The 230686-nt window shown below is 62.2% G+C and carries 185 protein-coding genes and 26 tRNA genes (1 of these 211 cut by a window edge); 98 read left to right on the top strand and 113 right to left on the bottom strand.

All coding sequences use genetic code 11. The annotated features are described in order from the left end of the window. Positions 1-642, bottom strand: partial view of a hypothetical protein gene (locus NDI85_RS02890; RefSeq protein WP_310914856.1) — the 5' portion only. Its footprint begins 60 nt before the window's first position; only the first 642 of its 702 coding nucleotides appear in the window; the start codon lies at positions 640-642; the stop codon falls past the left edge of the window. A 329-nt stretch (positions 643-971) separates the two neighbouring features. Here NDI85_RS02890 and NDI85_RS02885 point away from each other — a divergent pair, with 329 nt between their 5' ends. The 4 genes from NDI85_RS02885 to NDI85_RS02870 all read left to right on the top strand — a co-directional run bounded on the left by NDI85_RS02885 (position 972) and on the right by NDI85_RS02870 (position 5031). After that, positions 972-1094: a hypothetical protein gene (locus NDI85_RS02885; protein ID WP_255491937.1), complete on the top strand. Its 123-nt coding sequence runs from the start codon at positions 972-974 to the stop codon at positions 1092-1094. Positions 1095-1367: 273 nt separating this feature from the next. Next, positions 1368-2213, top strand: coding sequence for a fumarylacetoacetate hydrolase family protein (locus NDI85_RS02880; protein WP_310914855.1), 846 nt, complete (start codon positions 1368-1370; stop codon positions 2211-2213). Positions 2214-2292: 79 nt separating this feature from the next. Continuing rightward, the gene (locus NDI85_RS02875) at positions 2293-2817 is read left to right on the top strand and encodes an LUD domain-containing protein (protein WP_310914854.1); all 525 of its coding nucleotides are present in this window, start codon (positions 2293-2295) and stop codon (positions 2815-2817) included. Then, on the top strand, positions 2818-5031 hold the full coding sequence (locus tag NDI85_RS02870) for an LUD domain-containing protein (RefSeq protein WP_310914853.1): 2214 nt from the start codon (positions 2818-2820) through the stop codon (positions 5029-5031). Here the strand turns inward: NDI85_RS02870 and NDI85_RS02865 are convergent. Then, a complete protein-coding gene (locus tag NDI85_RS02865) occupies positions 5025-6467 on the bottom strand; it encodes an aldehyde dehydrogenase family protein (protein WP_188994809.1) in 1443 nt (480 codons plus the stop codon). The genes NDI85_RS02870 and NDI85_RS02865 overlap by 7 nt on opposite strands. Positions 6468-6553: 86 nt before the next feature. Here NDI85_RS02865 and NDI85_RS02860 point away from each other — a divergent pair, with 86 nt between their 5' ends. Continuing rightward, positions 6554-7417, top strand: coding sequence for a fumarylacetoacetate hydrolase family protein (locus NDI85_RS02860; protein WP_310914852.1), 864 nt, complete (start codon positions 6554-6556; stop codon positions 7415-7417). Between the two features lie 245 nt (positions 7418-7662). On the opposite strand, the gene NDI85_RS02855 is transcribed toward NDI85_RS02860, so the two are convergent. From NDI85_RS02855 to NDI85_RS02845, 3 genes are all read right to left on the bottom strand, one after another. Then, positions 7663-7929 carry a hypothetical protein gene (locus tag NDI85_RS02855; protein ID WP_188994814.1) on the bottom strand — a complete coding sequence of 89 codons (267 nt, stop codon included), beginning with the start codon at positions 7927-7929 and terminating at the stop codon, positions 7663-7665. Between the two features lie 93 nt (positions 7930-8022). Beyond that, positions 8023-9120, bottom strand: coding sequence for a Gfo/Idh/MocA family oxidoreductase (locus NDI85_RS02850; protein WP_310914851.1), 1098 nt, complete (start codon positions 9118-9120; stop codon positions 8023-8025). Position 9121: 1 nt separating this feature from the next. After that, complete coding sequence (locus NDI85_RS02845; protein ID WP_188994818.1) at positions 9122-10297, bottom strand: mandelate racemase family protein; 1176 nt, start codon at positions 10295-10297, stop codon at positions 9122-9124. Between the two features lie 148 nt (positions 10298-10445). Here NDI85_RS02845 and NDI85_RS02840 point away from each other — a divergent pair, with 148 nt between their 5' ends. From NDI85_RS02840 to NDI85_RS02830, 3 genes are read left to right on the top strand one after another with little or no spacing between them, the layout of a single operon-like run. After that, a complete protein-coding gene (locus NDI85_RS02840; protein WP_310914850.1) occupies positions 10446-11252 on the top strand; it encodes a glucose 1-dehydrogenase in 807 nt (268 codons plus the stop codon). Positions 11253-11256: 4 nt separating this feature from the next. Then, positions 11257-12126, top strand: a complete 870-nt coding sequence (locus tag NDI85_RS02835; protein ID WP_310914849.1) for an amidohydrolase family protein — start codon at positions 11257-11259, stop codon at positions 12124-12126. 50 nt (positions 12127-12176) lie between these two features. Next, positions 12177-13343, top strand: a complete 1167-nt coding sequence (locus NDI85_RS02830; protein WP_310914848.1) for an enolase C-terminal domain-like protein — start codon at positions 12177-12179, stop codon at positions 13341-13343. Positions 13344-13358: 15 nt separating this feature from the next. Here NDI85_RS02830 and NDI85_RS02825 read toward each other — a convergent pair whose 3' ends face one another. Further along, on the bottom strand, positions 13359-14156 hold the full coding sequence (locus NDI85_RS02825; protein WP_188994826.1) for an ATP-binding cassette domain-containing protein: 798 nt from the start codon (positions 14154-14156) through the stop codon (positions 13359-13361). Positions 14157-14287: 131 nt separating this feature from the next. Between NDI85_RS02825 and NDI85_RS02820 the strand changes: the two genes are divergently transcribed. The 3 genes from NDI85_RS02820 to NDI85_RS02810 all read left to right on the top strand — a co-directional run bounded on the left by NDI85_RS02820 (position 14288) and on the right by NDI85_RS02810 (position 17354). Further along, a complete protein-coding gene (locus NDI85_RS02820) occupies positions 14288-15274 on the top strand; it encodes an ABC transporter permease (RefSeq protein WP_188994828.1) in 987 nt (328 codons plus the stop codon). 72 nt (positions 15275-15346) lie between these two features. After that, complete coding sequence (locus tag NDI85_RS02815) at positions 15347-16402, top strand: substrate-binding domain-containing protein (RefSeq protein ID WP_310914847.1); 1056 nt, start codon at positions 15347-15349, stop codon at positions 16400-16402. A gap of 91 nt (positions 16403-16493) precedes the next feature. Beyond that, positions 16494-17354 (top strand): MBL fold metallo-hydrolase, encoded by an 861-nt coding sequence (locus NDI85_RS02810; protein WP_310914846.1) that lies wholly within the window; start codon positions 16494-16496, stop codon positions 17352-17354. Between the two features lie 5 nt (positions 17355-17359). Here NDI85_RS02810 and gfo6 read toward each other — a convergent pair whose 3' ends face one another. The 5 genes from gfo6 to NDI85_RS02785 all read right to left on the bottom strand — a co-directional run bounded on the left by gfo6 (position 17360) and on the right by NDI85_RS02785 (position 22073). Next, entirely contained in the window at positions 17360-18442 is a 1083-nt protein-coding gene (gfo6, locus tag NDI85_RS02805) for a D-xylose 1-dehydrogenase Gfo6 (protein ID WP_188994834.1), read from the bottom strand. 53 nt (positions 18443-18495) lie between these two features. Further along, positions 18496-19254 (bottom strand): aldolase/citrate lyase family protein, encoded by a 759-nt coding sequence (locus tag NDI85_RS02800; protein WP_310914845.1) that lies wholly within the window; start codon positions 19252-19254, stop codon positions 18496-18498. 241 nt (positions 19255-19495) lie between these two features. Then, entirely contained in the window at positions 19496-20257 is a 762-nt protein-coding gene (locus NDI85_RS02795) for an IclR family transcriptional regulator (RefSeq protein WP_188994838.1), read from the bottom strand. Positions 20258-20329: 72 nt separating this feature from the next. After that, complete coding sequence (locus NDI85_RS02790) at positions 20330-21301, bottom strand: carbohydrate kinase (protein ID WP_310914844.1); 972 nt, start codon at positions 21299-21301, stop codon at positions 20330-20332. Between the two features lie 115 nt (positions 21302-21416). Further along, complete coding sequence (locus tag NDI85_RS02785) at positions 21417-22073, bottom strand: transaldolase family protein (RefSeq protein ID WP_188994842.1); 657 nt, start codon at positions 22071-22073, stop codon at positions 21417-21419. 429 nt (positions 22074-22502) lie between these two features. On the opposite strand from NDI85_RS02785, the gene NDI85_RS02780 reads away from it, so the two are divergent. Genes NDI85_RS02780 through NDI85_RS02765 form a run of 4 tightly spaced genes read left to right on the top strand, consistent with a single transcriptional unit; the run spans position 22503 to position 26547 of the window. Beyond that, positions 22503-23717, top strand: coding sequence for a sugar ABC transporter substrate-binding protein (locus tag NDI85_RS02780; protein ID WP_188994844.1), 1215 nt, complete (start codon positions 22503-22505; stop codon positions 23715-23717). 34 nt (positions 23718-23751) lie between these two features. Then, entirely contained in the window at positions 23752-24768 is a 1017-nt protein-coding gene (locus NDI85_RS02775) for an ABC transporter permease (RefSeq protein WP_310914843.1), read from the top strand. Then, entirely contained in the window at positions 24765-25595 is an 831-nt protein-coding gene (locus NDI85_RS02770; protein ID WP_310914842.1) for an ATP-binding cassette domain-containing protein, read from the top strand. The genes NDI85_RS02775 and NDI85_RS02770 overlap by 4 nt, the downstream gene beginning before the upstream one ends. A 55-nt stretch (positions 25596-25650) precedes the next feature. After that, entirely contained in the window at positions 25651-26547 is an 897-nt protein-coding gene (locus NDI85_RS02765) for an SMP-30/gluconolactonase/LRE family protein (RefSeq protein ID WP_310914841.1), read from the top strand. A gap of 1 nt (position 26548) precedes the next feature. Here NDI85_RS02765 and NDI85_RS02760 read toward each other — a convergent pair whose 3' ends face one another. Further along, positions 26549-27514 (bottom strand): mannonate dehydratase, encoded by a 966-nt coding sequence (locus NDI85_RS02760; RefSeq protein ID WP_310914840.1) that lies wholly within the window; start codon positions 27512-27514, stop codon positions 26549-26551. A gap of 86 nt (positions 27515-27600) precedes the next feature. Between NDI85_RS02760 and NDI85_RS02755 the strand changes: the two genes are divergently transcribed. Together NDI85_RS02755 and NDI85_RS02750 are read left to right on the top strand one after the other, a co-directional pair. Next, positions 27601-27948 (top strand): L-rhamnose mutarotase, encoded by a 348-nt coding sequence (locus NDI85_RS02755; protein WP_310914839.1) that lies wholly within the window; start codon positions 27601-27603, stop codon positions 27946-27948. Between the two features lie 19 nt (positions 27949-27967). Next, positions 27968-28465 carry a universal stress protein gene (locus NDI85_RS02750; protein WP_310914838.1) on the top strand — a complete coding sequence of 166 codons (498 nt, stop codon included), beginning with the start codon at positions 27968-27970 and terminating at the stop codon, positions 28463-28465. 18 nt (positions 28466-28483) lie between these two features. On the opposite strand, the gene NDI85_RS02745 is transcribed toward NDI85_RS02750, so the two are convergent. Genes NDI85_RS02745 through NDI85_RS02735 form a run of 3 tightly spaced genes read right to left on the bottom strand, consistent with a single transcriptional unit; the run spans position 28484 to position 31048 of the window. Further along, the gene (locus tag NDI85_RS02745) at positions 28484-28945 is read right to left on the bottom strand and encodes a MaoC/PaaZ C-terminal domain-containing protein (protein WP_310914837.1); all 462 of its coding nucleotides are present in this window, start codon (positions 28943-28945) and stop codon (positions 28484-28486) included. Between the two features lie 42 nt (positions 28946-28987). Further along, on the bottom strand, positions 28988-29998 hold the full coding sequence (locus NDI85_RS02740) for an aldose 1-epimerase (protein WP_310914836.1): 1011 nt from the start codon (positions 29996-29998) through the stop codon (positions 28988-28990). Between the two features lie 48 nt (positions 29999-30046). Beyond that, positions 30047-31048: an LLM class flavin-dependent oxidoreductase gene (locus tag NDI85_RS02735; protein WP_188994860.1), complete on the bottom strand. Its 1002-nt coding sequence runs from the start codon at positions 31046-31048 to the stop codon at positions 30047-30049. Between the two features lie 89 nt (positions 31049-31137). Between NDI85_RS02735 and NDI85_RS02730 the strand changes: the two genes are divergently transcribed. Continuing rightward, entirely contained in the window at positions 31138-31800 is a 663-nt protein-coding gene (locus tag NDI85_RS02730) for an RraA family protein (RefSeq protein ID WP_310914835.1), read from the top strand. Positions 31801-31815: 15 nt separating this feature from the next. On the opposite strand, the gene NDI85_RS02725 is transcribed toward NDI85_RS02730, so the two are convergent. The 3 genes from NDI85_RS02725 to NDI85_RS02715 are packed head-to-tail and all read right to left on the bottom strand — an operon-like array spanning position 31816 to position 35016. After that, a complete protein-coding gene (locus NDI85_RS02725) occupies positions 31816-32604 on the bottom strand; it encodes a glucose 1-dehydrogenase (RefSeq protein ID WP_310914834.1) in 789 nt (262 codons plus the stop codon). A 54-nt stretch (positions 32605-32658) separates the two neighbouring features. Beyond that, positions 32659-33720 carry a mannonate dehydratase gene (locus NDI85_RS02720; protein WP_310914833.1) on the bottom strand — a complete coding sequence of 354 codons (1062 nt, stop codon included), beginning with the start codon at positions 33718-33720 and terminating at the stop codon, positions 32659-32661. Between the two features lie 60 nt (positions 33721-33780). Beyond that, on the bottom strand, positions 33781-35016 hold the full coding sequence (locus NDI85_RS02715) for a sugar ABC transporter substrate-binding protein (protein ID WP_310914832.1): 1236 nt from the start codon (positions 35014-35016) through the stop codon (positions 33781-33783). 79 nt (positions 35017-35095) lie between these two features. Between NDI85_RS02715 and NDI85_RS02710 the strand changes: the two genes are divergently transcribed. The 3 genes from NDI85_RS02710 (at position 35096) to NDI85_RS02700 (ending at position 39177) form a co-directional block, all read left to right on the top strand. Then, positions 35096-36292 carry a CoA transferase gene (locus tag NDI85_RS02710; RefSeq protein WP_310914830.1) on the top strand — a complete coding sequence of 399 codons (1197 nt, stop codon included), beginning with the start codon at positions 35096-35098 and terminating at the stop codon, positions 36290-36292. 69 nt (positions 36293-36361) lie between these two features. Next, positions 36362-37519, top strand: a complete 1158-nt coding sequence (locus tag NDI85_RS02705) for a glycoside hydrolase family 88 protein (RefSeq protein WP_310914829.1) — start codon at positions 36362-36364, stop codon at positions 37517-37519. Next, a complete protein-coding gene (locus NDI85_RS02700; RefSeq protein ID WP_310914828.1) occupies positions 37516-39177 on the top strand; it encodes an AMP-binding protein in 1662 nt (553 codons plus the stop codon). The genes NDI85_RS02705 and NDI85_RS02700 overlap by 4 nt, the downstream gene beginning before the upstream one ends. A 20-nt stretch (positions 39178-39197) precedes the next feature. Here the strand turns inward: NDI85_RS02700 and NDI85_RS02695 are convergent, their stop codons facing one another. Then, on the bottom strand, positions 39198-39839 hold the full coding sequence (locus tag NDI85_RS02695; RefSeq protein ID WP_310914827.1) for a DUF4864 domain-containing protein: 642 nt from the start codon (positions 39837-39839) through the stop codon (positions 39198-39200). A 241-nt stretch (positions 39840-40080) separates the two neighbouring features. Between NDI85_RS02695 and NDI85_RS02690 the strand changes: the two genes are divergently transcribed. Next, the gene (locus NDI85_RS02690; RefSeq protein WP_310914825.1) at positions 40081-40815 is read left to right on the top strand and encodes a hypothetical protein; all 735 of its coding nucleotides are present in this window, start codon (positions 40081-40083) and stop codon (positions 40813-40815) included. A 71-nt stretch (positions 40816-40886) separates the two neighbouring features. Here the strand turns inward: NDI85_RS02690 and NDI85_RS02685 are convergent, their stop codons facing one another. Further along, on the bottom strand, positions 40887-42791 hold the full coding sequence (locus NDI85_RS02685; protein ID WP_188994878.1) for a HAMP domain-containing protein: 1905 nt from the start codon (positions 42789-42791) through the stop codon (positions 40887-40889). Between the two features lie 2 nt (positions 42792-42793). After that, positions 42794-43999 carry an ABC transporter substrate-binding protein gene (locus NDI85_RS02680; protein WP_310915521.1) on the bottom strand — a complete coding sequence of 402 codons (1206 nt, stop codon included), beginning with the start codon at positions 43997-43999 and terminating at the stop codon, positions 42794-42796. 313 nt (positions 44000-44312) lie between these two features. Between NDI85_RS02680 and kdgK1 the strand changes: the two genes are divergently transcribed. The 3 genes from kdgK1 to NDI85_RS02665 all read left to right on the top strand — a co-directional run bounded on the left by kdgK1 (position 44313) and on the right by NDI85_RS02665 (position 48184). After that, a complete protein-coding gene (gene kdgK1, locus NDI85_RS02675) occupies positions 44313-45272 on the top strand; it encodes a bifunctional 2-dehydro-3-deoxygluconokinase/2-dehydro-3-deoxygalactonokinase (RefSeq protein ID WP_188994880.1) in 960 nt (319 codons plus the stop codon). A gap of 119 nt (positions 45273-45391) precedes the next feature. Next, on the top strand, positions 45392-47155 hold the full coding sequence (gene pyk, locus NDI85_RS02670) for a pyruvate kinase (RefSeq protein WP_310914824.1): 1764 nt from the start codon (positions 45392-45394) through the stop codon (positions 47153-47155). Positions 47156-47212: 57 nt separating this feature from the next. After that, positions 47213-48184, top strand: a complete 972-nt coding sequence (locus NDI85_RS02665) for an ROK family protein (protein ID WP_188994884.1) — start codon at positions 47213-47215, stop codon at positions 48182-48184. A 127-nt stretch (positions 48185-48311) separates the two neighbouring features. On the opposite strand, the gene NDI85_RS02660 is transcribed toward NDI85_RS02665, so the two are convergent. The 4 genes from NDI85_RS02660 to NDI85_RS02645 all read right to left on the bottom strand — a co-directional run bounded on the left by NDI85_RS02660 (position 48312) and on the right by NDI85_RS02645 (position 54831). Then, entirely contained in the window at positions 48312-49487 is a 1176-nt protein-coding gene (locus tag NDI85_RS02660; RefSeq protein ID WP_188994886.1) for a Cdc6/Cdc18 family protein, read from the bottom strand. Between the two features lie 59 nt (positions 49488-49546). After that, positions 49547-50623 (bottom strand): hypothetical protein, encoded by a 1077-nt coding sequence (locus NDI85_RS02655; protein ID WP_188994888.1) that lies wholly within the window; start codon positions 50621-50623, stop codon positions 49547-49549. A gap of 3 nt (positions 50624-50626) precedes the next feature. Continuing rightward, on the bottom strand, positions 50627-52159 hold the full coding sequence (gene glpK / locus NDI85_RS02650) for a glycerol kinase GlpK (protein ID WP_310914823.1): 1533 nt from the start codon (positions 52157-52159) through the stop codon (positions 50627-50629). A gap of 131 nt (positions 52160-52290) precedes the next feature. Then, positions 52291-54831: an extracellular solute-binding protein gene (locus tag NDI85_RS02645; RefSeq protein WP_310914822.1), complete on the bottom strand. Its 2541-nt coding sequence runs from the start codon at positions 54829-54831 to the stop codon at positions 52291-52293. A 333-nt stretch (positions 54832-55164) separates the two neighbouring features. On the opposite strand from NDI85_RS02645, the gene glpA reads away from it, so the two are divergent. The 3 genes from glpA to NDI85_RS02630 are packed head-to-tail and all read left to right on the top strand — an operon-like array spanning position 55165 to position 59520. Further along, positions 55165-56895, top strand: coding sequence for an anaerobic glycerol-3-phosphate dehydrogenase subunit GlpA (glpA, locus tag NDI85_RS02640; protein WP_188994895.1), 1731 nt, complete (start codon positions 55165-55167; stop codon positions 56893-56895). Next, positions 56885-58156 (top strand): glycerol-3-phosphate dehydrogenase subunit GlpB, encoded by a 1272-nt coding sequence (gene glpB, locus NDI85_RS02635; protein WP_310914821.1) that lies wholly within the window; start codon positions 56885-56887, stop codon positions 58154-58156. Before glpA ends, glpB begins: the two co-directional genes overlap by 11 nt. Beyond that, a complete protein-coding gene (locus NDI85_RS02630) occupies positions 58153-59520 on the top strand; it encodes an anaerobic glycerol-3-phosphate dehydrogenase subunit C (protein WP_310914820.1) in 1368 nt (455 codons plus the stop codon). The genes glpB and NDI85_RS02630 overlap by 4 nt, the downstream gene beginning before the upstream one ends. A 130-nt stretch (positions 59521-59650) precedes the next feature. Here NDI85_RS02630 and NDI85_RS02625 read toward each other — a convergent pair whose 3' ends face one another. Then, positions 59651-60100: a universal stress protein gene (locus tag NDI85_RS02625; protein WP_188994901.1), complete on the bottom strand. Its 450-nt coding sequence runs from the start codon at positions 60098-60100 to the stop codon at positions 59651-59653. A gap of 94 nt (positions 60101-60194) precedes the next feature. Then, positions 60195-62891, bottom strand: coding sequence for a phosphoenolpyruvate carboxylase (gene ppc / locus NDI85_RS02620; protein ID WP_310914819.1), 2697 nt, complete (start codon positions 62889-62891; stop codon positions 60195-60197). A 240-nt stretch (positions 62892-63131) separates the two neighbouring features. On the opposite strand from ppc, the gene NDI85_RS02615 reads away from it, so the two are divergent. From NDI85_RS02615 to NDI85_RS02570, 10 genes are all read left to right on the top strand, one after another. Beyond that, positions 63132-63836 carry a helix-turn-helix domain-containing protein gene (locus NDI85_RS02615; protein WP_188994905.1) on the top strand — a complete coding sequence of 235 codons (705 nt, stop codon included), beginning with the start codon at positions 63132-63134 and terminating at the stop codon, positions 63834-63836. Positions 63837-63904: 68 nt separating this feature from the next. Then, positions 63905-65329: an ABC transporter substrate-binding protein gene (locus NDI85_RS02610; protein ID WP_310914818.1), complete on the top strand. Its 1425-nt coding sequence runs from the start codon at positions 63905-63907 to the stop codon at positions 65327-65329. Position 65330: 1 nt separating this feature from the next. Then, positions 65331-66131: an ABC transporter ATP-binding protein gene (locus NDI85_RS02605; protein ID WP_188994909.1), complete on the top strand. Its 801-nt coding sequence runs from the start codon at positions 65331-65333 to the stop codon at positions 66129-66131. After that, positions 66128-66826 carry an ABC transporter ATP-binding protein gene (locus tag NDI85_RS02600; RefSeq protein WP_310914817.1) on the top strand — a complete coding sequence of 233 codons (699 nt, stop codon included), beginning with the start codon at positions 66128-66130 and terminating at the stop codon, positions 66824-66826. The genes NDI85_RS02605 and NDI85_RS02600 overlap by 4 nt, the downstream gene beginning before the upstream one ends. Continuing rightward, a complete protein-coding gene (locus NDI85_RS02595; RefSeq protein WP_166969986.1) occupies positions 66823-67812 on the top strand; it encodes a branched-chain amino acid ABC transporter permease in 990 nt (329 codons plus the stop codon). The genes NDI85_RS02600 and NDI85_RS02595 overlap by 4 nt, the downstream gene beginning before the upstream one ends. Positions 67813-67927: 115 nt before the next feature. After that, positions 67928-69130: a branched-chain amino acid ABC transporter permease gene (locus NDI85_RS02590; protein WP_396275515.1), complete on the top strand. Its 1203-nt coding sequence runs from the start codon at positions 67928-67930 to the stop codon at positions 69128-69130. Further along, the gene (locus NDI85_RS02585; RefSeq protein ID WP_310914816.1) at positions 69127-70140 is read left to right on the top strand and encodes a 3-oxoacyl-ACP synthase; all 1014 of its coding nucleotides are present in this window, start codon (positions 69127-69129) and stop codon (positions 70138-70140) included. The genes NDI85_RS02590 and NDI85_RS02585 overlap by 4 nt, the downstream gene beginning before the upstream one ends. 55 nt (positions 70141-70195) lie before the next feature. Then, a complete protein-coding gene (locus NDI85_RS02580; RefSeq protein WP_310914814.1) occupies positions 70196-70996 on the top strand; it encodes an alpha/beta hydrolase in 801 nt (266 codons plus the stop codon). Further along, the gene (locus tag NDI85_RS02575; RefSeq protein ID WP_310914813.1) at positions 70989-72557 is read left to right on the top strand and encodes an AMP-binding protein; all 1569 of its coding nucleotides are present in this window, start codon (positions 70989-70991) and stop codon (positions 72555-72557) included. The genes NDI85_RS02580 and NDI85_RS02575 overlap by 8 nt, the downstream gene beginning before the upstream one ends. 89 nt (positions 72558-72646) lie before the next feature. After that, a complete protein-coding gene (locus tag NDI85_RS02570) occupies positions 72647-73555 on the top strand; it encodes an NmrA/HSCARG family protein (RefSeq protein WP_188994919.1) in 909 nt (302 codons plus the stop codon). 30 nt (positions 73556-73585) lie between these two features. Here the strand turns inward: NDI85_RS02570 and NDI85_RS02565 are convergent, their stop codons facing one another. The 3 genes from NDI85_RS02565 to NDI85_RS02555 form a co-directional block, all read right to left on the bottom strand. Then, positions 73586-76432 (bottom strand): PAS domain S-box protein, encoded by a 2847-nt coding sequence (locus NDI85_RS02565; protein WP_310914812.1) that lies wholly within the window; start codon positions 76430-76432, stop codon positions 73586-73588. A gap of 148 nt (positions 76433-76580) precedes the next feature. After that, entirely contained in the window at positions 76581-77831 is a 1251-nt protein-coding gene (locus NDI85_RS02560; protein ID WP_166970000.1) for a mandelate racemase/muconate lactonizing enzyme family protein, read from the bottom strand. Positions 77832-77881: 50 nt separating this feature from the next. Continuing rightward, positions 77882-79078 (bottom strand): ABC transporter substrate-binding protein, encoded by a 1197-nt coding sequence (locus tag NDI85_RS02555; RefSeq protein WP_310914811.1) that lies wholly within the window; start codon positions 79076-79078, stop codon positions 77882-77884. 102 nt (positions 79079-79180) lie between these two features. Here NDI85_RS02555 and NDI85_RS02550 point away from each other — a divergent pair, with 102 nt between their 5' ends. From NDI85_RS02550 to NDI85_RS02520, 7 genes are all read left to right on the top strand, one after another. Further along, positions 79181-80659: a methyl-accepting chemotaxis protein gene (locus NDI85_RS02550; protein ID WP_310914810.1), complete on the top strand. Its 1479-nt coding sequence runs from the start codon at positions 79181-79183 to the stop codon at positions 80657-80659. A 41-nt stretch (positions 80660-80700) separates the two neighbouring features. Continuing rightward, positions 80701-81669 carry a sugar phosphate isomerase/epimerase gene (locus NDI85_RS02545; RefSeq protein WP_188994926.1) on the top strand — a complete coding sequence of 323 codons (969 nt, stop codon included), beginning with the start codon at positions 80701-80703 and terminating at the stop codon, positions 81667-81669. Between the two features lie 167 nt (positions 81670-81836). Further along, positions 81837-82946, top strand: a complete 1110-nt coding sequence (locus tag NDI85_RS02540; RefSeq protein WP_310914809.1) for a Gfo/Idh/MocA family oxidoreductase — start codon at positions 81837-81839, stop codon at positions 82944-82946. A gap of 94 nt (positions 82947-83040) precedes the next feature. Further along, on the top strand, positions 83041-84120 hold the full coding sequence (locus NDI85_RS02535; protein ID WP_188994931.1) for a Xaa-Pro peptidase family protein: 1080 nt from the start codon (positions 83041-83043) through the stop codon (positions 84118-84120). A 133-nt stretch (positions 84121-84253) separates the two neighbouring features. Further along, positions 84254-85909 carry an alpha-glucosidase gene (locus tag NDI85_RS02530; protein ID WP_188994933.1) on the top strand — a complete coding sequence of 552 codons (1656 nt, stop codon included), beginning with the start codon at positions 84254-84256 and terminating at the stop codon, positions 85907-85909. 3 nt (positions 85910-85912) lie between these two features. Then, complete coding sequence (locus NDI85_RS02525) at positions 85913-87628, top strand: alpha-glucosidase (protein ID WP_310914808.1); 1716 nt, start codon at positions 85913-85915, stop codon at positions 87626-87628. 76 nt (positions 87629-87704) lie between these two features. Beyond that, a complete protein-coding gene (locus tag NDI85_RS02520; RefSeq protein WP_310914807.1) occupies positions 87705-89420 on the top strand; it encodes an alpha-glucosidase in 1716 nt (571 codons plus the stop codon). Between the two features lie 4 nt (positions 89421-89424). On the opposite strand, the gene gfcR is transcribed toward NDI85_RS02520, so the two are convergent. Next, positions 89425-90072 carry a transcriptional regulator GfcR gene (gene gfcR / locus NDI85_RS02515; RefSeq protein WP_188994939.1) on the bottom strand — a complete coding sequence of 216 codons (648 nt, stop codon included), beginning with the start codon at positions 90070-90072 and terminating at the stop codon, positions 89425-89427. Between the two features lie 302 nt (positions 90073-90374). Next, positions 90375-91175, bottom strand: coding sequence for a hypothetical protein (locus NDI85_RS02510; RefSeq protein ID WP_310914806.1), 801 nt, complete (start codon positions 91173-91175; stop codon positions 90375-90377). A gap of 103 nt (positions 91176-91278) precedes the next feature. Here NDI85_RS02510 and NDI85_RS02505 point away from each other — a divergent pair, with 103 nt between their 5' ends. The 14 genes from NDI85_RS02505 (at position 91279) to NDI85_RS02440 (ending at position 106756) form a co-directional block, all read left to right on the top strand. Next, the gene (locus NDI85_RS02505) at positions 91279-92268 is read left to right on the top strand and encodes an aldo/keto reductase (RefSeq protein ID WP_310914805.1); all 990 of its coding nucleotides are present in this window, start codon (positions 91279-91281) and stop codon (positions 92266-92268) included. 48 nt (positions 92269-92316) lie between these two features. After that, positions 92317-93393, top strand: coding sequence for a TrmB family transcriptional regulator (locus tag NDI85_RS02500; RefSeq protein WP_188994945.1), 1077 nt, complete (start codon positions 92317-92319; stop codon positions 93391-93393). 237 nt (positions 93394-93630) lie between these two features. Next, complete coding sequence (locus NDI85_RS02495; protein WP_310914804.1) at positions 93631-95154, top strand: extracellular solute-binding protein; 1524 nt, start codon at positions 93631-93633, stop codon at positions 95152-95154. A 79-nt stretch (positions 95155-95233) separates the two neighbouring features. After that, a complete protein-coding gene (locus NDI85_RS02490) occupies positions 95234-96214 on the top strand; it encodes a carbohydrate ABC transporter permease (protein ID WP_188994949.1) in 981 nt (326 codons plus the stop codon). Between the two features lies 1 nt (position 96215). Then, on the top strand, positions 96216-97214 hold the full coding sequence (locus NDI85_RS02485) for a carbohydrate ABC transporter permease (RefSeq protein WP_188994951.1): 999 nt from the start codon (positions 96216-96218) through the stop codon (positions 97212-97214). Positions 97215-97218: 4 nt separating this feature from the next. Continuing rightward, positions 97219-98415, top strand: coding sequence for an ABC transporter ATP-binding protein (locus NDI85_RS02480; protein WP_310914803.1), 1197 nt, complete (start codon positions 97219-97221; stop codon positions 98413-98415). Positions 98416-98422: 7 nt separating this feature from the next. After that, entirely contained in the window at positions 98423-98629 is a 207-nt protein-coding gene (locus tag NDI85_RS02475) for a hypothetical protein (RefSeq protein ID WP_166970030.1), read from the top strand. 54 nt (positions 98630-98683) lie between these two features. Further along, positions 98684-99754, top strand: a complete 1071-nt coding sequence (locus tag NDI85_RS02470; RefSeq protein WP_310914802.1) for a Gfo/Idh/MocA family oxidoreductase — start codon at positions 98684-98686, stop codon at positions 99752-99754. A gap of 58 nt (positions 99755-99812) precedes the next feature. After that, positions 99813-100877 (top strand): glucose 1-dehydrogenase, encoded by a 1065-nt coding sequence (locus NDI85_RS02465; protein ID WP_310914801.1) that lies wholly within the window; start codon positions 99813-99815, stop codon positions 100875-100877. A 275-nt stretch (positions 100878-101152) separates the two neighbouring features. After that, complete coding sequence (locus tag NDI85_RS02460) at positions 101153-102508, top strand: ABC transporter substrate-binding protein (RefSeq protein WP_188994960.1); 1356 nt, start codon at positions 101153-101155, stop codon at positions 102506-102508. 148 nt (positions 102509-102656) lie between these two features. Next, complete coding sequence (locus NDI85_RS02455) at positions 102657-103802, top strand: ABC transporter ATP-binding protein (protein ID WP_188994962.1); 1146 nt, start codon at positions 102657-102659, stop codon at positions 103800-103802. Positions 103803-103850: 48 nt separating this feature from the next. Continuing rightward, complete coding sequence (gene trmB / locus NDI85_RS02450) at positions 103851-104903, top strand: HTH-type sugar sensing transcriptional regulator TrmB (protein WP_188994964.1); 1053 nt, start codon at positions 103851-103853, stop codon at positions 104901-104903. A gap of 312 nt (positions 104904-105215) precedes the next feature. Further along, on the top strand, positions 105216-105992 hold the full coding sequence (locus NDI85_RS02445) for a winged helix-turn-helix domain-containing protein (protein ID WP_188994966.1): 777 nt from the start codon (positions 105216-105218) through the stop codon (positions 105990-105992). A gap of 50 nt (positions 105993-106042) precedes the next feature. After that, complete coding sequence (locus NDI85_RS02440) at positions 106043-106756, top strand: dolichyl-phosphate hexose transferase (RefSeq protein WP_188994968.1); 714 nt, start codon at positions 106043-106045, stop codon at positions 106754-106756. Positions 106757-106758: 2 nt separating this feature from the next. On the opposite strand, the gene NDI85_RS02435 is transcribed toward NDI85_RS02440, so the two are convergent. The 6 genes from NDI85_RS02435 to NDI85_RS02410 are packed head-to-tail and all read right to left on the bottom strand — an operon-like array spanning position 106759 to position 114444. Continuing rightward, positions 106759-107301, bottom strand: coding sequence for a gluconate 2-dehydrogenase subunit 3 family protein (locus NDI85_RS02435; protein WP_310914800.1), 543 nt, complete (start codon positions 107299-107301; stop codon positions 106759-106761). Further along, entirely contained in the window at positions 107298-109301 is a 2004-nt protein-coding gene (locus NDI85_RS02430) for a glycosyltransferase family 39 protein (RefSeq protein ID WP_310914799.1), read from the bottom strand. Before NDI85_RS02430 ends, NDI85_RS02435 begins: the two co-directional genes overlap by 4 nt. Beyond that, complete coding sequence (locus NDI85_RS02425; protein WP_310914798.1) at positions 109298-110434, bottom strand: ABC transporter ATP-binding protein; 1137 nt, start codon at positions 110432-110434, stop codon at positions 109298-109300. The genes NDI85_RS02430 and NDI85_RS02425 overlap by 4 nt, the downstream gene beginning before the upstream one ends. Position 110435: 1 nt before the next feature. After that, complete coding sequence (locus NDI85_RS02420) at positions 110436-112058, bottom strand: iron ABC transporter permease (protein ID WP_188994976.1); 1623 nt, start codon at positions 112056-112058, stop codon at positions 110436-110438. Between the two features lies 1 nt (position 112059). Beyond that, on the bottom strand, positions 112060-113238 hold the full coding sequence (locus tag NDI85_RS02415; protein ID WP_310914797.1) for an extracellular solute-binding protein: 1179 nt from the start codon (positions 113236-113238) through the stop codon (positions 112060-112062). A 42-nt stretch (positions 113239-113280) separates the two neighbouring features. Then, entirely contained in the window at positions 113281-114444 is a 1164-nt protein-coding gene (locus tag NDI85_RS02410) for an alpha-1 4-glucan-protein synthase (RefSeq protein ID WP_310914796.1), read from the bottom strand. A gap of 249 nt (positions 114445-114693) precedes the next feature. Between NDI85_RS02410 and fabG the strand changes: the two genes are divergently transcribed. From fabG to NDI85_RS02395, 3 genes are read left to right on the top strand one after another with little or no spacing between them, the layout of a single operon-like run. Continuing rightward, positions 114694-115437, top strand: coding sequence for a 3-oxoacyl-[acyl-carrier-protein] reductase (fabG, locus tag NDI85_RS02405; RefSeq protein WP_188994982.1), 744 nt, complete (start codon positions 114694-114696; stop codon positions 115435-115437). A gap of 1 nt (position 115438) precedes the next feature. Continuing rightward, the gene (locus tag NDI85_RS02400) at positions 115439-117025 is read left to right on the top strand and encodes an acyl-CoA carboxylase subunit beta (protein ID WP_188994984.1); all 1587 of its coding nucleotides are present in this window, start codon (positions 115439-115441) and stop codon (positions 117023-117025) included. Next, positions 117025-117354, top strand: a complete 330-nt coding sequence (locus tag NDI85_RS02395) for a hypothetical protein (protein ID WP_310914795.1) — start codon at positions 117025-117027, stop codon at positions 117352-117354. The genes NDI85_RS02400 and NDI85_RS02395 overlap by 1 nt, the downstream gene beginning before the upstream one ends. Here the strand turns inward: NDI85_RS02395 and NDI85_RS02390 are convergent, their stop codons facing one another. After that, the gene (locus tag NDI85_RS02390) at positions 117355-117534 is read right to left on the bottom strand and encodes a hypothetical protein (protein WP_188994988.1); all 180 of its coding nucleotides are present in this window, start codon (positions 117532-117534) and stop codon (positions 117355-117357) included. Between the two features lie 131 nt (positions 117535-117665). Here NDI85_RS02390 and NDI85_RS02385 point away from each other — a divergent pair, with 131 nt between their 5' ends. The 6 genes from NDI85_RS02385 to NDI85_RS02360 all read left to right on the top strand — a co-directional run bounded on the left by NDI85_RS02385 (position 117666) and on the right by NDI85_RS02360 (position 123211). Continuing rightward, a complete protein-coding gene (locus tag NDI85_RS02385; protein ID WP_310914794.1) occupies positions 117666-118826 on the top strand; it encodes an ABC transporter substrate-binding protein in 1161 nt (386 codons plus the stop codon). A gap of 19 nt (positions 118827-118845) precedes the next feature. Next, entirely contained in the window at positions 118846-119973 is a 1128-nt protein-coding gene (locus NDI85_RS02380) for an iron ABC transporter permease (RefSeq protein ID WP_310914793.1), read from the top strand. Continuing rightward, positions 119973-120812, top strand: coding sequence for an ABC transporter ATP-binding protein (locus tag NDI85_RS02375; protein ID WP_310914792.1), 840 nt, complete (start codon positions 119973-119975; stop codon positions 120810-120812). Before NDI85_RS02380 ends, NDI85_RS02375 begins: the two co-directional genes overlap by 1 nt. 1 nt (position 120813) lies before the next feature. Further along, positions 120814-121632: a hypothetical protein gene (locus NDI85_RS02370; RefSeq protein WP_310914791.1), complete on the top strand. Its 819-nt coding sequence runs from the start codon at positions 120814-120816 to the stop codon at positions 121630-121632. Positions 121633-121694: 62 nt separating this feature from the next. After that, positions 121695-122846 (top strand): thiolase C-terminal domain-containing protein, encoded by a 1152-nt coding sequence (locus NDI85_RS02365; protein WP_310914790.1) that lies wholly within the window; start codon positions 121695-121697, stop codon positions 122844-122846. Beyond that, positions 122843-123211 carry a Zn-ribbon domain-containing OB-fold protein gene (locus NDI85_RS02360; protein WP_188995000.1) on the top strand — a complete coding sequence of 123 codons (369 nt, stop codon included), beginning with the start codon at positions 122843-122845 and terminating at the stop codon, positions 123209-123211. Before NDI85_RS02365 ends, NDI85_RS02360 begins: the two co-directional genes overlap by 4 nt. Here NDI85_RS02360 and NDI85_RS02355 read toward each other — a convergent pair. The 3 genes from NDI85_RS02355 to NDI85_RS02345 all read right to left on the bottom strand — a co-directional run bounded on the left by NDI85_RS02355 (position 123190) and on the right by NDI85_RS02345 (position 124848). Further along, positions 123190-123642, bottom strand: coding sequence for an HTH domain-containing protein (locus tag NDI85_RS02355; protein WP_310914789.1), 453 nt, complete (start codon positions 123640-123642; stop codon positions 123190-123192). The genes NDI85_RS02360 and NDI85_RS02355 overlap by 22 nt on opposite strands. 72 nt (positions 123643-123714) lie before the next feature. Continuing rightward, the gene (locus tag NDI85_RS02350; protein WP_188995004.1) at positions 123715-124197 is read right to left on the bottom strand and encodes an HTH domain-containing protein; all 483 of its coding nucleotides are present in this window, start codon (positions 124195-124197) and stop codon (positions 123715-123717) included. A gap of 69 nt (positions 124198-124266) precedes the next feature. Then, complete coding sequence (locus NDI85_RS02345) at positions 124267-124848, bottom strand: hypothetical protein (protein WP_188995006.1); 582 nt, start codon at positions 124846-124848, stop codon at positions 124267-124269. Positions 124849-124940: 92 nt separating this feature from the next. Between NDI85_RS02345 and NDI85_RS02340 the strand changes: the two genes are divergently transcribed. Further along, positions 124941-125099, top strand: coding sequence for a hypothetical protein (locus NDI85_RS02340; protein ID WP_166970084.1), 159 nt, complete (start codon positions 124941-124943; stop codon positions 125097-125099). 85 nt (positions 125100-125184) lie between these two features. Here the strand turns inward: NDI85_RS02340 and dpsA are convergent, their stop codons facing one another. From dpsA to NDI85_RS02325, 3 genes are all read right to left on the bottom strand, one after another. Next, positions 125185-125730 carry a DNA starvation/stationary phase protection protein DpsA gene (gene dpsA, locus NDI85_RS02335; protein ID WP_188995008.1) on the bottom strand — a complete coding sequence of 182 codons (546 nt, stop codon included), beginning with the start codon at positions 125728-125730 and terminating at the stop codon, positions 125185-125187. A 161-nt stretch (positions 125731-125891) separates the two neighbouring features. Then, on the bottom strand, positions 125892-126656 hold the full coding sequence (locus tag NDI85_RS02330) for a spondin domain-containing protein (protein WP_188995010.1): 765 nt from the start codon (positions 126654-126656) through the stop codon (positions 125892-125894). 224 nt (positions 126657-126880) lie between these two features. Next, on the bottom strand, positions 126881-127258 hold the full coding sequence (locus NDI85_RS02325) for a hypothetical protein (RefSeq protein WP_188995012.1): 378 nt from the start codon (positions 127256-127258) through the stop codon (positions 126881-126883). A gap of 171 nt (positions 127259-127429) precedes the next feature. Here NDI85_RS02325 and acs point away from each other — a divergent pair, with 171 nt between their 5' ends. Together acs and NDI85_RS02315 are read left to right on the top strand one after the other, a co-directional pair. Further along, positions 127430-129535: an acetate--CoA ligase alpha subunit gene (gene acs / locus NDI85_RS02320; RefSeq protein ID WP_188995014.1), complete on the top strand. Its 2106-nt coding sequence runs from the start codon at positions 127430-127432 to the stop codon at positions 129533-129535. Beyond that, a complete protein-coding gene (locus NDI85_RS02315) occupies positions 129532-130608 on the top strand; it encodes a phosphotransacetylase family protein (protein WP_188995016.1) in 1077 nt (358 codons plus the stop codon). The genes acs and NDI85_RS02315 overlap by 4 nt, the downstream gene beginning before the upstream one ends. Before the next feature lie 195 nt (positions 130609-130803). Here the strand turns inward: NDI85_RS02315 and bioD are convergent, their stop codons facing one another. Together bioD and NDI85_RS02305 are read right to left on the bottom strand one after the other, a co-directional pair. Next, entirely contained in the window at positions 130804-131493 is a 690-nt protein-coding gene (gene bioD, locus NDI85_RS02310) for a dethiobiotin synthase (protein WP_310914788.1), read from the bottom strand. After that, positions 131490-132689, bottom strand: a complete 1200-nt coding sequence (locus tag NDI85_RS02305; protein ID WP_188995020.1) for an 8-amino-7-oxononanoate synthase — start codon at positions 132687-132689, stop codon at positions 131490-131492. The genes bioD and NDI85_RS02305 overlap by 4 nt, the downstream gene beginning before the upstream one ends. Before the next feature lie 137 nt (positions 132690-132826). Here NDI85_RS02305 and NDI85_RS02300 point away from each other — a divergent pair, with 137 nt between their 5' ends. Continuing rightward, complete coding sequence (locus NDI85_RS02300) at positions 132827-134143, top strand: aspartate aminotransferase family protein (RefSeq protein WP_188995022.1); 1317 nt, start codon at positions 132827-132829, stop codon at positions 134141-134143. 26 nt (positions 134144-134169) lie between these two features. Here NDI85_RS02300 and NDI85_RS02295 read toward each other — a convergent pair whose 3' ends face one another. The 5 genes from NDI85_RS02295 to NDI85_RS02275 all read right to left on the bottom strand — a co-directional run bounded on the left by NDI85_RS02295 (position 134170) and on the right by NDI85_RS02275 (position 138668). Further along, positions 134170-135279 carry a transcriptional regulator gene (locus NDI85_RS02295; RefSeq protein WP_310914787.1) on the bottom strand — a complete coding sequence of 370 codons (1110 nt, stop codon included), beginning with the start codon at positions 135277-135279 and terminating at the stop codon, positions 134170-134172. Between the two features lie 2 nt (positions 135280-135281). After that, on the bottom strand, positions 135282-136397 hold the full coding sequence (gene bioB, locus NDI85_RS02290) for a biotin synthase BioB (RefSeq protein WP_188995026.1): 1116 nt from the start codon (positions 136395-136397) through the stop codon (positions 135282-135284). A gap of 69 nt (positions 136398-136466) precedes the next feature. Next, on the bottom strand, positions 136467-137300 hold the full coding sequence (locus NDI85_RS02285; protein ID WP_188995028.1) for a formate/nitrite transporter family protein: 834 nt from the start codon (positions 137298-137300) through the stop codon (positions 136467-136469). 162 nt (positions 137301-137462) lie between these two features. Then, positions 137463-138272 carry a 3-methyl-2-oxobutanoate hydroxymethyltransferase gene (panB, locus tag NDI85_RS02280; RefSeq protein WP_310914786.1) on the bottom strand — a complete coding sequence of 270 codons (810 nt, stop codon included), beginning with the start codon at positions 138270-138272 and terminating at the stop codon, positions 137463-137465. Positions 138273-138455: 183 nt separating this feature from the next. Continuing rightward, positions 138456-138668: a hypothetical protein gene (locus NDI85_RS02275; protein ID WP_188995032.1), complete on the bottom strand. Its 213-nt coding sequence runs from the start codon at positions 138666-138668 to the stop codon at positions 138456-138458. Positions 138669-138757: 89 nt separating this feature from the next. On the opposite strand from NDI85_RS02275, the gene NDI85_RS02270 reads away from it, so the two are divergent. Further along, entirely contained in the window at positions 138758-138985 is a 228-nt protein-coding gene (locus NDI85_RS02270) for a DUF5822 domain-containing protein (protein ID WP_188995034.1), read from the top strand. Here NDI85_RS02270 and NDI85_RS02265 read toward each other — a convergent pair. The 3 genes from NDI85_RS02265 to NDI85_RS02255 are packed head-to-tail and all read right to left on the bottom strand — an operon-like array spanning position 138964 to position 141246. After that, positions 138964-139506: an HAD family hydrolase gene (locus tag NDI85_RS02265; RefSeq protein ID WP_188995036.1), complete on the bottom strand. Its 543-nt coding sequence runs from the start codon at positions 139504-139506 to the stop codon at positions 138964-138966. The two genes, NDI85_RS02270 and NDI85_RS02265, sit on opposite strands and share 22 nt — an antisense overlap. Positions 139507-139547: 41 nt before the next feature. Then, positions 139548-140681: an acyl-CoA dehydrogenase family protein gene (locus tag NDI85_RS02260; RefSeq protein ID WP_310914785.1), complete on the bottom strand. Its 1134-nt coding sequence runs from the start codon at positions 140679-140681 to the stop codon at positions 139548-139550. A gap of 58 nt (positions 140682-140739) precedes the next feature. Continuing rightward, the gene (locus tag NDI85_RS02255; protein WP_310914784.1) at positions 140740-141246 is read right to left on the bottom strand and encodes a multiprotein-bridging factor 1 family protein; all 507 of its coding nucleotides are present in this window, start codon (positions 141244-141246) and stop codon (positions 140740-140742) included. A 132-nt stretch (positions 141247-141378) separates the two neighbouring features. On the opposite strand from NDI85_RS02255, the gene NDI85_RS02250 reads away from it, so the two are divergent. Beyond that, positions 141379-141463 (top strand) — tRNA-Leu (locus NDI85_RS02250). A 717-nt stretch (positions 141464-142180) separates the two neighbouring features. Here the strand turns inward: NDI85_RS02250 and NDI85_RS02245 are convergent. Next, positions 142181-142283 (bottom strand) — tRNA-OTHER (locus NDI85_RS02245). Between the two features lie 197 nt (positions 142284-142480). On the opposite strand from NDI85_RS02245, the gene NDI85_RS02240 reads away from it, so the two are divergent. Beyond that, positions 142481-142801 carry a cupin domain-containing protein gene (locus NDI85_RS02240; RefSeq protein ID WP_188995042.1) on the top strand — a complete coding sequence of 107 codons (321 nt, stop codon included), beginning with the start codon at positions 142481-142483 and terminating at the stop codon, positions 142799-142801. Here NDI85_RS02240 and NDI85_RS02235 read toward each other — a convergent pair. The 5 genes from NDI85_RS02235 to NDI85_RS02215 all read right to left on the bottom strand — a co-directional run bounded on the left by NDI85_RS02235 (position 142798) and on the right by NDI85_RS02215 (position 147523). Further along, positions 142798-144624, bottom strand: a complete 1827-nt coding sequence (locus NDI85_RS02235; RefSeq protein ID WP_310914783.1) for an FAD-binding protein — start codon at positions 144622-144624, stop codon at positions 142798-142800. The genes NDI85_RS02240 and NDI85_RS02235 overlap by 4 nt on opposite strands. A gap of 38 nt (positions 144625-144662) precedes the next feature. Beyond that, positions 144663-145553 (bottom strand): succinate dehydrogenase/fumarate reductase iron-sulfur subunit, encoded by an 891-nt coding sequence (locus NDI85_RS02230; protein ID WP_188995047.1) that lies wholly within the window; start codon positions 145551-145553, stop codon positions 144663-144665. Positions 145554-145555: 2 nt separating this feature from the next. Then, positions 145556-145921, bottom strand: coding sequence for a succinate dehydrogenase hydrophobic membrane anchor subunit (locus NDI85_RS02225; protein WP_188995050.1), 366 nt, complete (start codon positions 145919-145921; stop codon positions 145556-145558). Then, a complete protein-coding gene (gene sdhC, locus NDI85_RS02220) occupies positions 145921-146316 on the bottom strand; it encodes a succinate dehydrogenase, cytochrome b556 subunit (protein WP_188995052.1) in 396 nt (131 codons plus the stop codon). Before sdhC ends, NDI85_RS02225 begins: the two co-directional genes overlap by 1 nt. A gap of 184 nt (positions 146317-146500) precedes the next feature. Continuing rightward, positions 146501-147523: a succinylglutamate desuccinylase/aspartoacylase family protein gene (locus NDI85_RS02215; RefSeq protein ID WP_188995054.1), complete on the bottom strand. Its 1023-nt coding sequence runs from the start codon at positions 147521-147523 to the stop codon at positions 146501-146503. A gap of 128 nt (positions 147524-147651) precedes the next feature. On the opposite strand from NDI85_RS02215, the gene NDI85_RS02210 reads away from it, so the two are divergent. Continuing rightward, positions 147652-149004 (top strand): RimK family alpha-L-glutamate ligase, encoded by a 1353-nt coding sequence (locus NDI85_RS02210; RefSeq protein WP_188995056.1) that lies wholly within the window; start codon positions 147652-147654, stop codon positions 149002-149004. Between the two features lie 16 nt (positions 149005-149020). Here the strand turns inward: NDI85_RS02210 and NDI85_RS02205 are convergent, their stop codons facing one another. From NDI85_RS02205 to NDI85_RS02195, 3 genes are all read right to left on the bottom strand, one after another. Further along, positions 149021-149632, bottom strand: coding sequence for a DNA-3-methyladenine glycosylase 2 family protein (locus NDI85_RS02205; protein WP_310914782.1), 612 nt, complete (start codon positions 149630-149632; stop codon positions 149021-149023). Between the two features lie 74 nt (positions 149633-149706). Next, positions 149707-150147: an Hsp20/alpha crystallin family protein gene (locus NDI85_RS02200; RefSeq protein ID WP_310914781.1), complete on the bottom strand. Its 441-nt coding sequence runs from the start codon at positions 150145-150147 to the stop codon at positions 149707-149709. 117 nt (positions 150148-150264) lie between these two features. After that, positions 150265-151422: an acyl-CoA dehydrogenase family protein gene (locus tag NDI85_RS02195; RefSeq protein WP_310914780.1), complete on the bottom strand. Its 1158-nt coding sequence runs from the start codon at positions 151420-151422 to the stop codon at positions 150265-150267. 114 nt (positions 151423-151536) lie between these two features. Between NDI85_RS02195 and NDI85_RS02190 the strand changes: the two genes are divergently transcribed. From NDI85_RS02190 to NDI85_RS02180, 3 genes are all read left to right on the top strand, one after another. Next, positions 151537-153489: a 3-hydroxyacyl-CoA dehydrogenase/enoyl-CoA hydratase family protein gene (locus tag NDI85_RS02190; protein ID WP_188995064.1), complete on the top strand. Its 1953-nt coding sequence runs from the start codon at positions 151537-151539 to the stop codon at positions 153487-153489. Between the two features lie 150 nt (positions 153490-153639). Next, positions 153640-153714: transfer RNA gene (locus NDI85_RS02185), tRNA-Glu, on the top strand. Between the two features lie 189 nt (positions 153715-153903). Then, on the top strand, positions 153904-155007 hold the full coding sequence (locus NDI85_RS02180) for a site-specific integrase (RefSeq protein ID WP_310914779.1): 1104 nt from the start codon (positions 153904-153906) through the stop codon (positions 155005-155007). A 177-nt stretch (positions 155008-155184) separates the two neighbouring features. Here NDI85_RS02180 and NDI85_RS02175 read toward each other — a convergent pair whose 3' ends face one another. Both NDI85_RS02175 and NDI85_RS02170 read right to left on the bottom strand, forming a co-directional pair. Continuing rightward, a complete protein-coding gene (locus tag NDI85_RS02175; RefSeq protein WP_310914778.1) occupies positions 155185-155910 on the bottom strand; it encodes a hypothetical protein in 726 nt (241 codons plus the stop codon). A 260-nt stretch (positions 155911-156170) separates the two neighbouring features. After that, entirely contained in the window at positions 156171-156527 is a 357-nt protein-coding gene (locus tag NDI85_RS02170; protein ID WP_310901765.1) for a hypothetical protein, read from the bottom strand. Positions 156528-156637: 110 nt separating this feature from the next. Here NDI85_RS02170 and NDI85_RS02165 point away from each other — a divergent pair, with 110 nt between their 5' ends. Beyond that, positions 156638-157456, top strand: coding sequence for a CBS domain-containing protein (locus NDI85_RS02165; RefSeq protein WP_310901766.1), 819 nt, complete (start codon positions 156638-156640; stop codon positions 157454-157456). A 516-nt stretch (positions 157457-157972) separates the two neighbouring features. Here NDI85_RS02165 and NDI85_RS02160 read toward each other — a convergent pair. From NDI85_RS02160 to NDI85_RS02140, 5 genes are all read right to left on the bottom strand, one after another. Beyond that, positions 157973-158266 (bottom strand): type II toxin-antitoxin system RelE/ParE family toxin, encoded by a 294-nt coding sequence (locus NDI85_RS02160; protein ID WP_310901767.1) that lies wholly within the window; start codon positions 158264-158266, stop codon positions 157973-157975. Positions 158267-158276: 10 nt separating this feature from the next. Further along, positions 158277-158549 (bottom strand): ribbon-helix-helix domain-containing protein, encoded by a 273-nt coding sequence (locus NDI85_RS02155; protein WP_310914777.1) that lies wholly within the window; start codon positions 158547-158549, stop codon positions 158277-158279. A gap of 2730 nt (positions 158550-161279) precedes the next feature. Next, entirely contained in the window at positions 161280-163580 is a 2301-nt protein-coding gene (locus NDI85_RS02150; RefSeq protein WP_310914776.1) for a restriction endonuclease, read from the bottom strand. A gap of 307 nt (positions 163581-163887) precedes the next feature. After that, positions 163888-166014 (bottom strand): DUF262 domain-containing protein, encoded by a 2127-nt coding sequence (locus NDI85_RS02145; RefSeq protein ID WP_310914775.1) that lies wholly within the window; start codon positions 166012-166014, stop codon positions 163888-163890. Between the two features lie 220 nt (positions 166015-166234). Further along, complete coding sequence (locus tag NDI85_RS02140; protein WP_310914774.1) at positions 166235-166927, bottom strand: DUF3800 domain-containing protein; 693 nt, start codon at positions 166925-166927, stop codon at positions 166235-166237. A 112-nt stretch (positions 166928-167039) separates the two neighbouring features. Between NDI85_RS02140 and NDI85_RS22275 the strand changes: the two genes are divergently transcribed. After that, positions 167040-167324, top strand: a complete 285-nt coding sequence (locus NDI85_RS22275; protein WP_396275500.1) for an HNH endonuclease — start codon at positions 167040-167042, stop codon at positions 167322-167324. Here NDI85_RS22275 and NDI85_RS02135 read toward each other — a convergent pair. The 7 genes from NDI85_RS02135 to NDI85_RS02105 all read right to left on the bottom strand — a co-directional run bounded on the left by NDI85_RS02135 (position 167298) and on the right by NDI85_RS02105 (position 174969). Continuing rightward, a complete protein-coding gene (locus NDI85_RS02135) occupies positions 167298-168260 on the bottom strand; it encodes an HNH endonuclease signature motif containing protein (protein WP_310914773.1) in 963 nt (320 codons plus the stop codon). The two genes, NDI85_RS22275 and NDI85_RS02135, sit on opposite strands and share 27 nt — an antisense overlap. A gap of 199 nt (positions 168261-168459) precedes the next feature. Then, positions 168460-169071, bottom strand: a complete 612-nt coding sequence (locus tag NDI85_RS02130) for a hypothetical protein (protein WP_310914772.1) — start codon at positions 169069-169071, stop codon at positions 168460-168462. Then, positions 169071-169994 (bottom strand): hypothetical protein, encoded by a 924-nt coding sequence (locus NDI85_RS02125; protein WP_396275514.1) that lies wholly within the window; start codon positions 169992-169994, stop codon positions 169071-169073. Before NDI85_RS02125 ends, NDI85_RS02130 begins: the two co-directional genes overlap by 1 nt. 40 nt (positions 169995-170034) lie before the next feature. Then, positions 170035-170865 carry a hypothetical protein gene (locus NDI85_RS02120; RefSeq protein WP_310914770.1) on the bottom strand — a complete coding sequence of 277 codons (831 nt, stop codon included), beginning with the start codon at positions 170863-170865 and terminating at the stop codon, positions 170035-170037. An 18-nt stretch (positions 170866-170883) separates the two neighbouring features. Next, complete coding sequence (locus tag NDI85_RS02115) at positions 170884-171780, bottom strand: hypothetical protein (protein WP_396275513.1); 897 nt, start codon at positions 171778-171780, stop codon at positions 170884-170886. Between the two features lie 68 nt (positions 171781-171848). Continuing rightward, positions 171849-174272, bottom strand: a complete 2424-nt coding sequence (locus NDI85_RS02110; RefSeq protein WP_310914768.1) for an AAA domain-containing protein — start codon at positions 174270-174272, stop codon at positions 171849-171851. A 364-nt stretch (positions 174273-174636) separates the two neighbouring features. Beyond that, on the bottom strand, positions 174637-174969 hold the full coding sequence (locus NDI85_RS02105) for a hypothetical protein (protein ID WP_310914767.1): 333 nt from the start codon (positions 174967-174969) through the stop codon (positions 174637-174639). Positions 174970-175067: 98 nt separating this feature from the next. Between NDI85_RS02105 and NDI85_RS02100 the strand changes: the two genes are divergently transcribed. The 4 genes from NDI85_RS02100 to NDI85_RS02085 all read left to right on the top strand — a co-directional run bounded on the left by NDI85_RS02100 (position 175068) and on the right by NDI85_RS02085 (position 180199). Next, a complete protein-coding gene (locus tag NDI85_RS02100; protein WP_310914766.1) occupies positions 175068-175385 on the top strand; it encodes a hypothetical protein in 318 nt (105 codons plus the stop codon). 178 nt (positions 175386-175563) lie between these two features. Next, entirely contained in the window at positions 175564-177261 is a 1698-nt protein-coding gene (locus NDI85_RS02095; RefSeq protein ID WP_310914765.1) for a hypothetical protein, read from the top strand. A gap of 93 nt (positions 177262-177354) precedes the next feature. Continuing rightward, positions 177355-178647, top strand: a complete 1293-nt coding sequence (locus NDI85_RS02090) for a competence protein CoiA family protein (RefSeq protein WP_310914764.1) — start codon at positions 177355-177357, stop codon at positions 178645-178647. Between the two features lie 541 nt (positions 178648-179188). Beyond that, complete coding sequence (locus tag NDI85_RS02085; protein WP_310914763.1) at positions 179189-180199, top strand: hypothetical protein; 1011 nt, start codon at positions 179189-179191, stop codon at positions 180197-180199. Between the two features lie 9 nt (positions 180200-180208). Here NDI85_RS02085 and NDI85_RS02080 read toward each other — a convergent pair whose 3' ends face one another. Both NDI85_RS02080 and NDI85_RS02075 read right to left on the bottom strand, forming a co-directional pair. Then, the gene (locus NDI85_RS02080; RefSeq protein ID WP_310914762.1) at positions 180209-183301 is read right to left on the bottom strand and encodes an AAA family ATPase; all 3093 of its coding nucleotides are present in this window, start codon (positions 183299-183301) and stop codon (positions 180209-180211) included. A 31-nt stretch (positions 183302-183332) separates the two neighbouring features. Beyond that, positions 183333-184781 (bottom strand): metallophosphoesterase, encoded by a 1449-nt coding sequence (locus NDI85_RS02075; RefSeq protein WP_310914761.1) that lies wholly within the window; start codon positions 184779-184781, stop codon positions 183333-183335. Positions 184782-184928: 147 nt separating this feature from the next. Between NDI85_RS02075 and NDI85_RS02070 the strand changes: the two genes are divergently transcribed. The 4 genes from NDI85_RS02070 to NDI85_RS02055 all read left to right on the top strand — a co-directional run bounded on the left by NDI85_RS02070 (position 184929) and on the right by NDI85_RS02055 (position 198488). After that, on the top strand, positions 184929-187610 hold the full coding sequence (locus tag NDI85_RS02070; protein ID WP_310914760.1) for an AAA family ATPase: 2682 nt from the start codon (positions 184929-184931) through the stop codon (positions 187608-187610). Then, the gene (locus NDI85_RS02065; RefSeq protein ID WP_310914759.1) at positions 187603-188892 is read left to right on the top strand and encodes a 5-methylcytosine restriction system specificity protein McrC; all 1290 of its coding nucleotides are present in this window, start codon (positions 187603-187605) and stop codon (positions 188890-188892) included. The genes NDI85_RS02070 and NDI85_RS02065 overlap by 8 nt, the downstream gene beginning before the upstream one ends. Positions 188893-189026: 134 nt before the next feature. Next, positions 189027-189827, top strand: a complete 801-nt coding sequence (locus tag NDI85_RS02060) for a hypothetical protein (protein ID WP_310914758.1) — start codon at positions 189027-189029, stop codon at positions 189825-189827. A 225-nt stretch (positions 189828-190052) separates the two neighbouring features. Next, positions 190053-198488, top strand: coding sequence for a DUF4011 domain-containing protein (locus tag NDI85_RS02055; protein ID WP_310914757.1), 8436 nt, complete (start codon positions 190053-190055; stop codon positions 198486-198488). Between the two features lie 12 nt (positions 198489-198500). Here NDI85_RS02055 and NDI85_RS02050 read toward each other — a convergent pair whose 3' ends face one another. After that, the gene (locus tag NDI85_RS02050; protein ID WP_310914756.1) at positions 198501-199421 is read right to left on the bottom strand and encodes an ADP-ribosylglycohydrolase family protein; all 921 of its coding nucleotides are present in this window, start codon (positions 199419-199421) and stop codon (positions 198501-198503) included. A gap of 187 nt (positions 199422-199608) precedes the next feature. Next, positions 199609-201288 (bottom strand): DUF4143 domain-containing protein, encoded by a 1680-nt coding sequence (locus NDI85_RS02045; protein WP_310914755.1) that lies wholly within the window; start codon positions 201286-201288, stop codon positions 199609-199611. A 260-nt stretch (positions 201289-201548) separates the two neighbouring features. Between NDI85_RS02045 and NDI85_RS02040 the strand changes: the two genes are divergently transcribed. From NDI85_RS02040 to NDI85_RS02010, 7 genes are all read left to right on the top strand, one after another. Continuing rightward, on the top strand, positions 201549-204074 hold the full coding sequence (locus tag NDI85_RS02040; protein ID WP_310914754.1) for a Piwi domain-containing protein: 2526 nt from the start codon (positions 201549-201551) through the stop codon (positions 204072-204074). Between the two features lie 46 nt (positions 204075-204120). Then, positions 204121-204705 (top strand): metal-dependent hydrolase, encoded by a 585-nt coding sequence (locus NDI85_RS02035; RefSeq protein ID WP_310914753.1) that lies wholly within the window; start codon positions 204121-204123, stop codon positions 204703-204705. Between the two features lie 18 nt (positions 204706-204723). Beyond that, complete coding sequence (locus NDI85_RS02030; RefSeq protein ID WP_310914752.1) at positions 204724-206862, top strand: tyrosyl-DNA phosphodiesterase; 2139 nt, start codon at positions 204724-204726, stop codon at positions 206860-206862. A gap of 137 nt (positions 206863-206999) precedes the next feature. Next, positions 207000-209066: a DNA helicase UvrD gene (locus NDI85_RS02025; RefSeq protein WP_310914751.1), complete on the top strand. Its 2067-nt coding sequence runs from the start codon at positions 207000-207002 to the stop codon at positions 209064-209066. After that, entirely contained in the window at positions 209059-209967 is a 909-nt protein-coding gene (locus tag NDI85_RS02020) for a PD-(D/E)XK nuclease family protein (protein WP_310914750.1), read from the top strand. Before NDI85_RS02025 ends, NDI85_RS02020 begins: the two co-directional genes overlap by 8 nt. Next, a complete protein-coding gene (locus tag NDI85_RS02015; RefSeq protein ID WP_310914749.1) occupies positions 209964-213401 on the top strand; it encodes an ATP-dependent DNA helicase in 3438 nt (1145 codons plus the stop codon). The genes NDI85_RS02020 and NDI85_RS02015 overlap by 4 nt, the downstream gene beginning before the upstream one ends. A 114-nt stretch (positions 213402-213515) precedes the next feature. Next, positions 213516-213977, top strand: a complete 462-nt coding sequence (locus tag NDI85_RS02010; RefSeq protein WP_310914748.1) for a hypothetical protein — start codon at positions 213516-213518, stop codon at positions 213975-213977. Between the two features lie 24 nt (positions 213978-214001). Here the strand turns inward: NDI85_RS02010 and NDI85_RS02005 are convergent, their stop codons facing one another. From NDI85_RS02005 to NDI85_RS01990, 4 genes are read right to left on the bottom strand one after another with little or no spacing between them, the layout of a single operon-like run. Further along, complete coding sequence (locus NDI85_RS02005; protein WP_310914747.1) at positions 214002-215054, bottom strand: hypothetical protein; 1053 nt, start codon at positions 215052-215054, stop codon at positions 214002-214004. Further along, positions 215054-215542, bottom strand: a complete 489-nt coding sequence (locus NDI85_RS02000; protein ID WP_310914746.1) for a hypothetical protein — start codon at positions 215540-215542, stop codon at positions 215054-215056. The genes NDI85_RS02005 and NDI85_RS02000 overlap by 1 nt, the downstream gene beginning before the upstream one ends. 45 nt (positions 215543-215587) lie before the next feature. Then, on the bottom strand, positions 215588-217372 hold the full coding sequence (locus NDI85_RS01995; protein WP_310914745.1) for a HEAT repeat domain-containing protein: 1785 nt from the start codon (positions 217370-217372) through the stop codon (positions 215588-215590). Further along, positions 217372-219456, bottom strand: a complete 2085-nt coding sequence (locus NDI85_RS01990; protein WP_310914744.1) for a VWA domain-containing protein — start codon at positions 219454-219456, stop codon at positions 217372-217374. Before NDI85_RS01990 ends, NDI85_RS01995 begins: the two co-directional genes overlap by 1 nt. A 335-nt stretch (positions 219457-219791) precedes the next feature. Here NDI85_RS01990 and NDI85_RS01985 point away from each other — a divergent pair, with 335 nt between their 5' ends. Next, the gene (locus NDI85_RS01985; protein ID WP_310914743.1) at positions 219792-221357 is read left to right on the top strand and encodes an AAA family ATPase; all 1566 of its coding nucleotides are present in this window, start codon (positions 219792-219794) and stop codon (positions 221355-221357) included. An 18-nt stretch (positions 221358-221375) separates the two neighbouring features. Here NDI85_RS01985 and NDI85_RS01980 read toward each other — a convergent pair whose 3' ends face one another. The 27 genes from NDI85_RS01980 to NDI85_RS01850 all read right to left on the bottom strand — a co-directional run bounded on the left by NDI85_RS01980 (position 221376) and on the right by NDI85_RS01850 (position 228706). Beyond that, a complete protein-coding gene (locus tag NDI85_RS01980; RefSeq protein WP_310914742.1) occupies positions 221376-221993 on the bottom strand; it encodes a hypothetical protein in 618 nt (205 codons plus the stop codon). A 273-nt stretch (positions 221994-222266) separates the two neighbouring features. Then, positions 222267-222554 carry a hypothetical protein gene (locus tag NDI85_RS01975; RefSeq protein WP_310914741.1) on the bottom strand — a complete coding sequence of 96 codons (288 nt, stop codon included), beginning with the start codon at positions 222552-222554 and terminating at the stop codon, positions 222267-222269. A 57-nt stretch (positions 222555-222611) separates the two neighbouring features. Continuing rightward, a tRNA-Gly gene (locus NDI85_RS01970) sits at positions 222612-222686 on the bottom strand. Positions 222687-222704: 18 nt separating this feature from the next. Further along, entirely contained in the window at positions 222705-224234 is a 1530-nt protein-coding gene (locus NDI85_RS01965) for a TROVE domain-containing protein (RefSeq protein WP_310914740.1), read from the bottom strand. A gap of 55 nt (positions 224235-224289) precedes the next feature. Beyond that, a tRNA-Arg gene (locus tag NDI85_RS01960) sits at positions 224290-224364 on the bottom strand. A gap of 480 nt (positions 224365-224844) precedes the next feature. Next, positions 224845-224916, bottom strand: a tRNA-Thr gene (locus NDI85_RS01955). Between the two features lie 4 nt (positions 224917-224920). Next, a tRNA-His gene (locus tag NDI85_RS01950) sits at positions 224921-224992 on the bottom strand. A 28-nt stretch (positions 224993-225020) separates the two neighbouring features. Beyond that, positions 225021-225093 (bottom strand) — tRNA-Phe (locus tag NDI85_RS01945). A gap of 36 nt (positions 225094-225129) precedes the next feature. After that, positions 225130-225951, bottom strand: coding sequence for a DNA polymerase beta superfamily protein (locus NDI85_RS01940; protein ID WP_310914739.1), 822 nt, complete (start codon positions 225949-225951; stop codon positions 225130-225132). Positions 225952-226013: 62 nt separating this feature from the next. Continuing rightward, positions 226014-226089 (bottom strand) — tRNA-Glu (locus tag NDI85_RS01935). Between the two features lie 3 nt (positions 226090-226092). After that, positions 226093-226225: transfer RNA gene (locus NDI85_RS01930), tRNA-Cys, on the bottom strand. A gap of 143 nt (positions 226226-226368) precedes the next feature. Next, positions 226369-226441: transfer RNA gene (locus NDI85_RS01925), tRNA-Lys, on the bottom strand. Between the two features lie 4 nt (positions 226442-226445). Next, positions 226446-226518 (bottom strand) — tRNA-Gly (locus NDI85_RS01920). Positions 226519-226521: 3 nt separating this feature from the next. Then, positions 226522-226594: transfer RNA gene (locus NDI85_RS01915), tRNA-Ile, on the bottom strand. A gap of 3 nt (positions 226595-226597) precedes the next feature. Then, positions 226598-226670: transfer RNA gene (locus NDI85_RS01910), tRNA-Val, on the bottom strand. 1 nt (position 226671) lies between these two features. Next, positions 226672-226744, bottom strand: a tRNA-Glu gene (locus NDI85_RS01905). Positions 226745-226747: 3 nt separating this feature from the next. Next, positions 226748-226874 (bottom strand) — tRNA-Thr (locus tag NDI85_RS01900). A 382-nt stretch (positions 226875-227256) separates the two neighbouring features. Beyond that, a tRNA-Ala gene (locus NDI85_RS01895) sits at positions 227257-227330 on the bottom strand. A 28-nt stretch (positions 227331-227358) separates the two neighbouring features. Further along, a tRNA-Met gene (locus NDI85_RS01890) sits at positions 227359-227433 on the bottom strand. 3 nt (positions 227434-227436) lie between these two features. Continuing rightward, positions 227437-227518 (bottom strand) — tRNA-Leu (locus NDI85_RS01885). A gap of 32 nt (positions 227519-227550) precedes the next feature. Then, a tRNA-Leu gene (locus tag NDI85_RS01880) sits at positions 227551-227632 on the bottom strand. A 4-nt stretch (positions 227633-227636) separates the two neighbouring features. Continuing rightward, positions 227637-227718, bottom strand: a tRNA-Leu gene (locus NDI85_RS01875). A gap of 3 nt (positions 227719-227721) precedes the next feature. After that, positions 227722-227852 (bottom strand) — tRNA-Trp (locus NDI85_RS01870). Positions 227853-227858: 6 nt separating this feature from the next. Then, positions 227859-227944 (bottom strand) — tRNA-Ser (locus tag NDI85_RS01865). A gap of 173 nt (positions 227945-228117) precedes the next feature. Then, a tRNA-Ser gene (locus NDI85_RS01860) sits at positions 228118-228203 on the bottom strand. Positions 228204-228545: 342 nt separating this feature from the next. Then, positions 228546-228618 (bottom strand) — tRNA-Asp (locus NDI85_RS01855). Between the two features lie 12 nt (positions 228619-228630). Continuing rightward, positions 228631-228706: transfer RNA gene (locus tag NDI85_RS01850), tRNA-Gln, on the bottom strand. 591 nt (positions 228707-229297) lie between these two features. On the opposite strand from NDI85_RS01850, the gene NDI85_RS01845 reads away from it, so the two are divergent. Further along, the gene (locus tag NDI85_RS01845; RefSeq protein ID WP_310914738.1) at positions 229298-230485 is read left to right on the top strand and encodes a tyrosine-type recombinase/integrase; all 1188 of its coding nucleotides are present in this window, start codon (positions 229298-229300) and stop codon (positions 230483-230485) included. Positions 230486-230686: the final 201 nt, after the last annotated feature.

Below are 230686 nucleotides of genomic sequence, written 5' to 3'. Positions count from 1 at the left end.
AACCTCGGCGTCGTGAGTCTCCAGTGCGCTGTGGACGTCGTCTTTCGACGTACCTAACGCGCCGTGCGTCTCGACGACGACGGCCCGGTACCCGTTTGGCATCTCGGTGATGATGTCTACCTCCGCACCCTCACAGTCGAGGACGAGTACGTCACCGTCCGGTAGGTCCGCGGGTGTGATTCTGTCTGCTCCGGCAACGGGGCCGGCCGCGTTTGCGGCGTCCCCGACGGCCGCGTGATGGACTTCGATGCGTTGGACGTCGTGGAGGGCTGCGTTCTCCGCGACGAGGCGCGCACGGTCTGCTGCTGGCTCGTAGACGGTGAGCGACGCCGCCCCCTGCCTCGCTGCGACGATAGTCGATATCCCGAGTCCTCCGCCGACGAGTGTCACGTGGTCACCGTCGTCGACGGCTTCTCGCACCAGTCCGAGCAAGTCGTCTTCGTAGTCCGGGAGTACGTCGGAGACGTCGAAGAGCCTCGGTCCCCGTGCGTGCACACCGTTGTACACGCCCATCTTTCGCGGTAAGTGCGGCCGCACTCTGTTGTAGAGGGCCTGCACCACACCTTGAAGCCCGTCTCGCTGATACGGATTGTTCTCCCGGTCCGGGTGTTCGCCGCCTTCTGCGCCCGAGTCAATCCCCATACGCGAGGGTCGGGAACGGACCGTAAGGTTAGCCGTCTCCTACGCGACGGCTACCCGAGGACGAGTCCGATACGGCGACGAACGCGTCCCGAAATGCCACCAGAAGTGACTCTCGGCCGCTACTGGACCGGCGCGGTGGGAACGTGCCTTCACGCCGACCCGGTCGGTGTCGATAACCTACCGCCACCGACGTCTGATTCGCTATCGCTCTCCCACGAAAGCCGACGGCGGTTGGCGAATCCAAAACGGCTTGACGCTGGATTGGCTTAGCGTGGATATGGACACGGCCCCCAACCGCTACGAACGGGTCGAAGGGAGGGCACCATAGCATGGCAGACCCCGGACTCGTTCGTCTGTTCATGATCCTCATCGTCATCGTGGTGATGCTCGTGAGCATCGTCGCGTCGATGTATCTCGTGAAGTACCTCATCGAGCGAACCTTCGAGTCCTGATTCGAGGGTCGGCGAAGCGTCCGTTGCCCAATAGTGTCAAAGAGAAGTATTATTCGGTGGGCGATATCGGTCTGATGAACCGTATGTCGCTATATTGAATGTGGAATGAGGCGGCTGGCTCCCGTAGTGGAATCGGGAAGAGCGCTGCCGGTTTTGCACCTCGATTTCGACGCTCGACCGAAGCGACCCGTCGACGACACCGCGGTCGCCAACAGACCCGACCAGCGCTGAACGTGGAACGTTTAAATACTGGCGCGGCAATCGTTAACTGGTATGCAGTTCGTCCGCTACACAGTCGCAGGTACAGGTCCGGAGTGGGGCGTCCGAGCAGACGAGCAGGTCTACTCGCTCGCCGACTGGCCCGGCAGCGATCCGACGCTCGCCGACATCGGGTCGGCGGGCTACCGACGCAGAGTCCGCGAAGCGCTCGAGACGGGGTCGCTGACGGCCGTCGACGGCGACGTTTCGCTGCTCGCGCCGGTCGAAGCCCCGGGAAAAATCGTCTGTGCCGGTCTGAACTACCGCGACCACGCCGAGGAACAGGACGAGGAGATCCCCGAGAAACCACTGCTGTTCTCGAAGGCGGCGACGTCCGTCACGAACCCCGGTGACCCGATCGTCCACCCCGCCGACCTCGACGACGTCGACTACGAGGTCGAACTGGGCGTCGTCATCGGCCAGACGGCCAGTAGCCTCGACCCCGACGAAGTCAGAGACCACGTGGCCGGCTATACAGTCATCAACGACGTGAGCGGACGCGACGCGCAGTTCGACGACGGACAGTTCTTCCGCGGGAAGAGCTACGACACGTTCTCGCCGATGGGGCCGACGCTCGTCGCTGGCGGCGGGTTCGATCCCAACGGCGTCGACGTGGCCTGTCGCCTCAACGGCGAGACCAAACAGTCCTCGAACACGGAGCAGTTCATCTTCGACGTCGACGAACTGATCGCGTACATCAGCGACGCGATGACGCTGCGTCCCGGCGACGTCATCTCCACGGGGACCCCGGGCGGCGTCGGCATCTTCCGCGATCCACCGGAACTGATGGAACCGGGCGACACCGTCGAGGTAGAGATAGAGGGCATCGGGGTCCTCGAGAACCCCGTCGTCGGGGAATAGCGGCCGTACGCCGTCGTCGACGGTGCGGTGCTTTCGGTTCGAAATTTTATACTCGTGTGAACCATGTATTCGAATACCAATGGCCTCAGATACACTCGCTACGTTCGAGTCGTCGCTCGCCGAGTACGACGTGCCGGTGACCCGCGTCGGCCGAGCGGCCGTCGCATCACAGGTGAACGACGTCGTGGAACCGCCAGCGGTCGGCGTCGCACTGGACGAGACGTTCGCCGACGACGCGTTCTCGCTCGCCGATACCGACGTGGTCGTAGACCCCACCCCGGTCGAACTCAGGGAGGCAAGAACGGGGGTGACTGGTGCGCGTCTCGGCGTGGCTGACTACGGGACGGTCGCGCTCGAACAGACCGACCGCGGGAGCGAACTGGTGAGTCTCTTCGTCGACACCCACGTCGTCGTCGTCCGTGAGACAGACCTCGTCACCGAGATGGAGACAGCTATCGAATCGCTGGGGGACGAGATAGACGAATCACGGGGAAGCGCGATACTCGCGACCGGCCCGAGCGCGACGGCTGACATGGGCGCACTCGTCCGCGGGGCCCACGGGCCGAAAGAGGTCAGAGCCATCGTCGTCACGGAGGACGCCTGAATGTCGAGAGTCGACGACATCCGCGACCTGATGCGGACCGAGGGGGCGGCCATCGCAGCGAACACGCAGGGGTTCAACGAGGGCCGGTACGCGTCGGTGGCCGACCTCGAAGACTACGAGGCGCTCAAAAGCGAGGCGAGAGCCATCAAGGAAGACGCTATCGAGCGGTTGCCCGAACTCGTCGACCGACTGGAGACGTCCGTCGTCGAGAACGGCGGCACGGTGTACGTCGCCGAGGACGCCGCGGACGCCAACGAGTACATCCGGTCGGTCGTGGCCGAGCGAGACGCCTCCCGCGTGGTCAAGAGCAAGTCGATGACCAGCGAGGAACTGGAGGTCAACGAAGCGCTGGAAGCCGACGGGGTGGACGTCCTGGAGACGGACCTCGGCGAGTGGGTCCTCCAGTTGGCCGAGGAAGCGCCCTCCCACATCGTCGCGCCGGCTATCCACAAGTCCCGGGAGTCCATCGCCGACCTGTTCAACGAACTGTTCGATCCCGAGGAACCGCTGGAGACGGCCGAGGAACTGACGATGTTCGCCCGCGAGAAACTGGGCGAGCGCATCGTCGACAGCGAGGTGGGCATCACGGGCGCGAACTTCCTCGCCGCCGAGTCGGGGACGATGGCGCTCGTGACCAGCGAGGGCAACGCACGGAAGACGGTGGCGGCGACGGACACCCATATCGCCGTCGCCGGCGTCGAGAAAATCGTCCCGAGCGTCGCCGACTTCCAGCCGTTCGTCGAACTCATCGGTCGCTCGGGTACCGGACAGGACATCACCTCCTACGTCTCGCTGTTGACGCCGCCGGTCGAGACGCCCGCCGTCGACTTCGCGGACGACGAGACGCCCCTCTCTGCGTTCGCAAACGACCGGGACTTCCATCTGGTCCTCGTCGACAACGGCCGGATGGCGATGCGGGACGACGACCAGTTGCGCGAGACGCTGTACTGCATCCGCTGTTCGGCGTGTGCGAACTCGTGTGCGAACTTCCAGAGCGTCGGCGGGCACGCCTTCGGCGGCGAGACGTACTCGGGCGGCATCGCCACCGGATGGGAGGCCGGCATCGAGGGGCTGGACACCGCCGCCGAGTTCAACGACCTCTGTACGGGGTGCACCCGGTGTGTCAACGCCTGCCCGGTCGAGATAGATATTCCGTGGATCAACACGGTCGTTCGGGACCGCATCAACCGCGAGGGAGAGCGACCCGCGGAGTGGCTGGTCGACGGGCTGACGCCCGACGCGGAAGCCGACGGCGCCCCACTCCAGAAGCGCTTTTTCGGCAACTTCGAGACGGTCGCGAGACTCGGGAGCGCAACCGCGCCCGTCTCGAACTGGCTGGCCGACACGCAGACTGCGCGGTGGCTCATGGACCGGGTGCTGGGCGTGGACCCGCGCCGCGACCTCCCGCAGTTCCAGCGTGAGACGCTCGTCGAGTGGTTCGCGAACCGGGCGTCGACTGTCACGGACCCCGTGAGACGGGCCGTCGTCTACCCGGACCTCTACACCAACCACGTACAGGTCGAGCGGGGGAAAGCGGCCGTCGAAGTCCTCGAAGCGCTCGGCGTCGACGTCGTGGTGCCCGAGGTGTCCTCAAGCGGCCGGGCCCCGTTCTCACAGGGAATGGTCGCGACGGCGACGGACCACGCCGAACGAGTCTACGAGGTGCTCTCGCCGCACATTGCGGACGGGCGGGACGTGGTCGTCATCGAACCGAGCGACCACGCGATGTTCGTCTCCGAGTACGAGAAACTGGTCGACGAGTCTACGTTCGAGACGCTCGCGAAGCACAGCTACGAGGTGCTGGAGTACGTCTACGGACTGCTCGAAAGCGGTGCGGACGAGGGGGGATTGGCTGCCGTCGACGTCGAGGAAATCGCCTACCACGCCCACTGCCAGCAGCGGACGCTCGGCCTCGAAGCCCACACCGTCGCCGTCCTCGAACGGCTGGGCTACGACGTAGTCACCTCCGACGTGGAGTGTTGTGGCATGGCCGGGAGTTTCGGCTACAAGAGCGATTACTACGAACTCAGCATGGACGTCGGTGACCGATTGGCCGCACAACTCGACGCCGAGGGCGTCAGTGAGCGACCGGTCGTCGCCAGTGGCACCTCCTGTCTCGAACAGATCGACGCCCTGCTAGAGCGCAAGCCCCGGCATCCCGTCGAACTGCTGGCGCCAAAAAGTGGTGGTGCAACCGGATCGCGGCCTCAGTAGTTCAGGTACACCGTCTTCGAGAGGGTGTAGAAGTCGAGGCCGGCGTCACCCTGTTCGCGGTACGTCTCGCTGGAGGAGTCTTTCATCCCGCCGAAGGGGACGTGGAGCTCCAGTCCGGTCGTCTTCTCGTTTACCTTCACGACGCCGGATTCGGACTCGGCCACGAAGTCGTGGGCCTCCGTGAGGTCCTGCGTGACGATGCTCGCCGAGAGCCCGTACGGGACGCCGTTGGCGACGTCGAGGGCCTCCTCGTAGCTGCTGACGGGGAGCACTGCGAGGACGGGGCCGAATATCTCTTCCTGTGCGATGCGCATGTCCGGTTCCACGTCCGAGAACACCGCCGGTTCGACGAAGAAGCCGTCGCCGACGTCGACCGCGTTGCCGCCGGTTTCGAGCGTCGCGCCCTCCGATTGGCCGACGTCGACGTACTCCAGCGTGCTGTCGAGTTCGCTCTGGTTGACCTGCGGGCCCATGTCCGCGCCGTCGAGGCCTGGGCCGACCTCGATGGCCTCGGCGGCTTCGACGACGCCCGAGACGAACTCGTCGTAGACGTCCTCGTGGACGATGGCCCGGGAGGTGGCCGTACAGGCCTGCCCGGTGACGCCGAACGCGCCGCTCGCGGCGATGTCGACCGCCGCGTCGACGTCCGCGCTGTCCATCACGACCACGGGGTTCTTCCCGCCCATCTCTAGCTGGACGCGCTTGCCCGTCTCGTTGGCCTGTTCACCGACGGTGTTTCCGACGGCGGAACTGCCGGTGAAGGAGACGGCGTCGACGGCTTCGTGCGTAGTGAACGTCTTGCCGACGGAGCGGCCCGGTCCGGTAACGAAGTTGAGGGCGCCGTCTGGGAGGCCGGCCTCGTCTAGACACTCGACGAGTTTCCGGGCGACGTTCGGCGCGGCGGAGGCGGGCTTGAAGACGACGGTCGTTCCGGTGGCCAGTGCCGGCGCGATCTTCCAGGCCGGAATCGCGATGGGGTAGTTCCACGGCGTGATGAGGCCGGCGACGCCGACGGGTTCGTTCACCGTGTACAGCGTCGTATCTCGACTGCTAGAGGACTTGACCGTCCCGCCGATGTCGCTGGCCTTCGCCCCGTAGTACGAGAAGATGTCGATGGCGCGCTGGACCTCACCGGCCGCTTCGGGCCGGGCCTTCCCCTCCTCGCGGACGAGCGTCTCTGTCAGTTCGTCCTTGCGCGCTTCGAGCGCCTGTGACGTGGCCCGCAGAATCGCCCCGCGCTCTGGCCCCGGTGTGTCGGCCCACTCGTCGCTCGCGGCCGCCGCGGCCTCGACGGCCCGTTCGGCGTCCTCGACGCCGGACTGTTGGAACTCCCCGACCACGTCGCTCCGGTCGGCGGGGTTGCGGTTCTCGAACGTCTCGCCCGTCTCGGCGGCTACCCACTCGCCGTCGACGTAGTTGTGGTACGTTTCGGTCATCGAATTAATCGACACGCCGGGGCTACGAGAAAGTTTTGGTGGGGCCACCGGAACCGACAAGAACCTCGGGCGTGCAGTAGCTACGTATGCGATACTATCGCACAGTCACGGACGGACAGCCACGGCTACTCGCCCGTGCGGACGACACTGCCTACGACCTCACTGCCGCCCGGTCGAGCGTGACGTCGTTCACCGACCTCGCACACGTCGCCGACGTCGCTGGGGTGGTTGTCGACGACGTGGCTACGGGGTTGTTCGACGACGCGGCGGCGGTCGAACCACCCGACGCCGCCGACTGTACCGCACCGGTCGTCGACGAGGTGTGGGCCGCCGGCGTCACCTACGAGATAAGCGAACAGGCCCGCGAGGCCGAGAGCGGGATGCCCGAGATGTACCTCGACGTCTACGAGGCCGAGCGGCCGGAGATATTCTTCAAGGCGACGCCCTCGCGCGTGGTCGGTCCGGGCGAAGCGGTCGGCATCCGCGGCGACTCCGAGTGGGACGTCCCCGAACCCGAACTCGGCATCGTACTCCACGATGGCGACGTCGTGGGCTACACGGTCGGCAACGACGTGAGCAGTCGGTCCATCGAAGGTTCGAACCCGCTCTACCTCCCGCAGGCGAAGATCTACGACCGCTCTTGCTCGCTCGGCCCATGCGTCGCGACGCCAGACTCCGTCGGCGACCCACACGATCTGGAGATGACCATGACCGTCGAACGCGACGGCGAGCGACAGTACGAGGGGGCCACCTCGACCGGTGAGATGGTTCGTACCTGCGAGGAACTCGTCTCGTTTCTCACGCGTCACAACAGCATTCCGGAGACGACGGTGCTACTGACCGGAACGTCGCTCGTCCCCGAAGAGGGGTTCACGCTCCGACCGGGCGACCGCATCGACGTCGACATCGAGGATATCGGCCGCCTCTCGAACACAGTGGCGACCGTCTGACTCCAGAGGCGCATCCCCAGTCGCCCATCCGGCGGACACTCCCGACACGCCGACCGATTTTCGTGGTCGCTATCCGGACGGGCGAGACAGTTGTTCCACCCTGGGGAACACGGCGACGGCCAAGGAAAACGGATTACTCTCGATATTATAACAGACGTACCTGTGTTATGCGATCGGCCGACGGGCCGGGACAGGGACGCTACGCCGCGTTCACTTCGACTGAACAGCCGGACGGCGAAAACCCGTTATGACTCCGTCGCCGGGATGAACTCGAACTGTGTCGCCCCTCCGATGGCCCCACCGCCGCTTACTCGGGCCACAGTGAGTGTGACGTCGGTCGTCGTCCCGCATCCGTCGTTGACTACCTCGTCCCACTTCTCGCCGGCGGAGACGGGTCCCTCCTTCGACCGGCGGAGGTAGCGCTGGAACGTCTCGTCGCGTAGCGACGACGCTACGTCGGCCGAACCGGTCGATCTGTACGTCAGCGTGACCACGTCGGCGTCGTCGTCCATACCATTCCTTGGCATTCCGAGCAGAAAAACGGGTCGGCCGGTTCCGGGGAACCGTCGTTCAGGTACGCGGAACACCACTTCGCTCGACCCGACTCACCACGACGTGATTGTCACGTCTTTCAGCGGGCGGTCCAGCGGGATGGACACTTGGCCGCCGGTGTAGTGCGAAATGTAGAACCCGGCGATGATCTCCAGCGACCGTGTCGCTTCCTCGCCCGTCGACGGGTTCGGTACGTCCCCGTCGAGGACGGCGACGATGTCGCCGGCAGCGTTGGCAAAGGCGTCGCGGTAGTCCTCGTCCCACGTCCACGCGCCGTCGATGCCCGGGAGTGACTCCTCGACGTGGTCGCCGTCCTCTAACCGCCAATAGCGCCACTCGCCGTCGTCGTTGTTGAGGTAGAGTTTCCCCTCGCTCCCGATGAACTGCAGCGTCATCGAGGACTCCGCCCGCGGGATGGTGCAGTCGATGGTGACGAACGTGCCGTCGTCCATCACGACGAACCCGCCGCCGCCCGCATCGTCGACCCGTTCGGCCGCTTCCAGTGAGTCGACGGCCTCGTTCTCGCCGGTGATGTATCCCGAAACGGTGTCGGCCCGGTCGTCCAGCAGGTAGACGAGGGTGTCGAGCAAGTGCGTGGAGTTGCGCAGCAGTTCCATCCGGAACTGGGTCGCGACGGAGCGCACGTCGCCGATGATGTCCTCGTCCTGCACGAGATCGCGGAGTCGCTGGAGTTTGGTCGTGAACCGGAACGAGTGGTTCACGAGCAGTTCGGTGTCGGTCTCCGCGCAGACGTCGACCATCTCCTCGGCGTCGGTCACCGAGGAGGCGATGGGTTTCTCGCACCAGACGAGCGACGGGTCGGCCGCCGACCGCGCCGCGTCGACAACGTGGTCCGCGTGCAGATACGACGGGGTACACACCGAGACGACGTCTAGGTCCTCGGCGTCGAGCATGGCCTCGTGGCCGACGTAGCGCCGATCCGGGGGAATGTCCCACGCCTCGCCGAAGCGGTCGAGTTTCTCCTCGTCGACGTCGGCCACCGCCACGAGTTCGAGGCCCTCGGTGGCGTCGTACCCGCCCGCGTGGCTCGCTCGGACCTTCTTCCGTCCGATGTCTGCCTCGTCGTGCATCCCGAGGATACCCATTCCGGCGATACCGCCCGTTCCGATGATACCGGCTCTGTATGTCATCTCACTCGTAGGTGTGGAGGCTTCCCGTTTGGTTGGCCTCGATGTAGTCCCAGTCGTAGTCGACGCCCAGTCCCGGGCCGTCCGGGACTTCGACCATACCGTTCCCGTCGACGGTCTCCAGTTGGTCCTCGTACTCCCCGGCGTAGATGGGCGCCGTGGTGTTGGGCGCGTCGGGGTGGACCAGCGCCATCTCGTAGTAGTTGGTGTTGCGGATGGCCGCGATGCAGTGGCGCTGGGCGGGGCCGGGCGCGTGGAACTCCACGTCGAGGCCAAATCCTTCGGCCACGCTCGCGCGTTTCATCGCGCCCGTGATGCCGGCGTCGTACTCCGGGTCCGCCCGGAGGAAGTCCGTCGCCTCGTTGGCGACGAAGTCCGTCGCCGGTTCGAGGCCGCGGACGTGTTCGGTCTGAAGGAGTGGGGTGTCGAGGGCCTGTCGCAACTTCCGGTGGCCGTGCTGGGAGATGCCGCCGTCCCGATACGGGTCCTCGTACCAGAAGAAGCCCACCTCGTCCAGCGCGCGGCCGAGTTTCAGCGCGTCGGCGAACGTCTCCAGTTCGCAGGCCGGGTCGTGCATCAGGTCCATCTCGTCGCCCACGCGGTCGCCGACGGCGTGGACCGCGGCTATCTCTCTGTCGAGGTCACGTGACCCCTCGCTGCCGCCCCAGCCGTGAATCTTGAACGCGCCGTAGCCCAGTTCCAGACACTCTTCGGCGAAGTCCGCGAAGGCCTCGGGCGTGTCGAGACCGCCGTTCTCGTCGCCGTGGTACGTCGACGCGTAGGCGGGAAACTTCGTGCGGTAGGTGCCCAACAGTTCGTGGATGGGTGCGTCGTGGTACTTCCCGGCGAAGTCCCACAGCGCGATGTCGATGGGGCCCATCCCCATCCGGTCGTACTTCCGGAGCGCTCGCTTCATCTCGCTCCAGTGTTTCTCCCGCTTCAGGGGGTTCTTCCCGACGAGGTAGTTCGCGAACGTGTTGATCTGGGCCGCGCCCGGCGAGTTCCCGCCGACGTACTCGCCCGTACTGTCCTCGTCCGTGTGAATCTTGAGGCCGAACAGCTTTCGCTCGGTCACCGATCCGGGTTCGTAGACGAGGTTGAACCCGTGCTGGTCGGTACCCACGTCCTCGATAGGATAGGAGAACTCCACTGACTCGATGCTGGTAATCTCCGGAGCCATAGCAGTATCATGAGAGACCATCCCAATAAATCTGCGTGCTTCCACGGGCGATTGCCGGCTCGGGAGCGTCCGACCGCGAGGTCGACGTCTCGTCGCGATGGGGCCTACCGGTGGATTCTTGACGGTATAGCGAGACGATTACTGTGTCATGGTAGGGCATACCGAGTACGACTACGCCGGCGAGTCCGCGATCGTCACCGGGTCGACGAAGGGCATCGGCCGGGGCATCGCGGAGGGACTCGCCGACGCCGGGGCGAACGTCGTCGTCAACGCGCGGGACGAGGTCGACGTGACTGACGCCGCCGACGAACTCGACGAGCGAGGGCCGGGTGACGCCATCGGCGTCGCGGCGGACGTCGGCGACCCGGGGGCTCTCGAACGGCTCGTAGAGGAGTCCATCGACGCCTTCGAGCAAATAGATTTGCTCGTCAACAACGCCGCCATGTGGCCCCGTGAGGAGTCGCTCGTCGAGGCGACGCTGGACCAGTGGGACACGACGATGAACGTCAACGTCCGGTCGCAGTACTACGCCGCGAAACTCGTCGCCGAGCACATGATAGCCGAGGATATCGAGGGCTGTATCGTCAACCACACCAGTCAGGCGGGGGACCGGCGTACCGGCCCGTTCGGCCTGTACGGCATCTCGAAGACGTCGATAAACGGCCTGACGTGGCGGATGGCGCAGGAACTGGCCGAGCACGGCATCCGGATGAACGCCATCTCGACGGACGTCACAGAGACGGCCCAGACCCGCTACGAGGCCGAGATGGAAGCGAGGGACGACCCCGACCGGACCGCCGAGGAGATCCTCCGCAAACGCGGCGAGAAGCGGCCACTCGGTCGACTCGGCCAACCCGAGGACCTCGCGGACGCGGTGTTGTGGCTGGCCAGCGACCGGGCCGACTACGTCGTCGGCGACGTCCTCAGAGTGAGCGGCGGGGGAAACCTGGAGTGATTCGATGCGATTCGTAGACACACACACGCACACGTGGGGCCCCGACACCGAGGAACTGCCGTGGTCCGCCGAACTCCTGCCACCGGGTTGGGAGGGCGCCTACACCGCCCACGACCTGATAGCCGACATGGACGCCGCCGGCGTCGAGGAGAGCGTCATGGTCACGACGCCGCTGTACGGCCGCGGCGTGCGCGCCAACGAGTACACGATGCGCTCCATCGAGGCCTCTCCAGACCGCCTGTGGGGCGTCGGCCTGATGGACTTCTACGGTGACTCCGAACAGGTCCGTTCGGCCCTCCGCCGCGTCGTCGGCCACGACCGGATGCTCGGCGTCAGGATGCACGCCTGTCTGGCCTACGAGGAACACGCCTCCGAACTGGACCGGACCGCCGACTGGATACTCGACGACGCGCTCGAACCCGTCTGGGACGAGGCGGCCACGCAGGACACCTCGATATTCGTCTTCCCCAAAGCCGAGCAGATTTCGATGCTGGAGACGCTCGCGGAGCGGTACCCGGACGTGCAACTCGTCGTCGACCACATGGCCTACCCCGACGAGACGACCGATCCGAGTGAGGCACCGTGGACCGACTTCGAGTCGCTGGCCGACCACGACAACGTCGCGGTCAAAGTGAGTTCGCTTCCCCGGTCCAGCGACGAGTCCTGGCCCTACGAGGACCTGTGGGGGTACGTCCGACACCTCGCCGACTGGTTCGGTACCGAGCGACTGATGCTCGGGTCGGACTACCCGTGGATGGACGACTGGGCCGGCTACGAGGCGTGTCTCTCGTGGGTCGAGGAAGCCCCGTTCCTCTCCGCGCGGGACTACTCGTACATGGCCCACCGGACCTTCGAGTCGGTCCACGAGACGTAGACCAGTTACTGCCCCTAGATGTTTATCCCGCGGCGGCGAGTCACACGGGTATGTCCCCGACGATAGAGTCCATCGAGGTCATCGAATTCAGCTACGCCTTGCCGGACGTGGGCACGCCGCCGGGCGGGTTCGACGTCGTCTACGACCCCGGCAACACGATGGAGCGGCGCCTGTTCGGGGTCAGAGTCGACGTTAGTGATGGACTAACTGGCGAGTACGTCGGGAGCAATTCGCCCGGCGCCGCCCAGATAAACACCGTCGCTGACTACCTCATCGGCCGTGACCCGACGCGGCGCGAACACCACTGGTCCGAACTGAAACGGGCGCTCCGGAAGTACGACCGGATGGGTATCGGGCCGCTGGACATCGCGCTGTGGGACTATGCGGGCCAGAAGCACGGCGCGCCGATTCACGAGTTGCTGGGGAGCTATCGCGAGCGATTGCCGGCCTACGCGTCGACGTATCAGGGCGACCGGAGCGGAGGGCTGGACTCCCCCGAAGCGTACGCCGACTTCGCCGAGACGTGTCTGGAGATGGGGTACCCGGGGTACAAGGTCCACGGCTGGGACGGCGACTGGCGCGACCCGGACCTGCTCGAAGCGACGGTCCGCGCGGTGGGCGAGCGAGTCGGCGACGAGATGGACCTGATGGTCGATCCGGCCTGTGACCTCGACACCTTTGCCGAGGCCCTGCAGGTCGGACGGGCGTGTGACGACCACGGCTACCTCTGGTACGAGGACCCGTACCGGGACGGCGGCATCTCCCAGCACGGCCACCGGAAGTTGCGACAGGCGCTGGACACGCCCCTCCTCCAGACCGAGCATATCCGCGGGCTGGAACCCCACACCGACTTCGTGGCGACGGAAGCGACGGATTTCGTCCGGGCGGACCCGGAGTACGACGCCGGCATCACGGGGGCGACGAAGATTGCGAACGTGGCCGAAGGCTTCGGGTTGGACGTGGAGTTTCACGCGCCCGGTCCCGCCCAGCGTCACTGTATCGCCGCGACGCGGAACGCGAACTACTACGAGATGGCGCTGGTCCACCCCGACGCGCCGAACACGACGCCGCCGGTGTACGACGGCGGCTATCGCGACGACATCGACGCCGTCGACGACGCGGGGACCGTGCCCGTTCCAGACGGCCCGGGACTGGGCGTCGACTACGACTGGGACTACATCGAGGCCAACGAGACGGGCCGGCGGACGTACGAGTGACGGGAACCGCGGCACTCAGACGTCGGCGGTCTGTTCGTCGCGCTCTTCCTCCGGCATCCCGCCGACCATCCGCTTGACTATCTCGTCCTGATCGAAGTCGGTGGCGTCGATGATGCCGGCGCTCCGGCCCTGATGGAGGACGTGGATGCGGTCGGCGGCCCGCCTGATGTAGTCGAGGTTGTGCGAGATGAGGACGATGGAGATACCCTGCTTTTGCATCCGGTCGATGAGTTCGAGGACACGGTCGGCCCCCTCCACGGAGAGGGCGCTGGTCGGTTCGTCCATGATGACGATTTTCGGATCAGAGAGGAGCGTCCGCGAGATACTGACGAGTTGGCGTTCGCCGCCCGAGAGGTTCGACACTTTCTCGGCGACGTCGACGTGGATTTCGAGGTCGTCGAGCAGTTCCTGTGCGCGCTTGCGCATCGCCGGCTTGTCGAGGACGCCAAAGAGGGTGTCCGGACCGGAGACCGCCTCACGGCCGAGGAAGATGTTCTGCGTGACGGTGAGGTTCCCCGCGACGGCGAGGTCCTGAAACGTCGTCTCGATACCCAGGTCCTTCGAGACGCGCGGGTTGGGAATCTCGACGACCTCGCCGTCGACGCGGATCGTCCCCGAATCCGGCTGGAGCGCCCCGGCGAGACACTTGATGAGCGTCGACTTCCCGGCACCGTTGTCGCCCGCCAGCGCGAGAATCTCGTTGCGCCGGAGCCGGAACGTGACGTCCTCCAGCGCGACCACCTCGCCGAACGTCTTCGTGATACCCTCCATCTCGACGATGTGGTCGTCGCCGCTCTGTGTGGCCTCGGCCATGCGTGTGAAATGTCGGTGGGGCAATAAAATAGTTCGCCCCGCCACGGACCGGGGTGACAACGGCCGCCCCACTGTCCGAAACTGTCAACTGTCCCAAAGACATAATATCGCGTCGACAGAACCGATACGGCATGGCGCGCACGGCCGTCGACTTCGGCGCTGCCCGAGAGCAGGTGACGCTCGAACAGGTGAGCCAGTACGGACCGATCATCGGCCTCGTCGGCCTGTACGCTGCGTTCACCCTGTTGAACGACCGGTTTCTCACCGTCGGCAATCAGGTGAACGTCCTCCAACAGGTGTCGATAATCGGTATCATGGCTATCGGCGTCACCTTCCCGATTCTCTGTGCGGAGATAGACCTGAGCATCGCGCAGGTGATGGAGGTGTGCGGGTTGACCATAGCGACGCTCGCCGTGGGCGCCCGGCTTTTCGAAGGGGTCGTCGTCCCCGTCCCTGCGGCCATCCTCGTCGGCGTGTTGCTGGGCGCGACGTTCGGCGCGGTGTCGGGGTTCGTCACCGCCCGCTTCGGCGTCCCCTCGTTCATGACGACGCTGGCGATGCTGTTTCTCGCCGACGGCCTCGGCCTCATCGTCTCGGGGAACCGGCCTATCATCGGGTTACCCCCATCGCTGACCGGACTCGGCGGGTCGAGAGTGTTCGGTTTCCCGAGTATCGTCATCGTCTTTCTCTCACTGCTCGTCTTCTCGCAACTGCTCCTCTCGTATACGAAGTTCGGCCTCTACATCTACGCCATCGGGGGCGACCGCCAGTCTGCCGAGCGCATGGGCATCAACGTCCGACTCGTGCGCCTCGGAACGCTCGTCATCTCCGGCGCGTTCGCGGCTATCGCCGGACTCGTGACGCTTGGCCGCCTCGGGAGCGCCATCCCGACGATGGGGTCCGGGCTCTTGCTCCCGCCGATCGCAGCGGTCATCCTCGGTGGCGCCAACCTCTTTGGCGGGTCCGGCAACATGGTCGGGACGCTCATCGGCGTCCTCATCCTCGGTATCCTCCAGAACGGCCTGAACCTCATGGGCGTCGGCCCGTCGGGACAACTGGTCGCGCAGGGCATCGTCCTGATGCTGGCCGTCCTCGCGAACGTCGTCGGGCAGGAGTAGATATTGATAACTGAAATATAATTCTTTCTCATCGATACTTCTTTGATGCGGGGGTTCGAACCGTGTGGGTGTATGCCAAGAGACATTCCCAGACGACGGTTTATCCGTACCAGTGCTATCGCAGGGACGGCCCTCATCGCCGGTTGTGGCGGCGACGGTGGCGGTGACGGCGCCACCGGAACGACCGAGACGACTGGCGACGGCGGCGACGGTGACGGCGACGGCGGGACCGAAGAGACGACGCAGTCGACAGACGTGCCGTCGGTCGCACTCTCCGTCCCGTCGCTCGAGTTCACCTTCTTCGCCCGGATGCAGAACGCGTTCGACGCGGCCAAGAGCGAGGGGACCATCGCCTCGGATTCGACGTTCTACGACGCCGGCAACTCACAGAGCACGCAGGTCTCGGACGTCGAGACGGCCATCTCGAACGAGGTCGACCTCCTGCTCATCTCGGCACTCACGGCCGAGGGCGTCATCAGCGCCATCCAGCAGGCCAACGACGCGGGTATCCCCGTCGTCGCTATCGACCGCAACGTCGCCGAGGGCGACACTGTGAGCTACGTCGCCTCCGACAACGTCCAGCTCGGCCGCCGGTCGACGGAACTGTGTCTGGGTTTCATGCAGGAGATGGCGGAAAAAGACACCTACAACGTCCTCCAGTTGGAGGGGACGCCCGGAGCGAGCGTGACGAACGACCGGGGAGAAGGGTTCAGCAACGCCGTGAGCAACAACGACAGTCTGAATCGCCTCGCCAGTCAGACGGGCGAGTTCTCCACGCAGAACGCTCTGAACGTCATGGAGGACTTCATCACGCAGTACGGCGACGAGATAGACGGCGTGTTCTGTCAGAACGACCTGATGGCGCTCGGTGCGCATCGGGCACTTCAGAACGCGAACATGTCGGTCCCCGTCACCGGTATCGACGGCACCGAGGCGTGGGTCCAGTTGTTCTCGGACAACCAGTACTACGGGACCATCGCGCAGTTACCCGAGGAGATGGTCAACACCGCCATCGAGACGGGGAAGGCCCACCTCGCCGGCGAGGACGTACAGGAGACTGTCGTCATCGACGGGCTGGAAGTCACGCAGGACAACGCCGCCGACTACCTCGGTCAGTACTTCGGCTGACGCGTCCGGTTTCCCCGCCGCACCGGGGTCGCTGGCCGCGGTAGTCGCTTACTAACCGGGGTGTACTCGCCACCTGATACCGACACCACACATGACACAGGATACGATTCACGCGACGTGGGGTGACTGGCTCGCCGCGGAGATAGCGCAGGCCGAACCCGACGGCGTCGCCGTCTGGTACCTCGGCTGTAACGGGTTCGCGCTGAAGTCGGCGACCACGACGCTGTACGTCGACCCGTACTTCGGCGACGGCGACCCGCCGAAACTGATTCGGATGATCCCGGTGCCGATGGACCCCGCCGACGGAGCGGCCGACGCCGTCCTCGTCACGCACGAACACATCGACCACATGCACCCGCCCTCCTACAGGCCGCTCCTCGACGACGGCGGGACACTCTACGCCCCACGGGCGTCCTACGATTCGCCCGACTACGAGGGCGACCTGCGAGTCGGGTCTGGCAAGCGGTCGGTCGTCAGCGAAGGCGACTCGTTCGCCGTCGGCGACTTCACGGTCCACGTCCGGGACGCCGACGACGGCGACGCCATCGAACCGGTCTCCTACGTCGTCGAACACGACGCGGGGACGTTCTTCCACCCGGGCGACAGCAAGCCAGCAGCGGCATTCGAGCGCATCGGTGACGAATTCGACGTCGAACTCGGCGTCCTCGCGTTCGGGTCCGTCGGCCGAATCCACCACACCGGGGACGGAGAGACCAGACCGACGAAGTGGTACATGACCGAGAACGAAGTCGTCGAGGCCGCAAACGCCCTCCAACTGGACCGACTACTCCCGTCGCACTTCGACATGTGGAAGGGCGTCACCGGCGACCCGAAAGCCCTGCACGAACACGTCTCGTCGTACCGGTATCCCCGTGAACTCGAAGTCGTCAGAATCGGCGACCGGGTCGACCTCGGGTCACCGGGCGTCGTCCCGCCGTCGACGCACCGCTGAGTCGCTCATCCGAGTTCGACCGCCCGCCCGTCCTCCGCCGCCTCGTAGACGCCTTTCAGCGCCCGGATGTCGACGAGTCCGTGTTCGCCGTCGGCGTACGGGTCCTCGCCCGTCAACAGGCAGTGCGAGAAGTACTCGAACTCCTCTTCCATCTGGTCGCTCTGCTCGAAGGAGACGTCGATGTCGGACCCGCCGTGTGAGACGTGGAGTCGCCGCTCGTCCCACGGGTAGAAGGCGGGTTCGACGCGGACTTCGCCCTCCGTGCCGGTCACTCGGACGTGACTCGCCATCGTGGCGTTCTGACTGGCGGTGCAGACGGCGAACGTGTGGTCAGGGAAGTCGACCTGGAAGGCGGCGTGTTCGTCCGGGACGTCCGCGAACTCCTCCTGTACCGACGCGACCGACCCCTGCACGCGCACCGGGTCGGCGTCGAGCAGGAACCGAGCGGTGTTCAGCGAGTAGATGCCGATGTCCATCGTCGCACACCCGCCGGATAGCTCCCAGTCGAGACGCCACTGGTCCGGGTCAGGGACGAGTTCGAGGATGGGTTCGCTCATGTTGCCGTGGACGAACACCGGGTCGCCGACGTAGCCCGCCTCGATGACGTCTCTCGCCCGCCGAATCGCGGGCTCGGTGTGCATCCGGTAGGCGATCATCAGCGTCACGCCGTGTTCGTTGCAGGCAGCGACCATCTGTTCGGCCCGGTTGATCGTCGCCTCCATCGGTTTCTCACAGAGGACGTCCTTGCCGAGTTCGGCGGCGCTCTCCACGAACGGGAGGTGGCGCGCGTTCGGCGTGACGACGTAGACAGCGTCGTAGGCCTCGCTGGCGGCGCCGTCGTGGAACTCCTCGTAGGTGATGGCGCGCGCGACCGTTTCGGAGGTGTCCGCGACCGACACGGCTTTCTCGCGGTCGCCGCTGACCAGCACCGTCGTCTCACAGAGGTCCCCGGCGGCGACGGCCGGCATCGCCTGCTCCCGGGTCCACCACCCGAGCCCCACCATCGCGAACCGGATGGGGTCGGCCGTCTCGGTCACCTCTTGCCAGTCGCGTCGGTCGAACGCCTCGGTCAGCGCGGTCAGTTCCATAGAGGACGTTCAATCGCGGTGACAAAAGAGCTACCGGCGGTCCGGGGGCGGGACTACTCGGTGACGGCCTCGGCGATGTCCTCGAACGCCCGCGTGAGGATAGCACCGTCGACGCCGACGGCGACGTACTGCGCCCCGGCATCTATCCACTGCCGAGCCATCTCGGGGTCGTCTGCGTACGTCCCGACGACTTTCCCCGCGTCCACGGCCCGGTCGCACACGTCCTGCATCAGGGCTTCGACGCGGTCGTCTCGCACCTGACCCGGGATGCCGAGGGACTGTGACATATCGTACGGTCCGAGGAACAACACGTCGATACCTTCGATGGCAACGATGTCGTCGAGGTTCTCCACACCGCGTTCGCCCTCGATGTGGACGACGACCGCCGTCGTCTCGTTCTGCCGGTCGGTGTAGTCGTCGTCGCCGGTGTAGCCGCCGGCGCGGACGTACGGCGAGAACCCGCGGGACCCGAGTGGATCGAAGCGTGCGTGGTCGACGGCCGCCCGAGCGTCCGCGCCCGTCTCGATCTGCGGAATCTCGACGCCCGCCGCGCCGACGTCCAGCGCTCGCTGTATCTCCGACTCGGAGTTGTTCCGGACCCGAATCACGGGGGCAGCACCCCCGCGCTCGGCGGCCGCACACATGGCGACGCAGGACTCGGCGCTCAGCGGCCCGTGCTCCTGATCGAGGATGGTGAAGTCCAAGCCGGCGACGCCTGCCATCTCCGCGGCCATCGGGGAGTCGATGAGTTGGAACGTCCCGAGCAGCGTCTCGCCGTCCAGTAACCGCGCTCTGAGAGACGGGGGAGCCATACCGTACAACGGATTTCGTATCACTTGAAACTAGCTTTTCTCACGGGGGAGGACGGTCGCGACGGCGACAGTGCCGTTCCGCTCAGCCGAACGGTAGTCTCGCTCTACCGAACGCCGTGCGTCGGCTATTCTAACGAAGGTACCTCTGTTAGGTATATATATGCCGAGCCACTGTTTTATGTGCTTCATCTATTTCGGCAGAAACGAACGGCCGACGTCTCGTTCCGTCCGGTGGGGGCGCCTACGAGTACGCCATGTTTATCTCGATGACGTTGGCAGACGAGCGAAGCAGTTCCGGAATCTTCTCGTGGAACAGGTCGCCTTTGATACGGGTCGTCGGTCCGGAGACGCTGAGCGCTGCGACGACGCGTCCGTCCTCCGCGACGACCGGCGCCGCCACACACCGGAGGCCCGGAAGTCGTTCCTCACGGTCGTACGCGTAGCCTCGGTCACGAATCGCGTCGAGTTCCGCTTTCAGTTCGTCCGTGTCGGTGATGGTGTTCTCCGTCCGTTCGGGGAGTCCGTGCGTCTCGATGATTTCGTCGACCCGTTGCTCCGGGAGTTCGGCGAGAATCGTCTTCCCGAGGGCGGTACAGTGGAGTTTCACGCGCTTTCCGGCGTAGGTGTCGACGCTGACCGCTTCGGTTCCCTCGGCACGTGTGATGTAGACGCCCGTCCCGTGTTCCTCGACGGCGGCGTTGGCCATCTCACCGGTCTCTTCGGCCAGTGAGAGCACTTCAGGACGGGCCTTCTCGTAGATATCCATTCGGTTTCGCGTGTACTCTCCGAGTTCGAGAAAGCGCAGGCCGACACGGTAGATGCCGTCCTCGCAGTTAACGTACTCTTCTTCGGTGAGCGTCTGCAAGTGGTTGTGGACGGTGCTCTTTGCGATGCCGAGTTCGTTCGCGACGGTGGTGACCCCCGCCCCATCGAGGCGTTTCAGTTCCTCGATGATTCGCAGCGACGTCTTGGTGGCGTCGATGGTGTTGTTCTGTGTGGCCATAGAACCGCTACGGAACCCTCCCATATAGAGTTGTTCACCACGGCGGAACAGCCGTCCGCTTGTCCGGGACGGTCAGACGGCCCACGGGATCTCGTCGTGGAACTGGCGTATCTGTTCGAACCCGGTCAGCGCCGATACGGCACCTGCCTGCGTCGTGGCGACGGCACCCGCCGCGTTCGCGAGCGAGAGCGCGTCTTCGGCGTCTCGGACACCGTTGGTCAGAGCGGCGATGAACGCCGCGAGGAACGCGTCTCCGGCCCCGGTCGTGTCGACGACGTCGACGTCGTAGCCGGGGTGCCGACCCAATCCGGCTACCGGGCTCACGTCGGTCCCGTAGCACAGCGCCCCCTCGTCGCCCATCGTCAGCACGACGGTGTGTGGCCCGTGGTCGACGACGTCCCGAGCGAGTTGCTCGGGGTCGTCGCGCTCGAACCCGGCCGCGGCGAGGTCCTCGGGCGTGGCTTTCACCACGTCGACGGCCTCCAACGACCCGCGGATGACCGCACGGAACTCGTGGTGGCTCTCCCACAACTCCGGCCGCCAGTTGGGGTCGAGTGACACCGTACAGCGCTCGCTCGCGCGGGCCTGGAGTTCGAGCGTCGCCGACCGACTGGGCTCTACGCTCTCGGTGACGCCCGTCGTGTGGACCCACGATACCGCGTCCAGCGTCTCGTCGGGGACGGTACCGGTCTGGAGACGCGTATCCGCCCCGTCCTCGCGGTAGAAGGTGAACGAGCGGTCACCGGATTCGTCGTGCGTGACGACGGCGAGCGTCGTCCGGGCGTCCGGGTCCGGAACGACGAACTCGTCCGGAATCGTCGAATCGTCGAGGTGTGAGCGCAGGAAATCACCGAAGTCGTCCGTCGCCAGTCGCGTCCAGAACAGCGGTGACGCGCCGATGCGGTCGAGTGCGAGGGCGACGTTCGCCCCTGACCCGCCGAACTTCGGCTGATACCCCCCGGCGTCACTCGGGGGACCCGGCCGTTCGGGAACGAAGTCGACGAGCGTGTCGCCTGCCACGAGGACTGTCGGGTCGGACGTCATGGCACAGGATTCAGCGGCCCCGTACTTATACCGTCCGACGGAACCGGTGATCGTGTCGACGGGGCGACCAGCCCTCTCACGGCCGCCGTCTGACCGCTTCGTCACTGCTCCGGCGTCACTCGTCGATGGGACTGCCCCGGTCGCCCCACGCCGCCTCGAACCCGGCGACGCCTTCATCGGTCTTCGGGTGCGGGACGTGGTCGTCGAGGACGTCGGGCGACAGCGTCACCGCGTCGACGCCGGCCTCGTAGAGTGAGACGGCCTGTGTGGTGTTCCGGACGCTCGCGGCCAGCACCTCTGTCTCGAAGCCGTAGGTGTCGTAGATGTGCTGGATTCGCCGCACGGTGTCCACGCCGTCCTCGCCGGCGTCGTCGAGTCGGCCCACGTACGGTGCGACGAACGAGGCGTCGTTTTTCGCCGCGAGCACGGCCTGCTCGATGGAGAAGACTACTGTCGTGCCGGCGGGCACATCCTCGTCACGCAGGCGTGCGAGCGCTTCGAACCCCGGACGGGTCGCCGGAATCTTCGCCACGACGTCGTCGGCCCACTCCTGATAGCCGCGCGCTTCGCGGACAATCCCCTCGACGTCGTCGGCGAGAACTTGTGCAAACACCGGCCCGTCGACGACGTCGGCGATGGCGGTGACCGCCTCCCTGTACCCGAGTCCGGCCGCTGTCACGATAGACGGGTTGGTGGTGACACCGTCTACGACACCAAGTCTCGCGGCTTCGGTAATGCGGTCACGGTCGGCCGTGTCGAGGTAGAGCTTCATACCACGCATATCCTCGATGTGGTAAAAAGAAGCTACCGGCACCCGACCACCACCCCGAGTGACGACCGCCCGGACTTTCGTGTAAATATGTGCACAGATACGGCCCAAACAGGAATGAATAATAGTTATGTTTCTCCTGCCCGTGCCAGAATAGGATTACTCTCACAGAAATGTAGTGCGATCGGGTATTTGTTCGCTATCGGAGCTCATCGTCTGTCGCTTTTGTTTCACATCGTCCCGTTCACGACAGAACGCGTTCCGTGCAACCGAGTGATTCACTCCTCGCCTCGGCGGACTCGACTAGTGCTCCGGCCAGTTTCCCGTTCCTGTCGATTTCTCCACTGCGAGTTCGTCTGTCGGAATAGTGTGTGAGTCAAACGCATATTTTCGACAACCTTTATGTATATACACTCTCAATCTCACCTCTGTATGGCAGAGAATACCAGACGCAGATTTATCAAGACGACCGGTGCTGCGATTACCACAGTGTCACTTGCAGGCTGTGGCGGGAACGGCGACGGCGGTGGAGACGGCGGAGACGGCGGCGACGGCGGTGACGGCGGGGGAGACGGCACCGGCACCACCACCGGCGGCAACGGCGGCGGCGGTAACACGCTCGAGAAGGTCGGGATGTCTGCGTACGTCCGCGGGGGGTCGTGGATTACGGCCTACATCGAGGCCGCCGAGTTCTACGCGGAGGACCTCGGCATCGAACTCGACGTGCGACCGAACCAGCAGAGCGCCCAGAAGCAGGTGCAGGACATCCGCGACTTCACGAACAGTGACCACGACGCCATCCTCGTCGGCGTGTGGTCGACCGGTGCCGCGGAGGGCGCTATCAACGAGGCGATGAACGCCGGGAAACCGGTGTTCGCGACCAACGCCGACACGTCCAGTTCGGAGATTCCGCTGTACGTCGGATTCAGCAACTACGACGGCGGCGCGAGTTCGGCCGAGGAGATGGTCAAAGCACTCGACGAGCAGTACCCGGACAAGGACAACTACCGGGTCCTCAACGTCCGCGGGATTCAGGGCAACCAGTCGGCCAACCAGCGCTCACAGGGATTCCTCGACGTGATGGCCGAACAGGACAACATCGAGGTCGTCCAGACGCTCAACGGCGAGTACGCCCGTGACGTGGCCCAGTCCACCGTACAGGAGTGGATCAACGCGAACGGGCGCGTCGACGGCATCTACTCGGGCAACCTCTCGATGGGGCTCGGCGTCGTGCAGGCGCTTCGCAACCTCAACATGCTGGTGTCGAAAGGCGAGGAGGGCCACATCGTCCTCACGCAGATGGACGGCAGTCCGGAGGTCAACCCCCTCGTCGGGGACGGGACTATCGACGCCGCCGTCGACCAGCCCAACTACTTCTACAACCCCATCGCGATGCAGTACATGAAGCAGTACGTCGAGTCGGGGATGGACGACAGCGTCATTCCCGAAGTGGGGTCGGAAGTCACTTCGGACCAGTTGACCATCGAACCCGGCCAGCACAAGGGCGTCGAGATGTGGTCCGAACCCATCTGGGAACCCGGCATCATGCGCGAGCAGAACGGCCACCCGTGGTTCCGGACCAACAGCATCGTCATCACCCAAGAGAACTACGACCAGCCGTTCCTCTGGGGTAACGTCTGGGGCTGAGCGCGGTATCTAACGACACTCCACTCCCCTCACTATGTCTACGGAACAAGGATTCCTCGGGCGAACGTTCGGCGATAGAGACGACGTAATACTGACGCTGTTGGACAACATGATCTGGCCGATACTGGCTATCGTCATCCTCGGCGTCCTCGTGTTCGTCCCACAGACACTGCGGAACACCAACGCCATCAGACTCGTTCTCTGGGCCGCGGTTCCGATCGGATTGCTGGTGCTCGCAGAGAGCCTGTGTCTGCTGTCGGGACACTTCGACCTCTCGATCGGGTCGATAGCCGGGTTCTCGGCGATGTTCACCGGGATGCTTCTCGGGACCTGTCCGAGTTGCTGGGGCGTCACCACGAACCCGTGGGCCGGGTTCGGCATCATCCTCGTGACCGGGTCGCTCATCGGCCTCGTCAACGGCATCATGATCGCGAAGGTGGGACTGAACCCGTTCCTGCAGACGCTGGCCTTCCTCATCATCTTCGAGGGCGCCAAGACGGCGATGCAGACCCAACCGGTGACGGGCCTCCCGCGACTCTACGTAGACGTCGGCGGGACGCCGGAGTTCGCCATCGGGGTGCTCCTGTTCGCGTTCCTCGTCTTCGGCCTGATCATGCGCTTTACGACGTTCGGGCAGGCGGTGTACGCGCTGGGGAGTTCCGAGAAGTCCGCGAGAGAGGTCGGCATCGACACCGAGCGCCTCATCATCGTCGTCTACACTATCAGCGGTCTGCTGGCGGCGATCGCCGGCCTGATGCTGACCGGGTTCGTCGGCGTCGTCCCGCCGCTCATCGGCGAGGGACTGGTGTTTCAGGCGTTCGCCGGGGCAGTCATCGGCGGCATCAGCCTCTTTGGCGGCCGCGGGAAGATAACCGGCGCGCTCGGCGGCGTCGTCCTCATCCAGTTAGTGCAGTCGGCACTGAACAACAGCCCCGTCGTCGGGGCAACCCAGATACAGATGGTCAACGGATTCGTGTTACTGGCGGCGATACTGCTGTACAGCACGCAGGCCAAACTCCGGGCTCGCATCCTCGCGAGTGGTGCGGTATGAGCGTCGAGGACAGCGGGACGGCCGAGCAGGAGGCCGCGAGCAGCCCAGCCACCGACGAGGCCGGGGAACCGAAGCTTCGCGTCGAGAACATCACCAAGCAGTTCGGTCGCATCGTCGCCCTCGACGACGTGACGCTTGACATTCAGGAGGCCGAGATATTCGCCCTCGTCGGCGACAACGGCGCAGGCAAGTCGACGCTGATGAACATCCTCAGTGGCGTCCACTCAGCGACGAAGGGAACCATCTACAAGGACGGTCGTGAGGTCCACTTCTCGAACCCCTCGGACGCTCGCGACAACGGCATCGAGACGGTGTATCAGGACCTCGCGCTGATGGACGACTTAGACATCGCGACGAACATCTTCATGGGCCAGTTCCCAAAGCGCGGTCTCGGACCCTTCTCGTTCATCGACTGGGAGACCACGTACGAACAGTCTCGGGCGATAATGATGGACCAGCTCGGACGGGACGTCGACATCAAGACCGAGGTCGAGTTCCTCTCCGGCGGCCAGCGCCAACTCGTCGCCGTCGGTCGGGCCCTCGCGTTCGACCCGGACGTCATCATCCTCGACGAACCGACGAGCGCGCTTTCGGTCGACGCGACGCGTCTCGTACAGGACACGCTCGACAGACTGGCCGAGGAGGGTATCACCATCGTCATCGTCAGCCACAACATCGAGTCCGTCCTCGCACACGCCGACCGCATCGGCGTCCTCTATCAGGGACGACTCGTCGACATCAAGCAACCCGAGGAGACCGACCTCGAAGAACTGAACGAACTGATGACGACGGGGACGCTGGACGCGGGACTGCTGGACGACGACTGAGACGCGGGGCGTTTCGGCGCATAATTTTACGGGACACGGGGTCGGAGGGTACAGTATGCCGACACCCGAACTCGTCGTCGATATCGCCTGTGAGACCGGAGAGGGGCCGCTCTGGCACCCCGACGAGGAACTGCTCTACTGGGTCGACATCCCGCGGGGTCGACTCTACCGATACGACCCGTCCACGGACGACCACGAACTCGTCTACGAGGACACCGAGGAGCGCATCGGCGGGTTCACCATCCAGACCGACGGCACACTCCTCCTGTTTCAGGAGGCCGGCGCGGTCCGCCGACTCGACCAGCAGACAGGTGACGTCGACGCGGTCACCGACCCGGACCCCGACCGGTTCCACGAGCGATTCAACGACGTCATCGCCGGCCCGGAGGGTCGCGTCTTCGCCGGCGTGATGCCGGATACCGACCGTGACCTGCCGGGCCACCTGTACAGACTGAACACCGACGGGTCGTTCGACCTCGTCCGCGAGGAGTGTGTCCTCCCCAACGGCATGGGGTTCACCCTCGACCAGTCGGGGTTCTACTTCACCGACACCGGCGAAGTCGACCCGGACTGCCCGGGGTACATCTACCGGTACGACTACGACCGCGCCACAGGTGACATCTCGAACCCGAAGACGGTGGTCGACGCGAGCGGCATCGAGGGCCTGCCCGATGGGATGACCGTCGACAGCGAGGGCCACCTCTGGTCGGCGTTCTGGGACGGCCACAAACTGATTCGGTTCGCGCCGGACGGCACTCGCGAGGAGACAGTCGCGTTCGACCCGCGGAAGGTGTCCTCGCTCACGTTCGCCGGCGAGGACTACGACACGGCGTACGTCACGACGGCCTGCGTCGAGACGCGAGACGTGGAGGGTGAGGGGGCGGGGAGCCTCTACCGCGTCGACCTCGGCGTGACCGGCCGCGGGGAGTTCCGGTCCGCCGTCGAGGTGTGAGTCAGCGGTCCGCGTGTACCTGCTCGCGTAGCCCGCGCATGTAACCGATGGCGAACAGCCGACCCTTCGTGTGGTAGCCCGGATTCGAGTTGTCCTCGCCGGCCATCGTCGGGACGTGGTCGGGCCGCATCGGTACGTCTTCGCCGACGTGTTCTTCGTAGGCCCGCATCGCGGCCAGCATGTCCGTCGGGCCGTCGTCGTGCCACGTCTCGACGAAGTTGTCTGCGTCCCCCTCGACGTCGCGGAAGTGAACGAAGTTGATGCGGTCGCCGAAGTGTTCGATGGCCGCTGGGATGTCCGCACCCATGGCGGCGAAGTTCCCCTGACAGAAGGTGACGCCGTTGTACTCGCTGTCGTAGGCGTCCAGCACGCGGTCGTAGGCCTCGACGCTGTCGACGATTCGGGGGGTGCCACGCAGGGATTCGCGTGGCGGGTCGTCGGGGTGGAGGCCGAGTTTCACGCCCGCCTCCTCGGCGACCGGTGTCACCTCCCGCAGGAAGTACTCGATGGCTTCCCACACGTCCGCGTGGGTCACGTCGGCGAACTGCTCGGGGCCGCCCTGCACCTTCTCGACGTCGAACTCGGTGACGTAGGAGCCGCCGCGCGACTCGACGTGGGCGGCGGTCCGCGCCCACCTGACCCCGGCCATCCAGTCGTAGCAGACCACGGGAATCCCGACTTCGCCGCAGTTCCGGAGGAACTGCTTGAACACCGCGATGTCCTCGTCGCGGCCCTCGCGCCCGAGTCGAACCCGGTCGGAGATTGGGACCGACCCCTCCAGAACCGAGAATTCGAGGCCGGCGTCGGTGAGCCAGTTGTCGAGTCCCTGCAGGTCGTCGTAGGTCCAGTGGGTCCGACCGTCCCCGATTTCCAGCGGGTGGACGACGGCCTTCTCGACGCCCATCTGTTTCGCTAACTGCCAGCGTTCGTCCGGCTCCGGCGGCAGGATGAGTGCAGGCGAGACCATAGCCCATCTGCCGTCGGCCCGGTACAAATACTCTCGGGGTAGCGGCCGGCACAACACTCATTGCGTCGTCGCGAGAGCTAGCAGCTATGCCCGAGGATACCGAGCGAGCGGTGTACGTCCAGCGACTCGACCCCGACCAGCGCGAGGCGTACGTCGAAGCCCACGACGACGTGCCCGACGCGGTCACCGACGCGATGGATCGGGGTGGTGTCGAGGCGTTCGAACTGTACGTCCGGGACGACGTGGCAGTCTGCATTCTGGAGTGCAACGACTTGGACGCCTACCTCGACGCCGTCGACGGCGACGAGGCGGTCGCGGAGTGGGAACGGTACACGGGCCAGTTCAAGCAGTCGGGCGTCGACGCCGACGCGGACCCGGAGTCGGGCATCCCGTTCATGGAGTGCATCTGGCGGTTCGAACCCGAGGAGACCTGAGAGCGGGTTCCGACGACCGATGGTGTTTTTTCACACGCCGTCGAAGGTGACGGCGATGGACCTCTCGTTCGACACCATCGTACTCGCTATCGGCCCGGCAGACGACGACCGACTCGACCAACTCGCACGCGTCTCGATGCAGGTCGCGAAACCGACCGGTGCGACCGTCGTCCTCACGCACGTCTTCACCAGAGACGAGTTCGACGAGGTGGCCGCTGAACTCGACTACCCGAGCGCGACGGCCGAGGACGTCGACGTGATACTCGAACGCCACCAGTCGGTGACGTATCTCGAAGACCGCTTCGACGACCACGGCGTCGACTACGAGGTGGACGGCGTGGTCGGGAACGTCAGCGACGGCATCGTCAAAACCGCCGAGAAGGCGGACGCCGACCGCGTCGTCATCTCCGGCGGGTCTCGGTCGCCGGTCGGCAAAGCCGTCTTCGGGAGCAACGCCCAGAACGTCCTCATCAACTCGCCGTGTCCGGTGACCTACGTCAGGCCCCAGTCCGACTGAGGACGGGTCGACTCCGGACTACGACTCGGCGTCGCGTCGCTCGACCAGCGTGATGTGCTGACAGACGAGCAGGGTCGTCCCGTCGTCGTCCGTCACCTCGTACTCGTAGACGACGCGGCCGAGCGCGTCGTTGTACTCCTCGGTCTCGACCACCTCTCGGTGGACGGTCAGCGTCGTTCCGATGCCGACCGGGGTGACGAACCGTACGGAGTCGTAGCCGTAGGAGAACGAGCGCGGGTTCATGTCGGCGACGAGCGCTTCGGCCACCGAGAACACGAGGTTGCCGTGGGCGATTCGTTCCCCGAAGTCCGACTCCGCGGCCCGCGTCGTGCTCACGTGTAGCGGGTGGAAGTCCCCGGAGAGGCCGGCGAAGTTGACGACGTCCGCCTCGGTTATCGTGCGGGCCGACTCGACGGTGAACGTCTCTCCCGCTTCGATGTCCTCGAAGTACCGGTCGGTGTCCTTCGACGGTGCTTGCATCGGTCGTTGTACGGACACAGCGTGCATAAAGCTACGCGCCGTTCAGTCGGTGCCGTGCGTCCGTAGCCGGACGGTCGACGACTGGGTCCCACCTGGGGCGAGTTCCTCGGCCGTCCCGTTCTCGACGGCCTCGGCGAGTCCCGCGTTCGGTATCGAGGTGCAGGGTTCGAGGCCGACGTTGTAGTTCCGGCCGAAGAACGGCGCGTCTTCGAACCCGCCGAACGGTTGCCAGTACCAGAGGTACTCGTACAGGGACGCCGGGAACTCGACGGTGACGCCGAGGTCCAGTTCGGGGTTGGAGACGGTGTACCGGCCCTCGTCGAGGTCGGCGAGGGCGACGAGGTCGTGAACCCGGTCGTCCGCTGGCGGGAACTCCCGGAGGTCGACCGGCCCGCCGTCGGTCTCACAGACCGGCCACTCGAACGTCTCGCCGGGCGGCAGTCGCGCGGTGTCCGCGATCTGGTCGGGGTCGACGTGGACCGTCTCACAGGGGACCGTCAGGGTCGCCTCCGGCGCGACCAGCGGTTCACCGAGGGCGACGTGCTGTAACCACGAGTAGTCCACCGGTACCTCGCCCGTGTTGGTGACCCGTTCGGACACCTCGATGGCGGACTCGCCCGCCGAGAGGGTCACGTCCCGTTCGACGTCGAACGGGTATCTGGTGAGCGATGCGGTCAGTCGCACAGACACCCGCTCGGCAGAGTCCGCGAGTAGCTCCGTCTCGAAGGGGACGAGGGTGGACTCGCCGTGCAGTCCCAGCGGCGCGCCGTGGGCCTCGGAGGGGCCGCCTGCGCCCGGGAGGACGCTCTGCCACCCGCCGGGGTAGTGGTCGAGGAAGGCGAACGCCCCGTCCGGCGCGCCGACGGGGCCGTCGGCCGGCGCCCGCCACTCGTGTGGCGCTTCGAACAGCACGTTCGTGTCCGTCCGCTTGTCGACGATCCGGGTGAGGTCGCCGCCCTTTCCGGGGAGCAACTCGACGCGGAGGTGGTCGTTCTCCAGAAAGAGCGCGTCGATGCCGCGACGCTGGTACTCGTCGGTGACAGAGCAGGCCATGGCGCCGGTTCGGCGCACCGCGACATAAGCGTCGGTGCCGGTCCGCGGTTACCGGAACTGTGGTGCCACTTCGTCGCCGAACAGTTCCATCCCCCGCGTGTCGGGGAAGTCGAGGAACATCAACTGGAGTTTCTCGAAGCCGAGGTCGCGGATGCCCTCGATTTGGGTCGCCACCTGCGAGGGCGTCCCGATGAGCATGCTCCCCTTCTCACGGGCGTCCTCGGCGTCGTCGAGCGTCTCGTCCATATCTGACTCCTCGCCCCACGGGAGGGGGAAGATGTCGTCGACGGCCTCCTCGACGGCGGCCTCGTCCTCCCGGACGAGGACGTGAGCGAGCCACGACCGCTCGACGTCGTCCGGGTCCCGCCCCTCGTTTTCGAGGTACTCCTCGAACTTCCTGACTTTGAACTCGATTGGCTTGCCACGCGCCCGGGCGCTGATTTCGACGTTCCACTCGTCGGCGTGGCGGGCGATGAGTCGGAGCATCTTCGGGCCGGCGCCGCCAATGACAACGGGCGGGTGCGGGTCGCTGACGGGCTTGGGGTTGTTCAGCGCGTCGTCGATGGTGAAGTGGTCGCCCTCGAAGGTAGGATGCTCCTCGGTGAACATCGCCTTGGCGACCTGCACCCCCTCCTCTAACATCTCGATGCGCGTCCCGATGTCGGGGAAGTCGAAGCCGTAGGCGCGGTGTTCCGCCTCGTGCCACCCGGCGCCGAGGCCGAGGCGGAGGCGCCCTTCCGAGAGGATGTCCACCGTCGTCGCCATCTTCGCCAACAGGGCGGGGTTGCGGTAGGTGATGGACCCGACGAGTGGGCCGAGGTCGACGTCGTCGGTCCGTTCGGCCAGCGCCGAGAGGAGCGTCCACACCTCGTACTCTTCGGCTTTCGGCCCGAGCATGAAGTGGTCCGGGGCCCAGAGTCCTTCCAGCCCCGTCTCGACTGCGGCGTCGACGCCCCCAAGGACCGTCTCGCGTTCGACCGTTTCGAGCATCGGCGTGTCCCGGTGGACGCCGGCACCTGCGTAACACTGCACCATCCAGTCGAATTGCATAGCCTCACTGCGGCGGCGAGTCGAATAATTGTTTGGGCGAGACGTTCGGGCGGCGATAGCTTATGTCGCTGGGCACCGACCGAATCGGTATGAGCGACCCGGCACTCGGTGATCTCTGTGACCGCTACGAACAGCTATATCCCGGCGCCGTCGTCGACGTGCTAGACGACCGGGGGTACGAAGACCAGACGCTCTCGCCCGACATCGCGCCGCTCCGAGACGGAATGACGACGGCGGGCGTCGCCTACCCCGTTGTCGGTCGACCGAACCGGAGCGTCGACCCGGACGAGAACATGCGGGCGATTCTGCGGATGCTCGGCGACGCGCCTGAACACGCCGTCCTCGCCTACCAGACGAACGACGACAGGGCGGCCCACCTCGGCGAACTCTCGGTCGTCTCGCTGAAAGCACAGGGCGCCCGTGGCGCGGTCATCGACGGGGGCGTCCGAGACGTGGCCTACATCCTCGACGAGGAATTCCCCGTGTTCTCGCGGTACCGAACGCCCGCCGACGCCGTCCCACGCTGGGAGATTCTGGACTGGGGGACCGATGCCGTCGTCGGCGGCGTCGAGGTGTCGGCCGGCGACGTCGTCCTCGGGGACCACGACGGCGTCGTAGTCGTCCCCGAGGCGATTCGAGAGTCCGTCCTCGAAGAAGCCGAGGAACTGGCCGACACGGAGAACGAGGTCCGGGAGGCCGTCCGGTCGGGGACGGCACCGCTGGACGCCTACGACGAATACGGCGTCTTTTGAACTGGCCGGCTTCACTCAGAGACCGCTGTGGGCCAACCAACCGCCGTCGACGGGGAGGTTCGCGCCGGTGATGAACCCCGCCTCGTCGCTCGCGAGGAAGACCGCGGCGTCGCCGACGTCCTCGGGTTTCCCGAAGCGCGGGAGGAGCGTCTGCTCGCGGGACTTCGCCATGTCCTCCTCGGTGACGATATCCTGTAGGGGCGTCTCGACGTATCCGGGGTTGACGCAGTTCACCCGGACGTTCTCCTCGCCCAGTTCCATCGCCAAATCGCGGGTCATGTTGACGACGCCGCCCTTCGCCGCCGCGTAGGGCGGGCCGCCGCCGCCCTCGAACCCGCGGACGGACCCGACGTTGATAATCTGGCCCTCGCGTTCGACGAGGTGGGGTATCGCGTACTTCGCGCAGTAGAACGCGCCGCTCAAGTCGACGTCGATGGAGCGCTGCCACTCCTCGACGCTCGTGGTCTGTGAGTCACCGACGATCTGGATGCCGGCGTTGTTCACGAGGACGTCGATACCGTCGTAGGTATCGACCGCCGTCTCGACCATCGCCTCGACGTTCTCGGGGTCGCCGACGTCGGTCTCGACGTACGCCGCGTCGCCGCTGGTCTCCTCGTTGACGAGTTCGTCCGTCGGTATCGTCACGTCGGTGTCGTACTTCTCGCCCTGTTTCGGGTCGCGACGCACGTCGGCGACGACGACGTTCGCACCCTCCTCGCCGAAGCGCTTCGCGATGCCGCGGCCGATACCGCTGGCCGCACCCGTCACTATCACCGTTCGGTCGGCGTGTCTGTCAGCCGCCATAGGTGTCACTCACCGGCCAGCGACTTAACAGTAGGTCCCGCCGGTTCTGATGGGTCAGCGTCCCGTCTCGCGGCGAATCGCGGTGAGCAGCCCGTTCAAGTAGCCGACGGCGTGTGCGCGCCCGCGGTGTTCCCAGTCGGTGTCGCCCTCGACGTGGGGGACGTGGTCGGGGATGACGAGGCCCGAGAACCCCACCTCGTCGAGCAGCGAGAGCATCTCGTAGGCGTCGTAGTTCCCTTGGTCGACAAACGTCTCGTGGAACGTCGGCACCGTCCCCTCCACGTCGCGGAAGTGGACGTAGAAGATTTCGTCTCGCTCACCGAAGTAGCGGACGACTTCTTCTAAGTCCTCCCCCATCTCTGACCAGCACCCGAAACAGAACTCCAGTCCGTGGTTCTCGCTCGGGACCAGTTCCATCGCCCGCTTGAAGTTCTCGAAGTTGCGGAACAACTGGGGAACGCCCCCGAGCGAGGGGACCGGCGGGTCGTTGGGGTGCAGACACATCTTGACGCCCGCCTCCTCGGCGACTGGGAGGAGTTCTCTGAGGAAGTACTCGTAGTTGTCCCACAGTTCGGCCTCGGTGTACTCCCTGTCGTGGGTGAGTTCGTCGGCGACGGCGTCCATGTCGAACCCCGAGGCGGTGGCGCCGCCCCGGACGGTGACGTCGGTGTTGCGCCAGACGCCGCTGGGCATCCAGTGGTAGCCGAACATCGGGATGCCCGCCCGACCGATGTTGCGGATGGTCGTCTTGACGTGTTCCATCTGGTCCTCCTTGCCCGCTTTCCCGAGCATGATTTTGTCGTAGAACGAGATGGGGATGTTCTCGATGGCGTTCAGTCGCAGGCCCGCCGACTCGACGCGTTCGCGGAGTTCCACGAGGTTCTCGTAGGTCCACTCAGCGTCGCCTTCGAGGGGAATCCGCTCGTCGTCCGGCATGTGCGGGTAGTCCGGCGAGTAGCGGTACATGTTCAGCAGAACGTCGTCGACGCCCAACTGCTTGCAGAAGCGGAGTTTCTCCTCGGTGGGATCCATGAACTGCCCGAGGCCGACCCGCATCGGGAGGCTGTCGAAGTCGACTCCCTCCGAATTGCCGTCGCTATCGACTGTCTGGCTCATACCTAGACCACCCCGAAGACGGGCATAAGTGTTACTCGCGTCACGGGCGCGGCGACCCCGTCAGTCCAGCAGGTCCGACGCGCGGTCGGCGGCGTCGGCGAGGCCCGCCTCGACCGACTTCGATTGCTCGACCACCACAGCGTCGACCATCTCGTTCAGTATCTCGTTCAACTCGGTGTACGCCGGAATCTGCGGGAGCGTGTTGACCGGGCCGGTGTTGACGGCTTCGAGCATCGAGTAGAACTGGTTCGACCGGCGTATCTCCCGGTCGCGCCACGTCGAGAACCGCGTGCCGGAGGCCCCTTCCAGCGTGGTGATTCTGTCGCTCTCGGGCGAGGCGGCGTGGCGGACGAAGTCGTACGCGAGGTCGGGGTGGTCGCTCCCCGCCGGAACGGTCAGGCCGTAACAGACGGTGAGTGAAGTGTGTTCGCCGTCGGGCGCGTCACCCCGAGGGATGAGGCCGTAGTTCGTGTGCCCGAACACCGCCGAGTCGGGACGCTCGGCCATCGCCCCGAAGCCCGACCAGTTCCACATCATCGCGGCCTTCCCGTCGGCGTAGAACTGCCCGGCCTCGACGCTCTCCATCTCGACGGCCTCGGACGGGACCACCTCGTGGTCGTGAATCAGGTCGTGGTAGTACTGGAGCGCCTCGCGGCCCTCGGGGCTGTCGAAGGCGGGGGTGCCGTCGTCGTCGAGCAACCGGCCGCCACGGCTCCACAGTTGGATGGCGAAGTCGTAGACGTCGTTGTGGCCGTCGGGTTTCGCCGCGACGACGGTCCCCCACAGGTCCTCCTCTGGCCGCGTAAAGAAGTCGGCGACCTCCAGAAACTCGTCCCACGTCCGCGGGACCGAGAGCGGCCGTCCGTACGCCTCGCGGAACGCCCGTTGCTCCGCGACGTCCTCGAAGCAGTCCTCGCGGTAGTGGAAGATCTCGGGGCCGTCGTGGTACGGTATCCCGTAGGTGGTTCCGTCGTAGGCCATCAGGTCGCGTAGGCTCTCGGCCCACCCGTCCGGCCAGTCGTCGGGCGGGTCCCGTGACAGGTAGCCGTCCAGCGGGTGGACGTACCCCGCCTCGGCGACCATCGGGAGCCAGTCGCTCAGACAGAGAAAGAGGTCGTAGGTCCCGTCGGCGATGTCCCCCGTCGCGAGCAGGTCCTCGTGAATCTCGGGGAGCGGGCGGTGGTCACGCTCGAAGGTCACGTCTGCGTCTGTCGTCTCGGCGAAGGCGTCCATCTGACGCTTCAGGGCGTTCTCGAACCCCTCGAACGGTCGCCCGACGAGTCGTAGCGTCGGCATGGGAGAACTGACCACGCTCTCGACATTAACTGTACCGTCGGGACCAACGTTTATCGCCCCTCGCGTGCGTGTAGCTGTCATGGAGCGGGCACTCGACGGTGTGACAATCGCGGACTTCACACAGATGATGCAGGGACCGTGGGCGACGCAGAAACTCGGCGACATGGGGGCCGACGTCCGCAAGGTAGAGCGACTCGGCGGCGAGTGGGAGCGTGACCTACGTGCCGGCGGCGAGTTACTCGACGGGACCAGCCCCTTCTTCCTCGCGATGAACCGCAACAAGCGGAGCATCACGGTCGACTTGAAGGCCGAGGCGGGCCGGGACGTGGCCCTCGACGTCGCCCGCGAGGCGGACGTCCTCGTCGAGAACTTCCGGCCCGGCGTGATGGACTCGTTCGGCCTCGGCTACGACGACGTGCAGGCGGTCAACCCGGAGATAATCTACGTCTCGGCCACCGGGTTCGGCCGCGACGGCCCCTACGTCGACCGGCCCGGACAGGACCTGCTCCTCCAGTCGATGAGCGGGCTGGCGAACTACACCGGTCGGAAGGACGACCCACCGACGCCGGCCGGGACCGCCGTCGTCGACGAACACGCCGCCATGCTCATCGCCTTCCACACGATGGTCGCGCTGTTCCACCGGGAGCGGACCGGGGCCGGCCAGCGCGTCGACGTGAACCTCTTCGACGCCGCCATCGACTTCCAGTGTCAGGAGGTAACCGCCGCGCTGAACATGGACGTCGAGTTCGAGCGAAGCGAGGCGGGCATCGCACAGGCGTGGCTCGGCGGGCCCTACGGCATCTACGAGACGGCCGACGGGCACGTCGCCATCGCGATGGCACCGATGGCGGCGCTCGCGGAGACGCTCTCGCTGCCCGAACTCGCCGACTACGACACGCCGCAGGCGACCTTCGACCACCGCGACGAGATAAAGCGGACGCTGGAGGCCTATACCCGCGAACAGCCCACCGACGAACTGCTGGAGACGCTGCTCGACGCCGACGTCTGGGCGGCCGAGGTCAACGACTTTCAGGCGGTCGCCGCCGACCCACAGGTCCAGCACAACGAGACGCTCGTCGAACTGGCCCACCCGGAGGACGGGACGTTCACCACCGTCGGTGTGCCGGTGGAGATGTCCGAGACGCCGGGTGACATCCGCTCGCCACCGCCGCTCCCCGGCCAGCACACGGGCGAGATTCTCGCCGAAATCGGGTACGACGCCGCCGAACGTGAACGACTCGCGGAGGAGGGCGTCGTCGGCGGAACCGTCCAGTGAGGCCGTCCCGGTTCCCGTGACGGCGACCGCCGACACTAGCTTGAATACCTACGGCCGGCAACAGCCAGTATGACCGGCGAGAGCGACCAGTACCGCCGAGGAATGGAAGCCGTGCTCGCACGGGTGGAGACGACCCTCGACGCGACGGGTGACCGGTTCCCCTACGTCTACGACCGGGAGGTGGACGGATGGGAGACGACGGACGACGGGAACTGGTGTGGCGGGCACTGGATCGGTCTGCTCTGGCTTGCGGCCGCACACGCCGACGACCCGACCCCCGCCGAGCGGTTCGAACGGGCGGCCCGCGACCACACCGAGACGATGCGGGCGTACATGCCCCGGGACTCGATGTTCTGCGGGATGAACTTCCTCTATGCCGGGTTCCGCGGGTACGACCACAGCGGCGACCGGTCGCTGTTCGGTCTCGGACTGGAAGGGGCCGACGCGATGGCCGCGGCGTTCCACGAGGGTGCCCGCCAGATACCCCTCGGAAAACTGGCTATCCGTGGGCCGGAGCAGTTCCGCGGTCCGGAGTCCAACCACGGCCCGCCCGGCGACCGCATCGGCGCCGTCGACAACCTCTACACGGCCGTCTCGGTGCTCTGGCGGGCCTACGAGGCGACCAAGGACCCGCAGTTCCGCGACGTGGCCGTCTCACACGCCGACCGCCATCTGGACTGGTACGTCCGCGAGGACGGCCGGACGTGGCACCACGCCGTCTTCGACGAGACGGGCACGCTCGAACGTCAGTACAACGAACTCGCTCACAGCGACGAGACGTGCTGGGCGCGCGGACAGGGCTGGCACGTCGCCGGTCTCGCGACCGCTTACGCGGCCACCGGTGCCGAGCGCTACCGTCGAGCGCTCGCCGACGCCGTCGAGTACTACCGGACCCACACGCCGCCAGACCACGTCCCGCACTGGGACTTCGAGGTACCGGACCCAGACGGTGAACCACGCGACACCAGTGCGGCGGCGCTCGTGGCCTACGGATTGGTCACCCTGTTGCCGGACGACCCTCCGGTCGCCGACCTGCGTGCGTTCGGACACGCCGTCCTCTCGTCGCTCGTCGACTCGTACCTCGTGACGGACCCGTCGGACCCACGCTACGGGCGGGTCCAGCACGGGTGTTTCAACCGACCCGGCGACTACGCCGTCGACACGGAACTCGTCTGGACGCAGTACTATCTGGCGTCAACGCTCGCACAGGTGGCGGGCGACGGATGACCGGGCCGTGGACCGGCTACGAGTTGCCGGCGTCGCCGACGAGTTACGGCGACCTCCGCGACGGGTTCGAGTGGCAGATTCCCGACCGCTACAACATCGCCGACCACGCGCTGTCGGGTGACGGAGACGCTGTCGCGCTCAGACACGTTGCCGCCGAGGACGAACCCTACACCGGGACGACGATGACGTACGGCGAATTGGCGGCCGCAACGCGAGCCCTCGCGGCCCGCCTCGCGGACGGAGGCATCGCCGCGGGTGACAGGGTCGCCGTCTGCCTCCCACAGTGTCCCGAACTCGTCGTCGCGCACCTCGCGGTCTACCGCCTCGGCGGTGTCGTCGTTCCGGTGTCGATGCTCCTCGGCGAGAACTCGTTCGGGTACGTTCTCGACCACAGCGACGCGTCGGCGCTCGTCGTGGATTCGGAGCGTTGGAACGCGGCGGGCGACGCGCGGACTGCCGCGCCGACCGAGACGGTGCCCGTCGACGTCGGGTCCGGGACGGCACCGCTGGGCGGTCTCACCGAGTTCGTCGGAGACGCCCCTTCCTCGACGGGCCCGCCGGCTGTCGAGACACGTCCGGACGACCCCGCGCTGGTGCTGTACACCTCCGGGACGACGAGCGACCCGAAGGGCGTGGTGCAGGGCCACCAGTACCTGCTGGGGTCGTTGCCGGGCTATCACTGCTGGTTCGACCTCTTTGACCCGGCGGCGACCCGACGGGCGCGGGTCTGGACGCCCTCCGAGTGGGCGTGGGCGGGGGCGCTGTTCGACGTGGTGTTCCCGACGCTCGCGCTGGGCGGGACCGTCGTCTCCTCGCTCCGCCGAGCGGGGTTCGACCCGGAGCGAGCACTCGACGTCGTCGCCGGACAGGGAGTCACACACGCGTTTCTCCCGCCGACCGCGCTCCGGGCGATACGCCGCGAGACCGACCCGGCCCCTGACGACGTGCCCACGCTGGAGACGATGCTGTGCGGCGGCGAACACCTCCCCGATGACTTGGCGGCGTGGGCGACCGACCGGCTCGCTGTGACCGTCAACGAGGCGTACGGACAGACCGAAGCGAACGCGCTCGCGGGCGAATCGAACGGCGTCTACCCCGCGACATCGGGCGGGCTCGGCCGCCCGTACCCCGGCCACGAGATAGTCGTCGTCGACGAGGACGGCGCCCCGGTGCCGACCGGTGAGGGAGGAGAGATAGCCGTCGTCCGCCCGGACCCCGTGGTCATGCAGGAGTACGTCGACGACCCAGCGGCGACGGCGGCCGTCCTCGACGACGACCTGCTCAGGACGGGCGACATCGGTCGGTTCGACGACGGCGTACTCACCCACCTCGGGCGGGCGGACGACCTCGTCCTCACCGCCGGCTACCGCGTCAGCCCCCTCGAAGTGGAGTCCGCGTTGGAGGCCCACCCCGCTGTCTCGGCGGCGTTGGTACGCGGCGAACCGGACCCCGAGCGAGGACGGCGGGTCGTCGCCACCGTCGTCCCGTCGCCGGACGTGACGCCGGACGACGACCTCGCGTCGGCCCTCAAGGTATCTGTCGCCGAGTCCCTCGGCCCGCACAAGCGCCCGCGCGACATCGACTTCGTCTCGTCGCTACCGACGACGCGGACCGACAAGACCGATCGGTCCGGGCACGGCGGCGGGGACCGCGACTGATGAGGCGCCGATTCGCTCTCTCACTCGACGGTGACGCCCGTCGTCATCCAGCACCCGCCGTAGGGCTCCGTAGTCTGCACCGTCTGGAGGTTGAGGTGCCACAGGTACGTCGCCGACGTCTCGCCGGTGGACACCGTCACTCGCTGGTGGGCCCAGCCGCCGTCGCGTTCGAGCGGTCCGTACGTCACCGTCGACGCGTTCAACAGGGGCCGGTACTGGGTCGTGAGTACGTCGACGAACGCCTCGTAGGACCCGACAGCCCGCCGATTTGACGGGGCGACGAACTGCCACGTCGTGTTGATACCCTCGTCGGTCACCGGGTCGTTGTTGCGGAGGGCGTTGACCTGTATGTGGACGACGAGTCCGGGCGGCCGCTCGCAGGTCGGCCGAAGCGAGAGGTAGCGTGGCTGGGCTGAGGCGGTGCGGTTGTCCGGCGCGGTGATGCCACCCCAGTAGTCGCGTCGGTCAGTGCTGTCGGCCAGTGACCGACCGTTCGGGTCGGGCGTCGGCGACGGCATAGCGCCGTCGGGAACCGGGGCCGGTGTGACGGTTGCTCCGCCACCGGAGTCGCTGCCGCCGGCACCGAAGAACGTGCCACACCCGGCCAGTGCGACGAGAGCGACACAGGCGACGAGGAACGCGGGCGTGTCAACACTGAACATGGCCCTACGACGGACGCCAGCGGCTTCGGCCTTGCTATCCCCCGGTATATTCGGCTAAACACTGAAATCAACCGAATACGATTGCGATACGCAATTTTGCTAAAATATCAGATAGCACGGTTGCGACAGTATTACAATAATTAACAATCAGGCGTTCAGATAATTCGAATCTGTGTCGACACGGTGCAACCCTTGTATGTGAAACAAACATTTTAGTTATCGGGACACGAACGCCGTGGTAATGATTGACACAAACGTCCCCGCGACTCATTACCTCCAGTCCTTCCGCCAATACGTTCTTTCTCCGGTGACGACGGCCTTGGAGGTGGTCGAACGCGAAGAGGCAGAGGTCGAGGCCGAGGCCGAGGCCTTCGACGCTTTCGCGGACGCCGTCGAGGACGTCCCCACTGCGGGCCCGCAGGCGTGGCAACCAGTGTCGTTTCACACGCCACGACAGGAGTGTAAGCAACTCGAACGCGTCTGTGACGCGTACCGCGAGACGGTCATGAGCGTGCCTCACTACGACGAGGTGTACGGCGAGTCGCTCGTAGAGAACGTGATGCTGGAACTCGGCGAAGAGATGGCCGAGGGCCTCCGGACCAAACAGGGGGGGTTCACGGCGCCGTACAAACAGGCGCTCGTCAGGACCGCTCGCGACACCGCATCGGAGCGGCGGCGGTTCTTCGATACGTTGGCGGACGAAGCTGACTCGCTCTCGGACGCAAAGCAGTCGCTGTCGGACCTCGTCGTCGAACTCGACGGGATGTCGGTTCCGCAGTGGTACGAATCGACGTTCACCGAGACGCTCGACGGCGTCGTCGCCACCCGACAGGCGCACCTCGACAGACAGGAGTCGCTCCCCGGTGAGAACCGGACTAGCCTCTGTTCGCTGCTCTACGACGACGAACCGTGGACGTTCCCCGTCCTGACTGCGGCCACGCGGGTCCGTGACATCATCGGCACCTCCGACGGCTGAATCGCCGTCCCCGCGACGCTACGTTCAGAAGCGCACAACGACGACCGTCGAGTGTCGCCAACCGACGGCGACTACTCGTCGTCGTGCTCGGCCAGCCCCTGCGAGGGACCGCCGGAGAAGACGAACTCGTGTTCGGCCTCCGTCTCGAATCGATTCAGGATGTCACCCAGTGGCTGGGCGTACCGCTTGAGTCGTTCCGCGCGGGAAGAGACCTCGTTGAGTTCCGCCGCCTGCTCTTCGGCGGCGCCCGCGACAGTCTCTGACTCGGACATCATGTCCTCGCTGGTGTCGGCGGCTTCCTGCAGCGTCGTCGCCGTGGTCCGGAACTCCGACAGCGAGTCGCCCATGTCGACCTCGGGGTTCTCGGCTTCTAACTGTTCGAGCGTCTCGACGAGGTGGTCGAGGTCCTCGGAGAGCGTCTGTAGCCGATCCTTCTGGTCGTAGGCGTCGTCGGATATCTTCTGGACGGACTCGGCGACCTGCTCGGACGCGTCGCGCACAGACTCGGCGCTCGTGAGCACGACGTCACCGGAGTCGGCCACGTCGTCGGCGAAACTCTTCAACTGGCCGACGGTCTTCTCGAGTTCGTTTATCATGCCGTTGAACTCGCTGGCGATGCGGTCCATGGACTCGTTCTCGCCGTCGGTCTCCATCCGCTCGGTCAGGTTTCCGGCGGCGGCCGCCTCCATCACGTCGGAGAACTCCGCTGCTTTCTCCTGGAGGTAGTTGTTGACCTCCATCGCCTCGGCGCGAGAGACCTCCGCCTCCTTCTGGGCGCGTTCGGCCTCGTCGATCTGCTGTTTGAGCGCGTCGCGCATGTCGCCGAACCCGTCGTAGAGTCGGCCGATGTTGTCGATGCGACTCGTCGATATGTCGACGTCTAAGTTCCCCTGTCGCATCTGATCGGTCTTGCGGGTGAGTCGGTCGATGGATGTCGCCGTGTTGTACCCCAGTGCCGCGCCGACGCCACCGATGAGCAGGACCATCAGCGCGGTCCCGGCGAGCCCGTACAGTTGGACGTTCTCGACGAACCCGAATACGGCCGAGTAGGGTGCGTGGACCAGCACGACCCAGTCGGTCCCCTCGATGGGGGAGTAGCCGACGGTGTACTTCTCGTCTAAGACGCTGTTTGCGGGCATGGTCGCGACGACGCCCGCCTCCCGGTTCCGACTCCGGAGGTCGTTTGCGTCACTGATGGGTTTCGTCGCCTCGCTACCGGACGCGTACGGTTGGAGGAGCGCGTCGCCAACGCCGCCGTCCGGCCCCTCGTCGAACATCACGACGTTCGAAGCGTTGACCACCTGCGTGAACCCGCCTGCGGACCGCTCGGAGCCCTGCAGAGACTCGGTGATACCTGCAATCGAGTACTCGATGACGATGTATCGGTTCTGGCTCGCGTCGACGGGGCTCATGAAGCCGACGACGGGGCCGGCCTGTGTCTGGTAGACGCTGGAGTGGACGACTTCACCCGCCCGGTTGAACTCCGTGTCAGTCGTCCAGCCGCGGTCGACCGCCGAGACGTTCGTTCCAGCGGACAGCGAAGTACTCGCGACGATGTTGGACTCGACTACCTGCCGTTCGACTAGATGGACGTTCGCCACGTCGGCGGACAGGCCGGCCTTTCGGTTCCGGAGTTCCGCCCGTAGGTCCGCCGCGTCGTCGGACGTCCAGACGCTGCTGGAAGAGACGAACTGGACGGAGAGTCGGTTCCGCTCGAACCACTGCTCGATGATGTCGCCCTCCTGTGCGGCGACACCGCGGTACTCGCCGGTCACCTGATTTTCGGTGTAGGTCCGGACCTGGTCGGTAGCCAACAGTCCAATCGCACCGACGGACAGCGCCATCACGACCAGCACGATACCGAACTTCAGCGCGAAGTTGCGCCGAATCACGTCCGGTACGATCGTCGCGAGGAGACCGCCGCTCGTGTCGTCTGTACCCGATACCCCTGCCGAATCTGTGTCTTGTCCACTCATTGTCAGTTACCGCCCAGCGAGCAGTTCGCCGCTGGTCCTGTAGAACACGGGTAGGCCGCCTCCCGCGTGGTGTTTATCAGATCGTAGTACCGCCCGAAGTCCTGTTGGTCCCCTGGCCGTCCTCTGACGATGGGGACCGGACGCATCGACTGGTGGTCACACGCCCGCATCGTCTGTGCGCCGATTCCGGCCCCGTACTCCCACCCTTCGAGAGCCGGGATGACCGCCTCGGGATCGAACGTTTCCGCCCGGGCCACCGCGTGGGCGTACTGGAGCGTTTGCGTATACGCGACGTGGGCCGGACCCGACGGTATCGACGACGACGACGACCCGGTTCCCCCTTCGTACTCGTTGCTGAACGCCGACCGGAACTGCTTCGACAGCGGCGTCTCGATCGACGGGTCCCAGGCGATAGTCCCGATGACGTCCTCTATAGCGCCCCCGGCCGTCTGTGCCACTGCGCGGGTATACAGCGGGATGACGACGTTCTCGTCGGGGAACGACTCCCGAACCGTCCGTACGGCGTTGGCCGCGTCCAGCCCTCGGAGGTTGAGTATCAGGACGTCCTCGCTGGCGCTGTCGATGTCGTCGATGTACTGACCGAAATCACGCGTCCCGAGTTGCGCACTCAGACTGCCGACCGGTTGCCACCCGGCGTCGCTGAGGAACCGCTCCATCAGTTGGATCTGGGCTTTCCCCCAGTCGTCGTCGGAGTACACCTGAAAGAACTCGACGTCTTTGCCGTACTCTTCGACGAGGACCGGTCGGAGCGCCTTCGCGGTCATATAGGAGTTGAACAACTCCCGAAACGTCCAGCGGTTACAGTCCGTACCGGTCAGTCTGTCGACGTGGGTCATCGTCGCCATATAGATGGTCTCCGTCTCGGCGGCCACCGCCTGATGTGCGAGTCCCGTATCGCTCGTCGCCCCCCCGGAGAGCATGATGGCGCCATCGTTTTCTATCATCGCTTTGGCCGAACGACGCGCCACTTCAGGGTCGCTTTCGGTGTCACTTACCGCCGCTTCGACGGTCTTGTTCAGTAACCCGTCCCCGGAGAGCCGTGGGAAGTACCGGTTCGAAACCCACCCGCCTCCTTCGTTGATGTGTTTGACGGCGAGGCGGTGGCCGCGGAGTTCCTCCTCGCCAGTCGTAGAGAACGGACCCGACCGTGCGACGTTGAACCCGAACGTGACCGTATCCCCAGATATTGGAAAATTTCCGACACGTTTTCCAGTCGGTGTACCACCCCCGGAACCCCCACCACACCCGGCGAGGCCGGCGATTCCCGACACTCCCACTGTTCCGAGGAAGGAGCGCCGAGAGACCGACGACTCGTTTCTCACTTGCCTCCGATTCATAGCATGATGTGTAAAATATGGGTACAAAAATCTTTGGAGATTATCAATGTATATATATCAACTGGGGAGCAGTTGCACACGAACGGAACGGTCCGTCGACCGGCCCGTATGGACTGCGGACAACTCTCGTGGATTTATACCTACCGGGCGACGAGAGGGCCATATGACTGACCTGGTCACGTTCGGAGAAACGATGCTCCGGTTGTCACCGCCGGACGAGGAACGCCTAGAGACGGCAGACCAGTACAACGTCCGGGCCGCCGGCGCCGAATCGAACGTCGCCGTCGCCGCACAGCGTCTGGGACTCGACGCCGTCTGGACCTCGAAACTCCCCGACTCTTCCGTGGGCCGACGAGTGGCCGGCGAACTCCGGACCCACGACGTCACCGTCGACGTGGTGTGGGACGACGCCGACGACGCCAGACAGGGTACCTACTACCTCGAACAGGGCCAGCCACCGCGCGGGAACGAGGTCATCTACGACCGCGCGGGTGCGAGCGTGACCTCGGCGTCGACGGCCGAACTCCCGACCGAGACCGTCGAGAGCGCGACCGGGTTCCACACGACCGGTATCACGCCGGCCCTCTCCGAGACGCTCGAAACGACGACGGCTGACCTGCTCGCTCGGGCACAGGAGGCCAACACCGTGACGAGTTTCGACCTCAACTACCGCTCGAAGCTCTGGGAGCCGGCCAAAGCGAAGGCGGTGCTGACGGACCTGTTCCCCGACGTCGACGTCCTCGTCGTCGCCCGTCGCGACGCGGAGACGGTGCTTGACCGGACCGGTGGCGCCGAGTCGGTCGCCCGCGGTCTGACAGACGACTACGGGTTCGACGTGACTATCGTCACCCGTGGGGCCGAGGGTGCGCTCGCGCTCGCCGGCGGCGAGGTGTACGAACAACCGACCTACGAGGCCTCCAGTGCACACCCGGTCGGGACCGGCGACTCCTTCGTCGGCGGCTTCCTCTCGCGGTACCTCGTCGGCGAGTCCGTCGCCGACGGGCTGGCGTGGGGTGCGGCTACCGCCGCTCTCAAGCGGTCTGTCCCCGGCGACATCGCCGTCGTCTCCCCGCACGAAGTCCGCGAAGTCATCGCCGGCGACACCGAGGCAATCACGCGCTGAAGTCGCGTGAGGGCGGCGATACTGGCGTCGTCCGGCAAGCTTCTTATCCCCTGGCTCGGTACGGACGAATATGATTCATCGAACGGTGCGTTCACGAGAGCTGTCGGGAGTATCGACCGATGCGTAGCGCGAAAATCGTCTGTACGCTCGGCCCGGCCAGCGAGTCCGTCGACCAGATAGCGTCGCTCGCGGAGGCGGGGATGTCCGTCGCCCGACTCAACGCCAGTCACGGGTCGCCGGAACACCGGCGTACGATGATAGAACGCATCCGGGAAGTCGACGACATAGTCGACTCACCGGTCGCCTCCATGCTCGACATGCCCGGTCCGGAAGTCCGGACCGCGCCGATCCGTGAGCCTATCGACCTCGTCGAGGGGTCGACCATCCGCTTCGTAGTGGGCGAAGAAGCGACCCCCGAGGAGGTCGGCCTCTCTCAGTCCATCACCAGCGTCGAACCGGGCGACCGCGTGCTCTTAGACGACGGCCGCATCGAGACCACGGTGGACCGAATCGAGGACGACGTGGTGTACGCGGACGTCGAGAACGGCGGCGAACTCGGCGCTCGCAAGGGCGTCAACGTCCCCGGCGTCGAGCTGGGCCTGCCCACCATCACCGAGAACGACAAGCAGGAACTCGACGTCGCCGCAGAGATGGAACCGGACTTCGTCGCCGCCTCGTTCGTCCGCGACGGCGAGGCCATCTACGAGATCAACCAGGCGCTCGAAGACCGCGGCGTCGACATCCCCATCATCGCGAAGATCGAGCGCGCGGGGGCTGTCGAGAACTTAGAGTCCATCATCGACGCCGCCTACGGGATCATGGTGGCCCGCGGTGACCTCGGCGTCGAGTGTCCGCTCGAAGATGTCCCCATCATCCAGAAGCGCATCATCCGGAAGTGCCACCAGGCGGGCGTCCCGGTCATCACGGCAACCGAGATGCTCGACTCGATGGTCCACTCCCGCCGACCGACCCGCGCCGAGGCCTCGGACGTGGCCAACGCCGTCCTCGACGGCACCGACGCCGTGATGCTGTCGGGCGAGACGGCCATCGGCGACCACCCCATACGGGTCGTCGAGACGATGGACCGCATCGTGCGAGACGTCGAGTCCAGCGAGGAGTACGCAGAGTCCCGCGAACAGCGTGTCCCCGCCGCGGGCAGCACCCGGACGGACGCGCTCGCGCGGTCGGCCCGGTACCTCGCCCGGGACATCGGCGCGTCGGCCGTCGTCGCCGCCTCCGAGTCCGGGTACACCGCACTGAAGGCCGCGAAGTACCGCCCCCCGATACCGATCGTGGCGTCGACGCCCAGCGAACGGGTCCGCCGCCGACTCGCGCTCTCGTGGGGCATCATCCCCATCACGACCCAGTACACCACCGACGGGGCCGACGCCATCATCCAGAACGCGGTCCAGTCCGCCCTCGATACGGAGGCCGCCGACGGCGGTGACACCGTCGTCGTCCTCTCTGGGATGATGACGGAACTCGACGGCATGAACACGGCCAACATGCTGAAAGTTCACGTCGCCGCCGAAACGGTTGCGAACGGCAGGTCCGTCGTGGACGGACTGGTGACTGGGCCGGTGTACCACGTCGAGGACGGCGACATTACCGACGTGCCCGACGGTGCCATCGTCGCCGTCTCCGAGGGGTTCGACGGCGAGTTCACCGGCGATACCACCCGCCTCGGCGGCATCATCGATGCCCACGAGGGCATCACGAGTTACGCCGCTATCATCGCTCGTGAACTCTCTATCCCGATGGTCTCGGACGCGAAGTTACCCGGCGACATGGAGGACGGGGCCGTCGTGACGCTCGACGCCGAACGCGGCGTCGTCTACGAGGAGGCTGTCGGCCGCGAACGACTCGACGACGACGCACGGTAACACGGACGTACTCGAATCTGTGTTATTAAGTAGCGGAAGGGCGACCTTCCCACCAACATGGGCGTATACGCAGGGGTCGACCTCGGTGCGACACACATCCGTGCGGTCATCGGTGACGCGTCCGGAACGTCGATAGCGTCGTTCAAGCGCGAAACGCCGCGCGGTCCGAACGGCATCGCAGTCACCGAAGCAGTACTCGATGCGCTACGCGAGGCGTGTGCCGCCGCCGACGTGGAACCGACCGACGTGAAAGCGGCCGGCATCGGTTCGTTCGGCCCACTCGACCTCGCCGAGGGCGTCGTCGAAAACCCCGCGAACCTCCCCGACACCATCGACCGCATCCCGCTGACTGGTCCCGTCGAGAACCTGCTCGGCACGTCACAGGTGTACCTCCACAACGACGCCAACGCGGGCGTCATCGGCGAGCGCTACAACTCGGACCGGAACCCGGACGACATGGTGTATCTGACCATCTCCTCGGGTATCGGTGCGGGCGTCGCCGTCGACGGCAACATCCTCAGCGGGTGGGACGGCAACGCGGGCGAGGTCGGGCACCTGACCATCGATCCCCACGGGTTCATGACCTGTGGCTGTGGCCACGACGGCCACTGGGAAGCGTACTGCTCGGGCGAGAACATCCCGCGCTATGCCACCCAACTCCACCGCGAGGACCCCGTCGAGACGGCACTTCCCATCGACACCGAGGGATTCGACGCGGCCGACGTCTTCGAGTACGCCGGCGAGGACGACTTCGCCTCGCACGTGTTAGACCAGATCTGTCACTGGAACGCTATCGGCGTCGCCAACATCGTCCACTCCTACGCACCGCTGGTCATCTACGTCGGCGGCGCCGTCGCTATCAACAACCCCGAGCAGATTCTCGACCCGATTCGGGACCGACTCGACCAGATGGTCATGTCGAACATCCCCGACATCCAGTTGACGACGCTCGGCGACGACGTGGTCGTCCGCGGTGCCCTCGCGTCGGCGCTGACAGAAGGGACCGGCGACCCGGCCAGAGGCGTCTGAGGTCGCGTTTTTCCGGTCGATACCGCTGTAACCGCTTCGGACTGAGAAAACCGAGCGCCCCTCGCTACTGCTCTGCGGTTCGCTTCGCTCACCGCGTCGCTTCGAAGGGCGCGCGTAGCGCGCCTCGCTACTGCTGCAGGTCGTAGAGCCGACGGAACACCGTCGGCGGGAACCGCGGGTCGACTCTGCTCGGCGGTCGTCCCTGCCCGCTCTGTGCCTCGGACTGGACGCGTTCGACGACGCCGGCCTCGGCCATCTCGTAGAGGAATCGCTTGACCGTCCCGGCCGAGAGGTCCACGGCGGGCGACCCACCGATTGCCTCCGTCGTCGCGGTGACCGAGGAGCGTTCCTCCGGACCGAGGTCGACCAGTTCGCGCAGGACAGCCTGTCGGTTCGGCGGCAGTGAGAGTACGACGCCCAGCGAGACACAGGGGTTCGGTATCTCCTCGAACGCCGCTTCGACGTCGGCCGGCGTCAACTGCGTCCGTCCGGCTTCGGTCGCCCGGTCGGTGGCGATAAACAGCGCCGCGAGTGCGTCGTGCGCATCGCCGTCGGCCCACTCGGCGATGTCGCGGGCCAGCCCGTGGTCCAGCGCTTGTTGTGCCAGCCCGACAGACGACCGCGTCATCAACACGTCCACCAGCATCTGGCGCTGGTAGTGGTCGACGTGAATCGATTCGGCGGTGTACTCCGTGAGCACCGTCTCGGTCGGGTTCAACCGACCGATTGCCATCCAACTGACGTTGCTCGGCAGGCCGGCGAAGAGGTCCACGAGGTCGCTCTCGCTGGTGCTTCGTGGCTCCCCGACGTGGTCGACGGTGACCACGACGCCGGTCCGGGTGCCGCCCAGTACCTCGTGCAGGCGCGACCGGAGCGTCTCCGTCCCGACGCCGTGTTCGGGCACCGACTCGTCGACGAGTGCATCGAGTACCGCGTGGTAGAACGCGAACTCGCTGGTGGTCTGGCGTGCGTCAACGTAGACGAACGCCGGGGAGGTCGGGGACTGGGCACGGGTGCTGGTGTGGATGACCGCCCGGTTCTCCGTGGGGAGACGTTCGAGGTGTGTAAAGAGCGCCGTCACGACCGCGGACTTCCCCGACCCCTTCGGACCGTAGACGTATGCGTTCGGCGGCAGTTTGCCGTCGAAAACGGGGTCGAGGTGGTCGAGCAGTCGCTCGAGGACGGGGCCACGGTCGGCCGGTTCCTCGATGTGGGTCACCGGAGACAGCGACTCGTAGTCTTGAACCAGCCGCGGCTCGTCGCCACGGCGCTGCCGACGCTTGATTCGCGCTTCGATATCCATGCTTTAGTTCGGGTGTTCGGTATGTACCGCTCGTTCTGGGAAACAAAAAGGCGTGTGACTTACGGCAGCGGGATCCAGACGGACGTCGGGAAGACGCCGACGATGGCCAGCACGCCGATGATGAACGTCGCGATGACGATAGCTGCCGCGGGTGGGTCAAAGTGGGTGTCAGAGTGCGCATAGAAGATACGCTGGACGACTTCGCCAGCGAGTGCGCCGATGAGTCCGAACACCGCTGCGGCGATTATCTGGACCGGTTCGCCACCGAGGGGTGCGACGGCGAGCGCCGCCGTGCTGGCGGGCAAGGTCATGTGGTGGGTGACCGGAATCTTCTCGACGCCGAGGTTCAGGAACGTCAGCGACGCCGCGGAGATGCCGAACCCGAGGAACGCGCTCCCGGTGACGATAGCGATCCAGCCGCCGAGCAGGCCGGCGACGATGCCTATCGTGGCGACGTTGGCCCACTTGTACTGGTGGGGGAGCCACGGTTCGACGGCCAGACGCGTGGCGCTGACCGTGCCGCCGTCGGTGGCGACGCGCTCTTCACCCTTCTCGAAGGGCGACATGTCGAGGACGTTGCGGTTGCCGGCACCCACGATGGGGTAGCCAAAGACGAGTCGGTGGGCAACGGCCGAGAGGACCACGGCGATTGCGATGGGGTCCCACGGCGCGCCGATGGCACCCGAGACGCGAGTGATGACGAGACCGAGGATGCCAAAGAGACCACCGACTGCGAGGATGTCCGGGCGGGTGCCCAGCGCGTACGCGATGTCCTTCGCGGGGTGGTAGTCACCGTCGGCCGGTTCCGGGAGCCCATCGTTCTTCGCGGCGTAGGCGGCCGCCGCCGCACCGGCCGCAAAGGAGATGTGTGGGCCAAAGACCGGACCGAAGGCGATAGAGCCAGTGACGCCGACGCCGATTTCGCCGGCGGGGATATCCGAGACCGTCCCGAGTTCGGCGACGAGGATGTTCACCGCCTCACCAGCGATGACCATGAAGCCGGTGAAACAGAACGCCGGCAGCGCCCCGATAGCGGCCCCGAACGCGCCGCCCGCGAAGGCGGCGAGCAGGAGCGCGATGAAGCGCGGCACTTCGACGCCGAACAGCGGAATCTGAAGGAGCAGGTCGGCCGCCATCCGTTACTCCTCCTTGGCCCAGTCCAGCGAGCGGTCGACGGCGTCGTCCCACCGGCTGTACAGTTTGTCGACTTCGTCGGCGTCCTTCTCGGGGCTGAACTCGCGGTCGATCTGCCAGTTATCGCGGAGTTCGTCCACGGTGTCCCAGTAGCCGACGGCCAGACCCGCGGCGTAGGCAGAGCCGAGCGCGGTCGTCTCGTCGACTTCCGGACGGGCGATGTCCGTCTGGATGATGTCGGACTGCAGTTGACAGAGGAAGTTGTTCTTGACCGCACCGCCGTCGACGCGCAGCGACGTCGTCTCGACGCCGGAGTCGGCCTCCATGGCCTCGGCCACGTCACGCGTCTGGTACGCGATGGATTCGAGGGTGGCACGCACGATGTGTTCCTTCCGGGTCCCACGCGTCATGCCGACGATGGTCCCGCGGGCGCGGCCGTCCCAGTGCGGGGCGCCGAGGCCCGTAAAGGCCGGCACCATGTAGACGCCGTCGGTCGAATCGACCGAGCGGGCCAGTTCCGCCGTCTGGGCGGCGTTGTTGATGAGGTCGACGTCTTCGAGCCACTCGATGGCGGCACCGGTGATGAAGATAGCGCCCTCCAGCGCGTACTGGACGGGTTCGCCGGACATCTGGAACCCGATGGTCGTCAGGAGGCCGTGGTCGGACTTGACGGCCTCGGTGCCGGTGTTCATCAGGTAGAACGACCCAGTTCCGTAGGTGTTCTTCGCGTCACCCTCGTCGAAACAGGTCTGGCCGAACAACGCGGCCTGCTGGTCGCCCAGCGCGCCCGCGACGGGAATCTCCTCGCCGAGGAAGCCGTCGGGGTCCGTGGTCCCGTAGTACTCTTCGTCGGAGGACGGACGGACCTCCGGCACCATGGACTCGGGCACGCCGAACTCGTCTAAGAGTTCGTCGTCCCACTCGAGGTCCCGGATGTTGTACAGCATCGTCCGGGACGCGTTCGTGACGTCCGTGATGTGGTTGCCAGTCAGGTTGTAGATGAGCCACGCGTCGATGGTTCCCATGAGGAGCTCGCCCGCTTCGGCGCGGTCTTTGAGGTCCTCGCCGCGGGAGGCCTGCATCTTGAGCGGCTCGGCGTTCTCGAGAATCCACTCGGTCTTCGTCGCAGAGAAGTACGCGTCACACTCGAGGCCGGTCTTCTCCCGAATCTCCTCGACCTTGCCGGCTTCCTGAATCTCCTCGACGCGGTCGGTCGTCCGGCGGTCCTGCCAGACGAGGGCGTTGTGGACCGGCTTTCCGGTCTCTTTGTCCCACACGACGGTCGTCTCACGCTGGTTCGTGATGCCCAGCGCCTCTAGCTGGCTGGCTTCGAGGCCGCCCTCGTCGAGGCCGCGCCTGACGACTTCCTGCGTGTTCTCCCAGATTTCGAGCGGGTCGTGTTCTACCCAGCCCGGCTCCGGGTAGATCTGTTCGTGCTTCTCGTACGCGTTGGCGACCACCTGACCGCTGTGGTCGAATACCATGAAGCGCGTACCGGTCGTACCTTGGTCGATCGAACCGACGTATGTGTCTGCCATTGGTGTGTTCTCCGTTCGGGCGAGTCTTGTTTATCCAAGACTCCGCCTTGTGAGTAAACAATATAGTGAATCATTATAAAGATTACTCACAATGCCGGGCCGGAGATAAAAAATACGAAATGATTCTTCTTTCACTTCGACGCGTACGTTCGGAGTCGTTTCTCTACCCGCTCGTTGACGCGTGCCAACTCCTCGCTCACTTCCTCGACGTTCGTAATGTGGTCGATACCCTCTTCTATAATCGTCCGCACGCTGTCGAAGGGACCTATCTGGGCGCCGCGGGTCGCCGTCGTGTCCGTCGTGGCGACCAACTGGTCGAACGCGGTGGTGTAGTGCGGGTTCTCCTCGAACCACCCGTCGGACCGTAGCTTCGGAATCGCCGCCTCGCTGACCGGGAAGTACCCCGTCTCGCGGTGCCAGCGCATCTGCTGTTCCGGTCGGGTGAGCCACGTCAGGAACCGACTGACCGCGTTCTGTGTCTCTCGGGGCAAGTCGTCGCTGACCCACAGCGACGCCCCGCCGACGAGGACACCGGTCCGCTCGTCCTCGACCGGGAGCCTCCCGGTCCCGACGTCGAAGTCCGCCCCAGACTCGATGGCCTGTAACGACGACGAGGACCCGACGAGCATCGCGGCTTTTCCGTCGTGGAACGCGTTCCTCGCCTTGCCCCGGGCCTCGATGCCGGGGTCCAGATAGAGGCCGTCGTCCGCCATGCCGACCCACCACTCGACGAGCGACTGGCCGAACTCGCCGTCGAGGTTCGCCGACCGTGGCACGCCGGTACGGCCGTTCTCGTTGTCCACCAGCAGTTCGTCTGCCTCCGCGAACCACTGCTCGACGAACCACGAGTAGTTCGCGAACGTGATGCCGTAGTCCGCGTCGGTCTGTGAGACGAGTTGCTCGGCGGCGCTGCGGACCGCATCGAACGTCTGGGGCGGCGAGTCTGGATCGAGCCCCGCTTTGCGGAATCCGTCCCGGTTGTACGCGAGGACGGGGTTCGATGCGTTGAACGGGAGCGACTGCAACTGGCCGTCCATGCGGTAGTAGTTCGAGACGGGGTCGAGGAGCGAGTCGATGTGGTCCGACGGGAGCAACTGTCCGACGGGCACGAAATATCCACTCTCGCGTGCGCGCGTGCTGCCGATCTCGAAGATCTGCGCGATGGTGGGGCCGGCCCCGGCAGCGGCGGCGTCCAGCGTCGCTTCGAGCGTCCCGCGATAGCTCCCCTTCGAGGTCAGCGAGATGCTGATGCTCTCGGTCTCCGATTCGAACTCGCTCGCGAGCGATTCGAGTACCAAAGCCTTCTCGCCGCCCATCGCGTGCCAGAACTCGACGACGGTCTCGTCCGCGCCCGCCGTCGACTCCGCTCCGGCGAGTTCGAACCGGTCGAGGGTGCGCTCCAGTGACTCGGCCCGTTCGGTGAGCGTCGAGACCCGAGTCGAGACCTCGGCTAGTTCCGTCGTCTGTTCCTGTGCGGCGTCGGCCGCCGTGTCTGCCTCCTCGGCGGTCCGGTCGCTGATCTCGCCGACTTCGTCGACCATCGAGACGACTTCCTGGGTCGACTGGGCCTGCGTGTCGGTCGCGTCGTCTATCTCCTGGACGCTCGCGTCCACGTCGTCCACACGCTGGACGACGGCGTCGAGTTCGTCGAGCGCCCGGTCGACGGCCCCGTGCGTGCTCTCGACGGTGGTCCGGGTGTGGTGCATCTCCTCGACCGTCGCCTCGGCGTGGTCGTGTACCCTGTCGATGGAGGACGCTATCTCGTCGGTCGCCCGCTTCGTCTCGCTGGCGAGATTCTTCACCTCGTTGGCGACGACGGTGAACCCGTCTCCCTCGGCCCCGGCGCGTGCGGCCTCGATGTTGGCGTTGAGCGCCAGTATGTTGGTCTGGTCCGCGACGTCGGTGATGAACTCGACGATGTCCTCGATGTCGGTCATGAGTTCGTTCAGCCGTTCGACCTTCTGGGCCGTCTCCTCGGCGTGCCTCGTCAGTTGGTCGAGTTCCGCCATCGCGTCGCCGGCGGCTTCTTGTGCCGTCGAACCCCGACTGCTCGCCTCCGTCGAGGTGTCGGCTACCTCGTTGGCGGACGCGGCGATTTCCTCGATAGTGGCCGAGAGACTCCGCATCTCGTCGGAGATGTCCTGAATGCGCTCGCTCTGGGTTCGGGACCCCGCCGAAATCTCGTCGACGGCACCGCTGACGTCCCTGCTGGAGCCTTTCACGCTATCGAGTCGGTCGTCGACCCGTTCGGTGGCCGAAGAGACCTGTTCGCTGAACGACGCCATCCGGTCGACCGTCTCGCGCCACTCCGAGACGAGGTCGTCGTACGCGTCGTAGAGGCCCGCTGCGCGGTCGGTCGGTGGCGTCCCGGGCGTCGCAGTGAGGTCACCGTCCGCGTTCGCCTCGGCGACGGTCGCCAGTCGCTCGACGGCCGCTTCGAGGTCGTTCCGTCTGGCACGTTCGGCTGCGAGTTCGGCTTCGAGACGCGCTATCTCTCGTGTCGCGGCCGACTTTGGCTCGGTTGCAGTCTCGCCGACCGAGTCGTCGGCCGCGGTTCCCGATTCGTCGGCGTCCGTCGCCGAGTCGTCGGCTCGACGGTCCGAGCGGTGGTCTGCCGTCCCGCCGTCGGTTTCGACGGCTGGCTCGCTCCGGAACGGGTACCTGTCAGTCATACCTGTTTGTCCTCCCGTGTCTCGAATCCTACCATGTTAATCCGTGCCTCAGTAATCAAACATAATCGTATATAATAGTTACTGGTAACGCCGTGCCAGTAGTAATAATGGTGTGGTTGCCGTACTCACGACCTCATCTGGGCGAATTTTCTCGTTTTAGGCGCTTAGAGCGCGAAATAGTCTGTCGGGGGTCGACGTCGGGGTGAGACGGACTATGCGTGTCTACAACTCACACAACAGCCGAGACGATCATGATTACCAATAAAATTTACTGGCGAACCCCGGTTCAACGGTAAAATAAAGTGGGTGCGCTCCAAAACGCAGGTATAACATATGGTATCGACACCACACATCGCCGTCATCGGCGGCGGTTCGACCGGCGTGGGCATCGCCCGTGACCTCGCGATGCGAGGGCTCGACGTGACGCTCGTCGAGCAGGGGAACCTCACACACGGGACGACCGGCCGGATGCACGGCCTGCTTCACAGCGGCGGGCGATACGCCGTCTCCGACCAGGCCAGCGCCACGGAGTGTATCGAAGAGAACCGCGTCCTCCGGGATATCGCCAGTCACTGCGTCGAGATGACCGGCGGGATGTTCGTCAAGCGCCCCGAAGACTCCGAGGAGTACTTTCAGGAGAAGTTACAGGGGTGCAAGGAGTGCGGTATCCCCGCGGAAGTCGTCTCCGGCGAGGAAGCCCGGCAGATGGAGCCACACCTCGCGAAAGACGTCGAGAAGGCCATTACGGTCCCCGACGGGGCTATCGATCCGTTCCGCCTCGTCGTCGCCAACGCCGCCAGCGCACAGGAACACGGCGCGCGCATCGAGACGCACTCGAAGGTGACGGACCTCCTCGTCGAGGACGACGAAGTGGTCGGCCTCGAAGTCGAACACGCTTCCGGACCGGGCAAGCGCGTCCACGGCACCGAGGGCGGCACCGAGGCGATCCGTGCGGACTACGTCGTCAACGCGACGGGCGCGTGGGCCGGTCGTATCGGTGACATGGCCGGCCTCGACATCGCCGTCCGCCCATCGAAGGGCGTGATGACCATCATGAACGTCCGACAGGTCGATACGGTCATCAACCGTTGCCGGCCGAAGGGCGACGCCGACATCGTCGTCCCCCACGAGACGACGGCCATCCTCGGGACCACGGACGAGGAAGTCGAGGACCCCGAAGACTACCCCGAGGAGCAGTGGGAGGTCGACCTGATGATAGAGACGCTGTCGGAACTGATTCCGATGCTCGAAGAGGCCCGGACGATTCGCTCGTTCTGGGGCGTCCGACCGCTGTACGAACCCCCGGACGTCGGCAGCGAGGACCCGACCGACATCACGCGGGACTTCTTCCTGCTGGACCACGAGGAACGCGACGACCTGCCGGGCATGACGAGCATCGTCGGCGGGAAGTTCACCACCTACCGGATGATGGGCGAGCAGATTTCCGATCACGTCTGCGGGAAGTTCGGCATCGACGCCGCGTGTCGGACCGCAGACGTTCCGCTGCCCGGCAGCGAGGACTTCTCTGTCCTCCGGGACTACATGGACGAGTTCGGCCTCCGGTCGCCCATCGGTCGCCGGAGCGTCGAACGACTCGGCTCCCGGGCCGACGAGGTACTGAAGACGGACGGCCCGAACCCGACTGTCTGTGAGTGTGAGGGCGTCACTCGCGCCGAGATTCAGGACGCCATCGGGCAGTCCGGCTCGGACCTCAACGCCGTCCGTATTCGCACTCGCGCCTCGATGGGGAACTGTCAGGGCGGCATCTGTACCCACCGGATGGCCAGCGAACTTCACGGCGAGTACGACGAGAGCGTCGTCCGCGACGCGTGGGACGAACTACTGCAGGAACGCTGGAAGGGCCAACGGCACGCCCTCTGGGGCGAGCAACTCTCACAGGCGGCGCTGAACTACGCGCTGCACGCGACGACCCAGAACCGCGACAACGACCCCGCCGGAGGGGACCCGGTCGACTTCGCCGCGTTCGACACCGGCGTCGACCACACCGGCGATTCCGGCCCGGCCGACGTCGCCGCCGACGGGGGGACGCCCGATGGCGATTGAGTCAGAGGTTCTCGTCGTCGGCGGTGGGCTAGCCGGTCTCTCAAGCGCCCTCGCGGCCGCACGCGATGGCGCCGACGTCCGCCTCGTCTCCTACAAGCAGAGCACGCTCCGGCAAGCGTCCGGGCTGGTCGACCTCCTCGGATACACGCCCGACGGGGAGGGCCCACTGACCGACCCCTACGCCGCGATGGCCGACCTGCCCGCCTCTCACCCGTACCAGACCGTCGGTGTCGAGACGGTCCGGGAGGCGATGGCGATGTTCGACGAGGTCAGCGGCTACGAGGGCGGCCACACCGACACCAACGCCCTTCTGCCCACCCACGGCGGGAGTATCAAACCCACCGCCCGCTACCCGCGCGGCGCGGCGGCAGGGCTGGCGAGCGACGACCGGGACACCCTGCTGGTGGGCATCGAGGCCATGACGGACTTCGACGCGCCCCACGTCGCCGACCACTTAGACGCTGTCGGCGTCCCCTTCGACGTGCGCGGCGAGACCATCCGGTTCCCGGGCGACCTGCGAGCGGACGCGAAGGTCACCCGCTACGCGAAACTGCTGGACACGAACGGCGAGGTAGCGGTGCGCGGTCGAAAGGTGCCGGCACGCGAGGCGCTGGCCCAGCGAGTGAACCCACTCGTCGACGACGAGGAGCGCGTGGGCTTCCCCGCGATTCTGGGCGACGACAACCCCGGTGCCATCCGCGACGCCCTCGGCGACCAGATGGGTGTCGACGTGTTCGAGGTCCCGATGGGCCCGCCGTCCCTGCCGGGCCTCCGACTCGAAGACAGACTGTTCGAGGCGTTGGACGAGAGCGGCGCGAGTTTCGAGACCGGGAACCCCATCGTCGACTTCGATGGTGACGGGCACGTCGAGCGCGTCTTCATGGAGAAGAACGGCGCTCGAATCCCGCTCTCGGCCGACCAGTACGTCCTCGCGACCGGCGGCCTCGTCGGGAAGGGCGTCGAGTCCGACCGCGAGGGCGTCAGCGAACCCGTCTTCGACTGCCACGTCCCCCACAGCGACGACCGGTACGACTGGTTCGACACGGCCGCCTTCGGCGACCATCCGTTCGCCGGGTTCGGCGTCGAGACGGACGACGACCTGCGACCGCTGTCCGCGGACGGCGACGTGGAGTTCGACAATCTTCGGGCCGCGGGCAGCGTCCTCGGCGGCTACGACTTCGCGGCGGAGAAATCGGGGAGCGGCGTCTCGATTGCGACAGGCTACGCGGCGGGCGCGAGCGCCGCAGCGGAGGTACGATGAGCGACGCACAACCTACAGACTTCGACCCAGTGGAACCGAACACGGGCGAGGACTTCGAACCGGTCGAAGTGTTCCCCGACAGCGACGATTTCGACCTGCGGCCGGGTGCTGACTCCTGCTATAAGTGCTCGGTCTGTGATACGAACTGTCCGGTGGCGGAAGTCGACGACGACTTCCCCGGGCCGAAGTTCCAGGGCCCCGAGCAGTGGCGCCTGAAACAGACCGACGACGGCTACGAGATAGACGACTCCGTCATGTCGTGTTCGAACTGCATGCGCTGTGACTCGGCCTGTCCCTCCGGTGTCCCCCTCAGCCAGATGCACAACACCGCCCGCGGGGAGTACGTCGAAGAGCAGATGGACAAACTCTCCGTCGAGTACGTCCGCAACCGCATCCTCTCGAACTACCGCCTGTCGGCCAGCATCGCCAGCAAGGTACCCCGACTGGCGAACTTCGCGATGAACTTCGGGCCGGCCCGCTGGGTCATGGAGAAGACGATGGGCGTCACGAGTGAGCGTGACTTCCCCGAGTTCGCCCAGCAGACCTTTCGCGAGTGGTGGGCCGCCCGCGGGGGTGCCGACGCCTCCCGAGAGAACGCGATAGAGAGCCGCGAACGCCGCGGCGAACCGGCCGACGCCGACAAGAAGGTGGCGTACTTCCACGGCTGTTACTCCAACTACAACACGCCGGAAGTCGGCAAGGCCATGGTCCACGTCTTCGAGCACTTCGGCTACGAAGTCGTCGCCCCCGAACAGAAGTGCTCGGGGACGCCGATGTTCGCAAACGGGATGCTTGACGACGCCCGCCGGCACGCCGAGGTCAACGTCTCCTCGATGTCGGACCTCGTCGAACAGGGGTACGACGCCATCGCGTCCTGTACCTCCTGTTCGATGGCGCTCCGACAGGAGTACCCCGAACTGTTCGACATCGACGGCATCGAGGACGTCGCGTCGAACACCTACGAGGCCATCGAGTACCTCCGCATCCACGAGGACGTGAAAGGCGAGATAGAGTCGGCCGAGGTGTCCGGCGAGCTGGCCGAGGAGTTCGCCTACCACGCGCCGTGTCACGCCCGCAATCAGGGCCTCGAACGGCAGGCCGTCGAACTGTTCCGCGACCTAGACGGCGTCGGCGTCGAGGACGTCGGCGACTCCTGTTCGGGCATCTCCGGCACTTACGGCTGGAAGGAGGAGAAGTACGAGAAGTCCATGGAGATCGGCGACGAGATGTTCGAGCACATGGAACACGCCGAGGGCGAGACGGGCATGACCGAGTGTCCAACCTGTGCGATGCAGATGGAACACGGCACCGGCTACGAGATTCGACACCCCCTCGAACTCGTCGAAGCAGCGGTGGTCGAGTAACGGAACCGGCCGTCGGATCGGCGTCGGTCCCGGCCTCGTTTTCACACCGCCGACGGCCGTGCCGTCTCGACAGTGCCGTAGCTACGCTGTCGTCACGTCCAGAAACAGTGGTAGAACGATTCGAGAGCGGTTACTCGCCGCGAACGAAGGTGACCGGGCACGGCGCGTTGAGCATGACCTCCTGTGCGGTCGAACCGAAGACGGCCTTTCCGGTCGGGGAGCGCTTGCGACCGCCGACGACGACGAGGTCCGCACTGACCTCCTCGGCGAGGTCGACGATCTGTTGGCCGTGGTTACCGACGGCCCCGCGGACGCTGAGTTCGATACCGGCGTCGTTGAGTCGCTTTTCGAGTTCCCGGACGGTGGTGTGTCGGTCGGCGACCTCGTCGGGGTCGGCCTCGGCGGCGGACTCGAACTCCAGTCGGTCGACGACGTTCTCGTACTCGTCGTCGGTGAAGACGTGGGCAATGACGACCTCGGCCCCAGTCGGGCCGGCGATGTCGGTGACTGTCGCTGCGAGTTCGTCGATACGGTCCTTGTCGTTCGGGCCGACGGCGAGGAGAATCTTCTGAAGTGCCATAGCGGGAGTCCACAGGGGACCACAGTAAATGCTTCGGTGGATACAACTGGTGTTGTTAGCGATTGACAATCGGAGAACCGTGGTCGCGGGCGGGTTATCCGGTGTTTTTCATCCCGGCCGCGATACCTTGCACCGTCAGGCGGAGCGTGCGCTTTTCGGTCTCCGTCAGGTGCGACTGGGCGAGTAAGCGGACCTGCAGGAGGTTCAGCGGATCCACGTAGGGGTTGCGGCGTTCGAGGTTCTGTTCCAACCAGTCACGGGCGAGGAGACCGTCGCGGCCCGTGATGTCGAGGACGAGGTCGACCGTCTCCTCGTACTCGGACTTGATTCGCGGGAAGATGCGCTCTCGCAGGTCGTCGTCGGCGAGGTCGGCGTACTGCTCGGCGATGTCCATCTCCGTCCGGGCGAGCGCGAGCGACGCGTTGTCTATCTTCGTGCGGAAGAACGGCCACTCCTCGTACATCTCTTGGAGCGTCTCGACGTCGCCGCCGTCCTCCAGATAGGCGTTCAGCCCCGTCGCGATGGAGTACCAGCCGGGGATGATACAGCGGGCCTGCGTCCACGAGAACACCCACGGGATGGCCCGCAGGTCGTCGACGCTACGGTCCTCGCTCCGGGAGGCCGGACGCGACCCCATGTTGAGGTTCTCGATGACCGTGATGGGCGTCGCCTGCTCGAAGTAATCGACGAAGCCGTCGGTCTCCAGCAGATCCTGATACTCGTCGCGGGCGGCGTCGGAGGCCGTCTCCATGGCCTCCATCCACTCGTCGGGAATCTCCTCGACGGGTTCGTGCATGGAGTTGTGCCGGGCCCGAACCTGCGCGTTGAGCATCTGTTCGAGGTTGCGCTCGGCGATGTCGTGGTTGGCGTACTTCTCGGCGATGGCCTCGCCTTGCTCGGTGAACTTGATCTGTCCGGTCACCGTCTCGTTGGGCAGGGCCAGCATCGCGTCGTTCATCGGGCCGCCGCCGCGGGAGATGGAGCCACCGCGACCGTGGAACAGGCGCATCTCGACGTCGTAGTCGTCGGTGATGTTCGCCAGTCGCTTCTGGTTGTTGTACAGCGACCAGTTGGCGGCGAGGAACCCGTTCTCCTTGTTGGAGTCGGAGTAGCCGAGCATGATCTCCTGGACGCCGTTGCGGGCCTCAAGCGCCTGCGAGTAGGCCTCGTTCTCGAACAGCGTCCCCATGATGCGGCGGGCACCGGAGAGCGCGTACTCCGATTCGAGCAGCGGGACGATATCGAGGCCGCAGTAGCCGGGCAGGTCGACGATGCCGACCTGATCGGCGAGGAAGAGGACTTCCAGCACGTGACTGGACTCCTCACACCAGCTAATCGCGTAGGTGTCGATGGCGTCGACACCGAACTCGTTTTGCCAGTCGGCCGTCTCGCGGAAGCGACGGAGGACGCGGGCCGAGTCGTCCGAGAGTCCGTCGGTGTCTTCCGTGTCGATGACGGTGCCGTCCTGCAGGATGGCCTCGGTGAGGAACTCGACGCGTTCGTCCTCGTCCATCCCGGCGTAGTCGATGCCCTGTCGGTCGACGGCCTCCGCGATGGCGTCGGTGTGCATCTTGCGGTGGTCCCGCAGGTCCAGACTGGCAAGCGAGAAGCCGAACGTGTCGACCTTCCGGATGAGCGGGTCGACGTGGGACTCGGCGATGACCTCGGCGTCGTTGTCGCGGAGGCTCTCGGCGATAGCCCGGAGGTCCTTCAGCAGTTCCTCGGGCCCGTCGTAGCCGCCCTGTCGTACGTCGCTGACGCGCAGTACCGACTCGCGCATCAGTTTGAGCTTCTGGCGGTACGGCTCGTCGGGGTACCGTTCTTCGGCCTCGCTCGCGACGCCGGGCAGGCGCTCCTTGTGGTCGCTGAGTCGCTCGTCGAAGGTGGCGTCGGTCGTGATGTTCGAGGCGTCCTGACTGAGGACGCCGGAGAGTGACTTCAGACGGTCGCGGTAGAGCGGGAGAATCGTATCACGCTGTCGTTCCAGCGTCTCCTCGGTGACTTCCGGCGTGACGAAGGGGTTGCCGTCGCGGTCCGACCCGGCCCACGAGCGGAACTCGTACAGCCGCGGAACCTCGACGTCGCCCTCGTACTCCTCGTCGAGGGCGCGTTCGAGTTCGTCGTACACCTCGTCGATGACGTCGAAGAGGACGTTTTCGAGGTACCACTGGACGTTGAGCGCCTCGTCGGTGACCTCCGGGCGGCGGTCACGGACCTGTGGCGTCTGCCAGAGGCTGGTGACTTCGGCGTCGAGGTCGCGCTCGATACGCGCCTCCTCGCGGTCGGTCAGTCGGATCTCGTCGAGCGCTTCGAGGTCGTTCGCGACCGAGCGGAGTTTGGCCTTGACCGTCTTCCGACGGGCCTCGGTCGGGTGAGCGGTAAAGGTCGGCTGGATGAGGACGTCGTCGAGCACGTCGGCGACCTCCTCGGCGTCTGCCCCTCGGTCGGAGAGTTTCTTCACCGCGTCGAGGACGCTGTCTTCGAGGACGCCCTCCTGACTCCCCTCTCGAATCTCGCGGACGCGCTGGCGCTCTTCTGCGAGGTTGATGAGTTCGAAGTAGGTCGTAAACGCCCGAGCGACGATGTCCTGCATCTCGGGGTTGAGACGGTCGAGGGTCTGTCCGACGTCCGCTCGCGTCTCGGAATCCCCGCGTCGGTACTCGATAGAAGCGGTCCGGATTCGTTCGACAATCTCGAACGCCTCGGTCGACGATTGAGCCTCGAGAACGTCACCTAGGAGTTCGCCCAACTCCCGCACGTCCTGGTTTATCTCTCTGGCGTGCAAAGTCATACCAGTCCCTCCCGAGTGGAGGCCTAAAACACTATTGAAACGGGGTGGCACAGTTCCCTCGTCGTCCGTGTTCGTTCGTGATGGAATCCCGGATTCGGACCGTCGACCGAGTGAAGCTGACAGTCCGTTACACAATCCCGGGAGAGAGTTCACAGTTCGTGCCCGTAACGAATAGTCACACACAAAGGAAGAATTATTTATACGTGTGGCGAGTGGGTTATGAGATAACGTACCTGGTCAATGATTGACATCGCCATGGACATGGAACAGTACGACTGCCCGTTCATCGACACGACGGCAGACCATGGAATGGCATTCGCTGCCGTTCACTGGGAGTTCGACAGCGCAAACCGCGAACTGGAGACGCGGATGGTCGTCGAAGCGGACGACGGGGACGTGCTGGATACCGGCCTCGATGCGCTGCGGACCCACACCAACATGAACGACGTCGCACTGCTCCGTCGGCAGGGCGAGGTGGCCCACGTCCGCACAGTCATCGAGGAGACGGCGGCGATGGAGACGATCCGGAACAACGGCGGGTACATCACCGGCCCGTTCCACATCGAAGCCGGGAGCGAGGTGTGGCACGTCGGGTTCGATAGGGGACGGGACGCCGACGACACCCTCTCGGAACTGGACCGGGACAACGAGTTCGACGTCATCGAACGGTCGGCCGAAAGCCTCCCCCGATTACAGGACGTCGTCCAGAACGCCGGAGCGGCGATGACGCTCGTCGAAGGGTGTCGTGACCTCTCGGCGACGGAACGCGAGACGCTGGAGGAAGCCGTCTCGTCGGGCTACTTCGAGAGCCCTCGCGACACGACGTTGGGGTCGCTGGCCGACGAGTTCGGCGTCTCGAAGCCGGCCGTCTCGAAGAACCTCCGGCGCGGCGAGCGCAAGATGATAGAGCGGGCCGTCGAAGCGCTCGAAGATATCGACTCCTGAACGACGCCCGCCGGCGTTAACATGTTAACGTCGAACACTATGGTCATCGTTCGTGTAGATAACTCCGTATGCGAGACAAAGTAACACGGCGTCGTGTTCTCGGTTCGCTCGGGGTCGGTATCACCGGCCTCAGCGGGTGCGTAAACGAGAACGGAAGCGACGGCGGCGACGGTGGAACCGACGGCGGCGACGGCAACTCCAGCATGACAGGCGACGGCACTGCCACGGGCGACGGGTCGGACAGCACGCAATCGGTCAGTATCGGAATGCTCCAGCCGCTCTCCGGGGACCTATCGTACTACGGCAAGCAGGCCCTCTGGGGCTTTCTCTCCGGCCTCGCGTACAAGGCTGGGGAGGACCCACCCACCGACACTAGCACCGGCCAACTGTCGATGACCGTCGGCGACGTCGAGTACACCGTCTACGTCCGGGACTCGGAGTTCGCCGCCGACACGGCACAGACGGCCGCGACGAACCTCGTCGAGAACCAGCAGGTCGACATGCTGGCCGGGTGTTCCTCCTCTGGGGCGGCCAGTCGGGTCGTCACCAACGTGGTCAATCAGGCCAGCGTCCCGATGATGGTCGGCCCGGCGGCCTCGGCCGGCATCACGTCGAACAGCGAGACCTGTAGCGACCTCGTCTACCGCGCCAGCGAGAACACGGCCATGGACGCTCGCTCTGGCGGGAAGTACGTCGCCAACGAGACGGACGTCTCGACGGTGTACCTCTTCGGCGCTGACTACTCCTTTGGACGGGCCGTCGTCAACAACTACGAGGCCGTCCTGCAGGACGAGGGCGTCGACATCGTCGGCAAGCGGTTCGTCGAGAGCGGCTACGCCGAGTGGGAAGGGTTGCTCGACAACGCCGAGGAATCGGGCGCCGAGGGCGTCGTCGGCGGATTCACCGTCGCGACGCTCCCGAGCATGTTCAACGCCTTCCTCTCGGGGGAGTACTCCTACCGCGTCTTCGGGGGGTTCGCGACGCGCATCACCAACAGCGTCGTCGGCGGGACGATGCAGAGCGTACTGGGCGAACCGCTCACGAAGCAGAAGATACGGAACTCCCAACTCGGGCCGTTCACGACCCGGTACCACTGGAACCAGTACGACAACGACGTCAACGACGCCTTCGTCGACAGTTACACCAGCACCTACGGCGTCGTCCCGGACCTCTTCACCTCGGGGACGTTCACCGGCGCGTCGGCCATCCATCAGGCTATCACCGAGGGCGGGTCGACGGCCGGCGCCGACATCGCGGGCGCCCTGAAAGGCATGACCGTCACGGACACGCCGAAAGGCGAGAACGGCTACACCTTCCAGGAGTACAACAACCAGGCTCGCTCGGCGATGACCGTCGCGAACCCCATTCCGACCACCGACGAGTGGGCCGATAGCTGGGGTGCGGCCATCATGCCCGGCCAGCCACTCGCACGCATCGACGGGAGCGGGGCGACGATTCCGAGAGACAGCGACCAGATGGGTTGCTCGCTGTAACATGCTCCGTACGCGGGGACTGACCAAATCGTTCGGCGGCCTCGTCGCCGTCGACGACGTGGACTTCGAACTGGGGACCGAACTGTGCTCGCTCATCGGTCCCAACGGCGCCGGCAAGACCACGTTCTTCAACCTCCTCACGGGGGTACTCGAACCGACGGCGGGGACCGTCGAACTCCGCCGTGACGACGCGTGGGACGACATCACCGACGCGTCACCACACGAGACGGCCCAGCGGGGCATCCACCGCTCGTATCAGGTGACGAACGTCTTCCCGAACTCTACGGTGTTAGAGAACGTCCGCATCGCCGAGCAAGCCGCCGGCAACGACTCGACGGCGCTCTGGCGGAACGTCGACCACTTCGAGGCGTACGCCGAACGCGCCTACGCGAAACTCGACCGGGTGGGGCTGTCCCACCGGGCCGAGGAGGCCGCGAGTACGCTGAGCCACGGCGCCAAGCGGAAACTGGAGGTCGCGGTCGCACTGGCAGGCGACCCGGCGGTCCTCCTGTTGGACGAACCGAACGCCGGCGTCTCCTCGGAGAGCGTCGACGAGGTGCGTGACCTCATCGAGGACGTCGCCGAGGACCACGCCGTCCTGCTGGTCGAACACAACATGGACATCGTGATGGACGTCTCCGAACGCGTCGTCGTCCTCCATCAGGGGGCCGTCATCGCCGACGGCCCGCCGGAGGACGTTCGGTCGAACCCGGACGTGCAGTCTGCGTATCTCGGCGGCTACGAACCGGGGAGCCTCGACGACGGCGCGGCATCCGGGGACCCAGAGGGGGGACTCTCGTGAGTCTCCTCGAACTCGACGGCGTCCACGCCTACTACGGCGACAGCCACATCCTCGAAGGGGTCGACCTCTCGGTCGAGGACGGCGAGGTCGTCGCCCTCGTCGGCCGCAACGGCGTCGGCAAGACGACGACGCTCCGTTCGATTCTCCAGTTGACGCCGCCTCGCGAGGGCGAGATTCGCTTCCGGGAGGCGTCGCTGGTCGGACTGGAGACCCACGAGGTAGCCCAGCAGGGCGTCGGGTGGATTCCCGAGGACCGCCGGATCTTCTCGCAGTTGACCGTCGAGGAGAACCTCCGCGCGGCGATTCCCGGATCCGACGGCGTCTCTGACGGACTGGCACTCGCCTTCGACTCGTTCCCGATCCTCGAAGAGCGCCGTCGACAGGAGGCCGGGACGCTCTCGGGCGGCCAACAGCAGATGCTCGCCATCGCCCGCGGCCTCGTCGGCGAGAACGACCTGCTCTTGGTGGACGAACCGAGCGAGGGACTCGCCCCGCAGATCGTCGCCGACGTCGCTGAGGCGCTGTCGGACGCAAGCGAGGACGCGACGATGCTCCTCGTCGAGCAGAACCTCCCGCTGGCGCTGGACCTCGCCGACCGGTTCTACATCGTCGACAACGGCCGCGTCGTAGACACTGGCGACGCCGACGCGGTGAGTGCCGACGACGAACGGTTCAGGAGGTACCTCTCGGCATGATTCTGGAAACGCTCGCGGACTTCCTCACCGTCTCCGAACTCGGGAGCGTACTCGTCGAGGGCCTCGCGAAGTCCGCACTGTACGTGATGATCGCGAGCGGGCTGACCCTCATCTTCGGCCTGATGGGCGTGTTGAACTTCGCACACGGGTCGCTGACGATGGTCGGCGCGTACCTCGGCGGGCTGGTCATGGTCCTCACGGTCAGCCAGTCGACGGGACTGGTCGGCCGCCTCGGCCTCTTTTTCGTCGCCATCGTCCTCGTCTTCGGTGCGCTGACGCTGCTGGGCGGCGCCATCGAGACGACGATCATCAGACCGCTGTACGACCGCCCGCCGATCTACCAGATTCTGCTCACTTTCGGCCTGACGCTCGTCGTCGACGAAGTGGTCCGCATCGTTCTCGGTCTGTACGGGATGCAACCGCTCTCGGACTGGCAGGCGGCGCTTGCGACCAAGCCACAGTTGCTCCGGGAACCGGCGGCGCTCGGCCCCATCGAGGTGCGGTGGCTCTCCGTCTTCGAGATTCTGCTCGGCGTGCTCACCGTCGCCGCCATCTGGGCGTTCCTCACCCGTACCCGGTACGGCCTCTACATCCGCGCCGGCAGTGAGGACACGGAGATGGCGTCGGCACTCGGAATCGACGTGCGACAGGTGTTCACCGTCGTCTTCGCGCTGGGTATCGGCCTCGCTGGCGCGGCCGGCACGCTCCTGATGTGGGACGTGGCGTGGGGCGCAAGCGTTCCCCTCGCCGCCGAGACGCTGCTGCCGGCGTTCATCGTCGTCATCGTCGGCGGCCTCGGTACGTTCCGTGGCACCGTCGTCGCCTCGCTCGTCGTCGGGATGACCGACTCGACGATGACGTGGTGGTTCCAGAACTACGTCACGTTCACCGGCCTCCCCGAACTGATGTTGTTCCTCGTGCTGGTCGTCACGCTCATCGTGCGGCCACAGGGACTGTTCGGCGTCGAGGAGGTGGGCGGCCATTAGCACCGACACCGACACCCAGTCCGCCGCCGTGGCTGGGCTCGACTGGCCGACCGATTACCTCCGTGCGCACGTGCCACATCTGGCGATAGTGTCGCTGCTGGCGCTGTACCCCTCCATCTACCACCTGCTCGCGAACTCGCTGGGCCTCTACGAGGCGGAGATTCTCCTGCCGGGCGTGGAGACGATGACGGCCGTCCTGTACTTCGGCCTGTTCGCGATGTCGTTCGACTTCATCAGCGGCTACACCGGCTATCTCTCCTTCGGCCACGCGGCGTTCTACGGCACCGGCGCGTACACGGTCATCCTCGTCGCGAACGGGGCCGTGCCGCTGCTCGGACCGGGGACGCCGTTCGTCGTGTCGCTGCTCGTCGCCGGTCTTCTGGCGGTCCTGCTGGCGCTGGTCGTCGGCCTCGTCTCCTTTCGCCTCTCGGGGGTCTACTTCGCCATGATTACGCTCGGCTTCGCGCAGGTGCTGTACGTGTTCATCCGCGGGTGGGACTACGTGGCGAGGAACCCGCGGGACGGTCCCTCTGTTGGGCCGACCCACTCCGAAGGGTTCCAGCTAGGCGTCCCCGGCGTCGACCAGTTGAACGTCGCCATCGGCGTCCTCACCGGCGACGAGGTGACGATGCTGGGCCACACGCTCGGTGGCACCGCCGTCTCCTACTACGCCATCGGCGCGGTGGTCCTGCTCTGTTACTTCGCCATGCAGCGCATCATCCACTCCCCGTTCGGTCGCGTGATGATCGCCATCCGGGAGAACGAGGAGCGCGCCGTCGCCATCGGCTACGACACCTATCGCTACAAACTGGCGGCCTTCGCGGTCAGCGGCTTCTTCGCCGCCATCGCCGGCGGTCTGTTCGCCGGCTTCCGCCGCTCTGCCAGCCCCGAGAACTCCTTTTACTTCCTGACGACCGGCGACGCCCTGCTGGCGAGCATCATCGGCGGGTTCGGGACGCTGGCCGGCCCGCTGTTTGGCCGTCTGTTCGACGAGACTGTCCGGGAGTTCCTCTCGAAGTCCGGGCAGGGCGGCGGCCTCCTCCCCTATCTCCGGGCCGGTCTCGGCGAGGAGACGCTGTCGACCCCCGTCGTGGGGAACACGAGCCTCGGGACGCTCATCGACACCCTGCTCAACGGCCACGCGAGCCTCTACATCGGTATCGTGTTCGTCCTGTTCGTCCTCTACGTCCCAGACGGACTGCTCGGAACCGTCCGACAGCGCGTCGGCGGAAAGCTCGCACACGTCTCGGCTGTGCGGTTCGGTGACGGGTCGACCGCGAACGCGACCACCGACGACGCGACCGGGGAGGAGGAATGACGGTTCACGTCACCGGTCTCGGAACGTACCTCCCGGACGTGGTCCTCACCGGCGCGGACATCGCCGCTCGGACCGACATCCCCGAGGCGGTAGTCGTCGAGAAGATGGGCGTCAGACAGAAGCACGTCTGTCCACCCGACGAGGACCACCCCGCGGAGATGTGCGTCGCCGCCGCCGAGGACGCCCTCGCTGACGCGGCCCTCCGGCCCGACGAACTCGATGCGGTGCGCTATCACGGCAGCGAGTTCAAGGACTACGTCGTCTGGAACGCCGCCGCGGCCGTCGCCCACACCCTCGGTGCGGACGGCGCGTCGGCCACCGAGAGCTACGCCCTGTGTGCCGGCCTGCCCGTCGCTCTGCGGGAGGCCCGCGCACTGCTCGATGCGGACGCCGGGATGGACCGAATCCTGCTCGTCGCCGCCAGCCGCGAGGAGGACCTCGTCGACTACGACGACCCCGACACCTCGTTCATGTTCAACTTCGGGAGCGGTGCCACGGCGCTAGTACTGGAGGCGGATGCGCCCAACCGCGCGCTCGCTCGCGTCCGCGAGAGCGCCTCGCTGACGGACGGTAGCTTCAGCGAGGACGTGGTGATGCCAGCCGGCGGGACGCGGCGACCGCCGAGCGAGGACTCGGTCGCGAACGACGACCACGCGCTCCGCGTCCCGGACCACGAGCGGATGAAACGCCGCCTCGGTGAGGTGAGTCTGCCGAACTTCAGGCAGGTGGCCGACGAGGCGCTCGACCGCTCGGGCTACGACCGCGCCAACATCGACTTCGCCGCCATCACGCACATGAAGCGCTCGTTCCACGAGACGCTGTGTGAGAACTTCGGCCTCGGGCCAGACGACCACCTGTATCTGGACGAGTACGGCCACGTCCAGAGCTGTGACCAGGGGCTGGCGCTCGACGAGGCGCGGGACGACCTCACCGCCGGCGACGTCGTCCTCTGTCTCGCCGCCGGCACCGGGTACACGTGGGCGGCCTCGGTGCTGGAGTGGTGTGCCTGACGACGTTCACATGGTAACGTTTCCCTTGAAAGGGGTTCCGTGACTATCCTACGATATGCCAGACGCGTACAACGACGGCGTCCGTCTCGCCTACGAACGCGAGGGACCCGTCGACGCCGAGACAGTGGTGTTCGTCGAGGGACTGGGCTACGGTCGGTGGATGTGGCGCTGGACCCGCCGCGCCGTCGACGACTACGAGACGATTCTCTGGGACAACCGCGGCACCGGGGCGTCTAGCGAACCGGAAGGACCGTACACCGTCGAGCAGATGGCGGGCGACCTCTCGGCAGTGCTGGACGACGCCGATGTCGACGCGGCACACGTCGTCGGCGCGAGCATGGGTGGAATGATAGCCCAGCAGTTCGCGTTAGACGACGACCGCGCCGAGTCGCTGACGCTCATGTGTACGTCGCCGGGTGGCCCCGAGGCCGTTCCGGTGCCCGAGGAGACACAGGCGCGGATGTACGAGGTCCCCGAGGGCTACGACGAACGGGAAGCTATCCGGCACAAGATGGCCCCCGCCCTGACGGACGCGTTCGCCGACGAGAACCCCGACCTGATAGAGCGAATCGTCGACTGGCGACTCGACAGCGACGCCAGCGACCGGGCCAGAGAGTTGCAGGGCGCGGCCGTCGCCGAGTTCGACGTCTCGGACCGACTCGACGAGATTCGGCTTCCGGCGCTGGTTCTCCACGGCACCGCCGACCGCGTCGTGCCGGTCGAAAACGGCGAACTGCTAGCCGAGGGGCTACCCGACGCCGAGTTCCATCGGCTAGAGGGCGCACCCCACCTCCTGTTCGTCGAACGCGCCGAGGACGTGAACGACTACCTCACGGAGTTCTTAGAGGATGTCTGAGTTCGCCAGCGGTCCGCAGGAGTGGGTGGGCGCGTGGAGCGAGAAGCGGGCCGCCCTGACGCCGGACCGCGACGGCCTCGTAGACGCGACGACGGGCGCTCGGTTCACCTACGCCGACCTCGACCGCCGGGCGAACCGGACCGCGCGACTCCTCCGGGAACACGGCGTCGAAGACGGCGGTCGGGTCGCCGTCGTCTCGCGTAACTGTCCCGAAGTCGTCGACCTGTTCTTTGCGACGGGCAAGACCGGCGGCGTCCTCGCACCGCTCTCACATCGCCTCGCGCCGCCGGAACTGGGTGAACTCCTCGAACGCGTCGACCCCGCGCTGCTCGTCGTCGAGACGCCGTTCCTCGCCGACGTGCGCGGGGCGATGGCCGAGACAGACAGCCTCGATACGGACGTGCTCGCTGTCGAGGCGAGCGACGGAGCAGGCGACGGGGCCGACGTCGACGCGCCGACCTACGCCGAGTCCCTGCCGGCACCCGACTCACCCGTCGAGACGGCCACGCTCTCGCCCGAAGACCCTCATCTGCTGCTCCACACCGGGGGGTCGACCGGGACCCCGAAGGAGACGGTCATCACCCACCGCGGCGTCGTCTGGAACTCGCTGAACACCATCACGGCATGGGGGCTGCGCGACGACGACGTGACGCCGATGGTGTTCCCGATGTTTCACACGGGCGGATGGAACGTCATCACGGTCCCGCTCTGGCACATGGGTGGCACCGTCGTCATCGCGCGGGAGTTCGACCCCGGCGAGTTGCTCCGCGTGATAGACGAGGAAGGCGGGTCGGTGCTGGTGGCGGTGCCGGCAGTCCTGCGGATGATGACCGACCACGAGCGGTGGGCGGACACCGATCTCTCTTCGCTCCGCGTTGCTAAGTCCGGTGGCGGCCCCTGTCGTCAGTCGGTGATGGAGACGTGGTGGGACCGCGGTATCGACCTCTCGCAGGGCTATGGCCTCACCGAGTGCGGCCCGAACAACTTCGCGATGCCCGAGGGGTGGCCCCGCGAGAAGGCCGACGCCGTCGGGACACCGGCGATGCACGTCGCCGCGCGAGTCGTCGAGGACGGCGAGGCAGTCGAGACCGACGCCATCGGGGAACTCCAACTGCGCTCGCCCCACGCCGCCGCCGGCTACCTCGACAATCCCGACGAGACCGAGGCGACGTTCGGAAGCGGGTGGGTCGCGACGGGTGACCTCGCTCGCGTCGACGAGGACGGCTACTACCACATCGAGGGGCGAAAGAAAGATCTGTTCGTCAGCGGCGGCGAGAACGTCTATCCGGCGGAAGTCGAAGACGCCATCGCCGACTACGACGCCGTCGCCGAGTGCGTGGTCGTCCCCGTCTCCGACGACCAGTGGGGGCAGGTCGGAAAAGCCGTGGTCGAACTGACGCCGGGCGTGGCGGCGTTCTCGCTAGACGCCCTGCGCTCGTTCCTCGACGGGCGCCTCGCGCGGTTCAAACATCCTCATCACCTCGCGTTCGTCGACGAGATGCCGACGAGCGGCCCCGACAAGATAGACCGGCAGGCCGTCACCGAGCGGTTCGGCGAGTGAGGTCCCGTTACCCGGTGACAGCGACACCACCCAGTTACGTCGAGTATCGGGTACACTCATACCGACCGGCGCCGAAGTGTTAGCTGACTATGGTTTCAGTGTCGAGCGTCCTCGTCGTCGGTGCGACCGGGAATCAGGGCGGCGCGGTCGTTGACCACCTCCTCGCCGCCGACACCGACTTCGAGGTGTACGGACTGACCAGAGACACAGACAGCGACGCCGCGCGCGCACTCGCGGCCCGGGGCGTGACGATGGTCGAGGGGGACCTCTACGGCCCCGAGAGCTTCCGCGACCACGTCGCGGCCGTCGACGGCGTCTTCGCCGTCACCAACTTCTGGACCGAGGGGTACGACGGACAGGTCCAGCAGGGCCAGAACCTCGCCGACGTGGCCGCCGAAGAGGGCGTCGAGCAGTTCGTCTTCAGCGGCGTGGGCGGCCACGAGCGTGACACCGGCATCCCGCACTTCGAATCCGCGTGGGAGATAGAGCAGTACGCGCGGGACCGCGGACTCCCGATGACGGTCCTCCAACCGACGTTCTTCTACCAGAACCTGGAGGGGTTCGTCGAGAGCATCGTCGAGGACCGGACGCTCGCGTTCCCCCTCGAAGCGGGCGTGGGGTTGCAGATGGTCGACGTGGCCGACGTCGGCCACGCCGCGGCCGTCGCCTTCGAACGGCCGGACGAGTTCGTCGGCGAGCGCTACGAACTGGCTGGCGACGAGAAGACGCTCGACGAGACCGCCGCACTCGTCTCCGAGGTGTCTGGCCTCGACGTCGAGGCGTATCACGTCCCCATCGACGAGGCCGCCGCCCAGTTCGGCGAGGAGTTCGCCGTCATGTGCGAGTGGTTCAACGAGGTCGGCTACGACGCCGACGTGGCGGCGCTCGAAGCGACGTTCGGCTTCGAGTTCGCCGACCTCGAAACCTACCTCCGTGCCCACGGGTGGGAGGACAAGTCCGAGATGGACCAAGTGCCCGGGTGGGTCAAGGCGTCGTAGGTACCCTCGGGCCCCGTCTCGACGTCGACCTCACTCGACGCGCTCGACGCCGGCTATTTCGAACCTCGCCCCGCCCTCGGCGCTCTCGGAGAGGGTCACGTCCCACCCGTGGGCGTCGGCGATGCGGTCGACGATGGCGAGTCCGAACCCGGTACCGTCGGGACTGTTCGAGTAGCCGCTCTCGAACACCCGCTGGCGTTCGTCCGGGGATATGCCCGGCCCGTCGTCCTCGACGTAGAAGCCCGTCCCGTCGTCCAGCGGCCCGACTCGGACAGTCACCGACTCACCGACGGTGTCGGCGTCTTCGACGGCCGAACGACCGCGTTCCACACTGTCGTCGGACGCCGTCTGACTGCCCGTCGAGCCATGCTCCACGCTGTTGCCGAAGAGGTTCTCCAGCAGTTGTTTGAACCGACTCTCGGAAGCGTAGATACGGCCGGTCGCGTCGGCGTGGAGCGTGGCCGCACCGGTCGCGACGTTCTGCCAGCAGGCGGTGACGAGTCTGTCGACGTCGACCGGTTCCGTCTCGTCGATGCTCTGGCCGCTCCGGGCCATCGAGAGTAGCTCTTCGATCAGTTGGTCCATCCGCGCGAGCGCACGCTTGCCTCGTTCGAAGTGTTCTGTGTCACCGGTCGCCTCGGCCAGTTCCAGCGAGCCTTCGAGGACGCTGAGCGGGTTCCGAAGGTCGTGGCTGACGACGCTCGCGAACTCCTCCAATCGCTTGTTCTGTCGAGTGAGTTCCGACTCTCGCTCACGAAGGAGCGACTCGCGTTCGACGCGCTGGAGCGCGACCGTGAGCGTCGACACGAGGATGTCGAGGATGGCCCTGTCCGTCTCACTGAAGGCGTCCGTCCTTGCCGCAGAGACGATGAACACACCGTAGTCTGTCACGGGATAGATTATGCCACTGCCCGCCGGCGTGTTTCCCGCCAACCGGTCGTCGTCGTCGGTATCCTCGACGTAGAGCGGGTCCGAACCCTCGAACACCTCCCAGACGACCGATGCGACGGGGTCGTCGCTGTCACGCTCGTATTCGGGTGCTTCGTCGATACCCCCCCGAACACAGTCCGCGTCGGTGACGAGCGTCAATCGCTGCCCGTCCTCACTGAGGGCGTGGTAGCCGGTAATCTCGGCGCCGATGACTTCCCGTGCCGTCTGGACGGCGACCTGCGCGCTCCGTTCGGCTGTCTGGGTCGCCATCAGCGCTCGCGTCCGCCGCTGGATTAGTTCGAGTTTCTCTACCTGTTCTTTCCGTTCGGTCACGTCTCGGACGACACAGACGAGTCCGCCGTCGTCGAGACGCGTCAACGACACCTCCTGTGGGAACGTCTCACCGTCCGCTCGAACACCGGTGGCCTCGCCCAACCACTCGCCCGACTCGCGGAATTCGGGGAGCACCTCGCGTCCGAGCCGCTCTATTTCTGTCTCCGAGTAGCACATCCGCCAACTCTCGCCGAGGAACGCCGCCGGGTCGTCGTAGCCGTACACCTCTGCGTGGGCCTGATTGACGAAGACGTACTCGTCGTTCGCGTCTAAAATCGCCATACCGTCGGTGGTCGATGCGAGGGCCGTAGAGCGCGCTTCGAGTTGTTGCTGTCGGGCCTTGTGGTCGGAGATGTCCCTGCTGTTCACTACGAACTGCACCTCTCCACCGACCTGTGCGCGGCGGATGTGGACTTCTGCGGGGAACGTAGTGCCATCGCGACGACGGAACTTCGTCTCCAGTTCGAACCGGTCGCCGTCGTCGAGGCGCTCCCAGATGCGGTTGGCCTCGTCTACCTCGACGTTTACGTCGATGTCCCAGACGGACATTCTGACGAGTTCCGACTTGGTGTACCCCAACTCCTCGCAGAGCGTGGGATTCGCATCGACGATGGTTCCCTCGGCGTCGTGAACCGCGATCATGTCCGGCGAGTTGTCGAAGAGGCTTTCCAGACGCGTGGTCGTCCGTTCGAGTTCCGTCCGTGTCTGCTGTGCCTGTATCGCGTGTGCGATGTCGTCCCCGAGTTCGGACAGGAGCGTCCGTTCCGAATCGTCGAAGGCGCTCGGCCGGTCGGCGTAGACGGCGAGGAGGCCGTAGCAGGTCCCCTCGTACGACAACGGGATCGCGGCGACGGCTCGGAACCCGTAGGTCAGTGCATCCTCTCGCCACGGTTCGAATGCGGGGTCGCTACGGATGTCCTGCGAGACGGCTATCTGCCCCGTTCTGAACGCTCTGCCTGCCGGACCCTGTCCGGTCGGCGTCTCGTCGACAGTGATCGTCACGCCGTCGAGATACGAGGCATCGACCCCCGCCCAGTTCGTCGGTTCGATGGTCTCAGTCTCGGGGTCGTGCCGACCCACCCACGCGAACCGGTACGGCTCCGCGTCGCTGAGTAACTCACAGACGCGGCGCTCTATCGCCTCTCGTGAGTCGGTACGGACCAGCGCCCGATTGATCCCCCGCATCACACGGCTCACACGCTCTTGCTCCGCCGCTCGCCGAGCAGCCCGGTGCTTCTCGACGGCGGTCCGTATGCGATCTGACAGCACCTCGTAGCGTTCGCTGCCGCCCTGGTTCCGTAGATAGGCCGTTGCACCCATTGTCATCGCCTCGCTCGCCACCGCCTCGGACCCGTCGGCGGCGAACAGGACGAACGGAAGATCGGGATACGTCGTACGAACCGCATCGAGGAATTCCAATCCGTCGCGATTTGCCATCTCGAACGCCGAGACGACACAGTCGATAGTGGCCGCATCGAGTACTGCCATCCCCCCGGATACGGTCGTCGCCGTTCGGACGGAAAGCCGCTCATCGGTCCGTTCGAGACGTTCAGCCGTCGACTCCGCGAGTTGGGCGTCGTCGTTCACGTAGAGGACGGGAACCCCGTCAGCCATGCCACATAGTACATTTGAGTGAACAAGTAGCTATCGTCACATTTTATTATGTGATATTCGGGAGTGACGACGAACAGGTCCGGGACACAGCAGTCGTCCGGGTACACAGCGGTCGAAAGAGCGACGCAGAAACGGGTCGAAGCGGCCGTTACGCCTCGTCGAAGAGGGTGTCGCCGTCGACCATGTGTTCCTCGACGGCGTCCATGTCGAGGGTGAGGCCGAGACCCGGCTCTTCGGGAATCTCGATGTAGCCACCTTCGATGACGTCCTCCTCGACGAGGTCCTCCCACCAGCCGAGTTCGTAGGAGTGGTACTCGACGGCCAGCGAGTTCGGCACGGCGGCGCCGACGTGAGCGCTCGCCATCGTCGCGATGGGCGAGGAGACGTTGTGCATCGCCACCGGGATGTAGTACTGGTTGGCGACGTCTGCGACTTTCCGGGTCTCACGCATCCCGCCGACCTTCGGCATGTCGGGCGCGATCATGTCGACCGCCTGATTCTCGATGAGGCGGCGCTCCTCGGTCACGCGGTAGCGGTTCTCACCGACGGTGATGGGCGTCGTCGTCGACTTCGTGACCTCCTCCTGCACTTCGAGGTTCTCCGGCGGGACGGGGTCTTCGAGCCACCAGACGTCGTACTCCTCGATGGCGTCGGCCAGACGCTTTCCGGAGCCACCGGAGAACGTCCAGTGACAGTCGAAGGCCACGTCGGCGCGGTCCTTGACGCGTTCGGTGACCTTCTCGACGATCTCGGCCTTGTGGCGGATCTCGCCCGGGCGGAGGTGACGGTTCGCTCGGTCCTTCTCCAGTCCGCTGGGCACGTCGAGGTCGAACTTGAGGGCGTCGTAGCCCAGTTCCTCGACGACGCGCTCTGCCTCGTCGGCGCAAGCCTCGGCGTCGGCCTCCTCCTCGGTGTGACAGTCACAGTAGACGCGCATCTCGTCGCGGTACTTGCCACCGAGGAGCTGGTAGGCCGGAATCTCCAGAATCTTTCCGGCGAGGTCGTGGAGTGCGACCTCGATGCCCGCGATGGCGGTGACGGTGACGCCCTCGACGGAACCCTCGCCGGACATCTTCTGGATGAGGTGTTCGTAGAGGCGGTCGATGTCGAGTGGGTTCTCGCCCACCACGAACGGCTTCATGCGCTCGATGAGTTCCGGGACACCGGCTCCCCAGTAGGCCTCGCCGGTACCCACGATACCGGCGTCGGTGTAGATGCGCACGAGCGTCCACGGGAAGTTCCCGTCGACCATCGTCGTCTGGACGTCCGTAATCTCGACGTCGCGGCCACCGCCGCGTTTCGCCGTGACGCCCATCGTCTCCGAGGAGAGTTCGCGCATCGTATACTCAGCGTTGGGGTCGTGCAGGTCAGCGTAGTCTACGTCGTTCGCCAATCCCATGGTGGTGGCTTGCTAGGCCCGTTACAAAAGTGTAGAGGAATCGGTTCCGACTACGCGGACGTGTCCAGCGCGGCGACGACTTCGTCGGCGACGGCTTCGGGGTCCCACGACGAGACGAACGACGACATGGCCGTCTTGAGTTCGATGAGTTGATCCGGCCGGACGCCCAGTCCGTGGGTTATCGACAGCGGTTGCGCCGTCGACTGCTGGAACGCGGTCTGCTGTTCCTGCAGGAACGGCGTGAACGCGGACGTGTCCACGTCGGTACGGGGTGGGATGGATCCCTTCTTCTGATTGAACCGCTTCTGACCGTCGGCAGAGCCAACGTAGGAGAGGAACGTCGAGACAGTCTCCGGGTTGTCGGTCGCGTTAGCGGCGATGACCGCGTCCATGTTCATCGCGTACAGGCCGTCGGTCCCGGGGAACGGCACGTGGTCCCAGTGGGTTCCGTAGTCGAACTGCGCGGACTCGGTGTACGCTCCGGCCGCCCAGTCGCCCTGATGGAAGAAGACGGACTCGCCGTCGACGAACCGCTCGTTGGCCCCCGTAAGCGACAGATAGAGTTTGTCCTCGGTCGCCACTTCGGCGTACTGTCTGACGATGTCGAGGGCGTCGACGATCGCTCGACGGTGGGCCGCCGCGGCGTCGTCCGTGACGCCGCGGAACGTCTCGTGGCCGTGTTCGCCCAGCAACACCGTCTCCCACATCTGGAGGACCGTCCACGGGTTCTTCATCGGGAACAGCATCCCGGTGTGGTCGGTTTCGGCGTCGATGCGCCGGAGTTCCTCCGCGAACGCGCGCGGACTGTCGATAGTGGCGGGGTCGAGTCCCAGTTCCTCCGCTTGCCGCACGTCGTAAAAGAGGTTGTTGATGCGGTGGATGTTCAGCGGCACCGCACGGTACGTGCCGTCGAACGTCGCGGCCTCTCGTGGGCCGTCGAGGTAGTACTGCTCCATGTCGCTGTCCTCCCAGACGGCCGTGACGTCCCCCAGAACGGAAGCGTCCTCGTACGGTTTGAGGTTCTTGCCCGGCCACTCCATCCAGACGTCCGGCGGACTCTCCTTGAGGATGCGACTCTTGACCTCCAGACTCAGGTTCTCGTCCGCGACGTCGTTCATCGAGACGTCCGGATGTCGCTGGCTGAACCCCTCGAACAACGCGTCGAGTGCCGCGCCGCCGTCGCCACCGACCAACCGGTGTAGCAACTCACCGCTTTCGCCCCCACCGATGGACGTAGAACGTGACATACCATCCCGTCGCTATCGAGTCGTTAAGAAATTTCCCCGCCCGTTCTCATTCGTGATTTTTCAGGCATGATGATTTATATCCCCCATCTCAAAAGGAGTCGTATGGTTGACTGGCAACAACGGGGCGTGGCGCTGGCCGTGGTGGGACAGTTCGGCCACGCGTTATTTCAGGTACTCGTGTTCGGGTTCGCACCGACCGAGCTGATACCGGTTCTCTCTGGAGCGGGGTTCGTCGTCGGCGGCACGACGGCAGTCTACTCCGTTCGATACGTGCAGGCCGAACACGAACGTATCGCGACCGACCGGGACGCGCTGGAACGCGAGCGTGACCGTCTCGAAGACGAACTGGAGCGGACGCGAGTACTCCGGGACGAACTCGTCGTCGATCTGGCCTCGGCGCGGGCCAAACGCCGCGAGCAGGGCCCGCCGACGGCGGGCACGCAGCTAGCACCGCTGGCTGACGGTGGCGTCGCGGGGAGCGTGACGGTCGACGACCTGAACGGCTATCTCGACGCCTGCTGTCAGACGCTCGATGCGGCAAGCGAAGGCGACCTCCGACAGCGGATGGACGCCGAGACGCCCTCGGCCTCGCTCAACGACCTCGCACGGGAGTTCAACGAGCTTGCGGACGCCTTCGAACAGACTATCGACACGGCGAGTGAGTTCTCCGAGGACGTCGCCGGCTCGTCAGAGCAGGTGTCTGCCGCGACCGACGCGGTCAAAGAGGCCTCCGAGAGCGTCGCCGGGACCGTCCAGGAGATCGCGGACGTGTTCCACGAACAGCACCAGCAGATCTCGACGATCAGTCAGGAGATGTCCGACATGTCCGCGACCATCGAGGAGATAGCCGCCTCCTCGAACGAGGTCACGGAGATGGCCAAGAAGACCGAAAAGCGGACCGTCGAAGGTATCGAGGCGGGCCGAGAGGCCCACGAGACCATGGCGACGACCGTCGACCAGACCGACGACGTCGTCGAGACGGTCCAGACGCTCGACGACCAGATGGAGGAGGTCGGGAATATCGTCGACCTCATCGACAACATCGCCGAGCAGACGAACATCCTCGCGCTCAACGCCTCGATCGAGGCCGCACACGCCTCCTCCGGGGCCGAGAACAACGGCTTCGGCGTCGTCGCCGACGAGGTGAAATCGCTCGCCGAGGAGACCAAAGACGCCACGAACCAGATAGAAAACCGTATCGAGGACATCCAAGAGCAGACCGAGGACGCCGTCGACGAGATAACCGAGATGCAGGACTCCGTCGAGGACGGACAGGAAGCCGTCGACGAGGGACTGGAAGCCCTCGAATCGATCATGGAACACGTACAGGAGACCAGTTCCGGCGTCAAGGAGATCAGCAACGCCACCGACGATCAGGCGGCCACCTCCGAGGAGGTCGCCTCTATCGCCGACGACGTGGCAAAGACCTCCCGCAAGAACGTCGAGGAGGCCGAACACGTCGCCGCCATCGCCGAAGAGCAGAACCTCGCACTCGGCGAGATGTACGTCAACGTCCGGATGCTCACCATGCGCGCACAGCAACTCAGCACGCTGTTCGACCGGTACGAGACGGCCGACTGAGCCCCCGAATTTTTATCGCAACACCGGTTGTAAATCGCCGTATGCAAATCGGTGTCTTGACTGTCCCACTCGGTGACCGACCGCTCTCGGATGCACTGTCCTATCTCGACGACATCGGCGTCGGAGCGGTGGAACTCGGCTGTGGCGGGTTCCCCGGTGACGACCATCTCCCGCGCGAGGAGTACCTCGGCGACGAGGACGCACAGGCCGACCTCCACGAACTGCTCGACGAACACGGGATGGACGTGAGCGCGTTGGCGACCCACAACAACCCGCTCCACCCCGACGAGGAGCGGGCGGCCGAGGCGGACACGGAACTGCGGGAGGCCATCGAACTGGCCGACCAGTTGGGCGTCGACGCGGTCACCTGCTTCTCCGGACTCCCGGCCGGCGGACCCAACGACGAAGTGCCCAACTGGGTGACCGCGCCGTGGCCCGGCGAACACGCCGACGCCCACGAGTACCAGTGGGAGGTCGCCGTCGAGTACTGGACCGACCTCGCCGACCACGCCGCCGCCCACGACGTCGACGTCGCCATCGAGATGCACCCCAACATGCTCGTCTACGAGCCACACGGAATGCTCGAACTCAGGGAGGCGACCAACGAGTACATCGGCGCGAACTTCGACCCTTCGCACCTCTACTGGCAGGGCATCGACGTCACCGCCGCCATCCGACTGCTCGGCGACCACGACGCCATCCACCACTTCCACGCCAAAGACACCAAAGTCTACGAAGAGAACGCCCGCGAGAAGGGCGTCCTCGACACGACGGGCTACACCGAGGAAGCGGACCGGTCGTGGCTGTTTCGCTCCATCGGCTACGGTCACGGCGAACAACACTGGAAAGACGTCGTCTCGACCCTGCGGATGGTCGGCTACGACGGCGCGCTCTCCATCGAACACGAGGACTCGCTCACCAGCGCCCGCGAAGGGCTAGAGAAAGCCGTCGACGTACTCGACCGCGCGGTCTTCGAAACGCAACCCGGCGACGCCTACTGGGCGGAATAACTACGACCAATGACTACGAAATCACTCGATATCGGCGTACTGGGGTATCGCTCCACGGCCACCTTTTTCCGCTTCGGGTCGCATGCGGCGACCACTCAGCGCAAAAACGTGGGCGAAAAAGGCCGCTCGCTCACGACGTTCGCTCGCGGTACAGATGAGGTGTGCGCATGAGCACAGAACCACTCGACATCGGCGTACTGGGGTATCGCTTCATGGGCAAGGCGCACGCGAACGCGTTCGCGCGCCTCCCCATGTTCTTCGAGGACGCGCCGGAACTCAACCGTGACGTGTTGGTCGGGCGCGACCAAGAAGCGCTCGAAGACGCCGCAGATAGCCTCGGGTTCGCGCGGACGGCGACCGACTGGCGCGAGGTGATAGACGACGTGGACGTGTTCTACAATCTGGGGCCGAATCACGTCCACGCCGAACCGTCCATCGCGGCGCTGGAGGCCGGCACGCCGGTCTTCTGCGAGAAGCCGCTCGCGCCGACGTTAGACGGTGCGGAGTCGATGGCAGCGGCCGCCGCGGGCGCGGACGTACCGGCGGGTGTCGCGTTCAACTACCGGTTCATCCCGGCCATCCAGTACGCGAAGAACCTCATCGACGCAGGGGAGTTAGGCGAGATTCGGCACTTCCGCGGGCGGTACCTACAGGACTGGCTGACCGACCCGGAAGCGCCGTGGTCGTGGCGCAACGACGAAGAGTTGGCCGGCAGCGGTGCGCTCGGTGATTTGGGCGCGCACACTATCGATTTGGCACGGTTCCTCGTCGGCGACGTAGAGCGCGTCAGCGGGCACCTGCGGACGTTCGTAGAGGAGCGTCCCGTCGGAGACGGGAGCGAGACGCGCCCGGTCACGGTCGACGACGCGTACTCGGCACAGGTCGCCTTCGAGGACGGCGTGATGGGGACGCTGGAAGCCTCGCGATTTGCCAACGGCCACAAGAACGACCACACGATAGAGATAGAGGGGACGAAGGGGAGCCTGCGGTTCTCGCTCGAACGGCTGAACGAACTGGAACTGTTGCGCGAGGACGGGCGCGGCTTCGAGACCATCCTGATGACCGAGGCCGAGGACCCATACGTCGAACACTGGTGGCCGCCGGGCCACGTCATCGGGTGGGAACACACGTTCGTCCACGAGAACTACGAGTTCCTCTCGGCGGTCGCCGAGGACGTCGCCTACGAGCCCAGTTTCGCCGACGGACTGGCGGTCCAGCGAGTACTGGACGCCGTCGAACGGAGCGACGCCAGCGGCGAGTGGGTCGACGTGGCCTGACCCGGCCACGACGAGGCACGGACGGCGGTCGGCCTGACGCTTCGCTCGCAGGTGGCCCCATCCATTTTTACTCTCCGCCTTCGGTTGGAGCGGTATGTCCGAGCACTCACGTCTCGACGCGTACCTGGCCGACGAAGGACTCGAAGCCGTGTGGTTCGCACGACCGAACAGTTTCGCCTGGCTCACCGGCGGCGACAACGTCGTCGATAGAGCGGGCGACGTCGGCGTCGCGGCCGCAGGGTACGACGGCGACGGCGTGACCGTGGTGACAGACAACATCGAAGCGCCGCGGCTTAGCGACGAGGAACTCGACGACGACGTCGACGTGGAGACGTTCCAGTGGTACGACGGTGGCCTCGCCGACACAGTCGCGTCCGTGAGTCCGACGCCGGCAGCCGCCGACTTCGACGTTCCGGGGTTCGAACGCGTGGCCGCGACAGCGCTGCGGCAACCGCTGACCGACGCACAGACCGACCTGTACCGGGACCTGAGCGAAGAGACCGCCGAAGCGGTCGAATCTGTCGCGCGCGAGATTACCGCGACGGACACGGAACAAGCGGTCGCCGCAGAGTTGCGCGGCGAACTCGCTGCTCGAAACATCGACTCGCCGGTCGCCCTCGTCGGCGGTGGGGAGCGCGCCCAGCGGTACCGACACTACACGCCGAAAGACGAGGAACTGGGGTCCTACGCCCTGCTCTCGGTGACGGCAGAACGCGACGGCCTGTACACGAGTTGTACCCGGACAGTCGCGTTCGACCCGCCGGAGTGGCTCGAAGACCGGACGCGAGCGGCGATGCGCGTCGAGGCGACGGCACTGGCCGCGACACGGGCCGTCGGGTCCGCCGGCGGCACGGCGGGTGACGTCTTCGCGGCGCTCCAGACGGCGTACGACGCCGTCGGGTGGGACGGCGAGTGGCGGAACCACCATCAGGGCGGTGCCGCGGGGTTCGCCGGACGGGAGTGGATAGCGACGCCGGAAAGCGAAGCGCCCGTCGTCCTGCCGCAGGCCTACGCGTGGAACCCGACGGTACAGGGGGCAAAGAGCGAAGATACCCACCTCGTCACCGGTGCCGGCGTGGAGACGCTCTCGACGACCGGCGACTGGCCGTCGGTCACGGTCGAGGCGGTCGACGACGACCTCGAACTGGAGCGACACGGCGTCCTCGAACGGTAACCGTACGAGCGGCCCTCTGTCCGCTGTAGCGGGGCTATTCGGGCCAGAAGCCACGGACGGAGAAACTGTTTACAACACCCGTTGTTGTACAAAGCATAGATTTAAGTGTCGGATTAGACTAGCCTGTGGTACTATGGACGAGCGGCGCACGTGGTGGAAAGAGGCGGTCGTCTACCAGATCTATCCGCGGAGTTTCAACGATAGCGACGGCGACGGCGTCGGTGACCTGCAAGGGATCATCGATAAGTTAGACCACGTCGCATCGCTCGGCGTCGACGTCATCTGGCTCAACCCCGTCTACGAATCCCCACAGGCAGACAACGGCTACGACATCAGTGACTACCGGGCCATCCACGAAGAGTACGGCACCATGGCCGACTGGGAGACGTTGCTGGAGGAGGTCCACGACCGGGACATGAAGCTCATCATGGACCTCGTGGTCAACCACACCTCGACGGAGCACGAGTGGTTCGAGCAGTCCCGGCGAGACGAGGACGGGTACCGCGAGTACTACTTCTGGCGCGAGGGCGAGACGCCGCCGAACAACTGGAAGAGCGGGTTCGGCGGGTCAGCCTGGGAGTTCGACGAGGAGGTCGGGATGCAGTACCTCCACCTGTTCGACGAGACGCAGGCCGACCTCGACTGGGACGTCGAGGCCGTCCGGGCGGACGTCTACGAGATGATGAACTGGTGGCTGGAGAAGGGAATCGACGGCTTCCGGATGGACGTCATCAACCTCATCTCGAAGCCGGAGGGGCTACCGGACGGCGACCCCTCGCAGGACTGGGTCGGCATCGAACACTTCGCCGACGGGCCGAACGCCCAGGAGTACCTCGAAGAGATGGCCGAAGCGACCTACGACGACTACGACACGATGACCGTCGGCGAGTGCGTCGACATCGACGTCGAGACGGCCAGCGACTACGTCTCCGAGGAGGGGCCGATGGACATGGTGTTTCACTTCGAACACATGCACGTCGACATGGGCGAGAAGTGGCTCTCGCCGGCGGAGTGGGACCTCACCGACCTGAAAGCCGTCATGTCCCACTGGCAGACCGAACTGGACGGCTGGAACTCGCTGTACCTCACCAACCACGACCAACCGCGCATCGTCTCGCGGTTCGCCGACGACGGCGAGTACCGCCGCGAGTCCGGCAAACTCCTCGGGACGTTGCTGTTTACCCTCTCCGGGACGCCCTACGTCTATCAGGGCCAGGAGATAGGGATGACCAACTACCCGTGGCGCAGTCTCGACGAACTCGACGACCTCCAGTCCATCGGCAAGGTCGAGGAGGCCATCGAGGCCGGCGAGATAGACGAGTTCGAGGAGGTCGCAGACATCGTCCGGGACCGTTCGCGTGACAACGCCCGCACCCCGATGCAGTGGGACGACTCCGAGAACGCCGGGTTCACCGACGGCGACCCGTGGCTCTCGGTCAACCCCAACTACGAGGCCATCAACGTCGCCGCCGCCGAGGCCGACGACGACTCTATCCTCAACTACTACCGCGACCTCGTCGACCTTCGCGAGGACAACGAGGTGTTCGTCTACGGTGAGTACACCCTCCACCTCCCCGATCACGAGTCCGTCTGGGCCTACCGGATGGAACTCGACGGCGAGGCCGTCCTCGTCACGCTGAACTTCTCTGCCACCGAGACGAGCGTAACAATAGACGATGCGGCCCGGACCAGCGACCTCCTCGTCGCGAACTACGACGACGCCCCGACCGTGACCGACGCAAACCTGACGTTGCGGCCCTACGAGGCACGCGTTCACTCCCTTACCTGAATCATGGCTATCCAACGGACACAACCCGACGACACCGTATCGGACGACGAACGAGCCTGGTGGAAAGAAGCGGTCGTCTACCAGGTGTACCCGCGAAGCTTCAACGACAGCGACGGCGACGGCGTCGGCGACCTGCAGGGCTTGGTCGACCGACTCGACTACGTCGCGTCGCTCGGCGTCGACGTCATCTGGCTCAACCCCGTCTACGACTCTCCGCAGGAGGACAACGGCTACGACATCAGCGACTATCAGGCCATCTACGAGGAGTTCGGGACGATGGAGGACTGGGAGACGTTGCTGGAGGAGGTCCACGACCGGGACATGAAGCTCATCATGGACCTCGTCGTCAACCACACTTCCAGAGACCACGAGTGGTTCGTCGAGTCCCGGCAGGGCAACCCGGAGTACGAGGAGTACTACATCTGGCGCGAGGGTGACGGAGACGACCTGCCGAACAACTGGGAGTCCTTTTTCGGCGGGTCTGCGTGGGAGTACGACGAGGAACGCGAGGCGTACTACCTCCACCTCTACGACACCTCCCAGCCAGACCTCGACTGGTCGAACGAGGACGTCCGACAGGACGTCTTCGACACCATCGAGTGGTGGCTGGAGAAGGGCATCGACGGCTTCCGGATGGACGTCATCAACCTCCTCTCGAAGGTCGACGGACTACCGGACGGCGACCCCGACAGCGAGTGGGTCGGCTCCGAGCACTTCATCGACGGCCCGGAGATGACCGAGTATCTGGCGGCGATGGACGAGCAAGTCCTCTCGAACTACGACATCATGACCGTCGGCGAGATGCCCCAGTTGACCGTCGAGGAGGCCAGAGAGTACGCCGACGCCGACGGGCCACTCGACATGGCATTTCACTTCCAGCACACGAAACTCGACTACGACGGCGACGAGCGCTGGGCCGTCGGCGAGTGGGACCTGACCGAACTCAAGGAGATAATCGGCCGCTGGCAGAACGGCCTGCAAGACGAGGGGTGGAACGCCCTGTACTGGGAGAACCACGACCAGCCACGCGTCGTCTCCCGCTACGGCGACCCGGTCAACTACCGCCGTGAATCCGCGAAACTGCTCGGTACCTTCATGCTCACGCTCTGTGGAACGCCCTACATCTATCAGGGGCAGGAACTCGGCATGACCAACGCCCCGTGGGAGTCGATGGACGAGATGCGCGACGTCGATGCGATCAACCACGCACGGGAACTCATCGAATCAGCGGGCCACGAGAGCTACGAGGACGTACAAGACGTCGTCGCCTACCGCTCGCGTGACAACGCCCGCACCCCGATGCAGTGGGACGACGCCGAGAACGCCGGGTTCACCGACGGCGACCCGTGGATTCAGGTCAACCCGAACCACGACGAGGTGAACGTCGAAGCGGCAGAGGCCGACGACGACTCCGTGTTGAACTACTACCGTGACCTCGTCGACCTGCGCGAGCGCAAGGACGTCCTCGTCTACGGGGCGTACGACGACCTGCTGCCCGATCACGAGTCCGTTTACGCGTACACGCGCACGATGACCGAGAACGGCGACACCGAGCAGGTCCTCGTCGTGCTCAACTTCTTCGACGAGCGACCGACCGTCGAACTGCCCGTCGAGTACGACGAGGCGACGCTCCTCCTGTCGAACTACGACCGCGCGGACGACGCCCCAGACACCGTCTCGCTCGCGCCGTACGAGGCGCGGATCTATCGACTCGACTGAGCGCAGTTTTTTCGGGGCGCCACTCCACTATCAGTACGGACACGGCACATGATACACAATCACACCCTCTCCGGCGATGAGTACTGACGTCGACCGCGCGTGGTGGAAAGAGGCGTCCGTCTATCAGGTTTACCCCCGTAGCTTCAACGACAGCGACGGCGACGGTCTCGGTGACATACCGGGGATTCGAGAGCGCGCCGACTACTTCGACGAACTGGGCGTCGACGTGGTGTGGCTCTGTCCGGTCTATGACTCTCCGAACGCCGACATGGGCTACGACATCCGTGACTATCGCTCGATCATGGACGAGATGGGGACGATGGCCGACTGGGAAGGCCTCCTCGACGACGTCCACGACCGGGACATGAAACTCGTGATGGACCTCGTCGTCAACCACACCTCCGACGAGCACGCGTGGTTCGTCGAGTCCCGTGACCCCGATGGCGGGAAGGACGACTGGTACATCTGGCGCGACGGCGGCCCGGACGAACCGCCGAACAACTGGATTTCGCTGTTCGGCGGCCCGGCGTGGACGTACGACGAGCGACGCGAGGCGTGGTATCTCCACCTCTTCGACGAGAAGCAACCGGACCTCAACTGGGAGAACCCCGACGTCCGCGAGGCTATCTACGACATGATGACCTTCTGGTTGGAGAAGGGCATCGACGGCTTCCGGATGGACGCCATCTCCTGCATCTCGAAACCGCACGGCCTGCCGGACGCCGACACCGGCGCGGACTGGTTCGACATGGACCTGTACTTCAACGGGCCGCGAATCCACGAGTTCATGCGGGAGATGGCCGCCGAGACGTACGGGAACTACGACGTCATGCTCATCGGCGAGACGCCCGGTGCCGACCCAGAGGAGGCAAAGCAGTACTACGAGGACGGCGTCGACGTGGTGGTCTACTTCGACCACATGGACGTCACCTACGGCCCGGGCGGGAAGTGGAGCCCCGACTACGTGGGTGTGGAGGCGCTCGCGAGCGCCAGCGACGAGGAACTCGACGAGATGCTGAACACGATGGCCCTCGCGGACCTACAGGAGGCCATCCGCCACTGGGACGAGGGCGTCGGCGACGAGTGGAACTGCCTCTACATGGGTAGTCACGACCAGACCCGGGCCGTCTCTCGGTTCGGCGACGACCACGAGTACCACCGCGAGTCGGCGACGCTCGTCGCCACCTTCCTGCTGACCCAGCGAGCGACCCCGTTTCTCTATCAGGGTGACGAGATCGGGATGACCAACACCGACTGGGACAGAGACGACATCCGGGACGTCGAGGCCCGCGGGCAGGTCGACATCCTGACCGACGAATACGACGTGCCCTACGAGACGATCGCACCGTTCGTCCGGAACCGCTCGCGTGACAACGCCCGCACCCCGATGCAGTGGGACGACGCCGAGAACGCCGGGTTCACCGACGGCGACCCGTGGATTCAGGTCAACGGCGACTACGACCGCGTCAACGTCGAGCGAGCGATGGCCGACCCGGACTCGATCTTTCACTACTACCGGCGACTCCTCGACCACAGATCCGAGTCGGACGTCCTCGTCTACGGCGACACGGCGTACGTCCTGCCCGACGACGAGTACCCGAACGTCTGGGCCCACCGGCGGACGCTGGGCGAAGACTCGGTACTGGTGGTACTGAACTGGCAGGCCGAAAAGCGGGACGTCGCGGGTATCGACGGCGTCGACAGCCCGGTACTGTTTGGCAACTACGACGGACAGACGGCAGACGAGACGACGCTCCGGCCCTACGAGGCGCGAATCTACGACCTCGGCTGACCGGCTACTCTTCTGCTGCCTCGTCGTCGCTGCCTACGCGGATGACCTGCAGGAGCGAGTAGACCGGAACGCCGCGGATGTCTTCGATACCGCGCTTATCCGCGAGGACGACGCAGGCGACGGGGTTGCCGCCCTGTTCGCGAATCGCGTCGACCGTCTCGGTCATCGTGTTGCCGCTCGTTATCGTGTCGTCGACGACGTAGCAGTCTCGACCGCGAATCTGCGCGAAGTTCCGGGAGAACGTCCCGTCGCTGGTGCCGCTGTCGTCGTCGTCCCACTGGTGTTTGGTCGGGGCGTACGTGCCGAGGTCGGTGTCGAGTTCTCGGGCCACCGTCGTCGCCAGCGGCGCGCCCGCCTTCTCGATGCCGATGGTCAGATCCACGTCGTCGCCCTGCTTCGAGAGCAGGTCGGCCATCGCACACCCGACGTGGTGGAGTCGGTTGCTGTCGCGGCCGACGGCCGACCAGTCGACGTGGATGTCGTGGGGACCGCTCGCCGTCGTGCTCGTTGGCGTCGTCCCGGTCCCGCTACGCTCGACCAACCAACTGGCGGTCTCCCGGGAGACGTTCAGTTCGTCGGCGATTTCGCCTTTCGACAGGCCGCGCTCGGCAAGGTCGGCGGCGCTGTCGACGAGGTCGTCGATGTTCTTCATACAGGACACTCCGAGTGGCACGACTTAATAGGCAATGCTCTCGGCCGATTTGCCCGCCGAAATGTTTTTACAACAGTCGTTGTTAGAGTGTAGTGGCTGGGTCGTACCCGTCGTTCGTGGCCGAACGGCGCAGACGGCACCACAGAGGGCGACCGTGGTCGCCATCGCACCACGACGCGCTCACTTCCCACCACCGTCGCACGCCCGGCCGACCACCACCCACCAACCCGGTTGTCAGACCGGCGAGCATGGTTGTCACCAGTCGACGCGCAGGCGGGACGCTCCCGCCGATTTTCGACCGCTCACTCACTCGGGAACGTAAAGAGCCGTTGCTCGCACTCCGGACAGACGAGCGTCTCGTCGGGCGATTGGTTCGGTTTCGTGTAGCCGCCACAGCAGGAGACTTCCGAGGACTCTACCAGCGCGGTCTCACACATCGGACACTCGTCGAGGAACATCCGGAACGACTGTGCCCCGGCCAGTCGAACGGACTCGTCGTCGACGTACTCGTCGAGGACGCGGTACGCGGCCAGTTCGGCGACGACGACGGGCCGACCGACCAGTTCGCCGCCGAGGACGACCCACTCGGCCCCGTCGGTGAAGGTGTCCGCCTCGGAGACGGTAGCAAGGGTCCGGCGCGTCTCCGCCGCGAGGGCCGACAGCGACAGGGCCGACAGGCGATCCATCTCCTCGTGCCACGCCGCGTCGGCGGCGTCGGTCAACAGCAGTATCTCGCCGTCGGACTCGACGACGCCGGCCGTCGCGAGTTCCGACAGCACCGTCTCCCCGTCGAGGTCAGTCTCGGTCAGCGACGGTCGCTCCGCCTCGGGTGTGTCGACGCCGGCGTCGTAGAACAGGTCGTTCGGGAGGGGCGAGGCGGCGACGAGTCGGGGGGCGAACTGCGGCGTGTACGGGACGACGTACCCGCGGAGGTATATCCCCGCGACACCCAGCGTCGCGACGGTGAGACCCATCAGCCGCCGGTTCCGGACGCGCAACCAGAGGACGAAGAGCGCGAGGAGGAGCACGTTTACGAGCGTACACGGCCAGCATCTGTTCGACCCGGTGTAGTCAGGTTCGCGGAGCGAGTCCAGTTCGGCCATCACCAGAACCCTATCGGCCCCACTGTATTAGCCTTCTCTTCAGGCGGATAGGCTTGGTACTACCCACTAAACTTTTTAACAACAGGTGTTGTTAGATGATCACATGAGCGACGCGGAGATGTCGTACACGACGCTGGGTTCGACGGGACTGGAGGTCTCCGAACTCTGTCTCGGGACGATGAACTTCGGCAGCAGTGAACCGTGGATGCTCGACGACGTCGACCGGAGTCGAGCGATACTCGAACGGGCACTCGACCTCGGTATCAACTTCGTCGACACGGCCAACGCTTACTCCGCGGGCGAGAGCGAGGAGATCGTCGGGAGCGTCGTCGACTCCCGCCGACGGTCGGAACTCGTTCTGGCGACGAAGGTGTACTTCGATATGTTCGACGGCCCGAACGGCGGCGGCCTCTCGAAGAAGCACGTCATCGACCAGTGTCACGAGAGCATGGACCGACTGGGCGTCGACTACATCGACCTCTATCAGATACACCGTTGGGACGACGACACCCCGATAGAAGAGACACTCGACGCACTCAGTTATCTCGTCGACGAGGGGTACGTCCGGTACATCGGCGCGAGCACGATGGCCAACTGGCAGTTCCAGAAAGCGCTGTACACGGCAGACATCGAGGACTACGAGCGGTTCGTCTGTATGCAACCGGAGTACAACGCCGTCGACAGACACGAGGAGGCGAATCTCCTGCCGGTGTGTGCCGAGGAAGGCGTCGGCGTCGTCCCGTGGTCGCCGCTTGCCGGTGGGTTCCTCGCGGACAAGTACGACCGCGACAGCGCGCCGACGTCCGGGCGCGCGAGCGAGGACGAGTACACCGCCAACCGGTTCACCGAGGAGAACTGGGCGGTGTTAGACGAGATACGGGCTATCGCCGACGAGAAGGACGCGACGCCCGCACAGGTCAGTCTGGCTTGGCTTCTGCACAAGGACGTCGTCGACGCCCCGATAATCGGTCCTCGGAAAATGGACCACCTCGAGGAGAACGTCTCCGCGGTCGATATCGACCTCGCTGCGGACGAACTCGCTCGTATCGAAGGGCCGAAGTACCCTCAATGGCCTGTGGAAGGCAAGGACTGAGAGCATTCCGATGGACACCCTACCCGAACACAGACGCGCTATACACCCATGGACGACGAAGAACTGACATCGATACTGGAGGACGCCGGGCTCTCCCCCTATCAGGCCGAGGCGTACGTGACCTTACTCGAACTCGGGACGGCCTCGGCGACGGACGTCGCGGAGTCGTGTGACGTGCCGGACCCCCGAATCTACGACGTCCTCCGTGACCTCGAGTCGAAAGACTACATCGAGACGTTCCAGCAGGACAGCCTCTCCGCTCGTGCCCGCAACCCCGACGGCGTACTCGAAGACCTCCGCTCTCGGTCGAACAAGTACCTCGACGCCGCGGAGACCATAGAGGACCGCTGGAACCAACCCGAAATATCCGACCACGAGGTCAGTATCGTCAAGCGGTTCGATACGGTCCTCAACCGCGCCCGCGAACTCATCGGGGCGGCGGAGAACCAGATACAACTGGGCGTGGCTCCGGCGCAGTTCTACGAACTCCGACCCGAACTGCGAGACGCCTACGAGCGCGGCGTCAACATCAAACTGAGTATCTGTACCGAACCCGACGACGAGATCCCAGACGTGGCCGACATAGCGGGTGCGTGTACGGAGGCGCGACACCGTGACATCCCGTCACCATTCCTCGTTCTCGTCGACCGCACGTGGACCTGTTTCGCACCCCACAGACACTCGGTCAACGAGTACGGCGTCCTCGTGAACGACCGGTCCCACACCTACCTCTTCCACTGGTTTTTCCTCACCTGCCTCTGGGAGATCTGGGACACCCTCCACACCGAGCGGACTCCCGAGACGCCGACGACCTACGTCGACCTCCGGCACGCCGTCCGAGACATCGACCCACTCTTACAGGAAGGGGCGTCTATCAAAGCGACAGTACGCGGACACGAAACGGACACGAAAGCCGAGGTGGAGTTGACCGGCTATATCACCGACGTCGACTACACCGGGAGTTCCCTCGGACAGACGGAGCCAGTCCCGTTGGCCCAACTCGCTGGACGAATCAGCGCCACGCTGGACGTCGACGGCGAGACGTACGATATCGGGGGGTGGGGTGCCGTCCTCGAGCAAATCGAGATCGACGAGATTACCGTCGAGAGCGTCGAGTTCGAGTAGTGGCTCCCTATCGGTCGAACCGGCGCCGAATAAATAGTACCTCAGTTTACGCGTTTGATCTCGCTAGAATCACAAATCATTGTTTGGCATTACCGAACGTTTACATTGGTGGCGTTCACTACGCATCAAAACTGTCAGGAACGTTTGTGTTTGACGGCCATCTCACAGGCGATTAACTACACCTGTGGTTAATTATGGATAACCTTTAAGTGGTGCGCCGGCAACCACAGAATAGACATGTCGGACAATGGCACGAGAGACGGCGACAGCTCATCAAGCGTTTCCCGGCGACGGTTCGTTCGGGCAGCAGGTGCGACGGGTGTCGCAGCAGGTATCGCGGGGTGTGCAGACTTCGTCGGTGGCGATGGTGGCGACGGTGGCTCGACCGGCGACGGGAGCGACGGCGGTGGCGGCGGCGATACCACCACGGTCAAGTGGGGCTTCGATCCGGTCGCAGTCCAGAACAACGGCCCGGCTATCAAGGACGCCCTCCACGAGAACGGGCTCCCCGAGAACATCGAGATCGAGTTCGTCCCGCGCAACCAGGACACTGGACAGGCCCGGGCGAACTACAACCGGCTCCTGAGCGCCGGCGAGACGGAACCGGACATGTTCCTGATGGACAACGGGTGGACGAACATCTTCATCCAGCGCGGTCAGCTCCAGAGCCTCTCGGAGTCGCTCCCGGAGGACCTCCTCTCGGACGTCTCCGAGAACTACTTCACCGCGTTCACCGACACCGCACGTGACCCCAGCAGCGGGGACCTCTACGGGGTCCCGGTGTTCCCGGACTTCCCGACGATGCAGTACCGCAAGGACCTCGTCGAGGAAGCCGGCTACAACCCCGAGTCCGATAACTGGGCCACCGAACCGATGACGTGGGAGAAGTGGTCGAACATCGCCGCCGACGTCTACGACAACTCCGATACGGACTTTGGCTTTACGACCCAGTGGGACATCTACGAGGGGACCTCCTGCTGTACGTTCAACGAGGTCATGTCCTCGTGGGGCGGCGCCTACTTCGGCGGCCGCGACAACCTCTTCGGACCAGTCGGCGATCGACCGGTCACGGTCAACCGCCCCGAAGTCGTCGACGCGCTGAACATGATGCGGAAGTTCGTCCACGACGAGGACTTCGGCGGGCAGTTCAGCAGCTACGGCGGCGGCTTCACGCCGACCAACATCCTCGGCTGGAACGAGGAACCCTCCCGGGCGCCGTTCGCCGAAGGCAACGCGGTCTTCCACCGCAACTGGCCCTACTCGCTCGCGCTCACCGGCCGGAACCCGGAGGAGACCGACGACCCCGCGCTCGGCGAGAACCTCGGCGCGATGCCCATCCCGTACGCCGTGTCCGAGAGCGATGCCGCACAGCCCGGCACCGGCGGCACGACGGCCGCACTCGGTGGCTGGCACATGACGGTCAACCCGAACAGCGGCAAGGATGACGCCGTGACCGAGGTCATCCGCGCCGCGATGCAGCCGGACTTCCAGCTCAAGCTGCTGTCCATCCAGGGCTGGCTGCCGCCGCGCCCCGAACTGTTCAACTCCGACGAGGCCCAGAACGTGCCCGTCGTCGGCCGCTACATGGACACCCTGCAGGTCGCAGGGAACAACACGATGCCGCGCCCGGTGACCGCCGTCTGGAGCGACCAGTCGAGTAAGATCGCACAACAGGCGAACCGTGCCGTCGGACAGGAGGCGTCCTCGAAGAGCGCGATGCAGACTCTCGAGAAGGACCTGCAGGCCACCGAATCCTCGTAACGTCTGCGGCCTAGTTTTACAATAAACCTAAGCTATTATTGACTATGGAGCGGACCCCAACCAGGAGGGAGATACACGAATGAGCACAGAAACAGGGAGGGAGTCACAACGCTCGGGGGCACTCGTCAACCTGATGCGGTGGATGGAGAACCTGAGCGATACGCAGTACGCGTACCTGTTGTTGGTACCTGTGTTCGTGTTGCTGGGTGTCGTCGCCCTCTATCCACTGTTACGGACGTTCGAACTGTCACTATTCGCCGTCTCGACTGACCTGACCAGCATCAAGTTCGTCGGTATCGACAACTACATCGGGCTGTTTACCGGGGAGAAAAACCGGTACCTCCCGGGTGGGACCACGTTCCTGCCGAGCAGTTTCGAGTTCACGAGCCTGCTCAACAGCGCGCTGGTCATCACGATAATCTTCGCCGTCGTGAGCGTCCTGTTCGAGACCCTCATCGGCCTCGGACAGGCGCTCATCCTCGACCAGGACTTCTACGGTCGGCGGTGGGTTCGTGCGGCTATCATCATCCCGTGGGCGGTGCCGATCGTCATTCAGGGGATGATCTTCTTCCTGATGTTCAACTCGAACGTCGGATTCGCGACGCCGCCGCTTGCCGACCTCGGCCTGCTGGCGCCCACCAACACGCTGAACGACACGGCCAGTGCGACGTTTATCATCATCGTCGCGGACATCTGGAAGACGTCGGCGTTCATGGCCCTGCTGATACTGGCGGGCCTCCAGAGCATCGACCGTGGCCTCTACGACGTCGCGAAAGTCGCCGGCGCCACGAAGTGGCAGCAGTTCAAACTCATCACGCTCCCGCTCATCCTGCCGACTATCGGCGTCGCGGTGCTTTTCCGCTCCGTGCAGGCGATGCGCGTGTACGGTATCATCGACACCGTCTCGAGTTGTGCCGTCGTGCCGTCGCTGTCTTGCATGGTCGTCGCGACGTTCAACACGCGTGAGGGGACGTCGGCGGCCATCGCGTTCGTGACCGCCGCCATCATCGGCATCGTCGTGATGGGCATCATCCTGTGGCAGGGGGAGGACGCGATCTAACATGGCTACGACAACGAAGGACACAGACGATAGCGATGGGCCACTCGCACGCTGGACCCAGCGAGCGATCCAGAACCCAGAGCGAGTGTACCGTGCGCTGTTCTACGCAGCGATGGCGTTCTTCCTCGTGACGACGCTGTTCCCGTTCTACTGGCTCGCCGTCCTCGCGGTGACGCCGGAGGGGAACCTGCTTGCCGGGAGCTTCCTCCCGACCATCAACCTGTTCGGAGTCAGCGGGACGTTCCCGCTCCCGGTGCCGAAGGGATTCAATCCCGCTGCGTTCGTCACGGTGTTCGAACAGGTGCCGTTCCACCTCTACATGCTGAACAGCTTCGCACTGGCGGTCACGACGACCGTCATCGTGCTGTTCGTCGCGAGTCTGGCCGGCTACGTGTTCGGCCGACTCCGCTTCCCCGGCCGCGCCCTGCTGATGCTGGGTATCCTCGCGATTAGTTACTTCCCGCCGGCCGCGTTCGTCATCCCGCTGTTTCAGGCGTTCGCCGGGAACGCGCCGATCACCGTGCCGTTCACGGACATCCCGCTGTTCACGCCGCCGCGCCTGCTGAACACGCCGGGATCGATGGTGCTACCGTTCAGCGCGCTGTTCATGCCGCTGTCCATCTTCATCCTGACGACGTTCTACGGCCAGATTCCCGACGGGTTGGAGGACGCCGCACGCGTCGAAGGGACCACGCGACTGGGTGCGCTGTTCCGGGTCATCATGCCCCTGTCGGCGCCCGGCGTCGCGACTGCGTCGGTACTCACCTTCATCGCAGTGTACAACGAGTACTTCTTCAGTTCCATCATGGCGACGTCGCCCGAGGCGGCGAAGTGGTCGCCCATCGTCGGTGGGATTCTGAGCTACCAGACCCAGTACACTACGCAGTACAACCTCATGGCGGCCGCGAGCATCGTCGGGGTCCTCCCCGTCGTCATCCTCGTCATCGTCGCACAGGAACGCATCGTCAGCGGACTGACCTCAGGCGCACTCAAGGAGTAATACAATGGCACGAGTACGACTCGAACACGTCACGAAACGCTACGACGACCAGGGTGAGATTGTCACCGCGGTCGACGACATGAACTTAGACATCGATCACGGCGAATTCATCTGCTTTGTCGGCCCCTCCGGCTGTGGGAAGTCGACGACGATGGAGACTATCGCCGGACTCACCATCCCGACGGAGGGCGAAGTCCACATCGGTGACCGCGAGGTGACGAACCTCCCGCCGAAGGACCGGGGCATCGCGATGGTGTTCCAGAACATCGCGCTGTTCCCCCACATGGACGTCTACGACAACATCTCGTTCGGCCTCCGTCTGCGGGACTACCCGCAGGACGAGATAGACCGCCGGGTCGAGCGTGCCGCCGACATCGTCCAGCTAGAGGGGATGCTCGACCGGATGCCCGACGAGATGTCCGGCGGCCAGCGACAGCGCGTCGCCATCGCACGCGCAATCGTCCGTGAACCCGACGTGTTCCTGATGGACGAACCGCTGGCGAACTTAGACGCGAAGCTGAAAGTCCACATGCGGACGGAACTCCAGCGCCTGCACAAGGAACTGGACACCACCATCATCTACGTCACGCACGACCAAGAGGAGGCGATGACCCTCTCGGACCGCATCGCCGTCCTCAACAGCGGGAGCCTCCAGCAGATAGACCCGCCGCTTACCTGCTACAACGAGCCCGACAACCTGTTCGTCGCCGGCTTCATCGGGTCGCCGTCGATGAACTTCATCTCGGGAACCGTCGGCGAGAGCGCCATCGAGACGCCGAACTTCTCGCTGGCGTTCGACCCTGCGACGGTCGAGGGCCTCGGCGTCGGCGACGAGGTCACCATCGGTATCCGCCCGGAGGACATCTATCCCGGCGAGTTCCGCAACGAGATCAGGGACCCGTCCTCGCTCATCTCCGCCCGCGTGGACATCCTCGAACCGATGGGCGATGAGATATTCGCCTACATGTTGTTGGCCGAGGGCGAGACGTCGATGGACCAGAAGCAGACGACGAACAACCAACTCCTGATGAGCATCGAACCGGACTCGGAGATTCAGGAGGACGAGGACATCGAGGTCGCCATCGACCGACGCAACGTCCACATATTCGATTCGGCGACGGGTGACGCGCTCGTCCACAAACTCGAACCGGTCGGCAGTGATACCGGCGTGACCGGCAGAGAAGCCGAATCAGACGACTGATACAGCGATGCTAGACCAGCTACCCGGCCTCGTCTGGTTCAGCCTCATGCTGGTCCTGTTCTTCTTCTGGGCGTACGGCATCGGGTCGTTCGTTCTGGACCTGAAGAACAAGATACTCCCCGGTATCATCGAGTACCGGCGCGGCCGCCGCGCCGAGAAGGCCAAGCAGGAGCGCGAAGAAGAGCGGGAAGAACGCGAGAAGCAGTTGTACTAACCCGGGACCCTTTTCTCGTCGCGCGCGCTGTCCTGCAACAGTGACAGCAGAGATATGACCGACATCTCGACAGTTCAACTCGGATTCGTTGGCCTCGGCAACATCGCACAACTCCACTGTGACCGACTCCAAGACGCGGGTCTCGGCGACGTCGTCGCCGCGGGCATGGACGTAGACCCCGACGCTCGACAGTCGTTCGCCGAAAAATACGACGCGACGGTGTACGAGGACACAGACGAACTGTACGCGAGCGTCGACGCCGTCCTCGTGACCACGCCGAACAAGTTCCACGAGGAGTACGTCGTCGGAGCGCTCGAAGCGGGACTGGACGTGCTCGTCGAGAAACCGCTCGCACACTCACTGGAAAGTGCCGAACGGATCGCCGCGGCCGCCGCCGACGCGCCGGGGTTCTGTATGGTCGGGTTCCACAACCGGTTTGCGAACCCAGTGCAGGCCCTCGTCGGCTACTGCGAGGCGGGGACTCTCGGCGACGTATCGCACGTCGAGGCCGACTACATCCGCCGACGCGGCGTCCCGGGGAGAGGGTCGTGGTTCACCCGTCAGCCAATCGCTGGCGGCGGATCGCTCATCGACATCGGCGCACACGCCATCGACCTCTCGCTGTATCTCCTCGGCTACCCAGACGTGGTCGAGGTGTGTGGCGAGACGCGGGCCCAGTTCGGGACCGAAGACGACTACGCCTACGTCACGATGTGGGGCGAAGATCAGGGTGCCGACGAGTTCAGCGTCGACGACTCCGCGAGCGCGTTCATCCGCTGTGCAGACGGGTCGACGGTCAATCTGGAAGTGGCGTGGGCGACCAACCGGCCGGACAGCCAGCAGTACTACGTCCGCGGCGACGAGGCCGGCGCGGGGCTGAACCTCGCCGACGGGACGCTCGAACTGTACGAAACGGCGTCGACGGGCGTGATGCACCACCGAACGAGCGAGATAGAGACCCGCGACGAGGAACCACACGCCATCGAACAACAACGGTTCGTCGAGGCAGTCGCGTCCGGGGACCCCCCGGCGACCAACACAGTCGAACAGGCCCTGACCGTCCAGCGTGTGATGGACGCCATCTATCGGTCGAGCGAGCAAGAGCGCGCTGTCTCCCTAGACTAGTGGTCGAATAACGGTGAAGAAAGACTTAATCCCGAGTACTCTCACAGTCCGATAGGTTATGAAAGCGATTGGTGTGACACGGGACGGTGACGAACCTGAGTTACTTGAGATAGAGCGACCCGAACCGGCCGACGGAGAGGCGCTCGTCAGAACGCTCCGCGTGGGCGTCGACGGGACCGATCACGAAGTTATCGCCGGGGCACATGGTGGGTACCCCGAAGGCGAGGACTACATGATTCTGGGTCACGAGGCGGTGGGTGTCGTCGCGGACCCGAACGGCACGGGGCTAGAGGAAGGTCAGGTCGTCGTCCCGACTGTCCGACGGAAACCTGACGGCGAGACGAACGAGTACTTCCGCCGCGGCGAACCGGACATGGCACCTGACGGCGAGTACTTCGAGCGCGGTATCGTGGGCGCTCACGGCTACATGGCCGAGTACTTCACATCGCCGGCTGACTATCTCGTCCCCATCTCCGAGGACCTCGCGGAGTACGGCCTGTTCGTCGAACCCATCTCCATTACGGAGAAGGCGAACGAACACGCCTTCGCGACGCGGGAACCCTTCGAGTGGCGTCCCGAGACGGCCTGCGTGCTGGGCAACGGATCGCTCGGTCTGCTGACGCTGTGGATGCTCGGACAGCAGTTCGACCGGACCTACTGCGTCGGCCGTCGCGACCGACCGGACCCGACGATAGACGTCATCGAGGAACTCGGTGCGACCTACGTCGACTCCCGACAGACGTCCGTCGACGAGATACCCGAGGCCCACGAGGCCATCGACTACATGTACGAGGCCACGGGCTTTGCCCCCCACGCCATCGAGACGGTTCACGCACTCGCCCCCAACGGCGTCGGCGCCCTGCTTGGCATCCCGGAACCGTGGGACTTCGAAGTCGACGGCGGATCGCTGCACAACGAACTCGTCCTCCACAACAAGTGTCTCGTCGGGACAGTCAACTCCCACGTCAAGCACTTCGAGTACGCCATCGATACGCTGGAGGATATGCCCGAGTGGTTGCTGGACGACCTCATCACGACGGTTGCCGAACCGGAGAACGTCACACCGGCGTTCGTCGACGACGACGACCAAATAAAGGCTGTCGTCGAGTTCGACACGCTGTAGTTCGGGACTGGCTCTCGAAATCCGACGCGGCCGATTTTCGACGTGGAATATCAGGGCAGAAATCGACAAATTCCGGGCTCTGTTCGTGGTAATTAGCGGACAATAGTTTTACATATTCGGCCGCTTGAATTATTCATCCACATCCGAATTAAGTCATAATCGCCATACTGCGGGCGGATTTTCCGTCACTTTCGGAGGGTGAAACGAGCGCTGTTGTCATACAGAAGTATTAAGTGCGAATCCTCAATAAGAAATGGTGAGGTATTGGTGCAACCATGACTGACGACAACTCTGACAAACGGCTGACAAGGCGTAACGCTCTTCGGATCGCTGGTGCGGCAGGTGCCGCATCGCTCGCTGGCTGTGGTGGCGATGGCGGCGACGGCAGCAGCGACGGCAGCGACGGCAGCGGCAGCGGCGACGGTGGGGGCGACACGACCACCGCGACCAGCACTCTCGAAGTCGCTCACTGGTGGGGCGAGGGTGACGGGAACGCGGCCATCAACGCCCTCTTCGAGGGCTTCAAGGAGAAGTACCCGAACGTCTCGACCGACGACAACCTCGTCGCCGGTGGTGCGGGGAGCAACCTCCGGACGAACATCCGAACACGGATCCAGAACGGCAGCCACCCCAGCACGTGGCAGGCGTGGCCGGGCAAGAACCTCATTCCGTTTACGGACGCGGACCTCCTCGAAGACATCGAGGACTCCGTCTGGAGCAAGAACGGCATGAAAGACGCCTACCTGCCGGGCGTCAAGGACGCGGCACAGCCGGCCGGTAACTACGTTACCGTCCCGCTGAACATCCACCGCATCAACAATCTGTTCTACAACGTCAGCGTCGTCGAGGACGCGGGCGTCGACCCGACCTCGCTCGAGACGCCGTCGGACGTGACCGACGCCCTCAAGGCCGTCTCCGACGCCGGCTACACGGGCATGGCGCACCAGACCGGCTCCGCGTGGTCGACGGTCCAGATGTTCGCGACCATCTTCCTCGGCCAGACCGACGCCGAGACGTACAACGCGACCTGGGTCGAGGGCAACATCGAGGCCAACCGCGACGCTATCGCGTCCGCGCTCGACGTCGTCCGAGAATACAGCGAATTCTACCCGAGCGACTCCGGTTCCATCTCGTGGACCGAGGCGAACTCCGGCGTCATCAACGGGGAGACCGCCTTCCTCCACCAGGGAGACTGGGCGGCAGGGACCTACGTCGGCACGGACGGCTTCAAGTACAAGGAAGACTGGGACTACGTCCCGTTCCCGGGTACGTCCGGTAACTACATGCTGAACATGGATTCGTTCCCGTACCCGACCGCCAACCCGTCGCCCGAAGCGACGACGAAGTGGTGTCGGTACTGTGGTACCACCGAGGGACAGGAGCGGTTCAACCCCAAGAAGGGGTCCATCCCGCCGCGCACCGACGCGAGCACCGAGCCGTTCTCGGCGTTCTCACAGGACCAGATCAAGGACTTCACCGACTCCGACGCGCAGCCGCCGTCCCTGCAGCACGGCCTGGCTGTCAAGCCCTCGGTCAAGACCGGTGTCTCGTCGGCGTTCAGCTCGTTCATCACTGGCTCCGCAAACGACAAAGTCATCAGCCAGCTCAAGGACGCCTACAGCAACCTGTAAGGCCGTCTCGAACTACGATTCTTTCGGCGCGGTTGGATAGGATGGGTATATACGCTATCCTGTGGGAGCTTCAGACGGTACAGGTCTGGGAGTACCCAGACAGCATCGAAAGATTACATACGGCAGTAACTCAATGGGGAAGTAAGCGATGGCAGGTCTGACACTCGACAACGTAACGAAAATATTCGACGACGACGGTGAGGAGATAGTCGCCGTCGACGATGTCTCCATCGACATCGACGACGGCGAGTTTCTCGTATTGGTCGGCCCGTCCGGCTGTGGGAAGTCCACGACGCTCCGGATGATCGCGGGTCTCGAAGAGATTTCAGAGGGCGAAATCCGTCTCGGTGAGACGGTGATGAACGACATCCCACCGACCAAGCGGAACGTGGCGATGGTGTTCCAGTCCTACGCCCTCTATCCGCACATGACCGTGCGGGAGAACATGGCCTTCGGGCTCGAGGAGTCGACGGATATGCCCGACGACGAAATCGACATGCGCGTCGAGGAGGCCGCAGAGCTCCTCGGTATCCCGGAACTCCTAGAACGGCCACCGAGTGACCTCTCTGGTGGGCAACAACAGCGCGTGGCACTCGGGCGTGCTATCGTCCGAGACCCCGAAGTGTTCCTGATGGACGAGCCACTGGCGAACTTAGACGCCAAGCTCCGGGCGGAGATGCGCACCGAACTCCAGCAACTGCAGGAGGACCTCGGCGTGACCACGGTGTACGTCACGCACAATCAGGTGGAGGCGATGACGATGTCCGACCGGGTCGCGATCCTCAACGACGGCATCCTCCAGCAGTGTGCGACGCCGCTGGAGTGCTACCATCAGCCGAACAACCTGTTCGTCGCCGGGTTCATCGGCGAACCGTCGATGAACTTCTTCGACGCCGAACGACAGGGTTCGACGTTGGTCACCGACGATTTCGAGTACGAACTCTCGGAGGAGACCATCTCGTCTCTCGGTGGGGAGACGGATCTCGTGTTCGGTATCCGGCCGGAGGACGTCACGCTCAAGTCCGCTGTCGAGTCGAACCACGACTATCGGACCGTGGTCGACGTCGTCGAACCGATGGGTGATGAGAACGTCGTCCACCTCGTCTTCGAAGGGAACGAGGTCAGCGAGGACGACCTCTTTACCGCAGTGCTGGACGGGATGAAAAGCGTCGACGCCAAGCAGAACCTCGTCGCAGAGTTCCCCGAAGAGGCGATTCACCTCTTCGACCGGAAGTCCGGCGAGGCGCTTCGCAACCGCGAACTGGAAGCGGCTGAGTCGCCGCCTGTACGGTAGCGCGGCGATAGCCGAACTTCTTTGTAGTCGTCTAGAGAACGCAGTGATATGTCCAGTGACGACTTGGAGGCGTCACTCGAGCAGGTCATTACACGCTTCAATCTCGGCGAATACGAGATTGCCGCGTATCTGGCCGTCCTCCAACACGGCGAACTGACTGCCTCTGAGATATCGGAGAATACCGATATCCCGCAACCACGAGTGTACGACACCGTCAGGAGTCTGAGCGACGTCGGCCTCGTCGAACTCAAGGAGTCCCGGCCGATGAAGGTCCTCGCCATCGACCCCCGGGAAGCGTTCGGCGACATACAGGACTCGCTCGACGACTTGGTCGACGACCTCTCGACGCGGTACACTGCACCGGCCCGCGAACCGGAAGCGGTCTCTCTCGTGAAGTCCCGTCCCACTATCCTCCGGTACCTAGACGACATCATCGAGACGGCGGAGTACGAACTGACCCTCTCGCTGACACCGTCGCTGTTAGACCGGTTCGAGTCGCAACTGGCCGAGCGACGCGACGCCGGTATCGCCATCGAAATCCTCCTGTCTCCTGCCTCGGCGGCACCGAACCCGGACGAGTTCGACTACAACTCCGTCGCGACGACGGTGAAGGGTCGCCGCGGTATCACGACGCCGGTAGTCGCCGTCGCCGACGGGAACTACTCGATGTACGCCACGCGCGAATCCATCCGCGGTGACACCGACCGCTACGGTGTCATCTTCAACCGCTCGGAACTCGGCTTTCTCGTCTCCGGGTTCCTCAACACGGTCCTCTGGACCACCGCGGAAGTTATCGCCTCCGACGGCATGGAACTGCCGTTCCCCCGCCGGTACGGGACGATTCGGCGGTGTATCTCGGACTTGACGGCGCTCGACGGCGAGTTCTACGCCACTATCGAGGGTCGTGACGTGGAGACCGGTGACCACTGGGTCGCCCAGGGCAAGGTCAAGGAAGCCTCGTTCGGTCCCAACCGCGAGATAGCGACGCTGGTCGTCGAAACCGCCGACGGGCCGGTCGACGTCGGTGGACAGGTGGCCACCTACGAGGACATCGAGGCCTACGAGATACAGATCGGCCGGGACGAACCACCGACTGCCTGACTGGGTCGAAGGACAATGAGTGTCGTGGGCGGTCGCCCACGACGGGACGGCGTCGGGCAGACGGCGTCGAAAGTCGCCTTCCGGCAACACTGTCCGGTATTGGCGGTGGTGATGCCGTACGCGACGGCACTGTCAGCAGGGACACAACCCGGACAGACAGCATGTGTTATCCTCGCCACCGAAACAAAAAGATGCGAGTATCTCCGAGCGGAAGTTTCCGCCGCGTGGTCAGTAACTCACGTCTCGCGGAAGTCTCCGAGCGTGATGGAAACTGATATGTGCGATCGATTTCACTAACGGCCCGTAGGAAGTATGGGCACTGACTCTCTCGTTAGCTACGTCGGTTCGTCCTCGGTTCGGTCCGACGTCGTCGACTCGCTCCACGAACAGCCCCGGCCGACGGACGCGCTGTTATCGACGCTGGACGCGAGTGAGTCAGCAGTGTACGATGCACTGTCGAACCTCGAATCCCGGGGGCTGGTGACCGAGACGCCCGACGGGTGGCGGTTGACCGGGTCCGGGCGTCTCGTCGGAGATACGTTGGAACGACAGCGAGCGACAGACAGACTGCTCGCCGCGAACCCGTGCTACTGGGAGCGTCACGACACCAGCGTCCTGCCACAGGCGTTTCGGTGTCGCCTCCCCCAACTCGGTGCCTACGAGGTCATAGAACGGGCGGAGCACGATCTCAGAGGCCTCGTCCCGTGGGTGGTATCGAAAGTCGACGCTGTCGAGAGCTGTGAGATAATCTCGCCGATGTACCACCGAGAGTATCAGGAGGTGATGCCCGACAACGCCGACTCACGACTCCTCGTCGGGCAACACGTCGTCGACGACGTACTGCTAGAGATGGACGATAGTCCGTTCCCGCGAACGTACGACGAGACGCCCGTCCGCGTGTCGTCGGTGCCGTTCGCGCTGGGCGTCTCCGAGGAGTGGGTCATCCTCACGCTCCCGGACCACGACGGACACTGGCCGGACGCGAAGGTGTTCTCGACGGACGATTCGGCCGTCCAGTGGGGACGGGCGCTGTTCGACGCTGTCTGGAAGGACGGGACGCCGTTACCCGCGTACCTGTCGGACGAGTAGATTTTGGCGAACCTAAAAGTTCAAGAGGGACCAGCAGAGAGTGCCCGGTAATGAGTACACAGCAGGGCGTCACGGCGAGTGCGTCCGAGTACACGTTCGACGATCTGGCGGTCGTGATGGGCACGTACAACGAGGCGGAAGCTATCGGGGCGGTGCTCTCGGATATCGACGACGTGACCGACGGGCGGGCGGAAGTCGTCTGCGTCGACGGGTCGAGCGACCGGACGCCAGAGATAGCGCGCGACCACGGGGCGACCGTCATCGAACAGGAACCGCAAGGCTACGGCGTCGCCGTCCGAGAGGCCATCTTGGCACCCGACCGGTCGGTCGTGGTCACGACGGACTGTGACGACACGTACCCGATGGAGCGCCTGCCGGACTTCCTCGCGGAGATAAACGACGGTGCCGACGTGGTCAGCGGTGACCGCCTCTACTACGGCGCCGAGGAGATGCCCGGCATCAACAAACTCGGCAACGAACTGTTCGCACTGCTCGCGAGCGTCCTCATGAACAAGCGCGTCCACGACACGACGACGGGGATGCGTGCCTACCGGCGCGAGGTCGTCCAGAAGATTCGCTGGACGGAGAACACGGGCCTCTCGGCAGAACTGCTGATGCGGCCGCTGATGCGCGGCTACGACGTTCGGGAACGACCCATCGAGTACGACGAGCGAAAGGGGGAGACGAAACTCGACCCGTTCTCCGGCGGCCTCGAAATCGCCGGGTCAATCGTCCGCGTCGCGCTCGAAGAGCGGTTCCGGTAACGTTACTCGGGCGGCCGGCGGTAACTTCGCGTCCCGCCGGGGTGGCCCTGTGGGTTCTCGATGCCGACGAGTCGCCCGCCAGTCGGCGAACTGTACAGCGCGAACAGGAGGTCGTTGACGAGGTAGTACCGAACTCGCTGGCGCGGGTCGCCGTCGGGGTCCGGCGTCGCTATCCGGACGCCCATCGCGCCGAGCGTCTCGTCCTGCGTGGCCGGGTCGAGCGCGACGAACTCGTCGCCTTCCCACTCGCTGGCGTACTCGTCGAGGGCGGCGACGGCGTCGGCCATCGCCGCGGCGCGCGTCGAATCGGCGTTCAACCGACCCGCGACGTAGGCGTCGACGAAGTCTTCGATGCCCGCTAACTCGCTGGGGTAGACGGTCGCGGCGACGGCGTAGACCGTCCGCCGTTCGTGGTCCCCGAACTCGCTCTCCGCGTCGGTACCCCGGTCGCTCCACGACAGTGCGGTAACACCGCCCGCGACGGTGATACCCGCCGCACCGAGGGCTTTCAATGCGTCTCGCCTCGTCAGTTCGTACTCGGTCATGCTGTTGCCTCCAGCGTCACGTTCATCTCGATGCCGTACCGGTGACTGCCGGGCACGTAGGCCGCCTGCCCGCCACACCGTCGTTCGGACCAGCACACTTCGAGTCGGGGCGTGAGCGCCTGCACCGTACCGTTGTGCTGGTCGACGGGGAGGACCACCCGATACTTGAACCCCGATCCAGTGCCGTAATCTACGAACGCGACCAGCGTCACGGTGCCGCGCTCGGGCGTCGGGACCGCGACGGTGCCGTTTACGCCCGTGCCGCGAAGGCGCGTGCTGTTGCCGTCGGTCACCAGTCCGAGGTCCAGCGGTTCGGTCCCGCTAATCGTGGTGTAGGCGTTCTGCTCGCCGTTCGTGAGTCGAATCGACGTGAGAAGTGCCTGCTCCGGGACCGTGGCGTCGACCCTCGTCGTCACCGACTCGCCCTCGGCGTGGCGGACGCGTTGGAGCGTCGGTTCGACCGGTTGGCCGAGGTACGGTATCCACTCGCCCCGATAGCCGTAGCGGTAGTACTGCCGGTCCGGATAGCTCTCGACGACGTCGAACTGTCGGTCTTGCATGGCGTAGACGGTGTCGCCGTCGAATCCCGGGTCGTTACGAAGGGGCTGAAACGGGTGGTTCAGCCAGTCGCCGTACGGCGTCGGGAGGAACACGACGCTGTTCGAGAGAGCACGCTCCTCGAAGGGGTCGTAGGCCTGCTCGTACTGCTGGGTGACGGTGTAGTTGTCCTGTATGGGTTCCCCGAGTGCGACGGCGGCCGCCCCGCCACCGACCGCCGCACAGACGAGCGTGAGCGCCGCGAGTGCCGGACGGACGCGGTCTTCGGAGACGCCCCCTTCGACTGCCGTTCGAACGCGGTCAGCGGTCCACAGGACGCCGACGGCACCGAACGCGACCGTAGGGACGAGCAGGTCGACGTGGTAGTACGGGCCGAGGAAGCGAACGAGACCGTCCGTCGGGTCCGAGAGGGCGCCGAGCATGTTGACCGTCCCCCAGAAGTAGAGGTTTCCGAGCGGCACTGTCAGAAACGCGCCGGCGAGCGCCAGTTGCCGGGCGTCGAACCCCCGTCGACGTGCGACAGCGACGCCGATTGCGGCCGCGAGGGTTCCGAGCGGTCCAGCGACGACCCACTGCGTCGCGAACTTCCAGAGCAGTTCGACGTTGGCCGTGATCGAGAGCGCGGGCGTGAACTCCCGGGAGTACCCCAGAATGGACCGCTCACCGAACCCGAGGCCGTCGTTCGGGGCGAACGCCTGATACGGGAAGACGAGCGGGTCGCCGGTGGTGAGGGTGTTATAGCCCAGCGCTAACAGGACGCCCCCGATGCCGAACACCGCGGTGAGACCGACGCGTTCGACGACCGTGCGGTCCAGCGACCGGAGCGACCAGAGCGCGTGCAGGATGAACGGCGTCGCGAACAGGACTGCCGTGAACGGTCGGGCGAAGAACGCGATGCCGACGCAGACGCCGGCGAGCGCGCCGGTCCGGCGACTCCCGGTCCGGTCGGCGTGGAGGTAACTCGCGGCGAACCCGAGGTTCCAGAACGTCGTCGGGACGTAGGAGAGAAACACCGAGGCGTCGACGAGGAACAGCGGCGACGCGAGCATGAGGACGCTAGCGACGACGCCAGTCCGCTGGTCGAAGGCTTCGCGGACGGTGTGATAGGTGCCCGCGAGGACGCCCGTGGCGACGAGTCCGAGCGCGACTCGGTATCCCCCGAGCAGTTTGCCAGCGGCGAACATCGCGGCCGGAACCGGCGTGTACTTCGAGTAGAGGCCGCGCTCGCTCTCGACGAAGAACCACGGGCGGAAGACGCCGTCGACGGGTGGCTGGAGGAACAACCGCCCCTCCAGCAGCATCGCGGCTTGCTGGAGGTACACCGCTTCGTCGTGGTTGCTCGTGTGGTACGGAAAGACGAGGTGCGAGACGGCGAAGACGAGGGCGCCACCCAGCAGGGCGACGACGGCAGCCTGGACCCGTGGCCGCCGCAGACGATTCATTCCGCGGGGTACCAGGCCAGTTCGTGGTCGGCGGCGAGGTCGACTTCGACTGGCTGGCCGGCCTCGAACGTCTCGACGTGGTTGTGCATACAGTGGACGACGTCGCCACTGTGGAGTTCGACCCGGTAGATGAACGAGGGGCCGTTGTACTGTCGGTGGACGACGTAGCCGTCGGCTTTCGGTTCACTGGTCGGAACCGCCTGTAAGTCGTCCGGGCGGACGAGGACGTCTATCATCGCGCCGTCGTAGGCCTCGATGGGGCCGTTCAGCAGTTCGAGGTCGAACGATCCCAGTCCGGTCTCCAACTGCTCGTCGGTGACGCGGGCAGAGAGGAAACTCGCCTGTCCGAGGAAACTGGCGACGAAGCGGCTCTCGGGGTTCTCGAACACCTTCGCCGGGTCGCCGACCTGCGCGATGTTGCCGTCGTTCATGATGGCCACCCGGTCGCTGATGGACAGCGCCTCCTCCTGGTCGTGAGTCACAGAGATGGCGGTGACGCCCGCCCGCTTCAGAATCTTGCGAACCTCTTCGCGCATCTCGACCCGGAGGCGGACGTCGAGGTTCGAGAAGGGTTCGTCCAGCAGGAGGACGTCCGGTTCGGGGGCCAGCGAGCGCGCGAGTGCGACGCGCTGTTGCTGGCCGCCCGAGAGCTGGCTCGGCATCTTGTCGTGGTGGGCTTCGAGGTCCACGAGTTCGAGGAGGTCGTCGACCCGCTGGTCGGTGTCGGCGTCGTCCATGTCGGTCAGGCCGAAGGCGATGTTCTCGGCGACCGAGAGGTGCGGAAAGAGGGCGTAGTCCTGAAAGACGATGCCGACGTCGCGTTCCTCCGGCTTGCGGAACGTCCCGTCGGGGTCACCGGCCACCTTCTCGTCGGCGATAGCGATGGTGCCACTCGTCGGTTCCTCGAGCCCCGCGATCATCCTGAGCGTGGTCGTCTTCCCACAGCCGGAGGGGCCAAGCAGCGTCAGGAGTTCGCCCTCCTTGACTTCGAGCGAGAGGTCCGAGACGGCCTCCTCCTGTGCGTAGTCTTTACTGACGCCGCTCACCTCTAAGACCGTGTGGTCGGGGTCAGATACCGACGTTTCGACCGTTTCGAACTCCGAGAGTTGCTGTGATGTCTGTTGTTTTGCCATGTTACCTTCGCTCCTGTCTGAGGATGACGAGCATCGAGAGTCCCGACACGCCGACCAGAATCAGGGCGGGGACCGCCGCCTGTCCCTGGTATGCCGCGCCCCGGACGAGCCAGATGTACGTGACGATAGTCTCGAAGCCCGTGGGGCGTAACATCAGCGTTGCCGGCAATTCCTTCATCGTCGTCAGGAACACCAGCGCCGCGCCGGCCGCGATACCCGGTGCGACCAGTGGCAACACCACTTCGCGAAACGCCGAGAGCGGCGCGTAGCCCAGCGACCGGGCGGCCTCGATGTAGCTCGGGTCGACCTGTAGGATCGACGACTCCGTCGTCCCGACGGCCTGCGGGAGGAACCGGACGACGTACGCGAACACCAGCACGATGACGCTCTGATAGAGAAACGGGACGAACCGGAGCGCGAGGTAGATGAGCGAGAGACCGATGACCACGCCCGGAACGGCATAGCCGACGTAGGATATGCGTTCGGGGAGCGAGGACAGGCCGCTGTCACCGCGAGCAGCGAGGTACGCGATAGGGAGCGCGACCACGACACAGATGGCCGCCGCCGCGGCCGCCAGCCCGACGGAGTTGAGTATCGGCGTCAGGCCGAACGTGAACTGCCCCGGCGCCGTCGACTCGGACCGGAGGAGCCACTGCGTGAGAATCCCGATCGGGAGCGCCAGACAGAGCGTGGCGATGGCCGCACAGAACAGCGTCGCCGGCAGTTTCCAGTAGCCCAACCGGATGGTGCCGGGCCTGCGGTCGCCGCTGCTGACGTAGGCGCCGTCGCGGCCGGCGCTGATGCGCGACTCGACGCCGAGGATGCCCATCGCCATCACGAGCAGTAGTATCGAGAGCACGGCGGCGGAGTCTAGGTTCCGCGCCTGTTGCTCCGTGAATATCATCCGCGTGAACACGTCGTACTGCATGATGGCCGGCGTCCCGAAGTCAGACAGCGTGTACAGCGCCACCAACAGGGCCCCCGCCGCGATACCCGGCGCAATCTGGGGGAACGTGACACGCTTGAACGCCTCCCAGCGCGTGTGGTTCAGCGTCCGGGCCGCCTCGACGACGGTGCCGTCGAACGAGAGCAACGACGCGCGCGTCGTGAGAAACACGTAGGGGTACGTAAACAGCGTCAGTACCAGCACCGTCCCGTGGAGCCCGAATATCGGCGGAATCTGCTCGACGCCGAACGGTGCGAGCAGGTCGGCGAGTTCCCCGCGCGGGCCGAACGCCGAGACGAAGGCGAACGCGCCGATGTAACTCGGGACGACCAGCGGGAGCGCCGACGTGACTGTCCAGAACCGCCGGAACGGGAGGTCGGTCTGCACCGTGAGAATCGCCAGCGGGACGCCGACGAGTATCGAGACGCCAGTGACCGCCGTGACGAGGACGAGCGTGTTTATCGTGACGCCGATGGCCGTCTCGCCGGTGACGAGCGCGACGATGCGATGCGTCGGCATCTCGCTTGCGTGGATAGCGAGCCAGACCAGCGGCGACACCAACAGCAACGAGAGTGCGATAGTGACCACCGTGAGCACCGGCGGGGCCTGTGACGACGCGTCGCTCGCCGTCCCGTTTGCCTGCTCCCGTAGTTGCTCGAAGCGGTCACTCGCGCTCATGTTAGAGGACGCCGGCGTCCCGCATCAGGTCGACGGTGCCCGAGACGTCGGCCAGTTCCGTGAGGTCGATGTCCGGCGGATTCAGCTCGTCGATTCGCGGGAGATCGCCGACCGGGGCGACGCCGGGTATCATCGGATAGGCGAACGTCCGGGTGGCGAAGAACTCCTGTGCCTCCGCGGAGAGGACGTGCCTGACGAAGTTCGCGGCCAGTTCGCTGTTGTCCGTCCCCTGTACGATCTCGAGGCCGGAGACGTTGACGAGTGCGCCCGCGTCGCCCTCGGTGAACGCCAGCGCGATGGGGGCGTCGGGACGGCCCGACTGCACGCGAAGCGCGTAGTAGTGGTTGGCAAAGCCGGCCCCGATGGTGCCGTCGGCCACGGTGTTCGAGACGACGAACTCGTTGTTGTACTCCGTGATGCCGTGGTCGAGCATCGCCTGCAGCCACCTCCTCGTCTCGTCGTCGTCACGGAGGAGACGCATCGCGGTGACGAACGACTGGAACGCGCTGTAGGTCGGTGCCCACCCCATCGTCCCCTGTAACGCCGCCGTCTCGGGGAACTGCTGGACCGTCGACGGAATCTCCGACGCCGAGAACTGGTCCGTGTTGTACGGAATCGAGCGGGCGCGACCGGCGATACCGACCCAGCGGCCCTGCCCGTCCTGGAAGTCCTCCGGGACGGCAGAGAGCGCCTCCTCCGGTAGGGGCGCGGTCGCACCGGCGTTCGCAACCGCGCCGAGCGACCCGGCGTCGACGGCCATGAACACGTCGGCCTGCGTCGCGTCTGCCTCGTACTCCTCGATGATAGTGTTCGCGAGGTCGCTGGAGGGTTCGAGGCGATGGCTCGCCGAGAAGTTCTCGTACTTTCGCTCCAGCAGTTCGATGAGGTCGAGATAGAGGCCGCCTTCGCCGCCGCCGAGGTACAGGGTCAGTTCGCCCTCCAGGTCCGGAAGGTCCTCGATAGACGTCCCACTTGGCGACTCGCGCCGTTCGACCAACGGGCCGGAGCCGCGGAAGTCGGCCAGTGAGACGGCACCACTCGAACTTCCGCCGCCGTTGTTGAGAACACCGGAACAGCCAGTGAGCGCAGTGGCAAGCGACGCGCCACCGAGCGCGAGGAATCGCCGCCGAGACGCGGGGGCGACAGCCCGGCCGGACGCATCGTCGTGAGAGTCAGTCATCGTTGTCAATATTGCTTTAGGTTTGCCTAAATAGTTGCGTTTCTAGTCGTCCGCCGTCGCCGGGACACGGTCCGTCTCGTTGGCCGCCAGTTCGTCGAGGCAGTCCAGCCAGTCGAGCATGAACTCCCCGCAGTAGTTAAGGAAGGCACCGTTTTCCCAGTCACTGAAATCGCCCTCCGTGAGTCGTTCGCCCATCGCCTCGAACACGTCGGCGTAGGAGTCGGCGTCGTCGCCGACGGCGTCTATCTCCTCGTAGACGTGTTCGTTGAGTTCGAGGCCGTGGACCTCGTTGGTAAGGTCCGAGAACGTCGAGCGTGGGGCCTTGTTGTGCTCACAGAGCGGGTCGCCGTTGTAAATCTGCTTGCCGAGGACGTCACAGGCCCGTTTGAGGAACAGGCCCGACCAGATGTCGTCGAAACGGCCGACGTCCCACTCGTTGTCGTCCATCGGCAACTGGTAGAACGCCGGGACGACTTCCCGGCGGAAGGCGAGGTTCATCGAACAGACCGTGAGGTAGTTCCCTTCGGCGGCGACGAAGTCCTCGCCGAAGTCCGTCTCGTCGGTTCGGGTCTGGGCCTGCCCCTGCAGGTCGCCGTCCATCAGGATGCGGACGGCGTCGAGGTCGGGGACGTTCGTCCAGAGGCCCTGTGAGGCGACAACGTCGTCGACGTACGTGGTCGCCGTCTCGACCGTCTCGTCCATCGCCGCGTAGGGGTACCCGCGGGGGTACAGGCCGTGGTCGTCCTCGTTCTGGTAGAGGACGTTCACCCAGTCCTCGTCGGAGCTGACGGTCTCGATCTCGCCCTCGAAGGCGAGGTTCGCCATGTGGGTGCCGAAGAAGTCGACGTCCTCGTGGGGGAGCGTGTCGTCGTCGATGAACACGCCGTACTCGAAGTCGTTGGCCCAGAGGTACAGGAGGCCGAACGACGTCTGTGCGTGACTGGCCTCGGGAATGAGGTGGTCGTACTCGGCTATGCCCTGTTGGTCGAACCACTCGGCGCGGGCCTCGCCGTCGAAGACGACACCGGAGACGCCCGCATCGGAGAGCATCTCGGCCATGGCGTCGGTGTCACAGAAGTCCTCGGTGACCAGAACGACGAACAGTCGGTCCAGGTCGAACCCGTGGGTGTGGGCGTTCTCGAAGTACTGTCGCATGCACTCGTGGTTCCGTATCGTCGGCACCACGACACAGATGTCCTCGCTCATCGTGCCCCAACATCTTTAGGGCGCCCTAAAGAGCGTGTCGTTATCGTTCAGACGGAGCGGCCACCGGCTTCACGGTTTCGTTCCTTCGTGAGTCTGTAACTCGAGAATCACGATGGTAGTGTCACCCAAGGTGATTATATTCACGCGACGACGATTAAAGGCGTCTAAGGCGAACTATTATTTGGCTGTGCTTTGCCCTCCTAGTCGAGAGATGAGTGCATCAAGCAACGGGGGTCACATCGAAGAACCATGAACCTCGACAACCAGACCTGCGTGGTTACAGGGTCATCACGAGGCATCGGACGCGGCATCGCGAAGGACCTCGGCAGAAACGGGGCCAACGTCGTCGTCAACTACCGGTCTTCCGAGGCCGAAGCGCGGGCTGTCGTCGAGAGCATCCGAGAGGAGGGCGGCGAAGCAATCGCCGCACAGGCCGACGTCGCGAAACCCGACGAAGTGCAGGCCATGCGAGAGAAGGTGGTCGACGAGTACGGACCGGCCGACGTCCTCGTCAACAACGCGGGCATCACCATCGATAAGAAGTTCGAGAACATGACCCGCGAGGACTGGGATACGGTCATCGACGTCAACCTCGGCGGGGTGTTCAACTGTACCGATGCGTTCTACGACGACATCAAGGAGGCCGAACACGGCCGTCTCATCAACATCTCTAGCGTCGTCGGTCAGCAGGGGAACATCGGGCAGGCCAACTACGCGACGACGAAATCGGGCCTGTTCGGTTTCACGCGGACGCTCGCTCTCGAACTCGCACACACCGGGGCGACGGCCAACTGCGTCGCACCGGGATTCGTCGAGACGGACATGCTAGAGGAGGTACCAGAGCGTGTACAGGAGAAGATACTCCGCGAGATTCCGCTCGACCGCTTTGCCACTGTCGAAGACATCGCGGGCATCGTGCGGTTCGTCGCCAGCGAGGAGTCCAGTTACATGACCGGACAGGTACTCGGCGTCAACGGCGGGATGGAGTGGTAACATGAGCAAACAGGAAGACCCGGACGCAGACGAGAGCGAATCGGCCAGCGACCCAGTCGAGGAACTGCGCGAGAAGCGCCGGCAGGCCGAACTCGGCGGCGGCGAGGCGCGCATCGAGGCCCAACACGAGAAGGGCAAGATGACCGCCCGCGAGCGTATCGACTTCCTCGTCGACGAGGGGACGTTCAACGAGGTCGACCCGTTCGTCGAACACCGCTCGACGAACTTCGGGATGGAGGAGAAGCGCTACGCCGGCGACGCCGTCGTCACGGGCTACGGCGAAGTCGACGGACGGAAGGTGTTCCTCTTCGCCCACGACTTCACCGTCCTCGGTGGCTCAGTCGGCGAAGTCGTCGCCGACAAGATCTGCAAGGTGATGGACAAGGCCATCGAGAACGGCGTCCCCGTCATCGGCCTGAACGACTCCGGCGGCGCACGCATTCAGGAGGGCGTCGACTCGCTGGTCGGGTTCGCGAAGATCTTCGAGCGCAACACGAAGGCGAGCGGCCTCATTCCACAGATTTCGGCCATCATGGGGCCGTGTGCCGGCGGTGCGACGTACTCCCCGGCGCTGACGGACTTCACGTTCATGGTGCAGGACACCAGCCACATGTTCATCACCGGGCCGGACGTCATCGAGACGGTCACCGGAGAGCAGGTGTCCAAAGAGGAACTCGGCGGCGCCAGTTCCCACTCGACGAAGTCCGGCGTCGCCCACTTCTCGTACCCCTCCGAGGAGGAGGCACTGGAGAACATCCGCCGACTCCTCTCGTACCTCCCGCAGAACAACATGGAGGACCCCCCGCGGGTCAAGCCGTGGGACGAACCGGACCGCGAAGTACCGGAGGTCACGGACATCGTCCCCTCGGCGCCGCGCAAACCCTACGACATGAGTCAGGTCCTCGGGCGCATCGTCGACGAGGAATCGTTGTTCGAGGTCCACGGCAACTGGGCGCGCAACGTCATCACCGGGTTCGCTCGGATGGACGGCCAGTCGGTCGGCGTCGTCGCGAACCAGCCACGAGTGAGCGCCGGAACCCTGGACATAGACGCCGCAGAGAAGGCCGCTCGCTTCGTCCGGTTCTGTGACTCGTTCAACATCCCTATCCTCACCTTCGTCGACGTCCCCGGGTTCATGCCCGGCACCGACCAAGAGCACAACGGCATCATTCGACGGGGGGCGAAACTCATCTACGCCTACGCCGAAGCGACGGTCCCGCTCCTCTCGGTAGTGGTCCGCAAAGCCTACGGTGGCGCCTACATCGTGATGTCGTCGAAGTTCCTCGGCAGCGACGTCAACTACGCGTGGCCGGGGTCGGAGATGGCCGTTCTCGGCCCGCGCGGGGCCGTCAACATCCTCTATCGCAAGGAGATCGCCAACGCCGACGACCCCGACGCCAAACGGCAGGCGCTGATGGACGACTTCCGCGAGGAGTTCGCCCACCCCTACGGCCCGGCCAAGCGCGGCTACCTCGACGACGTCATCGAACCGAAGGACACGCGCAAGCGCCTCATCGACGACCTCGACCTCCTCCAGCGCAAGCGCGAAGACACCCCACCGAAAGACCACGGGAACATCCCGCTCTGATGTCGTCGCTCGAACAACCCGAAACGGCCGAGCAGTCCGTCGACGAGGCCCCCCAGGGGGTGACCGTTACCGTCGAGGACGGTGAACTGGCCGTCTCGATACCCGACGACGCGACGGCCTCGGAGGCGGCGGCCATCACCGCCGCCGTCGGCGCCCACGTCACCGACCGGCAGCGTGCGGCCGCCGCGGCGGCCGCCAGTAGGCAGACCGTCGAGTACGTCGACGACTGGAAACTGGCCGGCCGACTGGAGCGCTTCGGAAAACAGCGTCGCCCCGAGAACGTCGAACGGGGCGACGAGTGGAAAGCGGCGGCGCGAGCGCGGTACTGATTACTCGAACTGTTCTAACACTTCGAGGTCACGGGCCGTCTTCATGAACTCCGCGAGGCGCCGTTCGTGGCCGCAGTCCTTGCACGCGAACGTCGTATCGGGGCTGGAGAGGTCGGCGACGTTCGCTTCCCAGTTCTCCTCGCAATCGGGACACTGCAGTTGAACCCATGCCTCCTGCATAGGAGAATCTGGACAGGGCGCAGTGATATACTTTGTGCGGATTGGCACCAGCCGACAACGCACTCCGCGACTGTTTAGGGTTGCCTAAAGATAGGAACCTTTATCACAATTAGGGTGGCCTAAACCTAAGCATGGATCGTCGCGACTTCGTGAAGACTGGTGGTATCGCACTCACAGGACTCCTCGCTGGCTGTTCGCAGGGTAGCAGCGAGACGGACGGAACGAACTCGGAGAACGGAACGACGGGATCGACGACCACCACCGAAAGCAGTTCCTACTCGGTTTCGATGGCCCCGATGGGCGAGGTGACGTTCGAGTCCGTCCCCGAGAAGTGGATCGCCTACGACGGCGCGTACGCCGACATGGCCGTCGCGCTCGGACAGGCCGACGGCATCACCGGCATCGGGTACGCAGACCGGTACTACACCTACGTCTACGACGAACTGGACGGTGTGAACGTCGACCGCTCGACGCTCACCGAGAACGAACTACTGGGCGACACCATCCCCAAAGAGCCGTTCTACGCGCTGGAGAACGACGTCCACCTGATGGACCCGAAGATGCTCATCAACTGGTTCGGGTGGTCCGAGAGCGACGTCGAGGATATTCGCGAGGCCGTCGCGCCGTTCTTCGGGAACCTCAACTTCCGACGCGAGGACGAGTGGCACGACTACCGCTACTACACGATGTACGAGGCGTTCGGGAAACTGGCGAACCTGTTCAAGGAGACCGAGCGCTACGAGCAGTTCGCCTCGCTCCACGACGAGTTCATCACGAAGGTACAGACGCAACTCCCGTCGGCCGGCGAGCGCCCGAACGTCCTGTTGACGTACGCCGGCGCGGACCAACCCGAGCAGTTCTCGCCGTATCGCATCACGGACAAGGGAACCAGCAAGAAGCAGTGGCACGACCTCGGCGTCGGCGACGCGCTCGCCGGCACGGGTATCGACGGCCTGAGTACCTCCGACAGGGGCAAAATCGACTACGAATCGATGCTCAACGTCGACCCCGACGTACTACTGGTCAGAGGGCACGAGCGCAAGTCCGCCGAGGAGTTCCGCAACACGGTCCTCGCCTACATGCGAGACCACGACGTCGCGAGCAAACTCTCGTGCGTCCAGAACGGGCGCGTCTACCGCGGCGGGTTCCTCCATCAGGGGCCGATTCAGAACCTCTTCCTCACCGAACGGGCGGCACAACAGCTGTTCCCCGAGACGTTCGGCGAAGTGACGAGCGACGAGACGCTGTTCGACCGCGGTCGCGTCTCCGAAATCGTAACCGGGAACTTCTGATACCGAGGCGCACCACCAGATGACCCACGAGTCCCACGGCGACAGCGGGCCCGGCGACAACGTGAGTGGCGTCTCCGACGGCTGGCGCGTCCTGCTCGACCGCCAACTCGGGCTCCTCGCCCTCGGGAGCACCGTCGTATTCGTCGTCGCGTCGTTCGTTCAACTACGGTACGGCTCGTACCCGATGACCCCGGCGGAGGTGATCGCCGGGCTGACCGACCCCGCTATCGTGGCGGACCCGCGGGTTCTGGCGGGACTCCTCCTCGGCGGCGAGTTCCCGGACGTGGCGAACAGTACGCTCATCCTCTGGAAGATACGGCTCCCGCGCATCCTCGTGGGCGTCATGGTGGGTGCGAACCTCGCCGTGGCCGGCGCCATCTTTCAGGCGATCACGCGCAACGAACTCGCCAGCCCCTACGTCCTCGGCGTCTCGGCAGGTGCGGGCCTCGCGGTGCTCGTCGTCCTCATCCTCGTGCCCGTCCTCTCGTCGTACCTCCCGTTCGTCGCCGCGGTGGGCGGTACGGCGGCGTTCCTGCTCGTGTACGCCATCGCCTGGCAGAACGGGACCAGCCCGGTACGCCTCATCCTCGCCGGCATCGTCGTCGCGACCATCGGCCAGTCGTTACAGACCGGGCTGTTCTTCTTTGCCGGCAACACCGGCGTCGTCCAGACGGCGCTGTCGTGGCTAACGGGGTCGCTGACGGGGACGAGTTGGAGCGAGGTCCGGCTGGCACTGCCGTGGACGGTCCTCGCTCTCGGGCTCGCTATCGCGGGATCACGCCAACTGAACGTCCTCCTGCTCGGCGAACAGGCCGCGAGTTCGCTCGGGATGCGGGTCGAGCGCGTTCGGTTTGGGCTCTCGGCGCTCGCTATCGCCGCGACGGCCATCTCCGTCGCCGTGGCTGGGCTGGTCGGTTTCGTCGGCCTCGTCGTGCCACACCTCGTGCGCAACATCGTCGGGACCGACTACCGCCGGCTCGTCATCGGCTGTGTTTTCGCCGGCCCCGCGCTCGTGACCGCCGCCGACGTCGGCGCGCGCCTCGCGCTCTCGCCCATCCAGCTCCCGGTCGGTATCGTCACCGGATTGCTCGGTGGCCCGTACTTCCTCTACCTGATGCAAAAACAACGACAACTCGGTGAACTCTGATGCAGACACCCGATACGAACGACCCGTTGACGAACTCGGATTCGGAGGCACAGCCCGCCGACAGTGCCGTGGTCGGGTCCGACCTCGAAATCGGTTACGCGAGTACCGACGAACCCGTCGTCACCGTCGACCGCATCGACGTACCACGTGGCGAGATAACGGCGCTGGTCGGCCCGAACGGCAGTGGCAAGAGCACCCTCCTGAAGACGCTCGCTCGGCAACTCGGTCCCGACGAGGGCGAGGTCTTGCTGGAGGGCAAAGACGTCCAGACCTACGACCAGAAGGCCCTCGCCCGTGAGCTTGGGCATCTCTCACAGGAGAACGACGCGCCCGAGACGGTCACCGTAGAGAACCTCGTCGCCCACGGTCGCTACCCGTATCGCGGTTTCTTCGAATCGCTCGGTGAATCCGACGCCGAAGCCATCGCCCGCGCCATCGACCTCGCTGGCGTCGAGGACCTCCGGGGAGAGCCCGTCGGGAACCTCTCGGGCGGCCAGAAGCAGTTGGTCTTCATCGCGATGGTGCTGGCCCAAGACACCGACGTCCTCTTGCTCGACGAACCGACGACGTTCCTCGACCTACACCACCAGCTACGGGTGATGGAGACGGTGACGCGGCTGAACGAGGAACGAGACGTGACCGTGGTCGTCGTCCTCCACGACATCGCGCAGGCCGCGCGGTTCGCCGACTACCTCATCGCGCTCGACGACGGCAGCGTGTACGACTGGGGGCCGCCGACCGACGTGGTGACCGAGGCACTCCTCCGGGACGTGTTCGACATCGAGGCGGCCGTCAGGTACACGCCTGACCCCGAGATAGTGCCGAAACACTCACTGTAACATGGTCGGACGGACACTCGCGGACATCCGAGCGCGAATCGACGAACTGAGCGTCGCCGTCGGTCCCTACCGCGTCCGCAGCGCTCGGACCGGCGAGTCGCCGGTGCCGGTGACCGGAAAGCAGTTCCCGGACAGAGAGACGGCGGCGGAGGCCGCGAGCGTCGCGACCGCCTACCGAACCGCACTCCGGCGGTACGACCCGTACGTCGCCGTCCACGGCCTCGTCGTCTCCCAGACCACTGCGGGGTCGACCACGGCCACGGTGACACAGTCCCTTCCGGCGTACTGTCACCGGGTGGCCGGCGCACTGTTCGAGACGCTCTCGAACCGGTACGGACGCATCGAGCGCCGGGTCATGGACACCTACCTCGAGGCCGCGGAGACGACCGAGAACAGGACCCGACTCTGTCTCTCGATGCTAGAGAGCACCGCGACGGCCATCGACGAGGCGTTACCGCCGGACGAGCAGGCGACGGTCCTCTCGGCGGCCGCCGGTCGGTTGCCGCGGCGGTCGACCGCCGACCGGCCGCGTCGGAGCGCGCTCACCACGCTCCGGTCCTGTGACCTCGTGCGGTCGTTCAGCGTCGAACCGACGCCAGACCACGGGGAAAGCCAGTACCGCATCACGCTCGCTGGGTATCGGCCGTCGCTGGACGGTGACCGGTGTCCAGTCCTCCCCGTGGCCGTGGAACTACTCCGGCGGACCGGCGTTCCGCCAGCTATCGTGTCCGCCAGCCGTTTCGGCGACGGGTGGCGACTCCGCGTGTCGACTGTCTCGACGGTGTCTGGGAGCGGCCTCGCGGTCGCGCCCTCGGCGTAGCGTCGTCTCATTCAATTGGTGGGACCGTAACGAATACACTACCCCCCCGAGTGTGCTCACACATGGGAGTCGCAGTAATCGGTGCGTCGATGACGAAGTTCGGGCAGCGTGACGCCTGGATACAGGAACTCCTCGCCCAAGCGGGCGAAGAGTGCCTCGACGATGCCGGTGTCACACCGACCGACGTAGAGCATCTGTACGTCTCGAACATGGCGAGCGGCGAGTTCGAGGGCCAGACGGGCGTGATGAACGCGCTGGCCCACGACCTCGGCGTCTTGCCGGCGTACAGCGAACGGGTCGACCAGACCTCCTCCTCGGGCGGTGCGGGCATCTACGAGGCGTGGCAATCGATCGCCTCCGGTGCAAGCGAGATGACGCTGCTCGTCGGTGGGGAGAAGATGACCCACAAGACGACAGGTGAGGCGACTGACATCATCGCCTCCATCACGCATCCAGCGGAGTACAAACACGGCGTGACCCTGCCGTCGTTCGCCGGGATGACTGCCCGTCACTACCTCGAACGGTTCGAGGCCCCGAGGGAGTCGCTCGCGCGCGTGGCGGTGAAGAACCACAAGAACGGCGTCGACAACCCGAACGCGCAGTTCCAGAAGGAGATCACCGTCGAGCAGGCACTCGACTCGCCAATCATCGCGGATCCGCTTCGGCTCTATGACTTCTGTCCCATCACGGACGGGAGCGCCGCGATGATGTTCACCACGGAAGAGCGAGCGAAGGAGATCACCGACGAGTACGCCGTCGTCTCCGGTATCGGCGGGGCGACGGACACTCACGTGGTCCACGAACGCGACGACCCTACTGTCATGGGCGGCGTCGTGGAGTCGAGTAAGCAGGCCTACGAGATGGCCGGTCTGGGCCCCGAGGACCTCGACGTGGCCGAACTTCACGACATGTTCACCATCCTCGAGTTCCTCCAGTTGGAGGGGATCGGCGTCGCGGATCAAGGCACTGCGTGGGAGCTGGCGATGGACGGCGCCACGGCGAAAGACGGCGACCTGCCGATCAACACCTCGGGCGGCCTGAAGTCGAAGGGCCACCCACTGGGTGCCAGCGGCGTCGCACAGGGCGTCGAGATTTACGAGCAACTCGTCGGCGAGGCCGGCCCGCGACAGGTCGACGCGGAGACGGCACTCGCGTGTAACGTCGGTGGCTTTGGCAACTGTGTCATCACCACTATCATGGAGGCCGCAGAATGACTCTCGAAGCAGGGAAGTGCCCGAACGGTCACGTCTCGTACCCCACGCACCCGCGCTGTCCGGAGTGTGGCGAACCGCAGGAGGAGACGTTCGACTTCTCCGACCAGCGCGGCGAAGTCGTCACGTGGACGAAGTCCACGGCGACGCCGCCGGGCGTCCGCCAACCGAACACGCTCGCCATCGTCGAGTTCGACGTCGACGGCGACGTGGTCCGTGCGCTCGGACAGGTGACCACGGAGGAAATCGAGACGGGTGCGGAAGTGGAGCCAGTCTACGTCGAGGAGTTGCGGGACCCCGACGTCGGCCTCAAGCGCGAGAACCCGGAGAGCCAGGAGTGGGGCGGCTACCGCTGGGACCCGGTGTGAGCTAACGCCTCACCGGACTGTAACGCCGCTTCGATTCTATCGAGTCCGTCGGCTACGGTACAGTGGCCACACGACCCCCGGTGGGGGTAGACGCCGACGAGTTCGCCGTCTTCCCAGTAGGACAGACAGATGACCGGGAGCGTCACCACCGAATCGTCACCAGTGAACGCGCTGTGTCGGTCGTGGCGGTCGAACGTCGGCGTGAGCGAGCAGTCGTTGGCCTCGGCCCACGCCGCCATCGCGGCGATGTCCTCGGTCTCACGCGGGTCGGTTCCCGTCGATAGCCGGTGCCAGTACTTCACGGAGACGTCGTCGAGAAGGCCCTGCTGGCGAAGCGAGTCGGTTCGCCCGAGGACGCTCGCCTGCCGCCGTTCGGTTTCGTCAGGAACGGGTGACCGAAGGTAGACGGTCATCCGACGGGTATGAGTCATGGTATCGTACACCGGATGAGTGTCCTAGGTCGGTTGCAGAGATAGCCGTATCGGTGTACGTATCCCTCATCGTCAGTCAGCCGTGGACGCAGTCGTCGGGCCGGTAGGTGCCGGACTCTCGGCGTTACCGAGTTCGCCGAGACAGTCGTCGATAGACCTCGGCGTGCCGTCCTCGCTGAACGGTGCGACCTGTATCAGTTCGCCGTCCTCGTAGATAGCGAGACACATGGCTGGGAGGACGAGTTCCTTCCGTCGCTCGCCCGTCTCGGTGCTGTAACAGGTCCGGACGCCGAAAAACGGGCTGAGACAGGCGCCCGTCGCTCTGGCCCAGTCGGCGAACTCGTTGTATCGGGTCCGCTCCAGACAGTCGCCGGCGCCGCTGATGGGGATGCGCTTTGCCCACGTCGTCGTCTCGAACCCGTCGATGACGCCGTTGCACTGTAGCTCCTGTAACCGTGTCTCGACGGCCGTCCGCCGCTTCCGGGACGGCCCCGGTAGCTCAGTCCTGACGAACAGTTCCGCCCGACGCGTCCTTGGACACTCTGTGTTCTGCATCGGTACCTGTAGGTACAGCTGTACAATAATAAAACATTATGTTTATTATGCAACCATTAGTGTCGCTATTCACACGTCGTCGTTTCCGCCGTCTCCGTCGTCGTCGCGTCCGTTTTCGGCGTCTTCGAGGTCGTCCTTGATAGACTCGAGTTCCGCGTCGACGTCAACGGGGACTTCGTCGATACCACCTTCGAGGGTATCATCGTCCTGCGTCTCGGCCAACTGCTCGGCGAGGTCCGAGCGTAACTCACGGGCCTCTTCGAGGAGTTCCCGAGCGTCCTCGTCCTGTGGTCGCCCCTCCACGGCGTCCTGCAAGTCGGTGAGGGCGTCGTCCAGGCGCGTGAGCGTCGCTTTGCTCAACGTCGTCGCGCGCCGACGGACCTCGCTCGCACCGGACCCGGTCGACGTCGGGCGTCCTTCGGCCATCCGGAGAGCGCGCCGGAGGAGTTTCAGCGCCTCGACGTTCGTCTTCAGCACGAGGATAGCGGCCGGTATCGTCACGTCGCTCGTAAACCGGAGCAACTCCTTCGGCGTCGGTGGTCGGGGCCGACCGCTCTCCGTGGTCGGTTCCATCTCCGTCTCTAGGTCTCGAAGCGTCCGGACGAGGTCTGTGAGGAGGGCAGTGATGTCGTCGCCGGAACTGGCACTCATACTCCCACCTTGCGGGGAGAGGTACAAAAGTTCGCCGCGACGATTAGGCCAACCAAAACCCTTTTTGCTTTAGGGGGGCCTAATCTCCGATAATGCCATCGCAGACGGACGACGGCGAGGTCGCGGACGCCGACGAGGACCGCCCGACCGTCACTACCCACGAGAGCGTCAAAGACAGGACAGTGTTCACCGAAGACGGCAATCAAGAGGGGTGGATCGCGACCGACCTCACCGTCGACCTCCGTCGGTAGTTCTCACAGAAAACGGGTCAGTTTTCGACGCGTACGCGAACGTCTCGGTGCTGACAACAGCCACCGAGTGATAGAACCGTCCGTCTCAGTCCATCGCGCCCTCGACGACGAGCGTGTCGTCTTCGAGGTAGTGTTCGATGTGGTGTGCGTCCTCTTCCGTCTCGACCAGAATCTCGCGGAGGATCTGTGCCGTCGCGTGGTCGCCGAGGTTCTCGGCGAGTTCGATGTGGTCGCGCAGCGACTCGATGACGTCGCCGTACATCTCGAGGTCGTTGTGCAGGGAGGTGCGGATGTCGTAGACGTCCTGTCCCTCGTACTCGACGCTCGCGTGTTCGGCTTGCTCTGCCCCGCCGGCGATGGGTGCGCCACCGAGCGCCTGCGCCCGTTCTGCGATCTCGTCAGCGGCGGCCTCGACGTTGCCCGCGGCCTCGCCGAGGAAGAGGTGCAGGTCTCGGAACTCCGCACCTTCGACGTTCCAGTGGTGCTTCTTCAACTGATGATACAGCGTGTACGCGTCTGCGAGGTCTTGGTTCAGGGCGTCGATAATCTGCTCTGACTTCTCTTTCTCGAGTCGGAGTTTGTTCTCTTCGACCTCACCGAACTGCTTCCGGACGTGTTCCTGAGTGGCCATAGGCATCTCTACATACTCACGGACAATACTTAAAACTTCCCACACGAGAAAGAGATTTTCGGTTTGCCAAAAAACTATTTCTTTGATGAGGCACTCGAATTCGTTTTCGTGTTTCGGGGAACACCCGCTACCCGGATCGGAGTCGTCCCCCGTCCGACCGGTCAGGACTCTACTCGTTCGACCTGCAGATAGCCGGCCGGTTCGCGCCAGTCGTACACCGACGGCGGGAGGTTCCCGACGCCGTCGATACCGGGGTGTGGCCGGATGACGCCGTCCTCGGAGATGTCGGAGTCGCTCCGCGTGGTGCCCTCCGATTCGCCTCCGATGATGAGCGTCTTCGCGGGCGGGACGAGGTCCTCGAACAGTTCGGTGTTCTCCTCGGTGCCGACGTCGTACCCGTTGGCGTAGTACGTCCGGGACTCGTTGACTCGGTCGGGCAACGGAACGGTGTCCAGTCCGACGATTCCGTCGTTCGTCGCCACGAGCATGCTGACGAACGTGAGGTACTCGGCGCTCGAATCGGCCGACAGTTCGAGTTCGGTGTAGTACGGGAGGCCCGTATCGCCGGGGTCCGCTTCCGGCACGAGCGGTGACTCACCGACTGCGGCGCCCCGGATGGCGTTCGTGTCGTCGATGAGGTCCACGAGCGGGTCGAGATTCCCGTTCTCCGCGAGTTGTCTGGTCGGTCTGTTGGCCTCCTCGCCCACCGCGAACACTTCGACGCTCGACCGGTGTGCGGCGACGGCGGGCGGCGTGAACGGTTGGCCGCGCGTCAAGTTAGCGACCGTGACGCGGTACGTCCGGTTGCCGTCACGTCCGTCGTCGCGCTGTCCGAGCACCGTCGAACTGCCGAGGGCGAGCGCTCCGAGCGTCCCGCCACCGAGGGCGAGCGCTCGTCGTCTGGTCAAGGTCGGTCCGTCGGTCATAGCGCGGTTCCTCGATCGGGCCGTGTGTCTGCTGGTACCATTGCTGTCCTCCGTCTACGCCGAGGGAGCAGACCCTGTTTGTAATTACGTCGGTATCGGCGGCCCCCAGACGTCGAGAACCGATACCGCGGGCCTGCCGTGTGCTACGGTCGCCTTATCGTCCTCAAAAGTTCCAGACACGCGCTCACCCCGTCGGCCGATAACGGCGGCTTAGCGCCGGCGGGCTACCGCGCCACGACGATGGCGACGTGGTCCGGCGCGATCTCCTCGACGGCGACGTCGTCTGTCCGGAGCGTCTGTTCCTGATGGACGGCCGTGACGGCCGTGAAGACGTGTTCTTCGAAGCCCAAGTGGTCGCGGAACTCCTCCCAGACGGTCGGTGGGACGCCGAGGACGAACACCTCGGGCGCTCGGTGGAGTACCGGGTCCTCGAACCGCTTTCGCCACTCGTAGACGAGGTCCTCGACGCCGGGATTCGTTGCCATCGTCTGCTGGTGGTCCGCGAGTGCCTCCCGCAGTTCCGCTTCAGGCACGTCGTTCTCGTCTGCGATAGCCCGAATCACCGCGTCGTCGAACACGGTCAGCGACACCGGATCGGTCATCGCCCGGAGTTGGCAGTCGACGGGGAAAAATACCCCGCTGTGGCGCGCCTGTCTCGCCGCTCCTGTCAGCTCAAAAACCCCATAATCACCCGATTAAACACCCATATTCCCGTTTTGCGGGATTACCTCGGCAGTTATTTCCCCGAGTATCCGTTACCGGCGACTAGAGGAATGGGACGACTATCGACGCTGTTTGCGCCGGAACGGGTCGCCGTGATCGGTGCGACCGACTCGGAGGGTTCGGTCGGTCGCGCCATCACGTCGAACCTGCTCGAATCGTTCGACGGGGAGGTCGTAGCAGTCAACCCGTACAAGGAGGTGGTGTTGGGTCTCCAGTGTTACGACGCGGTAGCCGACGTCGACGCGCCGGAGACCATCGACGTCGCCGTTGTCGTCGTACCGCCGAACGTCGCCGTAGAGGCGATACGGGAGGCCGGTGCGGCCGGCATCGAGAACGTCGTCGTCATCACTGCCGGGTTCGGCGAGACCGGAAGCGAGGGTGCGGCCCGGGAGCGTGACCTCCGTGCGGCCGCCGAGGAGTACGACCTCAACCTCGTCGGCCCCAACAGCCTCGGCGTCATGTCGACGCCGAAGGGGCTGAACGCCACGTTCGGCAACGAGATGGCCACCGAAGGGGACATCTCGTTCATGAGTCAGTCGGGGGCGTTCGTCACCGCCGTCCTGGACTGGGCCGCCGAACGCGACGTCGGGTTCAAGGACATCGTCTCGCTGGGGAACAAGGCCATCTTAGACGAGGGGGACTTCGTCGCGGAGTGGGGCGACGACGCCGAGACGGACGTCATCCTCGGCTATCTGGAAGATATCGACGACGGCGAGAAGTTCATCCAGACCGCCCGCGAGGTGACACAAGACACACCTATCGTCCTCGTAAAGTCCGGGCGCACCGACGCCGGGGCGTCGGCCGCCGCCTCACACACCGGGGCCATGGCCGGGTCCGAACGGGCCTACGAGGCCGGCCTCGAACAGGCCGGCACGCTGCGGGTCGAGTCCGTACAGGAACTGTTCGACTTCGCACAGATTCTCTCGGGCCAGCCACTCCCCGACGGCGAGGAGATAGCCATCGTCACGAACGCCGGCGGCCCCGGCGTGATGACGACCGACGCCGTCGGCGACTCGGACCTTTCGCTTGCGGAATTCGAAGACGAGACGCTCGACCGACTGGGCGAGACGATGCCCGACGAGGCGAACATCTACAACCCGGTCGACATCATCGGAGACGCCCCGGCGAAGCGATTCGAGATAGCTCTAGAGACGGTTCTCGAAGACGACAACGTCTCGATGGCCGTCGTGGTCGCCTGTCCGACGGCGGTCCTCTCCTTCGAGGAACTCGCCGAAGTCGTCACCGAGAAGCAACAGGAGGCCGAGATGCCCATCGCGACGACGCTGATGGGCGGCAAGTCCGTCGGCGAAGGGCAGGACATCCTGAGCGAGGCCGGCATCCCGAACTACTTCGACCCCGCGCGTGCGGTCGATAGCCTGGACGCCCTCCGCGACTACGGGGAGATACAGGCCCGCGAGTACGAGGAGCCGACCGCCTTCGACGTGGACCGCGAGCGCGCTCGCGAGGTTCTGGAGTCCGCCGCCCGGCGGAACACGAACCGCCTCGGGGTCGAAGCGATGGAACTGCTCGACGCCTACGGCATCCCGACGCCACGAGGCGGCGTCGTCTCCTCGCCCAGCGAGGCACAGGACCTCGCGGAGGAGATCGGCGACGAGGTGGTCATGAAGATCGTCAGCCCGGACATCCTCCACAAGTCCGACATCGGCGGCGTGGAGGTCGGCGTCCCGCCAGACGAGGTTCGAGACACCTACGAGGACCTCGTCGTCCGCGCGCGCAACTACCAGCAGGACGCGACCGTCCTCGGCGTGCAGGTCCAGGAGATGGTCGACCTCGACTCGGGCACCGAGACCATCCTCGGGATGAACCGGGACCCGCAGTTCGGCCCGCTCCTGCTGTTCGGCCTCGGAGGTATTTTCGTGGAGGTCCTCGAAGACAACACTGTCAGAGTCGCTCCAGTGAGCGAACCCGAGGCCAGAGAGATGCTAGACGACATCGACTCCGCGCCGCTCTTGCGCGGGGCCCGCGGCCGTGACCCCGTGGACGAGGACGCCCTCGTCGAGACCGTCCAGCGGCTCTCACAGCTCGTCACGGACTTCCCGGCCATCGTCGAACTGGACATCAACCCGCTCGTCGCGACCCCCGACGGGGTGCAGGCGGTCGACCTGCGACTCACCATCGACCAGGAGGAACTATGACCGACTCGAACACGCTACTCGTCACGTCTACGGAGGAAGGTATCGGCAAGACGGCAATCACCCTCGCACTCGCAAAGGCGGCCCAGGAGGCCGGCAAGGAGGTCGGCTACATGAAGCCGAAAGGCACCCGACTCCAGAGTGCGGTCGGCAAAACCCGGGACGAGGACCCGATGCTGGCCCGAGAACTGCTCGGGTTAGACGCGGAGGTCCACGAGATGGAGCCAATCGTCTACTCGCCGACGTTCGTACAAGAGGCCATCCGCGGCCGTGAGGACGCAGACGAACTCCGCGGGCGCGTCGTCGACAACTTCCAGGCCATCTCCGAGGGCAAAGACCTGATGGTCGTCGAAGGGAGCGACCGTCTCGAGACGGGCAGTATCGTCGACCTGACCGACGCCGACATCGCCGAAGCGCTCGACGCGCGCGTCCTCCTCGTCTGTGGGTACGCGACCGTCGGCGACGCCGACGAGGTGCTCGCCGCGGCCCGGTCGCTCGGTGACCGCCTCGCCGGCGTCCTGTTCAACGGCGTCACCGACGCCGCGATGGACGAACTGACCGACGACGTCCTGCCCTTCCTCGAAGGCCGCGGCGTCCCGGTGTTCGGGTCGCTCCCGCGCGTGCAGGAGCTCGCCGGCATCACGGTCGAAGACCTCGCTCGCAGTCTCGGCGCCGACGTACTCACCAACGAGGCGTCGACGGACGTCCACGTCGAACGGTTCACCGTCGGGGCGATGGGCGGCAACAGCGCCCTCGACCAGTTCCGGCGCACCCGCGACGCGGTGATGGTCACCGGCGGCGACCGCTCGGAGGTCCAGACGGCGGCGCTCGAAGCCTCGGGCATCAAAGCGCTCCTGCTGACTGGCGGGTTGCGCCCGGCGAGCGCCGTGCTCGGCCGGGCCGAAGACGAGAACGTCCCCATCCTGCTCGTCCAGTCCGACACGCGGACGACTATCGACCGGGTCGAAGACGTGCTTCGGTCGGGCCGAACGCGGGACCAGGGTACCGTCGAACGGATGCAGACGCTGCTGGACGACGGCGTCGACGTCACCTCACTGCTCCAGCTAGAGGAGTAAGGTCCCTTTCGCCTGCGGTTTTAAACGTAGATACTCGAACATCTGGCCGTATTATTTACAAATCTCCAGTGGAAATGCACCTCAGGATTTTTGGATGTCTGACGCCATAGTGAAAGTGGAGCCGAGAGGCTCCGTAGTGTCACACGCTCGGGGACCCCCTTTCCCCGATTCGACCCCTTTGTGCGAGCGTCGGCGTCAGAACTCTGTTACTGCCGAGAGAGCCGCCGCCGGGAGGTGCTCGCGGACGCCGCTCACTGCCTCGGACGGTTCCCGGAGGTCGAGCGGCGGTAGCGTCCACACCGGGGCGTCCGTCATCCCTTCCAACACGTCGGGGTTCGTCCGTTCGGCGACGGTCGCGCCCTCGTACTCGTTGAGGACGACGCCGTGGACCGAGACGCCGTGTGCGCGCAGGGCATCGACGGTCAACCCGGTGTGGTTCAGCGTGCCGAGGCCCGACCGAGCGACGACGACCGCCGGCAGGCCGAGGGCGGCGACGAGGTCCAGAACCTCCGCGCCGTCCGCCAGCGGGACCCGGAGACCACCGATACCCTCGACGACGCCGACCTCGTGGGCGTTGACCGCCGTTCGAACGCCGGACAGGATCTCGTCGTAGGAGAGATCGGCCTCGGCCACGTCGGCGGCCACCTCGGGGGCCAGCGCGGGCGCGAGTCGGCGGAGGCAGATCGACGCCGTCTCGTTCCCACAGGCCTCGGCGACGAACGCCGCGTCGTCGTCCGGCGGATAGCCGGTCTGGCAGGGTTTGACTGCGACGGCATCCACGCCGCGGTCACGGAGCCACCCGGTCAGGCCGGCGGTGACGACGGTCTTGCCGACGCCGGTACCCGTCCCGACGACGAACAACCCACCCGGACTCGCGTCGGTCACAGCACACCGACCTCCTTCCCGGCCGCCTCGAAGGCGTCGAGACACTGCGTCAGATCAGCGTCGGTGTGGGTGGCCATCGGAGCGACGCGGATTCGGGACGTTCCCTCCGGAACCGTCGGCGGGCGGATGGCCGGGGCGACGACGCCGTGGTCGCGGAGTCGCTCGTCGAGTTCGAGGGCGTCTACCCGGTCGCCGACCAGCACCGGGAGGATGTGCGTCTCGCCCAGCACTTCGTAGCCCATCGCTTCAAGCCCCTCTCTGAGGGTCTCGACGGTCTCCCAGAGGCGGTCTGTCTGGTCTGTCTCCCGAGCGATTCGAAGCGCCTCGCGGGCCGCACCGGCCGCGGGCGGCGCAAGTCCCGTCGAGAAGACGAACGACCGCGCTGCGTTCAGGAGGTACTCGACCAGTTCCTCGTCGCCGGCGACGTACCCGCCCTGACTCGCCAGCGCCTTCGAGAGCGTCCCGAGTTGAATATCGACGCGGTCGCTGAGTCCCTCGCGCTGGACGACGCCGCCGCCGTTCCCGAACAGGCCGGTGGCGTGGGCCTCGTCAACCATCAGCCACGCGCCGTACTCCTCGGCGGCGTCACAGAGCGCCGCGAGCGGCGCGACGTCGCCGTCCATCGAGAAGACGGAGTCGGTGACGACCAACCACTGCTCGCCGTCGCCGGCCGTCGACGCCCGCTCGGCCATCTTCGCCCGCAGGTCGTCGGCCTCACAGTGGTCGTACACCACCGTCTCTGCCGCGCCGACCCGACAACCGTCGATGATGGAGGCGTGGTTCAGTTCGTCCGAGAAGACGGCGTCCGGCGCGAGGGCGTCGATGGTACCGACGTTGGCGGCGTACCCGGAGGAGAAGACGAGCGCTCGCTCGGTCCCCTTGCAGTCCGCGAGGTCGCGTTCGAGCGCGCGGTGGAGACGCGTATCGCCCGTGACGAGGCGAGACGCCCCCGCACCTGTCCCGACGGTTCGCGCCCCCTGTTCGGCCGCGCGCTGGACGCGCCCGTCGTCGGCCAGTCCGAGGTAGTTGTTCGCCGCGAAGACGACCATCTCCTCGCCGAAGTCGGCCGCACCACTTTTCGGGTCGTCGGCAAAGCGCGTGCGTCGCGCGACTCGCTCGGTCACGTCGAGGTGGCGGCGTAAGTCCTGCCGTTCACGCTCGCGGAGGCGGTCGCCGAGGTCGAACCCATGCGTCATCGTTCGTGGTGTCGAGCCAGCGCCCCTTAGCGATTGGTGATGGGCAGAGCGGTCGATAGTGACGGACGCGGGACCCTGACAGCCCCCAAACCAGTCACCTCACTTACTTTTACTACGCTCCCGTGTGAAATGACAGCATGGACCGGGACAGCGCCGAACCGAGCGTCGACCAGTTCCCCGGCACGCGCGCCCGAGAACGCGTCGACCACCACCACGAAGTGGCCGCGCCGGCCACGCACGTCTACGACTTCGTCTGGGACGCGACCGCCGACGCCCGGGGGCCGTACTGCCGGGACGTCGACGGGAACGTCCTGTTGGACTTTACGTCCCACGTCGCCAGCGCACCGCTGGGCTACAACAACCCCTCCCTGCTCGACCGTCTCGACGAGTTCGACCTCGTCGACCCGCTGAAGTTCGCCGGCCAGGACTTCTACGCGAGTACGGGGGACCTCCCCGGCCCGACCGAACTGATGCACCGCCTCGTCGACGTCGCTCCCGACGGTCTGGACACCGTCTTCCTCTCGAACTCCGGGGCCGAGGCCGTCGAGAACGCCATCAAAATCTGTTACGACCACCGCGACGGCGCGAAGTACGGCCTCACCTTCGAGGGCGCGTTCCACGGCCGGACGCTGGGAGCGCTCTCGCTCAACCGCTCGAAGGCCGTCCACCGACGGGACTTTCCCGAGGTGACCGGAGTCACCTCGCTCCCGTACTGCGACGACCGGACCTGCGACCCGGCGTCCTGTCGCTGTGGCTACTTTCCGGCGGGCGACACCTCGCAACTGCGGCGCAAACTCGGGGACGGCGGGAACGTCGACCCCGACGAGGTGGCCTACGTCATCCTCGAACCGGTGCAGGGAGAGGGCGGCTATCGGATTCCGAGCGAGGCGTTCATGGACGACGTGGCGGCGGTCTGTGCGGAGTACGACATCCCACTCGTCGCCGACGAGATTCAGTCCGGCGTCGGCCGAACCGGTGAGTGGTGGGGTGCCGACCACTACGCCATCGACCCGGACGTCCTCGCCGTCGGGAAGGGACTCCGGGTGGGTGCCACGGTGGGCCGAGACGAGGTGTTCCCCGACGAGGAGGGCCGCCTCTCCTCGACGTGGGGATCGGGCGACTTGCTCTCCTCGCTGGTCGGGGCGCTCACGCTCGACGTCATCAAGGAGCGAGGACTGCTCGACCACGCCGCCGAACGAGGTGACCAGTTGAACCGACGGCTCTCCGAGGCCTCCGTCGAGGGCGCGATAGACGTCAGAAACCTCGGGCTGTTGGTCGCCGTCGAGTTCGAGACCCGAGAGCGGCGGGACGAGATGGTCGAGGCGTGTCTGCAGGAAGGATTGCTGACGCTCGCCTGCGGACACCGGACGCTCAGACTACTGCCGCCGCTGGACGTTCGGGAACGCGAGATTACGCAGGCCGTCGACGCGTTCCGCCGGGCCGCGAGTCGCTGAGCGCGTCTGAATCGGCGCCTCGCGGCTCAGAACCCGGGCATCAGGTCCGCGGGGCCGAAGACGCCGTAGTGGCCCGCGCGGTTGTTCCGGACGCCGGCTTTCAGGTAGCCCAGCGCCGGGCCGTTGACGTTCGCTTCCATGCTCGTCACGTCGTCTAGCTGGAAGGTGTTGGTGCCCGTCTCGCCGTCGAAGGTCGTGCCCGTCACCGAGACTGTCGTCGTGGTCGGCTTCTCGTCCGAGCGGACGTCCAGCACGCCGCCGACGTGGACGTCCTCGGCGTCACAGATGCCCGCTCGTTCGAGGAGGACGTCGTCGGCGTGTTCCATGTCGTGGAACTCCAGCACGCCGTCGTGGTCGTCGATGAGTTCCTCTATCTCCGCTTCGCTCATCTCGCGGGCCGTCTCGATGTCGTAGCCGTCGAGGTGGGCGATGTCCTCGCGGACGGTGCCGCGGTTGTCCTCGTAGCCGCTTTTCAAGCCGACGCCCCACCATATCTCGACTTCCTCGACCTCGACGAACGATTGGGCGGCGAGCGCCGCCGCCCCGGTCAGGAACCCGGGCGTCGCGCCGGCGCCACAGACGAAGGTGATGCCCGACTCCGTCAGTTGCTCCTCGCGGTCGTCCAGCATCCCGATGACCCGCGAGCGCTTGAGCACGTCGACGAGGACGCCCTCGTAGTCGGCCTCGGCGAAGCGCTCTGCGACCCGCGGGATGAAGTCGTGTTCGAGGTTCGGGAGCGCGATGAGGACGGCGTCGATGGCGTCGCTCTCGGCGATGACGGCGTCGATGGGCGTCTCCGTCGGTCGGCCCTGTTCGCTGGCGACGACGCCGGCTTGGTCGCCGTGTTGCTTGACGCCCGCCGTCGCCGCGCCACCGTCAGTCGACACGTCGTCTCGCGGCCCGCTGTCTCGCGGCTCGTCGCCGCTCGACTGTTCCGGGCCGCCTTGCGGCCCGCTTGCGATGTTGCCCTCCGTCGCCTCCAGCAGTTCCGCAACGTCCAGACCGCCGTGGTCGACGGCGACGCCGTTGCGGTCACACGCCGCGACGGCGGTCAGACCGTCCTTGTGCTGGGAGACTTCGAGTGTTCGTCGGCCGATACCGCCCGTACCTAGTACTGCGAATCGTACGTCGTCCATAGTCAGTCGTCTGATTGAAGTTCCGATTTGCTCTGTGCGGTGCCTGCCGCCGTCTCGGGGTCGGTACCGTCGTCGGCGCGCGTCTTGACCTCGTCGGGGTCGAAGGCGTTGGCCTCGGTGTTGGGTTCGAGGCCCGCCGCTTCCATGATTTCGAGGTCGTCGGCCGCCGACTGGCCCTCCGTGGTGAGGTAGTCGCCGGTGAGGATGCCGTCCGCGCCGGCCTCCAACGCGGCCACCTGTCCGTCCGTGTCGAGGTTCACCTCACGCCCGCCGGTCAGGCGCACGCGGGCCTCGGGGTGGAGCAGGCGGTACACCGCGATGGTCTTGACGACCTCCTCCGTCGTGATGTCGGGGAGGCCGCGCTCGGCCATCGGCGTCCCCTCGACCGGATTCAAGATGTTGACCGGGAGCGAGGAGATGCCGATGTCTTGCAGGGCCATCGCCGCGTCGACGCGGTCGGTGGGCGTCTCGCCCATGCCGAGGATGACGCCGGCACAGAGGTCCATGCCGGCCTCCTTCGCTACTTCCAGCGTCTCGACGCGGTCCTCGAAGGAGTGCGTCTGGACGATTTCCGGGAAGTACCGGGGCGACGTCTCGATGTTGTGGTTGTAGTGGTTCAGCCCCTCCTCTGCGAGGATAGCCGCCTCCTCGTCCGTGAGGATACCGAGGCTGGCGTCCACTTCCACGTCCGTCTCGTCACGGACCAGACGGATGGCCTCCAGTACTTCCTCCCACTCGTCGGGCCGCTGTTCCTTCGAGACGCCCTTCTCCGCGACGACGATGCCAAAGCGCTGAGCGCCGTCGCGCTCGGCGCGTTTCGCGGCCTCCAGAATCTTCTCCGGACCGAGGAAGCCGTAGTTGTCGATGCCGGTGTCGAAGTGCACTGACTGGGCACAGAACCCACAGTCCTCCGCGCAGTTACCGGCCTTGGCGTTCACGATGGAACACGCGTCGACGGTACCGTCCCCGAGTTGCGTGCGGACGTAGTCGGCCCCCGCCGCGAGGGCGTCGACTGGCTGTGCGATGAGCGCCAGACCGTCCCGGCGGTCTAAGCGCTCGCCGTCCAGCACGCGTGTGACGGCGTCGTCTACCGTGCGGTTGCCCGTCTCGTAAACCACACGACCAACGACAGTTGACGAGTGAATAAAACTTCGGGTGAGTGGTAGGTCACGTCGTCCGGTCCTCGACTACTTTCGGTGAACCTCGGTGTGAGAAGGGCCACTACGGACCACGTGTCCGTACTTCAGAAGCGCGACGAAGACGACGCCGCCGATGGTGTTTCCGACCGTCGAGAACACGAGGAATCTACCGTAGTCGAGGACGGTCATCTCCGGGGCCACGATGACGCCGGCGACGACTTCGACAGACCCGGCGATACAGTGTGGCAGGTGCGCAAAGCCAATAGACGCCGCGATGAGCCAGACGATCAGCATCCGCGAGACGGTACTGTCCGCCGCGGCGACGAGCCACGAGAGCAGCCCCATCAGCCATCCGGCCATGATTCCCGCGCCGACCAGCACTGCCGGTGACTGCTCTGTGTACGTCTTCGCCAGTTCGACGAACGTTGCCGGTTCGACGACGCCCACCGCCGGCCCGATAGCCACGGCGAACCACGCGAAGAGGACGGCCCCGACGATGTTGCTAGCGTAGACGGTTCCCCACAGACGTCCGAGTCGAGCGACGCCGGCCTGATCGTCAAGCACCGGGAGCACCGCGAGCGTCGTGTGTTCGGTGAACAGTTCCGACCGGCCGAGGACGACCAGAATGAACCCGACGCCGTACGCCAGCCCCAACAGGAGTTCTTTCGGGAGGTCCCCGGTCCCCGAGACTCCGGCCGAGGTCAGGACGACGGCCATCAACAGCGGTCCGAATCCGATGTCGAGGCCGGCCGACAGCGCCGACAGCGAGAGTCCCGTGACCGGGCGCCGAAGCTCACTCAACCCCCGCTCTATCTGGATGTCGAGGATGTCTTCGCTCGGTATCTGCTCTTCGTCAGCAGTGTCGGTACCCGTCCCGGACATATAGCCTGTCGTTCACGAGATCGCCGTATGATTGTTCACCCACTAACCGCACATAATCGAGAATTATCCGGCGGTAGCTTCGGATACTCCGTGCCACGGGTTCCTGTCAAAAAGCGCGAGTCCCGCCGCGGACGGTGTCAGCGGTCGGTGTGTGGACGTCCGTCAGTACAGGTCGTCCAGTTCCTCGCTCGCACTCGCGTGTTCGTCCCCGGGGAACTCACCGGACTCCACGGCGTCGACGTAGTCGCTGATAGCCCCGTGCATCTCACTGCGGACGTCGCCGAACTGCTCGGCGAAGGGCGGACTCGACGCTGCCAGTCCCACGACGTCGGTGAAGACGAGCACCTGCCCGTCACAATCGCCGCCGGCGCCGATACCGATGGTGGGGATGTCGATGGCCTCGGTGACCTGCGCGGCGAGGTTCGCCGGCACGTGTTCGACGACGAGGGCGAAGGCACCGGCGTCCTCGTGGGCCCGCGCGAGTTCGAGAATCGCTTCGGCCTCCTCGCGGTCGTTGGCTTGCTGGGTGTATCCCGTCTGGTTGACGCTCTGTGGCGTCAGGCCGAGGTGGGCCATGACCGGGATGCCGAGGTCCGAGAGCCGTTCCGTCAACGAGAGGGTGTGCGGGCCGGATTCGAGTTTGACGGCGTTCGCGCCGGCTTCCTTGAGCATCCGGCCGCAGTTCCGCACGCTCTCGCCCTCGTCCGCGCCGAAAGAGAGGAACGGCATGTCCGCGACGACCAGCGTCTCGTCCGTCCCGCGGGCGACGGCAGCGACGCGAGAGGCCATCTCGTCTACGGTGACCGGGAGCGTATCGTCGTAGCCGAGGACGGCGTTGCCCATGCTGTCACCGACGAGGATGACGTCGACGCCCGCGCCCTCGGCGATACCGGCCGTCACGGCGTCGTAGGCCGTCAGCATCGTTATCTGTTCGTCCCCTGCCATCGCCTGCAGGTCCCGGACGGTAGTCATATCCGTGGCCGGGCGCGCCGTGCTATTACGTGTTCGGGTCCCGGTTACAGCGGACGAGCCACCATCTCGCTCCACGACTCGACTCCCCAGCGGTCGTCGAAGACCGCCGCTCGCTCGGGTCGGGGTCGACGGCCTGCTTAGACACCTACCGGTCCGCGGCGTCACTCGGCTCGTAGGACCGTATCAGTCCCCGTCCAACAGACCGAGGTCACGGCCCACCCGGTCGACGAGTTGGTCGAGGACGTCCGGGTCGACCTCCGCGACGGGATCGCCGTCGTGGAGTTGCTCGTTGTGGCGGTCGACGGCCGACTCGACGTCTTCGAACGGCACGCGCGTCCGGGTGTCACAGGCCGTACAGACGACCGGAATCTCCGGCAGTTCGTCGTCCTCTGTCATCGACAGCCGGTTTGCACCGGGGGTGGAAATATCGTCTGGTCGCCGACGAAACCGGAAACGGCTTGCCGGTCCTCCGGGAAACACCGACCGTGCCAGCAGTCGAACAGACCGACCCCGACGGCGTCGACTTCGGGTGGGTCATGCAGGTCACGTTCGTGACGACCATCCTCGTCGGGTCGCCCATCGTCGTCCTCGCGTCGTTCGGGACGGCGCTGCCGACGTGGACGAGTCGCGCCCTCTTCGCGGTCCGGGTAGGCGCCGTCGTCTGGTTTCTCACCGCTATCGGCGTCTACCTCTATGCCCGATATCGGCGCTGATCGAACTCGCTCGCCCACGCGAAGTCGGTGCCGGCACGGCGGGCGGTCTCTGCGTCTCGCTCCGAATCGCCGACGAACACCGTCTCGGAGGGAGTCGCGTCCATCTCGTCGACGACCGCCAACAACCCTTCGGGGTCGGGCTTGGCGGACCCGACCGAGTCCCGGCCGACGACCGGCCCCACCGACCGCGTGAGGTCGTGGGTCTCCAGTGCGAGGCGACAGGCCACCTCGGCGTTCAGCGAGCAGACGCCGACGGGCACGTCGTGGGGCAACCCGTCGGCGAGCGTGAGGCGGTCGGAGTTCCGCGCGCCCTCGCGCTCGTAGTCGGTTATCGTCGCCTCGACGGCGTCGCGGTGGCCGGTCTCGTCTGACAGCTCCAGCATCCCCCAGAGGCCGGCGCTCTCGGGGTCCACGCCACGCGCTCTGAGGACGTCTGCGACGTCGCTAGCGACCGCGCCCCAGTCGACAGCCAACCGCACGAGCGTCCCGTCGAGGTCGTAGACCACAGCGTCGTACGTCACGCGAGAGCGTACGCCGGCGGGCCAAAAGTGTGTATCGGCACTCAGCGGTCGTCCAACAGCGACCGGGCGACGACGTTCTTCTGGATCTCGCTGGTCCCCTCGTAGATGGTCGTCACCTTCGCGTCGCGATAGAGGCGCTCGACCGGGAAGTCCGTGGTGTAGCCGTAGCCGCCGTGAATCTGGACCGCCTCGTTGGTCACGTCGACGGCACCCTCGCTCGCGAAGTACTTCGCCATGCTCGCGGCCTGTCGGGCGTCCTCGCCGCGGTCCATCCGACTCGCCGCGTCCCACGTGAGGAGACGACCCGCCTGCACGGTCGTCGCCATGTCCGCGAGTTTGTGGCGTATCGTCTGGAACGCCGATATCGGCTGGTCGAACTGGTCGCGGTCCTGTGCGTACTCGATGGCCTCGTCCAGCGCCGCCTGCGCGAGTCCGACGGCCTGTGCGGCGATGGCGACGCGCCCCTCGTTCAGAATCGACAGCGCGGCGGCCAGTCCCGCCCCCTCTTCGGTCAGTCGGTACCGTTCGGGAATCCTGACCCCGTCGAAGGTCAGCGACGTGGTGTCGCTCGCGCGCAGACCGAGTTTGTCCTCTTTCTCGCCGACAGAGAGGCCATCGCTGTCTTTCGGGACGAGAAACTGTGTGATGGAGTCCGGGTCGTTACGCGCCGTCTTCGCAAACAGGACCACGACGCCCGAGCGCTCGCCGTTCGTTATCCACTGTTTCTCCCCGTCGACGACGTACTCGTCGCCGTCTCTCCGCGCGACGGTCGTCATCCCACGCGGGTTCGACCCGGCCTGCGGTTCAGAGAGGGCGAACGCGCCGACCGGCCGACCGTCGACCATCTCGGGAAGCCACTCGTCACGAACGGGGTCGTCGCCGAACGCCGCGATACAGGCGGTGGCGAGACAGTGGACGGAAAGCGCCGTCGCGACGGCCAGCGACCCGTAGGCCAGTTCCTCGTTGACGATGGCGTAGGTCCGACGGTCGGCGTCGAAGCCGCCGTACTCGGCTGGCGTCGTCAGGCCAGTGAGGTCGATGTCGGCGAGGCGGTCCCAGACGTCCTCGGGGAACGACTCCGTCTCGTCGGCCTCGCGCGCGGTCGGGCGTACCTGTTCGGTCGCGAACTCCCTGACGGTCGCTCTGATGGCCTCCTGTTCCGGCGAGCGCTCCATACCGACAGTATGGATGGCACTACCAAAGGCCTGCTGACGGCAACAGCGGGCGACGATATCAGCGTTCGTCGACCAGGTCGACGTCGAGGAACTCTTCGAGGACAGCGATAGTGGACCCGCCGACGCCCGCCTGCGTCGCACGGCCCTGTTCGACGGCCAGCACGTCGCTCTCGTCGAGGTCGAGTTCGTCGGCGAGTTCGCTCGTTTGGAGTCCCTTCTCCTGTCGGGCTTCCGTCACGGTGCTCCCGTAGTCGCTGATGAGGTAGGGCAGTTGGTCGGTGTCGTAGTCGGCTCCCCCCTCCCAGTGGGAGGCGTCGGACGTCTGTGAGTCCTGTAGCCTCGCCGTGTTCTGTGCGGCCCGACGGCGTCTGTCCGTCTCGTCGCGCGAGCCGTCGTTCGACGACGTCGTCCGGTCGTTCTCGCCGTGGTTCTTCGCGCAGTCAGAACAGACCTGAAGGGTCGCGCCCGCGACGTCGGCGGTCTGCAAGTCGCCACCGTCGGCACCGCAGAGTTCGCAGCTCCCGCCGGCGCTGGCGCCCCCGCCGCCGGTCGAGTATTTGGCCATGCCCCCGGTAGCGGTTTCGTCGTATTTCAAACGTCCGGTTCGCTCGAATGGCACACTGTCCCGCGGGCCATCGCAAACGAAAGCCCTTTTATTGGACCGCGGGATACGATTGATTGCAGTAAGACAGCGCGAGCGTGGGTAGCCAAGCCAGGCCAACGGCGCAGCGTTGAGGGCGCTGTCCCGTAGGGGTCCGCCGGTTCAAATCCGGTCCCACGCATCGCACTGGTGGACGATGTCCACCGATACCGAGGCGGCGATGCCGCCGAAGACGATGCAGGTGCACTCCCTTGGGACTGCACCCACGCACATTCTTTCGACGCAATCTTCACGAGCCACTGCTTCGTCGTCGAGCGATATATCACGAGCCGTATTCGTTCGTCGTCGAGCGATATATCACGGGCCGTATTCGCACAATCCATAACGTCGAACCCTGACACCGGGTGCTGTCTCGGCCGCCAAGTATCACTACTGATAACTCGGGCACAAGAATTTATGTGTGTTCGAACTAGAGTGCGAGTAGGCACCACTCCGGTGCCATCCACACCCCCACCCCCCACTCTCCTACCGTTTTCGACGCCTCGTTCGCGCCACACTAGTCATCCAGAGTTCGAGTCGCGGTCAGACGCACGTCCGTCGTATGCGCCTGCCGCGTTCGAATTCCCGCTTTCGCCACGCGTCACTCACGTCCGTTCGTGGCAGAGTGGAAGGGGCGGGATTCGAACCGAGGCAAGACAGTCGACCTCGCGTCGCTCGGTCACTGCGTCTTGCGTGCTCGAATCCCTAGTCGGCCATCTGCTCGTCGTGTCCACTCCTCGCAAGATGGAAGGGGCGGGATTCGAACACAGAGAGACGGTCACTCACTTCATTCGCGCTGCGTCTCTCAAGCACGAATCCCGCAGACGCCACTTGTCACTCACGTCCGTTCGTGACAGAGTGGAAGGGGCGGGATTCGAACCACGCGGAGCCCTGCATGGGAAACTGCCAGGCCGAGTTCTGGCACGTTGGCTGGCAGCGCTCTACCACTGAGCCACCCTTCCAGACGGATTTTGGTAGGGCCTCACTCCCCAAATATGTGACGACAGTGGCACTGACTCGGCGAAAATCGCCTCGCGAGGTCGACTGTATCGGCCCAGAGCCCACCGCCGCCGACTGACCCACCGAACGCGTGTCGTCCCGACGCCGCTCCGGTCGTACCGGCCGTACTTACTCAAGCGAGCAGCGCGAATGTGACGCCGTGAGCTACACCAAAGTCGACTACACCGACACCGAACCGGTCGCCGACGCGATGCACTTCCTGCGAGACCCGCTGGAGTGTGAGCAACTGGGCGTCACCGTCGTCGACTGTGGTCCGGGCTGGACGGGCAAACCCCACAACCACGCCGACCGGGACCACGAAGAAGTGTACGTGTTGGTCGAGGGCGAGGCCACTGTGACCGTCGACGGTGAAGACGTGTCGATGACGGCCGGCGACGCACTCAGAATCGACCCCGAATCGGAACGGCAGATACAGAACGGAGACGGAGAGAGTCAGTTCGTCCTCGTCGGAGCGCCCTAGTAGCTGCGCTCTTTCGGTTCGTAGGTCTCTTCGTCGCCCTCGAGGATGACCGGCTTGTAGTACAGTTCCGGCGTGCCGTCGTTCCACGCGAGCATGGTGTGTTTGATCCACTCGTCGTCTTTCCGCTCTTGATGCTCCGCACGCCAGTGAGCGCCGCGGAACTCCTCGCGGGCCAGCGCACCGAGCGTGATGGCTTCGGCCACGTCGAGGATGTTGCGCGTCTCGATGGTGTGGATGAGGTCCGTGTTGTACGTGCGAGAGGGGTCCGAGACGGCGACGTCCTCGTAGGCCTCGCGTGCCTCCCGGAGGTCTCGGAGTGCCGTTTTCAGGCCCTCCTCCTTGCGGAAGACGTTGACGTTCTCGGTCATCGTCTCCTGTACGTCGGCGCGGACCTCGGCGTGGTTGATGCCATCTTCCTCGAGCAGCGTCTCGACGCGTTCGCGCTCTCGTTCGACGGCGTTCTCGATGACGCCGGTCGGTTCGACGGCGGCGCCGTCGGCGGCGACGTCTTCGCTACCGCTGTCGATTGCCCCGGGAGTGACGGGCGGTTCGACGTCCCCGGCTTCGCTCTTCGCGGAGAGGCCGGTCTGAATCTCCGCGGTCTTCATGTCCCTGCCTGCGGCGTGGTAGCCGGCGCGGGCACCGAAGACGAGCAGTTCGGGCAGGGCGTTCCCGCCGAGGCGGTTGGCGCCGTGCAGCGAGACACAGGCCGTCTCGCCGGCGGCGTACAGCCCATCGATACACGTCTCGCCGTTCTCGTCGCACTCGACGCCGCCCATCGCGTAGTGTTGGCCGGGCTTGACGGGCATCGGTTCGTCGAGGCCGTCGACGCCCTCGAAGTCCTCCGCGAGGTGGAGGATGTTCTCCAGTCGGTCGAGGATGCGCTCCTCGCCGAGGTGGCGCATGTCGAGGTCGACGTACTCGTCCTCGATGCCGCGGCCCTCGTTGACCTCCGTGAGTTCGGCCCGGGAGACGACGTCACGCGAGGCGAGTTCGCCGTCGTTGTTCGCGTAGCCGTACTCGAACATGAACCGCTCCTCCTCGTCGTTGTAGAGGATGCCGCCCTCGCCGCGGACACCTTCGGAGATGAGCACGCCCGTCGACGGGAGCGTCGTCGGGTGGAACTGGATCATCTCCATGTCCTCCATCGGGACGCCGGCCCGGTAGGCCATCGCACAGCCGTCGCCGGTGTTGGCGACGGCGTTGGTGGTGTGGTCGAACGCCTGCCCCAGACCGCCGGTCGCGAGGACGACGCCGCCCGTGGCGCGGAACCCCTCTATCTTCCCGGACTTGATGTCGTAGGCGACACAGCCGTGACACTCCCGGTCCTCGGGGTCGTCGTGATCGGTCACCGCGAGGTTGGTGACGTACCACTCGTCGTACACCTCGATGCCGCGCTTGACCGCCTGCTCGTACATCGTGTGCAGGAGGTGGTGACCCGTCTCGGCGCCGGCGTAGGTGGTCCGGGGGAACGACATCCCGCCGAACGGTCGCTGGGAGACGCGGCCGTCGTCCTCGCGGGAGAACGGCATCCCCCAGTGTTCCAGTTGGATGACCTCTTCGGGCGCCGTCTTGGCGAACGTGTCGATAGCCGGCGCGTCTCCGAGGTAGTCGGAGCCTTTCATCGTATCGTAGGCGTGCAGGTCCCAGGAGTCGCCGTCCCGGAGCGAGGCGTTGATGCCCCCTTCTGCCGCGCCCGTGTGACTGCGGACAGGATGGAGTTTCGTGACGAGGGCGACGTCTGCACCCTCTTCGTCCGCTGCGATAGCCGCTCGGAGGCCGGCGCCACCCGCGCCGACCACGATAACGTCGTGTTCGTACATAGTGGGAAGTAGTAACGTCTGTCTGGCTTCGCTTAGGACTACCAGAACTTGAGGTTGTTCTTCACTGCTTCGCGCTTGAGTTCCTGGATGTGCTCGGTCAGGGGGATGTCCTTCGGGCACACCTCGGTACAGGAGAACTGGGTCTGGCACCGCCAGACGCCGTGTTCCTGTTCGATGATGCGGAGGCGTTCCTGTTTGCGGTTCTCCCCCTCGCGTTCGTCCATCGCAAAGCGGTAGGCCTTGTTGATGGCCGCGGGACCGAGGTACTCGTTGTCCCCGGCGGCGATGTTACACGAGGACATGCAGGCGCCACACCAGATACACCGCGTCGACATCTTGACCTTCTCGCGGTTCTCTCGGCTCTGGCGCTGTTCTTCTAAGTCGTCTGCCGGTAGTTCGTCGGCGTCGAAGTACGGTTCGACGGCCTCCATCTGGTCGTAGAAGTGCTCCATGTCCACGACGAGGTCCTTGACGACCTCCTGGTGGGGGAGCGGTTCGATGCGAACCGGGTCGTCGAGTTCCGAGAGCTGGGTCTTACAGCCGAGTCGCTGCCGGCCGTTGACGAACAGCGCGTCCGAGCCACACACCGCCTGCCGACAGGAGTGCCGGAAGGTCAGCGAGGAGTCGTAGCGGTCCCGCGCGTAGATGAGCGCGTCGAGGACGGTCATCCCCTTGTGGTACGGCACGGTGAAGTCGTCGAAGCGGGGTTCCTGCTTGCCCTCGACTTCGGGGTCGTAGCGGAACACCTTCAGCGAGACCGTCTCCTCGTCGTCGAGGCTCGCTTCCTCTGTCTCCCGCTGGATGTCTCGCTCGGCCTGTCGCTGGCGTTTGGTCGCCCGACGCTGGTCGCCGGGCGATTCGACCGCCGGTTCGGTCTCTTCTTCCTCGCCCTCCGTCTCCGTCTCCTGTTGTTCGATCTGTGTACTCATGGTTAGATCAGCCCGTTCATCGCGAGTGCGACCCGCGTGCCCTGTGCGACGAGGAGGAGCCCCGCGACGACGAGGACGTACTTGACTGCGGTCTTCTGTGAGCCGCTGATACCCTGATTGATGAGGGCGTTGTAGACGCCGTTGACGCCGTGGAACGTCGCCGTGACGAGGAAGAGCCACATCGTGGCGAAGTAGCTCCACTGCCCCATACGGGCCTGCGTCCCGGCGAAGGTGATGTCGGCCGCGTGGTTGACGAAGTGCAACAGCATGAAGTGAAACGCCAGCACGCCGATGAGGAACACGGCCGTCAACCGCTGGAAGAGCCAGCGGCGGCCACCCCGCTCGAAGGAGGAGTAGTGTTCTGCCATTATGCGAGCGGCCCCCCGAGGAACGTCGGAATGCTTGCGACGACGATAGCGCCGGTCAGGACGAGCGACGCGTAGAAGCTCTTGTCCTGTGCTTCGAGGCCCACACCGAGGTCGACCATCAGCAGGCGGATGCCGTTGAGGATGTGGAACACGGCGACGGCGAGCAGGCCGACCTCGAGGAAGCGAACGACGAGCAGGGCTTCGAGCCCCTGCAGTGTGTTCGTATAGAGTTCGGCGCCACCGAGCGAGGTACTGAGGACGGCGATGTGGGTGAACAGATAGCCCACGAGCACCCAGCCGGTGAACTTGTGGAATATCCAGGCCCACATCCCGGCCGAGAACTCCCGCCACCGTCCGAAGTCCTCGACGGTGCCGCGATTGTAAGACTGACTCATACACTGGGGGGTTAGTCCGGGGACAAATAGTAGTTACTACCGCGTGCGTGTATCGCCGGAATCGCCGAATATCTTCGCTCGTTGACCGGTTTTCGCGGCCCGACTCGGGCGGCCTCGGCGTGGGCGGCCTCGGCGTGTACGCCGCTGGCTCGAACCGACGGGCCCGGTGTCGAGACGGGCGCCGTCACAGGCTCTCGTCCGGGAACTCCCGTGTCCGCTCCAGTGCCCGTCGCGTCCGCTCGTCGAGGTGGACGAGGTGACAGAGCGGGTTGCCGGGATAGACGAGCGGGTTCTCCAGAATACCGACGAGTAGTCCGGTAAACGGCGCCCGGACCGTCGTGTCTTCGGTCTTGAACGGATTCGCGATGGTGCAGATTATGTCGTCTTCGTACACGAGGTCGCCGCGCTGGTGGTGCATGTCGACCAGTCCGCCGGCGTCGGCGCGTATCCACGTCTTCTCGTCGCCGTTCTCGATGACGGTGCGCCACCCCGGCCACTGGACGACTTCCGAGGCGAGCATCCCGAACTCGGCCAGCACGGAGCGGACGCTCTCCAGCGCGGTGTCGATGAGCGGTCGCTGGAACCGGTGTGCTTCGCCCATCTCGATGGTGATTGCGGAGGCACCGACGGCGCTGGCTTCCCGACGGAGCGACCCCGACGGACCCTCCGAGGAGATGATGACGTTCGACGCGAAAGCCTTCGCCACCCGCGCTACCGCCGGGTCGTCCATGTCAGCCCGAACGTGGAGCATGTTGGTTCGGCCACGCGTCGACGTATGAAAGTCCAGTCCGAAGTCACAGGGTTCGAGGAAGTTCCGGAAGATGCGGTCGGCCATCCGCTTGGCGCTCGTCGAGTCGGGGTTCCCCGGGAACGAGCGGTTGAGGTCCCGGTCGTAGATGGGGAGGTACCGCTCCTGTGCGAGAAACGCCGGGACGTTGAGGACTGGCAGACAGACCAGCGTCCCCGCCAACTGCTCGTGGTTCCACTCGTGTGCGACTTCTCTGACGACTTCGATGCCGTTCAGTTCGTCGCCGTGGGCCGCCGCCGAGAGGAAGCCCGTCGGACCCGGGCGCTCGCCGTTCACGATGGTGACCGGAATCCGAACCGGGTCGCCCATGTACGTCTCGCTGACCGTGTACCGGACGTTCTGTGTCTCGCCGGGGTCTACCCGTCCACCGTCGTAGGTGAACGGTTCGGCCTCGTCCATGCCCGTACAAACACGACGGCCGGTAAAAGGGTGTCTGGCGAACGATTGTCACGCCGGCATCGGGAGAGACACACTCGCAGGCCAGCGACCCATCAGGGTTTTGCTGACGCCCTCAGAACTACCGCGGTATGCGTACCGAAGACATCACGGTCGGTGTTCTCAGTCTCCACTCGAGCAAGGAGACGAAGGCGATTCTGAACGCCGCCGAGGAGATGGGCTGTGACACGGAGTGGCTCCGAGAGGAGAACACCACGGTGACGACCGAAGACGGCGAACTGAATCTCTACCCCGACGTCGACGTCATCGCGAACCGACTCTTGCTCTCCAGTGACGAGCATCCGATGGAGGGTGCAGGGCTCGCGCTAACGCTCAACAAGGCGGCGCCGATGTTGAACGAACCGACGCCGGCGATGACTGCACTCCACAAGTTCGCCACCGCTGCGGCCCTCGCGGACGCCGGAATCAGCATCCCCGACGCCGTCCTCGCACTGTCGACCCAGCAACTCAACAAGGAACGCGGCCGGTTCGGCGACCGGGCCGTCTACAAGACGGCTATCGGGACCCACGGCGGCGGGACGTGGATGGTCGAGTTAGACGAACCAGTCAACGCACAGGTCGGCGAACGCCACGCGTTCTTACAGGAGTTCCTCGAACACGACGGCCAGCGCCACCACGACCTGCGGGTCTACGTCGTCGGCGACCAGATAGTCGGCGCGATGAACCGTTATGCGCCCGAAGGCGAGTGGCGCACGAACGTCGCCCTCGGCGGCGAAGTCGAAGACATGACCGGCGACCTCCCGCAGGAGGTCCGGCAGATGGCACTGGACTCCGTCGAGGCTATCGGCCTCGACTACGCGGGCGTCGACATCGTACAGGGCGAAGACGGCTACTACGTCCTCGAAGTGAACCCGACGGCAGGGTTCCGAGGGCTGTTCAAAGCCTGTGGCATCAGTCCCGCGCCGTACATCGCACAGCGTGCTATCGAGAAGGCCGGCGGCAGCGTCGACGACGCGGAAGTCGAGCGACTCTCCGACCGGCTGGACGACTCCCAACCAACCGCGATGCCGCGCAAACCGACCTCGACGATGCCCGAGAACGTCACCATCGGCTACATCGAAGAAGTCGTCGTCTCGGGAACCCGCGGCCACAAGACCGTCCTCGCGAAATCCGACACCGGCGCCACCCGAACGAGCATCGACGCCGAACTGGCCGCCGAAATCGGGACCGGCCCCATCCTCGACATCGTGAAGATCAAGTCCGGCAGCGTCAAATCCGGCCGTTCGCGACCCGTCGTCGACCTCGTCGTCGGTATCGGCGGCACCCAGCACACCGTCACGGCCAGCGTCGAGGACCGCTCGCACATGGACTACCCGCTGTTGCTCGGGCGGGACATCCTCAAGCACTATCAGGTGAACGTCAACCGTCGGGCGGACGACGAGTACGAATCCGACACCGAGGAAGAGGAGCAGACGCTGGAGTAAGTACACCGTCGGCCGACTACTCTTCTGTGACTTCGGCGACGCTCTCGGCGATGTCTTCCTGTGCCCGCCAGAGGTACAGCGTGGCGTAACTCCGGTACGGCGCCCATCGTTCCGCGTACTCGACCATCTCCGACCGGTCGTATCCCTCGTCGACGACGTTGCCAAACCCCTTCCGGACCCCGAGGTCACCGACCGGGAACACGTCCTCGCGGCCCAGCGAGAACAGCAGTTGCATATTCGCGGTCCAGTCGCCGACTCCGGTGATGGCCGTCAGTTCCTCGCGGACGGCGTCGTCGGTCAGCCCCTCGAAGTAGTCGATGCTGTACCCCTCCTCCTCGAACGCCGCCGCCACCTCGTTGACGTACCGCGTCTTCTGTCGGGAGAGACCGGCGTCGCGCAACACCTCGTCGTCGGCCGTGCGGATACCGGTGGGCGTCACTTCGACGGCGTCGAACAGGCGCTCTCGCGTCGCGGCCGCGGAGGCCATGGACACCTGTTGCCGGAGGATAGAGACGACCAAGCGTTCGAAGAGGTCGCCCGCAGGGTCCAGCGTGAGTTCGCCGTGTGCGTCGACCAACGGTCCGAGGTCTGGGTCCTCGCGGAGCGTCTCGTGTGGCGAGTCCGTCATCGGCCCACGGTAGTGACTGGCGGAGAAAGAACCTGTCTGTCGGCCCGCGGACGGGCAGTCCAGTACTGGGACTGCTACTCGATGTCGATCTGGTGGCCGCCACTGATGGCGTCGGCCTTCCCGATGCGGACCGTCAGGACGCCGTTGTCCATCGACGCCGAGACGTCGTCCTCGTCGACACTTCCCGGAAGCCGAATCCGACGTGATACCGACCGGTGTGACCGTTCACGACGGACGTAGTCGACGTCCGTCTCCTCGGCCTCGTGGCTGTGGTCGGCCTCGATGGCGAGCGTCTGATCGCTGATGTACACCTCGAGATCGTCCTTGTCGAACCCGGGGAGGTCGGCAGTCACCACGAACGCGTCGTCCTCGTCTACGACGTCGACGCGGGGGGACCCCATCTCCGGCGTCCACGGTTCGAACCCCGCCCCCCACCGCTCGGCGGCCTCCTCGAACTGCCGGCTCATCTGGTCGAACCACGATTCCATGTTGTCGAGTGGTAGCTTCCGCGCCATACGTAGGGGCCTCTCGTGACCGCCGCTTAGTTAGCCAGCCAGTACGGCGAGAAGGGGCGCTGTGTCGGCGGTTCGGGTCGGCGTTCCGGTCGGTAAGCCGGGCTTTGTCCGGCGCGCTCAGACCATCCCCTTACCGAGCAGTTCGCGTGCGATGATGTTCTTCTGAATCTCGGTAGTCCCCTCGTAGATCTGGGTAATCTTCGCGTCGCGGTAGAACCGCTCGACGTCGAAGTCGTCGACGTAGCCCGCGCCGCCGTGAATCTGGACCGCCTCGTCGGCCGTCTCGACGGCGACGCGGGAGGCTTTCTCCTTGGCCATCGACGCCAGTTGGGTGAGTTGGTCGTCGGCGTTGTCGACGCTCCACGCCGATTTGTAGGTCAACTGCCGGGCGGCCTCGATTTCGGTGAACATCTCCGCGAGTTTGTGCTGGATGGCCTGAAACTCGGAGATGGACTGGCCGAACTGCTCGCGCTCCTGTGCGTACTCGAGCGCTCGCTCGGCCGCGCCGCGGGCGATGCCGACCCCCTGTGCGGCGACGCCGGTCCGCGTCTCGTCGAAGAACTGCATTATCTGGAGGAACCCCGCGCCCCGCGTCCCGACGAGGTTCTCCTCGGGCACGCGCACGTCGTGCAAGACGAGTTCGGCCGTGTCCGAGGCACGGATACCCAGTTTGCCAGTTATTTTTTCCGCTTCGAAGCCGTCCCGGTCGGCCTCGACGAGAATCTGTGAGAACCCGTTGTATCGCCCCTCAGCGTCGGGGTCGGTCTGACAGAGGACGACGAAGTAATCACCGACGGTCCCGTTGGTGATCCACATCTTGTTGCCGTCGATGACCCACTCGTCGCCGTCCTTGCGGGCCCGTGTGGATACGGAGGAGACGTCCGAGCCGGTGTCCGGTTCGGAGATGGCCGTCCCCATGATGGCGTCGCCCGCCGCCACCGGCTCAAGATACTCCGCTTTCTGTTCCGCCGTCCCAAAGCCGACGATGGCGTCGGCACCGAAGGCCGCCGACTGGATAGAGAGGCCGATGCCGGGGTCGGCCGCGAACAGTTCCTCCGCGATGATGGCGTTGGTCAGCGTGTCGTAGCCGACGCCGCCGTACTCCAGCGGGATGTTCGCCCCCGTCAGCCCCATCTCGGCGGCGTTTTCGACCACCTCGTGTGGGAACTTCTCCTCGCGGTCGTACTCCGATGCAACCGGTCTGATCTCGTTCTCGGCGAAGCGCTGGACCTCGTCTCGGATCTGGCGTTGCTCGTCGGACAGTTCGAAGTCCATGTGCGATGTGTTGACGTGACCACGCATTAATGGTTCGTAATCCGAGATAAACTGTAGAGATGTTGTTCACCGAGAGAAACGTTGAAACGTGGGCCGACAGTGGGGATACATGTCATGGATTTCGAGGACATCGAGACGGTGGCAGTGCTCGGCGCGGGCAACATGGGTCACGGTATCGCGGAGGTGGCCGCTCTCGCGGGCTACGAGGTTCGGATGCGCGACATCAAAGAGGAGTTCGTCCAGAACGGCTACGACAACATCGAGTGGTCGCTGAACAAACTCGCCGAGAAAGACCACCTCTCCGATGAGGCGGCCGAGGAAGCGCTCGAACGCGTCACTGCACTGGTCGACGTCGACGCGGCCGTCGGCGACGCCGACGTGGTCATCGAGGCCGTCCCCGAGAAGATGGAGATAAAGAAAGACGTCTACACCGACGTCGAGAAGTACGCCCCAGAAGACGCCATCTTCGCGACGAACACCTCCAGCCTCTCGATTACGGAACTCTCCGAAGTCACCGAGCGTCCCGAGCAGTTCTGCGGGATGCACTTTTTCAACCCGCCGGTGCGGATGCAACTCGTGGAGGTCATCTCCGGGGAACACACGAGCGAAGCGACCCTCGAAACGATCGAGCAACTCGCCGAGGACTTCGATAAGACCCCGGTCCGCGTCCGCAAGGACTCTCCCGGGTTCATCGTCAACCGCATCCTCGTCCCCCTGATGAACGAGGCCTGTTGGCTGGTCCACGACGACGTCGCCACTATCGCCGAAGTCGACTCGACGACGAAGTTCGACATGGGCCTCCCGATGGGGTCGTTCGAACTCTCCGATCAGGTTGGCAACGACGTCGGCCTGCACGTCCTCGAATACATGCACGAGGTGCTGGGCGAACCGTACGCCCCGTGTCCACTCTTAGAAGAGAAAGTCGAGAACGAACAGTTGGGCAAGAAGACCGGCGAGGGCTTCTACGACTACGAGGACGGCGGCGTCGACATCCCGACCGACGCCGGCCGCGAAGACGTCGAGCGCCGTCTGCTGGCCGTGATGGCCAACGAGGTCGGCAAACTCGTCGAGAACGACGTCGCGCCCGTCGCCGACGTCGACGAGGCCGTGATGCTCGGCGGTGGCTTCCCCGAAGGCCCGGCGAAACTGGCCGACAAAGCCGGTCTCGACACGCTCGTCGAGACGCTGGAGGAGGTCCACGAGGCCCGCTACGCCGTCTCTGACGGCCTGCGTGAGGCCGCCGAGTCCGGTGGGTTCTACGGGAGCGACGACGAGACGGCCGCCGAGTTCGAGAACATCGCTCTCGAGTATCCGGGCGAGATGGTCGGGCACATCGTACTGGACCGTCCACACCGGATGAACACGGTCAGCCCCGACCTGATGGACGAACTGAGCGAGGCCATCGACCTGCTGGAGGACGACGACGAGGTGCGGTCCATTCTCGTCACGGGGGCTGGCGAGAAGGCGTTCTCCGCCGGGGCCGACGTCCAGTCGATGGCTTCGAACGCGACGCCGCTGGAAGCCGTCGAACTCTCGAAGCAGGGCCAAGAGACGTTCGGCAAACTGGAGCAGTGCTCGATGCCCGTCGTCGCCGGCATCGACGGCTACGCGCTCGGCGGCGGGATGGAACTGGCGACGTGTGCCGACCTCCGGGTCGCCTCTGAACGCTCGGAACTCGGCCAACCAGAACACAACCTCGGTCTGCTGCCCGGATGGGGCGGTACCGTCCGCCTCGCCAACATCGTCGGCGAGGGGCGTGCCAAGGAGATTATCTTCACCGCAGAACGCTACGACGCCGCGGAGATGGCCGACTACGGCTTCGTCAACGAAGTCGTCGAGAACGACGAACTGGACGACCGGGCGTTCGAACTGGCCCGGGACCTCGCGGCCGGGCCGCCGGTCGCCCAGAAGTTCACGAAACGTGCGATGCACGCCGGGCGCGACGACAAAGACGCCGGCCTCGAAGTCGAGTCACAGGCCTTCGGCCACCTCATCGGCACCGAGGACGTAATGGAGGGTATCACGGCGTTCATGGGTGACGGCGACCCCGAGTTCGAAGGGAAGTAAGCCCAGACCACCGCGCTGATCGTTCTGCTTCCGATTCAGGGCTGGGTTCCTGCCCGACCAGCGATGCGGTCCGGACGTACCGTGTGACCGCGCCACAGATAGCCCGTATTTCGATGGGGTTAAATTGGAGCACCCGAAACGCAGGAATGCGCTCGGTTGGTGTAGTCCGGCCAATCATCTTGGCCTTTCGAGCCGAGGACATGGGTTCAAATCCCATACCGAGCATCCCAATTCTACCGCCGTCTTGCGTTTTTTTGAGTCGTGAATAGAGCAATGATAGCCAATGTTTCAGGCCAAGTCAGAAATCAGGATTCACTTACCCCGGCGCCGTCTTGCGATTAGCCCGTTTGTCCCACCTATTCGATTCAAAGGACTAGCCAAATACGCACGAATCGCAAGACGGGGGTGGATCTAATGGACGAACTCGACGAGCTCCCTGTCGTAACCGACAGGTCAGAAGAGTACCTCAACCAGCGTCAACTACTCGACTACCGAACCGAACGTGAGGCTTGTCTCGAATGGCTCCTCACCTTCGGAAAGCGACCAGATGAGGCAGTTGGATACGCGGTGGGTACAGTGAAGCAAGGTGCGTATCGGATGGATCAGTTCTACCGGTTTGTGTGGGACCAAGAGGACGGGTACACGGGAAACGTCACGCACGAGCACGCCGACGCGTGGATGAAAGAACTCGCGCGTGGGGACGCGAGTGCGACACACAAGCGCAACTGCCAGAAAGCGATCAAGCGACTGTTCAAATGGCGACATCACGAGTACGGTCGTAGTGAATGGGATCCCGATATCACGTTCGCTGCCGACTCTAGTACGAACCCTCGGGACTTCCTCACCCGGGAGGAGCGATCTGCGGTGCGCGAGGCGGCGCTCGAATACGGCTCCGTTCCTAACTACAACAACCTCTCGCCGGCGGAGCGAGACAGGTGGAAGCAGTACCTCGCCCAACGATTTGAGAAACCGAAATCGGAGATCTCACCCTCTGATTGGGACCGCGCGAACGGGTGGAAGGTTCCGTCGCTCGTTTGGACGAGTCTTGATGCGGGACTCCGACCGGTCGAGGTGGAACGGTCGGAAGTCGGGTGGGTGGATACGGACAACGCGGTTCTCCGCATCCCGAAAGAGCAGAGCGCGAAGAACCGGGATCATTGGGTTGTCGGTCTCCAGTCCCGGACGGCTGAAGCACTCGACAACTGGCTCGCTGAGCGCGAGACGTACCCGGAGTACGACGACACGGATTCGATCTGGCTGACTCGGAAATCGAATCCGTACACCACGAACTCGCTCCGATACCTGCTGCACAACCTTTGCGATATTGCTGACATCGACACCACTCACCGGCAAATGAGTTGGTATACGATACGTCATTCGATTGTCACATATATGACTCGTGAGGAGGACCTCGCGGCCACTCAGGCACAGCTCAGGCACAAGAGCGCCGAAACGACAATGAAGTACGATCAAGTTCCAGTGGAAGACCGCCAGGATGCGTTAGATCGGATGGGATAGACGCAGAGCTACAATAAGCGGCTACTCATATGGCACTGTAATGCTTCTTCAACCGAGTCTTAGAGGATATTCGCTGCTGAGCGTTGGAGTTCTTCAGTCGGGTGGACGTATCGAGCCGCTGACGACTTACTTTGTTGTCGCAACTGCTTCGCGACGATTTTGAGATCCTTGTACTTCTCATACGTGTAGGTGCCGACGGAGTTGTGCTTCTGCGTCGTACCAGTGGACTCGCATCCGATTGACGAGCGCTGGACGCCACCCTGCAGCCTTCTGAGTTGCGATGAGCGACGGGATTTTCCAATTCTTGTTGACCTTCTTCCAATCCGCCGGTCTGACTTCGCTCTTGGGTTTACCGAGTTCTTGTGCGAGGTATGCTCGCCAGCGGTCGCGCTCGTCGGGGGTGAGGTTGTTGTACTTCGGGATGGACTTGTAAGTCAGCGACGTATCCCAAAGCAAATTGACTTCGTCTTTGGTGAACGGGTCTGCCCCGTTCTTTGCCGGCTCATCGTTGAAGCTAATATCCGGCTCCCAATCTGAACCATTGAATCGGAACCAATTGACCAGTGCGTTCGAGATCTTTCGTTTGCTTCCCTCGGCGTACCGATCGCCATCCTGGCGTCGGAAATCGTCGGTGGCAAGGGCTTCGATTACTTCGTTCGCTTGTTCCTGCGAGATATCTGTAGAAGTTTCGTCGTTTCTCCAGACCCACTCAATAGCTTGCAGCACGCGTGAGACTCGTGCCCCGATTGACTGTTCGGAGTACCCAATTTCTTTTCGTGGATTCTTCCCTTCTGATTCGAGGTACCCTCTGAAATCTTCGAGTTTCGATTCGAAAATGACCTCTTGCCGTTCGTTTAACTGCGGGAACGACTCCTCTGAGTCATCCGCGGAATCACTACTCACAGTCGCCACCATCCCATGTGAGTACCTTTCCTGGTTCCGGGGGGAGTGTTAGTTGCCTTTGATTCTGCGTTCTCGAATCTGGCCCCTCGAGACGGTTATCATGTGCCGTGTGAAACGATACGATCATTGACCTACGAAATTAGAGTAACTACCTGTTTTAAAGGGTTAGTTTGGAGAATTTGATAAAATAAAAATTTTAACAGTACTTGAGGGAGATATGTTACTTCAGGGCTGTTTTCTAAGCCTCATTAGCGTCTCGGTTAAGCGTCAGCGAATTCGGCGAGTGAGTGGTTCGAGGCGTCCACGATCCACTTCCCGATTTGAATGAGTTTGAAGTCCTCGATTGGTTCTTCGAGCGCCTCATCGAGGTGCGACTGAACGGCTGGTGAGAGTGTCTCGATAGCAATTGCAGTTAGGATGTGCTGCGTTAGGGCGTAACTGCTCGCTAGACTCGTCGGTGCGATCACAATGACATCAGAACTATCGACAGCTTCGAGGGCGAGTTCAGCTTCTCGATACTGATGGATCGTCCCAATGAGATCCGTAACAGGAAACAGCACACCCGCATCCCCATGGGAGATACTCGCCCCTGCTGAGTTGAAATGCCCCTTGAGCATAACTAAGTTACAATTTATGCTCAAAGTGCATTAGTATTACGGTGGTAGTCAGTGGCTCTTGCCGCTGCGACCCTCACTAGAACTGAGTGACTCGAAACTAATTGTCGGATATGCCTCGGGAACTGTACCATTGTACGGCGACGGAACTCGCTACAAGCTCCGTCGAGCACCTCTCGTACGACACGACGCCCGCCGACGCCGCCGCGTGGCTCACCAACAACGGGTACGATACCGCCCCGATCTATCGAGACGGGACTCCCGTCGGATTCATCCACATAACCGACATCGACACAGACACCGACGGAGACGACCTCGCCGATCACCTTACCCCGCTTACCATCGATCACATAATCAGCGGCGACGCAGCGTTCCCAACAGTTCTGTCCGCCCTCATCGAGAAACCAGTATACTTCCTCGGCGGCCACAACCACGTCAATGGGGTACTCACACGCGCGGACCTCAACACCGGCCCCGCCCGAATATACCTGTTCGACCGCATCACGCACCTCGAAGAACACCTCCGCGAACTCATCCTCGACAAAGCACCCGACTGGAAAAACACGCCAGTAACAGTAGACGAACTTGATGACATCAACTCTCGGTACGAAGACGCGAAAGCCGCCAACATCGAATTAGACGAACTGCACTACGCACAGTTCTCGACACTCGAAACAATCGTTACCAGCGTCGAAGCCTGCTGGCAAACTTGCGGATTCACCTCGAAAGGCGGTGCAAGCACGCGACTCCACGAAATCACGGAGCTCCGTAACGACGTCGCCCACGCCAACCTCCTCATCGAAAACACCGACAGCAACGACTTCCTCAGCTCCGGCCGAACCACTGAGAACCTACACGACACGCTCGAAACTATCAATCAAGTACTCACCCAACTCCAAGACGCCGGACATGACCCGGACCCCGAAGAGTAACACATGACAGAGGAACGTCCCAAACCCACCGCGGAATAACTGCGGACACACTTTCTCCCCCACCACACAATCATCTCCACCCAACCCGCGCTCGAGGTACGACCCCGATCAATGCTGCCATAGGTGATAGACGATCTAGCACAGACTCAATCTTACCGCGAATGCGGTTCATTGTCTCGCCGTTCCCACAACGTTCCAAGATGGAACGCAAAAGCCACAGCGATTACGAGCCCCACAATCAGAAGTGCCAACTGGTACGCACTCGCTGGCGCACCACCAAGTGTTCCGATCACACTATACGCGGCTAAAACCAGCCCGGCAAAAATAGCGAGCAAGTGATAGCGAAACTCTGTCATACGCTTTCTACACACTCCAAATAATTAGTCAAAACGGCCAATCCAAGCACAAATACCGAAGCGTGACCGGACGCTTCAGGCGAGTACGCTGACGGCCGTCGCTTCACCCAAAGAGACCCGGCTTCTTCATCCTGTGCTATGCTCTATCACCACCTACTCCTCATCTCGCTACGACCCTCCATACCTCCCGAGACTTCCCAAGTTCGCGGTACTCTTTCTTCCGCTCGAAGGCGTCAATGGCGTAGATCATCTTGTTGTCCTTGTCCCAATCGATCAGGGCGCGGAAGTCACCGACGCGAAGCTTGTAACCAGGGTGATTCTTCAGCCGGTCAAGAAAGCGGCCCGGAAAGTCACCGATGTCCTCCAACTTGTTAATAATCCGCTCAGCGTTCTCCGGCTCGAACAGCTCCAGCGTTCCGACCAACATCTCCGTCAGAACAACTTCGTGAGCCACCGTTCTGCCCTCAGTCGTCGATACCGAGGCGCTCGCGGGCCTCGTCCGTCGACATCGTCCGTCCCGCCGCCACATCCGCGTAGCCCTCCGAAACACCCTCTTGCGCGCCAGGCGTCAGAATAGGCTCCGTGGTGTCGCGCAGCACCTCACGGACAAACTCCGAGCGGTTGGTGTACTCCAGTTCCTCGGCCAGTTCGTCGATCTCCTCCAGAAGCCGCTTCGGAACCTTCACGTTCAATTTCACCATATCCCTGTCGCCGTAGTCGTCCGCACCCGTGGTCATACTCCGTGGCACGCGGGTAGTACTCAAAGAACTGTCTCTCACTCGTCGTCGCAAACAGCCTCCCGGAATCCCTCCAGAAAATCCAGATTTGTCTCATGACTGCGGTTCATATCTAAGTGAGATTCCATACGGCTCTAATACAACACCAGACTCATCGACCGGCACCCGGAACTCGTGTTAGACTCTGCAGACGTTGTATTCCGCTTTGCCCCGAAAGCGGAGGAGCGATGCGTGCGTGTAGATATGTCGGACCGATCGCCGCGGTATGAACTCCACGCCCCGAGCTACGCAGCGTAAGCAAAGAGTGGATCACCGCCACTGTCACTGCTCGCGGCAGCCACATGGATCAAGACACGCCAATCATTCGACGAGCTCTGCGACATTCTAGAGATACGAGCGAGTCTCTCCTACGATGTGTTCTTGGTTTCCGAAAAACCGCCGCTCAACCCGGTTCGGGCCGACGCCGCGCCAGGCGTCCAAGAGTTCAAAGGAGACATTCAAGCACACATGGCGGACGACGACAACCAGTAAGCCGAACCAGTGCAAGCGAGACAGATGCGCCGACCGCTCTCAAAAACTATTCCGGCGCGACCACGTCTTCACACGCCGGACACTCAGCCGATATACCTTCCGAACCATCGTTTCGCTCATATTCTACCAACGCCCACGCGGGAGAAATGCTTTCACCACAGTCCGGACAGTGACCAAGCCGCTCCGTGTCCTCAGGCATGGAAAGGGAATGGAAGGAGCGTGTGACAGTCGTCCTTCCAGGCGAAACTCGGCCGCTCACAAAAATAAGGGTTTGGTGGTGGTGATATCTGATCATTACTTACGATCTCTGTTGAGGACGGGGACGGGGGGAGGGGGTGTGTCCGCAATTCCATGACACCCGTTGAGAGGTATTCCAGCAGATCAGGATTCCGCAGTCGAGATGCTGCTGTTGGGAGAGGGTATTAGAAGATGATGGTTAGAGGTGCTGTGTCGGTTGTATTCTGTGGTTTGACTTGCTGTCTAGCTGTGCTGTCCGGGTGCCTGATTTTGCCGGCACCATAAAGTATAATGCTTACTTACTAGCGTCTAGACGCTAGACTAGAAGAAGAGGCGTTACAGCCTCTTCTGACACTATCTCGTCTAACCGCACTTCCGCTGTAGTCCCTCTCACTGTCTTTCACTGTCTCATCCATCTAGTCATCCTGGCGGATTCTCCGATGAAATGTGGCCCCACAAACCCCGTCATGGAATTGCGGACAACCCCCCTCCCCCCGGGGTGGAGATGTTGAAGGGCATATTGCAGTGCTATTGAACTTTCAGAGAATATTCCCGAAGATATTCAAAGATAACCCCCTGTCCGCAATTCAGTTGCCGACAATAACCCCCTGTCCGCAATTCAGTTGCCGACAATAACCCCCTGTCCGCAATTCAGTTGCCGACAATAACCCCCTGTCCTGAAAACAAATCGATTGCAAAGTCTGATGCTAACGCACTGACCAACAATCGAGTGGCACAGCGAGCTCAGAGGCGGAACAGATTGACCGCACTTTCCGCAAATATCAGTATACCTATATACTTGATTCGACTCCAGAAGAGAATTAATAAAGGCTGCTATAAGGAAATTCTCTTTAGATTATATAAGAACTCGAAACTATCAGTCTGAAACTTTTTGCACGAACTGTTCTAATTTCATTGTACGACGTCGTAAGGCGATTCTGTAGGGATTGTCATTGAAATACATTAAACAGTAACGCACTGCTGTCCTGCGGTTTTGCACATAATGTAGTAAATATACATGAGTACGTAGAATGACTTATTTGATAGAATACTTAGAAAACGGATTTTCCGTTAATAACTCAGATTCACATCGAGAAATCGGGAAATACTCGTATTCTCACGTCTTGCGATTTCTCACAAACCGGTGTAGATTTACATTGGTGTTCATTTTCTTGCCGTGCGGCGGTTTTGTACTAATCGTCACAGATTTCAATGTATTATTAACACCAGCTGCGACTACCGGCTGAGTCCCTGTTCTGCGCCTCATCGATTTTTGCGGATTCTGGTCGAGATTTTCCCCCTTGTAGTCTTGCGATTTCAACGGTTCTGCAACAGATTTACATTGATATTACCGGGGGTTCTGAACAGACTTCTGAAATCACGAATTTCGCTTAGGTTTTAGAGAGCTTTAGAAGCTCGGCGGAGAAATATATGGGAGTCATTGGGGTAAGTCAAATGTTCTACACCCTCGATACTGTCCCAAGATGGGTGACCTAATAGACGGTTGAGGAGGATTCACCTCCCGTAGCGTTGGAACCGCAGTTGCCGGAGGGGGCTTCCGCTTTCAGACGCCATGTGGGTAGGCTGAAGTTTGCTTGTATCAGTTTGGTAAGGTACAGTATTCACCGGGCATTCGAGCGGCGTCCGTTACGGGTACATAGTGATTCGTGGGTGTGGTGGTGGGAGATCTCGTGTTGGTTCGCCAAGTGACTTTGAGACTGAGGCATAGGCGAGTAGTAATTGCGACTGCTCTCTGTAGTGTATGCGTGGCATAGGGGGTGTGTCCCAACACCGACAATCGATTTTATAATTATCCGGGCTTGATTCTCACTTGAGGGTGCAGGCACTCCCTTGCCTTTGCGGCGGGGACTGTCCCGGTCCAGCACGTGCGGTCATAGCGCACGTGCGTTGACACCCGGTATTGAGCGAACGGGGACCTACTGGAGGGGCGGTCCATTTCGTCTATCCTGTCAGGGGCGGCGGCTGATCTGATTCTGTAAGCATCTGAGCGAGTTGTGTGCCGTCGATGAGGCGCATCTTCTGGTCGAAGTCCTTCGCGTACTGCCGTGCCGTGTCAGTGAAGTCACTACTGGTCACGACGATGACTTGGTCGGCGTCACCGGTAGCGATGTGACTGGCGAGTTTCTGTAGTACTGGACGGCCGACTAGGTTCCCCGTGTCGAACTGTTTGACCTCAATAGCGACACGATCCCCTCGCTGCTGTGCCCAAATATCGACTCCACCGTCTCTTGTCGCCTGCGTCGCGCGGGTCTCGTACCCGTTCGACTGGAAGACTAACGCGACAAGTCGCTCAAACTCTTCCCACTCGAACTGGTACAGATGATGCCGCTCCCAATACGTTTCGCTCATCCGGTCAACGAGAGCCGCTACCGGTTCGACGAGCTCCGGCGAAACGGTCTCTAATCCCGTGTCGACGCTTTCTTTCCACTCAGCTGGCTGGACGCTTGGGTGTTCCGCGTCTACGCGATTGAGGAATTCAAGGACAGCGACCGCGTTCTCGATTAACTGCAGTAACGCAGCAGTGTCCTCGTCGAATCTCTCCGCGTTTAGCTCCGCGTACATGTAGTCAACCACTCGGTCGAATGGGTGCGACGGGTGCTGACGGTGTGCGTCAAGCGCCGCCTCAACAGCGTTGAGTATCTCTTCTAATCTATCGATGCGCGCACCGTTGATATCCCCTGTGTGTAGATACTCGCCGAACACCGCTGGAAGTTCGTCGACGAGAGGCGTTCGGTAATCTTCCCGCACAGTCTCGACTTCAGATGCAAGCGTAACGAGTCGCTCGGCGACCTCAAGCCCGGAGTTGAATTGTGAAAGTGATGGCTCGCCAGCGTCGGTACCAGTGAGGCGGGCAACGACATCAACGTCCAGGTTGAGGTGCGTCCCGGCGGTCCCTGGCCACTTGTTACGAACATCACTAGCTTGCGATTGGAGATCAACGCGCCGGGCACGCTCACCGATCCACGACCGCACATCATGCAGGCGGCGGACCACTTCTTGTGCAGCCATGTCGACCGCATCGGCACCCCTGTCGTTACGGAGCTTTTCGAGTCGCGTCGTAAGTTCCGACACACCGTCGTCATCGTCTTTCTGGAGGAGAATCGAGTATCCCTCAAGCACAGTTTTCGCAGCACCAACCACAGCCTGCTCACCGTCAGGATCTCCCTGCACGTTCGGGTGTCTCGCAGTCAGCATCTCTCCGAGTGGTTCCGTGACTGCAGTCGGTTGTCCACCTTCGGTAGCGACCGAAGCAAGCTGCTCTTCGAACGATCCGAGTTCGTCATAATACGCCGTCATCGCATCAATAACCTCCAAGTTGGACGGCGGTGTGTACACCACTTCTGGCGGCTCCTCGACCGTCTCTGAGGCAATCACTGCGCGGCGATACGGAAGCTCGAAACCGTGTCGCGCGAGGAGTTCATAATCGAGTTGTTGAACGGCGCTGTCCAGCTTTGCGATTCGCTGCTCCACTACTCGTTTCTGACGCCGAGCTTTCTGCAGATTCAACTCCACCTCAGTTTGCAGCGTTTTCCCGCCGGACTCCGTCAACCGCTGGTCGATAACGTCAGCCGCTTCTTCATAACACTCAATCGCTGCAGCATACTCGTTTCTACTCCGCAACCGGTCCCCTTCCGCCATTCGCTCCCGAATATCCCGGTAAATTTCCTTCAGCTCGTCACTCGGCTCAGATTGGATGTTACGACGAGCGTTACGTAGACCTAAGTTGATCTCTGTTTCCAGCGTTTTTCCGCTGGATCCCGTCAACTGCTGCTCAACAAGGGTTTTCGCTTCCTCATACGATGCAATCGCTGCCTCGTACTCCTCATCCCTCCGGAACCGGTCGCCTTCCGCAATCCGTTCCCGAACAGCTCTGTAACTCGATACGTAAGACTGCCCCTGGTCCGCTTTCTCTCCCGTGTCTTGACGCGAGACACCAGACTCCCCGTCCGTACCTGCCTCTTCTAGCACTGCATCGACATCCCCACTACCAGGCACGGAATCTTCATCGATCAGTCGCCGCCCGCGCTTATTCACACATCCCAAGAGCTTACCAGCAATCTCACGAACCCGCCCATCAGTGCGTTCTCGTACGCGCTTCAACTGCAAAATGGCTTCATGATATTGGCCCGCCGCGAGTACCCGCTCCCCCGATTCCGCCAGCGCATCACCCTCCGCTATCTTCGAAACGGCAGCATCAATCTCCGGCACTCCCGAACGCTCGAACTCATCACTTGGCGGCATTACATCCACGTCTCCACGAAACCATACTACCCTACAGCAATCCCTGTCACAAAATAAAACATGGGAGTACCACCTGCTTCAAACTCGCTCTGTTAGCACAGCTCCCGGCAGCAAGCATCGCTACCGGTGCAACGTCGGCTCCTTCCAAAGAGGAGACCGCAGCGCCATCCCAATACCGCTCAACCAGACGACCAATACTGACCGGTCTCCGGCTTCCTCTCACTCACCGATGTCGTTCAACACATTATCCTCACGCGGTCATCAATTCGAAACTCCAAGCAGCGTGCTGTCTGAATAAAATCCCGTGTTAAGAGATATCGACGGCTTGGGCGTCCTCGGTTGGATACCACGTGTACTTGTTGCGGTCTGCGAGTCCAACACTGCGGAGTCGGCTCAAGATGGATCCGACGTCACTGCGTTCGTCTCCGTTTACGTTCGGGTTTGTGAACGGTGAGTCAGGTACCGTGCTGGCATCCGCATGGATGTCTCGTCGAATCGCACCGTCGGGGTTTTGACACAACGCTTTGAGGACCACTCGTTCCATCTCAGTCAGCGCTGCAACAGCGGTGGCCGGGTCGTCAATCCCGCCGAAACGCGTCTCTGGTGTCGCCCACTTCTCTAGCATGAACTCAATGAGTTGCTTTTCCCGGTCCTCGATGTTCGCAATCGACCACTCATCGTATTGGTCTTGAATATCCGTTTGGACCCACAGTTGTGAGTTCCCGTACCCTTTGGAGTGTTTCGTTTCGAACGAACAGTTCCCCCACGACGAGTTCCATGACCGACTCGCCAGCGTCAGATTCCCAAGCCGGTGGACATTCCCGTTGTAACGCGCTTCAGGACTCGGGTACTCCCCGCCATCGGTCAATGGTAATTCCTCAGGTGACTGCGGCCAGATGTGTTCGACTGTGTACTCACTACCCATTGCTTCCGCTAACGAGGGGCCGCCACGCTCACCCTCTGTTGCGGCACGATGCCTGTTGAGGAAGTAGAAAAAGTACCGGAGGTCCTGTGAACTTGCTTTTGAGTACAAATCAGTCGCAGCGGCAGACCGCCTGAACTGCGCGTCATCTTCGTACCGGTTCATCACGTTCACGAGACGACTCACCCACACGTCAATCGGACTGTCAGCACCGATATCTCGCGCCCGAATGTACAGACTCGATTCGCCCGTGTGACTCGGGTGATTCCCGATGGAATACACGCGGAAAATGTACGTCTCAATCGCATCCAGCAATTCCAGTCGCTCATCATTGGAAAGTTCCGGCCATGCTTTCAGTACCAACGGGTAGAACTTCCGGGCGTGACGCAAGCGATGTATCCGGTCGATTAACGATGCAATCTCATCGTCACCGCGATACGCAAGCACATCTGATAACGCGTTGAATCCGCGTTCCAAATCAGCTGTATACTCCTGAATGTATTCGAGACACGCTTCAGGGTCTTCTAATCGAAGTTCTCGAATCCGGGTTTTCAATTCCGTTAGGAACGTCGGGTCGCTGTGTTGGTCACTGTCCGACCAATCGAAAAACGAAATGAAATGATATCGCTGCACCGCGTCATCACTAATCCCACCCACGTACGGTGATTCCAACATTTCCTGGTGATAACTGTACATCTTCCCGAACGCCTGTCGAATGCGCTGAATAACCGTTTGCGCGGTAGGCTCATCAGGCGCAGCCAAATACGCCGTCCGCATCAAGAACGACTTCGTCTTATCGAACGTCGACAGTGACCGGCCGCGATCGTTCACACTATCGAAAATCAACGTCGCTTTCTCCGGGTTATCAGCGTCAACCACGTACACCATCAACTCTAGTTCGACGATGGTCTGCCACAGCTGCTTAATTGAGTTCGCAACCCCGACTAAGTCTCCATCAGCCGACTCAACAAGGTCCGCCAGTTGCGCATCAAAGTACGCCTTCGCATCAACCATTTTCCGCTGTGACGGCCGCTCCGGCTCCGGGACATTCCGGCCGTCAATAATTCGCTGCAGGTACTCATTGTCCGCCTCATCCAGCAGCTCCAACTGATAAATATTATCGTCACACAAGAACGTCTCGCGCATCTCCGTCACATCCGCTACAATCTCGTCTTCATGCGCTGTCGACGGTGCGAGTTCAGCTAAACACTCAGTCATCGCCGTCACCAACAACGCCAGTGACGTCAACCGTTGCTGCCCGTCGATCAGTAAGTTCACGCGCTTCTCCGCCGAGGTGCCGTACCCGCTTGCATCCCCGCCAGTTACCGTTTCATCGGTCTTCTGAATGATGATCGTCCCGAAATAATGCTGTTTCCCACTCGGCAGATTAAACAAGTCAGTCCACAAGTCATCCCACTCCGGCTTCTTCCACGAATAATACCGCTGATACGCCGGCACGTGAAACACCCCGGCAGTCGTCAACTCCTCCAAAGACTTCTTCCCGGACTCCATACGCATGCAACAACACACCGCGTAAAAACCGCTACGGGCACCACACCCACAGTCACTAACTCCTGTCTACGCAAAGTTCGCCACAGGGCAGTAGGAAGAATTAAACCACCTCGCTGAATATATGTATATGAGCAGGTGGCGCACGGATCAATGATCCCTCCTTGAGGGTACTGAGTTCCGTGAGGCTACCTGGTAGCCTTTCCGAGAGCATACTTCTGAGTTACTTCTTTGCGAACCGAAGCGGATGAAGCGTTTCGACGGCCGTTTCACAGTCTCCTTTCCGCTGATGTCTAGCCCAACTGTATGCCGCTAAATCAGCAACCTGTAGCCCCGCCGCATCCTTGCTATCACGAGTGTCAAATTCAATCGGAGGAACCTCACCCGCAGCACGATCCAACACAGTCGCTACCTTCTCCGCAGGGTTTTGCCACACCTCAGAATCCAGAACGACGCACATCGAATCAACCGTACTTAGATCTACGTGAGTCGTCTGAAATAACGGGTTTAGTACGCTGCACAACGCCAGTGTCTTCAATGCCTGAACAGACTCATCGAAGTTCCCGATCACGTCAGTCAACACGTCATTGCCGATATCCGGATTCACCGCGTGTACTGACAATCGGATCGGGTACGTAATCTCCCACGGCAACCGGGTCTGCTCAATCGTCGGGTCATCATACTCAACTTGATTCAAACACCCAACAGTCGTATTAACAACCGCAACCGGCAATGCAGCTCCCTTCAGCTCAGACAACGTTTGAGACCCATGCAACGCACTCTCAGCAATCGTCTTCAATTCATCAGCCGTATGCCGTAACACCTCATTCGCCCGGCCCCGCTCAGAAAGACACCACGTAGCCGCCACTACATAGTATGACCCTTTAGACGGATTCCCACTCTCATCAACATGCACGAACAACGTCCGAGCCATCAAACCAACAGGATACTATCACGCTAACACTCATGCGATATATTTCATTCCATCACTACCAAGCTATCACTGTCACACGACCACGAGGTACATCATGGGCCACGCAGATAGTAAGTGCAGAAGCTGCGGTGAGCCAGCCCCGTTCACCAGTAAATCAGGGCAGCCGTATCTCCACGCCCACCACATCCACGAATTGAGTGACGGCGGGTCAGACACACCTGCAACCGTCGTCGCTCTCTGCCCGAACTGCCACTACAAAATCCACCACGGCGTCGATGGTGACGAGTTCAACGAGCACCTACGCAGAAAAACTCCCGCAACTGGAAGACGCGTAACCCGGCCGCGTAAGAGGCTACAGCGCCTTCTCCAGTTCTTCTAACGCCTCAATCGTCTGCTGCAACTGCGTTTTCGCCTCCGACCACGAGATGTCCTCACCGTCTTCCTCGGTCGACTCTTGATCTGCCTCGCCGCCATCGCTCAGCACCCCTGATTCACCTTCACCTTCAACTGCGTCAAGTCGCTGCTGCGTCTCGGCATCGGCGTCCCCATCAGCACCCGGAACGTCCGTGGCCGAGTCACCAGCGTCTGCATCGTCCGGCGGCCGCCCGCCCCTGCTATCCAGCGCGTCAAGGGGAAATGCATACGCCTTCGCACGCTTTTCTTTATTCCACGTCGTCCGCTCGACCACGCCGATCACGTCGGCGACGGCATCACGGTCACACCCGCGGTTAAGCGCTTGCCGAACTCGTTCATCCTCCGCGCGGTGCAACAGAGTTTGTGGGTCATCAGGGATGCGACCGCGAGCTGAGGTGGAAATCTGCCCGACTAACCCCCACTGACCTGTTTCAGCTGACTGGTCGACGATTTGCTTGGTTCGTGACGGAATCGCGTTGTCCAACCCCATTAAGACCCACAGGCGCTCCCGGACTGACGACACCGTCAAGTCCGGCGTGAGTTGCTCCGCGATGTCACCCGTGCTTAACGGGCCGTGGCGCGCCAGGACCTGCAGGATCTCGACGTCCTGCGGGAGTAACACTTGCCCGTCAGCGTCCGTCAACTCAACCGGCGCATCATCTTCGGACGGTTGGTTGTGCAGCCAGTTGTGACACTTGCGACACACTGCGGTCAGATTCTTCAGATCGTGCTCGTCCATCTCGTCGACGTCACGGGTCGCGTGATGGACGTGCAGCGTCGCTTCCCCACCAGCACCCGGGCCTTCCCGACCGCACCACTTGCAACGATGCCCGGCAACATCCAACACTTTCGACCGCGTCGCCGGGTCCACCGTCTCGTTCGAGACATCCTGGTCGGTCATGCTCCCACCACCACGGTACCGCTTCGCCACTGATCGTTCGTCGTCGATACGCCGCGCTTCTCACGTCGCTTGTTACGTTGCATGTTTACTTTGCCAACCGCGTTTTTCTACCGCAGCTATCCCGCGTGTATCCCTGGTATATCGCTTCAATACTGCCTACACCGCGCACTCGTCGACTCGATTCACCGAACTGGATCTCTTACCCGTGACTCGTCGGCGTCAACGATTTCACGTTGAAATCAGAGCGACTGCAGTACCGTTCAGCTAACCGGCCAAGCGCCGCCGTGCGAAGCACATCCGCCACGTTATGCAGGATAATTTCAGTGAAACACCCGTCTTCGAACGCTGTGACTGCTTCCGTGCTATCATCGAACGGGTCAAGGGCACCGAGGTCCCCATCACACAGTACGTCGTACGCGGTGACGAGATCCGAGTTCGATTCCCCGTCCACACGCGTGTTGAACAGCTTCTGCATGAGCGGGAACACGTCCGCGTACGGGACATCGAACCCGCCGTTCCACGTTTCACCGTTGAACGCTACGAGTAACACGTCATCATCTCGAAGCCGCATCGCCACGAACTCCGAAACCGCCTCTAACAAGCGGACTTCCGAGTCGTGGACCGACACGATCACGTGCTCGTCAACCCGGTCCTGCACGTACTCTTCCACCCCGTCGCTGGTCCGCCCGTGGGTCTGGCAGAACACGCGCACCCCTAATGGTAACGCGAACCCAACCACGGTCACGACGTCGTCGACGTCGAACCCGGTTGTCTCAATATCGAACGCGACCTGCTCTAACGCGTCAGCCATCACGCCTCACCTCCAATACCGACAGTGCGTTCCGGCACGCGATCCGAATCCGCGGGTCGAAGCCGGAACTCCCCAAACCCGAACCGCGAATGCGTCCCGACCCGTAACACGCCGGTCTTTGCTGTGCGAACGCTGCCACTCCCGGTAAATCTGACTACCTGCCCGTGATCCACCGTCTCCAATGCATGCACTTCCTCACCGTTCACCAGCCGGGTTTCCCGGCGACGCAACGACCCGTCAGCATCCCACCACCACGGGACATCTTGCCCGTCAGCCCCCGGGTACTCACTCTCCAGAACGTACGGTGAGACGAGCTCCAACTGCAACGACGTCTCCTCGACCCGAGAGTAATCCAAGTCATCCAATTCAACAAGATGTGTGTCCGTCAGAGACAGTTCACCGAGCCCGTAATTCCTGGCTGCCCCGACCCGAAGCCCGTCCAGCACGCCCTCGTCGACCGGGAGGACATCACCGTCGCGCCCGGCATGAAGGTAGCACTGTACGAACCACTGCACCGACCGCTTCGAATTGCTCACCTCTGGCGGGCGGCCAAACCAGCACGACGGTGCGAACGCGAGCCGGTCACCGTGCCGAGTCACATCATGCGTGTTGTGCGCGTCCCGCGGCCGGGAATCCAGCAACCATCGCTGCGCTGCATCCCGAAACACGAACAAGTCCTCGTACTGCTCGACCTCCGGAAGCGACTTACCGAGCACCCCGCCGTACCCGTCTTGGGAGTGCGCCGCCGGGAACGCCCCGTACTCGGCCGGGACGAACACCCCGTGACTCACGTGCAACTGCTTACGAGTCCGAGCGTCGACGCGACGAGCCAGCGCGTTGTACAACGCATTCCCCGTCACGTGATACGGGTGCCCCTGATAATCCGTTTCCAACTCGAACAGCACCTGCTGGATACGAGTCACGCTAACACACCCCCTACGCTTCCACTGGAGAACCTCGGCTTCACCGCGCATCACCGCCGTACACGCTGGTGTAATCCTGGATGTACGCGAGCGCCGTCGACCACGACCGAATCCGCCGCAACTGCGCATCCAACCGCCGCCACCGCCGATCACCCTGATCGAACGGATGCGCCGACAACCGCGACCAGACGTCTGCAAACGACCTGGCCGGACACGACCCTAACGGAGCCGACGGCCGGTCTCCAGGCTCACCCGTCACATGCAGCGACATGACCGGCGACCACAACACCGTCCGAAACGGTTCCACTGCGTTGGATTCCCGGGCCGCTTCAGCAGTCCAGCCTTCCTCCGGCCGCGGGCCTGACGGCCTCGCCACGAGATGCAACTCCTGAAAGTCATGCCCGGCCCGGTAATTATCCAGCAACGCCGCCACGAGCAACACGTGGAACTGCAGCGACGAGTACGGGTAGTAGACGGATTCGTTGAACGCCGCCGCGGCCTGGCTCGTCAACCAACGCGCGTGCAACACTTCGGGATCCGTCGACAACACCAACCAATCGAACGGACCGTCAACCGAAGTAGGAATCCAGTCAGACGCTACGGCCGTGTCACCTGTCGCCAGCGACAACCGACGCGGCGACCGGTGATTCGAAACCGTCTCATCAGGCGCTCCTTTCGGCCGCGACAATCGAGCCGCATCCCCATCAGCACCCAACGGCACCGACTCGTTCACTCTGGCGTCGCGGAACACCTCTTGGGCCGCATCATGTGACCGGCCCCGCAACTTATGCACATCATGGCGATACGCCGCGACCATTGGATCCACATTCGAGCCCACCTCAGGCTCCTCGTGCGGCGACTCGAACGGCACATCCGACGTCACTCCGCATCAACCACCCGGCACCGGCAGGTCACCATCACGACGCGCTGTGCGGGCCTGTAACGCCTCCACGAACTTGTCCCGGCACTGCGCCTGCCACAGCTCGTCTTTCCGCTCCATCTCGTTCGTCGCCGACCGCCGCCGATCATACACGCACTTCACCTCATCCTCAGAGTACAGCGGGTTCAGGACCTGTGCGTCGACCATGCCCGCGCCGAAATTCCTCGCGCCCCCAAGTTGGAAGGCATACTCGTCACTATGCGCATCCAGGAACGCGACAGCTTCCAGCAAGAGCCCGACGAACTCAGGCTTCGTCTCCCGCAACGTGAGTTTCCACGTCCCCACAAGATTCCCGACCACGTCCCGCGTCGAGTGTCGCAGTGGTTGCCCACCATCCTCCTCATTCCGCGAGCGAACCTGCGTGTGCAGTTGGCGGTAATGCGCTTCGGCTTCACCCTTCGTCACGTCAACCTGACTGCGAACCGGGGAAAACGAGACCGGACGCCGAATCAACTTCCCGGGACTTCCCCCGAACCCACCGAACAGATCGTACACCACACAGCCAGCATCCACATCGTCCGTGCAGCTACCCTTCTCGTGATACCCGGACTCCAAATCACGGTCGTACACGTCCTCAAGTCTGAAGTTCGCGTTCGACTCACCCGGATGGCATGCTGACGCACCTGCCGCCTGCAGAACCGCCTCGCAGCCATGACGAACCCACCCTGACAGCGCGAACGGCGAAATCTGGCCCGCGATTTGATTCTGCGGATCATCCGCCTCGTAGCGATCCGAGGACGCGTGATGCCGATCGGTTACAATCCCATCCCCCGGAGCCAGCAGCCCGGCATCGAGGCCCACGTACAGATCGGGCAGTATCAGCTCTTCTTCCTCCTCGACAGGCAGGTTGAGTACGGATCTATGGCAGAGTTAGTGACGCGCCCGGTGTAGGTGCTGGTTGTCTATGTGGTCTGTTATACGTGTTTCCCGGTCGACCACGTACTTCCTTGCCAGTCGAAGATTGCGCCGTGTTGTTCGGTGTAGCGGATGAATTTGCTGAGCATGTTCCCCATGGGTGCGTTGGCTTTGATTTCGTCGCGGTTGCCGAGCATGATGAAGCGTTGTTTCGGGCGGGTGCTGGCGACGTTGAACCGGTTTTTGTTCCCGGCGAATCGCATGCCGCTGGTTTCGGTGTTGACGGTGCTGAAAATGATTGTGTTGCGTTCGCGGCCTTGGAAGCCGTCGACGGTCGAGACTTCGAGGTCGCTGTATTCGGGGAGTGCATCGTCGATGAGGCTGCGCTGGCCGCGGTATGGAGTGATGACGCCGAGTTCGGATTCGGGGACGACGTCTTGACGAATGAAGTGGGTGATGAGTGCTTCGACGGCGTCGATTTCGGCTTCGTTTATTGTGCCACTGAATCGGCGTCGCCACGCTTCTTCTCCTGGCACGTCGACGAAGACGACCGGTGGGCCGTCGGCGATTGCAGCGGGTTTTGAATCGACGTCTGTTGGCGGGGTCCAGTCAGTATTATCCGGGCATGAACTGTCGGTTTCGATGTTGTCGTCGTAGACGTGGGTTTGTGCGAAGCCGATGATATCTTCGTGGCTTCGGTAGTGGTGTTTGAGCCAGCGTTCGATGTCGTACCGGTCTCTGAGGAATGTGAACAGCGACGCGCCTTGTGGTGGGCTGCCGTCGGATGTTGACGCGGTTTTGATGACGGGTTGGAGTTGGTTGTGGTCGCCGACGATAACCCATTTTTTCGCGTTGACCATGCCGAGCAGGCCGAGTGGGACGGAGATTTGACTGGCCTCATCGATAACGACAGTGTCGAAGTTGATGTCTGCGAGTCCGCCGAGTTGTGAGCGGATAATCGTGGCACCGGTAATATCGGCGTTTTGTATGGAGATGGCTTCGGCACTGTCTTGCAGGTCCTGGATTTTCCGTTGGATTTCGGTCAGCTTTGCTTGTTTCGCGTCCACTTGCGCGCCGTTACTGAGGTCGCTGATGCTATCTTTGAGCTCCTCTACTTTGTCGAGGACTTTGTTGACAGTGTCGTTGTCGCTGTTTTCCACTGCTTTTGAGAGCATGAGCTCCATGGAGCCTTTCGAGAGTTTCTCTGGCCGGCCGACGCGAACGACTTGGTGGTCGCCGTTGCTGGCGAGTTTCTCGATAACGTTGTCGACCGCGATGTTGGTGTGGGAGGTCACTAGTACGCGTTCGCCAGTGGCGGCGAGTTCTTCGGCTGCTTTGGCGATGACTTCCGTTTTTCCTGAGCCCGGGGGCCCGACGACAAGTGAGAGGTCTCCGTCAGTCAGTCCGAGAATCTTGGCGATGACTTTCTTTTGTGAGTCATCTAATTCGAACCCTTCGAGACGCTGCCATGAGGTAGGGTGTTCTGGTTCTGGCTCGTCAATGGTCTGCTTATCTAAGGTTTCGATCAGACGCGGGGCGTTCGAAGCGAGTTTCGAGACCGTGCGGTCATCACTGGATGTCTCCCAAGACCGGAATCCGCGGCGGGTTTCGAGGAGGAAGCCGGCCTGTTGCGTGGTAGCGATACTGGACTCTGAACTGCAAATCGTGAGTGTCTGTCCTTCGGCCAATCCAGCGGCCGAAGAGTGTCCGTAATCGATGTGGATATCCTTGTGGTCTGTATTGACAATCCGCCCGAGGCTGTCGAGTCCTGAGTTCGTAATTGACCCGACGCGACTCCCTGCTTCAACCCACCCCGGGAGCGATGTATCGGCTCGGACAATCAGGAAATTACTGGCTCTGTTCTGGCGAAGCACCGTCACATCCATTTGCTGTCGCCATCGGGCGTTCCCCTCTTCTTCCCCTTCGGCGTAGACGAGTGCTGGCCACCCCGGAAACCGAGCGTCACATGCATCACACCGGTACTGGAACGGCTCGTCTAGCTCGGCCCCGCACCTATCGCAGTGCGTGTACGTGGGTGTGTCCGCAGAATGTGCCTTCTCAATACGTTTCAACTCCATTTTATGCGCAGCGAAGTAATCCGCAACCCGCTCGACTTCTGAGGCAATTGCGGGGGTATGGACAGTTTCCACCAGATAGTCTCGAATATGCGAGGCTAAGAGCGCGAAACTAGTCTTGGTGTCGGTGTCAGTATGATCGACAACTTCGTGACCAACACATCTGATGGTCGCTGCAATGGCTGCATCGGATCCGTAGGTTTCCTTGCAGAATTCGATACCTTCGGTGGGATGGTTCTTGAGCCAGGTTCGCCGTGTCCCGACCTCATCCAGTATTTCGACATTGAGATACGGTGGCTGATTCGCAACGAGATACCCGCCGTCCGCGAGAATATTAATCAGATGCATCGTCTCACTCGGGACATCTAACTCCCGACCAAGCTCTTGATAGACTCGCCAGGGGACCATACCCTCCATCCTGCAAGCTTACATAAATAACCCTTCAGCCAGTTGCGATTCTTGATAACTCAACGTGCCTGTACCTGTTGCACTATTGAACTAAAACGAGAGACGTGATAGACCAGTACTGTCGAATAAAAAATCTGTCAGATATTCGAAGCAATATAAGGAGTAGGTGACTTGGTAGAATCCTTGTCCGGACTCACCCCCGACTAGAACATATTAGATATTGCTCAGTGTGGACCAGAATCGGCTGATTTGACATAGCAATTATCAGTTGAATAGTTACTCGTGCTTCTATATGCGCGTTCCAATGATATCGCTGAGTGCAGGGTAGTCGGCAAACATGAGCGTGGTTCGGTCGAGGTAGTCCTTACTGAGGATTATCGATATTCTCTAAGAGATCAGCGAACTCCTCGAATACGGTATCTGTATTGATTGAGCGGTCTTCACACCAGTCTACAGCCTCTTCCTTGGTGAGGGTGCGAAGTTCTTCACCGTACGTTGTGCCTTCCCGTGCTTCCTCGGCGTACTGAGTAGCGGCACCCCCCTGACAGTGAAGGAAGTACTCTCCACTCGGATCCTTGTAGAGGGTTTCTGCGAGCGCGTGGAAATCACTCTTATCTACTATAGATCCGTGCTTGGCGATTTTTTTCGGCGCTTTCCGTATCGTAGACCTTCCGGTCGATAATTTGTCGCATTGCAAACGATAGTAATTCACGGTGTTTAAAAACAGTTAACCCAAGGTGGTTGGGCGATATTCAACCCAAACACATACAAAATGCCGGGGATGATTATCAATGTATGAGTCCAGACCCCGAGGGTTCCAATCGGCGTGGTCGTGACGCCGCCAGCGATCTTCGAGAAATGAATGACCAGAAATGGACAGAACTTGCCGAAGAAACCTCGTTAACGAAGCGACAAGTAGAGATGTGGGAACTCGCAGTTCGCTATGATTTGAAGCAAATGTACGTTGCGTCGGAATACGGTATTAAGGAAAGCACCGTATCAAGACACGTCGAGCGTGTCCGTAAAAAGGCGGATCAAGCCGATAATAAAATCGAAGAGCTACAAGCTGAATTACAAAGGTGGAAAAATACAAAACAGTATCTTGAACAATAACCCATACTGCAGCCGTGCTATTATCTGTATTCAAGAACCCGAAAACCTCCAGAGGTAGCCCTGAAGCACGCACAACCGTTTAGTGAGCGACGATGATTAGGGTCCGATGCCGTCTACGCTCAGTAAAGCGATTTCGAGATACACAAGTATCATAGTATGAGCGTGAAGTGTGTTTCATATGCCTTCTGTCAAGAAATACCAATCTGAGTCAGGCTATTACGTCAGAGCGAATATACAAGGCCGGTTTGTGACGTTGCAGTTGAGTCCGGAGGCTGAGGGGCTTCTTTCTGAGCTTGGGTTTCAGGATGGTGAGAGTATTTCATGGCAATTTTTGAAGCCGTTGTGTGATAGCGGGCACGCGTATACCAATAAGTCTGGTACTGAGGTGGCAACGGACACGATTGATACGAATGGCGCTGTGTCAGTTAATTTGCTGAATTCGGAGGATCAGGAGCGGTTAGAGGAGTTCCTTGCTGAGCATGCGTCTGAGCACGACACGGGTAATGATGGGAGTGAGTCAGACGACGGGGGAGATAGTTCGATTGACCCGAAGGATATCGGGAGTAATGAGCGGAGTTTCATCAAGAAGTGGAGTCCATCTGATGAGGAGTATGAGGCGACGCTAAATCGCATTGCACGGGCCGATGACACTGCAGGTATCGTGAAGTCAGTCGCGCATCACGGCACGGAACATCCGATGTCTCCAGGACGATTCCGAGTGAGTTCTCAAGGAATTCCTACGTATTCCTTTGAGACTGGTCCGGTTGCATGGACAGTACATGATTATCGGACTGTACGGAGCGTTGATACGGATGCTGAGTTGTTTTTTGATATTCGACCAGGGACAGCGAGCGCACAGTCTATCACGATTAGAACGGGCTCAGCGGAGTGGCACACGAAGGGAAAGCGGTTCACTGCAGAACAGGTTGACGACTTTGTGACAGTTGCACCGGATATCTTGTATTACACTCGTCATTTAGTGAGTAGCCCTGCTGTGGACCCGGAAGAGATAATCAATGGTACTGACACGGATGTCCCATCGGCAGGAACAAACCAGGTTGACGCACTGACAGCGATTCAATCGGTTGATCCTGCTGAGTACGCTCGCGCAACGGGTGTCGTGCTTACATTCGGTGAGAAGGGATACGGACGGATTCGATCACACACAGGTCATACGTTCCCATTCAACAGTGACGACATCGAGAGTGAGAGCGTTGAGGCCAGTGACGTCGTTACTTTCGATGTAAAACACAATCGAGGAAGCGTGTGGGCCGATGAGATTCGTGCCGAAGATAGTGGGGTGTCAGGCTCTGCAATCATTACTCGATGGCCTGACTGGCACGATCGGTCACTCGCCTGGATTCGTGAGCATTGGGCTGAAGACGAGGTGGAAAATGAAGACAGTTCAGACACGATTGTATTGCCAAGTGAGAACGAGACTCAAGAGTACGAGACTCTCACTGTCACCGCTGATTTACTACCTTTCTACTTAGTATTGAATCAGGATGAGACAGCGGAGACGGTTGATATGGCTATCCGAACGCTGCTTAAGGACAGTATCGACGGGGAATTACCTGCCCCACGCTCACCAGTGGTGACAAAGGAGATTGATATTTCGCTTCCGCGGAATCTCGTATTGATGATTGAGTCGGTCGTTGAGACAGCTCCGGAGTACCGTTCACAGGCAGAGTTTGTCAACGCGGCATTACAGCAGCACGTAGCTGACCGAGAAGAGGAAGAGATGACAGTACGGATCCCACGCGGCTATCGAAACGTAGCAGAGCAACTCGCTGAGGATCGAGACATGTCCACGGCAGAGTTCGTCCAGGCTGCGGTTGAAAACCTCATTGGGACAGAACTCAACCGAAAATTGTAGTCCACGTCAGCTGCCTTCCGTGCTGTTTCTGAGCAATTAAATTCCGATGAGGGTGGGAACTGCTTTTGATCTGTCGGTTACTCGGAGTGCATAATGCCGTTTATCGGGATTCGCGGTGATCGGCCGGTTTTGCCGTTGGAGGTAGCTGATGATGGGTTCGTGTGGTGCCCGAGTTGTGAGGGGAAAATGAAGGTGCGGGAGGGAGAGAAAGTTGCGAGGCATTTCTATCATGTCCCGGTTGATTCGGAGTGTTGTGGTGAGTCGGCAGCGCACGTTGAGATGAAGCATATTGCGGCGCAGAAGTTGCTTGAGCGGTATCCTGACGCAGAGGTGACCATCGAGTCTTCGATGGTGGACGGGCAGCGACGGGCTGATATTCGCGTGTCATTTGCAGAACCAGATTCGCAGCTCGGTCGTGGAATCGCTGTGGAAGTACAGCGGCATCATCATCAGAAGTCGGTTCGAGCTGTGACAGAGGATTATCTGAGTGCAGGGTTCAGCGTGCTATGGTTATCTGAAGTAGATTATGACGGGACACATCCGGGGTATGACGATGTGACGTTGACAGACCCGGTGCCAGTGTGGCCGTATGCTGTGCCGCAACTGATCGAGGAGCAGTCTCGTCCGGGTGAAATAGGTGACTGGTCCGTACAGGTAAGTGAGCGGGGGTTAGCGCCGTTCGTAGAGAACAGGCAAATGGGGCAGCGCACACTCGGTGCGTTTGCCGAAAGTGCAGGCACAGGCCAAAAGGATGTCACAGCGCCGGACTGGTCACTGGAGCGGACTATCTCGCTGGCACTGACCCCGGAAAGCGAAACGGTCCAGGATTTGACGGCAGAGATTTTCCGCGACCTCATAACTGAGTTCGAACAGGAGAAAGACGTGATCCAGACGGTGGAGGATTATCGAGAGTCTACGAGGTCGTCGGACCGGAATTGCTATGTGAACGAATGGTTTGCTGGCGGGCCGCGGGATCCGTGCACTATCGAACTCATCGTCAGACCGAGCGGGGAACCAGTAGAGTTGTCCGTTGAGAAACGACGAACTGACAACGCGTTGTCTGTCTCGGTCGAGCAGGATATCGTTGATGTGTTCACGGACCTCGTGGCCACAGTATGTACTGAACTAGCGTTCGTCTCTGAATTAGAACCACAGACATCTGGTGGGACGGCCGTCTGGTCGCACGAATTTGCACAGCGAGCCCGGCCAGTCAACTGCACAATCACTCGAACGCACGGTGAATGGGTGGAGCTTTCGCTACACCGATCCAAGACAGAATACCAACCAGTGGAAACGATCTCAGTACGGGTGTTACCAGCGGATATCGAGATGCTTCTGGAACTATGTGCCCGGGTACGGCTGCACGTTGATACCGGTGCTGAATAGCGGGATACTCAGATCCAGCCTCCAGGTTTAACCGCCAAGTGAGTAGACTGGTCTACGGGTTCCTCAACTGCATCATATAGTGTGTCTCCAGACTTTCGATTGGTAATCAACTGTAGTCATATCATGAGTGTGTAATCATGGGCCTGACAGCGTATTTTGTTGCGAGTGTAATTGTAGGACGTTGGTGAATTCGTGTGGTTGATTCAGGTTTGAGGGTGCAGGTTTCGCCGAGTGCGTAGATACGTCTCTGTTGGTTAACTTCGAACAGCGTGTTGGTTAAGATTGTCCCCGAGCGGCGTTGAGTCTACGATACACTCGGTACGAAACGTGGATTCATAGTAAATCTTAACATTTCAGAAGTAGCAGCTGTTCGGACAGTAGTCGCGTGTCTCACCTATTGTAAAGTAGGAGCCTATTGTACAGTATTTGCCTTATCTGACGTCTCTAGCTACGTCTCAGATTTATATCCGGATAGGCTCCTATTTGCTGGAAAGTCGGTTTGCTCCCTGAATTTTAACCGTAACCATAAGAAATAGGGAATATGACGAGTGAAGACCACTCTGACAGCGACACTCCAGAGACACACAGTCATTCAGAACCAGAGAGGGAGGCACATCCCTATCCTGAGGATGTTGGTCCGCCGAGTGGATACAATCCAAAGCCGTTTGCTGGAACGGAGGTACCCGACGATCCTCGTTTTAACGCGGAGAAACGCAGTGATAAGAAATCACTGAGTGAGGTTGACCTCCCCCTCGAAGTGGTCAGCGGCGTGGGCTTGATGCGGAGTCATGTGAGTGATTACGGGATTACGGTTGACGAAGGACGGTTTATGCGGGCGGTGGTGAAAGCGATGAATCGGGAGTTAGAAGGGTATGACCTCACTGATTCGATGCGGGCCATTAGGGACCAGTATGAGATTGATGAGCGGAAACTAATTGACCTCGGGCACCTCAAGCGCCACACTGGTGCTAATGGGCAAATCTACTACTCAGTGACGTCGTCAGGTCAGAAGGCCTGTCGAAGGCAAAAGAAACAGGGGATTGCGGTTGGGGATGTCGGTGCTGACACGCCGCATCGTGTTGGTGTTGAGCTTGCCAAGCGTTATTACGAGTCCCTTGATGAAGTTAAATTCGTTGAACCCACTGTCAGGAAAGGAGGGAATGTTGCTGATCTCATTGTGAACGGACACAATCATTCACGGTACGCGATTGTGGAAGTTGAAGGAGGGTGGATCACCGCTGATAAATATGAAACTGAGGGGAACCCGGGGTCTAATCACTACGAGTCAATCCAGAATGATTACCGGCTGCTGGCCCAATCGGAAGGTGAGTCCGTGTGGCTGGTGCGGAATCACGAAATCGTTGGAACTGTGCTTAGAGCGTTACGCAGCGGCGACGACCTTGGATTCACGTTTCCGCTTGACATCATTAAGAAGGTTGAGAACGCGACGATGAACATCGAGACGTTGAACGAGGAACACATCTCGCCACTACAGGATGACGGCATCGATGAGATTGCGACGTTCAAACAGTTCCGTAACCGACTCTCATGAGGGAGAGACTTAGAGATCGACGGGTAGAGTATTCTCGGGTTCGGTGACGGAACGGTTCGTGCCTTGTTGTTGGCGGACGTGGATGCGGTGGTCGGCGCTGTCGATGAGCCCTTCGTCGTGGCTGACGACGATGGTTTGTTTGACGCCGGCGGTTCGCATGGCTTCGACGACGTCGTTGAGGCGGTCGACGTGGCCGTCGTCGAGGTGTGCGGTTGGTTCGTCGAGGATGAGTGGTGGCATTGGGACGTCGTCTTCGAAGCCTTCGGTGAGCAGTCGGTAGATGGCGCCGCGGAGTGCGAGGTTGAAGACGGCGGATTCGCCGCCGGAGAGCTTGGTTGGTGGGAGTTTGCCGCCGCCTTTCTCGATGAGCGTGGCGTCGTAGTCTCCGTCCAGTTTGATATCGGCGTATGCGTCGTTGCGGTACAGCGTGTCGAACATTTCCTGGAGGAGGCCTTCGAGTCGGTGGACGTTTTGTTCCCGTAGGTCCGCTCGAAGGTTGACGAACATCGCTTCTAACTCATCGACTTGATTGTTGAGGGCTTTGACCGCGGTTGCCTCTCGTTGCCGCGTGTCGCGTGTGTCTCGAAGTTCGTTCAGTTTCGTGAGTTGTTGCCCGAGGTCGCCGAGGTGTTCACTGACAGCGCGCTCTGTAGCTCGTAAGTCCTCAAGCTCTTCATTGAGCGTGTCGAGTTGATCCGTGATTTCCGCGACGGTGTCTTCGGCCTCTTTGAGTTTCTCCGGGTTGAAGGATTCTGTTGCGTCGGAGTACGCGTTAATTTCCTCTTGTAAGTCTGTGTGCGTGTCCGTGACCGTGGTCGTTTGCGTGTCGAGGTGGGTTTCGGCGAGTTCGAGGTCGCGTTCGGCGTTTGTTCGCTTGTCGACTGCCGCTTCGATTTGACTCAGCACTTCTTTTTGTGCAAGGGCGCGGGTAAGGTGTGCGAGGGTGCGTTCGGCTGCTCGGGTAAGGATTGTTGCTGTGAGGTGCTGGACGACAGCTTGGAACCTCGTTTCGTGGGCTTCGTGGCGTGCGCCTCTGGCGTCGAGGTGATGTTCAGCTGCGTCTTCGTGCAGTGGGGTGAGATCTGTACTCGGATCGACTTGGATTGCGCTGGTGGTGGTTTCCGTGCCTGCAACGGTGACGGTGAGGTCATCGCCGTACAGGTCTTGGGCTGTGGTAAGGAGATCCTCAGCTTGGTCTTTCCGCTGTTCTAATGCTGTGATTCCTTCGGAGAGTGCCTCAACTAATTGTTCGGCCGCGTTACGCTCGTCCTCCCATTGCTCGCGGTGTTCGACGTTTGGTGCACCGTCGACGGGACGGCCACATTCGGGACAGTTCCCCTCGTCAAGTAACCGGTCGGCTTGTTCGATTCGCTCACCAAGCCGGGTAGCCTCGTCACGATAGTGTTCCTGTTCGGCTTTGAGCCGCGTAATTCTGTGTTCTATGCGTTCGATTAGTGTTTCGAGTGCAGCGTCAGGTTTCCTGTCTTCGGTGGCAATGGTGAACGGTGAAGTGTCGATTTCAGCATCCAGTTGGGCGCGTTGGTCGTCTAATTCACTACGGCCACGGCGGATATTTTCAATGTCTGTAAGGACTGTCGTCGCGTCATCAAGTGCCGCGTCAGCCTCTCGGATGTGTTGTTGGGTGTCTTGTTCGAGATGGTCTGCTTTAGTGCTGGCTTCCTCTGCTGCGGTTTCAAGCGCTTGCAATCGCTCTCGGATGTCGTTTACCGTGTCTCTGGCTTGGTCCTGCGCCTCCTCAGCAACACTTAGTTCGAGTGCCTCTGGTTCCACATCAAGACCCGATGTCGGTACGCGAGCCAACGAGACATCAATGTCTACAGTCGGGTTCGTCAGTGGGTCAACGGCTGTCTCATCGACGGCATCCGTCGTGCCAATCGTATCCGTATCGCCGTCACCTGACTCGCCCGTAACAGCGGGAGTCAGCGGTGCGGTGTCTGTTGAAAGCCCGGTTAAAATATCATCAACCGTCGCTGCTATTTCAACAGCAGGCTCGTCGTTCGATTCCGACACGAGGGCGGTTGCGACTTTACGAGGGTCAGTGCCGGTCTGTGGTAAGCGACCATCCACTGATGCGTCCGCAACTCCGTCTTTGAGGACAGCATCAGCTTTCTCGGTCACCTCGGTAACGATGTCTTCGACAGCACCGAAACCCGTGGTGAGATCTCCGGTTCCGACTGCGAAGAGTGCGGTTAGCTCGTCTTGATGCTGCGCCACATTGGCTTCAGCTTCGGTGAACTCGTCTTGGAGGGATTGGTACTCGGCGACTGCACTCGCCAAGTCTGCCATGTGCTCCGCTGCATTTTCTCTGGTTTCTTCGACTGTCTCTTCCGCATCTTCTTGCGTGTCGACAATCTCTTGGGCGGCTGCTTGCTTAGTTTCTAGTTCCTCTACCTCTACTGTGATGTCGTCTCGTCTGTCTTCGAGTTCGGATTCAAACCCGTGCAGTTGCTGTTTTCTGGACTGAATTCGAGGTTCGTCGTATTCCTCGATTTGCGTCGTGAGTTCTTGGACTTGGTCTTCCTTCGTACCAGCAACACGACCGACGCCTGTTCCGATGCTATCCATGCGAGATCGATACTGCTCCAATTTACTCATTTGAAGCAGGTTGTCGATGATGCGTTGGCGTTGTGTCGGCGAGGCATCAATGAGGCGGGAGACGTCGCCTTGTTGGACGTACGCGCTGTTGAGGAAGTCTTCAGCGTTTAATCGGAGTTCTTCTTCGATCAGGTCGTCGATCGCACCGATTTGATCAAGATCTGGCTGGCCTGGTGGCGTTGTGAGATCTGCTTCTTGATACGTGTCGCCTCGAACACGGATTTCTCGGGTGACCTCGTAGGACTCGCCGCGATGGGCAAAGGACAGCGTTACCTCAGCTGTATTTTGGTCAGTCGTCACCACATCATCCATGGTCGTACCGGTGTCTAATGCGTCACTGCCGTACAGGGCAAAGAACGCGGCTTCTAGTAATGAGGACTTCCCCGAGCCATTGTTCCCGTACAGGACAGTGACACCGTCCTCGAAACGCACCGATTCGTCTGTGAAGCACCGCCAGTTTTGCACGCGGATTCGTTGAAATTGCATGAGTTAGTGAAGTAGTAGCGTCAGGTGCAGTTCAGTCGTTGATTTCCTCAAGCGCATCCTCCAGCAGTTGCTCGTTGTCGACATCGTCACTACCGCCAGTAGCCACCGACGGTGGTTGATGTGCAGTGTCTACTGTCTCGTCCTCATCACCGTCGTCATCGATATCATCCGTGTCGACGTGGAGAGCGTCGGGTGTTTCACGCTCAAGGACTGCCGTGACAGTCTCTTGGGCTTTATCAGCGATGTTACTGTCTGCAGTTTGGTCCGTATTCATCGCCATTTCGAGGAATAGGTCCGCTGTTTCAGTGACAATGATGTCTTCGCGTCGTTCTTCGACAGCTGCGTCAACATCAGCGAATTCGACCGCTTGGTATTCTCGCTCGTCTTCAAGCAAATCTCGACGATTGCTGACTCGTGTAACTAAGGCTCCGAGTTCCGTCCCTAAGTTCTCGATTGGTCCGACCGGAACCCGTTCGTGCACGACTGGATCGGCCGGGTCTCCGTTACCATTCTCTGGAGGTGAGTCAGGAATCGGTGATTCATCTTCAGCAGCCATCAACGTCACCTTCAGCACAGCGTCATCAAGCGAGTCAACTTCCGTCCGAATTGTTTGTTCGACGGTTTCGATACCCTCCCCGCGGTGCAGTGGGACATCTACATAGACGAATTCGCGGGCGCTTTCGATGACTCGGCGGTCGATGTGTTCTTCTGGATTGATCTTACCGTTCGGCGGGACTGTTACGAGCGAGTATGTCCGGGGGTCGCGCTGGTCGGCCTTCGTTCGTTCAGTGGAACCGGCATAACTGAGCGGGATTCGCTTCTGGCTTGACGAGGTGGGTGCTGCTTGTTCATTCGCAGTTGTACTGTCTGTGTCTGTAGTGCCATCGTTGCTATTGGGACGACTGTTGCTGACGAGTCGATAGTCGGCTCCGTGATCATCGCCGACAAGCATGAGATCGAAATCAACCGGGCTCTGTGCTAAGATTCGTTGCGTGCTCCAGTCACCGTGACCGAACGGCTTGAATAACCCATGGCCAACCAGGATTGCGCTGTCTGTCTCAGCAGCCTCGAAGTGATAGTCGAGTCGGTCTCGCTGCCCGGGTGGGACATGGTCTAACCCGTAAATCGTTGTGTCATCGACCCGGGTTCCGGTCGCATCTAACCGAGTGGCTAACCCGATTTCTTGGAGTAACTCCACCCAATTACGATCGTGAGTCCGTTCGTGATTGCCAACAATTAGCAGAAACGGAATGTTGGCATCTTGGAGACGCTGCAGCTCAGTCAGGACCGTTTGAAGAGGTGTGATACCGGGTCGACTGGTATGGAATAGGTCGCCAGCGTGAACGACGGCGTCAACGTCTTGCTGGATTGCTGCTGACATGACCTCTGCAAAGGCGTCAGCGAAATCTTGGCGACGCTCGTCCAAATGATATTGTCGATACCCAAGGTGCGTATCACTAGTGTGTAGAAGCCGAGCCATTACGATGCAAGGTTATTTTGTCGCACGTTGGATAACTCCATGGGTTAACACGTCTCCTTACACCGCTTTTATGTCGCCGATATGGATGTGTGAGTATGGTTTGCAGGAGTAGTTTTATCAGCGATTGTATGGGTGGTTAGTGGTACGATGGTTGATTCGTCAAGTGAGGAGTTAGTGGCGGCGTATCTTACGGATCGGGAGTGGGATGAGCAACGAGCGCCGGTGGAGAAGACGGCGGGGATTGTACAGGATTTGGCAGCAGCGTTACTTGAGGCGGGTGAGCTTGGGCAGCAGGAGGTGACGGCGTTGTACCGGCTGTGTATGAATAACAGCACGTACCCGGTGTCGAGCAAGCGCGATGAGATTGACGAAGTTGATATTCCAGAGGATGTGAAACGGGATTTGAAAGAACGAGTAACTGAGGAGGTTGGGACTGTCGGCGGGTTGTTATTCCCGATAGAGATTCCAGCTGAGGATACAGAGGCGGTGACAGCGTGTTTTGAGACCCTTGTAACCTCGGATGAGCCGGAGTCGTGGGATGATGCGGTCCGGCAATTGGCTGAGCTTGACCTGCCGAACGTGAAGTGCGGGAAACTCTCGCCTATTCTCTCGTATCTGCATCCGGAGTACTACCCGGTCGTGAACACGATGTCGCGGACTGGTCTGGCAGAATACTTCGATGAAGACGTGTCGAACGCAGTTTCTGAGTTCCCGGAGACAGCTGCAACGTACCGCTCAGTTCGAGATGAATACGGGTTCGAGGCGAACTTCCGTGATCTGGATTACTTTTTCGTGTGGGCGAACAATCGGGAGAAGGAACGCGGTGGCGTGACGTTGGAGGGGGAACGGTCGTATTTTTGGGTGAATCAGTCAAATCAATCTGAGATCGAGGACGAGTATCTACGGGCGAAGGTCGACGATGTGTGGCATCACGATCTTGCGGAACTGACTGATGGTGACGTTGTGTTCCATAATTTCAACGATGAGTTGATCGGGCTCTCAACGGTGACGGGTGCTCCAACGCGGTATGAGTTCAGAGGTGACGAGTATCACCGTGTCCCGGTTGAGTTCGAGTGGTTTGCTGAGTCTGTCCCGGTCGATTCAGGGTTGAAAGACTCGTTAGATACCCCGGAGTGGCATCAAAAGTACTACCCGATTGATTCGAACGGGAATTTGAAGCAAGCGTACCTGTCTCGGTTGTCCTTGCCCGCTGCGGAGTTCCTATTGGACACCGCCGAGGCGTGGAATCTACTCCAATCATCCAAGCCCGGTGGGACAGGCGAAGAGATTCCGGATGCCCCGGATCAAGCGGGCGAGATTGAACGGCAGTTACTGGAGAAGAAGCAAGTCGTGTTCTACGGCCCGCCAGGGACGGGGAAGACCTACACTGCTGAGCGGTTCGCCAAGTGGTGGGTCGGGCAGCAGGACGGTGGTGACGCGGTGTCTGACCGGGTTGCGACGGTGACGTTCCACCCGTCGTTCACGTACGAGGATTTCGTCGAAGGGTTGAGCGCGAAGACGGGTGATGATGGGCAAGTGGCGTATGAGGTGCAGGATGGCGCGTTAAAACGGATGCAGGCGGCGGCGATGGCTGCATACGAACGAGCGGTCGAAGCCGATACGGAACCGGATCGGTACGTGCTGATAATCGACGAGATCAACCGAGGGAACCTCGCGCAAATCTTCGGGGAAGTCATCACGTTGTTAGAGGCGGATAAGCGCGGATCGTTCGACGTTGAGTTAGCACATTCGGGTGAGACGTTTACGCTGCCGCCGAATCTGTACGTCATCGGGACGATGAACACGGCGGACCAATCGATTGCGCTGGTCGACACGGCGCTTCGCCGCCGGTTCCGGTTCGTGGACTTCCCACCGGACCTCGATGTCGTGTGGGAAGAAAGCGACGTGGTCGCTGCAGATGCACGCTCGGCAGTCACGCAACCGAACGAGGACGTGTCGCGTCGGGATCAGTTGCTCGGGGCGAGTGTGTTAGCGGTCGAAACGCTGAACGAACGGATTTTGCGAGCACCGGAACTCGGGAAGGGCAAGCAACTCGGACACACGTATCTCCTCGGCCACGACTCGACGACGGATGTCGTGGACGCATGGCGGTACGATATTCTCCCGCAACTGGAAGAGTATTATTTCGGGCAGTTCGATCGACTGCGAGATGACTTGTTGACTGAAACCGGGGATCGGCTAGTCCAGTGGGACGCCGAGAAAATCAAGTCATTCGACGCTAACGCTCTTTACACCGCGCTCTGCCAACTGGCTGGTATCGACGATCCGGTTCCGCTAGCTGCGGCACCTGTCGAAGCGATCGCTGATGGAACCGGTGTGCCACGGGGTATTGAGGCGTGGCGTGAAAGCGACAAGTCGGTTGAAGCGTTCCGTGAACTGATTACGTCCACGTTAGACGAGACGGCGCATACCCGTGCGGACAGATTATTGACGGCTGGTGAAGAGATCGGGCGGCTCGATACGGGCGGCGGGGATCACAATGTGACTGCTCAATTAAAAACAGATCTCATAGACCCTGGTGTCGGGCTTATCCAAATCAACCAAGATGGGAAACTGAAGTTCAGGTTGAATTGGCTCGCTGGTCGAGACGAGAACGAGCTGACCGCTGAGTTTGTCGACGAAGCAGCGAGTGTGTTCGACGAGATCGACGCGTACTCGTATGAGCGACGCCCCGACCCGGGCGACGACGAGAAAGAATTCACCGTGTCGAATATCCAGATTGCCGATCTCTCCGAGGATGAAATGGATGTCTTAGTGGACGGCTACAAGAAGTTCGCACAGCGAGCAGAAGAATTCCAAGATGGCTGACCTCTCTCAGATCAGCCTCGTCGGGTCACCGGTACAGACGAGCGGAACGTCTGAGACGGTACCTCCGTCGAATCCACTGGTGTTAGCTGAACACGAGGAGTCAGCTCCGTTCGAGATTAGTGCGGACGACGCGGCGTTTCTCGACCGGTTAGGTGAACTGCACGAGTCCAGTCCGCTCAGTGTTTCGTATACGAGTGACGGGGAAGCGATTGTTAGCAGCAGCTCGTACGTTGGTGTCCTGACGTTGCCGAGCGGGATTCAGATTGAGGTGTCGCCGAAGCAGTCGGTGACGCGGTTACTGTGGGCATTGCAGTATGCGTTTGACACGCCGGTTGATTCGATGGGGCAGGAAACGGAGTTCGCTACGGCCTCATCGTTTTTCGACGCGATCGGCGTGTTGTTCCTGACGGAACTCAAGACGGTCCTTGACCAGGGCCTGCACCGGGATTACGTTCGAACGCAGGCTGTCCAAGACCATGTTCGCGGCCGGATCGACGTACAGCGACAGTTGCAACGGCCGAACCCTATACCGACTGATTTCGCGGTCGAGTACGACGAGTTCACGACGGATACAGTGTTGAACCGCGCTGTGCTTGCCGCTGTCCGCGTCCTGACCGGATTAGTGCGAGATAATGAGTTAGCAGGACAGCTACGACATCAAGAACAACGGCTCCGACAGTTCACGAGAGTAGAACCAGTGCCGCTTGAATCCGTCGAGCGAATCGAGTTATCGCGGTTGAACGAGCATTACGAGGTCCTGTTAGATTTGACGCGAACAGTGCTGGCCCGAGAGTTCTTCGAGGATATCAGCGCCGGGACGAATCGCTCACTGGCACTGTTCGTGAATATGAACGAGATTTTCGAGCGGCTTGTCGAACGAGCGTTCCGAGCTGCCGCGAAAGAAATTGGCGGGCTTACTGTCGAAGGGCAGGCGTCGATTCAGAACATCATCGACGGCCCACACGCTGTTTCGATGCAACCAGACGTGCTCGTTTGGCACGATGATGGGACGCCAGTGGCTGTCATTGATGCCAAGTGGAAGACCGGGTCGCGGTCTTCCGGCGACGTGTACCAACTCACGTCGTACATCCTTGCCTTGGACACGTGCGGGGCACTCGTGTATCCAGGACACTGCGAGCACGACGGCGAAGAATCGACAGTGATGAACGAATACTCGCTTCGCTCTGTCGAGTTAGCCACGGACGCAGCAGCGCCGTCGTATAGCGACTACGTCGATGTATTAGAGACCAGCGCACGTCATTATTTGACCGACATACTTTGAGAAGGAGTGATACAGGTCTGTTCGAACCGGAATAGATCTCTGTCTCTGAGAAGCACCGAAGCTCCTGGGTATCGACCGGACTGGCCTGCAAAGCGCCTGCACACACTTTTTCCAGTAGTGTGTCTTTGCTTCGTATGGCTTCGATTCGCAACCACATTTATCAGACACTGTTCGCTGCCTTGCAGGGCGATGGTGGGATGGTCCCGAAGGAAACTATCATCGCAAAGTGCCGATCGGTCGGGTACGATGAAGAGGCGGTGCGTGTGGAATTGGATTCGCTCGTTAAGGCGGGTGATCTGTGTGCTGTCGATGGGCACGTCGCACCGGCGACGGAACCAGGCGAGGAGCCAATTGCTATCGAGACGTACCGTGGTGATGAATCGACGCCGTGGCAGTTCGCCGTGACACAAACAATGGATGAGCTTCTAATTGAGCAGGCTCGCGGTCCGCCGGAGAAGTTCGACCCGGTCGAGAAACGATTCACCATCGAGAACCAACCCGTCGGTGATGACCCGGTGGAATTCCACCACGCCGTCAGTCGACGTGTCTGGCAGGAAGACCCGGAACAACCGCACGTAAAGTCCCAACGGAACGAGGGCCGCGTCATTGAGTTGTTCTATCGTGACCCGGATGGACGGCACTTGGACAAGCCTGAACCGGAGAGTAACGAGGACGGGGTTCCGGAAGCAGTAGAGTTTGAACCGACCGGTCACCCGGGACTCACGGTATCCTCGACGTTCATCCGGTCCGAAGAGGGTGATGACCTGAAGTTCACTGAGGAACGCGAATATCGATTAGAAAGGGAAATTCTCGATCAGTATGCGGAAGTATACGTTCTATCGTACTATGAACTCAACGAGGAATCAACTAAGCAGGCAGTGTGGGAAATTGACGATGCCGTTGCGTATCGGCTCGTTCTACCAGATACCGTCTAGCTGTACTATCTCGTCGGGGTAAATTGAGCACCGTATACGGGAAAGAAAAACCACTTTCCCCACATTTCGTTTAATCAGAGTGATTTAATCGCAAGACAATAGCAAGAATCGGTAATTCAGATTCGGTATCGGGGAATTGAGATTACCTGTCGTTTCTGCTGTCAAAGTAAAGTACATAAGCGCTCATGGGATATGTCACCAGAAGCGTATCACCTGAGTTTCAATATGGTTCGTGATATCGACGAGTTAGCGGATGACCTAACACGTGGAATCCAGTCAGCTGGCGAAGGGTATCATGATACGTTCTTGATGAAGCGGCCGAAAACTGAGTGGTCGCCGTATATTGATGAGACAGCCAAAGATATCTCTGCGGGGATTCAGATAGGCGAATTTAATCTTTCGAAGAATAACTTCGGTCAGGAGATCGGCGAGTATTATCGACGAGGTTTGGAGAAAACATCGGGCCGATACGCGGATTTACCGTCTGTACTGAGACAACAGGTCAGTGACGAGAAGCTAGGGTTGCTGGCGTATCAGTTGAACGAGTTGAGTTACGAGATAACGTCGACAGACCTTGGAATCGACGACGTTCGAAAGGCAACTGAAGCGGTCATTGAGAAGCTGCTCACCCGGCATGCCGGGGACGGTCTGACCAGCTCGATAGAGGTAACCGGGGGAACTGTTGCGGATATTGCGACGCAGCTGTTCAAAAACGAGACCGTCGCATCGAACCTTGATGTGCTATTACGGGAGTTTGAGGAGAGTGCGTCGAAGGGGCTGCTTGCGCTGATGGACGAGCCGCAGATGATGACGCCGCTGTGGGATCATCAGCGAGATGCGCTTGAGAAGTGGTGTGAGAACGGCGGACGCGGATATGTGGATATGGCCACGGCGACTGGAAAGACAGTCCTCGGGTTGGCTGCAATCGCGCTCCGGTACGGCGAACTACACCCTGATGACCAAGATATCGAATCCGCAGATAGGATTTCGAAATCCAGTGGCAAGGAGGACGTGCTGATAGTCGCTCACAGTGACTTGATTCTTGAACAGTGGCGGCGTGAGTTTGATCGGCACCTCAATATCCCACAGGAGCGAACTGCCGGGGCTGCGGATATCACGTTGGAGTGGGGGACAGTACATTTCCGGACGCCACAGACGCTGGTCAATGAGGATCGAGTGGCGTATGACCTCGTGTTACTTGACGAGGCTCACCACTACGCTACCGGGAACGAGTGGGGAGCGTTGCTGGATGAGTTCGACGGTTCGGTGCTGGCGATGTCTGGTTCCGTCGACGATGCTGGCAGCGACAGTGACCGCATCAAAAAACGGCTATCGAACAGCATCGGGAAAGAAGTCAAGCGATACACGATTACCGATGCGAAGGCCGACGGTGTTATTCCGTCGTTCGATTGGGAGGTTCAGTACGCGCCGTACGATGTCGTTGGGGATGACTTATCGAAAGTGTCGGCGCGGGCCGAGCAATCGTTCAGGGCTTTCAAGCAAAAACTACGGAGCGGTGAAGTCGTGCTGGATACGGACCGTCGTCTAGAAACGTATGAGGATTTGCGGCGGTTCTCGCATACGACGGAAGGGAGCAAGCTGAAACAGCAAAACGAGGAGTTCCGGGAACTGGTGACGCGGTTGTTCTCCCGGCGTACAAAACAGTGGAACCTGTCGCCGGTGCTGGATGCGGTCGTTGATTTGGTAATGGAGCACTGCACGACTGAGAAGGTCGTGGTGCTTGCTGACAGTAACGCGCAAGTCGAGGAGTTAGAGTCGCGGTTAGATGAGCTGGTGCCGGACGCGACGTCGATCCATGTCGTGTCACAATCACAGAACCGTGGCGATCTTCGGGATACGATCGATGCATTCGATGAGTCCGAGAACTCCGGAGTGCTGCTCGGAACCGGTGATTTGCTAGGCGAAGGCGTCGATATGCAGCAGGCGTCGGTTGCGATAAACATGGCGACGGGAGGAGTGAATCCGGAGCTCGTCCAGCGAATCGGTCGCGTCCTCCGGAACCCGGTGGATACGCCGAAACACGCGATGTTCTACAACGTTGTCGGTGCTCCGCCGACAATCGATGCTGCTGTCCCGCGAGAGGATGGGAAACGGATAATCGAACAAGCAGCGGGGTTCTGCGGGTTGGGCGGTCGATTCGATAAGCTGCCTGGATTTTCGACGGCCGCAGCCTTAGATAAGGACGTTTTTGCGACGTTACTGCGGGAAGGCGCGTCGCAAATACGTTCGCTTGATGCGGATGGAGCATACGAATGGGGTAGCGAGACGATCGAACAGGATGACCTCAAAGCACTCATCAAGGCGGTTGAGAACAGCACCGGCGACACAGACGGTATCTTAGGAGAGTGGGAGGAGTATGCGTGGGAACATAGCAAAGATGAGGACCAGCAGGTGGATATAGCTGGACAATCCGAGGATAACCCACAAACAGTGTCGGATACGGATTCTGTCTCCCGGTCGGAACTTATCGATGAAGTGCAGCGGTTAGCAGCGGCCTTGGATGAGACGCCAACGAAAGGCGATATGCGAAGCGATGGTGCGTACACCATCACGGATTACGAAGAGGAATTCGGAACGTGGTCGGCCGGGGTCAGGGCAGCTGGTTTCGAACCGCACGGCGCGACACAACGGAAATACTCTCGTCAGGAAGTCATAGACGGATTGCAGGAACTCGGTTCCGAACTCGGCCATCCGCCGGGTGTAAAAGACATCAATGAGGGTGCACCGTTCAGCGCCAGTGCAGTTTACAACTACTTCGATTCGCTTGACGATGCGCGGGAGGCTGCAGGGGTTGCGCGGGTAAGTCCCGGCGGATCGAACGTTGGCGGCAGTACCGGGAAAACCACCGGGGGAAGCGAGGGTGGCTACGAGACACTGACTGCATATTTCGAAGGAACGGGAGCGCCCGAGTCCGCGCAGGAGCAAGCTGAAGATGCTGTACTGCACGGATTCACTCGGATTGAGGAACTCATCGACGTGTATGAGGCAGGGAATCTAAAGACGCCGTCCGATAGTACCCCTGCCCGAACACTCGAATCGAAGGTCGAAACGATGATCGAGCAGTTGCAGACGACTATTGGCGATATTCTTGAGGACCACCTTGGCGATGCGACTGTCGAGCGGCCGTCGCCCGACGCTATTCTCGGTCATGCAGAAACCGTCGCACCGACCGTTGCGGAATCGGTCGCTGTGTCGGATGGAGAAGTGAAGCTGACAATGGATCAAGTACACGAACCGGGGACTGAGAAGGTTGAGAAAGACGGAGTCGTAGCGAATCAGCTGGCAGAGTACTACGAGATCCTCCGGACGTTCGACTCGTTGCTCGACCGCATTATCGAGTCCGACCAGACCACGTACGAGGCTGACCGGGATGCACCGATGAACCAGTGGCACGAGATGATCAACGATATTGTGTTCGGGGATGGGCTCGGAGAGGGGCCAAATTACGGTTCACAGCAGCGGAACCGGAATCCGATCACGATGTCAGCGTATCGTGACGCGTTCGGGAACGGTACTACGGTGACCGAGTACGCGTGTATCCCTTCCGCGGAGTTGACTGGTGATGATAAGCAGAGCCTGGTAAAACAGCGAATAATCAACTCCAACGAAGAGATTCATATCCCGGTATCGCCCGAAACGAACACTCCGCTGCCGATAGGAATCGGGTCTGAAGAACAGTTAGAGGAAGCCAAGCAGCTACTTCAAGAATTCCCGGTCAAGCCCACCTCTGCCCCGCCCAAACAGCAGAAACGGACAACAGGTACTGGAGGCGGTTCCCTAAGTGATGGGCCATCTGGTGGCCTGGATACCAAACCGCCGGAAGACGATGATCCGCCGGATGGGCCTGAAACTCCACCTCGTCAGGCAGGTGGGGTTGAGGAAGAGATTTTCTGGAACCAGGCTGTCGATCCCATTACTGAGTACAGCGACGAAGACATCGAACTGGACGACAATGCAGATGCGGATCGAGATGCGCTGGACAAGAAAATCGACGAGTGGAAGTCGCAGCTCCTGGATTTGACCCGGCGGAACAAGCTCATCGCGTTCAAGCCGACGAAGACGAAGTCGCTCCCCTTCGACGGTGCGGACCCAATAACGGTCGCTGGCGAGCTCGAAGCGAACGAGGATCTGTACATCAGGAAGCGCCCGGAAGATGAGGACAACGAGGGGCAGACAGTCTCACTCGAAGAGTTAACAGATATCGACCGGAACGAGCTGCTGCCGACTCGGCTCGCCGATGAGGCTGAAAAGTCGCTGAACAATATCGAACGGAATAACAAGCAGTACCTGAGGGAGCGAGGGGTCGATACGCTGTACTTGTCTTTGGGAATGTTACGGTGGTACGAGGCCGAGCACAGTGACGCTGCTGACAGGTCTCCACTGTTCCTCGCACCAGTCGAACTGGTAGAAGACACACAGAACGACGCCGACCGGCATAACTATCGGCTGGAAGCGAAAGCTGAAGGGCTACGGTTGAATCCGGCACTGCGGAAAAAGCTCGCTGCAGAGCGTGACATACGGCTACCAGCAGATACGGCGTTATCGCTCGAAGAAATCGACGCCGCCTTCGAATCAGTGTATCAAGCCGTGCGGGGATTCGACCGCTGGACCATCCAATCAGATGTCGTCTTGGGAATCTTCGATTTCACCAAATTCAGTCTGTACTCCGATCTTGAGCGGAACCGCTCTGCAATAAAGAGCAACCCCATTGTTCGAGCGCTTAATGGCGACATGGGACCAATACAGGAGGCAGAGGGCGATATCGAGACGCCGGCTGCCCATGAATTGGACGATGCTGTTGATCCAGTCGATACGTACCAAGTGCTGGACGCCGATTCAAGTCAGCAAGAGGCTATCGAGGCAGCGAAGCGCGGCAAGAGCTTCGTGCTCCAAGGGCCACCCGGAACCGGGAAGAGCCAGACGATTGCGAACATCATCGCAGAGAAACTCGCGGACGGTGAGCGCGTACTGTTTGTCAGTGAAAAGCAGGCCGCGCTGGACGTGGTGAAAAATCGACTCGAAGACGTCGGTATCGGTCGGTTCTGTCTCGAAGTGCACGGCGAACGAGCGAACCACAATGACGTGCTCGGAGCCCTTGAAAACGAATTGAAAGCCGGGCAGGTCAAATCGGCAGACAACCGTGTGCAGCGACTGCGAAAACTCCGCGACCGCAGGGATACGATCAACGCGTACGGCGATGAGCTGTTCTATTCGCCGGACGGGTGGGACCTCACTGCGTACCAAGCGTTTGGTATTGTGAGTGAGCACATGGACGCTCCGCGAGTGAGCGTGGGAATCGACCAGCCAGTGAGTATCGGGCAAGACGCTCTGTCGACGGGCATCGACGAGCTGGAAACACTCGCCCGGTTCGAGTCCGAGATTGACACCTATGAGACGAGTCCGTGGCGGCATACGACGCTGTCGAGTTGGGGTGTCGATACGGCCGATTCCATGCGTCGGTCGCTGGATCAGCAGATGGAAACGCTATATGAGCTGCAGCAACTAGCGGCGGAGCTGGAGTCGACACTGGACGTTCGACCCGAGTCGCTCTCCGAGTTCCGTCGCGTTCGAGTGCTCTTGAGACATCTTTCGGACCGGCCGACGATTACGTGGCGAGAGGCGTTCCTCGACGAGTCGTTCGCCCAAGAAGGAAGCCGGTTAGACGAGTTGGCGGAGCTCGAACAGGAGCGAGACGAGCTGATGGAAGCGCTTTCTGAGAACTATGAGCGGAGTTTCTTCTCGTCGAACGGAGCAAAACTCAACAACGAGCTTGCGGCCTACGGGCTGTTGAAAGTCTTGAAGCCGAGTTATCGGTCGCTAAAGCGGAAAGTCACAGCACACGCGCGAGAGGGGTACGAACCGGGGCACGACCAGTTGCTCGAAGATACGCGCATGTTAGCCGAAGTACAGCGGATCGAGGATCTCCGTGACGATTACCAGGGTGTCATCGAGCGCCTCGGGCCACTGTACGAAGGGAGTGAGACGGATTGGGAGACGTTGGCCAGTGTTCGTGAGTGGGTCGCGGAGCTCAACGAATTCGATCAGAAGTACACTGCTCCCATCACCAATCGGCTCTTGGCAAGCGGGCTGCAAGACCTCAGCTCGCTGCGGACCCGTACCGAGGAGCTCCTCGACCAGTACGGCCGGGCAGCAGCGTTCTTCGATGACGCGATGGCGGTTAAGGAGATGACGGTCAACGGGAAGCCGCTTCAAGAAGCTCCCCTGTCAGAGTTCGTTGAGAAGCTGGAAGAACTAGAGCGTGGTGTACCGCAGTTACAGCGACGGGTTCAGTTCGAAGCGCAACTCGATGATGTCCGTAACACGGTGTGTGAGGACTACGTCAATCGGTTCTTGGAGTCTGCGTACGATGCCGAATTCCTCGTGGCAGCGTTCAAAAAGCGGTTCTACACGAAGTGGCTCAATGCCGTCTACGAGCACACCGACCTCGGGTCGTTCAATTCGGACGAGATGGAGCGGTATCTCGAAGAGTTCCGACAGCTGGATCAGGAACAACAGGAGTTAGCTAAAATCGAGATTCAACACAGAGTCACGCAACAGCGGCCGTCGCTGAGTTTGGAACACGCTTCGAGCTCGGAGCAAGTCATGGTCCGACGGGAAGCGGAAAAACAGCGGCGTCACAAGCCACTGCGTGAACTGTTCGAGGAGGCCGGGTCCTTCATTACGCGGCTCACGCCGTGTTTCATGATGAGTCCGCTCTCAGTGGCGCAGTACCTGAAGACGGGGTCCATCGACTTCGATGCGGTGGTGTTTGACGAGGCGTCACAGATAATGCCGCAGGATGCGGTCAGTAGCCTGATTCGGGCAGACCAGGCTATTATCGCTGGTGACACGAAACAGCTCCCGCCGACGTCGTTCTTCCAGTCGGATGTGGAAACCACGGAAGATGTACGTGAGGACCTCGACAGTATCCTCGAAGAGACGGCGTCAGTGTTACCCGAGAAGCACCTGCGCTGGCACTACCGGAGTAAAACGGACGAACTTATCGAGTTCTCCAACTACCACTACTACAACAACAGTCTTCGGACGTTCCCGGAGAACGACCCGGACGTTGAAACCGGTGTGTCATTCGAATACGTCGAAGATGGGGTGTACGACCGAGGCGGGTCACGGCAGAACGAAGTCGAAGCGCAGCGAGTCATCGACCTAATCGAGGAACACGCGGAGAATCACAGCGATAAGAGCCTCGGTGTAGTCGCGTTCAGTAACGCGCAGGAGCAGGCGATTCGTGATGAGCTTGCAGTGCGACGCGACGAGAGTAGCGTTCTCGATGCTTTCGTCAGTCAAGACGACGTGCTGGACGAGTTCTTCATCAAGAACCTGGAGATGGTCCAGGGTGACGAACGAGACCGGATGATATTCAGCGTCGGGTACGGCCCGGCCGAAGACGGGACGATATCGACGAACTTCGGACCGATCAACAAGTCCGGAGGGGAGCGACGACTCAACGTGGCGGTGACGCGGGCCAAAGAGAAGGTCACCGTGGTCTGTTCGATGCAGCCAGGTGACATCGATCTCTCGGGGTCACAGAGTAAGGGTGCGCAGCATTTCAAAAACTACCTCGAATACGCGAAGAAGGGGAAGCGCGCACTCGAACGGAACGATAGAGTCACACAAACACTCGATTTCGATTCCAGATTCGAAGAAGCAGTTTACACCCCACTGGAATCGGAAGGGCACGACGTGGTCTCGCAGGTACAGAGCTCCAGTTACAGTATCGATTTAGCGATTAAGCATCCGGACCAGCCCGGGAAGTTCGTCCTCGGCATCGAATGTGACGGAGCGGCCTACCACTCTTCGAAGACAGCGAGAGACCGAGACCGCACCCGGCAGACGGTGCTGGAGAGCCTTGGGTGGACAATCCACCGGATTTGGTCGCCAGATTGGGCGTCGAACCGGGAACGGGAAATCGAGAAAATCAACGAGAAAGTCAACTCTCTGATTGAGGGGAAATTCAATTCGGGGGATACTGATGAGATACGGACATATGAGCCTGAGGCCGTTGCGAGTAAATCGAAGTTCGACCACGACGGGATAACGGAGTTTCAGGAGCCATCGATCAGCTGGAACGATCGATATTCCCCGGACAAGCGGGGGATGGATACAGCGGTTCGAAACTCTATCCATGATGTGGTTAGACAGAACGGGCCGATCAAACACGAGACGGCAATGCAGACGTACCTTGACGTGTGGGCGCAGTCACGCGCCGGGAAGAAAGTTCAGCGGATATTCAAGAGTCGTCTCCGAGAGCTAAAGCGACGAAAGAACGTGTATCAGCAAGGGGATTTCCTCTGGCCGAAGAAATCAGAGCTGGACTTCTTGGTGCGCGTGAACACCGATACCGACTCTCGGTCTATCGACGAGATTCCAAAAGAGGAGCTAGCTAAAGCCATGGCCATTATTCTTGACGAGGGCGGGATCATGACCAAGGACGATTTGATATTGGAGACAACTCGACTGATTGGGTATCAGCGACGCGGACCTCGAATCAAGGAACGACTTACAGACGCAATCAAGATCCTCGAGCAGATTGGAGCAGTAAGCGAAAATACAGACGGAAAGTACCAGTTGAATAGCGATGTCGATATCGACGTAGAATTGCTCCGTCGGATCTATACGTGACACCACTGAACGTTACGCATCGATCTCGGTCGTTGCAAGCGCTTTACTGAGGAGGGCAAGTTCCTCGCGGTATTCCAGTGTGTCAAGCCATCGATCGGGAAGTGCCTCAGCTCCGAAGCGCGCCCCCACCAGTGCGCCAGTGACTGCGCCGAGCGTGTCTGTGTCTCCGCCACGGTTCACTGACGCGACGATGGCCTCCTCTGCAGTGTCTGCTGTGAGTGCATCATACAGTGACGTCTGAAGCGTGTGGACGACATACCCGGTGTTCTGTAACTGACCTTCGTCGACGAGATTAGGGACGAGACGAACGGTTTCGACGAGTTCGTCCGGTGCATCATCTTCGACGCGTGCAATCGCGTCGGTCAGCGGGTCGTCGGTGCCGTTGAGATAGCCAGCGATAGTGTGGTTGAGAAGTACGCAGCCGTACTGGCACCGCGAGTCGTGATGCGTGATGGCGGAGGATTGCTTGCTAACGCGTTCGAGTTTATCCGGGCCGTCAGCGAACGCAATTGCGTGTGGGGCACACCGCATGATGCTGCCGTTCCCCGCGTTGGAACCTTGGGCGCGGCGTTGCCAGACTTCTCGACCGGCGTCTCGCCACGATGTCCCGGTCTGGTATTCGCTGATGGCGTCAGCAGTCATGAGTCCGACGTCAAACGGGCCGTCGTCGTACCAGGCTGCGAAGCGGTCGGCGATGTCTTGTCCGTCAAACGCCGCTTGCTCGGCAAGACTCCGAGCGATACAGAGCGCTAAGTCAGTGTCGTCGGTTACGGTTCCGGCGGGTTGGCCGTGTGTGCCGTGCCCGACCATGTCAGTGAGTGTGCTATACTGCTCCGTAATCTGCTCAGGGGAGCTGAACTCGACGGGGCGACCTAACGCATCCCCGCAAGCAAGACCGAGAAGCACACCTGTCGCGGCATCTGCTGAAACCATTGAGTGTCACCTTGGTTTCGTTGGTAGCTACTTGTACCCGGGGCATTCTCAAAGCACTCACCACACTGTAACAGGGTCAGTTACTGGATTTGTGTGTAAAATAATAGCCTGTGGCCTTGTTTTGGACTCTATCTCTCCGAACAATAAAAACCGGTTTTAATTGTGGTAGATGAGTTGAGCGTGTTGTTCAGCAGATGAGAAGGAATAACCAATAGGGAAGATAGCAGATTTTCACTCCGTCTTTTTCTGTGACGAGGTTATTACTTTCGGTAATATGCGTTGGCAGACTGTCCGTGATGATGAACCGGTATGGAGCGTCGTACTCTATATTCTCCAATTCTTCAGTCCCATTTTTCGTGTGTTGGCCTGTATCCGGGTCAAAGGAGGTGGCGATTTGCGCTATGTCTTCAGTGTATGGGTAAAACGAAAGTACAAACGGCAGTACTGTCCCATCACGCTGCAGAATATAATCGATGAGACCAGAACTCGTCTCAGTATATTCTACATCATACGTGCGAGTGTAGTATGCGAGTCGTTTCGCGTGGTCAAACGCAACTGTTCTGGCTAGTTTGTATTCGAATTCGTGATTCAGCGTATTTTGCTGCTCATCGTTCTCAAAACCGTAATGCTCCTGCCTTTGAGATAGGAGGACAAGATGTCGAGGGTTTCTGAGATATAATCGAGTACGACGGTAGCGTCGTAGTGAGTAGTCATGTGACTCGGATACTGCAATACCGTCATCAAGCACATCTAAGTACTCGTCAATCGTCCGTCGGTCAACACCGATCTGATCACTTATGTCGGTATACCGGAGTTCCTCACCAGCTCGGCTAGCAGCAATGGAACTGATCCGGTGTAGATTTTCAGGTTTCTGAACGGAGCCGTATTTTGCCAACTCTTTATACAGAAACAGAAGGAAATGCGATTTGGTCAATTCATTCCGTATCGAAGGTTTTCCTGATTGGTGTAGTACCCCGCCTTTCCGCAAATAATCACGCGCTGCCGCGTTTAGATCATCTCTCTCAGCCGTATCAAGATGCTCAAAATAGAGTTCGTTGAGTGAATTAACGGCATCGTCAATAGTCACCTCGGGTTCGACTGGTTTGAGGCCTTCTCGGACGATTTTAATAGGCGAGGGGCCAGACAAGTCTTTTGACTGGAATCCTTCTAATTTCTTAGCGAGTTCGGATTCAACCTCACTATTTCTGACACCCTGTGTTTCAAGAGTGTCAATGAATTTCATTGGAAGGAGCGGGGTGGGACCCTCAAATTTCGAGATCTCCTCGGCGTTGTGCACGTCATTTAGTTTGAGTGGTTGAGGGACGACCCCTGTCAGAAACGCGTATGTTTCTGAATCGAGGGCTTCAATAAGTGTAGACTTGGCTTCGTCATCCAGTTCCAGGGTATTGATATCGTCGAAGAGAACATATTTGCGTTCCTCGCGGGGAGCGATACGAGATTGGAAATAGTCGATAACTTGCGTGAGGCGTTGAATCCCATCTCCAGGTCGCTCTAAATGATACAGCGAATCTTCAAGTGGGATATAGAGTATTTGTCGTGGGGATACGGAGGATACGATATCGATATCAGTGCTTCGTTCAGGGAAAGACGTTGTCTCGAGTAAGGCTGCGATGAGTTGATAGAGGACCGTAGTTTTTCCAATGCCAGTCTGGCCATAGATACTGTAAACTAAGCTCTCGGCATCGGATTTGTGGTGCTCATCGATGGTTTTGAGAACTTGATAGAAATCCGATCGAGGTGTGAGTCTCGTAACTTTGTCTAATTTCGGAGAAAAATCCTCACTCCACCACTCATTGTGTTGCTCCGCATCAGCGATAAAATCCTCTCCATGATTCACCTCGGACATAGTATACTCTCTTTCCCCTCTCGGTTAAAAATTCGCCCATTCCAATGTCACTATTTGACAGTAATATCCACGTGATAACTTCGTATGCGGGTTATTTACGCACATCTTTGACAATCGCAGCGAATAAGCAGCGTATGATACTGTATCACCCGTTCCATGCGCAGGATATCTGAAAGCTGTAACAGCTAAAATCGATTTTGCGTATTTCGAATGTCTCTAGTGGAAAGTTATTTGATGATGGCTGTCGTTGCAACATGTAGATGCCGACGCGAAATGATATCGAGGATGGGGAGCGAATCGATATCCGTGTAAAAGTCCTATCTAAATTGGACTGCACAACGGAGAAGATGGTAGAGCGCCTGCTGCTGCAGGATACGGATGGAAATGAGTTCCCGCTGGCCATTTGGAAGAACAATTCCCTCACGGATTTCACGTGGGAAATTGGTCGCTGGTACCAACTTGAAAATGCGAAGGGGAATGAGTTCCACGGTAAAAAGAGCCTCAACGGTTCATATAATCTCAAAGCTGAGGTTGTAGATCCCCCACAGACAGAGAACCAAGATAGAGACGAGACGCAGCTTTTTGATTCACTGCAAGACGGTGTTCCATATCTTTCCTTGTTCCCTTTTGATCGGGATTTTTCAGAACTGTCAGCGTACGAATATCGTATCGAATCTGACGGTGCGTTTGATGAAGATCCGATGGATGCAACGTACCGACTCGCCTCGTATCTCCGCACTTTCAGCGAAGCTGCAGTTACAGTCGCTGGAGTAATGTCGATCATTACGACCGACCGGTTAAAGACTACTCTCCCTGATCCCTTCTCCCTCACTGATGAGTCCTCTATCACGCTCCATGCGGCTGAGCAGGATGACAACGAGCGTATCGTCGAGTTGTTACAGCAGTTGGTCAAGCGGGCAATTGACGACACGAAATACAAAACCGGCCGGATCAATCAAATCCGAACGAGAGAGCCCGTAATAACGGGTGAAGATGGTCTCTTTGAGGCGTGTATTGCGTACAGTGCGCGCGTCGAAGTGCTACCGTCGGGGAACGCGTTCATTGGCGTTGAAGTCAACCATCACACACGGAGTCAAGTAACCGCTGATGAGTACATTGACCGAGTCAACGCCTCTGTCGAGGAACTCATCGATACGCATGTCGAACACGATCCGGACACGTATTCGACATCCGGCTCTGGTAAACTCAAAGGGGTTGCGAACCGGCGGTTCACGGACCCGATACCTGACTTCGGAAACCAGTCACTCGCAAAATGGTACGAGCAAAAAGACCGTATCTCTGACGAGGTTCTAGAGCAGCTTCGTGCTGAAAATCCACAACTAGTCGAGATACAGTACAACCCACGGGACGACGATACGAGTGTTCACGTTCCGCAGTTACTCAGAGTGTCCCCACGGAAAGAAATCGTCAAGCAGGTTGCGCCAAGCTTCCATCGGAAATGGGATCGGGCAGCTAAGATGCTGCCTGACAAGCGGTTCAGAAAAGCGATAGAATTTGTCAGCGAACTCGATGACATTCCTGAAGTGAACTCAGAGATCGAGCCATCGCCCATCGGACCGACGTTGTCGTTTATGTCGACTGAAACAGGCCAGTCAGATAACCTTCGGTTCGGTGGTGACCGATCGACCGGGCTCCCAAAACGAGGGCTGAGTCGGTACGGCGTTTACCGTCGTCCCTCGTCGTTCAGAGTACAGTATCTTGTACCTGAGCAGTACTCAGACCAGTTCGGCTATCTTCGTGATAAACTGGAGAGTCGGTTGGCATCGTGGGAATGTGAACCGGAAAGCACCTCGTACAGTGAGTATCAGCTCGGAAGTGCCATTGATTATAGCAGCGCAGCTGCATCGATTGATGCCGCTGACGCTGTTCTTGTTGTCGTACCTGAGCCGAATAACGAGTTCATCAGAGACGGGACGATTGATGATCCGTACCCCGAATTCAAGAAGGCGCTCGGGAAGCAGTCAGTTCCGTCGCAGATGGTGCGAGCTGATAACCTCGATAATAAGTGGGTAGTTCAGAACACTTCCCTTGGGTTAGTTGCAGGGGCTGGCGGCGTTCCGTGGCGGGTCGATGAGATGCCGGGTGATGTCGATTGTTTCGTCGGGCTTGATGCAACCCGTGACCCCGATACAGGGCAATTCCTTGGGGCCAGCGCAAACGTTGTCCTCGCAGATGGAACGGTGTTCGTTTCGAAAACACAGTCCATCCAATCCGGGGAAACGTTCGATGAAGATGCAGTCATCGATATTCTCAAAGACGTCCACAGAGAATACGTTCGGGCTGAGGGGGAGCCACCAGAGAGTATCGTGATACACCGAGATGGGCGGTTATTCGAAGATAGTGAGGCGATACTCGAACCGTTCCAGGACTCCGGAATCGAAATCGATATTCTAGATATCCGGAAAAGCGGTGCTCCTCGTGCTGCTATCTGGCGAAACGGGAACTTCAAAGTCGACCAGAAAGGTCGATTGTTCATCGCTCAGAGTGGTGATTTTGGTTTCCTGTCTACGACAGGCAAGCCAGAATTTGACGACAGTGATGGGCTCGGGACGCCTCGAACGCTTCGTGTCGTTCGTCGAGCTGGCGATACCCCGATGGCGACGTTACTGAAGCAAGTGTATTGGCTCAGTGAAAGCCATGTGGGAAGCGCTCAGCGAAGTATCCGACTACCCGTCACGACATACTACGCCGATACGTGTGCGGAGCATGCCAGGAAAGGATATCTCACCAATGGGGAGTTGATCAGAGGAGTCCCGTACATCTGAACGAGATCCACTACGAGAAACACAACTAAAAATAGATTACAGACATATGGGAAATTTCAACGAACACTACGAAGCGGGCAAATCAGCCGCAATAATAGCTGCCGTCGCAGGATTAGTAATCACCCTCAATGGTGGTGGGGATATTGGAGAAGGGGTGATTGTCGCAGCAGGGGTTGGAACAGTCGTTTTGGGAACTTCGCTACTGCCGGATATCGATCACCAAGCTTCGAAACCGCGTGAAGCTGCAGGTCGTTTCGGTGTTGTATCTGTAGTCGCTGGAATACTCGGCTTAGTTCTGTTCGCTCCGGAGATTGTTGATCAGCTCGGTTTGATTGTCAGCACTTTTGGAATCAATGGAGCTCCATCGAGTCTCGGTCTTGGTGTGCTTCTCATAGGCGGGATTGTCCTGCTTGCCAGTGGCGGAGAGATGTTTGATTCATTGACGACCCACCGAGGCTTCACGCACTCATTACCATTTGTCGGGCTTATCGGTGTTATAGCAGTATTAGTCACATGGCACCTCAGCAGCTACGGAGGGATTTTAGCCGTTTTTGCGGGACAGAATGGTGTTCTAGTCGGGATAGCTGCTGTTATCGGTGTGTTAGTTCATTTAGGGGTTGACAGTAAATAACACCAGTTTAGATTCACAATGGCATTCGATATCCCACTCAAAACGGACGACTCGGATAATAGCTACGTAGAGATATTCAAAAGTTGGAAGTCCTTTTCCGATATCTTCGAGGGGGCCATCAGAATGCGAGTCGTCACATTTTGTGACTCGCCTAAATTCATTCTCGATTTGTTTGAAGAGCTGGAGACCTTGGAACGGCTAGAAGTTGTCGTCGGTGATATAGACGATTACCGTGAACGGCTTATTGATAAACCTGATCTCGCCGACCAACTCGAGCGATTACGTCGAGATGACAAACTCGTCATCTACCTTTGTGAGAACAAAGAGGTTCACTCAAAGCTGTATCTAGTTGAATACGACGAGAATGCCGGAGATGCTTCTCAAGATACACAGGATCAAATGACGCTCGGCGGCGATGCAACTGAGAGTCCTGCAACGTCAGACTCAGACCGGGGCGCTCCTGCTAAGGTCATTATTGGTTCTCCGAACCTATCAGAGAACGCATGGTCAAATCAGACAAATGTGGGCGTGGTGTACGAGACGTTCACTGAGAATTCGCTATACGCGCAGTTCGAGGAGCTATACCGTGACCATCGAGATTCGTATAATAACGGCGGGCCGTTCCTTGATGATTTGACCGAGCAACTTGAGCACACTGCTGACGACCGTGAAGAAGTCATTAAACTCTACACTGAAGGAAAAGTCGGCACACAAGACGAACTCGGTGAAGTTCACGGACGACTCGCTGATCATATCGACGCTGAGGTCGATACTGTTGATTTAGCGATGGACGGCGGAGGTACCGCTGGAGATACTCAAGATACGCCAGATACTGACATCAAAGACTCTCGAACTAACGATTCTCAGTCTATGGATGACGCACCGCAAGATCGTATCACGCTCTCCTTACGAGGGTATGATGAGTCGACCGTAGACACGCTCTCTCAAATGACCGATTTTGATGCAACGGTCTCGAAAGATACACTCAGTACAACGCCAGATGCCTTCCAACGGTACTCTCAGCAAGTGTTTGACGTGCCGACGATGCATCTGACTGAAGAGCATGATCAGCTCAAATTCCATTACGATGGGACAGTCTACCGCGTAACTCAACCACCAACGGATCCAGAAGCCGTTGATGAGGCCTTAGAGGACATAGAGACGTACTTCGCTACCGTAGACGAGTATGGGAATTCGAATAACCCGACTGCGGTGAAGGCACACATGTACGAAGCGCTCCTCTGGTTCTTTTGGGCTCCATTCGCTAACCGGCAGGCAGCGTTTTATCAGCAGCACGGAATCAACCTCGATAAGGCGTTACCGTCTCTGTATATTTTCGGCGAATCAAACGGTGGGAAAGGAACCTTCTGTCGATTTGCACTGTCGCTTATCAGTGCTAACCGGGTTGAAGCACCGGTTGATGCTGACGAAATCGGGAAACGAAAAGTTCGGAATCTACGGTCTGCCCATACCTCGTTCCCGGTTGTTGTTGATGACATCACGAAGCAAAAAGTGAACTCACTGGATACACTCAGGAACTACTGGAGTGGCTGGACTGGTGAAACGACGTACCCGCTTTTTGCGTTCATTTCCAATGATAAGCGACCAGGCGAATGGTTCCGGAACCGGGCTAAGATACTCCGATTCGACGTGAACTTCATGACTTCCCATCAGGGGGAAGCGAAAGTTAACCGCCTCATCAACACCGAAAACGCGCTGTTTCAATGGTTTGGACATGAGTATCTGTCACGAGGCCTCGAATTAGGGGAAGATTCAGATGCACTCCGGGAGGTCAGAGCGACGATGAAAGATCTCTATGATTTTGCTGACCGCCAAATACCAGAATACTTCCCCGAAACACCAGCCGAACAGGCGTATGATACTGGTCGAGAACGCTGGCGTAATCTCACAAAGCATGACGATATCGAGATTACGGAAGACGGGGAGACGCTGAAAGTCTCGTTCCCGGAATCAATGAGCTTCGAACTCCACGAATACAAACGCGACCCACCGATGACAGTCCGAATAGAAAAGCGAGGACTGGACCTTATCATCAAGACTCCGGACGAGTTCTTCGACTGGCTTGGTGAGCCAGTCACTGAGGACAAGTCAAGTGGGTTCCTGTCACGTGCTCGGGAGTATTTCACAGGTGCCTGATTATGAGTGACTCACAACGCTTCGACTTATCTTGGATTGTAACTGCGGCGGTGATTTAATTAACAGGTTAAGATGATACGGTATATGTCACTACCACATGTCGTAGCTGTGGATCCTCATAAGCGGGGACAGGTGCAATGAGCGAAGGCACAGAGTTAGAAGGAAGACTCATCTCAGTCCCGTTCGGCCAGTCTGCAACTGAATCCACAGCTCGAAATGCGTATCGACAGTTGCGTGACGAGTATGGGCCAGAGGATGTGCTGGTGTTGACTGGTTCGCCGACCAGTATGGAGACGTTTGAGGAGATTCTGAGTGACGAGGTTCCGGGTGCGGGTGTGCCGCGTGTCTCGTCGCTGGTCGTGCATGCGACGGATGTCGTGAACACGGTCTCTGATGAGACTATCTTGTCGGATACGTTGCGTCGGGAACTCGTTCATCGGTTTCTTGCGGAGCAAGAGTGGGAGAGTGAGTATTTCGACCGGGCGTCGGAGCTTGATTCGTTCGCGGGTGATGTTGCGCAACTCATGGAGACGGCGACGTGGCAAGACGCGGAGCTTGACGAGACACCTGAACTCGTGGAGGTGCAGTCAGTCATCGACGAGTTCCACGAGTGGCTGGCTGAACACGATCATATCGAACGCGGGCAACTCATCTCGACAGCGATCGACTACTTGGTGGACCCTGATCACCGGGACGCTGTCGTTGATGTCGAGGCGGTGCTGGCTGTCGAGTTTGAGGAGTTCTTTCCTCTCGACCGGCGGTATTTGAGTGCGTTGACGGCCGACTTAGACCTCGTCTGTGTACGTGAGCGGGATAGTAGCGTGCGGCGGACAGGTATCGAGACAGGTCCCGTGACCGACTACGTGTCGCTGACCACATGCGATGGAGGTAAATCATTGTCACCATCGTCTCGGCCAGAAGCGACAGCGCAGTATTTAGCGACAGAGAAGGCCCCTGACGATCCCGGATCGGGTGATGTGACGGTGCTCCACGCGGAGTCCGGTGATGCACAATTGGACCGGATTGCGGACGAAATCGAGCGGTTACGGGAAACAAACGGGTGGGAGTACAGTGATTTCGCGGTCGCGCTCGGGCATGGTGGAGAGGGTGTTTCGGAGGCGATTCACGCGCTCACGCAAGCCGGTGTTCCGACAGAGTCAACGACAGTAACAGGATTCGGTGACGACCCGGCGATTCGTGAGTTACTGCAAGTCACGAAATATTACGCCGTCCAGGCCGATACGGAAACAGAGTTCACAGTAGATAGTGACGCCGTCGACGAAGCGTTGCTCTCGACGATCCAAAATGAAGAGGATACCTTGGCAGCTGTGCTGCGGCGGTGGGCGACCGCGTCAGGGTTGAAAGACCGGATTGCGAGACGGGCGTCACCGCTGGATGCGCGGTCGCAGTTCGGGAACGTTCGACGGGCGTTTGCGATGGCGGAGTTCCTCGAAGACACGGCGTTCATCGACGCGTCCTGGCCGGTGTACACGGAGATGCTGGAACGGGCACACGAGCACGCCGAGTCAGAGACGCGCACCAGTGCTACGGATTTAGACGGCGGTGTCCGTGTCGACCATGTAGAGGCGTTGAAAAACGGGTCGTGGCGTGCCGTCTTCGTCCCTGATGTCGTCGACGAAGCGTATCCGGGAGAACCGTTCCTGACCCGGTTGTTCCCGCAGGAACGCGTGTTACAGATGCCTGATTTCCCCGGTGTGACTGACGTGACCGCGAGTGAGGTGCACGAGACGTTCCGGACGCGATCGACGGCGTCCAGCCAACCGGTGACGCAGTATCACGTCGAACAGTCCCGGCGACGCTTAGCAATCGGGGCGAACGCCGCGTCAGAGCGCCTGTATTTCTGTCTGTACGACCACGAAGAGGGCGGGCTCGACGAAAAGGTGCAGCCGTCGCGGTTCCTCACGGACGCGTACCGGCAGTTACCGTGGATGCAAGGCGAGTCCGATGACGAGATTCGGAGTGAACGGCGCGCGGAAGAGTTCGTCCTCTCACGAATCGACCGTGCGTTAGCCGACGTGCGGCGAACGCAGAGTCGTGAAATGACAGTGTCTCTCGACGACCTGTCGGGTGATATCGGTGAGATTCACCGTGTGCTTGACGAAAGTGGCGAACGCGGTGAGGCGATGCGGGAGGCGTTGCAGGCGCGTGTCGACTTTGCGGCCGGGAGGGTGCGCCGTGAGTGACGTCGTGTCCGTGTCGCCGACGCGACTCGCAACGTACGCGACGTGTCCGCGCCAATACGAGTACAAGCACGTCCAGAGCGTCTCCTCGCCCGAAGAGACGAAGCTGTACCTCCATCAGGGGAAAGCGTACCACGAAATGATTGAGCGCGTCTGTGACGCCACAGGCCGCGACGATGACCCTGAAGTCATCTACGAGCGAGCAATGGACGTGTTCGATGCCACGTGGACAAAACATATCGACCCCGAGGACTACGCGTCGAACGCCCATCAAGAGTATCAGCGCCGGGAGACCCTTGCTGGCATCAAATCGTTCTTCGACCCGGAGGACGGCGACGGAATCGAACACGCACAGCATTCGGTGGCGACGGAGAAACGAATCCAGTGTGAACATGACGGCATCGGACTACATGGGTACACTGACAACGTGCTGCGTGACGGTGACACGCTGCATCTGATTGATTACAAACGGAACGTCAGGGGTGTGCTCGGGTCCTGGAGTGCTGATCGGCTCGAAGAGCACCTAAACGAGGAGGCCCACGAGGCCCAAAGAGTCAAGAACGCGTTCCAGACCGCCGCGTACACAGAAGGCATCAAAGACTCCCCGCTGTACGAGCCAGGGATGTCCGTTCGGTTCAGCTTCTACGGGTTGCTGCACTCGACAGAGACACAGAGCACTCCATCCGGGTACACCGTGACGGCGAGCGGCCGGGAACGGGAGACGACCGAAGCGTACGAGGAGTACTACGAGACGATTTGGGATCTGATTAGAGCAGCGCACGAAGGTATCACAACTGAACGGTTCGCCCCGGACCCGTTTGACCTCATCCAGGCGGAAGCCTGCGACGATTGTGATTACCAGTCAATGTGTGCGGATTACATCGCTACGGAGGTTCGACAATGACTGACGGAAATGGAGACCTGCCGGCGTGGCTCCCGACGATAGAGGAGGACGTTGACCCGAAGGACCAGCAAAAGAAGATTATCAGGTCGGGGGAGTACCCGATGCGAGTGTTGGCGGGTGCGGGGACCGGGAAGACGTTCACGATGGTCCGGAAAATCGAGCATCTCATCGACGAGGAAGGCGTGTCCCCGGACCGGATTCTCGCGTTGACGTTTACGAACAACGCGGCCGATTCGATGCAGGAAAAACTGCAGGAGAAACTCGGTACCGCCGGGTACGACATTGACGCGTACACGTATCACTCCATCTGTAACGCGATCCTGCAGGACTACGCGTACACGGCCGGGATCGACCCGGATTTCGACGTGGCAACGGACGCCGAGAAGTACGCCGTGGCACTGGAGGTGCTCGACGAAATCGAGTACCGGGCGGTCAAGCCGAACGTCTACGGCCCGAACTCACACGGCAGCGGTGCAGCTGACGCACTCACCGGCTTCATCAGCTCGATGAAACGCAGCGGCATCGACCCGGACGCTATCGACGCGTACCTCGGCTCGGCTGAGCGATTGTACGAACTCGCAGACATTCCGGAAACCATCGAAGACGTTGCGAGCGATAACCTCGGCGGGCGGTCCGTCTCTACCGTACTCGACGGTCTGCCGGCAGTCAGGGAAGCACTGGTTGAGGCACGCGAAGCTATCGGCGACGACGGCATTGAGGTGAGCATATCGGTTTTCCTCGACGGTGCTATAGCGGTGTGTGACTCGCTTATCGCGGCGTTCGAAGCTGCCGAGTCTGGTGACGGTGACCTGCCGGAGAACGCGCACAAGATTCCGAAGTACCTGTTCGGCGGGTACGCCAGTGGCGCGCCGAAAGGCATCCCGGAGGTGGGCCTAGAACTCCCCGAGTACCTCGCCGATTTCCTGGACGATTGCCTGCACGCCCGCGACCTTGTCGCCGGGTACAACGCGTACGAACGGGAACTAGCCGAGCGTGGACTTCTCGATTACGACGACCTCGTCGTCGAGACGGTCAAGCTCTTACAAACTGACGCGGTCGACGACATCGCGGGCCGGTGGGACTACGTGTTCTGCGACGAGTTCCAGGACACCGACCGGTTACAGTTCGACCTCGTCACGTCCCTCGTCAGCAACGAGAACCTGTTCGTCGTCGGCGACGACGACCAGGCGATCTACGAGTGGCGCGGCGCGAACGTCGCCAACATCACTGACGAACTCGACAACGAGTTCGGCGGCGCGCTTGCCGACGAACCCCTCGAACAGAACTTCCGGTCCCGACAACCGATTCTCGACCTCGCCAACGCCGCACTTGCGGAACTCGACGACCGGAAAAGCGACAAGACGCTCACGCGCGTCGACGAGCCGGACTACGACGGCGACAGCGTCGTCACAGTCGAAGAGGCCGAAGACGAATCCGACCGGGCCGACCAGCTCGTCACCGTCGTCCAGAACATGCTGTCAGGAGCTGCCGACGAAATCGACCGGGCGTACGACCCCGGCGATATCGCGTTACTCGTTCGGAAGAACAAGCACGCCGAACCACTCATCGAACGGTTCGAGGACCTCGGGATTCCGTACGAAGTAGCCGGGGACTTAGCGACTGATTCAGTCGGTGTCGGCACGGTCATCGCGTACCTCAAAGCACTCGCCCGACCAGAGGACGACGAAGTCAGTTGGAACCGCGTGTTGACGATGCGGTACCGCCTCGCTGACGCGGACCTCCGGCACCTCAACACGCGAGACGATGCTCTCGTCACAGCCCTGCTTGAGGCACCGCTGTCGGAGTTCGAGGAACCGGACCGCGTCGAAACCGCGAGAACCCACGTGTCGCATCTACTGGAGCTTCGGGACAGCGCATCACTTGCGCGCCTTTACCGCGAACTGACGGACCTGACCGACATCGAGTGGTATCTCAGCGAACAGGACCGTCGGAGTCTTGACCAGTTAGAGGACGTCATCGAACAATTCGGTGACGACGCGGTCCAGCCGTCGCTCACCGGGGAGTTCGTCGAGACGCTCCGGCACCACGACGAGGTCTTCGCCGAGAACGGCGGGACGCCGACAGACCAGCCGGAGTTAGCTGACGACGCGGTCAACGTCATGACGATCCACAAGAGCAAGGGACTGGACTTCCCGGTCGTCCTGATGCCGCGACTCACGGCCGACGAGTGGGGGCCACGTGGCCGCTCGTACGACGCGCTGGAAGCCTCACTGACCGACGGCCCTGAAGCGGCGTTCGCAGAGGACTTCGTCGCCAACGACGCCCGGGAAACGCGGCGTGTCCTCCACGTCGGCCTGACACGCGCCGAGGACGTACTCGTCCTGCACGGATCGAGCGAAGACGATGACGCGAGTGACGATGAAATGGAGGACTTCCTCCGGGAAACACTCACACCGGGACTGCCGTGGGAACCGGACGCCGACCATCTCCCTATCTGGCGGGACATCCAGCACTGCCTCCCGCCGGAAGCCGCCGACTGGACCGACTCACTTGCTGCGACCGTCATCGGTGACCTCGGCGGGACGGTGACGCACAACGGCGATGCTATTACCCCCGAAACAGCCCGGGAGGAAGTCCTCACACTCGGCACCGACCTGGCAGCAGGAGCCCTGGAACGCACTGCACCGTCTCGACTCACGCTTGAGTCGCTTACAGGCGCGCCCGACGTTGCCCCGGAAATCCAGCACAGCTATACGTCGCTCAAATCGTTCGAAGACTGCCCGCGGCAACACTACCTCGATTACGTCGTCAACGCCTTCCGGGATTACACACCAAGCGATGAGGCGTGGACAGAGAACGACACCGGCCCGTCACAGCAAACCGTCGGGATACTGTTCCACGACACGGCCGAAATCGCGGCCGACGAGAACGCGTCGTCACCAGCCGAATGGTACGAGATCTGTGAGCGACTCGCTAATCAAAAGCGGGCCCACGACGCACTCCCCGACGCGAAGGCGTGTATCGATCGGTACTTCGAACTCGAACTCAGCGAGTGGGACGTCGTCGACGCGGAACGCGAGTTCGCCATGGAGATCGACGGCGAGGAAATCGTCGGGTACATCGACGCCGTCTACCGGACACCCGCCGACGAACTCGTCGTCATCGACTACAAAGCCACGCAACGCGAACGCGACATCGAAGGCAACAGGCAGTTACCACTGTACTTGCTCGCGTGCCGTGACCTCTACGACGAGCCAATCCATCGAGCCGGGTACGCGTACGTCGGTCCGCTTGGTCCGAAAATCGAGACGAAAACGTTCTCCGAGAGTGACTTGCAGGGCATCCAGCAGGAGATCGAAGGCTTGCTTTCGACTATTAGTAATCTCACATACGACGAGTTCGTCGCAGACACGCATTGCCAGTGGTGTACCCACAATGAGCTACCATGTGCAGCGTCCCTCCCGACAGAATGAGCATAGCAGTGTCTCGTCCATTGCTTCGAAATCTCGAAGGACTGCTTGATATGGTCGTTGCTTAACCGTGGTATAGAGCTAACACTCTTATTATTGGATTTAGAAGAGGCTGGTATGTTTGAATCGTCTACTTCGCCGATAACGGTTTTCGAGATTGCCCCGAACGGGAATGGGGGAGAAATATTCTGGATTTACGACATAGAGAACCCGGATGAATTTTTCGCAGGGTGTGAGACAGTAGATGACGCATCAGAACGGTTGATAGAGGCTGATAGAAGTCCTGATGAGCAGATCGAAACATGCGGCTATACCCTCGTTTTGGATCACCCTGAAGATCCATCGTCGACCAGTTCACTCACGATTCCAGAGGGGCCGCTCGTTTTTGAAACTGTAAAAAACGATGGTCAATATGTGCGGTACGAGTTCTACAGAATCGAAGATCCTGAGGATACGTTCGGAGATTCCTATGGAGATACGCAGAGAATGTTTGACTCGATTATGGACGCAGGTATCGAACCAATGTTAGAGTATGATAACGTTTCACTAACATTCCAACGGCCTTACGGGGCGTTGTAATTGGCTGTCCCCTAACTGAGTTTACTAACGCTGAGCGTGAGCTTGGACAATTGGCTGGTCTCGTTCTAAAATAGCAGCCAACTTCTCGCTTCGCGTATCGATATCGATCTCTTCGTGTTTCCAGTTACGTTCGGTCTTACCTTCCCACACACCGTAAAGCGTCGCTCGCGGGAGAACGAGGACACCAAAGAGCACAGCGAGTTGATACAGTAGCGTCGCAATCTCCCCCCACGTTCCGGTGACGCGGCGTGGGAAATCGACGCTGAAGTCGACGTGGACGGACGGGACTTTCCGCTCGCGGGCTTCGTCGACGAACCCGTAGTCGTTCGAGAAGAGAATCGCGCCAGTTGGTTTGTCGGCGTAGTACTCGGCGCACCCGTCGATGATATTGGTGTCGCCGGTCTCGGTCGGGATGATATCGTGTGGGCGGGTCTCTCGTAACCGGCGGAATTCCCGGAGTCCGAGTCGTGTCTCTCGGTTGTCTTCGGTCGGCTGGCCGGCGAGGCGCTCGTACTCGTGGCCGAACGCGTCAGCTAACGCTGAGGCTGGCATCGCTTTCTTGCCGTATCGGTAACTGATACTCAACTCCGTGTCGACGCCTTCGAGTAGCGCGTACCCGTTGACTGGTGCTCGTCCACCTGATTTGGTGTGTAGCACCGGGTCGATTCCGAGGACGTCGTGCATCCGCCACGGCAGGAGATTCGTGTCGAAGCCGGCGTATCGAGGCGGATGTCCTTCCTGCAGGTCCTGGTATCCGTATCGGGTGATGAATTTGTCCAGCTCGTCGCGGTTCTGAATATCGACGAGTCCACTGGCGGTAACGGCTTTGACGTACGCCGCTTCGTTCGGGAGTTCCTTCCGGACTGTTGGTCCGTGCTCGCGTTCGATCTCATCGAGCGCGTCTTCGTATGTCACCGCACCGGTAGTCATGCTAACTGTGCTGTCCGCGGCGTCGCCGAGATTGACACAAAACAGCTCACCGATTTCCTCAGCCGGGTGAACGACCGAGAACGTCTCCTCGCCGAGTTCGTACAGGCCGTTCAACAGCAGCATCAGGTCGTCGTGTGCGAGTTGCATCAGAGGATCTCCGTGAAATCGTACAGTCGAGCGGCCGTTCGGGGTATTTCGGGGTAGATGCGGCTGAAGTAGTCGCTTGATTCTAGGTAGAAGTAGAAGATGTGGTCAGCGTCGTAGGTCATCCCGGCGTTGAACGCGATGACGGACATGAATTTCCGGCCGGGCGTGACGTCGACGGCGACGTTCGCTGCGGCGTCGTGTGCTTCGGTGATTACCTCTTGGAAGTGAGTTGCAATGCCTTGGAAGTCCGTCTCGTGGTCAACGTTGCCCGTTTTGATCGTTGGGCTCTCGACGCCGTACTGCTCCAGCAGCGTCCGGGTCAGTACTTTCGTATCGGACAGCGCATCGCCGAGTCCGGGGTTGTCGAGGAAATACACGGTGTCGGGCACAAACGCACTATCCAAGCCGTCCCCGGCACACGCCGCGGCTATGGGGTTCACCATCGCCTCGACGGTCGTACTCCCCGAACTCACCCACACATTATCCATCGTACCTATCACTTTACTAAACTCTGATAAGCGTTTACCCGCACGTTACTCCTCCAGTCGTGAGAGCGCCCACGACGCCCGTGCCCTGACACCCTTCTCGTCGTCTTCCTGCAGCCGCTTCTCCAATTCGGGCGTGCGTTCCGCGGCACGGAGGTACCCGAGCGCCCAACAGGCGTTCTCCCGAACTGCAGACTCATCGTCGTTCAGTAACTCGACGAACGTCGGGGTTACGTGCTCGACAGCGTTCGGGAAGTCCTCGGCCACGCGGGCAAGCGTCCCGCTCGCATTGGTTCGTGTGTACGCATCCTCGACTGTGAGGAGCTCGGAAATTTCGTCGACGAACGGCTCGACGACGTCAGTGTGAATTGCCGAGACTTCAAAGAGCAACGCCACCGCGTTGTTCCGGAGCCGATGGTTCTCAGCGGTCAGCAGTTGTGCGATATCGTCAACGATTTCGACAGCGAGACTCGGTGAAACCTCGACACACGGGCCAAGCGCTGCGATGGCGATCATCCGAACGGCATCTGGTCGTGATTCATCTAGTGCCACCGACCCGACCAGTTCCGCGACCGGGGTGACAGCCTCCGGATACTCGCCTGCCACTGCCGCCAGCGCCGACACGGCATCCCGGGTCCCGTCAGCATCGTCTTCGACGATGGTCTCTAACCCGGGAACTGCATCGACAGCGTCGCTTGGATCTGCTGACGCGATATGAGAGATGCACGCGGCGGCTTCCCGACGAGCGGACACGCGGTTGGAACCGAGGTACGGGATGATGTCAGCCGTTGCCGGCGCGATATCACCTGGACTCTGTTCGCCGATAGCACTGAGCGTCGCTAGGACATCGGCTGGCGCGACCAAGTTCGAGTCCCCCATTAGCGACCGGAGAATCGGGATGGCTGGCGTGCAGTCCGCAGGACGCGCAACAGCAATCTGTCGGAGTGCGCGCAGAGCTTCCCGTTGCTGGAGTGCACTCGTCTCCTCACGGTCCAGCAGTGATAGCACAGCGGACACACGAACCGCAGCTGGATTGGCTGCTGTCACTCGTCGAAGCAGCGTTGCCTCCTCCGTCAGCGTATCCGCTTGCGCCGTTAGCGTCGTTACCGTCTCGGGCGAGATATCGGCGGTAGACACCAGTTCGATCGCCTCCAGGTCCACAATGAACTTCTCGCTTCCCGGAGCAAACGGGGTACAGAGCGCACCCGGTGCTTGTGACGGTTCTTCGATGAACACGGCATCGACCGACATATCGGATAGCAGGACCGTCGATTCGCCGTTTTCGTCCGTGCGCGTGAGTTCGAAGCCCGGCGCATCGCGGTGCTCACTGAGCCACGACGAGAGGTGCGACGCGTCAACTGGCACGACACCGGCCGAAGTTGGGCGGCCACCGTCGGTGACCGGGTCACGGGCCCACGGGAGGCCAGGGTCGATATCGCCCTGCTGGACGGCCGGGACGAAGTCCCACGCGTGGTAATGCTCCCACCCGTCGACATCGCTCAGATCCAGGTCGTCGACGACGACGTACCCGTCTGCGTCGGGATGTACGTCCGCAATCAACGAGAGGCGTTCACGACGCGTCGGGAACTGCTCGTAATACCCGTCAGGCTGCTTGTCGCCGAGCCACTCGTCCCACGCGTCGCCGTGCCGACCGACAATATCGACAACGCCGGGAATCGCTGCTTCCTCGGCGAGCGTCTGATTCCCGATGGCGTACACTGCGTGGTCCGTCTCGTGTGCGAGGTGACGCACCCACTCAAGCGGGACGGCGTCGTGACGCGGGTGCGGGTTCACGTCGACCGTCCAGTCCCTGTCAAACGCAAAGACCAGCATTACTCCGAAAGCTCCGCCTCCTGTACCGCTTCTGGCCGACAGAGCATATCGAGTAACTCCAGCTCCTGCTCCATCGACTCATCACCAGTGGCAGCCATCTCATCGGCGAGATAGCTGCGGAGCCGACCGAACCGGTCCGTGTGCTCGTCGGGGACGACCAGCGGGACGGACTCGCGTTCGTGCTCACCGCGCTGGTCGGGGAGCAACCAGTCGTCGACACCCGTCGCGTTGTCGGCCCGGTCGTGGACGTCACGGGCCCACGCGCGGAGTTCCCGAGCGTACCGAGCAAGCGCTACCGCCTTTCGGACCCCGTCGTGTGCGAACGCCGCTCCGTCTTCGGGCATCGATACGGCGACGCGCTCGGTCTGTTCGGCCCCGTCGCGTTCCGTCCACGAGGCCTGCAGTTCGAGCGTCGCGTCCGCCGCCGTCTGCGTGAGCCGAACGAGGATGACCCCGCCGCGGGCCTGTCCGTCCTGTTTCGCAGAGGGGAACAGCGTTCCGACGTGCATGAGCTGCTCACTCGCATCGTCAGCGGACGGCGAGCCGTGGACGGCTTCAACTTCGTAGCCCGTCGCGTCCAGTTCCAGGTCGAGGTTGTATACGAGCGGCGTCACCATGTAGTCGAACTCCTCGCCGAGTCGCTGTTCGAACTCGTCGGCGGAGTGGATGAAGTAGTGGTTCGCGCCGCGAATCCCCGACACCGTGTCGGCCAACTCGGCGTTCGCGTCCAGCCCCATGCCGATGAACGTCGTGTGGATACCGTCAGCGGCGGCATCGGCGAACAACTCGGTGAGCTCGTTCGCCCCGGTCTGCCCGGTGTTGGGCATCATGTCGGTCATGAAGATGACGCGGCGTTCGAGGTCGTGACTGGTGGTTCCGTCGGCCAGCATATCGACGGCCGCCTCGAACCCGTCTTCCATGTTCGTGCTGCCGCCAGCCGCGATGTCACGGATGTGCTGTCGAATCGCGGGCATATCCGTCGCCCCAACGTCGCGCAGCGGCTTCGCAACGTGTGCCCGATGGTTGTACAGGACGACACCGAGGCGGTCCTCGGCGTGGAGCTGCTCGGTGAGCGCACACAGCGACTGCGTCGCTGCTGCGAGTTTCGTCTCACTCCCGCTTTCGGCCTCGCGCCGGCGTCCCTGCTCGTCGTAGTAGTACTCGTCGAACTGACTGGACATCGACCCGGAGACGTCGAGGACCGCCACGAGGTCCAGTCGCGGTCGTTCAAACTCCTCGACAGACAGGGTCGAATCCAGGCCAACAGAGAGGTACTGTTCGGTCTCTCCGGTCAACGGGTGGTCGCTGACTGCCGCGGCGTACCGTGGAGCGAACAACGAGTCCGTCGCTGTCCGCTCACCCGTTTCGAAATAGTAGTCGTAGAACAGCCCTTCGTCGCTGATGGCTTCGGGCTCCGGCGTGTACCCATTCTTGAGGTTCTCCCGGAAGTTCGTCACGTCTTTCGCGCCACCAGCGGCGAGGCCGACTGTCTCCGGACTCGCCATGCTGTGGTTCATCGTGCCCATGCTCGCATCTGCCTCCATGTTTTCGAGGAGCGGCTCCTCGTCGCGTGCGAGCATGTGCTGAGCTACGTGGCGACCACACGACGTACACACGAAGTCAGGCGTCTCAACTGGCTGGTCGTCCTGCATCGGGAGCCAGTCGTCGACAGCTCCGGTGTCCTCGTCAACAGTCTTGACCGAGGCCGTCTCGTCGAGGATACCAAACCGACAGTCTATACCGAGTTTCTCGGCCGCATCGACGACTGCGGACCCGGCAGCGTCGATTGCCTGCCCTGCCCGGAGTTGGTCTCCACAGTGTGGGCACTCGTGTGCGATCGCCTGTGACGTGTCGACGGGCTCAGCACCGAGGAGCCCGGTAATCTCGTACCTTTCGCCGGTTTCGAGATGCCACAGCGAGTCGCTATTCGGCGTGGCGAGTATGCTGAACTGGTCGCCTGCCTGGTCGGTGACGAGCAGCCGGCAAACTGTCGCTCCGTCGCAGGCGAGTGGTCGTTTGGTGATGAACTCCACCGTGAGGTCGAGTCGTGCGCCGGGCCGTACGTCCGCGAATATCCCATCCATTGTTTGCTGATAGCTGCCGCTCACCCGGGCAGCCTGCGGGTCCTCGACGACGATACACGCGCCTCCCTCGCGTGCAAGCCAATAAGCACCATCGCAGTGGCGCTTTTGTCACACTTACACCCAACATTATGTCTCATGCCGATATAAAAGTTTCGTCAGCACGCATTACAGAGTTGGATAAGTCGGCATAATCTACATCACGATGTTGTTTAATTCTAGTCGAGGATCAAACAGGACGTATCGGGTGGTTTCGGCCCACAAACCCAACGTTGCGACGGTGAGTAAACGGTCGTAACAATCATTGCGATGGCGCTCGTCGAATAGGCAACAGTCCAATGTCCATCGATGCTGGTGACGCCTTAGTCGAGTCCCTCCACCAACACAACCCCTGGTGGGACGACGGGGCCGACGCCTTCGACCTTCCTGCGCGGCAGAAAAGCGATTTCTATCATCTCGCGCGTCCGAACGCGTCCGGAAGCCAATTCGAAGACCAGTCTATCCTCGCACTGGTCGGCCGGCGCGGCGTCGGCAAAACCACGCTCCTCCACCAGTTCATCCAGCACCGAATCGACGCCGGCGATGCCCCCGAGCAATTCCTCTATCTGCCATTCGACGCAGACCCACTCTATCAGCTCCAATCCGACGAACAGCTCGCGCGCGCAGTCCGCTACTACGAAAGCCGCGTCTACGGTCGAACACCCGACGACGGCCCGCAGTTCATCCTCCTCGACGACATCCACCAGATCGAACACGCGAACAAACCAACAATCGACGGATGGGGCGACCCCGTCGCCGAACTCATCGAGCAGACACCGGACCGGCACGTCATCATGACAGCCAGCGCCGAGGTCCAAATCGAACGGGAACTCGCCGATAGCAAAGTATCCCCGGGCGCCTACGACGTACAACCGATTCTCCCCGAAAAGTTCCGAGACTACCTGTTCACACTCTACCCCGACCTCGAAGCCGAAGACAACCGCGTCAGTCCGAGTTCGATACGCGCAGGCGACAACAGTCTCCCGACAGCGATAGCTGACGCGGACACTGCTGGACTCGCGGCGGAACTGCAGCGCAAGTACGAGAAAGTCAGCGACGCGGAACGCCGGATACAGTCGCAAGTCGTGGAGTACCTGACGATGGGCGGCATCATCAGTTACGAACACGACGGAGCCGTCGAATCAGCGAGCGCCCTCACACCGAAAGACTACGAGCGCCTCCGCGAGAACGTCAGGGCAGCCCTGTATCAGGATGTTCCCGGCTTCGAATCAATTCAAACAATTGCCGACCTAGAACGCCTCTGCGCACTGGCCGCTCGGAACCGCGCGACAGAATCGTTTCGCTACCAGGAGCTCGTCGAACTGTTCGACGTCGACCGACGCACAATCGCAGACAGTTACCTCCCCGCACTCAGCGAACTATACGTACTCACTGGCGTCACCGAGTACGACAACAGTCGCCCGCGCGGCGTCAGACTCTACCTCCGCGACACCGGGCTCGTAACAGCCCTTTCTGACGGTGACGCATCGGCGGTACGCAACGACTTCCAGCGGGAAGCAGAACTCGCCCGCGTCGCCGCTTTCGACCACACGATGCGTTTCGCCTACGGCGTTAACGCCACGCAAGGAAACGACCCGACACCAAATGTTCAGTACTGGCGTGGACGAGACGGAGAAGTCGACTTCGTCTTCGAAATCGGAGACACGCCTGTTCCAATCGGACTCGCCTATCGGTCGCGCGACAGGGACACAGCACTTGCCGCCGTCCGGGAGTTCCAAGACGAATACGACGCACCGGTGGGTTTCCTCCTCGCAGGCGACACCGTTCGCGGCTCGGAACCAATTCAGCAGGTCGGCGACGGCGTCATCCAGCTGCCGTATTGGCTGTATCTGCTGCTCTGCTAGAGAAAACAAGCAATTTGGCTACACGATTTCTTCCGCGGGACGTCGATACTCATCGTCGAGAGAAGCGCCACCGAGCGTCGAGTAGAGTTCGATGAGGTCGGCAACGTCGCTCGTGCAGTAGTTTTCGAGGAGCCGAGTCAGTTCGCGGTGGACACTGGTGGCTTCAATCTCGGCTTCGACGTTGTCGACATATTTCTCACCGAGTACCTGCCCGATGTGCTTACCCTGGACAGACGGCCCATCGATACCAGCTAAGTAGTTCTCGGGGAACGTGTAATCGTCGTACCAGACGCTGTCATTGTCGATACCAGCGATATCGTAGGCCTTCCAATCGGGGAGAATCTCCTGGTTGTCCCGCAGCTCATCTGCGTACTCGTCAGCAGCGGCGAGCGCGACATCGACGTGATTCTTAAACAGGTTCTCGACGCGCCGTCGTAACTCGCCGTCGGCATCATCAAGCTCCTGTGCCCAATTCAGCAGGTGCCGCCCGTCGAACCACGCACCGTTGTACGTGAGCAACCGATCGATTTGCCGCCGGTCACACCAGTCGAACAACCGCTCAAACAGCTCAATGGTGTGCGCGTCATCCCATCCACCGCTGCGGAACAACACATCAGTCTCAGGCGCGTACTCCAAATCGTCAGCGTAGGCGAGGCCGACCGCGATCCACTCGTAGTACGACGTGTCGTTCGAATGTTCCGGCGGTTCCTCGAACGGACTCGCGGTCTCGATATCTAAAACCAACGTCCCCATATTACACGTCCTCCATTATCGCTACCGCAACGAAACACCCCCTCCTATTCAAAACAAGCGGCATCCCGTTGATAGTGACGCCGCGTGACAAGATGAGCCGTACGATCGCCATTGATCCCACTAATAGAATTTTGCCTCTGCAGACAATCACGGAAGCTACGTGGAAGTCACTTCTACACCTGTCTGTCCAGCGAGTGTGTCCTCGACTGACTGTGTCGTTCGGGCTTCAGCTGTTTCAACTGTGACGCGGACAGTCGCTTCGGTAGCGGAGAGGCCGGGCTGTAGCTCCTGGAGATCTTCAACAGTGACAGCGAGGATGCCGTCGGCGCGCGAGAGCCGCCGCTCTGCGTTGGTCGTGAGGTCGCCGTCCGCACCGTTCGGAACGCGGACGGTGACGACTAGGGTCGTAGTTTGTCGCGTGTCGTTGTCACTGGTGATTGCCATTGTAGTACCTCCATTGGAGCGACCCGGTGGGACCGTCCCGCCATGATTCGCTCCGAATGCGCGAGAGACGATTTGAACGCCTGTTTCAGCCATGGCACGGCCGCGTGGTAGGCCAGACTCCACTACTCGCGCAAAAATCGGAAACCGCAGTCATGCTGGCTCGAAGTCATCGATATCGTCGATGACCTGCGCCGGTTCTTCGGCGTAGCCGATGAACTCCAGCACTTGCTCAGACCACCCCGAGACGTTATACACGTCCTCGTAGCCTTCCGGCGTTGCGAGGTCGCCGTACGACGCGAGGTCGACCATGTACAGCGATGCTTCGGGCGCCACCGCTGCACGGTACTCCTCGAAGGCCTCGCGGACAGTCCGGTCGCCGTCGACCAGTCGAGCCGTCGAGTCCCAAATCTGCATGTCGGTGAAGAGGACGACTCGTTCGACTTCGATGCCCTCCTCGCGGAGGTAATCGAGGCCTTTCCAGCCGTTCGTCGAGTTCCCGACATCCTCGTTGATACCCATGACGGCACGCTGGCGCTGCAGGACCGGCGTGTCGACGTGGGTCGCCACCGGCTGGAACTCCGACCCGAACCCGCCGACGCGGGCACCCTGGTCAGCCAGCACTGCGCCGAACAGCGCACCGATCTCCTTGCGCTGCAGCGTACTCTGCTCGGAGAGTGCCGCGTCCATCGACCCCGACAGGTCCACGCCGACGAACGTGTCGGCAAGGTCGTCGGGCACGTGCTCGACTGCCACGTCAACGGCCTGTTCCAACCAGCGCTCGACCTCGGGCGCGTCGATGCCCGCGTCTTGCAGCGCCTTGTACGCCTGGTAGTACCGGAACGGGTACAGCGGCGCGTGCCGCACCGCTTCGAGATCGAAATGCCCGACGATGGTCGCCTCGTCGACGCCCGCTTCTAGCATGTTCCGCAGATTCCGGATCGAGGCGAAGATGGGCAGCGAGTACTCGTCGTCTTCGATGAGCTGCTCCCACGCCTCTGCCGTGTTCCCCTGCTCGGAGATGACCGTCTCCCACGTGTTCGGCGACGGAAGTGGATCGACGTCCGGGTAGTCGTCGAGGTCACCGCGCATGAACCGCTCGAACAGGTCTTCCTGTTCCTCGTCGACGGGTGTCGGGTGGACACGGTTGAAGACGTCGTGGAGCGTCACCTCCCGCCGCGGGAGGGCGTACTTCTCCAGCGTGTACGCGTCTGCCATCTCGACCAGTGCGTCCTCGATACCGCGACGCAGCGGCCACGGCGCAGTGCCACCGAACAGCGTGTCGTGGGCGGCCAGCGCTGTCGCCGTCTCGTCCATCCGCTGGACGATTGCCGGCGTCCACTCCCGGATGAGCGACTCATCCGAGTCGTCTTTGAACCGGTCGTCGTTCGCCGCGAGTACTAGGAGCACCTGCGGGATGTCCCGGAGGTGCATCTCCTGGCGCGCGTACGCGGCGAGTTTCAGAACGAACTCCGGGTCCTCAGCCGCCGCGGCGTCGAATCGCTCGACGACCGCCTGCAGGTGTTCGGTGTCGTCTTCGTAGTACGAATCCTCCAGCAGTTGGTTGATTGTTCGTTTGTACAGTGCGAGTCGTGGGTCCGCAGGCCGGAACGCCTCACCGCCCTCGTGGTTGGTGGTACGTGTTGCCTCCGCAACCGTCTGTTTCGTATCGTTCAGTTGCATGCTATCACTGGCGTCGCAACAGTCGACGCCGAAACCGCTCACCGTGAGCGGAGAACGTCCCTGACAGGATTTGAACCTGTGACACCCGGCTTCGAAGGCCGGTGCTCGTTCCGAACTGAGCTACAGGGACAAACAGTGGTCGGAAAATCGTCAGCGCGTGTAGGACATGGCGTGTTAGGCCGCTACACTACCGTGGAGATTCCACGGCCGGGATTCGAACCCGGGACTCCCGCTCTTGAAGCGAAGGAACGCGCTGACTCGACGACCACCTCATGAGTGATGGCGACCGGGAAAGTGCAGTCGCGTGAGAGTGTCCATTCTCGGGGTCGGTCCCCTTTGTCCGGACGGTACGCGAGACGCGCGTGTCTCGCGCCGGGATTCGAACCCGGATTGTGCCATTGAAGTAACGCGACTACTGGACGGTCGCCTCGAATGATCGGCGGCCGGGAAATCGGCGGAGCGATGCGGGAGTCGAACCCGCTAGGTGCCTGTGGAAGGAACGCTCCGTCTCGACGGCCGCCGACGAATGGTTGGACACCGGAAAATCGGCGATGGTGGACCGCAGCTCCTTGCAAGAGGAAGTAACCCACCGCCTCGACGGTGTCCCGAGAGCCTGCGCCAGGAGTCGAACCTGGACCGCGCCCATACCACGGACGTACGCTGCCGATTACGCCACGCAGGCCGAGGGCCGGGTGCGAGACTCGAACTCGCCGCTCGTCCGTCACAGGGCCGAAGGTTGCCAGCTACCCTAACCCGGCCACGATTCGCCCGCTTGATGCGGGCGCATGGAACGACCAGGACTCTAACCTGGACACGCCGGCTCTTCAGGCCGGTGCGCTCCCGGTTGCGCTATCGTTCCGCTGTCGAATCACAAGCAGCGGAAAATACCGGAGTTTCACGCGCGTACTTTCCGCATCCAGTTATCCAAGGCTTCTCGATAGCCGCTCTTGTCCGGCGTCGGGAACTCACCGATGGCGTTGAACTGCCCGGTAATCGCATCCCGGGCTCGCTCTTCGAGAGCCTCCGGAACGGTCGCCGAGTTACCGGTGCGCTTGTGCGCGACGAGGTCCTCGACGAGCTCAGGGTCGCCGCCATCGACAGCCTCAGCGAGTTTGAAGATGTCGGCCTCGATGTCCTCGTACTCGACGACGTACTGCGCGCCGAGCAGCCCACGGTAGACGTAGAGGAACTTCTTCGCTCGCGGATCGTACCCCTCGGCTTTCTCCGGGTCAAGATGCTTGTAGTAATTCGACTTCGCCATACCGAGGTACGCGTGCGGGACGTTCATCGGGAGGAACTCCCGGATCAGGTCCTGCAGCGCGTCCATCTCCAGTGGCATCCCGTTCATGACCGTCGGGGCTTCGAAAACCAGTTCGACGATGTTGTAGTTCGCCGACTGGAGGAGCTGCGCGAACTTCTTCAGTTCGTAGCTTCGCAGGTCAACCTCGGCGTACTCCTCGAACCCCTCGGTCGTGCCGTCCATGTTGACGGTGACTTCCTCGGCCGGGGTATCGAGGTACGCGTACGACTCTGCTGGAGCCATGTGCAGACCGCGGACGTCGATATCGCTCTCGGCGCTGTCGAAGCCATAAATGTGGCTCCCGGTGATTGCGTAGAACCGAGGGCGGTTTTCGGAGCCCCGCGTGGCGACGGCGGCTTCGATGAAATCTCTGATGTCTTCCGCGCTATGCTCCAGTTCGAGATGTTCGATTGTCATTGCTTGGTACCTCGTGTTCGTGCGTCGTAGTTGGTTCCTCGGGTCGCAGCAGCGCCCGATAGTGCTCCCGAGGGGAATCGAACCCCTGGCCTCTACCTTGAAAGGGTAGCATCCCTCGCCAGCGGGGACTCCGGGAGCGCAAGCCACGAGTCGGATTCGAACCGAAGGAAGACTCGCTGCGCTCGTCTTCCAGGGCTCGAAAACCGCGAGCGGTTTTCTCACCGACGAGAACCCGCTCTGCAGGCGGGTGCGTTGACCGCTCTGCCATCGTGGCACGAAGACAGTGCGGTGGATGGGGGAGTGCAAGCCCCACGCCGGGCCAAGGAGTCGAACCTCGCACAACTCGGGTAACAGCCGAGTTCCCGCACCACGCGGGACCGCCCGGCAAGAAGCGGCAGAATCACGGAGTGATTCCGACAGGCCCGACGGGATTTGAACCCGCTATCTGCCGATTAAAAGTCGGCTGCCTGTTCTCATAGGCTCCAGGCCCACAGTGTATCGACCCGGATTCGAACCGGGGTTACCAGCTTGGAAGGCTGGTGTCTTCGCCAATTGGACCATCGATACGCATAGGCACGAGCGGATTTGAACCGCTGACAACCTCGTTATCAGCGAGGGACTCTGACCACTGAGCTACGCGCCTGCATTGGCAGAGCAGGATTTGAACCTGCGATCTCGCCGATGTGAGCGGCACGTCCACTCCACTGGACTGCCTGCCAATGCTCCAGCACGGATTTGAACCGGGGGCTCGGCCGTGAGAGGACCGTGAGTTTGGCCGCTACTCCACTGGAGCAGATGGGACGGACAGGATTCGAACCTGCGTGACCACGTTACAAGCGTGACGAAGGAACTCTCAGCGTCGCACCGGAGTTCCGGTGAAAACCCGTTGAGAGAGTTGGTGAACCAAGCTCTTCCACCGTCCCATAGCAGCAGTCGACTGTCCAAACAACCAACTGCCATATCTTCCCGGCACGGGTCGAACGTGCGTCTCCGCCTCTACAGGGTGGCGTCGTAGACCACTGGACCACGGGAAGTCACTGAACAGTGTTCCGGGGAAAACCAAGGGCGGGTGAGTGTTTGGCGGCTGGATTGCTCCATCCGCTTACACCGAGGCATTCCACCCTCGGAACAAGGACTCTCGCCCCTCGCCCTGTGGCTTTGGTGGACCAAGTATCCCGCCCCTTCGACCCGGTACAGAGGGTCGTTTCGACAGGGATGCACCGACCGCTGTCAGCCGTCTTTCTGTCCGGTACTGACACCATCAAAGGTGTCTGGCTGTGACTCCAGCGCACCGGCCGGTGCGAATGGACACCCCCGGGACTCGAACCCGGAGCCTCTCGCTTGCGAAGCGGGCGCTCTGCCAATTGAGCTAGGGGCCCACAGAAGGCGCGCTCGCCGTAACTGCGATTGCGGGACCACGATTCGAACGTGGGTCTGCTGGTTATGAGCCAGCCGGGATCAGCCAGGCTACCCAATCCCGCAGAGTGTCGCCGCGAGGATTCGAACCTCGGTAGGACCTACGCCGGCGGTTCTGAGCCGCCTCCCGTCGCCACTTGGGTACGGCGACGCACCGTCTCAGAGCCAGCACTGTGGCCGGCATGTCGCCAGCAGGATTCGAACCTGCGATAGTCTGCACACACGGCCCTCAACCGTGCCCCGTTGACCACTTGGGTATGGCGACGCAGTTCCGCGGGAGGGATTCGAACCCTCGAAGAGCTGTTCAGCGGGTCTTAAGCCCGCCGCCGTTGGCCGCTTGGCTACCGCGGAAAATGGATTCGGACCGAATCGAACCAGAGGAAGACTCACTGCGTTCGTCTTCCAGGGCTCGAAAACCGCAAGCGGTTTTCGAACAGCCATCTCCCGCTCTGGAAGCGGGCGTCTTCCCGTTGGACCACGAATCCACCTCACGGCGGGAGGGCGATTTGAACACCCGTGCCCTTGCGGGCACCGTGGTTCCAACACGGCCCCTTGGCCGAACTAGGGAAACCCCGCCAACGGTGAGACGGAGAGTCGAACTCCGAAGCCTCTCGGCTCTCGATTTCAAATCGAGCGCAGTCACCTGTCTGCCTGTCTCACCTCAAAGGGGATGTTCCGCAACCCTGCTTGACAGCAGGACGCCGGGAGAACGCCGTTCTCCCGAGCCCGAACTCGCTCCGCTCGCGCGGACGCCGCGACCCGGATTTGAACCGGGGAATCCCTTGCAGGATACCTCCGTAGCAGGGAGGCGTCCGACCAGGCTAGACCATCGCGGCAAATGGGTCGACGAGGGTCCCGTGAGCAACGCGAACGGGACATCGAAAGAGCGCAATGCGCTCTTTCGGAAATTCGAACCTCGGTCTCGTGCCCCCAAGGCACGGATCTTCGGCCGCTGGACCATCGACCCGAAAATAGTTGTATGTCTATTCGTCTGTGGGTGCGAGGACGAAAGCGACCGCTCACTCCCGTCCTCGCAGGGGGCGTACTTCGACTGTCAGCTCAGCCTCGAATGCCACACCGGTCCATGCAGGTTCCAGACCCTTCCGGGCCCGTTGCGGCCGACAGCATTGTCGACCGCGTGTGCCTGCCTCGATGGGCATCCGACCGCAGTATTATGACGCCGACGTCGGGATTTGAACCCGAATCTCAGCCGTGACAGGGCCGTATGCTTCCGAGTTACACCACGTCGGCACGCGACGGCTATCGCCCCGGGGAGAATCGAACTCCCGACCTCGGGATCCAAAGTCCCGCGTCCCTCGCCAGCGGGGACTCCGGGGCTCCACAGTGCCGCCGCTATCTGTGGATGTTGTGTGCTCGTGACGGCGCTGTGGTCGGCCCACAGCGGTCACAGGTCCGCACCGCTATGCTGGTGCGAACAGAGTCAACGTGCCGCGAGCGCGCCTTCCAGCTCGCCCGAGATGGACGACACTGGCAAGCTTGAGCAGGCGGCAGGCCCGTGTTCCCCGGCTCCGAGCGGGTAGTCCGCGTGAGGAGCCGAGTTATGCGGGCGAAGTCGTCCGGACATCGCCGGACGGAATCGCGTCGAGTTGCTCGACGGCATATTCCATCCAGGAATTACTGTCCGGTTCCACACGCTGACCGCGTAGCAAACACGGGCCACCCGCGGCTATCGGCAGGGAAGCGGGCCGCGGAGTGGGTTTAGCAGTCAGCATGTCGAGTCACCTTGATTGCGAGTTCAATTATTCCTCATGACCCGGGGTGTATTAATTCTGAGCGAGGTGTGTTACGCATAGGCACGGTTGAGCGTTCTCGACTCTCAGACAGAACCATTGGCATCTGAGTTGGACTTTGATGTCACTGTGGCAAAAGGTTCGCCCGTTTGGCTATCTAAAACTTGTTCGGTGTGCCAATGACGAAGAACGCTGATAATCAAATTGAGACACTACGGGAGAAGATCCGAAACGACAACCGAGATCTGGACGAAGTAAATCGTGACGCATTGCTTGAGTTCAGTGACGAACTGTTCCTCATTCCAAGTCAAGTCGGAAATCAACGGCATCTCAAACTGCTCCGGCACAATGTCAGGATGGCCGAACACGCTGGTAGCCTCGTCGAAGCACTTGAAAACGAGGACGCTGCCAAAAAGATCGTTCGCTGGATCCATCGTACGTACGACAATGCGGAAACGAATCGTGATTACCGGGTTGCACTGAAGCAGTTCGGACGGCGTGTCACTGACCAGAATGGAGATGCTCCGCCCGAATCGATGGAGTGGATCCCATCGAACACACCGAGTACGTACGATCCAGCGCCAGAGCCTAGTAACATGCTTCAGTGGAAGGCAGACGTGCTCCCACTAATCGAAGCTACCCGGAATCCTCGTGATGCAGCACTCATTGCGGTCGGGTGGGATGCAGGTGCCCGCTCTGGTGAGCTTCGGGCTCTTACCGTTGGAGACGTAACGGATTACGAACACGGGTATCAGATTACGGTCCAGGGAAAGATGGGCCAGCGAACCGTTCCTCTGATTCCAAGTGTCCCGTTTCTCCAACGATGGCTTGCCGCTCACCCGAGCAATGACCCTGAGGCACCGCTCTGGAGCAAATTGACCAAGTCAGAGGCCCCGAGCTACAATGCACTTCGTACGGCTGTGAGAGATGCTGCAGACCGAGCAGGAGTGGATAAGCCGGTGACGTTTACGAACCTCCGCAAATCCAGCGCGTCTCACTTGGCTTCTCGCGGACTGAATCAGGCCCACATCGAGGATCATCATGGCTGGACCCGAGGAAGCGATGTCGCTTCCAGATACGTATCCGTGTTTGCAGACGATACGGGTCGAGAAGTCGCTCGTGTCCACGGATTAGAAATCGATGAGGAGGAAGAACCGGATGCGACGGCTCCGGTCGAATGCCCGCGTTGCCATCAACAAACGCCACGAGAAATGGATCACTGTATCCACTGCCGACAGACTATCAATATGGCAACCGCACTTCGACGAGAACAGACCTGTGAGTGGTGTGGAGCATCAATCTCCTGCTACTCTGACCATATTCCGAACTGCACCGACATTGAGGTGCACCAGGGAGAAACACAGTGACCCACGCCTAACCATCGAAATTACTGGAAGTCCTGCTGTTCACTAGTCGCTATCAGTTGTGCTCAGATCGGACAGCTCGAAGAACGGGCTGAGAGGTAGGATCCCTATGTATTTCGAGCATAGGCGAAATTTGCTAGCGTATGGATTCAAGCATCGGAGCCGAATGGACAATTGAGTGGGCCACGCCTCTCCCGAATGATG

This window comes from Haloarcula sp. S1AR25-4 (assembly GCF_031624555.1).
Lineage (GTDB): Archaea > Halobacteriota > Halobacteria > Halobacteriales > Haloarculaceae > Haloarcula > Haloarcula pellucida.
Note: the sequence above shows the minus strand (reverse complement) of the source record. Positions and strands in the feature narration are given on the sequence as shown.

Bases quoted from the DNA above. Each gene is read 5' to 3' on its own strand.
- panB (WP_310914786.1), bottom strand. From the start codon at position 138,272: ATGACTACCGTCCGGGACCTGCAGGCGATGGCAGGGGACGAACAGATA.
- NDI85_RS02010 (WP_310914748.1), top strand. From the start codon at position 213,516: ATGTTTGAATCGTCTACTTCGCCGATAACGGTTTTCGAGATTGCCCCG.
- NDI85_RS02725 (WP_310914834.1), bottom strand. From the start codon at position 32,604: ATGGCGGCTGACAGACACGCCGACCGAACGGTGATAGTGACGGGTGCG.
- NDI85_RS02385 (WP_310914794.1), top strand. From the start codon at position 117,666: ATGGATCGTCGCGACTTCGTGAAGACTGGTGGTATCGCACTCACAGGA.
- NDI85_RS02325 (WP_188995012.1), bottom strand. From the start codon at position 127,258: ATGACCGATCCGGTGTCGCTGACCGTGTTCGACGACGCGGTGATTCGG.
- NDI85_RS02235 (WP_310914783.1), bottom strand. From the start codon at position 144,624: ATGTACGAACACGACGTTATCGTGGTCGGCGCGGGTGGCGCCGGCCTC.
- NDI85_RS02225 (WP_188995050.1), bottom strand. From the start codon at position 145,921: ATGGCAGAACACTACTCCTCCTTCGAGCGGGGTGGCCGCCGCTGGCTC.
- NDI85_RS02500 (WP_188994945.1), top strand. From the start codon at position 92,317: ATGGACGACGAAGAACTGACATCGATACTGGAGGACGCCGGGCTCTCC.
- NDI85_RS02665 (WP_188994884.1), top strand. From the start codon at position 47,213: ATGGGCGTATACGCAGGGGTCGACCTCGGTGCGACACACATCCGTGCG.
- kdgK1 (WP_188994880.1), top strand. From the start codon at position 44,313: ATGACTGACCTGGTCACGTTCGGAGAAACGATGCTCCGGTTGTCACCG.
- NDI85_RS02170 (WP_310901765.1), bottom strand. From the start codon at position 156,527: ATGCTCAAGGGGCATTTCAACTCAGCAGGGGCGAGTATCTCCCATGGG.
- NDI85_RS02760 (WP_310914840.1), bottom strand. From the start codon at position 27,514: ATGGTCTCGCCTGCACTCATCCTGCCGCCGGAGCCGGACGAACGCTGG.
- NDI85_RS02695 (WP_310914827.1), bottom strand. From the start codon at position 39,839: ATGTTCAGTGTTGACACGCCCGCGTTCCTCGTCGCCTGTGTCGCTCTC.
- NDI85_RS02870 (WP_310914853.1), top strand. From the start codon at position 2,818: ATGTCGAGAGTCGACGACATCCGCGACCTGATGCGGACCGAGGGGGCG.
- glpA (WP_188994895.1), top strand. From the start codon at position 55,165: ATGGTATCGACACCACACATCGCCGTCATCGGCGGCGGTTCGACCGGC.
- NDI85_RS02780 (WP_188994844.1), top strand. From the start codon at position 22,503: ATGGCAGAGAATACCAGACGCAGATTTATCAAGACGACCGGTGCTGCG.
- sdhC (WP_188995052.1), bottom strand. From the start codon at position 146,316: ATGAGTCAGTCTTACAATCGCGGCACCGTCGAGGACTTCGGACGGTGG.
- NDI85_RS02050 (WP_310914756.1), bottom strand. From the start codon at position 199,421: ATGGTTTCAGCAGATGCCGCGACAGGTGTGCTTCTCGGTCTTGCTTGC.
- NDI85_RS02195 (WP_310914780.1), bottom strand. From the start codon at position 151,422: ATGGACTTCGAACTGTCCGACGAGCAACGCCAGATCCGAGACGAGGTC.
- NDI85_RS02275 (WP_188995032.1), bottom strand. From the start codon at position 138,668: ATGACAGAGGACGACGAACTGCCGGAGATTCCGGTCGTCTGTACGGCC.
- NDI85_RS02825 (WP_188994826.1), bottom strand. From the start codon at position 14,156: ATGGCCGAGGCCACACAGAGCGGCGACGACCACATCGTCGAGATGGAG.
- NDI85_RS02065 (WP_310914759.1), top strand. From the start codon at position 187,603: ATGGCTGACCTCTCTCAGATCAGCCTCGTCGGGTCACCGGTACAGACG.
- NDI85_RS02885 (WP_255491937.1), top strand. From the start codon at position 972: ATGGCAGACCCCGGACTCGTTCGTCTGTTCATGATCCTCATCGTCATC.
- NDI85_RS02785 (WP_188994842.1), bottom strand. From the start codon at position 22,073: ATGAAGCTCTACCTCGACACGGCCGACCGTGACCGCATTACCGAAGCC.
- NDI85_RS02165 (WP_310901766.1), top strand. From the start codon at position 156,638: ATGCCTCGGGAACTGTACCATTGTACGGCGACGGAACTCGCTACAAGC.
- acs (WP_188995014.1), top strand. From the start codon at position 127,430: ATGGGACGACTATCGACGCTGTTTGCGCCGGAACGGGTCGCCGTGATC.
- NDI85_RS02155 (WP_310914777.1), bottom strand. From the start codon at position 158,549: ATGACCACGGGTGCGGACGACTACGGCGACAGGGATATGGTGAAATTG.
- NDI85_RS02440 (WP_188994968.1), top strand. From the start codon at position 106,043: ATGAGTACACAGCAGGGCGTCACGGCGAGTGCGTCCGAGTACACGTTC.
- NDI85_RS01995 (WP_310914745.1), bottom strand. From the start codon at position 217,372: ATGCTGGTCTTTGCGTTTGACAGGGACTGGACGGTCGACGTGAACCCG.
- NDI85_RS02850 (WP_310914851.1), bottom strand. From the start codon at position 9,120: ATGACATACAGAGCCGGTATCATCGGAACGGGCGGTATCGCCGGAATG.
- NDI85_RS02200 (WP_310914781.1), bottom strand. From the start codon at position 150,147: ATGGCGCGGAAGCTACCACTCGACAACATGGAATCGTGGTTCGACCAG.
- NDI85_RS02710 (WP_310914830.1), top strand. From the start codon at position 35,096: ATGGAGCGGGCACTCGACGGTGTGACAATCGCGGACTTCACACAGATG.
- NDI85_RS01990 (WP_310914744.1), bottom strand. From the start codon at position 219,456: ATGGATGGGATATTCGCGGACGTACGGCCCGGCGCACGACTCGACCTC.
- NDI85_RS02595 (WP_166969986.1), top strand. From the start codon at position 66,823: ATGATTCTGGAAACGCTCGCGGACTTCCTCACCGTCTCCGAACTCGGG.
- NDI85_RS02625 (WP_188994901.1), bottom strand. From the start codon at position 60,100: ATGGCACTTCAGAAGATTCTCCTCGCCGTCGGCCCGAACGACAAGGAC.
- NDI85_RS02300 (WP_188995022.1), top strand. From the start codon at position 132,827: ATGGACCGGGACAGCGCCGAACCGAGCGTCGACCAGTTCCCCGGCACG.
- NDI85_RS02480 (WP_310914803.1), top strand. From the start codon at position 97,219: ATGGCACGAGTACGACTCGAACACGTCACGAAACGCTACGACGACCAG.
- NDI85_RS02875 (WP_310914854.1), top strand. From the start codon at position 2,293: ATGGCCTCAGATACACTCGCTACGTTCGAGTCGTCGCTCGCCGAGTAC.
- NDI85_RS02230 (WP_188995047.1), bottom strand. From the start codon at position 145,553: ATGAGTACACAGATCGAACAACAGGAGACGGAGACGGAGGGCGAGGAA.
- NDI85_RS01975 (WP_310914741.1), bottom strand. From the start codon at position 222,554: ATGGCAATCACCAGTGACAACGACACGCGACAAACTACGACCCTAGTC.
- NDI85_RS02035 (WP_310914753.1), top strand. From the start codon at position 204,121: ATGGGAAATTTCAACGAACACTACGAAGCGGGCAAATCAGCCGCAATA.
- NDI85_RS02060 (WP_310914758.1), top strand. From the start codon at position 189,027: ATGGCTTCGATTCGCAACCACATTTATCAGACACTGTTCGCTGCCTTG.
- NDI85_RS02855 (WP_188994814.1), bottom strand. From the start codon at position 7,929: ATGGACGACGACGCCGACGTGGTCACGCTGACGTACAGATCGACCGGT.
- NDI85_RS02210 (WP_188995056.1), top strand. From the start codon at position 147,652: ATGCGTACCGAAGACATCACGGTCGGTGTTCTCAGTCTCCACTCGAGC.
- NDI85_RS02755 (WP_310914839.1), top strand. From the start codon at position 27,601: ATGCCCGAGGATACCGAGCGAGCGGTGTACGTCCAGCGACTCGACCCC.
- NDI85_RS02615 (WP_188994905.1), top strand. From the start codon at position 63,132: ATGATTGACATCGCCATGGACATGGAACAGTACGACTGCCCGTTCATC.
- NDI85_RS01845 (WP_310914738.1), top strand. From the start codon at position 229,298: ATGACGAAGAACGCTGATAATCAAATTGAGACACTACGGGAGAAGATC.
- NDI85_RS02055 (WP_310914757.1), top strand. From the start codon at position 190,053: ATGGTTCGTGATATCGACGAGTTAGCGGATGACCTAACACGTGGAATC.
- NDI85_RS02345 (WP_188995006.1), bottom strand. From the start codon at position 124,848: ATGAGTGCCAGTTCCGGCGACGACATCACTGCCCTCCTCACAGACCTC.
- glpB (WP_310914821.1), top strand. From the start codon at position 56,885: ATGGCGATTGAGTCAGAGGTTCTCGTCGTCGGCGGTGGGCTAGCCGGT.
- NDI85_RS02525 (WP_310914808.1), top strand. From the start codon at position 85,913: ATGGCTATCCAACGGACACAACCCGACGACACCGTATCGGACGACGAA.
- NDI85_RS02485 (WP_188994951.1), top strand. From the start codon at position 96,216: ATGGCTACGACAACGAAGGACACAGACGATAGCGATGGGCCACTCGCA.
- NDI85_RS02555 (WP_310914811.1), bottom strand. From the start codon at position 79,078: ATGTCACGTTCTACGTCCATCGGTGGGGGCGAAAGCGGTGAGTTGCTA.
- NDI85_RS02080 (WP_310914762.1), bottom strand. From the start codon at position 183,301: ATGCAATTTCAACGAATCCGCGTGCAAAACTGGCGGTGCTTCACAGAC.
- NDI85_RS02795 (WP_188994838.1), bottom strand. From the start codon at position 20,257: ATGGCCACACAGAACAACACCATCGACGCCACCAAGACGTCGCTGCGA.
- dpsA (WP_188995008.1), bottom strand. From the start codon at position 125,730: ATGGCCACTCAGGAACACGTCCGGAAGCAGTTCGGTGAGGTCGAAGAG.
- NDI85_RS02700 (WP_310914828.1), top strand. From the start codon at position 37,516: ATGACCGGGCCGTGGACCGGCTACGAGTTGCCGGCGTCGCCGACGAGT.
- NDI85_RS02770 (WP_310914842.1), top strand. From the start codon at position 24,765: ATGAGCGTCGAGGACAGCGGGACGGCCGAGCAGGAGGCCGCGAGCAGC.
- NDI85_RS02790 (WP_310914844.1), bottom strand. From the start codon at position 21,301: ATGACGTCCGACCCGACAGTCCTCGTGGCAGGCGACACGCTCGTCGAC.
- NDI85_RS02420 (WP_188994976.1), bottom strand. From the start codon at position 112,058: ATGAGCGCGAGTGACCGCTTCGAGCAACTACGGGAGCAGGCAAACGGG.
- NDI85_RS02545 (WP_188994926.1), top strand. From the start codon at position 80,701: ATGCAAATCGGTGTCTTGACTGTCCCACTCGGTGACCGACCGCTCTCG.
- NDI85_RS02775 (WP_310914843.1), top strand. From the start codon at position 23,752: ATGTCTACGGAACAAGGATTCCTCGGGCGAACGTTCGGCGATAGAGAC.
- NDI85_RS02135 (WP_310914773.1), bottom strand. From the start codon at position 168,260: ATGACCGACCAGGATGTCTCGAACGAGACGGTGGACCCGGCGACGCGG.
- NDI85_RS02495 (WP_310914804.1), top strand. From the start codon at position 93,631: ATGTCGGACAATGGCACGAGAGACGGCGACAGCTCATCAAGCGTTTCC.
- NDI85_RS02445 (WP_188994966.1), top strand. From the start codon at position 105,216: ATGGGCACTGACTCTCTCGTTAGCTACGTCGGTTCGTCCTCGGTTCGG.
- NDI85_RS02045 (WP_310914755.1), bottom strand. From the start codon at position 201,288: ATGTCCGAGGTGAATCATGGAGAGGATTTTATCGCTGATGCGGAGCAA.
- NDI85_RS02740 (WP_310914836.1), bottom strand. From the start codon at position 29,998: ATGGCCTGCTCTGTCACCGACGAGTACCAGCGTCGCGGCATCGACGCG.
- NDI85_RS01965 (WP_310914740.1), bottom strand. From the start codon at position 224,234: ATGCAACTGAACGATACGAAACAGACGGTTGCGGAGGCAACACGTACC.
- NDI85_RS02305 (WP_188995020.1), bottom strand. From the start codon at position 132,689: ATGACGCATGGGTTCGACCTCGGCGACCGCCTCCGCGAGCGTGAACGG.
- NDI85_RS02685 (WP_188994878.1), bottom strand. From the start codon at position 42,791: ATGAGTGGACAAGACACAGATTCGGCAGGGGTATCGGGTACAGACGAC.
- NDI85_RS02745 (WP_310914837.1), bottom strand. From the start codon at position 28,945: ATGCAAGCACCGTCGAAGGACACCGACCGGTACTTCGAGGACATCGAA.
- NDI85_RS02435 (WP_310914800.1), bottom strand. From the start codon at position 107,301: ATGACCGAGTACGAACTGACGAGGCGAGACGCATTGAAAGCCCTCGGT.
- NDI85_RS02110 (WP_310914768.1), bottom strand. From the start codon at position 174,272: ATGGTCCCCTGGCGAGTCTATCAAGAGCTTGGTCGGGAGTTAGATGTC.
- ppc (WP_310914819.1), bottom strand. From the start codon at position 62,891: ATGACTTTGCACGCCAGAGAGATAAACCAGGACGTGCGGGAGTTGGGC.
- NDI85_RS02215 (WP_188995054.1), bottom strand. From the start codon at position 147,523: ATGGACGAGGCCGAACCGTTCACCTACGACGGTGGACGGGTAGACCCC.
- NDI85_RS02690 (WP_310914825.1), top strand. From the start codon at position 40,081: ATGATTGACACAAACGTCCCCGCGACTCATTACCTCCAGTCCTTCCGC.
- NDI85_RS02645 (WP_310914822.1), bottom strand. From the start codon at position 54,831: ATGACTGACAGGTACCCGTTCCGGAGCGAGCCAGCCGTCGAAACCGAC.
- NDI85_RS02400 (WP_188994984.1), top strand. From the start codon at position 115,439: ATGAGCAAACAGGAAGACCCGGACGCAGACGAGAGCGAATCGGCCAGC.
- NDI85_RS02880 (WP_310914855.1), top strand. From the start codon at position 1,368: ATGCAGTTCGTCCGCTACACAGTCGCAGGTACAGGTCCGGAGTGGGGC.
- NDI85_RS02015 (WP_310914749.1), top strand. From the start codon at position 209,964: ATGACTGACGGAAATGGAGACCTGCCGGCGTGGCTCCCGACGATAGAG.
- NDI85_RS02005 (WP_310914747.1), bottom strand. From the start codon at position 215,054: ATGCAACTCGCACACGACGACCTGATGCTGCTGTTGAACGGCCTGTAC.
- pyk (WP_310914824.1), top strand. From the start codon at position 45,392: ATGCGTAGCGCGAAAATCGTCTGTACGCTCGGCCCGGCCAGCGAGTCC.
- NDI85_RS02830 (WP_310914848.1), top strand. From the start codon at position 12,177: ATGTCCCCGACGATAGAGTCCATCGAGGTCATCGAATTCAGCTACGCC.
- NDI85_RS02070 (WP_310914760.1), top strand. From the start codon at position 184,929: ATGGTTGATTCGTCAAGTGAGGAGTTAGTGGCGGCGTATCTTACGGAT.
- NDI85_RS02840 (WP_310914850.1), top strand. From the start codon at position 10,446: ATGGTAGGGCATACCGAGTACGACTACGCCGGCGAGTCCGCGATCGTC.
- NDI85_RS01985 (WP_310914743.1), top strand. From the start codon at position 219,792: ATGTCCATCGATGCTGGTGACGCCTTAGTCGAGTCCCTCCACCAACAC.
- glpK (WP_310914823.1), bottom strand. From the start codon at position 52,159: ATGGCAGACACATACGTCGGTTCGATCGACCAAGGTACGACCGGTACG.
- NDI85_RS02370 (WP_310914791.1), top strand. From the start codon at position 120,814: ATGGTCGGACGGACACTCGCGGACATCCGAGCGCGAATCGACGAACTG.
- NDI85_RS02425 (WP_310914798.1), bottom strand. From the start codon at position 110,434: ATGGCAAAACAACAGACATCACAGCAACTCTCGGAGTTCGAAACGGTC.
- NDI85_RS02475 (WP_166970030.1), top strand. From the start codon at position 98,423: ATGCTAGACCAGCTACCCGGCCTCGTCTGGTTCAGCCTCATGCTGGTC.
- NDI85_RS02090 (WP_310914764.1), top strand. From the start codon at position 177,355: ATGCCGTTTATCGGGATTCGCGGTGATCGGCCGGTTTTGCCGTTGGAG.
- NDI85_RS02655 (WP_188994888.1), bottom strand. From the start codon at position 50,623: ATGGCGGCCGACCTGCTCCTTCAGATTCCGCTGTTCGGCGTCGAAGTG.
- NDI85_RS02150 (WP_310914776.1), bottom strand. From the start codon at position 163,580: ATGCCGCCAAGTGATGAGTTCGAGCGTTCGGGAGTGCCGGAGATTGAT.
- NDI85_RS22275 (WP_396275500.1), top strand. From the start codon at position 167,040: ATGGGCCACGCAGATAGTAAGTGCAGAAGCTGCGGTGAGCCAGCCCCG.
- NDI85_RS02565 (WP_310914812.1), bottom strand. From the start codon at position 76,432: ATGGCTGACGGGGTTCCCGTCCTCTACGTGAACGACGACGCCCAACTC.
- NDI85_RS02375 (WP_310914792.1), top strand. From the start codon at position 119,973: ATGCAGACACCCGATACGAACGACCCGTTGACGAACTCGGATTCGGAG.
- NDI85_RS02800 (WP_310914845.1), bottom strand. From the start codon at position 19,254: ATGGCTCCCCCGTCTCTCAGAGCGCGGTTACTGGACGGCGAGACGCTG.
- NDI85_RS02735 (WP_188994860.1), bottom strand. From the start codon at position 31,048: ATGCAATTCGACTGGATGGTGCAGTGTTACGCAGGTGCCGGCGTCCAC.
- NDI85_RS02865 (WP_188994809.1), bottom strand. From the start codon at position 6,467: ATGACCGAAACGTACCACAACTACGTCGACGGCGAGTGGGTAGCCGCC.
- NDI85_RS02460 (WP_188994960.1), top strand. From the start codon at position 101,153: ATGACTGACGACAACTCTGACAAACGGCTGACAAGGCGTAACGCTCTT.
- NDI85_RS02520 (WP_310914807.1), top strand. From the start codon at position 87,705: ATGAGTACTGACGTCGACCGCGCGTGGTGGAAAGAGGCGTCCGTCTAT.
- NDI85_RS02205 (WP_310914782.1), bottom strand. From the start codon at position 149,632: ATGACGGACTCGCCACACGAGACGCTCCGCGAGGACCCAGACCTCGGA.
- NDI85_RS02455 (WP_188994962.1), top strand. From the start codon at position 102,657: ATGGCAGGTCTGACACTCGACAACGTAACGAAAATATTCGACGACGAC.
- NDI85_RS02570 (WP_188994919.1), top strand. From the start codon at position 72,647: ATGGTTTCAGTGTCGAGCGTCCTCGTCGTCGGTGCGACCGGGAATCAG.
- NDI85_RS02040 (WP_310914754.1), top strand. From the start codon at position 201,549: ATGCCGACGCGAAATGATATCGAGGATGGGGAGCGAATCGATATCCGT.
- NDI85_RS02585 (WP_310914816.1), top strand. From the start codon at position 69,127: ATGACGGTTCACGTCACCGGTCTCGGAACGTACCTCCCGGACGTGGTC.
- NDI85_RS02575 (WP_310914813.1), top strand. From the start codon at position 70,989: ATGTCTGAGTTCGCCAGCGGTCCGCAGGAGTGGGTGGGCGCGTGGAGC.
- NDI85_RS02730 (WP_310914835.1), top strand. From the start codon at position 31,138: ATGAGCGACCCGGCACTCGGTGATCTCTGTGACCGCTACGAACAGCTA.
- NDI85_RS02190 (WP_188995064.1), top strand. From the start codon at position 151,537: ATGGATTTCGAGGACATCGAGACGGTGGCAGTGCTCGGCGCGGGCAAC.
- NDI85_RS02355 (WP_310914789.1), bottom strand. From the start codon at position 123,642: ATGACTCATACCCGTCGGATGACCGTCTACCTTCGGTCACCCGTTCCT.
- NDI85_RS02085 (WP_310914763.1), top strand. From the start codon at position 179,189: ATGACGAGTGAAGACCACTCTGACAGCGACACTCCAGAGACACACAGT.
- NDI85_RS02820 (WP_188994828.1), top strand. From the start codon at position 14,288: ATGGCGCGCACGGCCGTCGACTTCGGCGCTGCCCGAGAGCAGGTGACG.
- NDI85_RS02510 (WP_310914806.1), bottom strand. From the start codon at position 91,175: ATGGCCGAACTGGACTCGCTCCGCGAACCTGACTACACCGGGTCGAAC.
- NDI85_RS02660 (WP_188994886.1), bottom strand. From the start codon at position 49,487: ATGGATATCGAAGCGCGAATCAAGCGTCGGCAGCGCCGTGGCGACGAG.
- NDI85_RS02255 (WP_310914784.1), bottom strand. From the start codon at position 141,246: ATGGCCAAATACTCGACCGGCGGCGGGGGCGCCAGCGCCGGCGGGAGC.
- NDI85_RS02550 (WP_310914810.1), top strand. From the start codon at position 79,181: ATGGTTGACTGGCAACAACGGGGCGTGGCGCTGGCCGTGGTGGGACAG.
- NDI85_RS02540 (WP_310914809.1), top strand. From the start codon at position 81,837: ATGAGCACAGAACCACTCGACATCGGCGTACTGGGGTATCGCTTCATG.
- NDI85_RS02750 (WP_310914838.1), top strand. From the start codon at position 27,968: ATGGTGTTTTTTCACACGCCGTCGAAGGTGACGGCGATGGACCTCTCG.
- NDI85_RS02845 (WP_188994818.1), bottom strand. From the start codon at position 10,297: ATGGCTCCGGAGATTACCAGCATCGAGTCAGTGGAGTTCTCCTATCCT.
- NDI85_RS02340 (WP_166970084.1), top strand. From the start codon at position 124,941: ATGCCATCGCAGACGGACGACGGCGAGGTCGCGGACGCCGACGAGGAC.
- NDI85_RS02810 (WP_310914846.1), top strand. From the start codon at position 16,494: ATGACACAGGATACGATTCACGCGACGTGGGGTGACTGGCTCGCCGCG.
- NDI85_RS02765 (WP_310914841.1), top strand. From the start codon at position 25,651: ATGCCGACACCCGAACTCGTCGTCGATATCGCCTGTGAGACCGGAGAG.
- NDI85_RS02490 (WP_188994949.1), top strand. From the start codon at position 95,234: ATGAGCACAGAAACAGGGAGGGAGTCACAACGCTCGGGGGCACTCGTC.
- NDI85_RS02560 (WP_166970000.1), bottom strand. From the start codon at position 77,831: ATGGGATTGGCGAACGACGTAGACTACGCTGACCTGCACGACCCCAAC.
- NDI85_RS02095 (WP_310914765.1), top strand. From the start codon at position 175,564: ATGCCTTCTGTCAAGAAATACCAATCTGAGTCAGGCTATTACGTCAGA.
- fabG (WP_188994982.1), top strand. From the start codon at position 114,694: ATGAACCTCGACAACCAGACCTGCGTGGTTACAGGGTCATCACGAGGC.
- NDI85_RS02815 (WP_310914847.1), top strand. From the start codon at position 15,347: ATGCCAAGAGACATTCCCAGACGACGGTTTATCCGTACCAGTGCTATC.
- NDI85_RS02610 (WP_310914818.1), top strand. From the start codon at position 63,905: ATGCGAGACAAAGTAACACGGCGTCGTGTTCTCGGTTCGCTCGGGGTC.
- NDI85_RS02360 (WP_188995000.1), top strand. From the start codon at position 122,843: ATGACTCTCGAAGCAGGGAAGTGCCCGAACGGTCACGTCTCGTACCCC.
- NDI85_RS02025 (WP_310914751.1), top strand. From the start codon at position 207,000: ATGAGCGAAGGCACAGAGTTAGAAGGAAGACTCATCTCAGTCCCGTTC.
- NDI85_RS02605 (WP_188994909.1), top strand. From the start codon at position 65,331: ATGCTCCGTACGCGGGGACTGACCAAATCGTTCGGCGGCCTCGTCGCC.
- NDI85_RS02630 (WP_310914820.1), top strand. From the start codon at position 58,153: ATGAGCGACGCACAACCTACAGACTTCGACCCAGTGGAACCGAACACG.
- gfo6 (WP_188994834.1), bottom strand. From the start codon at position 18,442: ATGGAACTGACCGCGCTGACCGAGGCGTTCGACCGACGCGACTGGCAA.
- NDI85_RS02410 (WP_310914796.1), bottom strand. From the start codon at position 114,444: ATGAGCGAGGACATCTGTGTCGTGGTGCCGACGATACGGAACCACGAG.
- NDI85_RS02285 (WP_188995028.1), bottom strand. From the start codon at position 137,300: ATGTCCGGGACGGGTACCGACACTGCTGACGAAGAGCAGATACCGAGC.
- NDI85_RS02430 (WP_310914799.1), bottom strand. From the start codon at position 109,301: ATGAATCGTCTGCGGCGGCCACGGGTCCAGGCTGCCGTCGTCGCCCTG.
- NDI85_RS02465 (WP_310914801.1), top strand. From the start codon at position 99,813: ATGAAAGCGATTGGTGTGACACGGGACGGTGACGAACCTGAGTTACTT.
- NDI85_RS02130 (WP_310914772.1), bottom strand. From the start codon at position 169,071: ATGGCTGACGCGTTAGAGCAGGTCGCGTTCGATATTGAGACAACCGGG.
- NDI85_RS02000 (WP_310914746.1), bottom strand. From the start codon at position 215,542: ATGGATAATGTGTGGGTGAGTTCGGGGAGTACGACCGTCGAGGCGATG.
- NDI85_RS02505 (WP_310914805.1), top strand. From the start codon at position 91,279: ATGAGCGACGCGGAGATGTCGTACACGACGCTGGGTTCGACGGGACTG.
- NDI85_RS02365 (WP_310914790.1), top strand. From the start codon at position 121,695: ATGGGAGTCGCAGTAATCGGTGCGTCGATGACGAAGTTCGGGCAGCGT.
- NDI85_RS02380 (WP_310914793.1), top strand. From the start codon at position 118,846: ATGACCCACGAGTCCCACGGCGACAGCGGGCCCGGCGACAACGTGAGT.
- NDI85_RS02295 (WP_310914787.1), bottom strand. From the start codon at position 135,279: ATGGACGACGTACGATTCGCAGTACTAGGTACGGGCGGTATCGGCCGA.
- NDI85_RS02315 (WP_188995016.1), top strand. From the start codon at position 129,532: ATGACCGACTCGAACACGCTACTCGTCACGTCTACGGAGGAAGGTATC.
- gfcR (WP_188994939.1), bottom strand. From the start codon at position 90,072: ATGAAGAACATCGACGACCTCGTCGACAGCGCCGCCGACCTTGCCGAG.
- NDI85_RS02530 (WP_188994933.1), top strand. From the start codon at position 84,254: ATGGACGAGCGGCGCACGTGGTGGAAAGAGGCGGTCGTCTACCAGATC.
- NDI85_RS02705 (WP_310914829.1), top strand. From the start codon at position 36,362: ATGACCGGCGAGAGCGACCAGTACCGCCGAGGAATGGAAGCCGTGCTC.
- NDI85_RS02145 (WP_310914775.1), bottom strand. From the start codon at position 166,014: ATGGAGTCCGGGAAGAAGTCTTTGGAGGAGTTGACGACTGCCGGGGTG.
- NDI85_RS02715 (WP_310914832.1), bottom strand. From the start codon at position 35,016: ATGCCGACGCTACGACTCGTCGGGCGACCGTTCGAGGGGTTCGAGAAC.
- NDI85_RS02350 (WP_188995004.1), bottom strand. From the start codon at position 124,197: ATGCAGAACACAGAGTGTCCAAGGACGCGTCGGGCGGAACTGTTCGTC.
- NDI85_RS02330 (WP_188995010.1), bottom strand. From the start codon at position 126,656: ATGACCGACGGACCGACCTTGACCAGACGACGAGCGCTCGCCCTCGGT.
- NDI85_RS02180 (WP_310914779.1), top strand. From the start codon at position 153,904: ATGGACGAACTCGACGAGCTCCCTGTCGTAACCGACAGGTCAGAAGAG.
- NDI85_RS02390 (WP_188994988.1), bottom strand. From the start codon at position 117,534: ATGCAGGAGGCATGGGTTCAACTGCAGTGTCCCGATTGCGAGGAGAAC.
- NDI85_RS02100 (WP_310914766.1), top strand. From the start codon at position 175,068: ATGAGTCCAGACCCCGAGGGTTCCAATCGGCGTGGTCGTGACGCCGCC.
- NDI85_RS02415 (WP_310914797.1), bottom strand. From the start codon at position 113,238: ATGACTGACTCTCACGACGATGCGTCCGGCCGGGCTGTCGCCCCCGCG.
- NDI85_RS02535 (WP_188994931.1), top strand. From the start codon at position 83,041: ATGTCCGAGCACTCACGTCTCGACGCGTACCTGGCCGACGAAGGACTC.
- NDI85_RS02260 (WP_310914785.1), bottom strand. From the start codon at position 140,681: ATGGAGCGCTCGCCGGAACAGGAGGCCATCAGAGCGACCGTCAGGGAG.
- NDI85_RS02470 (WP_310914802.1), top strand. From the start codon at position 98,684: ATGACCGACATCTCGACAGTTCAACTCGGATTCGTTGGCCTCGGCAAC.
- NDI85_RS02030 (WP_310914752.1), top strand. From the start codon at position 204,724: ATGGCATTCGATATCCCACTCAAAACGGACGACTCGGATAATAGCTAC.
- NDI85_RS02860 (WP_310914852.1), top strand. From the start codon at position 6,554: ATGCGATACTATCGCACAGTCACGGACGGACAGCCACGGCTACTCGCC.
- NDI85_RS02580 (WP_310914814.1), top strand. From the start codon at position 70,196: ATGCCAGACGCGTACAACGACGGCGTCCGTCTCGCCTACGAACGCGAG.
- NDI85_RS01940 (WP_310914739.1), bottom strand. From the start codon at position 225,951: ATGACAATCGAACATCTCGAACTGGAGCATAGCGCGGAAGACATCAGA.
- NDI85_RS02835 (WP_310914849.1), top strand. From the start codon at position 11,257: ATGCGATTCGTAGACACACACACGCACACGTGGGGCCCCGACACCGAG.
- NDI85_RS02720 (WP_310914833.1), bottom strand. From the start codon at position 33,720: ATGAGCCAGACAGTCGATAGCGACGGCAATTCGGAGGGAGTCGACTTC.
- NDI85_RS02075 (WP_310914761.1), bottom strand. From the start codon at position 184,781: ATGGCTCGGCTTCTACACACTAGTGATACGCACCTTGGGTATCGACAA.
- trmB (WP_188994964.1), top strand. From the start codon at position 103,851: ATGTCCAGTGACGACTTGGAGGCGTCACTCGAGCAGGTCATTACACGC.
- NDI85_RS02395 (WP_310914795.1), top strand. From the start codon at position 117,025: ATGTCGTCGCTCGAACAACCCGAAACGGCCGAGCAGTCCGTCGACGAG.